Annotated in this window: 207 protein-coding genes, 2 tRNA genes, 2 pseudogenes and 2 riboswitches (2 of these 213 only partly in view); of the genes and pseudogenes, 120 read left to right on the plus strand and 91 right to left on the minus strand. The window is 35.3% G+C overall.

Annotated elements, in window-relative coordinates; translation table 11 throughout:
• From secA to BLT04_RS08260, 3 genes are all read right to left on the minus strand, one after another.
• Positions 1-1,211, minus strand: the 5' end (the start) of a protein-coding gene (secA, locus tag BLT04_RS08250; protein ID WP_089755305.1) for a preprotein translocase subunit SecA. It extends 1,864 nt beyond the left edge of the window; the window shows 1,211 of its 3,075 coding nt (coding positions 1-1,211); its start codon is at positions 1,209-1,211; its stop codon lies beyond the left edge, outside the window.
• 126 nt (positions 1,212-1,337) lie between these two features.
• Entirely contained in the window at positions 1,338-1,559 is a 222-nt protein-coding gene (locus BLT04_RS08255) for a DUF2795 domain-containing protein (RefSeq protein WP_027382805.1), read from the minus strand.
• Between the two features lie 140 nt (positions 1,560-1,699).
• The gene (locus tag BLT04_RS08260; protein ID WP_089755306.1) at positions 1,700-2,722 is read right to left on the minus strand and encodes a GDP-mannose 4,6-dehydratase; all 1,023 of its coding nucleotides are present in this window, start codon (positions 2,720-2,722) and stop codon (positions 1,700-1,702) included.
• Between the two features lie 89 nt (positions 2,723-2,811).
• On the opposite strand from BLT04_RS08260, the gene BLT04_RS08265 reads away from it, so the two are divergent.
• Positions 2,812-3,609, plus strand: a complete 798-nt coding sequence (locus tag BLT04_RS08265) for a DUF2797 domain-containing protein (RefSeq protein ID WP_089755307.1) — start codon at positions 2,812-2,814, stop codon at positions 3,607-3,609.
• A gap of 35 nt (positions 3,610-3,644) precedes the next feature.
• Positions 3,645-6,302 (plus strand): hypothetical protein, encoded by a 2,658-nt coding sequence (locus BLT04_RS08270; RefSeq protein ID WP_089755308.1) that lies wholly within the window; start codon positions 3,645-3,647, stop codon positions 6,300-6,302.
• A 19-nt stretch (positions 6,303-6,321) separates the two neighbouring features.
• On the opposite strand, the gene BLT04_RS08275 is transcribed toward BLT04_RS08270, so the two are convergent.
• Positions 6,322-6,672 carry a hypothetical protein gene (locus BLT04_RS08275; RefSeq protein ID WP_089755309.1) on the minus strand — a complete coding sequence of 117 codons (351 nt, stop codon included), beginning with the start codon at positions 6,670-6,672 and terminating at the stop codon, positions 6,322-6,324.
• 171 nt (positions 6,673-6,843) lie between these two features.
• Between BLT04_RS08275 and BLT04_RS08280 the strand changes: the two genes are divergently transcribed.
• Positions 6,844-7,038: a hypothetical protein gene (locus BLT04_RS08280; protein ID WP_089755310.1), complete on the plus strand. Its 195-nt coding sequence runs from the start codon at positions 6,844-6,846 to the stop codon at positions 7,036-7,038.
• Between the two features lie 125 nt (positions 7,039-7,163).
• Positions 7,164-8,210, plus strand: a complete 1,047-nt coding sequence (locus BLT04_RS08285) for a PA0069 family radical SAM protein (RefSeq protein WP_089755311.1) — start codon at positions 7,164-7,166, stop codon at positions 8,208-8,210.
• Positions 8,211-8,356: 146 nt separating this feature from the next.
• Here BLT04_RS08285 and BLT04_RS19200 read toward each other — a convergent pair whose 3' ends face one another.
• Positions 8,357-8,518, minus strand: coding sequence for a bacteriocin-like protein (locus BLT04_RS19200; protein ID WP_164463259.1), 162 nt, complete (start codon positions 8,516-8,518; stop codon positions 8,357-8,359).
• 254 nt (positions 8,519-8,772) lie between these two features.
• Here BLT04_RS19200 and BLT04_RS08290 point away from each other — a divergent pair, with 254 nt between their 5' ends.
• On the plus strand, positions 8,773-9,042 hold the full coding sequence (locus tag BLT04_RS08290; protein WP_089755312.1) for a bacteriocin-like protein: 270 nt from the start codon (positions 8,773-8,775) through the stop codon (positions 9,040-9,042).
• A 56-nt stretch (positions 9,043-9,098) separates the two neighbouring features.
• Here the strand turns inward: BLT04_RS08290 and BLT04_RS08295 are convergent, their stop codons facing one another.
• A complete protein-coding gene (locus BLT04_RS08295; protein ID WP_089755313.1) occupies positions 9,099-10,049 on the minus strand; it encodes an isopenicillin N synthase family dioxygenase in 951 nt (316 codons plus the stop codon).
• Positions 10,050-10,135: 86 nt separating this feature from the next.
• Between BLT04_RS08295 and menD the strand changes: the two genes are divergently transcribed.
• On the plus strand, positions 10,136-11,815 hold the full coding sequence (gene menD, locus BLT04_RS08300) for a 2-succinyl-5-enolpyruvyl-6-hydroxy-3-cyclohexene-1-carboxylic-acid synthase (RefSeq protein WP_089755314.1): 1,680 nt from the start codon (positions 10,136-10,138) through the stop codon (positions 11,813-11,815).
• Here the strand turns inward: menD and BLT04_RS08305 are convergent.
• On the minus strand, positions 11,812-12,438 hold the full coding sequence (locus BLT04_RS08305) for an aminotransferase class IV (RefSeq protein WP_089755315.1): 627 nt from the start codon (positions 12,436-12,438) through the stop codon (positions 11,812-11,814). The genes menD and BLT04_RS08305 overlap by 4 nt on opposite strands.
• On the minus strand, positions 12,422-13,399 hold the full coding sequence (locus BLT04_RS08310; RefSeq protein ID WP_089755316.1) for an aminodeoxychorismate synthase component I: 978 nt from the start codon (positions 13,397-13,399) through the stop codon (positions 12,422-12,424). The genes BLT04_RS08305 and BLT04_RS08310 overlap by 17 nt, the downstream gene beginning before the upstream one ends.
• A gap of 47 nt (positions 13,400-13,446) precedes the next feature.
• Here BLT04_RS08310 and BLT04_RS08315 point away from each other — a divergent pair, with 47 nt between their 5' ends.
• The 4 genes from BLT04_RS08315 (at position 13,447) to BLT04_RS08330 (ending at position 16,336) form a co-directional block, all read left to right on the plus strand.
• Positions 13,447-14,169 carry a hypothetical protein gene (locus BLT04_RS08315; protein WP_089755317.1) on the plus strand — a complete coding sequence of 241 codons (723 nt, stop codon included), beginning with the start codon at positions 13,447-13,449 and terminating at the stop codon, positions 14,167-14,169.
• A gap of 72 nt (positions 14,170-14,241) precedes the next feature.
• Complete coding sequence (locus BLT04_RS08320) at positions 14,242-14,979, plus strand: beta-carotene 15,15'-monooxygenase (RefSeq protein WP_089755318.1); 738 nt, start codon at positions 14,242-14,244, stop codon at positions 14,977-14,979.
• A 2-nt stretch (positions 14,980-14,981) separates the two neighbouring features.
• The gene (locus BLT04_RS08325; protein WP_089755319.1) at positions 14,982-16,070 is read left to right on the plus strand and encodes an AI-2E family transporter; all 1,089 of its coding nucleotides are present in this window, start codon (positions 14,982-14,984) and stop codon (positions 16,068-16,070) included.
• An 11-nt stretch (positions 16,071-16,081) separates the two neighbouring features.
• On the plus strand, positions 16,082-16,336 hold the full coding sequence (locus tag BLT04_RS08330; RefSeq protein WP_089755562.1) for a DUF3820 family protein: 255 nt from the start codon (positions 16,082-16,084) through the stop codon (positions 16,334-16,336).
• 60 nt (positions 16,337-16,396) lie between these two features.
• Here BLT04_RS08330 and BLT04_RS08335 read toward each other — a convergent pair whose 3' ends face one another.
• On the minus strand, positions 16,397-16,771 hold the full coding sequence (locus tag BLT04_RS08335) for a VOC family protein (RefSeq protein WP_089755320.1): 375 nt from the start codon (positions 16,769-16,771) through the stop codon (positions 16,397-16,399).
• A 45-nt stretch (positions 16,772-16,816) separates the two neighbouring features.
• Entirely contained in the window at positions 16,817-18,808 is a 1,992-nt protein-coding gene (uvrB, locus tag BLT04_RS08340) for an excinuclease ABC subunit UvrB (protein WP_089755321.1), read from the minus strand.
• Between the two features lie 100 nt (positions 18,809-18,908).
• Between uvrB and BLT04_RS08345 the strand changes: the two genes are divergently transcribed.
• Complete coding sequence (locus BLT04_RS08345) at positions 18,909-20,126, plus strand: PQQ-dependent sugar dehydrogenase (protein ID WP_089755322.1); 1,218 nt, start codon at positions 18,909-18,911, stop codon at positions 20,124-20,126.
• A gap of 129 nt (positions 20,127-20,255) precedes the next feature.
• Here BLT04_RS08345 and BLT04_RS08350 read toward each other — a convergent pair whose 3' ends face one another.
• The 5 genes from BLT04_RS08350 to BLT04_RS08370 form a co-directional block, all read right to left on the minus strand.
• Positions 20,256-22,691, minus strand: a complete 2,436-nt coding sequence (locus tag BLT04_RS08350) for a TonB-dependent receptor plug domain-containing protein (RefSeq protein WP_089755323.1) — start codon at positions 22,689-22,691, stop codon at positions 20,256-20,258.
• A gap of 221 nt (positions 22,692-22,912) precedes the next feature.
• Positions 22,913-24,289, minus strand: coding sequence for a tryptophanase (locus tag BLT04_RS08355; RefSeq protein ID WP_089755324.1), 1,377 nt, complete (start codon positions 24,287-24,289; stop codon positions 22,913-22,915).
• 89 nt (positions 24,290-24,378) lie between these two features.
• A complete protein-coding gene (locus BLT04_RS08360; protein ID WP_089755325.1) occupies positions 24,379-24,996 on the minus strand; it encodes a DUF502 domain-containing protein in 618 nt (205 codons plus the stop codon).
• Between the two features lie 168 nt (positions 24,997-25,164).
• Positions 25,165-27,339 (minus strand): prolyl oligopeptidase family serine peptidase, encoded by a 2,175-nt coding sequence (locus tag BLT04_RS08365; protein WP_089755326.1) that lies wholly within the window; start codon positions 27,337-27,339, stop codon positions 25,165-25,167.
• Position 27,340: 1 nt separating this feature from the next.
• Positions 27,341-27,520: a hypothetical protein gene (locus BLT04_RS08370; protein ID WP_139166225.1), complete on the minus strand. Its 180-nt coding sequence runs from the start codon at positions 27,518-27,520 to the stop codon at positions 27,341-27,343.
• Positions 27,521-27,714: 194 nt separating this feature from the next.
• Between BLT04_RS08370 and BLT04_RS08375 the strand changes: the two genes are divergently transcribed.
• From BLT04_RS08375 to BLT04_RS08390, 4 genes are all read left to right on the plus strand, one after another.
• Positions 27,715-29,430 (plus strand): helix-turn-helix domain-containing protein, encoded by a 1,716-nt coding sequence (locus tag BLT04_RS08375; protein WP_170828448.1) that lies wholly within the window; start codon positions 27,715-27,717, stop codon positions 29,428-29,430.
• Between the two features lie 249 nt (positions 29,431-29,679).
• Entirely contained in the window at positions 29,680-29,952 is a 273-nt protein-coding gene (locus BLT04_RS08380) for a hypothetical protein (protein ID WP_089755329.1), read from the plus strand.
• Positions 29,953-30,022: 70 nt separating this feature from the next.
• Positions 30,023-30,781, plus strand: coding sequence for a GLPGLI family protein (locus BLT04_RS08385; protein WP_089755330.1), 759 nt, complete (start codon positions 30,023-30,025; stop codon positions 30,779-30,781).
• A 4-nt stretch (positions 30,782-30,785) separates the two neighbouring features.
• On the plus strand, positions 30,786-33,353 hold the full coding sequence (locus BLT04_RS08390) for a peptidase associated/transthyretin-like domain-containing protein (protein ID WP_089755331.1): 2,568 nt from the start codon (positions 30,786-30,788) through the stop codon (positions 33,351-33,353).
• A 51-nt stretch (positions 33,354-33,404) separates the two neighbouring features.
• On the opposite strand, the gene miaE is transcribed toward BLT04_RS08390, so the two are convergent.
• On the minus strand, positions 33,405-33,986 hold the full coding sequence (miaE, locus tag BLT04_RS08395) for a MiaE family protein (protein WP_089755332.1): 582 nt from the start codon (positions 33,984-33,986) through the stop codon (positions 33,405-33,407).
• Positions 33,987-34,138: 152 nt separating this feature from the next.
• Here miaE and BLT04_RS08400 point away from each other — a divergent pair, with 152 nt between their 5' ends.
• Complete coding sequence (locus BLT04_RS08400; RefSeq protein ID WP_089755333.1) at positions 34,139-34,384, plus strand: hypothetical protein; 246 nt, start codon at positions 34,139-34,141, stop codon at positions 34,382-34,384.
• Here BLT04_RS08400 and BLT04_RS08405 read toward each other — a convergent pair.
• The gene (locus BLT04_RS08405) at positions 34,381-35,475 is read right to left on the minus strand and encodes an acyltransferase family protein (protein WP_089755334.1); all 1,095 of its coding nucleotides are present in this window, start codon (positions 35,473-35,475) and stop codon (positions 34,381-34,383) included. The genes BLT04_RS08400 and BLT04_RS08405 overlap by 4 nt on opposite strands.
• Before the next feature lie 113 nt (positions 35,476-35,588).
• Positions 35,589-36,476 carry a neutral zinc metallopeptidase gene (locus tag BLT04_RS08410; protein ID WP_089755335.1) on the minus strand — a complete coding sequence of 296 codons (888 nt, stop codon included), beginning with the start codon at positions 36,474-36,476 and terminating at the stop codon, positions 35,589-35,591.
• 181 nt (positions 36,477-36,657) lie between these two features.
• Here BLT04_RS08410 and rplU point away from each other — a divergent pair, with 181 nt between their 5' ends.
• Entirely contained in the window at positions 36,658-37,233 is a 576-nt protein-coding gene (gene rplU, locus BLT04_RS08415; RefSeq protein ID WP_089755336.1) for a 50S ribosomal protein L21, read from the plus strand.
• Between the two features lie 18 nt (positions 37,234-37,251).
• A complete protein-coding gene (gene rpmA / locus BLT04_RS08420; protein ID WP_089755337.1) occupies positions 37,252-37,509 on the plus strand; it encodes a 50S ribosomal protein L27 in 258 nt (85 codons plus the stop codon).
• A 71-nt stretch (positions 37,510-37,580) separates the two neighbouring features.
• Here rpmA and BLT04_RS08425 read toward each other — a convergent pair whose 3' ends face one another.
• Positions 37,581-38,372, minus strand: coding sequence for a T9SS-dependent choice-of-anchor J family protein (locus tag BLT04_RS08425; protein WP_170828449.1), 792 nt, complete (start codon positions 38,370-38,372; stop codon positions 37,581-37,583).
• A gap of 150 nt (positions 38,373-38,522) precedes the next feature.
• On the opposite strand from BLT04_RS08425, the gene BLT04_RS18990 reads away from it, so the two are divergent.
• Positions 38,523-38,708: a bacteriocin-like protein gene (locus BLT04_RS18990; protein WP_089755339.1), complete on the plus strand. Its 186-nt coding sequence runs from the start codon at positions 38,523-38,525 to the stop codon at positions 38,706-38,708.
• A gap of 41 nt (positions 38,709-38,749) precedes the next feature.
• Here BLT04_RS18990 and BLT04_RS08435 read toward each other — a convergent pair whose 3' ends face one another.
• The 7 genes from BLT04_RS08435 to BLT04_RS08465 form a co-directional block, all read right to left on the minus strand.
• Positions 38,750-41,275, minus strand: coding sequence for a DUF5686 family protein (locus tag BLT04_RS08435; protein WP_089755340.1), 2,526 nt, complete (start codon positions 41,273-41,275; stop codon positions 38,750-38,752).
• A 176-nt stretch (positions 41,276-41,451) separates the two neighbouring features.
• Positions 41,452-42,441 (minus strand): hypothetical protein, encoded by a 990-nt coding sequence (locus tag BLT04_RS08440; protein WP_089755341.1) that lies wholly within the window; start codon positions 42,439-42,441, stop codon positions 41,452-41,454.
• A gap of 57 nt (positions 42,442-42,498) precedes the next feature.
• Positions 42,499-43,488 (minus strand): hypothetical protein, encoded by a 990-nt coding sequence (locus BLT04_RS08445; protein ID WP_089755342.1) that lies wholly within the window; start codon positions 43,486-43,488, stop codon positions 42,499-42,501.
• A 172-nt stretch (positions 43,489-43,660) separates the two neighbouring features.
• Positions 43,661-43,737, minus strand: a tRNA-Asn gene (locus tag BLT04_RS08450).
• Between the two features lie 189 nt (positions 43,738-43,926).
• Positions 43,927-44,000: transfer RNA gene (locus BLT04_RS08455), tRNA-Asn, on the minus strand.
• 80 nt (positions 44,001-44,080) lie between these two features.
• Positions 44,081-45,424 carry an RIP metalloprotease RseP gene (gene rseP, locus BLT04_RS08460; RefSeq protein ID WP_089755343.1) on the minus strand — a complete coding sequence of 448 codons (1,344 nt, stop codon included), beginning with the start codon at positions 45,422-45,424 and terminating at the stop codon, positions 44,081-44,083.
• A gap of 103 nt (positions 45,425-45,527) precedes the next feature.
• The gene (locus tag BLT04_RS08465) at positions 45,528-45,968 is read right to left on the minus strand and encodes a DUF6646 family protein (protein ID WP_089755344.1); all 441 of its coding nucleotides are present in this window, start codon (positions 45,966-45,968) and stop codon (positions 45,528-45,530) included.
• Positions 45,969-46,070: 102 nt separating this feature from the next.
• On the opposite strand from BLT04_RS08465, the gene BLT04_RS08470 reads away from it, so the two are divergent.
• The gene (locus BLT04_RS08470; protein WP_089755345.1) at positions 46,071-46,823 is read left to right on the plus strand and encodes a nitrilase-related carbon-nitrogen hydrolase; all 753 of its coding nucleotides are present in this window, start codon (positions 46,071-46,073) and stop codon (positions 46,821-46,823) included.
• A 57-nt stretch (positions 46,824-46,880) separates the two neighbouring features.
• Here the strand turns inward: BLT04_RS08470 and BLT04_RS08475 are convergent, their stop codons facing one another.
• Positions 46,881-47,180, minus strand: coding sequence for a thioredoxin family protein (locus BLT04_RS08475; RefSeq protein WP_089755346.1), 300 nt, complete (start codon positions 47,178-47,180; stop codon positions 46,881-46,883).
• Between the two features lie 227 nt (positions 47,181-47,407).
• Positions 47,408-48,817: an MBL fold metallo-hydrolase gene (locus BLT04_RS08480; protein WP_089755563.1), complete on the minus strand. Its 1,410-nt coding sequence runs from the start codon at positions 48,815-48,817 to the stop codon at positions 47,408-47,410.
• A 267-nt stretch (positions 48,818-49,084) separates the two neighbouring features.
• On the opposite strand from BLT04_RS08480, the gene BLT04_RS08485 reads away from it, so the two are divergent.
• The 11 genes from BLT04_RS08485 (at position 49,085) to BLT04_RS08535 (ending at position 61,424) form a co-directional block, all read left to right on the plus strand.
• A complete protein-coding gene (locus tag BLT04_RS08485) occupies positions 49,085-50,611 on the plus strand; it encodes a helicase HerA-like domain-containing protein (protein ID WP_089755347.1) in 1,527 nt (508 codons plus the stop codon).
• Positions 50,612-50,653: 42 nt separating this feature from the next.
• On the plus strand, positions 50,654-51,004 hold the full coding sequence (locus BLT04_RS08490; RefSeq protein ID WP_139166226.1) for a hypothetical protein: 351 nt from the start codon (positions 50,654-50,656) through the stop codon (positions 51,002-51,004).
• A 12-nt stretch (positions 51,005-51,016) separates the two neighbouring features.
• Positions 51,017-52,240, plus strand: coding sequence for a 3'-5' exonuclease (locus BLT04_RS08495; RefSeq protein ID WP_089755349.1), 1,224 nt, complete (start codon positions 51,017-51,019; stop codon positions 52,238-52,240).
• A 359-nt stretch (positions 52,241-52,599) separates the two neighbouring features.
• Positions 52,600-53,799 (plus strand): diaminopimelate decarboxylase, encoded by a 1,200-nt coding sequence (lysA, locus tag BLT04_RS08500; protein WP_170828450.1) that lies wholly within the window; start codon positions 52,600-52,602, stop codon positions 53,797-53,799.
• A gap of 95 nt (positions 53,800-53,894) precedes the next feature.
• Positions 53,895-54,380, plus strand: coding sequence for a hypothetical protein (locus tag BLT04_RS08505; RefSeq protein ID WP_089755351.1), 486 nt, complete (start codon positions 53,895-53,897; stop codon positions 54,378-54,380).
• 339 nt (positions 54,381-54,719) lie between these two features.
• Complete coding sequence (gene miaB / locus BLT04_RS08510) at positions 54,720-56,159, plus strand: tRNA (N6-isopentenyl adenosine(37)-C2)-methylthiotransferase MiaB (protein WP_089755564.1); 1,440 nt, start codon at positions 54,720-54,722, stop codon at positions 56,157-56,159.
• Positions 56,160-56,213: 54 nt separating this feature from the next.
• Entirely contained in the window at positions 56,214-56,648 is a 435-nt protein-coding gene (locus BLT04_RS08515) for a hypothetical protein (RefSeq protein WP_139166227.1), read from the plus strand.
• 86 nt (positions 56,649-56,734) lie between these two features.
• Positions 56,735-58,021, plus strand: a complete 1,287-nt coding sequence (locus BLT04_RS08520) for a sigma-54 interaction domain-containing protein (RefSeq protein WP_089755353.1) — start codon at positions 56,735-56,737, stop codon at positions 58,019-58,021.
• Between the two features lie 11 nt (positions 58,022-58,032).
• A complete protein-coding gene (locus tag BLT04_RS08525; protein WP_089755354.1) occupies positions 58,033-58,725 on the plus strand; it encodes a hypothetical protein in 693 nt (230 codons plus the stop codon).
• Entirely contained in the window at positions 58,715-59,266 is a 552-nt protein-coding gene (locus BLT04_RS08530) for an LptE family protein (RefSeq protein WP_089755355.1), read from the plus strand. The genes BLT04_RS08525 and BLT04_RS08530 overlap by 11 nt, the downstream gene beginning before the upstream one ends.
• A gap of 1 nt (position 59,267) precedes the next feature.
• On the plus strand, positions 59,268-61,424 hold the full coding sequence (locus BLT04_RS08535) for a hypothetical protein (RefSeq protein WP_089755356.1): 2,157 nt from the start codon (positions 59,268-59,270) through the stop codon (positions 61,422-61,424).
• A 48-nt stretch (positions 61,425-61,472) separates the two neighbouring features.
• Here the strand turns inward: BLT04_RS08535 and BLT04_RS08540 are convergent, their stop codons facing one another.
• From BLT04_RS08540 to BLT04_RS08555, 4 genes are all read right to left on the minus strand, one after another.
• Complete coding sequence (locus tag BLT04_RS08540) at positions 61,473-62,081, minus strand: DUF4126 domain-containing protein (protein ID WP_089755357.1); 609 nt, start codon at positions 62,079-62,081, stop codon at positions 61,473-61,475.
• A gap of 125 nt (positions 62,082-62,206) precedes the next feature.
• Entirely contained in the window at positions 62,207-62,581 is a 375-nt protein-coding gene (rnpA, locus tag BLT04_RS08545; RefSeq protein ID WP_089755358.1) for a ribonuclease P protein component, read from the minus strand.
• A 122-nt stretch (positions 62,582-62,703) separates the two neighbouring features.
• Positions 62,704-63,432 (minus strand): tRNA threonylcarbamoyladenosine dehydratase, encoded by a 729-nt coding sequence (locus BLT04_RS08550; RefSeq protein WP_089755359.1) that lies wholly within the window; start codon positions 63,430-63,432, stop codon positions 62,704-62,706.
• Positions 63,425-64,051, minus strand: a complete 627-nt coding sequence (locus tag BLT04_RS08555; RefSeq protein ID WP_089755360.1) for a TatD family hydrolase — start codon at positions 64,049-64,051, stop codon at positions 63,425-63,427. Before BLT04_RS08555 ends, BLT04_RS08550 begins: the two co-directional genes overlap by 8 nt.
• A 99-nt stretch (positions 64,052-64,150) precedes the next feature.
• Here BLT04_RS08555 and BLT04_RS08560 point away from each other — a divergent pair, with 99 nt between their 5' ends.
• The 9 genes from BLT04_RS08560 to BLT04_RS08600 all read left to right on the plus strand — a co-directional run bounded on the left by BLT04_RS08560 (position 64,151) and on the right by BLT04_RS08600 (position 73,622).
• Positions 64,151-64,780, plus strand: coding sequence for a TetR/AcrR family transcriptional regulator (locus tag BLT04_RS08560; RefSeq protein ID WP_089755361.1), 630 nt, complete (start codon positions 64,151-64,153; stop codon positions 64,778-64,780).
• Positions 64,781-64,879: 99 nt separating this feature from the next.
• On the plus strand, positions 64,880-65,875 hold the full coding sequence (gene bamD, locus BLT04_RS08565; protein WP_089755362.1) for an outer membrane protein assembly factor BamD: 996 nt from the start codon (positions 64,880-64,882) through the stop codon (positions 65,873-65,875).
• Positions 65,876-65,917: 42 nt separating this feature from the next.
• Positions 65,918-66,241, plus strand: coding sequence for a DNA-directed RNA polymerase subunit omega (locus tag BLT04_RS08570; protein WP_007842152.1), 324 nt, complete (start codon positions 65,918-65,920; stop codon positions 66,239-66,241).
• A gap of 116 nt (positions 66,242-66,357) precedes the next feature.
• The gene (coaBC, locus tag BLT04_RS08575) at positions 66,358-67,560 is read left to right on the plus strand and encodes a bifunctional phosphopantothenoylcysteine decarboxylase/phosphopantothenate--cysteine ligase CoaBC (protein WP_089755363.1); all 1,203 of its coding nucleotides are present in this window, start codon (positions 66,358-66,360) and stop codon (positions 67,558-67,560) included.
• A 36-nt stretch (positions 67,561-67,596) separates the two neighbouring features.
• The gene (gene porD / locus BLT04_RS08580) at positions 67,597-68,502 is read left to right on the plus strand and encodes a type IX secretion system protein PorD (protein WP_089755364.1); all 906 of its coding nucleotides are present in this window, start codon (positions 67,597-67,599) and stop codon (positions 68,500-68,502) included.
• Between the two features lie 70 nt (positions 68,503-68,572).
• Positions 68,573-70,225 carry a DNA repair protein RecN gene (locus BLT04_RS08585; protein ID WP_089755365.1) on the plus strand — a complete coding sequence of 551 codons (1,653 nt, stop codon included), beginning with the start codon at positions 68,573-68,575 and terminating at the stop codon, positions 70,223-70,225.
• 196 nt (positions 70,226-70,421) lie between these two features.
• Complete coding sequence (locus BLT04_RS08590; RefSeq protein WP_089755366.1) at positions 70,422-71,888, plus strand: DUF5687 family protein; 1,467 nt, start codon at positions 70,422-70,424, stop codon at positions 71,886-71,888.
• 1 nt (position 71,889) lies between these two features.
• Positions 71,890-72,630 carry an ABC transporter ATP-binding protein gene (locus tag BLT04_RS08595; RefSeq protein WP_089755367.1) on the plus strand — a complete coding sequence of 247 codons (741 nt, stop codon included), beginning with the start codon at positions 71,890-71,892 and terminating at the stop codon, positions 72,628-72,630.
• 56 nt (positions 72,631-72,686) lie between these two features.
• On the plus strand, positions 72,687-73,622 hold the full coding sequence (locus BLT04_RS08600; RefSeq protein WP_089755368.1) for a Dyp-type peroxidase: 936 nt from the start codon (positions 72,687-72,689) through the stop codon (positions 73,620-73,622).
• A gap of 80 nt (positions 73,623-73,702) precedes the next feature.
• On the opposite strand, the gene BLT04_RS08605 is transcribed toward BLT04_RS08600, so the two are convergent.
• Complete coding sequence (locus BLT04_RS08605) at positions 73,703-73,900, minus strand: bacteriocin-like protein (protein ID WP_089755369.1); 198 nt, start codon at positions 73,898-73,900, stop codon at positions 73,703-73,705.
• Positions 73,901-74,065: 165 nt separating this feature from the next.
• Positions 74,066-75,460, minus strand: coding sequence for a class II fumarate hydratase (fumC, locus tag BLT04_RS08610; RefSeq protein ID WP_089755370.1), 1,395 nt, complete (start codon positions 75,458-75,460; stop codon positions 74,066-74,068).
• A gap of 212 nt (positions 75,461-75,672) precedes the next feature.
• Here fumC and BLT04_RS08615 point away from each other — a divergent pair, with 212 nt between their 5' ends.
• Entirely contained in the window at positions 75,673-77,280 is a 1,608-nt protein-coding gene (locus BLT04_RS08615) for a fumarate hydratase (protein ID WP_089755371.1), read from the plus strand.
• Positions 77,281-77,420: 140 nt separating this feature from the next.
• Positions 77,421-77,711, plus strand: coding sequence for a hypothetical protein (locus BLT04_RS08620; RefSeq protein WP_170828451.1), 291 nt, complete (start codon positions 77,421-77,423; stop codon positions 77,709-77,711).
• A 96-nt stretch (positions 77,712-77,807) separates the two neighbouring features.
• Here the strand turns inward: BLT04_RS08620 and BLT04_RS08625 are convergent, their stop codons facing one another.
• Positions 77,808-78,677: a helix-turn-helix transcriptional regulator gene (locus BLT04_RS08625; protein ID WP_089755372.1), complete on the minus strand. Its 870-nt coding sequence runs from the start codon at positions 78,675-78,677 to the stop codon at positions 77,808-77,810.
• 149 nt (positions 78,678-78,826) lie between these two features.
• Here BLT04_RS08625 and BLT04_RS08630 point away from each other — a divergent pair, with 149 nt between their 5' ends.
• The gene (locus BLT04_RS08630) at positions 78,827-79,864 is read left to right on the plus strand and encodes a T9SS type A sorting domain-containing protein (protein ID WP_089755373.1); all 1,038 of its coding nucleotides are present in this window, start codon (positions 78,827-78,829) and stop codon (positions 79,862-79,864) included.
• A 126-nt stretch (positions 79,865-79,990) separates the two neighbouring features.
• Here BLT04_RS08630 and BLT04_RS08635 read toward each other — a convergent pair whose 3' ends face one another.
• Together BLT04_RS08635 and BLT04_RS08640 are read right to left on the minus strand one after the other, a co-directional pair.
• Positions 79,991-80,422, minus strand: coding sequence for an organic hydroperoxide resistance protein (locus BLT04_RS08635; RefSeq protein ID WP_089755374.1), 432 nt, complete (start codon positions 80,420-80,422; stop codon positions 79,991-79,993).
• A gap of 132 nt (positions 80,423-80,554) precedes the next feature.
• Entirely contained in the window at positions 80,555-81,565 is a 1,011-nt protein-coding gene (locus tag BLT04_RS08640; RefSeq protein WP_089755375.1) for an alpha/beta fold hydrolase, read from the minus strand.
• 245 nt (positions 81,566-81,810) lie between these two features.
• Here BLT04_RS08640 and BLT04_RS08645 point away from each other — a divergent pair, with 245 nt between their 5' ends.
• The 8 genes from BLT04_RS08645 (at position 81,811) to BLT04_RS08680 (ending at position 96,063) form a co-directional block, all read left to right on the plus strand.
• Positions 81,811-84,651, plus strand: coding sequence for an alpha-amylase family glycosyl hydrolase (locus BLT04_RS08645; RefSeq protein WP_089755376.1), 2,841 nt, complete (start codon positions 81,811-81,813; stop codon positions 84,649-84,651).
• 234 nt (positions 84,652-84,885) lie between these two features.
• Positions 84,886-84,990: riboswitch (SAM riboswitch) on the plus strand.
• A 96-nt stretch (positions 84,991-85,086) separates the two neighbouring features.
• Entirely contained in the window at positions 85,087-87,510 is a 2,424-nt protein-coding gene (locus tag BLT04_RS08650; RefSeq protein ID WP_089755377.1) for a TonB-dependent receptor plug domain-containing protein, read from the plus strand.
• A 27-nt stretch (positions 87,511-87,537) separates the two neighbouring features.
• Positions 87,538-88,836, plus strand: a complete 1,299-nt coding sequence (locus tag BLT04_RS08655; RefSeq protein WP_089755378.1) for an APC family permease — start codon at positions 87,538-87,540, stop codon at positions 88,834-88,836.
• Between the two features lie 204 nt (positions 88,837-89,040).
• A complete protein-coding gene (prfA, locus tag BLT04_RS08660; RefSeq protein WP_089755379.1) occupies positions 89,041-90,126 on the plus strand; it encodes a peptide chain release factor 1 in 1,086 nt (361 codons plus the stop codon).
• An 89-nt stretch (positions 90,127-90,215) separates the two neighbouring features.
• Positions 90,216-90,890, plus strand: coding sequence for a hypothetical protein (locus BLT04_RS08665; RefSeq protein ID WP_089755380.1), 675 nt, complete (start codon positions 90,216-90,218; stop codon positions 90,888-90,890).
• 147 nt (positions 90,891-91,037) lie between these two features.
• Positions 91,038-93,083 (plus strand): prolyl oligopeptidase family serine peptidase, encoded by a 2,046-nt coding sequence (locus tag BLT04_RS08670; protein ID WP_228421928.1) that lies wholly within the window; start codon positions 91,038-91,040, stop codon positions 93,081-93,083.
• A gap of 307 nt (positions 93,084-93,390) precedes the next feature.
• Positions 93,391-95,511 (plus strand): methylmalonyl-CoA mutase, encoded by a 2,121-nt coding sequence (scpA, locus tag BLT04_RS08675; protein ID WP_089755382.1) that lies wholly within the window; start codon positions 93,391-93,393, stop codon positions 95,509-95,511.
• A 60-nt stretch (positions 95,512-95,571) separates the two neighbouring features.
• Positions 95,572-96,063 (plus strand): hypothetical protein, encoded by a 492-nt coding sequence (locus BLT04_RS08680; protein WP_139166228.1) that lies wholly within the window; start codon positions 95,572-95,574, stop codon positions 96,061-96,063.
• Between the two features lie 53 nt (positions 96,064-96,116).
• Here the strand turns inward: BLT04_RS08680 and BLT04_RS08685 are convergent, their stop codons facing one another.
• Genes BLT04_RS08685 through BLT04_RS08695 form a run of 3 tightly spaced genes read right to left on the minus strand, consistent with a single transcriptional unit; the run spans position 96,117 to position 99,357 of the window.
• On the minus strand, positions 96,117-97,277 hold the full coding sequence (locus BLT04_RS08685) for an FtsX-like permease family protein (RefSeq protein ID WP_089755384.1): 1,161 nt from the start codon (positions 97,275-97,277) through the stop codon (positions 96,117-96,119).
• 6 nt (positions 97,278-97,283) lie between these two features.
• The gene (locus tag BLT04_RS08690; protein WP_089755385.1) at positions 97,284-97,931 is read right to left on the minus strand and encodes an ATP-binding cassette domain-containing protein; all 648 of its coding nucleotides are present in this window, start codon (positions 97,929-97,931) and stop codon (positions 97,284-97,286) included.
• Positions 97,924-99,357: a hypothetical protein gene (locus BLT04_RS08695; RefSeq protein ID WP_139166229.1), complete on the minus strand. Its 1,434-nt coding sequence runs from the start codon at positions 99,355-99,357 to the stop codon at positions 97,924-97,926. The genes BLT04_RS08690 and BLT04_RS08695 overlap by 8 nt, the downstream gene beginning before the upstream one ends.
• Before the next feature lie 599 nt (positions 99,358-99,956).
• Here BLT04_RS08695 and BLT04_RS08705 point away from each other — a divergent pair.
• The 4 genes and pseudogenes from BLT04_RS08705 (at position 99,957) to BLT04_RS08720 (ending at position 103,650) form a co-directional block, all read left to right on the plus strand.
• Positions 99,957-101,346: pseudogene (locus BLT04_RS08705) on the plus strand (RtcB family protein).
• Positions 101,347-101,424: 78 nt separating this feature from the next.
• Positions 101,425-102,122 (plus strand): annotated as a pseudogene (prfH, locus tag BLT04_RS08710) (peptide chain release factor H).
• A complete protein-coding gene (locus BLT04_RS08715) occupies positions 102,109-102,633 on the plus strand; it encodes a tetratricopeptide repeat protein (protein WP_089755388.1) in 525 nt (174 codons plus the stop codon). Before prfH ends, BLT04_RS08715 begins: the two are co-directional and overlap by 14 nt.
• Positions 102,634-102,657: 24 nt before the next feature.
• The gene (locus BLT04_RS08720; RefSeq protein WP_089755389.1) at positions 102,658-103,650 is read left to right on the plus strand and encodes an enolase C-terminal domain-like protein; all 993 of its coding nucleotides are present in this window, start codon (positions 102,658-102,660) and stop codon (positions 103,648-103,650) included.
• Between the two features lie 102 nt (positions 103,651-103,752).
• Here BLT04_RS08720 and BLT04_RS08725 read toward each other — a convergent pair whose 3' ends face one another.
• Positions 103,753-104,040, minus strand: a complete 288-nt coding sequence (locus BLT04_RS08725; protein WP_089755390.1) for a cytochrome C — start codon at positions 104,038-104,040, stop codon at positions 103,753-103,755.
• Between the two features lie 24 nt (positions 104,041-104,064).
• Positions 104,065-104,355: a c-type cytochrome gene (locus tag BLT04_RS08730; protein WP_089755391.1), complete on the minus strand. Its 291-nt coding sequence runs from the start codon at positions 104,353-104,355 to the stop codon at positions 104,065-104,067.
• A gap of 292 nt (positions 104,356-104,647) precedes the next feature.
• On the opposite strand from BLT04_RS08730, the gene meaB reads away from it, so the two are divergent.
• Complete coding sequence (gene meaB / locus BLT04_RS08735) at positions 104,648-105,661, plus strand: methylmalonyl Co-A mutase-associated GTPase MeaB (RefSeq protein ID WP_089755392.1); 1,014 nt, start codon at positions 104,648-104,650, stop codon at positions 105,659-105,661.
• Between the two features lie 95 nt (positions 105,662-105,756).
• Here meaB and BLT04_RS08740 read toward each other — a convergent pair whose 3' ends face one another.
• Positions 105,757-106,284: a DUF4251 domain-containing protein gene (locus tag BLT04_RS08740; protein ID WP_089755393.1), complete on the minus strand. Its 528-nt coding sequence runs from the start codon at positions 106,282-106,284 to the stop codon at positions 105,757-105,759.
• Between the two features lie 109 nt (positions 106,285-106,393).
• Between BLT04_RS08740 and BLT04_RS08745 the strand changes: the two genes are divergently transcribed.
• Both BLT04_RS08745 and BLT04_RS08750 read left to right on the plus strand, forming a co-directional pair.
• A complete protein-coding gene (locus tag BLT04_RS08745) occupies positions 106,394-107,200 on the plus strand; it encodes a M48 family metallopeptidase (RefSeq protein WP_089755394.1) in 807 nt (268 codons plus the stop codon).
• Between the two features lie 96 nt (positions 107,201-107,296).
• A complete protein-coding gene (locus tag BLT04_RS08750; RefSeq protein WP_089755395.1) occupies positions 107,297-107,614 on the plus strand; it encodes a hypothetical protein in 318 nt (105 codons plus the stop codon).
• A 41-nt stretch (positions 107,615-107,655) separates the two neighbouring features.
• On the opposite strand, the gene BLT04_RS08755 is transcribed toward BLT04_RS08750, so the two are convergent.
• From BLT04_RS08755 to pgi, 9 genes are all read right to left on the minus strand, one after another.
• A complete protein-coding gene (locus tag BLT04_RS08755) occupies positions 107,656-108,267 on the minus strand; it encodes an outer membrane beta-barrel protein (protein WP_089755396.1) in 612 nt (203 codons plus the stop codon).
• Positions 108,251-109,066 (minus strand): ABC transporter ATP-binding protein, encoded by an 816-nt coding sequence (locus tag BLT04_RS08760; protein ID WP_089755397.1) that lies wholly within the window; start codon positions 109,064-109,066, stop codon positions 108,251-108,253. The genes BLT04_RS08755 and BLT04_RS08760 overlap by 17 nt, the downstream gene beginning before the upstream one ends.
• Positions 109,066-109,818: an MlaE family ABC transporter permease gene (locus BLT04_RS08765; RefSeq protein WP_089755398.1), complete on the minus strand. Its 753-nt coding sequence runs from the start codon at positions 109,816-109,818 to the stop codon at positions 109,066-109,068. Before BLT04_RS08765 ends, BLT04_RS08760 begins: the two co-directional genes overlap by 1 nt.
• 113 nt (positions 109,819-109,931) lie before the next feature.
• Positions 109,932-111,302, minus strand: coding sequence for an exopolysaccharide biosynthesis polyprenyl glycosylphosphotransferase (locus tag BLT04_RS08770; protein WP_089755399.1), 1,371 nt, complete (start codon positions 111,300-111,302; stop codon positions 109,932-109,934).
• 44 nt (positions 111,303-111,346) lie between these two features.
• Entirely contained in the window at positions 111,347-111,976 is a 630-nt protein-coding gene (locus BLT04_RS08775) for a 7-carboxy-7-deazaguanine synthase QueE (protein ID WP_089755400.1), read from the minus strand.
• Between the two features lie 7 nt (positions 111,977-111,983).
• Positions 111,984-112,868 carry a bifunctional 5,10-methylenetetrahydrofolate dehydrogenase/5,10-methenyltetrahydrofolate cyclohydrolase gene (locus BLT04_RS08780; RefSeq protein ID WP_089755401.1) on the minus strand — a complete coding sequence of 295 codons (885 nt, stop codon included), beginning with the start codon at positions 112,866-112,868 and terminating at the stop codon, positions 111,984-111,986.
• 25 nt (positions 112,869-112,893) lie between these two features.
• On the minus strand, positions 112,894-113,190 hold the full coding sequence (locus BLT04_RS08785) for a type II toxin-antitoxin system RelE/ParE family toxin (RefSeq protein WP_228421922.1): 297 nt from the start codon (positions 113,188-113,190) through the stop codon (positions 112,894-112,896).
• Positions 113,180-113,398 carry a hypothetical protein gene (locus BLT04_RS08790; protein ID WP_089755402.1) on the minus strand — a complete coding sequence of 73 codons (219 nt, stop codon included), beginning with the start codon at positions 113,396-113,398 and terminating at the stop codon, positions 113,180-113,182. The genes BLT04_RS08785 and BLT04_RS08790 overlap by 11 nt, the downstream gene beginning before the upstream one ends.
• Positions 113,399-113,438: 40 nt before the next feature.
• Positions 113,439-115,079 carry a glucose-6-phosphate isomerase gene (gene pgi, locus BLT04_RS08795; RefSeq protein ID WP_089755566.1) on the minus strand — a complete coding sequence of 547 codons (1,641 nt, stop codon included), beginning with the start codon at positions 115,077-115,079 and terminating at the stop codon, positions 113,439-113,441.
• A gap of 343 nt (positions 115,080-115,422) precedes the next feature.
• On the opposite strand from pgi, the gene BLT04_RS08800 reads away from it, so the two are divergent.
• Entirely contained in the window at positions 115,423-116,853 is a 1,431-nt protein-coding gene (locus BLT04_RS08800) for a glycoside hydrolase family 125 protein (RefSeq protein WP_089755403.1), read from the plus strand.
• A gap of 76 nt (positions 116,854-116,929) precedes the next feature.
• Here the strand turns inward: BLT04_RS08800 and BLT04_RS08805 are convergent, their stop codons facing one another.
• Positions 116,930-117,844: a DUF4349 domain-containing protein gene (locus BLT04_RS08805; RefSeq protein WP_089755404.1), complete on the minus strand. Its 915-nt coding sequence runs from the start codon at positions 117,842-117,844 to the stop codon at positions 116,930-116,932.
• Positions 117,845-118,050: 206 nt separating this feature from the next.
• On the opposite strand from BLT04_RS08805, the gene BLT04_RS08810 reads away from it, so the two are divergent.
• Positions 118,051-119,409: an acyl-CoA dehydrogenase family protein gene (locus BLT04_RS08810; protein WP_089755405.1), complete on the plus strand. Its 1,359-nt coding sequence runs from the start codon at positions 118,051-118,053 to the stop codon at positions 119,407-119,409.
• A gap of 98 nt (positions 119,410-119,507) precedes the next feature.
• Here the strand turns inward: BLT04_RS08810 and BLT04_RS08815 are convergent, their stop codons facing one another.
• A complete protein-coding gene (locus tag BLT04_RS08815) occupies positions 119,508-119,885 on the minus strand; it encodes a DoxX family protein (protein ID WP_089755406.1) in 378 nt (125 codons plus the stop codon).
• Between the two features lie 152 nt (positions 119,886-120,037).
• Between BLT04_RS08815 and BLT04_RS19205 the strand changes: the two genes are divergently transcribed.
• On the plus strand, positions 120,038-120,193 hold the full coding sequence (locus BLT04_RS19205; RefSeq protein WP_449384766.1) for a bacteriocin-like protein: 156 nt from the start codon (positions 120,038-120,040) through the stop codon (positions 120,191-120,193).
• Positions 120,194-120,277: 84 nt separating this feature from the next.
• Here BLT04_RS19205 and BLT04_RS08820 read toward each other — a convergent pair whose 3' ends face one another.
• Together BLT04_RS08820 and lon are read right to left on the minus strand one after the other, a co-directional pair.
• A complete protein-coding gene (locus BLT04_RS08820) occupies positions 120,278-121,390 on the minus strand; it encodes an AI-2E family transporter (protein WP_089755407.1) in 1,113 nt (370 codons plus the stop codon).
• A gap of 221 nt (positions 121,391-121,611) precedes the next feature.
• The gene (lon, locus tag BLT04_RS08825) at positions 121,612-124,017 is read right to left on the minus strand and encodes an endopeptidase La (RefSeq protein ID WP_089755408.1); all 2,406 of its coding nucleotides are present in this window, start codon (positions 124,015-124,017) and stop codon (positions 121,612-121,614) included.
• A 260-nt stretch (positions 124,018-124,277) separates the two neighbouring features.
• Here lon and BLT04_RS08830 point away from each other — a divergent pair, with 260 nt between their 5' ends.
• The 4 genes from BLT04_RS08830 to BLT04_RS08845 all read left to right on the plus strand — a co-directional run bounded on the left by BLT04_RS08830 (position 124,278) and on the right by BLT04_RS08845 (position 129,707).
• Complete coding sequence (locus BLT04_RS08830; RefSeq protein ID WP_089755409.1) at positions 124,278-126,425, plus strand: SurA N-terminal domain-containing protein; 2,148 nt, start codon at positions 124,278-124,280, stop codon at positions 126,423-126,425.
• Between the two features lie 126 nt (positions 126,426-126,551).
• Positions 126,552-127,502 (plus strand): MlaD family protein, encoded by a 951-nt coding sequence (locus BLT04_RS08835; RefSeq protein WP_089755410.1) that lies wholly within the window; start codon positions 126,552-126,554, stop codon positions 127,500-127,502.
• 5 nt (positions 127,503-127,507) lie between these two features.
• The gene (locus BLT04_RS08840; RefSeq protein WP_089755411.1) at positions 127,508-128,842 is read left to right on the plus strand and encodes a 4Fe-4S dicluster domain-containing protein; all 1,335 of its coding nucleotides are present in this window, start codon (positions 127,508-127,510) and stop codon (positions 128,840-128,842) included.
• 79 nt (positions 128,843-128,921) lie between these two features.
• Positions 128,922-129,707 (plus strand): (Fe-S)-binding protein, encoded by a 786-nt coding sequence (locus BLT04_RS08845; RefSeq protein ID WP_089755412.1) that lies wholly within the window; start codon positions 128,922-128,924, stop codon positions 129,705-129,707.
• Positions 129,708-129,777: 70 nt separating this feature from the next.
• On the opposite strand, the gene BLT04_RS08850 is transcribed toward BLT04_RS08845, so the two are convergent.
• The gene (locus BLT04_RS08850) at positions 129,778-130,509 is read right to left on the minus strand and encodes a class I SAM-dependent methyltransferase (protein WP_089755413.1); all 732 of its coding nucleotides are present in this window, start codon (positions 130,507-130,509) and stop codon (positions 129,778-129,780) included.
• Between the two features lie 394 nt (positions 130,510-130,903).
• Here BLT04_RS08850 and BLT04_RS08855 point away from each other — a divergent pair, with 394 nt between their 5' ends.
• The 17 genes from BLT04_RS08855 (at position 130,904) to serS (ending at position 152,090) form a co-directional block, all read left to right on the plus strand.
• Complete coding sequence (locus BLT04_RS08855; RefSeq protein WP_089755414.1) at positions 130,904-131,704, plus strand: class I SAM-dependent methyltransferase; 801 nt, start codon at positions 130,904-130,906, stop codon at positions 131,702-131,704.
• A 136-nt stretch (positions 131,705-131,840) separates the two neighbouring features.
• Complete coding sequence (locus tag BLT04_RS08860; protein WP_170828452.1) at positions 131,841-132,959, plus strand: hypothetical protein; 1,119 nt, start codon at positions 131,841-131,843, stop codon at positions 132,957-132,959.
• Between the two features lie 63 nt (positions 132,960-133,022).
• Complete coding sequence (locus BLT04_RS08865) at positions 133,023-133,490, plus strand: T9SS type A sorting domain-containing protein (protein WP_089755567.1); 468 nt, start codon at positions 133,023-133,025, stop codon at positions 133,488-133,490.
• A gap of 49 nt (positions 133,491-133,539) precedes the next feature.
• Complete coding sequence (locus BLT04_RS08875) at positions 133,540-140,640, plus strand: SpvB/TcaC N-terminal domain-containing protein (protein WP_228421923.1); 7,101 nt, start codon at positions 133,540-133,542, stop codon at positions 140,638-140,640.
• A gap of 5 nt (positions 140,641-140,645) precedes the next feature.
• A complete protein-coding gene (locus tag BLT04_RS08880; RefSeq protein WP_089755416.1) occupies positions 140,646-141,257 on the plus strand; it encodes a hypothetical protein in 612 nt (203 codons plus the stop codon).
• A 51-nt stretch (positions 141,258-141,308) separates the two neighbouring features.
• The gene (locus BLT04_RS08885; RefSeq protein ID WP_089755417.1) at positions 141,309-141,638 is read left to right on the plus strand and encodes a hypothetical protein; all 330 of its coding nucleotides are present in this window, start codon (positions 141,309-141,311) and stop codon (positions 141,636-141,638) included.
• Positions 141,592-142,080: a hypothetical protein gene (locus tag BLT04_RS08890; protein ID WP_170828453.1), complete on the plus strand. Its 489-nt coding sequence runs from the start codon at positions 141,592-141,594 to the stop codon at positions 142,078-142,080. Before BLT04_RS08885 ends, BLT04_RS08890 begins: the two co-directional genes overlap by 47 nt.
• Positions 142,081-142,084: 4 nt before the next feature.
• A complete protein-coding gene (locus tag BLT04_RS08895; protein WP_089755419.1) occupies positions 142,085-142,849 on the plus strand; it encodes a hypothetical protein in 765 nt (254 codons plus the stop codon).
• A gap of 449 nt (positions 142,850-143,298) precedes the next feature.
• Positions 143,299-143,703 (plus strand): hypothetical protein, encoded by a 405-nt coding sequence (locus tag BLT04_RS08900; RefSeq protein WP_089755420.1) that lies wholly within the window; start codon positions 143,299-143,301, stop codon positions 143,701-143,703.
• Between the two features lie 238 nt (positions 143,704-143,941).
• Positions 143,942-144,724, plus strand: coding sequence for a hypothetical protein (locus BLT04_RS08905; RefSeq protein ID WP_089755421.1), 783 nt, complete (start codon positions 143,942-143,944; stop codon positions 144,722-144,724).
• Between the two features lie 98 nt (positions 144,725-144,822).
• Positions 144,823-145,641, plus strand: a complete 819-nt coding sequence (locus BLT04_RS08910; protein ID WP_089755422.1) for an FkbM family methyltransferase — start codon at positions 144,823-144,825, stop codon at positions 145,639-145,641.
• 78 nt (positions 145,642-145,719) lie between these two features.
• Complete coding sequence (locus BLT04_RS08915) at positions 145,720-146,208, plus strand: hypothetical protein (RefSeq protein ID WP_089755423.1); 489 nt, start codon at positions 145,720-145,722, stop codon at positions 146,206-146,208.
• 6 nt (positions 146,209-146,214) lie between these two features.
• Entirely contained in the window at positions 146,215-147,339 is a 1,125-nt protein-coding gene (locus BLT04_RS08920; protein ID WP_089755424.1) for a glycosyltransferase, read from the plus strand.
• Complete coding sequence (locus tag BLT04_RS08925; protein WP_089755425.1) at positions 147,336-148,985, plus strand: asparagine synthase-related protein; 1,650 nt, start codon at positions 147,336-147,338, stop codon at positions 148,983-148,985. The genes BLT04_RS08920 and BLT04_RS08925 overlap by 4 nt, the downstream gene beginning before the upstream one ends.
• A 3-nt stretch (positions 148,986-148,988) precedes the next feature.
• A complete protein-coding gene (locus BLT04_RS08930) occupies positions 148,989-150,236 on the plus strand; it encodes an oligosaccharide flippase family protein (RefSeq protein ID WP_089755426.1) in 1,248 nt (415 codons plus the stop codon).
• A gap of 18 nt (positions 150,237-150,254) precedes the next feature.
• Positions 150,255-150,758 (plus strand): hypothetical protein, encoded by a 504-nt coding sequence (locus tag BLT04_RS08935; RefSeq protein WP_089755427.1) that lies wholly within the window; start codon positions 150,255-150,257, stop codon positions 150,756-150,758.
• A gap of 63 nt (positions 150,759-150,821) precedes the next feature.
• Positions 150,822-152,090 (plus strand): serine--tRNA ligase, encoded by a 1,269-nt coding sequence (serS, locus tag BLT04_RS08940; RefSeq protein ID WP_089755428.1) that lies wholly within the window; start codon positions 150,822-150,824, stop codon positions 152,088-152,090.
• A gap of 68 nt (positions 152,091-152,158) precedes the next feature.
• Here the strand turns inward: serS and BLT04_RS08945 are convergent, their stop codons facing one another.
• From BLT04_RS08945 to BLT04_RS08985, 9 genes are all read right to left on the minus strand, one after another.
• The gene (locus BLT04_RS08945) at positions 152,159-152,917 is read right to left on the minus strand and encodes a hypothetical protein (protein ID WP_089755429.1); all 759 of its coding nucleotides are present in this window, start codon (positions 152,915-152,917) and stop codon (positions 152,159-152,161) included.
• Between the two features lie 30 nt (positions 152,918-152,947).
• Positions 152,948-153,715, minus strand: a complete 768-nt coding sequence (locus BLT04_RS08950) for a sulfite exporter TauE/SafE family protein (RefSeq protein WP_089755430.1) — start codon at positions 153,713-153,715, stop codon at positions 152,948-152,950.
• Entirely contained in the window at positions 153,706-154,158 is a 453-nt protein-coding gene (locus tag BLT04_RS08955) for a FixH family protein (protein ID WP_089755431.1), read from the minus strand. Before BLT04_RS08955 ends, BLT04_RS08950 begins: the two co-directional genes overlap by 10 nt.
• Before the next feature lie 141 nt (positions 154,159-154,299).
• Complete coding sequence (gene ccoG / locus BLT04_RS08960; RefSeq protein WP_089755432.1) at positions 154,300-155,754, minus strand: cytochrome c oxidase accessory protein CcoG; 1,455 nt, start codon at positions 155,752-155,754, stop codon at positions 154,300-154,302.
• Positions 155,755-155,852: 98 nt separating this feature from the next.
• On the minus strand, positions 155,853-156,734 hold the full coding sequence (locus BLT04_RS08965; protein ID WP_089755433.1) for a cbb3-type cytochrome c oxidase N-terminal domain-containing protein: 882 nt from the start codon (positions 156,732-156,734) through the stop codon (positions 155,853-155,855).
• A gap of 10 nt (positions 156,735-156,744) precedes the next feature.
• Positions 156,745-156,942 carry a cbb3-type cytochrome oxidase subunit 3 gene (locus BLT04_RS08970; RefSeq protein ID WP_048512090.1) on the minus strand — a complete coding sequence of 66 codons (198 nt, stop codon included), beginning with the start codon at positions 156,940-156,942 and terminating at the stop codon, positions 156,745-156,747.
• Positions 156,943-156,958: 16 nt separating this feature from the next.
• Positions 156,959-159,220, minus strand: a complete 2,262-nt coding sequence (gene ccoN / locus BLT04_RS08975) for a cytochrome-c oxidase, cbb3-type subunit I (protein ID WP_089755434.1) — start codon at positions 159,218-159,220, stop codon at positions 156,959-156,961.
• A 5-nt stretch (positions 159,221-159,225) separates the two neighbouring features.
• Positions 159,226-159,450, minus strand: coding sequence for a cbb3-type cytochrome oxidase assembly protein CcoS (ccoS, locus tag BLT04_RS08980; RefSeq protein WP_089755435.1), 225 nt, complete (start codon positions 159,448-159,450; stop codon positions 159,226-159,228).
• 109 nt (positions 159,451-159,559) lie between these two features.
• A complete protein-coding gene (locus tag BLT04_RS08985; protein WP_170828454.1) occupies positions 159,560-161,938 on the minus strand; it encodes a heavy metal translocating P-type ATPase in 2,379 nt (792 codons plus the stop codon).
• Between the two features lie 89 nt (positions 161,939-162,027).
• Between BLT04_RS08985 and BLT04_RS08990 the strand changes: the two genes are divergently transcribed.
• The 12 genes from BLT04_RS08990 (at position 162,028) to BLT04_RS09045 (ending at position 171,674) form a co-directional block, all read left to right on the plus strand.
• Positions 162,028-162,741: a Crp/Fnr family transcriptional regulator gene (locus tag BLT04_RS08990; RefSeq protein ID WP_089755437.1), complete on the plus strand. Its 714-nt coding sequence runs from the start codon at positions 162,028-162,030 to the stop codon at positions 162,739-162,741.
• A gap of 59 nt (positions 162,742-162,800) precedes the next feature.
• A complete protein-coding gene (panB, locus tag BLT04_RS08995) occupies positions 162,801-163,616 on the plus strand; it encodes a 3-methyl-2-oxobutanoate hydroxymethyltransferase (protein ID WP_089755438.1) in 816 nt (271 codons plus the stop codon).
• A complete protein-coding gene (locus tag BLT04_RS09000) occupies positions 163,616-163,945 on the plus strand; it encodes a hypothetical protein (RefSeq protein WP_089755439.1) in 330 nt (109 codons plus the stop codon). Before panB ends, BLT04_RS09000 begins: the two co-directional genes overlap by 1 nt.
• Before the next feature lie 3 nt (positions 163,946-163,948).
• Positions 163,949-164,626: an RluA family pseudouridine synthase gene (locus tag BLT04_RS09005; protein ID WP_089755440.1), complete on the plus strand. Its 678-nt coding sequence runs from the start codon at positions 163,949-163,951 to the stop codon at positions 164,624-164,626.
• Between the two features lie 103 nt (positions 164,627-164,729).
• Positions 164,730-164,828, plus strand: a riboswitch (TPP riboswitch).
• A gap of 57 nt (positions 164,829-164,885) precedes the next feature.
• On the plus strand, positions 164,886-165,092 hold the full coding sequence (gene thiS, locus BLT04_RS09010) for a sulfur carrier protein ThiS (RefSeq protein ID WP_089755441.1): 207 nt from the start codon (positions 164,886-164,888) through the stop codon (positions 165,090-165,092).
• 25 nt (positions 165,093-165,117) lie between these two features.
• On the plus strand, positions 165,118-166,929 hold the full coding sequence (gene thiC, locus BLT04_RS09015; protein ID WP_089755442.1) for a phosphomethylpyrimidine synthase ThiC: 1,812 nt from the start codon (positions 165,118-165,120) through the stop codon (positions 166,927-166,929).
• Entirely contained in the window at positions 166,926-167,510 is a 585-nt protein-coding gene (locus BLT04_RS09020; protein WP_089755443.1) for a thiamine phosphate synthase, read from the plus strand. The genes thiC and BLT04_RS09020 overlap by 4 nt, the downstream gene beginning before the upstream one ends.
• Positions 167,486-168,232 carry a hydroxymethylpyrimidine/phosphomethylpyrimidine kinase gene (locus tag BLT04_RS09025; RefSeq protein ID WP_089755444.1) on the plus strand — a complete coding sequence of 249 codons (747 nt, stop codon included), beginning with the start codon at positions 167,486-167,488 and terminating at the stop codon, positions 168,230-168,232. Before BLT04_RS09020 ends, BLT04_RS09025 begins: the two co-directional genes overlap by 25 nt.
• A gap of 3 nt (positions 168,233-168,235) precedes the next feature.
• Positions 168,236-168,850: a thiamine phosphate synthase gene (gene thiE / locus BLT04_RS09030; protein ID WP_089755445.1), complete on the plus strand. Its 615-nt coding sequence runs from the start codon at positions 168,236-168,238 to the stop codon at positions 168,848-168,850.
• Positions 168,847-169,623 carry a thiazole synthase gene (locus tag BLT04_RS09035; protein WP_089755446.1) on the plus strand — a complete coding sequence of 259 codons (777 nt, stop codon included), beginning with the start codon at positions 168,847-168,849 and terminating at the stop codon, positions 169,621-169,623. Before thiE ends, BLT04_RS09035 begins: the two co-directional genes overlap by 4 nt.
• An 85-nt stretch (positions 169,624-169,708) precedes the next feature.
• The gene (gene thiH, locus BLT04_RS09040; protein WP_089755447.1) at positions 169,709-170,827 is read left to right on the plus strand and encodes a 2-iminoacetate synthase ThiH; all 1,119 of its coding nucleotides are present in this window, start codon (positions 169,709-169,711) and stop codon (positions 170,825-170,827) included.
• A 136-nt stretch (positions 170,828-170,963) separates the two neighbouring features.
• Positions 170,964-171,674 (plus strand): HesA/MoeB/ThiF family protein, encoded by a 711-nt coding sequence (locus tag BLT04_RS09045; RefSeq protein ID WP_089755448.1) that lies wholly within the window; start codon positions 170,964-170,966, stop codon positions 171,672-171,674.
• A gap of 189 nt (positions 171,675-171,863) precedes the next feature.
• On the opposite strand, the gene BLT04_RS09050 is transcribed toward BLT04_RS09045, so the two are convergent.
• Positions 171,864-174,086, minus strand: a complete 2,223-nt coding sequence (locus BLT04_RS09050) for an outer membrane beta-barrel protein (RefSeq protein ID WP_089755449.1) — start codon at positions 174,084-174,086, stop codon at positions 171,864-171,866.
• 175 nt (positions 174,087-174,261) lie between these two features.
• The gene (locus BLT04_RS09055; RefSeq protein ID WP_089755450.1) at positions 174,262-176,529 is read right to left on the minus strand and encodes an aconitate hydratase; all 2,268 of its coding nucleotides are present in this window, start codon (positions 176,527-176,529) and stop codon (positions 174,262-174,264) included.
• A 347-nt stretch (positions 176,530-176,876) separates the two neighbouring features.
• Here BLT04_RS09055 and BLT04_RS09060 point away from each other — a divergent pair, with 347 nt between their 5' ends.
• Entirely contained in the window at positions 176,877-178,094 is a 1,218-nt protein-coding gene (locus BLT04_RS09060) for a hypothetical protein (RefSeq protein ID WP_139166230.1), read from the plus strand.
• A gap of 110 nt (positions 178,095-178,204) precedes the next feature.
• Here BLT04_RS09060 and BLT04_RS09065 read toward each other — a convergent pair whose 3' ends face one another.
• The gene (locus BLT04_RS09065; protein ID WP_089755452.1) at positions 178,205-180,985 is read right to left on the minus strand and encodes a bifunctional aconitate hydratase 2/2-methylisocitrate dehydratase; all 2,781 of its coding nucleotides are present in this window, start codon (positions 180,983-180,985) and stop codon (positions 178,205-178,207) included.
• Between the two features lie 385 nt (positions 180,986-181,370).
• Between BLT04_RS09065 and BLT04_RS09070 the strand changes: the two genes are divergently transcribed.
• The 8 genes from BLT04_RS09070 (at position 181,371) to BLT04_RS09105 (ending at position 191,140) form a co-directional block, all read left to right on the plus strand.
• Positions 181,371-182,132: a WG repeat-containing protein gene (locus tag BLT04_RS09070; RefSeq protein WP_089755569.1), complete on the plus strand. Its 762-nt coding sequence runs from the start codon at positions 181,371-181,373 to the stop codon at positions 182,130-182,132.
• A 255-nt stretch (positions 182,133-182,387) separates the two neighbouring features.
• Positions 182,388-184,493, plus strand: coding sequence for a TonB-dependent receptor (locus BLT04_RS09075; protein ID WP_089755453.1), 2,106 nt, complete (start codon positions 182,388-182,390; stop codon positions 184,491-184,493).
• Positions 184,494-184,784: 291 nt separating this feature from the next.
• Complete coding sequence (locus tag BLT04_RS09080) at positions 184,785-185,534, plus strand: HU domain-containing protein (RefSeq protein ID WP_170828455.1); 750 nt, start codon at positions 184,785-184,787, stop codon at positions 185,532-185,534.
• Positions 185,522-186,052, plus strand: a complete 531-nt coding sequence (locus tag BLT04_RS09085; RefSeq protein ID WP_089755454.1) for an acyl-CoA thioesterase — start codon at positions 185,522-185,524, stop codon at positions 186,050-186,052. The genes BLT04_RS09080 and BLT04_RS09085 overlap by 13 nt, the downstream gene beginning before the upstream one ends.
• A gap of 402 nt (positions 186,053-186,454) precedes the next feature.
• Positions 186,455-187,384 (plus strand): 2-hydroxyacid dehydrogenase, encoded by a 930-nt coding sequence (locus tag BLT04_RS09090; RefSeq protein WP_089755455.1) that lies wholly within the window; start codon positions 186,455-186,457, stop codon positions 187,382-187,384.
• 242 nt (positions 187,385-187,626) lie between these two features.
• Positions 187,627-188,889: a serine hydrolase domain-containing protein gene (locus BLT04_RS09095; RefSeq protein ID WP_089755456.1), complete on the plus strand. Its 1,263-nt coding sequence runs from the start codon at positions 187,627-187,629 to the stop codon at positions 188,887-188,889.
• A gap of 25 nt (positions 188,890-188,914) precedes the next feature.
• The gene (locus tag BLT04_RS09100; RefSeq protein WP_089755457.1) at positions 188,915-190,660 is read left to right on the plus strand and encodes an Ig-like domain-containing domain; all 1,746 of its coding nucleotides are present in this window, start codon (positions 188,915-188,917) and stop codon (positions 190,658-190,660) included.
• 21 nt (positions 190,661-190,681) lie between these two features.
• Positions 190,682-191,140 carry a heme-binding domain-containing protein gene (locus BLT04_RS09105; RefSeq protein WP_089755458.1) on the plus strand — a complete coding sequence of 153 codons (459 nt, stop codon included), beginning with the start codon at positions 190,682-190,684 and terminating at the stop codon, positions 191,138-191,140.
• Between the two features lie 61 nt (positions 191,141-191,201).
• Here the strand turns inward: BLT04_RS09105 and BLT04_RS09110 are convergent, their stop codons facing one another.
• The 5 genes from BLT04_RS09110 to BLT04_RS09130 form a co-directional block, all read right to left on the minus strand.
• On the minus strand, positions 191,202-191,714 hold the full coding sequence (locus BLT04_RS09110) for an NUDIX hydrolase (protein ID WP_089755459.1): 513 nt from the start codon (positions 191,712-191,714) through the stop codon (positions 191,202-191,204).
• Positions 191,711-192,625, minus strand: coding sequence for a site-specific tyrosine recombinase XerD (gene xerD, locus BLT04_RS09115; RefSeq protein ID WP_089755460.1), 915 nt, complete (start codon positions 192,623-192,625; stop codon positions 191,711-191,713). Before xerD ends, BLT04_RS09110 begins: the two co-directional genes overlap by 4 nt.
• A gap of 7 nt (positions 192,626-192,632) precedes the next feature.
• The gene (locus tag BLT04_RS09120; protein WP_089755461.1) at positions 192,633-193,055 is read right to left on the minus strand and encodes a deoxycytidylate deaminase; all 423 of its coding nucleotides are present in this window, start codon (positions 193,053-193,055) and stop codon (positions 192,633-192,635) included.
• A gap of 40 nt (positions 193,056-193,095) precedes the next feature.
• Positions 193,096-193,863, minus strand: a complete 768-nt coding sequence (locus BLT04_RS09125; RefSeq protein ID WP_089755462.1) for an enoyl-CoA hydratase/isomerase family protein — start codon at positions 193,861-193,863, stop codon at positions 193,096-193,098.
• A 108-nt stretch (positions 193,864-193,971) separates the two neighbouring features.
• Positions 193,972-195,459, minus strand: a complete 1,488-nt coding sequence (locus BLT04_RS09130; protein WP_089755463.1) for a catalase — start codon at positions 195,457-195,459, stop codon at positions 193,972-193,974.
• A 130-nt stretch (positions 195,460-195,589) separates the two neighbouring features.
• Between BLT04_RS09130 and BLT04_RS09135 the strand changes: the two genes are divergently transcribed.
• From BLT04_RS09135 to BLT04_RS09155, 5 genes are all read left to right on the plus strand, one after another.
• Positions 195,590-196,540, plus strand: coding sequence for a LysR substrate-binding domain-containing protein (locus tag BLT04_RS09135; RefSeq protein WP_089755464.1), 951 nt, complete (start codon positions 195,590-195,592; stop codon positions 196,538-196,540).
• 238 nt (positions 196,541-196,778) lie between these two features.
• On the plus strand, positions 196,779-198,059 hold the full coding sequence (gene metK, locus BLT04_RS09140) for a methionine adenosyltransferase (RefSeq protein ID WP_089755465.1): 1,281 nt from the start codon (positions 196,779-196,781) through the stop codon (positions 198,057-198,059).
• A gap of 80 nt (positions 198,060-198,139) precedes the next feature.
• The gene (locus BLT04_RS09145) at positions 198,140-198,622 is read left to right on the plus strand and encodes a hypothetical protein (protein ID WP_089755466.1); all 483 of its coding nucleotides are present in this window, start codon (positions 198,140-198,142) and stop codon (positions 198,620-198,622) included.
• A gap of 198 nt (positions 198,623-198,820) precedes the next feature.
• On the plus strand, positions 198,821-199,411 hold the full coding sequence (locus BLT04_RS09150) for an RNA polymerase sigma factor (protein WP_089755467.1): 591 nt from the start codon (positions 198,821-198,823) through the stop codon (positions 199,409-199,411).
• A gap of 201 nt (positions 199,412-199,612) precedes the next feature.
• The gene (locus BLT04_RS09155; protein ID WP_089755468.1) at positions 199,613-200,308 is read left to right on the plus strand and encodes a YjjG family noncanonical pyrimidine nucleotidase; all 696 of its coding nucleotides are present in this window, start codon (positions 199,613-199,615) and stop codon (positions 200,306-200,308) included.
• 55 nt (positions 200,309-200,363) lie between these two features.
• On the opposite strand, the gene trpS is transcribed toward BLT04_RS09155, so the two are convergent.
• The 7 genes from trpS to ileS all read right to left on the minus strand — a co-directional run bounded on the left by trpS (position 200,364) and on the right by ileS (position 207,356).
• Positions 200,364-201,332 carry a tryptophan--tRNA ligase gene (trpS, locus tag BLT04_RS09160; RefSeq protein ID WP_089755469.1) on the minus strand — a complete coding sequence of 323 codons (969 nt, stop codon included), beginning with the start codon at positions 201,330-201,332 and terminating at the stop codon, positions 200,364-200,366.
• Between the two features lie 293 nt (positions 201,333-201,625).
• Positions 201,626-202,270: a SanA/YdcF family protein gene (locus tag BLT04_RS09165; RefSeq protein ID WP_089755470.1), complete on the minus strand. Its 645-nt coding sequence runs from the start codon at positions 202,268-202,270 to the stop codon at positions 201,626-201,628.
• 14 nt (positions 202,271-202,284) lie between these two features.
• Positions 202,285-202,923, minus strand: coding sequence for a lipoprotein signal peptidase (locus BLT04_RS09170; RefSeq protein ID WP_089755471.1), 639 nt, complete (start codon positions 202,921-202,923; stop codon positions 202,285-202,287).
• Positions 202,923-203,114, minus strand: a complete 192-nt coding sequence (locus tag BLT04_RS09175; RefSeq protein ID WP_089755472.1) for a hypothetical protein — start codon at positions 203,112-203,114, stop codon at positions 202,923-202,925. Before BLT04_RS09175 ends, BLT04_RS09170 begins: the two co-directional genes overlap by 1 nt.
• Before the next feature lie 20 nt (positions 203,115-203,134).
• Positions 203,135-203,380 (minus strand): DUF6576 domain-containing protein, encoded by a 246-nt coding sequence (locus tag BLT04_RS09180; RefSeq protein ID WP_089755473.1) that lies wholly within the window; start codon positions 203,378-203,380, stop codon positions 203,135-203,137.
• A gap of 80 nt (positions 203,381-203,460) precedes the next feature.
• Complete coding sequence (locus BLT04_RS09185) at positions 203,461-203,841, minus strand: TraR/DksA family transcriptional regulator (RefSeq protein WP_034740299.1); 381 nt, start codon at positions 203,839-203,841, stop codon at positions 203,461-203,463.
• A 59-nt stretch (positions 203,842-203,900) separates the two neighbouring features.
• Positions 203,901-207,356 (minus strand): isoleucine--tRNA ligase, encoded by a 3,456-nt coding sequence (ileS, locus tag BLT04_RS09190; RefSeq protein ID WP_089755474.1) that lies wholly within the window; start codon positions 207,354-207,356, stop codon positions 203,901-203,903.
• A gap of 633 nt (positions 207,357-207,989) precedes the next feature.
• Between ileS and BLT04_RS09195 the strand changes: the two genes are divergently transcribed.
• Together BLT04_RS09195 and BLT04_RS09200 are read left to right on the plus strand one after the other, a co-directional pair.
• Complete coding sequence (locus BLT04_RS09195; protein WP_089755570.1) at positions 207,990-209,282, plus strand: flexirubin biosynthesis putative acyl-CoA ligase FlxY; 1,293 nt, start codon at positions 207,990-207,992, stop codon at positions 209,280-209,282.
• 98 nt (positions 209,283-209,380) lie between these two features.
• Complete coding sequence (locus BLT04_RS09200) at positions 209,381-209,995, plus strand: hypothetical protein (protein WP_089755475.1); 615 nt, start codon at positions 209,381-209,383, stop codon at positions 209,993-209,995.
• Between the two features lie 34 nt (positions 209,996-210,029).
• Here the strand turns inward: BLT04_RS09200 and BLT04_RS09205 are convergent, their stop codons facing one another.
• Positions 210,030-211,274 carry an NAD(P)/FAD-dependent oxidoreductase gene (locus BLT04_RS09205; protein WP_089755476.1) on the minus strand — a complete coding sequence of 415 codons (1,245 nt, stop codon included), beginning with the start codon at positions 211,272-211,274 and terminating at the stop codon, positions 210,030-210,032.
• Positions 211,275-211,370: 96 nt separating this feature from the next.
• Between BLT04_RS09205 and BLT04_RS09210 the strand changes: the two genes are divergently transcribed.
• The 10 genes from BLT04_RS09210 (at position 211,371) to BLT04_RS09255 (ending at position 224,310) form a co-directional block, all read left to right on the plus strand.
• Entirely contained in the window at positions 211,371-212,888 is a 1,518-nt protein-coding gene (locus tag BLT04_RS09210) for a flexirubin biosynthesis tyrosine ammonia-lyase FlxA (protein ID WP_089755477.1), read from the plus strand.
• 91 nt (positions 212,889-212,979) lie between these two features.
• Positions 212,980-213,711, plus strand: coding sequence for a flexirubin biosynthesis SDR family reductase FlxB (fabG, locus tag BLT04_RS09215; RefSeq protein ID WP_089755478.1), 732 nt, complete (start codon positions 212,980-212,982; stop codon positions 213,709-213,711).
• 88 nt (positions 213,712-213,799) lie between these two features.
• Positions 213,800-215,020: a beta-ketoacyl-[acyl-carrier-protein] synthase family protein gene (locus tag BLT04_RS09220; protein WP_089755479.1), complete on the plus strand. Its 1,221-nt coding sequence runs from the start codon at positions 213,800-213,802 to the stop codon at positions 215,018-215,020.
• Between the two features lie 4 nt (positions 215,021-215,024).
• A complete protein-coding gene (locus BLT04_RS09225) occupies positions 215,025-215,279 on the plus strand; it encodes an acyl carrier protein (protein ID WP_089755571.1) in 255 nt (84 codons plus the stop codon).
• Positions 215,280-215,380: 101 nt separating this feature from the next.
• On the plus strand, positions 215,381-216,265 hold the full coding sequence (locus BLT04_RS09230) for an LpxL/LpxP family acyltransferase (protein ID WP_089755480.1): 885 nt from the start codon (positions 215,381-215,383) through the stop codon (positions 216,263-216,265).
• Positions 216,266-216,435: 170 nt separating this feature from the next.
• On the plus strand, positions 216,436-217,971 hold the full coding sequence (locus tag BLT04_RS09235; RefSeq protein ID WP_089755481.1) for a phytoene desaturase family protein: 1,536 nt from the start codon (positions 216,436-216,438) through the stop codon (positions 217,969-217,971).
• Positions 217,964-219,721 (plus strand): C45 family autoproteolytic acyltransferase/hydolase, encoded by a 1,758-nt coding sequence (locus BLT04_RS09240; protein ID WP_089755482.1) that lies wholly within the window; start codon positions 217,964-217,966, stop codon positions 219,719-219,721. The genes BLT04_RS09235 and BLT04_RS09240 overlap by 8 nt, the downstream gene beginning before the upstream one ends.
• 1 nt (position 219,722) lies before the next feature.
• On the plus strand, positions 219,723-220,976 hold the full coding sequence (locus BLT04_RS09245) for an alpha/beta hydrolase (protein WP_228421924.1): 1,254 nt from the start codon (positions 219,723-219,725) through the stop codon (positions 220,974-220,976).
• Positions 220,977-221,175: 199 nt separating this feature from the next.
• A complete protein-coding gene (locus tag BLT04_RS09250) occupies positions 221,176-222,270 on the plus strand; it encodes a hypothetical protein (protein ID WP_089755484.1) in 1,095 nt (364 codons plus the stop codon).
• A gap of 27 nt (positions 222,271-222,297) precedes the next feature.
• Positions 222,298-224,310, plus strand: coding sequence for an FG-GAP-like repeat-containing protein (locus BLT04_RS09255; protein ID WP_089755485.1), 2,013 nt, complete (start codon positions 222,298-222,300; stop codon positions 224,308-224,310).
• A 102-nt stretch (positions 224,311-224,412) separates the two neighbouring features.
• On the opposite strand, the gene BLT04_RS09260 is transcribed toward BLT04_RS09255, so the two are convergent.
• From BLT04_RS09260 to BLT04_RS09300, 9 genes are all read right to left on the minus strand, one after another.
• Entirely contained in the window at positions 224,413-225,585 is a 1,173-nt protein-coding gene (locus BLT04_RS09260) for a DUF2062 domain-containing protein (protein ID WP_089755486.1), read from the minus strand.
• A 4-nt stretch (positions 225,586-225,589) separates the two neighbouring features.
• The gene (locus BLT04_RS09265) at positions 225,590-226,066 is read right to left on the minus strand and encodes a hypothetical protein (protein WP_089755487.1); all 477 of its coding nucleotides are present in this window, start codon (positions 226,064-226,066) and stop codon (positions 225,590-225,592) included.
• Positions 226,067-226,070: 4 nt separating this feature from the next.
• Positions 226,071-226,442, minus strand: coding sequence for a 3-hydroxyacyl-ACP dehydratase (locus BLT04_RS09270; RefSeq protein WP_089755488.1), 372 nt, complete (start codon positions 226,440-226,442; stop codon positions 226,071-226,073).
• A 3-nt stretch (positions 226,443-226,445) separates the two neighbouring features.
• Positions 226,446-227,051 carry an outer membrane beta-barrel protein gene (locus BLT04_RS09275; RefSeq protein WP_089755489.1) on the minus strand — a complete coding sequence of 202 codons (606 nt, stop codon included), beginning with the start codon at positions 227,049-227,051 and terminating at the stop codon, positions 226,446-226,448.
• 6 nt (positions 227,052-227,057) lie between these two features.
• Positions 227,058-227,693 (minus strand): flexirubin biosynthesis protein LolB2, encoded by a 636-nt coding sequence (locus BLT04_RS09280; protein ID WP_089755490.1) that lies wholly within the window; start codon positions 227,691-227,693, stop codon positions 227,058-227,060.
• Positions 227,659-228,285 (minus strand): flexirubin biosynthesis/transport protein LolA2, encoded by a 627-nt coding sequence (locus BLT04_RS09285; protein WP_089755491.1) that lies wholly within the window; start codon positions 228,283-228,285, stop codon positions 227,659-227,661. The genes BLT04_RS09280 and BLT04_RS09285 overlap by 35 nt, the downstream gene beginning before the upstream one ends.
• An 82-nt stretch (positions 228,286-228,367) precedes the next feature.
• The gene (locus BLT04_RS09290; protein WP_089755492.1) at positions 228,368-229,108 is read right to left on the minus strand and encodes a polysaccharide deacetylase family protein; all 741 of its coding nucleotides are present in this window, start codon (positions 229,106-229,108) and stop codon (positions 228,368-228,370) included.
• Between the two features lie 154 nt (positions 229,109-229,262).
• Positions 229,263-230,324, minus strand: coding sequence for a beta-ketoacyl synthase N-terminal-like domain-containing protein (locus tag BLT04_RS09295; RefSeq protein ID WP_089755493.1), 1,062 nt, complete (start codon positions 230,322-230,324; stop codon positions 229,263-229,265).
• Positions 230,321-230,686 carry the final stretch of a beta-ketoacyl-[acyl-carrier-protein] synthase family protein gene (locus BLT04_RS09300; protein ID WP_089755494.1) on the minus strand. The gene runs 834 nt beyond the window's last position, so only the last 366 of its 1,200 coding nucleotides appear in the window; the start codon falls outside the window, past its right edge; its stop codon occupies positions 230,321-230,323. Before BLT04_RS09300 ends, BLT04_RS09295 begins: the two co-directional genes overlap by 4 nt.

Below are 230,686 nucleotides of genomic sequence, written 5' to 3' on the forward strand. Positions count from 1 at the left end.
ATGTATTGAGCTTCAGTTTTTTGAAGCAAAGCACGGTTTCCGCTTTCCGATAAGAATTTAATTAATTGTCTGTTTTTAGGAAGGCCTCTGTAAGCCTGAAGCAATTTAAATCCTCCTTCTTTTGTATTTCCGGCAGCGATTAATTTTTTAGCTTCATTAAAAATGGCAGAAACTGTTTTTTTCTGAACTTCAACGATTCTGTCGATAGAGGGTTTAAGAACATCAAATTCCTGTCTGTCTCCCTGTGGAACCGGACCTGAAATGATCAAAGGAGTTCTCGCATCATCTACTAAAACAGAGTCAACCTCATCAACGATGGCAAAGTTTAATTCTCTTTGTACCAATTCTGAAGGTGAAGTTACCATGTTATCTCTCAGATAATCGAAGCCAAATTCGTTGTTGGTTCCGTAAGTGATATCTGAATTGTATGCTTTTCTTCTTCCATCTGAGTTCGGCTGGTGATTGTCGATACAGTCGATCGACATTCCGTGGAACTGATATAAAGGGCCCATCCAGGCGGAGTCTCTTTTTGCAAGATAGTCATTGACTGTTACAACGTGAACACCTCTTCCGGGAAGGGAATTTAAGTAAATAGGTAATGTTCCTACCAAAGTTTTACCTTCACCGGTTGCCATTTCGGCAATTTTACCGCTGTGAAGAATAACCCCTCCGATAAACTGAACATCATAGTGGACCATATCCCAAACTACAGGAGTTCCGGCAGCGTCCCATGAGCTTTTCCAAACGGCTTGATCTCCTTGAATTTCAACGAAATCTTTCCCCGCAGCAGCCAATTCTCTGTCCCAATCAGATGCTTTGATACGGATTTCTCCGTTCTGCGCCCATCTTCTTGCTGTTTCTTTTACGACTGCAAAAGCTTCAGGAAGGATTTGTAAGAGAACTTTCTCTTCGATTTCGTATGATTCTTTCTTTAGAGTCTCAATTTTTGAAAAAAGAGCTTCTTTTTCGTCAACATTTGTCGAGTCTTTTATTTGCTCTTTTACCTGTTCTATCTGAGCTGTGATTTTGCTGGTTGCAGATTTTATATTCTCTTTAAACTCAGCAGTTTTTTCTCTCAAACCATCATCAGACAATTGCTGAATGCTTGGTTCAACAGCTTTGATTTTTGTTACAACTTTTTTTACTTCTTTTAGGTCCTGCGCTTTCTTGTCTCCCAAAAACCCTTTAAGAACTTTGTTTAAAAAACTCATAAATTTTTTGCTTTATGCCTAAAGCGATATGCTTTAAGCGTTTTTAATAACACTTATCGTGCAAAATTGATATTTAAAAAAGGGCAAAAAAGCTCTAAGCAAATGCCTAAAGCTTAATGCTTTAATTTAATATTCGTCTTCGTTCCAAAGATAATCTTCGTCCGTAGGATAGTCGCTCCAGATCTCATCGATCGCATCATAAATTTCTCCTTCATCTTCGATTGCTTGAAGATTTTCTACGACTTCCATAGGTGCACCAGTTCTGATTGCGTAATCGATAAGCTCTGCTTTTGTCATTGGCCAAGGTGCGTCACTTAAATATGAAGCTAATTCTAATGTCCAGTACATAATTTTCTAATTTTTTGCAAAAGTATAAAATTAGCTTATATTATATGCTTTTTTATACTTGATTTTCAATTCTTTTTATTAATTTTTGTTCATTGTGCGTCACAAACCGAGTTATAGCTTGTGTCAACAACTTGCTGATGTCATTTTCTCAAAAACCATTCCACAAATTTTTTTATGCCATTTTGGAAGTGTGTGGTTGGTTTGTAGCCTATTAAAGTCTTCGCTTTTGTAATGTCTGCGTTGGTTTTCTGCACATCTCCGGCCTGCATCGGCAGCATTTTCTTGTTGGCAGATTTTCCGAGAGTTTTTTCAATTGTGGCAAGCATTTCATTTAAAGTAATGACCTCGCTTTCGCCCAGATTAAGAATCTCATATACCTTCGAATTACTTTCTAAATAGCTGATCGACTTTGTAATTCCGTCAATAATATCTTCAATATACGTATAATCTCTTGCCGTGCTTCCGTCACCATAGAAAGGGATTTCCTGACCTTCTGATATAAGTTTTGTGAACTTATGTATCGCTAAATCAGGCCTTTGTCTCGGTCCGTAAACCGTGAAAAACCTTAATTGGATCATATCAACATTATATAATTGATGATAAACATGTCCTAAAATCTCGCCACATTTTTTTGTCGCAGCATAAGGCGAAATGGGATTATCAACATTATCTGTTTCAGCAAAAGGAATTTTTTCATTGTTTCCGTAAACGCTTGAAGATGAAGCGCAAACGAATTTTTTTATTCCAAAATCTTTACATAATTCCCAAAGATTCATCGTGCCGCGGATATTTACCTCTTCATATTCCAAAGGTCTTTCGATAGATGGACGCACGCCCGCAAGCGCCGCAAGATGGATAATTAAATCAATTTTATGATTTTTAAAAATATCTTCAAGTCCGTTTTTATCCCGAATATCCTGATAATATAAAACATAATTGTCTGATTTTGAAAGTGAAATTAAATTTTTAATATCATTTTCCTTATCAGAGAACTCAAAGTCAGAATTTTTATCAATTGACTCTAAAGTATTTTTAATTTTTATCTGATAATTATAAAAGTTATCAAAATTGTCAATGTTTATGACAGAATGTCCTTTTTTTAATAATTGTTCTACCAAGTGAGAACCAATAAACCCGCTTCCTCCTGTTACAAGATAATTCATCTGTGATTTTTTCTTACTGCAAAAATATAAAATTTACTATTTGAAAATATAATCATTAAATTTACTTAAAAAAGTAATATAAAATTAATATGCAGTTTCAAGGGCAAATTTTAAAGATGACGAGTTTTGATGATCAGCCGATTCAATACTATCTCAACCTTTCCGGGGATTTGATTCATATGAATGAATTGTTCGGAAAAGAATTAACGATAAAGCACACCGGTTTTCAATGTGTAAACTGCAGTGAGCCGAAACCAATTTACAGAATGGGTTTTTGTAAAAACTGTTTCTTTGAAAGCCCTTATGCAAGTGATACCATCATTCGTCCCGAGCTTTCTACCGCACATCTTGGCGTTGCAGAACGTAATCTGGAGGTTGAGCAGGAAATTCAGCTTCAGCCGCACACGGTTTATCTGGCTTATACAGGTGATGTAAAAGTGGGGGTGACAAGAAATACGCAAATTCCTACCCGATGGATCGATCAGGGGGCAACTTTTGCGCTGCCGATTGCAAGAACTGAAAACCGCTACGAAGCCGGAATGATTGAGGTTGCCTTAAAAAATCACCTTCCCGATAAAACAAACTGGAAAAAAATGCTGCAGGATGATTTTGAAGGAGAAATTGATCTGGCAGATTTTCAGCAAAAAATAAAGCAATATTTTCCCGAAGATTTCCAGAAATTCTACAGCGAAGGCGAAAATTTGTGGAAATTCGATTATCCTTTTGAAAAACCGGAGAAAATAAATTCATTTACTTTGGATAAAAAACCGGAGTTTACAGGAAAGCTGAGAGGTATTAAAGGACAGTATTTAAGCTTTGAAGGAGGCAATTTTATTAATGTACGAGGTCATGAAGGATATGTTATTGAATTGAATGTAAAAAATTAATCATATCTTTAAAATGATTTAAAAAAATCATTAAAATGAAGAAATGGGTGAAAAGGCTTTTAATCGGGTTGGGGATTTTGCTGGTGGTATTTTTACTGGCAAATCTTGGATTAAATATTTGGCTTAAAACCCAGCTTCCCAATTATATTAAAAATAATACAGAGTATAAGGTTTCTTATAAATCGCTGGATGTAGATCTTGGTTCCGGAAACATTCTGGCAACAGGAATCACAGTTAATAGTAAAAATCCTCAAAACATCAATGTTATTGGGCTTCAGGGAACGATTGACACCCTAAGCATAAGCCGTTTTGGAATCTATGATGCGGTCTTTAATAAGCAGATCAGGTCGTCTGATCTACTCTTGGGAAGCCCGAATCTGAACGTGATTCTTGCAAAACCGATCGACAATAAAACCGGGAAAAAGAGAAATCCTGTTTTGTTTGAAAACATCAGAATCAATAATGGCAGGATAAATATTTTTAAGCACACAAAACAAAAATTTTTATCAGTTCAGCAGCTTGATCTGTATGTTGAAAATTTACAGATGACCGAAGAATCTGTAGAAAATAAATTACCCGTTGTTTTTGATAAATATACGATCAGAGGGAAGAATTTTTTCTTTCGCCCGAATACTATTTATGCATTGACAATCAATACGATAAAAACTTCAAATGGCCAAATGTCTGTTGAGGATTTCCGGCTGATTCCGTTGTTGGATTTTAATCAGTTTAAGAGATTTTATCCTAAAAAAACAAAGCTTTTTCAGTTTACTATTCAGAAAATGGATTTTAAGGATGTGGTTTTAAAAAGAAATGCCGTATCGCTTGCCAATGCAGATTTTCAGAATCCCAATCTTTTGGTTTATACAACAAATGCAGTACCTGTAAAAATTGAAAAGCCACTTAATTTTGAGCTTAATCTTGAAGATGTTACCTTAAATAATGCCACAATTCAGGTGTTAAAGCCCGACGGCAATAATCTTTTCTTTGCAAAAAAACTGAGCCTGGAAGTCAATAAACTGAGGTTTGATAAAGAAACACGGGAAGAAATTGTGCCCGTTAGCTATAAAAGTTTTCAATTTTCAGGAAAAGATATTTTATATTCTAGCCATCAGAATTTTACGATCGGAACGGTTGCCCTGAACACAAAAAGTGGAGAGTTCAGAAATATTTCTGTTGTCCCGAACCCGTCTGATCCCGGAAAAAGATCAATGAATCTGACAGCAAATGCTGTTGCTTTTAACATCAATAAATGGGAATTTGTCAACAAAAAATTAAATCTTGATATAAAAGATGTTTTAGTTGATCATGTAAACGGTATTATTAAAGCTGGAGAACTTAAAACTAAAAAAGCACCGAAAGAAAATAAAATAAACTCAATTCTTGTAGGAAAAATTTTACTTAAAAATTCAAATATTACATATGATAAAGAAAATCAGCCGTTAACTTTTAATGCATTAAATGCGACCGTTAATCAATTTCAATATATATCCAAAGCCAATAACCGCGGGCATGATATTAAGATTAAAAATTATTTTCTGACAACGAAAAATTTTGCGTATAAAACCAGGTTTTATAATATGACGGTCGGATTTTTGAAATTAGATAAGAATAAAATTCAGATCGATAATTTTGCAATGAAACCTCTCATTTCAAGAGCTCAGTTTATCAAAATGATACCTGTAGAAAGTGATCTGTATGATATTAAGGCCAATCAGATAACAGCAGACGGAACCTGGGATCTTTTTTCTCAAAATAAATTGATTAATGCTTCTAATATGGTGATTCAATCTGCGGATGCCAATATTTTCAGAAGTAAAATTCCGGATGATGACCCGAAGGAAAAGCCTTTGTACTCGAGAATGTTGAGATCTTTAAAAATTCCGATGTTTATTAATAATCTGGATTTAAAAAATTCTGTTTTAGTATATGAAGAAGATACACCGGAAAGTGCCGGCCCCGGGAAGCTGACGTTCGGAAATTTTAATATGAATGTTAAAAATTTAAACTCAGCAAAAATAAAAGGAAAGCCGACCCGCGTTGATATTAAGATCAATTGCTCGTTTATGAATCTCGCTCCGTTATCTGTAAACTGGAATTTTGATGTTGCCGACCAGCGTGATGTTTTCAATATTTCGGGACGTACGGTCAATCTCCCGGCACCAGGTATAAATCCGTTTATCCGCCCTTATCTGCACGTTACCGCAACGGGAACGATCCAGGAAATGCTGTTTAATTTCCGAGGAAATCCTGCCGGTTTGAACGGAAGATTTAATTTAAGACATAAAGATCTGAAAGTTGCCATTTTAGATAAAAATAATCAGACGAAAAAAGGGGTTTTAACAGCGATTGCCAATTTGCTTGTAAAATCAGATTCGGGTAAACTTCCTCAGGATGTGATAGTTGAAGATGTGCAGCGCGACCCTACGAAATCTTTTTTCAACTTATTCTGGAAAGGAATTGAGCAGGGCTTAAAGAAAACGCTGATAGGAATAAATATTGATAAAACAAAAAAAACGGTTCAGAATACCGTTTCAGCAGTAAAAGAAGTGAAACAGTCTGTCAAAGAGCTAAAAAATGAAATAAAATCTCCGGAAAAAAATACAGCGCCAAAACCGGCACAAGAAAATAAAGAAAAGAAAGGCTTTCTGAAAAATGTCTTTAAGAAAAAAGAAAAGCCCGAAACTGAGTAGTTGCGGGCTTTATTTTATATTATTCAAAATCAAATTCGTCGCTTTCGAGAATAGGAATTTCTCTGAGAAAATTATCAAACTCTTTAGGATAATTACTCTCTGCTCCATAAGAATCGATGATCATTCCGTAGTTTCCTTCATTGTCTTTTACCACATACAAAACAGCATTATCATCGGGGCTGCTTGGCCCTTCAAAACGGTAGGTTTTTAAGATGGTTAATTCTGAAGGCTGGTATATTTTCTCCGAGTTTTCAAACTTTACTTCACAGTTCTCATTCATCCTAAACTCCCTGTGGATGCCTCTTTGTGCCAGTCTGGTCATTACCTGGCTCAGTGTGGTCATTTTGTCTATGTTTCCTGTACTTTCCATAATAATATTTTGTTGAATACTACAATAATTAAACCACTAATTTACTAAAATTAAAAATTAGAGAATTATATTTATCTTAATAATAATGTACAATGTTAACAAAAATTATAATTCGAAAATTTCGAATAGGTACACTTTTTGCAATATTGATTTTAATAAATCGGACAAAATATGAAAAAAGAAGTCGGAGTTTTACTGGCAGGAGGAGTTGGTCTATTGGCAGTATTAAGCATCATCGGGATTAAGAAAATATTACACAGAAAAGATAAAAAATACAGTGATACCTATTCAGATTATCACAGACATTTTGATGACAAAAACCATGATGATGAATATCACGGTATTGAATTTTATGCGCTGAAGTAGTAAAAAAATATATTTAATCATGTTTAAAATCCAACGCTTATTTTTAGGTGTTGGATTTTTTTGTGGAAAACTTTAGTGTTAAAACTCATTATTTTATTAAAATTCCATTATAATTTTACATCAGAATGCAGAACGAAAATATCATAAAAGGTCAGGGCGCACAGCGAAATGTTATCAACCGTTTCGACAGGTACACCTTTGAGCCTGAGGATGAGGATTTCGAAACTGTAAAAACAACTTTCACCGAAGTTTTTCCGAAAACGATTGTAAATCAGGTTAAAAGCGAAGATTTACCAATGGAGTATTCCATGAATCCGTATCAGGGTTGTGAGCACGGCTGCTCGTATTGTTTTGCAAGACCTACCCATGAATATTGGGGATACAGCGCCGGAATTGACTTTGAGAGAAAAATAATGGTCAAAAAAAACGCCCCTGAATTATTAGAAAAATTTTTCCAGAAAAGAGGTTACAAACCTGCTCCGATTTTACTCTCAGGAAATACAGATTGCTATCAGCCTGCCGAACGACAATTTGAGATCACCCGAAAACTATTGCAGGTTTGCCTCGATTATAGGCATCCCGTGAATGTCCTCACGAAAAATGCATTGGTATTGAGGGATTTGGATATTTTGAAACTGATGGCTGAGCAGAATCTGGTGTCTGTTTCGCTAAGCATTCCCACCATTAATGAAGAACTGCGCAGAAAAATGGAACCCCGAACAAGCTCTGCCAATAATAAACTGAAAGCTGTTGAAGTTCTTTCCCAAAATAAAATCCCTGTCCATGTGATGGTTGCGCCGATAATTCCCGGTCTCAACAGTGATGAGCCTTTGACGATTTTAAAAGCAATTTCTGAGGCCGGCGCACAAAGTTTTGGATATACGTTGGTAAGATTAAATGATACGGTCGAGCCTGTTTTTGTAAAATGGATTGAATCCAGCTTTCCTGATCGCGCGCAGAAGGTTTTAAACTTAATCCGTTCAATGCGAGGCGGAAAATTAGGTGAAAAAAGATACTTTGACAGGCAAAAAGGAGAAGGGAATATTGCAGAAATGATTCACAATACTTTTAAAATAGGAAGAAAAAAATTCTTCGAAGGCAAAGAGTTTCCTAAAGTTTCTACTGCCAATTTTACAGGATCGAAAGATCAGCAATTGAGATTGTTTGATTGAAGTTTTGATTCACCACAGATTACATTGATTTTCACAGATGTTTGTGTTTATTTGTGGGAATATTTGTGTTTAAATAACAATATTTATTAAAAATAAAAACCGCTCCAAAAGGAACGGTTTTCTTATAAATCTTTTTTGAATTTCAATTACATTGAGTCATCCGGACATGTAAATTTATCACTGCAAGTTGCGCAAATCACAACTCCGTTGCAATAATACATACAAAATTCAGGTTCCGGAAGTTTAATTCCTCCTGCTCCAGAAATACTCTTTAATTGGCCTTTGCTTAGTTTTTTTAAATTTTTCATATTGTTTTAATTAAAAATTTGATAGTAAAGTAAAGATAATTAAAAATTTATTAACTCAAGTGATTTTGAATTAATTTTTAATGATTGATTTAAAAATTAATATTCGTAATTATTGTTTATGTACTTCAAAATTCATTTAATTGTGAATAAAAAATGTAAAAGTTTGATTATGAATGAAAAAACGTATAATTTTAATAAAATAAAGCGGTATCCGAAAAGCTTATAGAGTAGGAAAACATCAAAAACAAAAAACTATGAAAAACTTCAGAAAACTTTCAAGAGAAGAAAAAAAGAAAATTTCTGCGGGTGATTCTCCGTCTTCATGCTTTGAAGGCGGAGGTCCGGGCACGGGAGGTTGTGCTGTGGGGCAGATCTGTTCTGGCGGAACGTGTATTCGTTACGTACCACCCGGAACAGGCGGCGGCGGAACTCCCGGAGGAGGAGATACCTATACTTGTATTTGCCCGTGGGGAACTGTTATTCAGTCTACACCTTGTCCGGAATTTACTTGTATAACGGGATAAGTTTAAAGAACAAACCTTATAGGTTTTGAAGCCTATAAGGTTTAGTTGATAATTAATTATTTTTTGATCAAGCCCAATTCAATAAGCCTTTCATGTAAAAATTCTCCGGCAGTTATATCCTCATACAACTTAGGATGGTTTTCGTCAACGCAATTGTCAAGGGTATTTAATGACATTTCGCTGATCGGGTGCATGAAAAAAGGAATTGAATATCTTGAAGTTCCCCACAATTCTCTTGGCGGATTGACCACTCTGTGGATCGTAGATTTCAGTTTGTTATTGGTGTGTCTTGACAGCATATCTCCAACGTTGATCATCAATTCGTCAGGTTCTGCGATCGCATCGATCCATTCTCCTTTGTGGTTTTGTACCTGAAGGCCTTTTCCCTGAGAACCCATTAAAAGAGTGATCAGATTGATGTCTCCGTGTGCTGCTGCTCTTACCGCATCATCAGGCTCCTGAGTGATTGGCGGATAATGAATCGGTCTTAAAATAGAATTTCCTTCTGCAATTTTATCATCAAAATAAAATTCGTCAAGACCGAGATACAACGCCAAAGCTCTTAACACATATTTCCCTGTTTTTTCAAGCATTTGGTACGTTTCTTTACCCACTTCATTGAACTTTGGAAGCTCTTCAACGATCACATTATCAGGATACTCGCTTTTATATTTGGAATTGTCGGAAACATATTGCCCGAAATGCCAAAATTCTTTCAAATCCCCTTTTTTAAAACCTTTTGCAGTCTCTTTACCAAATCCTACATAACCTCTTTGTCCACCGATTCCGGGGATCTCATACTTCTGTTTCGTTTCCGTTGGAAGCTCAAAAAAGTTTTTTACCTCTCCATACAATTCACTCACCAGCTTATCATCAAGAAAGTGCCCTTTTAAGGCTACAAACCCGATTTCTTCATAAGCTTTTCCGATTTCATTTACAAATTTCTGTTTGCGTTCCGGGTCGCCCGAAAGGAAATCACGCAGGTCTACACTAGGTATTTTATCCATTTTTAGAAATTTAACGTGGTGCTAAATTACATTTTTTTTAAATTAAATGTTTTTAGAATTAAGGATTTATGAACTAAATTTGTCACATGAAAAAATATTCTTCTAAAAGAAGTATTCAGATACTTGCGCATCTTCTTCAGCAGTACGGAATTTCAGATATTATCATCTCTCCGGGATCCAGAAACGCTCCTTTGGCGATTCATTTTGCAGAAATGCCTGGAGTTTTCAACTCTTTCAGCATTGTGGATGAAAGAAGTGCGGCTTTTGTAGGATTGGGAATGGCGATTAGCGAGAAAAAACCTGTGGCAATTACGTGTACAAGTGGTTCTGCAGCGGCCAATTATTATCCTGCGGTGACAGAAGCGTTTTATTCGAATATTCCGCTTTTGATATTAACTGCTGACAGACCAACGGATTATGTTGATATTTTTGACGGGCAAACCATTAGACAGAATAATCTTTTTCATCAGCATTCGTATGGCGATTTTCAGCTTTTAGAAGACAGCAAAGAAGATGCGGAAGATCTTAATTTTGAAATCATTAAAAAAGCAATCGAGCTTTGTATTGAAAAACAAGGTCCGGTACATATTAATATTCCTTTGGAAGAACCTTTGTATGAATTGATTTCCGAACTGCCGACTTTTCCGACGGTTGAAAAAACGATCAAGCAGAAAGAATATGAAATTCCGTCAAATTTAATTGCAGACTGGAATACTTCCCAAAGAATTATGATCCTTGTCGGAACAAGAGATTACAGCCCTGAATTGGAGAATCAATTGACGCAATTGGTTAAAAATCATTCTGTTGTGGTATTAAGTGAAGCCAATTCAAATCTGTATCACGAGAAGTTTTTCAGACATATTGACCGTTATGTTTTTAATTTTTCAGAGGAAGATTATAAAACCTATGCCCCTGATTTACTGATCACTGTGGGGCAGAATGTGGTCTCCAAAAAAGTAAAGCAGTTTTTAAGGAATGCTCATCCGAAACAGCATTGGCATCTGGATGAAGTTTGGCAGCCGGACACGTATTTTGCACTGACGGAAAAGTTAGAGATCAAGCCTGAAATTTTCTTTTCTAAGTTATTGAAATTCATTAATCTAGAGCCAAAACCCTATTTCAATCTTTGGGACGTTTTGAGGGATAAAAAAGATGCAAAGCACAATCAGTTTTTGAATATGGTTGAGTTTTCAGATTTTTATTTCTTCAATAAAGCCTCACAGACGATTCCTGAAAATTATAATATTCATTTCAGCAATAGCTCGGCGATCCGTTATGCCCAGCTTTTTGACTTTGGAAAAAACAGAATTTACTGCAACAGAGGAACCAGCGGAATTGACGGTTCTACTTCAACGGCAATGGGCTTTGCGATCAAAAATACAAATCCTACTTTGTTGATTACGGGTGATTTAAGCTTTTTTTATGACATTAACGGTCTTTGGAATCAATACATTCCGCCATTTGTAAGGATCATTATTTTTAACAATGGGGAAGGAAATATTTTTAAAATTATTCCGGGTCCCGGAAATGCAAATCCGAATACGCTGGATGAATTTATTGCAACAAAGCATCACAAAAATGCGGAGCATCTGGCGAAAAATTTTGGATTCTCTTACACAAAAGTTGAAGATGAAGCAACTTTAGACCGTGTTTTAGAAAATTTCTTCAAACCCGATAATCAACCTAAAATATTGGAAGTCAACACATACGGCATGAACAGTTCGGATGTGCAGAAAGCTTATTTTAATTTTATGAAAGAAAATTAAAGATCCAGATATTCTTCATTTCCGGGTAAATTGATAATTCTGTCAATAGGATAAATAAACATATCGTCAAAATCATTTAACGCGTTAATTAATTGAAAATGTGAGAATTGCTTTAAGTTTTGTAAGGTAACCTCCGTTTCTTTTATTTTCTTATGCTTTAAAAGATTTTGGCGTTGTACACCATTCAGAAGATAGCTTGTAGGCGTAAACCAATCTTTGCCTTTTAAGAATAAAAGGTTGGTAAAAGAGGTATCGGTGATGTGATTATTTTTAACAATAATGATTTCCTCAGCCTTTGATTTCATCTTCATTTTCTCCAGTTCCTTTCTGTCTTCAAACTTAAAGGAATAGTCGAAGCTATTGTTTTCAACTAATTGAAAATCTTCAATTTCAGGAATGGCATAAGGAATCATTTGGGTACGTACTTTTTTATCTAAATCATAGATAATTCTCAATTTGAAAAGTCCATCTTCATCATGTTCTAAATGCTTGTAAATCTTAGCAATATCTATCGAACCTTCTTTCCCAAAATGAGCGAAAGTCTGATCTACACGTTTCTGATGAAATTCCAACAGGTAAATTTCCTGATCTTCTACTTTTATACTTTCAATGAATTGGGACATAGATTTTATTTTTCATTTCCTGATATTCGTCTTCTAACTTGCTCATGTGCGTTATTCCGCCGCCACTTTTAAAATAAAGCTGATCCCCTTCTTTTTCAATAAAACGGATCATCACGCAACTGTCAACATTTTTACCGTCAAACCAGCCGCAAACTCCGGTGTAAAAACCTCTGTCAAAGCCTTCTGCTTCAAGGATTATTTCCAATGTTTTTGGTTTTGGGGCTCCTAAAATAGAGCCTGCTGGCAATAGTGTTTTCATAATACTTCCCACTTTTCCGTCAAATTCAGGTTTTATTATTCCAGAAATTTCGGAGCTCATAGTGTACAGGTCTTTTTGCTGGGTTTTGATAAAGTCAATATGTTGGAATTTATCTACCTTCACATCGTCTGCAACCATGCTGAGATCGTTTCGGAGCAAATCCACAACGGTGTAATGTTCGGCTTTCTCTTTTTTATCATTCTTCAGAATTTCTGCTGCATTTTCCAAAGACGCGTCAATCGTACCTTTCATCGGATACGTCAGAATTTTTCCGTCAATAATCTTAACAAAAGTTTCAGGAGAAAAAAATACAAAAAAATCTTTATAAAAAACTTTATATTTTGCCCTTGAATGATAAAATATTTCGCTAAGCGTTAAATTCGTATCAATTTTAGTTTTGCGGGTGTAATTTACTAAATAAGAGTTTCCTAAATGAATATTTTTCTGAACAATATCAAACCCTTCTTTAAAACTTTCTAAAGACTCAGGATAAGATTTCCATTCTATTTTTTTATTTAATTCGAAGGTGTCTTTTGCGTTTGAAAACCATTGAAAATCAATTAATAAACCTGATTTTTCAATTTCTGATTCTTTATACACTTCTACATTTTCCGAAAGGAAATCGATTATGAAAAAATAGGGAACCTTCTGCTGAGAAAGCTCGTCCATTTCCATAAATTTTTGATGATTCGTTGAAAACATTTGACAAAAGTACTTATTGATGTTTACTTTTGCACTAAATTTTTTTAATGCAGAACAAATATCCTCAGAAACCGGGAATAGACTTTATACTGAAGCAGGCTTTTTTTTATTGGAATAAGACATTGATTTTTCAATTAGTGTTTTCCATTATTTATTTTGCTGTCTTTTTCACATCAATTTTTTTCTTTGCCTCCAAATATGGAATTTGGGAACAGAATCAGGCGCTTATGGAAGCTTTCCAGGAAAGTACACAGGCTTATTTACAAAAAGCGGCAGAGTTAGGAACAACGGAGAATTCGCGTTATTTCAGTTATGCATTTTTGGGGACAATTGTTTTTTTGTACCCTTTGAACCTTGGATTTTTTAAAATCTTCAAAAAAATTGATTTAAATGAAAAAATTGAACTTGGAGACTTGTTTGCCGGTTATAGCGGAATTAATTTCTTTAAATACATAGGATATTTTTTATTTTGGATCTTAATTTACCTGATGATTGCACAAACTATTATTCTTCCATTTTTATGGGTAATGATAACCCTTTTTGTGGCGCCTTTAATGTTTTTTACAGACAAAAGGATTTTTGAGGCCATGTCTTTAAATTTCAAGGCATTGAGAATGTTTTTTCTTGAAGTATCAGTTTGTATGATTGTGGCGCTTTTATTTAAATATGTTGGCTTTATGTTATTTTTTGTAGGCGGATTATTTACTTTTCCTTTCTGGAATGCGATGATTTATTCGCTGTACAAGACGATTTTTACTGAGAAAAATTAAATTTATTGCCTTTAATGTTTTTCTTATCAAAAAAAGTTAAATTTGATAAAATCAACATTAAAAATCAACACCATGTCAGAATTTAACGAATTTGATCAACAGGGTTCCGTTCCGGGTAGAGAAACGGGATCGATTATCTCGCACGCTTTCGAAATGTACAAAGGGATTTTCCTTTATGCCATCATTTCAATGATAATATATCTGATTGGAGACTTTGTCTTACAGTCGATTACGGGATTTAACTCTTGGGGAGGCTTTTCTCAATTCAGAGATTTTGATGGCGATTATTCACAATATGAATATTGGCGAAAACCCGGCTTTTCTCTGTATTATTCTTTTTCAAGTATTTTGGGGATTTTACTTTCTCCGATTTATGTTGGCTTAATTTATATCGCTAATAAATTTAATACTAAAAATCCGATAGAATTCTCTGATTTATTTATCGGTTATCGTCAGAACTTGGGAAATATTCTTTTATACAGCTTATTTACAACAATTATTTTCGGAATTGCTGCGGCTATGTGCGGAATTCCTTTCTTTTTTGTTTTTCCTCTTTTTCTTTTGGGATATCCTATTCTTTTGTTTGAAAATGCCAATGCGATGGATGCGATTAGTAAGACTTATGCTATCGCAAAAGACAATTACGGTACGTTTTTGGGTGCAGGTCTATTGGGCGGGCTCATCAGCATCAGCGGAATTATCCTTTGCTGTATAGGAATTATCGTTACCGCACCATTTATCATGATCGTAATGTACTCTACCTATTGCGCTTACCTTGGAAAACCAAGACAAATAATTTTTAAGAAATAAAAATGAATAAAGATCAGCAAATAAGCAGTGTAAAAATAAAGCAGGTCTCTTTGCTTGCAATAATTTTGGTGTTAACGGCCTTAATTTGTTTTAATCTTGCCCTTTTTATCCCTTCGGTTTTGGGGGCGATTACAATTTATGTCGTTTGCCGGAAGTATAATTTTTACCTTCAGGAAGAAAAAAAATGGAAGCCCTGGGCTTCATCGCTTGTTTTAATGCTTGCAAGTTTAATTATTCTTATTCTTCCGATCTATTTTATTGGTGATCTTCTGATTGATAAATTGGGAAATGCACAGGCCTACATGACAAAATTTAATGTGTTTCTTGAAAAAATACACTCTTACATTTATTCAAAAATAGGGTTTGATATATTAAGTAAAGAAAATATGGTCAAGCTGAGAAGTTCTGTAGGACAATTCTCAACCAAAGCTTTAAGCGGAACTTTTAATACTTTAACGGTTGTGCTTTCCATGTATTTTATTCTTTATTTTATGCTGGAAAAACCGAGGCTTTTTGAGAAAATTCTTTCATCATCTGCACCTCTTAAAAGAGCAAATGTTTCTTTGATCGGTGAAAAGCTGAGAAAATTAATCATGGCCAACGCAATCGGGATTCCTGTTGTGGCAATGGGGCAGGGGCTTGTTGCTTTGATAGGGTATTTTATTTTTGGAGCGCCGAGCCCTGTTTTGTTATTTGCTTTAACAGCGGCGGCTTCAATGGTTCCTGTAGTCGGAGCGGCGATTGTTTATATCCCTGTTTGTATTTTCATGATCGCGGAAGGTGATACGGGACACGGACTTGGACTTGCTGCATATTGTTTAATTATAGTGGGATTAACAGATAATTTGCTCCGCTTTACGCTTCTGAAAAAACTGGAAGATATTCATCCTTTAAATACCGTTTTCGGAATTATCATGGGAATGAGCTTATTCGGATTCATGGGCTTAATTTTTGGTCCGATCCTGATCTCTTTTACTCTTCTCCTGATTCAAGTTTATAGAAATGAATTTTCGGATGAAGACACTCCTCCCGATCTTCATTTACCGGATAAAGATGATGAGCTGGAAGAAAAAATTAATTTAATAGTATAATGATGGAAGGAATAAACCCGGAAATATTACAAGAAATATGTGTCGTAAAAATGCCCTTCGGAAAATATGAAGGAACTGTAATTGCAGACTTACCGATAAGCTATCTCGAATGGTTTCACCGGCAGGGAATGCCCAAAGGTAAACTGGGAATGCAGCTAGCTACGATTTACGAAATAAAATTAAATGGCCTGATGGATTTACTGATTCCAATTCGTGGAGGAGCTGTGAATTACGAAAAGCCAAAAACAAAGACCTACAAATTTTAGCATAAAGTTTCGGCGGCACCGAAGGTGCCGCCGAAACTTATTTTATCGAAAAGCTTTATCTTATTTCGGTTCCCACAACTCAATCTTATTATCTTCAATATCAAGAATGTGCACGAATTTTCCGTAGTCATAAGTCGCGATTTCGTCAAGAATTTTCACCCCTTCTTTTTTTAATTCTTCAACTAACGCTTCCAAATCAGAAACGGTGTAATTGATCATAAACTCTCTTGCAGAAGGCTCAAAATACTTTGTTGTCTCTGCAAACGGGCTCCAGGACAAAGAACCATTTGGATTAGAGCCGGCTACATCTTTCCATTCAAAAGTTGCTCCGTAATCGTTGGTGTCCAGGCCAAGATGAGTTTTATACCATTCTTTCATTTTTTGCGGGTCTTTGCATTTGAAAAAAATGCCGCCAATTCCTGTTACTTTTTTCATTTTCTTATGTTATAGTTTTATGTTTAATTTATTTATAATCAATAGTTAAGCTTTCAAAGCAGCAATTTCATCCCTTAATTTAGCGGCTTTAATAAAATCAAGATTTTTGGCAGCGGCTTCCATTTCTTTTTGCTTTTGGCCGATCATTTTTTCGACATCTTCCGTTGCGTATGTCGCTTTTACTTCGGCTACTTTTTGTAGAATCTGTTTTTGAGTATATTTTTCATCCGGGAAATCCTTGGTTCTGCCGACTAAATTTTCCGATATTTTCTTATTTAAAGCAGTTGGGACCTTGTTATTCTCTTTATTATATTGTATTTGTTTCTCACGACGGTAGTTGGTTTCATCAATCGTTGCCTGCATTGATTTTGTCATCTTATCGGCATACAAAATAGCTTTACCGTTAATATTTCTTGCGGCTCTACCGACCGTCTGAATCATTGATCTTCTGCTCCTTAGCATTCCTTCTTTATCGGCATCTAAGATGGCAACCAACGAAACTTCAGGTAAATCCAAACCTTCTCTTAATAAGTTGACTCCAATTAAAACATCAAAAAGACCGACACGCAGGTCATGCATAATCTGAATACGCTCCAATGTTTCTACATCAGAGTGAATATATCTCGTTCTGATCCCGAATTTTGTGAAATATTTGGTTAATTCTTCCGCCATTTTTTTGGTCAGAGTCGTCACTAAAACCCTTTCATCAATATCAGCTCTTTTCCGGATTTCTTCCATTAAATCATCGATCTGATTCTGGCTTGGCCTGATTTCAATAACAGGGTCTAAAAGCCCTGTCGGACGAATAATTTGCTCAATATACGTTCCTCCTGATTTTTCCAGCTCATAATCAGCGGGTGTTGCAGAAACGTAGATTACCTGATTTTGAATTGCTTCATATTCCTCAAATTTTAAAGGCCTGTTATCCATTGCGGCAGGAAGTCGGAATCCGTATTCAACCAAAGCTTCTTTTCGGCTTCTGTCGCCTCCATACATTGCATGAACCTGTGGAACGGTAACGTGGCTTTCATCAATGACCATTAAATAATCTTTAGGAAAATAATCTAATAAGCAGAAAGGCCTGGAACCCGGAAGCCTCCCGTCTAAATATCGCGAATAGTTCTCGATGCCCGAACAATAACCCAATTCTTTAATCATTTCGAGATCAAGCTCTGTTCTTTCCTGTAATCTTTTGGCTTCCAAGGGTTTTCCTATTTCACTGAAGAAATCGACCTGTTTTACCATATCATCCTGAATATTTTTAATAGCTCCGTTTAAAGTTTCTTTTGAAGTCACAAAAAGATTGGCAGGATAAATCTGAATCTGATCAAAATTTGCCGTAACATTTCCCGAAACCGGGTCAAAACTCTGAATTTTTTCAATTTCATCCCCAAAAAACTGAATTCTGACTGCATTATCTGCATAAGCGGGAAATATATCGATCACATCTCCTTTTACCCTGAACGTACCGCGTTGGAACTCACTTAATGTTCTGGAATATAGGGCGTTAACTAAAGAATGGAGAAGCGCGGTTCTCGTTACTTTCTCGCCAATTGCAACAGAAATCAGTGACTTATGAAATTCTGCAGGATTTCCCACACCATAAATACAGGATACTGAAGCAACGATCAACACATCACGCCTTCCGGAAAGCAAGCTCGCAATAGCTGAAAGTCGTAGTTTTTCAACTTCTTCATTGATGCTCAGGTCCTTTTCTATATAAGTTCCGGTGGTGGCAATGTAGGCTTCCGGTTGATAATAGTCGTAATAGCTCACAAAATATTCAACAGCATTGTCAGGAAAAAATTCTTTAAATTCCATAAAAAGCTGTGCTGCTAACGTCTTATTATGGGCCATGACGATCGTTGGCCTTTGCACGTTCTGAATAACGTTGGCAACGGTAAAAGTTTTCCCGGAACCCGTAACACCCAGTAAAGTCTGGTATTTTTCGCCAATTTCTATTCCTTCGGTAAGTTTTTCAATGGCTTGAGGTTGGTCGCCGGTTGGTTTATATTCTGATTGAAGATTGAAATTCATACATCAAATTTAGGAATAAAAAAGAGTCCTTAAAAATTTTACCGGTCAATTTATGGCATTATTTTTCCATTCATTTTAATTAATCACTAATTACAATACTATGAAAATCAGACCATTTTATATTCCTGTTTTAAGCTTTTTACTGCTTTTATCATCATCCCATAAAAATAATGCTAAAGCTCAGGAAATAGGCAAAGACGGAAGTGTGGAAACCGCAAAACCCAATTCGGATTATAAACCTGCCTTTGTGGGGCAAACAAGAATTAAAGCGGTAAAAACCTCAACTCCTTATACTGTTGAAATTCTAAGTAAAGCCTTAGGAAAACCCTGGGGAATTATTAATTTACCTGACGGAAGATTTTTAATTACAGACAAAAGAGGCTATATGAATGTTGTCTCAACGGACGGGAAACAAATTTCAAAGATCGAAGGATTTCCAAAAGTTGATGATAAAGGACAAGGCGGAATGCTTGATATAGCGCTCGATCCCGATTTTAAAACCAATAATCTAATTTATTTCAGCTTTTCTGAACCTTATGAAAAAGGAAATCATACAGCAGTTGCAAAAGGAATGCTTTCTCCGGATTTAAAAAATATTTCTGAAGTAAAAGTGATTTTCCGGGCAACTCCTACGTACGATGGTGACAAACATTACGGAAGCAGATTAGCATTCGATAAAGAAGGTAATTTATTTGTAAGTACAGGCGAAAGATCGGATAAACAGACGAGAGTATATGCTCAAAGAACAGATAATTATTTAGGTAAAATTTTAAAAATTACCAAAGACGGAAAACCTGCTCCCGGAAATCCTTTTATTGGAAAAGCCGGATTTAAACCTGAAATTTATGCTTACGGAATCAGAAATCCTCAAGGTTTGGCGATTGACCCCAACGGAAATCTTTGGGACGTTGAGATGGGGCCGAGAGGTGGTGATGAAATCAATTTAATTCAGGCCGGAAAAAATTATGGTTGGGGAGATGTAACTTATGGAATTGAATATTCTGGTGAAAAAATAAATAACGGAACAACCCAAAAAGCAGGAACTGAGCAGCCTGTTTATTATTGGGATCCTGTGATTTCGCCAAGCGGAGTCACTTTCTACACCGGAAATATCGACGAATGGAAAGGGAATCTATTCATCGGCTGCTTAAGCGGTGAACATATCAACAGGATTGTGATGAAAGATAATAAAGTTGTCGGTGAAGAACGTCTTTTGGCAGATCAGAAAGAAAGATTCCGTGATGTATTAAATGGCGCGGATGGAAATCTCTACGGCATCACCGACAGCGGAAAATTGTATAAAATATCAAAAAAATAGTCTTTTATATTAATGGTTCGGGCTCAAAACTTCGTTTTGAGCCCGAACCGCTTTTTACCTATTTAAAGCAGTCGTTTCATCAGAAAAATTTATTTTTCAAATCTTTGCGGCAAAAACCTTAAAAAGTATTTAAAATCTAAAATTAAATCTGGCAAAAACCTGTCTCCCCGCAAACCCCATTTGTACGGGATCAAAAATACCGCCTGATTCTGTATTTCCTTGCGAAACGTGAGTGGTTTGTAACGTCGGATATCGGTTGAATAAATTTTTGCTTCCGATCGTTAAATTAACATTTTTTGAAAACTCATACCCGAAAGATAAATCTGTTGTGACCTTTGGATTATAGGTCTGATAATCATCTGGACCGTTGTAGCCAACTAAAGTAACTTTATCAAATCTTACGAGCTGTAGATTAGCATTGAACTTGCTGATTTTATAATTTAAATTTAAATTAATCTTCGTTTTCGGAGCGGAAGCTAAAATAAAAGCTCTTTCTCTCGGGCTTAGATAAATCTCTTCTTTCCCTTTTAATTTATCGGAAGTATTCACTTTGGTAATCTCCATTTCGTTGTAATTTCCGGCTAAAGTTGCGGTCAGTTTTCCGCTGCCGATGTTTTGATTATAGCTTAAAATAACGTCTATACCTTTTGTTCTCGTATCAATGGCGTTGGTGAAAAATTGCGCCTGATCAATGTGATTATCAATTAAAATCTGTCCGATTGCGTCATCATCCTGAGAAAAATTTCCTGTTAAAACAATTCTGTCTTTTACTTTAATATAATATCCGTCAACAGTTGCGGTAAATTTTCCGGAATTAAAAGTAAATCCGGCACTTCCATTCACCGATGTTTCCTGTTTTAATTGAGGAATTCCGACAGCTTTCGCTAAATCACTGTCATTGGACGCTAATTGAATCGTAACTAAGTCGCCGCCCTGAAAATTAGTGAACTGTAAGCTGTAGTATTTTTGAGCTAATGAAGGCGCTCTAAAGCCTGTAGAAGCCGATCCGCGAAAGGCAAACTGAGGTGTTATTTTATATCTTGTGGCAAATTTTCCGTTGATGGTATTTCCGAAATCATTGTAATTTTCAAATCTTCCGGCAATGCTGATCATCCAGTCTTTGGTGATATCGAGCTCTGTATCAATGTAGGCTGCAAAATTATTTCTGCTTTTATCAACTTCCTGAGAATATCCGGGAAAACCCTGTGATCCGCCTGGTCTAATATCTCCGCTTAAAGGATTTGTAACCAATAAAGCCGGATCTGTATTTGCGGTTACAATATTTCCGTTGACGTCATACATGGCGTAGGAAGCCTCTTCACCTTTAATTACATTGAATTTTTCATATCTGAATTCCGATCCGAAAGCGATATTCAGGCCTTCCAGAACACTGAACTGTTTTGAAGCATTAAAACCTGTCGTATTTTGCAGTAAAGAATGCCCTCCCGCATTAAAGCTGGTGGGTGAATTTACGCCTAAAGTCGCATTAATCGTATGATCGATCTGATAAGTAAATCTGTTGCTTCCGAAAGCATTATAAAAATCAACATCCCAATCGGCAATTTTAAATTTTAATCCGTTATCAAACGTAAAATCCGTAATGCTGGTAGCCTGAATTGGGTTAAAACCGTTTGGATACACTTCCGGAATATTTCCGTCTGCATCGGCACTTCTCGTCCATGCATAAGCGTCTGTTTTTCTTTGTGAAAAGCCCTGTCTTGAATAAAATTTAAGATTATCCGACAACGGAACTTCTATATTTCCGAAAAAGTAAAAATTCTGTGATTTTGCATCACCAAATCGCTGTCTCGGAGCCTCATATTTTTCAGGATTGGCATTTCTGATCGCATATTCTTTATTGATAAATTCAGCAGTGAAATTTCCAAAACCTCCTTTGGAACCTATCTTTGTTCCGAAATTACCACTGAAATCAAAAGTGTTCCCATCTATTTTCCGGTCTGAAACAACGTCGTTATTTCCCGGACTTTTAAAAAGATTCATTCCATAGAACGTGTTGCCTTCAAAACCTTTATCACGATCATTTAAAATAACATTGATAACTCCTGCAATGGCGTCAGAACCATATTGGGCAGAGGCTCCGTCACGAAGAACTTCGATTCTTTTAATGGCTCCGATCGGAATTGTATTCATATCTGAGCCGGTATTTCCTCTTCCTTTTGTTCCGAAAAGATTAATAAGAGAAGATTGATGATATCTTTTTCCATTCAATAAAAGCAAAGTCTGATCGGGGCCCAAACCTCTTAAGGTCGAAGGATCCACAGCATCGGCTCCGTCAGAACCTGATTGTTTATTAGAATTAAAAGAAGGAGCGGCAAACTGCAGGAGCTGATTTACTTCAACCTGTCCGGTCGACTGGCTTACCTGCTTAATATCAATTACATCAATAGGCACGGGAGTATCAATGACGGTTCTTTTCTTATTTCGGCTTCCGGTGATGGTGACTTCATCGATCTTTTTTTCTTTTGAGATCGTATCATTTATTTCCTGTGAATACAACATGGAGCCTACACCAAGAAAAGCGGCACTTAAATACTTAATTTTCATATCTATCGAGTTTTTTTTATTTTGGAATTAAATCAAATGTATTAAAATTTGGCTATAAATCCACAAGAAAACTCACTATTGTTTGAAAAGTATTATGTATTAAATTGAATTTATTGAATATTAGTAAATTTTTATATAGTTGCTTGTTATACATTATTTTTATACACTTAAAAAGCTTATAAAATCAATAAAAAAACCGAGAACTTATCTCGGTTTTAATTTTATGCTTCTTCCAGCTGAACTGTAAAGTGTCTCAACAAATCTGGTTCCCATGTGATTTTGTAGCCTTTTGCAATGTCATCACGTCTTTCGTAAACGTTCTTGATGGCTGCCGCAATATAATCCATATGGTTGTTGGTGTATGTTCTTCTAGGAATTGCAAGACGAACCAATTCCAACTTAGGGTAACGGTTTTCTCTGGTTTCAGGATCTCTATCTGCCAGTAAAGTTCCGATTTCTACGGTTCTGATTCCTGCTTCTTTATAAATCTCAAGACCTAAAGTCTGTGCCGGATATTCTGCACGCGAAACGTTTGGTAAGAAATTTAATGAATCAATGAAAACAGCGTGTCCACCGATTGGTTTTTGTACAGGAATTCCGTATTCGATTAATTTATGACCAAGATATTCAACCTGTGAAATTCTGCTTTCTAAATAAGCAAATTCAGTGGCCTCATTTAAACCAACAGCCAAAGCTGCCATATCTCTTCCCGCCATACCGCCGTAAGTAATGAAACCTTCGTAGATAATGGTAAAGTTTGATGCTTTTCTGAAGACATCTTCGCTATTCAAAGCAATGAAACCTCCGATATTAACAAGACCGTCTTTTTTAGAGCTCATTGTCATTCCGTCTCCGTAAGAGAAAACTTCTTTGCAAATCTCCTTGATGGTTCTGTTTTCCTGCCCTTTTTCTCTTTTTTTAATGAAATAAGCGTTTTCAGCAAATCTTGCTGAATCAAAGAAAACAGGAACTCCATATTTATTAGAAAGTTCTCTTACAGCTTTCATGTTTTCTAAAGAAACAGGCTGCCCTCCTGAAGAATTACAAGTAATTGTAATCAAGCAGAAAGGTATTTTTTCTCTTGGATGGCTTTTATAAACTTCTTCCAGCTTTTCAAGATCAATATTACCTTTGAACGGATGTAAGTCATTGATATCAAAAGCTTCATCAATCGTACAATCAATGGCGTGAGCTTTTCTGAATTCAATATGTCCTTTTGTTGTATCGAAGTGTGAATTCCCCGGAACCACATCACCGTCTTTAACTAAAACTGAAAATAAAACATTCTCAGCCGCTCTTCCCTGGTGAGTTGGCAAAAGATATTTGAATCCGGTAATATTTTGTACTGTTTCGTGTAATTCCTGAAACGAACGAGAGCCGGCATAGCTTTCGTCTCCGGTCATTAAAGCGCCCCATTGTCTGTCGGACATTGCTCCGGTTCCTGAATCAGTCAGCAGATCAATAAAAACCTGTGAAGATTTTAGATTAAATAAATTATAGTTAGCGTCCTTAAGCCACTGCTCTCTCTCTTCTCTTGTTGATTGACGAATTTCTTCAACCATTTTAATGCGGAAAGGTTCCGCGTACGGTAAATTCATGAGTTAATTATTTTTAGATTGTTGTAAAGAAAAATTTATTTGAAATAAAATTCAAACTCATCATGTATTTTAAAAGTAGATTGAGGAGACTACTCTGGTGCTTTAAAAATATTGTCATCGGAATGGAATCCTGCAACGCCGCCACTTACCGCAAATTTCATTGCAGAAGCAGCCGTCATACCCACAACGGGTTTGATGTTTTTTTCCTCCGTAACAATCACCCAGCCTGAAATAGCGTATGAGTGCGGAAGATATACGGCTACGTAATTGTGTTTTTCAACGTCAGCCATTTCTTTTTGAGTTAAAAATCCGATTCTCCAAATCTCGGGATTTTCATTGGTTTTTACCCAGACAGGATCATTAAATTTTTTCTTATCTCCAACAAATGAGGACATCACGTCTTTTGTAGGGGTGTAAATATGCTTTACGCCGGGAGTTCTTTCCAATAAGCTGTCCATGGTGTCGAAAAAAAAGCGGCCGACAACAAATTTATTCCCTAAATAACCCAAAAGTGCAGTAATTAAAATCGTTGAAATAAAAACCAGCCCCGGAATTTCTTTGGCAACAGACGGAATAATATTATCAATCGAAGAAATAATGTACCAGATCACGAAAATGGTAAGCGCGATAGGTCCAATAATAACCAGCCCCTGAAAGAAATTTTTCAGGAAAAAATTGAGAATATTTTCGAAAGTCAGTTTTTTCAAACGGTATAAATTTTAAACAATCTTTTAGATTAATTTTTGTCAAATTTAATGATTTAGGATGAGAATTTGTAATGAAGCCGTTTAAACTTATTTGAAATGTGAGAATATTTAAAATGTAAAACCTACAAGGTCTAAAATCTTGTAGGTTTCTTAGTTTATTTGTGAAGCTTATTTATTGTTGTCCTTTTTTGGCTGATAGTCGGGATGGCCTAGTTGCCAGAAAGCGAAGGCGAAGATGTCCGAAAGGTTTGAATGTCCGTGGAAAGCTGTAGTATTATTTCCATGACCTCCTTCATAATCTATTTGTAATAATATGGGATTTTTCGAGATATTATCTGACATTAATTTAGCCGCAAATTTTACAGGTTCCCAAACCGGAACTCTTGGATCATTTATTCCTCCAGTTATAAATGTTGCAGGATATTTCACTCCTTTTTTGATATGTTGATAAGCATCCATTTCTAGCAAACCCTTAAACTCTTTAGAATCTTTTAATGTCCCAAATTCATCTGCATTACTACCAATAGCGAGTGCGTCTCTTAATGTATTGGTTGTTGGCACTTCCAAAATTGCTACTTTAAATAAATCAGGTCTTTCTGTCATTGCTCTTCCTACAGTGATTCCTCCTGCACTAGCACCCCAGATTGCTACTTTATTTTTTGAGGTGAACTTTTCATTAATTAAGTATTCTGTACAGTCTATTAAGTCTTTCCAAGTATTAGGTTTTGTTTCTTTATACCCTCCCAAACGCCATTTTTCTCCTTTTTCTCCTCCTCCTCGTACATGGGCAACAGCCATTATTCCTCCCTGATTTACCCATAATAAATAAATTCTAGAGAAGAATGGGCTTTGAGAAGACCCGTAAGAACCATAGGAATCAATTAGAATCGGATTATTTCCATTTCTTTTTATATTTTTGTTGTATATGAGAGATAATGGTATTTCTTCTCCGTCTCTAGCTTTTACAATTATTTCTTCCGCTATTATGTCTTTAAACTCAGGATATTCTGTAATTGGAGTTATGTTTTCGGGAAGAAATGAATTTGTTTTAAGATCATATCTAAAACGCTGTTCTTCATTAACCCATCCGGCACAGCTTATCCAAATGTCTGAAAAGTCTTCCCCTTTTGCTTGTAAATTTATATTACCTGATGGAAAAGGAAGCTTAATAGGAATATCTTTTCCTTCTTTAGATAAGTATAATTTTGCTTCTACTCCGTTTTTTGTAGTTGTATAATAAATACCATCTTTAGTGATTCTATATTGTCCGATAACCTCATCACTTCTTTCCGGGATAATAATTTCAGGTTTTTTAAAATCTGGAGCTATTATACTGGTTTTGCAAAGTGTATAGTTTTGAGTATTATATTGAGATAAAAAATACAGATCATTATCTACAAGTTGTAAAGACCTTACTTTATCTTCTTTCGTGTAAAGAGTTTTCCATGTTCTTTTACCTTCTAATAAATCTTGTTTAGGAATAATAAATGTTTGCCTATAGTAGTTATTATCAAGCAACATTCCTACGTAATATTTATCATTAGAATCTAGGATAATAGGGGATTTTTTCTCATCTATCTTTAATTCAGGATTGTTTTTAGCAGAAAAAATATCTGTCAATTCTTTTGGATTTGTTCCTATTTTGTATAAAATAGCTTGTGTGTTTTTATAAAACTCCTGAGACTTAGGATCATTGATAGGAAAATACGTGTAGAAAAATCCGGAGTTATCATCCAGCCATTTTATTCCTCCGATATTAGCAGGTGTTGTATTTGTAATGGTTTTAGGATGGATATATTTGTTTTTCACATCCATGATAATAACCTCTGTAAGCTCCTTTCCCTTTTCAGCAATCGCAATAGCTACTTTATCCCCAACTGAATCAGGGCTGATGTAATTAATTATAAACTCATGATTCTGTTCATTGCTTTTATAATTAGCCGGATCATAAAGTAATTCCTCTTTTCCTAAAAATCCTTCCCGATAATAAAGCTTTGCAGCTTTTTCATTACCGATTTTCTTTAAATAAAAATATTTATCATTATTTGTTATACTTAAATTTGATACAGAATACCCCAGCCTTTTGTCAAACTCCATTCTTTTTTCTAAATAAAATTTTCTTTTGGGAATTTGATTAAGAATCGAATTAGCATAATTTGTTTGAGTCTCCATCCATTTCTTTGTTGAAGGACTTTCTAAATTTTCTAAGTTTCTATATCCATCTACAATTTTAGTCCCAAAATATTCATCTGTTACGGGAACAGATGGAGCAGGATTGCTTTTTTGAGCACTTGTAAAGAATGTATAAAAAACACAAATAATGATAAATATTGACTTTCTCATCTTAACATCTACTAGACACTGCTCCTCCTCCTCCTTGAGGCACAAATGTTGGTGGTTCATCACCGCCATTGATATTCATTAATTGATTACTCCCACCATTGATTGTTTTCATGTTGTTAATCTTCATTATTTGTAATTTTTTCAACGATAATTTTTTTTCTTGTTTGATTGTTTTTTTCATTATTAATTGCATTTAAAATTCACGGGCAAATAACGGGATATTTTTCAAAATTGCAATAAAAATAGATTATGGATTTATAAATTCATTATTTAAAAAAGAGGACAAGGTGTTTATTGCCAATGATTTATATGGTTTTGCATTAGGCTTCCAGTTTACTGAATAAAAATGTAAATTTGCAACGTATTTACAAAATGATGAAAAATATATTCCCAATTATAATACTATTGTTTGGCAATTTGGTGTACGCCCAAAGGAGTAAAATTGATAGTTTATATGAATTTAAGTATCCGGAACTGAAAAATAAGTTTTTTGATTATAGTGATCATAATAAAGTTTCGCAGGCTAAACAGATAGCAAAATATTACCTACAAAAAGCTAAAAAAGAAAATAATACAATCGAAATAGCCGAAGGCTACACTCTTATTCACTTAAATGAAGATTGTCCTACGGCTTTAAAGTACATTGATAGCCTCGCAATTATTACAAAAAATATCAAAGGAATATACCCTACCAAAACCTATTTGCTCAAAGGAAATCTATATTACAAATATGATAATCTAAAAGCAGCGTTGGATAATTATATTCTTGCATTGAAATATGCAAAAGAGCAAAACGATAAAAAACAAATCGCCTATGCCAATATGAGTATTGCCTATATCAATAGCTATATAGGTAAAAATGCAGAAGCAGCAAAAATATTCAGATATTATCTTTACAACGGCAATGATATCATAGACGATTATGAGCACAACCAAATGCGTATAGCACTCATAAGCTGTTATCTTGAGATTAATAAATTAGATTCTGCTAATATTTTAATTAAAGAAGGGCAAAAATATGCTATCGTAGGTAAAAATAAATATGATCTTGACCCGTATTCTTATTTGTCCGGAACTTATGATCTTAAATTGAAAAAATATAATACTGCCATTACAAAGCTATCCAAAGTCTATGATAATTTAATAAAAATTAATGAAACCAATGCTAATTATGCCCTTTTTAATTTAGGTAAAGCCTATCAGGGTGCAAAAAATAAAGGAAAAGCTGTAGAAACCTATAGTAAGTTAGATTCCAATGTTCAGAAATCTAATATTACTTTTCCTGATCTTCGGGAAGCATACACCTATCTCATAGACTATTATAAAGAAAAAAACGATAAAGAAAAACAGTTGTATTATATTGATCGCTTTTTAAAAGTTGATAAAAAGCTTGATGAACAGCTTCAATATGCATTTACAGAGTTACCCAAAAAATATGATACTCCGAAGCTTTTAGAAGAAAAAGAAAACATTATTAGTGATTTAAAGGGCAGAAAAAGAATTCTTTACGTGGCTATAAGTGCTCTTTTATTAATTCTTTTATCGTTACTATATCTTTATTATAAGGCTAAGAAAAACGAAAAACAGCACCGCAAAATTGCTCAAGATTTAATCAATTCTATTGAGAGGAAAAATGTTGAAACTCCGCAAGCGACATTAGCTCCAATGCAGTTCCAAAATATTGAACAAGTTGATATAGAAGATAGAGCAACTAAAACAATACCGGAAGATGTAACCAAATTCATTTTAAAAGAATTAGAAATTTTTGAAAAACAGGAACATTTTCTTAAAAAAGGAATAACATTATCCAGTCTTGCCCAATCGATAAACACCAACACCACCTATTTATCTGAAGTAATTAACAGTTATAAAGAAAAGAGCTTCACCACTTACCTTAACGATTTACGTGTTGATTATGCTTTGAAGCGACTGATAGAAGATAAAAGATTCAGATCTTATAAGCTAGCCGTTATTGCTGATGAACTTGGGTACAACAATGCTCAGGCATTTACAGCGGCATTCAAGAAAAAAACGCAGACCACTCTTTCTACATATCTCAAAGAAATTGAAAAAACACAGACTATTAAATAAAGTCCAATTAGCTTATTTTTCAATACTTTGTTGTTGTTGATTTATAAATTAATGGTGATGAATTTATAAATCCATAATGCATGTGCTTTTTTTGTGTGAATCTCTTTCCTAAGTTTGCTCCAGGTAAAAACACAAATATTCTATTTTTTGTATGTGTACAGTACAAGAGATTAATATAAACGCTGATCAGCAAAAACCCATGTCAGGGATGGTATGACAAAAAATTAATACATTTAAAAAAAATTACAAATGAAAAAACTATTATTGGGCGCGTTTTTGATCGCGGGAACTACTTTAGCGTTTGCAAAAGACAACGTAAAATCTACAACAAGCAATTTGAAAATTGAAAAGACTGTTTCTTTAGAAAAAGTTACACCTTCTTCTGATAAGGAAGTTGCTTCGGTTAAGAGAATTTGCGGACAGCTTGTTTATTCGGAACATACAGTAGATCATGTTGATATGTACGGAAATGTCTACACCGAAACAGTGGGAACTTACACCCATTATACCACTTGGTGCTAAAAATTAATTAAAAATCTTAACGCATCATGATTTTCGCATCACGATGCGTTATACTTAATATATATGTCTCATGAAAAATAAAACAATAACTATTTTAACAGTTTTCTTCATATCCATTTCGTTAAATAATTTATTTGCTCAGTATTTAAAAGTTGAGTATGAAAGAACAGAACTTCAAGATTTTAAAAACTCTTCCTCCTCACAAGAGTATATTGATAAAGTGAATAAGGTAAAGAAAATACCGCAAAAGAATTTTCTGTATTTCGCCAACGGAAATTCTTTTTTTAAAAATATTCCTCGTGTTGGTTTCGTTCACGATGCAGGAACCACACAGATTGATGAATCTAACCGAAAAACTAAAAAAGAAGTTTACACAGATTTCGAAACAAAGATCTATCATATAAAAAATGAAAAAGGCTCCTACCAATATCAAAATTATCAAAGAATTAATGAAGAATTTTATGGATATGTTGAGATGAATTATAAAAAAGTAGATTACAAAGATGATATCCTGAAAATAGATAATTATTTTTGCAAACTGGTGGAAGTCACTTTTCCAAATGAGCAGATTACAAAAATTTGGTATACAGAAGATATCCCTATCTCTAGCGGACCTTATGGCTTTAATACTTTTCCGGGTGTTGTTCTTAGAATCGAAGCTCCAAGTTATATAATGACCGCTGTAAGAATAAGTAATGATACTAAAGAAAATGACGTGGAAAAATTGGATCCTAAATTAAAGATATACAAAGGAGAAGAATTTACCAAAAAAATGCAAGAGGTAAGAGAGCTTAACAGCAAGCCAACTTATCAAGAAATAAGATTATAAATCAATGAAATTAAAGTTTTTAGTTTTCATATTATCTCTATTTTTCTTTCATTCTTTTTCTCAAAATATAAATATTAATGTAAAAGAAACGACTGGAAAACCCATATCAGAAGCTAATGTACAGCTTTTAAAAAACGGAAAAACAGTAGATTTTCAAAAAACAGACGATAAAGGAGTTTGTACTTTTCAGCTCTCTGAAAAGGGCGTTTTTTCGGTGAAATTTACATCAGTGTTCTACAAAACAAAGATCTTAGAAATAGACACCAATGAAAAATCAAATTTTGAAGTACAGCTAGATCCACAGATTACTGTAATAGAAGAAGTAGAAATAAAATCCCGCCCAAAAATTGCTACCGCTAAAGAAGATACAATTGCTTTCAACCTAAAAGCAGTAAGAGACGGTACAGAAAGAACAACGGAAGATTTAATAAAAAAACTTCCCGGATTAGATATTAACGAAAACGGAAAAGTTACCTATAAAGGAAATACCGTAGGTCAGGTGTTAGTCGAAGGAAACGAATTCTTTGGGAAAAATCATAAAATGGCAACGCAAAATATTTCTGCTAATATGATTGAAGGGATTGACCTTTGGCAGAATTTCAGTACCATTAACGGAAACCGCTCTACAGCATTAAATCTAAAATTAAAAGATGAATACAAAGGAAAAATCAGTGGAAATGTAGAAGGAAATTACGGAACTAAAAATTCTTATTTAGGTCATGCCAATTTGTTTAAATTCGGGAAAGCTGGAAATTTAGCCCTGATTGCTGATGCCAATAATATTGCAAAAGATCCTATTAATTTCATGGATTTTTACGAAATGAATACTCAGGAAGACATAGAAAATTCCGGATCTGTAACTAATATAGATATTCCGAGTTTTCTAAATAATGACGGAAGAGTAAAATCAAAATCTAATCAATTTGGAGCTTTGCAATATTCAAAATCTAAAAAGAATTTCACCATTACCGCTTTTTCTATTTTAAATAATGCACAGCTCGATAAATTCTCAACTTCCAAAAGAATTGCTTTTGAAGGACAGCCACAAGATTTTAATTTCCTTGAACAAAAAAGAGAAGACAACAGAGGTTTTTTCGGAACTACTCAAATTAAATTAAAGAAGACCTTTTCGGATAATAGTTTCCTATATTATAATTTTGGGTATAACCCCACTGAAGATCATTTTAATCAGAATATTGACAGATATTCGGCAGACTATAACTTCTATGAAATACAAAATAAGGTGAAAAATAATAGTTTGGGTAATTTCATTTCATGGAATAAAGAAATTCTCAATTCTAAATTAGTATTTGCTCTAAGCCAGCTCAATGAAGCTCATACAGGAAGTTTGGATATTTGCTCTAACACCCAATTATTTCTTGAAGACAGTAATTTTTTATCTCAAGAATATTCAACAAACTCCAATAAATATGCATTTGATTTTTTTATAAAAAACAAAAATCAGATTCTGAATTTTAATTTTCATTCAGGGATTTCTTATAAGAAGGAAGTTTCCGATCTTGGAGAAACTTTTTCTGAAACCGCTGAAAAAAGAACCCTTAAAATCTACCATTATATTAATGATTTGAATGTTTCTAAAAAATTAGGAAAATTTGATCTGTCCGGTTCCGTAAGTTCAAATTTTCTTACGGTTAATGAGATCAATAAACATTATTTTGAGAAGAAATTCAGTGTAAAATTTAGTCCTGCCACAAAAGCAGTAAGTGATTTCGCGTTAGAATATAGCTCAAAATACGAACTCCCCGACTTAAGGCTTCTTCAGTATAATGTATTATATACAAAAGATTTATCTTTTTATCAAAATACCCTGCTTACTCCCGATTTATTAAGTAAAACGGATAATTATAAATTCACCTGGAATAGATTCAATTTTGAAAAAGGGAATAATCTGTTCTTTATGATTATGTACAGTAAAATTAAACCAACTTATACAACCAATATTACCAATTATGGGACATTTTCGGGAATAGAAAATACGATAGGTAAGTTTAATGATAGATTCGTATTTCTACTGGTCAACGATCAGAAGTTTAGTAAAAATTATACTTTGAAATCAAAATTGACAGGAGTTTTAAGTAAGAATGCCAATTTTATCAGTGGGAATAATAATTTTTCAACGATCAAAAATTTTGAATTATCTCAAAAGATCTCAACAAATTTTAAAAATAAGCTTTTACAATTCGATTTAGGATATACTTTCACTAAAAATATTTTTGAACAGAGCTTTTATGACACAACCTCCAAACAAGATAATATAAAAATATCATTAGGAATAAGAGCCAATATTAAAAAAGAATGGATTGCCAATGTTTTGGGAGAATATTTAATTCAGAAAACAGAACAGAATACATTGAGAAATTTTTTAATAGGAGGACAGGTTTCGTATAAAAAAGAGAAATCTTATTTTGAATATAATTTATTGTTTAACAATATTTTAAATCTTAATTCTTTCCAATATATCAATAGTTATACAAGCCAGTTAGGAATTGATGAATCATCAATAACAGCTTTACGGGGCTATATTTTAGGCGGTCTGAAATTTAATTTTTAATCATTATAATTTATAGAAATACCGCTTCATAAAGTAAGCGGTTTTATTTTTTTACCCGTGTATTGATTCTTTATTTCCGTAGGATTGTATAATTTTTGCTTCGTATTCCAGCCATTCTTCCCAACGTTTGTTTACTTTTTCTTCGTCTCCCAATTGTCTTGCAAACCCAATGAAGGTCGTATAATGATTGGCTTCAGAGATCATTAATTCTCTGTAGAAAACCTTTAGCTCTTCATCTTTGATATTTTCGGTAAGCACTTTAAATCTCTCGCAGCTTCTGGCTTCGATCATGGCTGCAAAAAGCATTTTGTCAACAATAAGATCGTCTCTGTTACCTCCTTTTTGGATGAAATTCACAAGCTCATTGACGTAATCGTCTTTTCTGGTTCGTCCAAAAGTGTATCCTCTTTTTTTAATAATCTCATGAACCTGGCCAAAATGATCAAGCTCTTCCTGCGCGATGGCAAGAAGCTCTGTAACAATTTCGGGATATTCAGGCAACATGGTGATCAGTCCGATGGCGTTTGTTGCTGCTTTTTGCTCACACCAGGCATGATCTGTCAAAATTTCTCCAATGTTTTCCTCTGCTATATTTGCCCACCTGGGATCGGTAGGAAGTTTCAACTTAAACATATTTTAAAACTTTTTGTAAAATTAAAATAATTTGCAATAAATCAGAAGTTTTATTTGTATTTAAAATTTAGGGCAATTTCCCTGTTTAATCAATGTTAAATATTTAATGGTATTTTTTTTGATATTGTTTAATCACAATTAAAAAATTTAACATGAAAACCATTACAAACTTTAAAAACTTATTAAATACAATCTTAGCTTTTGTATTTACAATGTCTATTTCTGCAGTTTCTTTTGCTCAGGAAAATTCAAGTGGGGTTGTTGAAACAACAAATTCAACAAAAACAACAACAACGACAGAATGGTACGCCGATCCTGTTTATTTAATCGGAGGCGCATTAATTTTAGTTATCTTAATTGTTCTTTTAACAAGAACCGGAAGAAAAAAAGAGGATTAATCTTTTACAGCCGTTTTCTTTCTTAAAAATTCTAAAATAGACCATCCTAAGCTGTCGACTTTTTTTAAGCCAGATGAAATGATGAACGCCAAAATGATATTAATGATGTAAATAATGATCATTAAAACCCACCAAGGCATCATTTCTTTCAATGGAACAACGAGAAAATAAACCAGTGAGGAGCTGATTCCTTGTGCGAAATAGAAAAATATGGCGTTTTTACCGATGTAAGTAACAAAACTTTCTTTCTCAATTTTTAATCTGTTGTAAAAAACAAATAAAGTGACCAGTGAGAAAAGTGCCCATATGATATAAGGAATTTTCGGAGGGAATTTATTTTTATTGATTTTATAGAAGATATCGCTTCCGTAATACCAAAACATCCAGAGTAATGCGGCTGCAACAATGCTGTAAAGAACCGGGATCATTTTTATCGGGATTTTTTTACCGCGCATTCTGTTGGCGATCAGGAAAATAGCCATATAAAATGCTACGTAACCCACTTGCCCTGTCGGATAAATTTCAGGAAAAATGTTGAATACCAGGGTTAAAGCGATGCAGATTCCTATAAACCAATTGATATGTTTCGGAAAGAATCTTAGGATTAAAACACCGAAAACGGTGAGGATAAAATATACTTTTAGGTACCAGAAACTTCCCATTACAACAGGAAAAGTGTCTGCATTGGTGTATTGATGAAGATACCAGTTGCCAAGATTTTGCCATTGCGGAACGGCTGAAATGCTTGTTGTGGCATATTTTGATCCAAAAGTTGAATAAAAATTCTGCAACCATTCCAATGAAAAGATCGTTAATCCGAAAACCTTAAAAAAGTAATCCAAAAAGAACAAAAATGTTACGAAAATCATGTAAGTGATCTGCAATTTGAGCAATCTGTACAAAGTTTTCTCAATATTGGATCCGGAAGTGATTCCGCTTAATGCATAAAACAGAGCAACATCAAAAACCAAAGAAAACACTCGTACATCTGCGGGAATATAAAATTGCCCCGACCAAAAAGCCGTGTGAATAAATATAATGGAAAGCGTTGCCAGGCCTTTCGCAAAATCTATGTAGAGATCTCTGTTCATTGATAATGGATAAGCATCAAAATTAAATAAACTTTGTGAAATATTTCGGATAAATAAAAGGAGGTAAGACTTTTCGCTTACCTCCTTTCTGATAATATGCTAAAAATGAATGTTTATTGCAGGTTTTTAAATTCTTCTGCAGAGATTTCTCCGGATTGAATTTGTCTTAATTCTTCCATATATTGACTCATATACGCATCAATTTCAGGATTTCTTGAGTTTTTGCCCATTTTGTAGGTTCCGTTTAAAACGCCTTGGTAATAATAGAAGAAATTATAATCAAAATCAGACGCAGAAAGACTATACTGGCCTAAAAGGAATCCCAGACGAACGGCCGATCTCCTTTGTGGCGGAGTTCCGTGATGTCCCGGACTTGTAGTCTGATAATCTCCGATGCTCTGAGCGAATTCATAAGCCGCTGCAATTTGAGCAAATGTTGTTTGATTATAGCCTGTTGGTCTTCTCAGATAATATCCTGCAAAACCATCTGCTTCTAATTCGTTTGGCCGTGCGGTTGACTCACTTACAGAAGGTAAGTTGAAAATATACTGCAGCTGGTGGCCATATTCATGGGCGAGGATCATGGCGTTTACAATATCACCGCCCTTTGCTTTTGCATCATAATAAATAGCATACCCGTAATAGATTTTTCCTGTAGAATAAGAAATCGCATTATACGTTGAATTGAAATTTGAAGGATCATTTACAAATCTCAAAGTAGGATTGCTTCTTCCCCACATACTGGCAATTTTAGTCATCTGAGCATTCATAAAATTAGTGTCTGTGGCATTTTGAAGGCTTGTTGTTAAAACCGAAGAAGAGCTCCAGTACTGATCTACATAATAACAGATTTTTTCAAGTTCTCCGGGCTGCTCGATTTTTCCGGTTTGTGCTTGTGGATCTTGTGAAACGGGTGTTTCCAGATTGTCGTCGTTACATGCTGTAAGTGAGAATACAGCAAATGCTCCTGCTAATAAGCAGAAATTAAGGCTTCTTTTCATATAAAATATTTTTTGGTAAAAACGAAGGTATAAAATTATCCGATATAATTCATCACTTTATGGTGAAAAATTATTTAAAGCATAGTTAAAAACTTTTTCTTAAAAAGATGGGTTTGGTTGTAAGTGAATTAGAAAATTATTCATATATTTGCACCTCGAAATAACTAAAAATTTATAAACAATGTTTGCAATTGTAGAAATAGCAGGGCTTCAATATAAAGTTGAGCAAGACCAGAAGTTGTTTGTAAACCGTTTAAAAGGAGATAAAGGAGGAAAGGTATCTTTTGATAAAGTACTTCTTACTGTAAACGGAGCAATCACTGTAGGCGCCCCAGCTGTAGGCGGAATCACTGTAGAAGCAGAGATCCTAGACCACGTAAAAGCTGATAAAGTAATCGTTTTCAAAAAGAAAAGAAGAAAAGGTTACCAGGTAAAAAATGGTCACAGACAATCTTTAACTCAAATTCAGATCACTGGTATCACAGGTTTTGAAGGAGCACCAAAGAAAGCTGCTAAAAAAGAAACTGCTAAGGCAGAAATTCTTTCTGACAACGAAACGGTAAACTTCGGTGAAGATCACGAATTGAACTATCACTTAAAGAAAAACGGATTATCTCAGTCTAAAGAAAACAGAGATACTTTAATCACTTTAAGTAAAGCAGTTAAAGTTGAATTAGAAAAGACTGTTCTTACTCATGCAGAAATAGATGCTGCTATCGTAAAGAACATCGACACTTTTAAAGCATTAAACAAATAATAAAAATCCACTTATAAAATGGCACATAAGAAAGGAGTTGGTAGCTCCAAAAACGGTAGAGAATCTCACTCTAAAAGATTAGGTGTGAAGATTTTCGGAGGACAAGATGCTATTGCCGGAAATATTATTGTTAGACAAAGAGGTACTCAGCACCACCCAGGTGATAACGTGGGAATCGGTAAAGACCACACTTTGTTTGCTCTAGTAGACGGTAAGGTAGTTTTTAGAAAAAAAGCAAATAACAGATCTTTCGTATCTGTAGAAGTAAACGCATAATCTAAAGCGTTTTATAAAAAATAAAATCCCCGACATTTTTGTTGGGGATTTTTGTTATGTAAAGGAATTTTTTATTTTTTAATAAATTTTTGAGAGCTCACAGTGCCATCATTATTTTTTATCTGAATAATATAAGTTCCTGAAGTTAAGTTCTGTACAGGGATTTTTTCTTCATTTTTTAAAGTTTTAATTTGTTTTCCGCTAAGATCAGATATTGAAACTTCAGAAATTTGTTTTTCCGAAGAAATATTAATATAATCTGAGGTCGGATTTGGAAATATTTTGAATGATTTTTTTTGAAGATCCGTTTCAGAAGTTGCTAAAGCACCGGCATTTACGGTAACATTATCAACATTGATGGAGCAGCCGTACCATGCAACACCCTCAAGAGCAATCTGATAAGTCGCTGAAGGAGAAGGTAAGACCAATACTCCGGAAGTCACCCAATCACTGATGCTGGAATCAAAATTGGTAATTAAAGTCCAGGCTCCTGAAGATGAGGTTCTGTAATATACCTTCAATTCATTTTGATCGCCGCCCCAATCTTTATTTCGATAATAAAATTCTAAAGTAGGATTTGTCGCGGTAGATAAATTCAGCACCGGACTTACATATTTTGTAGTGTCTCCGTTAAAGGTTGTAATGTCAAACTGAGCCATGTAGGTTCCCTGATAAGGCCCGGTGGAGTAGCCATAATATGAAGTTTGTACGTTTGTCCATTCTTTGGTTCCCGATTCATAGATTTTTGTCCATGAAGGTGCGGTTGGTGAGTCGGTTTCAAATGTTTCTGTCCAGGGGAAGGTTGTGACTTGTGCATCAATTAAAACAGAAACGAAGATTAAAGAAAATAAAATATTTTTCATAATTAACAGTTTTAATGATAAACTAATATACAAATTTTTATTAATATTGTAATTAATTCTAAAAATCATTACATTTGACTTGAAAAAAATAATTAAATGTGATAACCTGTTATTTGCTTTACTTAAACATCAAACTATAAAAATATTATTATGAAAAATTTAAAGAAAATTAATCGTCAAGAGTTGAAAAACGTAATGGGAGGAGCGCTTCCCGAAAAAGATTGTTTACCTTGTGATGTGTACTGCAAAATTCCGGAAGGAGAAAGGCCTCCGTGTAATATTGTATATATTGTGGCCCACTGTAACGGGTGCAAGAATTATCCGTCAGAATCTTAATAAAAAAAATCTCCTTTGCTTTAAAGGAGATTTTTATTTATTTAAAACCCAACCTGGAAGCCGGCTTTAATTCCAAATGCTGAAATATCCGGTCGGTCGAGGTAATTACCTCTCCAGTTGAAGTCTACTCTGAAAATTCTAAGGTTCCCAAAACCGATGTTTTCAATTCCGAAACCGTATTCATAATAAATATGATCACTTGGCGCAGAATATTTGAATCCTTCTACATTGATCGCTTTTGAGGCATCGCTCATCGTTCCGTAAGCCCCTCTGATAAAGGCCACCTCTCTTAATTTTAACTTTTTAATTAAAGGAATATAAGAAAGAATCTTGCCATTAAAATGATGCTCCAAATGTAGTGTAGCATACGTATCCGCAACAAATTCATAATAATTAAGCTGTGCAAAAGTATTGCTTGCCAAACTGTATGACTGGTTCCCCGGAATTACATTTTGTAAGGCTAAAGGCACGGTATCAAAGTTTTTTCCGGCTTCAAAATTAATCAGTGTTTTTCCCCAGCTTCCGATCAAAACGGGCTTATAAAACATGAATTGTAATTTATTATAGCTGTAATCCGCATTAAATAAGCCTTCAATACCTCTTGTATATTTTAAGACAATGGTAGGAGCCAGGGTTCCGTGCTCGTATCGGTCAACGCCGGTTTGGGAGAATTTTGCGCCCGGTCTTGCAATTAAGCTTACTGTAACGTGCGAGTCATTAACGGTTTTTCTTAATTCGCCATTTCTGTAATACATCAGGTTAAAGCCATCAGGATTTGCAGATTTAATGCTTTGCATTGTTCCGTCAATTCTAACCTGGAAGTTTTTCCAGGGCTCAATCGATGTGAATATATTGGTTTGATTTACAGAGCTTAATGAAGCGTTTTCTCCTCTTGCAAATAGAGTGGAAGAAGCAAATGAGCGAGACATTATCCCATCATCATTGGTAAGTTGTACCCCAAGCTGCATGATATCTCTTCTTGTTCCTGCGCCGACCATAAAACGATTCAGCCTGTTGAACATATATCTACCTTCAACACCATATTTAAATTGCTTATCTTTAAAGCCATAAGCATTGTAAAACTGAATTCTCCAGGGATCATTTTGCCCGAAATACGTTCTTGCACCGAGCCTTATTCTGTCGCCTTCTACTTCATTCTTCCCGTAAATTGAGAATATCGGGCCAATATCTATTCCTTTAAAAGCATTGTAATAACCGGAAGCCAGTGTTTCATAGATTTTTACAATTCTGTTGAATTTTGGGGTCTGCTGAAGCTTATCAAGCATTTCATAAACTCCCTGCTCACTTTTAGACAAAGAGTCGGGTCTGGCTTTTACCCAATAGGCATCGTCCTTATCAACGAATTTATTGTCATATTCTTCTTCTCTTCGGACAAAAACTTTGTCTTCCAGAGGTTTATTGAATTCATAATTTGAGTAATCCACAGACCGTTTGGCAATAATGCTTTTTGAAGTTTTTTTCTTGGCAAAAGGGGTCAGTTCGATTTCTGTGACGAATTTTTTAGGTAAAAAGGTATTTTCGTCGGGATTATCATATTCAAGTTCTGTTGAAATTGAATTAATGAAATTTACATTGATTTTTTGAGTTGATTTTAAGGTAGCGCCCAACACGGCGTAACTATCCGTATCAATATAAAGGTATCCCTGGAAGGCCAAAACTTCGGTCCTTTTAGGCAGATATCTTATTTTGTAGGCATTTTCTCCGCGTATTGAGATGGTGTCAACTAAATTGTAATCATAGGTGCTGAAACCCGTTTCTCCAACAGGGCTCGGAAATCCTATATCAAAATAATTAATGGTATTATCATAAATATTAATGTCGCGATAGAGGTTTTTTGCCGTAATCGTAATCACCTGATTGTCCTGAAAACCGGACGTTTTTTGTGCAACTAAGAGCCTTTTTGTTCTTTTATCAGGTTTATTCCTTCCAAAATTTTCATAAATAGATTCATTTAAGAAAATAGGAAGCCCCATTTTGCCGCTTGCCGTAGAATCTGCATAATCGAATATAAAATCTAATTTATTAAAGATCTTTTTATTCATAAAAGCACTGTCCAGATTATTGGCGTCAAACTGTATTTTTTCGTATTCCTTGAAAGTGTAGGTGTTGAATTTATCAAGGCCGTTGTTTCTTTTTCTCTTCCAGACTTCCTGCATAATTGCATAAGCCGGATTTTCTTTCTTGTTTTTGTATTTTGGCTTTTCGTTGTGGATAACGACTTCTTCAATATTGCTTACCTTTTCCTGAGCAAGCTTTACAAAAACATTATTGGCATTTTGAGGAGTGATATCTACCGATTGTAAACCATAGTTTTTTCTTAAAAACTTTAATTTATAAATAATACTGTCAGATTGTATGGTAAAATTTCCTGTGGTAGTGGTTAAAGAGGCTTTATCACTGTCGTTGATGAAAATATCAACGCCGGTGATTTCTTTATTGGTTCTGGCGTCTACGATTTTGCCGTTCGCTGTATTTTGTGCACAAACAAGGTCGATGAAAAATAGCAGAAAAAAAAGAGGGTAATATTTGGAATTAGTAATTAACATTTGTTGTTTCTTCAAGCATTTAGCATAAACAAAAAGTATGCTGTTTATTTAAAAAGATTAATAAATTTAAAGTTTTTTACAATTAATTATAAAAGTGCAAAGGTAACAAAAATAACGCCATCATTTTGAAGGCGTTATAGTTATTGTTTTGTTAAAATGATAATGAGGCTGAATCGTTATTTTTGAAGTTCAACAAAAATGTATCCTAGAGCTCCAAAACCCAGAGAATCACCGTCTGCGATATTGACATTGACTCTGTAGAAAGTTCTGTCCGTATAGGAAAAGAAGTTAAATTGCGCATGCCCATCCTGAACACAGTTTAGTGGAACTGCTGTTATATCGGCAAAAGTTGGCGTAAGGGTTATAGGTACGGTATTAACTAATGTAGAAGCATTTTGTGCTGTGGTATACATTGCATGGGAAATGCCAATATTATTAGCTCCAGATGTGGATCTTATCTGAACGTATGTGGTTGAATTAGTACAGGTAGTGGTTGGATAACGGAATTGCAGAGTTCCGATAGTAACGGTGGAGTTAGCGGCTGAATTAGCATCAATACTAAAAGATTTAAAAGTAGAAGTTAATGGCGCAACATTTTGTATGACCACATTTCCTGATGCGTCAACTCCTAAAGCGGCGGCATTTGGGGTAGTTGCGGTTGTATTATTAATGTTGGTAAATTTTAAGCCGGACGTTCCTGTTGTGCCGGACGCGACTTCCAGTTTTGCTGTTGGTGCAGCGGTACCGATACCGACATTTCCGGCTCCTGTAAATCCTAGATTATTCCCGCCCAGCGCTACGTCTCTGGTACTGTTAAGCGTTCCATTAGAATTATAGATATTAAGAATGCTTCCTGTTGCAATTTTAACCCAGGCTGTGCCGTTGTAGAAATAAAAGCCTACGGCATCAACGTTTACCGCATTTCCAGTTTGGGTACCGTTTATAAGGTTGATGTAAATAATAGTTGAAGTAGCTATTCCTGTCATATTTTGAGCGCGCTGCCTGTCTACTCTCGGTACAAGAAGCCCGTCAATTGTTGAAGCGGTTCCTGCTGGCGTTTTTGCGACAACATCCAGCGTTGCGCCGGGTGTTGTGTTATTTACACCGATTTGTGCAAATATATGAGCTGAAACGGATAATAATGTAAGTAAAATATATTTTTTCATGATTGTTTGAATATGTTGTGATGTAAATTTTATAATTAATTGTAAAAAGGCTGTGTTTTATCTTTGAAGTTCGGCAAAAATATATCCTAATGCTCCAAATCCTAATCCGTCTCCATCTGCTAAATTAACGGATACCCTGTAGTAAGTTCTATCTGTATAAGAAAAGAAGCTTAGCTGTAAATGACCGTCCTGAAAGCAGTTTAATGGTAAAGTTGTAATGTCAGTAAACGTTGTTGCTGCAGTTAGCGCAGCTGTATTTACGAAAGACGATGCGTTTTGAGCTGTTGTATATTGGCCGTGAACAATACCTATATTACTGGCTCCGGTTGTTGATCTTACCTGTACAAAAGAGGTGGATCCTGATGGGCAAGATGTTGCGGTTGCACGGAACTGCAGATTTCCTATCGTTAACAATGAGTTGGTCGGGGTATTGGCATCAAGATTAAACGATTTGAATGTAGTTGATAAAGGTACCGTGTTTTGTATCACCACATTTCCTCCGGCGTCAACTCCTATGGTAGCCGCATTCTGAGTTGTAGCAGTCGTGTTATTAATGTTGCTGAATTTTAATCCGGATGTTCCTGAAGTTCCAGATGCAATTTCCAGCTTTGCCGTAGGAGAGGCAATTCCTATCCCGACATTTCCTGTTCCTGTAAAGCCTAAATTATTTCCGCCTAAACCTACATTTCTGGCTCCTGAAAGAGTTCCGTTAGCTGTATAAATGTTAGTGTTTTCTCCGGTGGCAATTTTTGTCCAGACTGTTCCGTCGTAAAAATAAAAGCCGGCGGCATCAATATTTACTGCTGTTCCGGCTTGTGTGCCTGTTGTTGGATTATTGATGTAAATCAGTGTCGAGGTTGGGGTGCTGGTCATATTTTGTGCCCTTTGTCTGTCAAGTCTCGGAATAATCATTCCGTCTGGCTGAGTGGCCGTTCCTGTTGGATTTTTAGCTGTGATGTCTAATGTAGATGCAGGATTTGGATTGTTGATCCCAATTTGAGCAAAAATACAATAAGGTATAAAAAACAATAGAAAAACTTTCTTCATGGTAATAAATCTTATTTTTTGAAAATTTACAAATATATTTTAACAATAATTGCATGTTTTTTTTAATTTTTTAATAATTTTTTGAATGTAATTAAAAATTACAGCTACTTTTAATAATCAAAAAAAAGATTTATTATGCAAAAAAAAAGACCTACATTTCTGTAAGTCTTTTTGGCTCCTCCTGCTGGGCTCGAACCAGCGACCCTCTGATTAACAGTCAGATGCTCTAACCAACTGAGCTAAGGAGGAATTTTCCTTTGTTTTTCGTGCTGCAAATATAATATGAATATTGATATGAAGCAAGTTTTTACCGTTTGATATTAACCAAAAACCGCTATCAGATTATTTTTCAATAATTTAAATTTCAAAATAAATCTTTTATCCTCTTCTGGAAATTTATAAAACAAAAAAAGACCTACATTTCTGTAAGTCTTTTTGCTCCTCCTGCTGGGCTCGAACCAGCGACCCTCTGATTAACAGTCAGATGCTCTAACCAACTGAGCTAAGGAGGAATGTCCTTCGTTTTAAGTGGTGCAAATATAGGACTGATATTTATACCATGCAAGTTTTTTAATTAAATTTTTAAAAAAAGTTAAAATTTGTCAGTTATGATCTTAAAGATATCGTTTCCGAAAATCAGTAACATCAAGCCTAACAGGAAGATAACTCCAATCATCTGAGCATTTTCCAATACTTTTTGTGGAACTGGTTTTCCTACAATCATCTCATATAATGTGAAAATTACGTGTCCGCCATCCAGTCCCGGAATAGGAATTAAGTTCAAAAAGGCTAACCAAACGGAGAACATTGCTGTAAAACTCCAGAAAGCTGTCCAGTCGATCGATACGCTTCCGTCTTTTGCTTTGTCAACAGGCATGTTTTTTATGATCGCAAGCGGCCCTCCAACCTTTTTATATCCCTGAACTTTTTTATTAAAAATTAATTTAAACTGTTTGATCTGATACGTTAAGCTTTCAATACTTCTTGTAAATCCTCTTCCGATAGATTGACCGAATGTGAAATGCTGAGTTGTCGCAAACTTTTCAATCTGCTTATAAGATGCAATTCCGATCGTTCCTTCTTTTGAAACAGGAATCGTTAACGGCATAATATTTCCCCCTCTTAAAACCTCAATATTAAGGTCTTTTCCTACATTTTTTCCTACAACATCTTTAAATTCGTCATAATAATTAATCTTCTGTCCGTTGGCTGAAACCACCTGATCGCCTACTTTTAATCCTGCCTCCGCAGTTTTAGGATTGAAAATAGAATCAATTACAGCGGTATATCTTGGCGTAAGAAATGCTTTGGGGTTTTCGTCTTTAAAAGCTAATGCCTTCCCGTCATCATTGGTATTAAAGGTAACTTCTTTTCCTTTTCTTAAAACAGTAACCTGATCGCTTAATAAGATATCTAAAGACAATTTATCTAAATTATTCTGAACCTTTCCGTCAACTTTCAAAATTTTATCACCGTCCTCAAAGCCCATTGCTTTTGCAATATGGGTGTAATGCATTGGTGTATTTCCTTTTGAATCAAATGATGTTTCGCCATTAAAATAGGAAAGACATCCGTAAATCAGCCAGGCCAGGAAAAAGTTTACCGTAACTCCTCCAAGCATGATGATCAATCGCTGCCAAGCCGGTTTAGCTCTGAATTCCCAGGGTTGAGCGGGTTGCTTCAGCTGCTCTGTATCCATACTTTCGTCCACCATTCCGGCGATTTTTACGTAACCTCCGAAAGGAAGCCATCCGATACCGTACTCTGTTTCTCCGATTTTTTTCTTGGCGATAGAAAACCACGGATCGAAAAACAGATAGAACTTTTCTACTTTGGTTTTAAACCATTTTGCGGGTAAAAAATGCCCAAGCTCGTGAAGAACGACCAGGATAGAGATACTTAATATAAACTGGAAAATCTTGATTGCTAATTCCATTAATAAATTTTAGATTTAATTTGCAAAGGTAACAATTATCAAAACTATGCCAAATAAAAAAGCTCCTCTAAATGAGAAGCTTTGTCATATATTATAGGATATTTTATAAATTGAACGAAACGCCAAGGCTGCCATTGTTGCCAACTTCCGCAAAAACACCGATTTTGTCCGTAAAAAAGTATCTTGCGCCAATGTGAGCTCCGATTCCGAAATCTTTTCCTAAAACTCCGACATCAACTCCCGGATAAATATCCAGTTTTTCAGGCAACTGTAAGGCATCTTTTAAATGGAAATTCAGCCTTCCGAAGATAAAAACCCTGTTATCATTGTCATTATCCTTATAATCTCCAAAATAAGCATTTAAACCGGCTCCGACAGAGATTAATTTATTTAAGCCATAATCGTAAGTTCCTGTAACTCCCGTTCCGTATCCCCAGGCGCTCAATCCCAACTGGATTTTCTGATCTCCTTTTCCCGTCCAGGCCTGAGCATTTGCCGTAGCTCCGAAAAATATTAACGTAAACATAAAAACCAATTTCTTCATAAATTTTACTTTTTTACTGTTGTTACTAAAAAATATCCGCATCAAAAATAGAACCGAAATCAATGGAAAATCGTATTTTTATGGAAGTTTTTAACAAAGTTTATGAAAATCGCAGGGTTAAATTTAGATATCGTCTGGAAAAATAAAAGTAAAAATTTTTTATTGATTGAAAAAGAACTAGAAAATATTGAAGCAGATCTATTCCTTTTGCCGGAAATGTTTCCAACAGGCTTTTGTATGGATGCTGAAGAGGTTTCAGACAAAAATCAAGAGTCTTTGGAGTTCTTAAAAAAGGTCTCAAAAGAAAAAAACGCAGCTTTCTGCGGAAGTGCTCCTGTAGAACAAAACGGAAAATTTTACAATAGAATGTATTTTGTTCAGCCTGATTCTAAGGTTGATTTTTATGATAAAAGACATTTGTTTTCTTTCTCCGGCGAAGATAAGGTTTACACTCCGGGGCAAAAAAGAGTGATTGTTAATTATAAGGGATTCAGGATTTTACTGCAGGTTTGTTATGATCTTCGTTTTCCTGTTTTTGCAAGGAATAATGATGATTATGATGCGATTTTATATGTTGCGAACTGGCCTGAAAAAAGAGTTGGAGCCTGGGAACATCTGTTGAAAGCCCGCGCCATTGAGAATTTGTCCTTTGTTTTTGGATTAAACAGAATCGGAACAGATGGAAATCATCTTTTTTATCAGGAAAGCTCACATTGTTTTTTTGCAGACGGAAAGGAAATTTCTCAAAAAAACGGAAATATTGTTTCTGCAGAATGGAATTTAGAAGAATTGAAAGATTTTAGAAATCACTTCCAGTTTTTGAATGATCGAGATTCTTTTTCGATTGATCTATAAAAGATTGAGGTTAAGATTAAGGTTGAAAAAATTGAGCCTTAATCTTAACCTTAAAGTTTAAGCATATTCTTTTAAAAGTTGTGTTAGCGTATTGACATCATGCACGCCGCTTTCTTTCCAAAGCATTTCTCCGTTTTTGAAGATCGCTAAAGTCGGAACACCACGCACCCCGTACTGAGACGCAAGGGCAGGGTATTGATCAACATCTACTTTTATAATTCTGGCGCCTTCGCCTATATTTTCTTTTACTGTCGTTAAAACCGAAGACTGTACTTTGCAGGGTTGACACCACGTTGCAAAAAAATCAATAAGGACAGGTCTTTCGGATTCAATGATTTCCTGAAATTTTTGTGACATAGTTTTTGATTTTTATGTAAAACACTTTAGTTTAAGAAGTTCTAAGCTTATTTTAATCACTTAAAAGAACACTCGAAAAAATCGAAACTTTGTGTTTTTTAAACAAGCCTTGAATGTTAAACTAAATAAACTAAAGTGTAAATTTTAATTAATTTTTTTTTCAATCATTGCTGATCTATGAAATTGCAGCAACAATAATTCCAAAAAAATGTTCTTTATATTAATTTTTATAAAGTTTTTGACTGACAGACAAAATCCGAGGTTGGAAGTTTTTCTGTTTTTTTAATTCCGTTAAAACCACCTTCTATTTCGGTAAAGTTTCTGATTCCATGTGAGTTAAGAATGCTTGCTGCGATCATGCTTCTGTAACCTCCGGCACAATGCAGAAAGAAATGTTCAGAATCATTAATTGTGCTTACCCAATCACTTATTGCGTCTAATGGTTTGCTGTACGCATTGTCAATATGTTCTGCAGAATATTCTGAAATTTTACGGACATCAATAATTTTTGAATCTTCTGTAAATTGTTCTGTAAACTCAAGAGGAGAAATTCTTTTCACTTCATCCGTTTCTTTCCCTGAATTTTTCCAGGAAGCAAAACCTCCTTTTAAATATCCCAACACATTGTCGAATCCGACTCTGCTTAATCTTGTGATCACTTCTTCTTCAGTTCCTTCGTCAGAAACCAATAAAATTGGGTGTTTTACGTCTACAATCAGATTGCCTACCCAAGGCGCAAAATCACCTTTTAAACCTATATTAATAGAATTTGGAATGAATCCTTTGTGGAAATCTGCGGCAATTCTTGTATCTAAAACCAAGGCTCCGGTTTCTTCAGCATAATTTTCAAAATCTTCTACAGGAATAGGATTTAAACCTTTATTCATCACACTGTCAAGACTTTCATAACCTCCTTTATTCATGGCTACATTCATCCCGAAATATTTTGGAGGAGCCGTCAGGCCGTCAAGAACTTCTTTGATAAAAGATTCTTTATCAGGCTGATTTAATGCATAATTTGTTCTTTTTTGATTGCCTAAAAGATCCACAGTTTCTTTCTGCATATTTTTTCCACATGCAGAACCCGCGCCGTGAGCAGGATAAACGGTAATGCTGTCATCCAAAGGAAGGATTTTGCTTTGCAAGCTTTCGTATAAAATTCCGGCAAGGTCTTCCTGGGTAAGATTTGTTGCTTTTTGAGCAAGATCAGGTCTTCCGACGTCACCTAAAAATAAGGTGTCACCCGTGAAAATAGCAGTTTCTTTCCCAAGTTCATCAATCAGAAGATATGTTGTGCTTTCCATCGTGTGGCCTGGGGTGTGAAGCGCTTTTATCTTTACTTTTCCGATCTCGAAAATTTGGTTGTCTTCTGCAATAATTGCCTCAAATTCAGGGTTGGCGGTTGGTCCGTAAACAATCGGGGCATCAGTTTTTTTACTTAAATCCAAATGTCCCGAGACAAAATCTGCATGAAAATGAGTTTCAAAAATATATTTTAACGTTACATTATCTTTTTCCAAACGATCAAGATAAGGCTTTACTTCTCTCAACGGGTCTATGATAGCAGCTTCATTTTCTGATACGATGTAATAGGCGCCCTGTGCCAGGCAGCCTGTATATATTTGTTCAACTTTCATTTCTTCTGTAACAGTTTTGTTGTTATTTTCAATATACAAAAATCGGCTTTATTTTTTTAAAACAAACTAAAATAAATAAACCATAAAGATAGAATAAATCTATAAAGCTTTTATTTATTCTAATTTAGAATATTAAAATAGCCAATTCAAAAATTTCAACACTAATTTAAGCATATTTATAGAGACTGAAAACAGAATTTAGCCAGGATAATTTTTCAGCGCTAAATGTTTCTAAAAAACTTTATATTTATGAGTTAAAAAAATCAAATGGCAGATAAAACAAAATTTATTGAAGAATTAAAGGCAAGATATATTCCGAAAGGAGAACATATTATATTAGGAAAAGCAATGTTAGACGGGGAAGTCGTAACGGAAGTTGATGTTACCATTCCTCTGAAAACAATCAATCGTCACGGGCTTATTGCCGGAGCAACCGGAACCGGAAAGACAAAAACACTGCAGGTTTTTGCAGAACAGCTTTCTCATGCGGGAATTCCGTCCTTGGTTTTGGATATTAAAGGAGATTTTTCGGGAATTGCTGAAGCTGGCGAGAAAAATTCAATTATTGAAGAACGATATGCAAAAACAGGTCTTCCTTACAATCCGCAGCCGTTTCCGGTAGAATTAATGAGCATTTCCGGAGGAAAAGGAGTAAAATTAAAAGCCACCGTTACAGAATTCGGGCCGATTTTATTAAGCAAAATTTTAGAATTAAATGATACTCAGCAAAGTATCATGTCTATTGTTTTTAAATATTGTGATGATAAGGGTCTTCCTTTAATTGATCTTAATGATTTAAAGAAAGTTTTACAGTACGTTACCGATAATGCACAGGGAAAAGCTGAGCTTTCAGCCAATTACGGCTCGATTGCTCCGGCTTCTTTGGGTGCGATTTTAAGATCAATTGTCGCTCTGGAACAACAGGGTGCGGCGAGTTTCTTCGGAGAATTAAGTTTTGATGTTCATGATTTGCTTGAAACAAGGGACGGAAAAGGCGTTGTGAATATTTTGAGAGTTGCTGATATTCAGAGTAAGCCACAGCTGTTTTCAACATTTATGCTTTCTCTTTTTGCTGAAATTTATATGACTTTTCCGGAAGAAGGCGACAGTGGAAAACCTAAGCTGGTGCTTTTCATTGATGAAGCTCATTTGATTTTTGATGAAGCTTCAAAAGCGCTTCTTTCACAAATCGAAACGATGGTAAAACTGATTCGTTCGAAAGGAGTCGGGATTTATTTTATTACCCAAATTCCCGGGGATGTACCTGAAAATGTGCTTTCTCAGTTAGGTCTGAAAATCCAGCACGCGTTGAGAGGATTTACCGCAAAAGATAAAAAGGAAATTTCCAAGGCTGTTGAAAATTATCCGGAAACAGCGTTTTATAATGCGTCAAGCTTAATTCAGAATTTAGGAATCGGAGAAGCTTTTATTACCGCTTTGGATGAAAAAGGAATTCCTACACCGTTGGTTCACACCTATTTAATTTCTCCGGAATCCAGAATGGATGTTTTGAATGACACGGAAATTGCAGAACTGACGAGTAAATCTGCTTTGGTTGCAAAATATGATAAAATCGTTGACAGTGAATCTGCGTATGAAATATTAGTCAACAGAATGGAACAGGCAGCCGAAAATCCGGCACCGAACCAAAAAGCAAAACCCGTAAAAGAAGAGCCCGGAATGTTTGAGCAGGTTCTAAAAAGCCAGGCAGGAAGAACATTTACCAGCACGTTGATGCGTGAAGGCGCAAAAGCAATTTTAGGAATGCTTGGCTTAGGAGGAAGAAAAAGGTAGATGTTTGTGTTTTTAAATATTTTTAGTTTTAAAGTAATTTCAATGATAAAAATACCGTCGTTTTATTTTGTCGGATTGGCTTTTTTAAATTTAATAATGGACAGTTTGCATTCAAAATTTAGCTTTTTTGATGTAATTTTTATTATTTTAGCAGGATTGCCTTTGCTGGTCGACAAAAAATGGTTGTATCAGATCTTTGGAGCGCTGGTTTCTATGAGCAGTTTATATATCGTGTTTGCGGTTTTTATTTCAAACATAAAAGATATTCAACAGAATCAGATACAGCCGCTCTGGACGTATGGCATGGGTTATGTAATAAGTTTGGTAACCTTGTTTTTCGGACTTATAATGACGAGGATTATTAGCATTAATTTAAAGAAATCAGTTGTATAACAGTAATTTATAATGTATTCAATTATAGATATAGAAAGTAATGGTGCAGGTTATAGAAAAGAATGCATTATAGACATCGCCATCTACCGGTATGATGGTCAGAAGATTACGGATCAATTTATATCACTGGTAAATCCTGAAAGTGATATTACTCCTTTTGTACAGAAATTGACCAATATTACCCCAAAAATGGTCAAAACCGCCCCGAAATTTCATGAAATTGCCAAAAGAGTCATTGAAATCACTCAAAACACAACGTTGGTTGGTCACAATATCGATTTTGATTACAGAATGCTTCGCCAGTCTTTCAAACAGCTTGGCTATGATTTCAAAATCAATACTTTAGATACGATTCCTCTGGCTAAAAAGCTGATTCCGGATGAGGTAAGCTATTCTCTTGGAAAATTGGTGAAATCGTTAGGAATTCCTTTAACCAATCATCACAGAGCAGATGGGGATGCACGTGCCACGTTGGAATTATTTAAGCTTTTGATTTCAAAAGACACTGAAAATGAGATCATTCAAAAGCAGCACGATGAAACCAATGCAGAGAATTATATCAACAAAATCAAGCAGTTGACCCAAGATCTGCCGAATGAAAAAGGTTTTGTCTATTTTCAGAATGAAGGTGGAAAAATCATTTTTTCTGATCATGTTCAGGATATTAATAAATTTTCAAAGAAAGTTTTTAATTCTAAATCTAAAAAGTGGGAAGCGGTTCAAAAAGCTGTTGAGCAAATAAATTTTGAACTTACCGGAACCGATATTATTGCGAAGCTTATTTTAAATTCTAAAAATGTTAGAAAAAAGGAGTCACTTCCTTTCGGGCTTTATTTTAGGAATAATAAATATTTTGTCGAAAAAAATAATCTGAACAAAACAGAAAAGCCAATTCTCAAGTTCAGGTCTTTTACACAGGGCTCAAAAGCGGTTCAGTTCATTGGAAAGATCAATGAATATAATGATGTGAATGTTCTCAGAAATAAATTAGATTTCAGAAAAAAAAGCGAGCTTTGGCTGGGCACAGGAAGAAAATTAGGTGAAAAGTTATTTTTAATCATAGAAAACGGAAAGGTGCTTTCTTATGGTTTTTACGATCTTTTTACGCAAATTCAAACATTCAGCAAACTTTCAAAGTTAAAAATTGACCTTCTTTTCCAGTCGGCAGATTTAAATAATGAACTGCAGCTGGCATTGCTTCGCGGCGATTTTGAAACACTGCCGTTGCCAAAATAATTTACAATTACTTTATGGATCATTTTAATATCTTCTCCGTGGAAATTCATTTTCTATTAAATAAAAGAGGATAAGAAATTATTTTTACCAAAATGGTCGGGATTTGTATTGACCGTCAACTTCGCGAATCCGCTATCTGTTATTGTCCTTTATGGGTTATCATTCTGATTTTTTCAATCGGAAAGTAGTCAAATAAGCAAAATAAAAAACTTTTTAAACTCGTATAAAAGTTTTTTATTCTTTAAAAATTAAATTATTAAGAATAATCTTCTATGTGATTGATTTTAAATTATAAACAAATTCTTACTACCTTTGCCCTTTCTTAAAATAACAAAAAAAGAAGTTTTACTTAATCAATTATGAATTCAAAAGAATTACTAAAGATTGCCAATGAGTTTGGTACACCGGTGTATGTTTACGATGCAGAATCGATCAAAATTCAATACGAAAAACTTACATCTTCTTTTTTAAAACACACAAAGTTCTTCTATGCAGCGAAGGCGTTGACCAACATCAACATCCTTAAGTATGTCAAGAACCTGGGTGCTTCTTTGGATTGTGTATCGATTAATGAAGTGAAGCTTGGTTTAAAGGCAGGATTTCCGAAAGAGAAAATATTATTCACTCCCAATTGTGTTGACCTGGCAGAGATCGAGGAAGCCATGACGTTCGGCGTGCACATTAATATTGATAATATCTCTATTTTGGAGCAGTTCGGGAACAAATATGGTAATACATACCCGATTTTAGTAAGAATCAACCCGCATATTTTTGCAGGGGGAAACTATAAAATTTCAACGGGACACATCGACAGTAAGTTTGGGATCTCCATTCACCAGGTTCGTCATATCGAAAGAGTGATGAAAAGCACGAATCTGAATGTTGAAGGTCTTCACATGCATACAGGAAGCGAAATTAAAGATCCTGAGGTTTTCTTACAGGCTTTGGATATTATGTTGGAGCTTTCCGAGCATTTCCCGAATCTGAAATATCTGGATATGGGAAGTGGCTTCAAAATTCCTTATCAGGACAGTGAAGAGGAAACTGATGTAAAAACATTAGGTAAGAAAGTAGAGAAAGTTATTTCTGAATTTTCAAAATCTACAGGAAAAAAATTCGAATTATGGTTTGAGCCAGGAAAATTTTTGGTTGGAAAAAGCGGATATTTATTAGTTAAAGCTAATGTGATCAAGCAAACAACTGCGACTGTTTTCGTTGGCGTGAATTCCGGGTTTAATCATCTGATTCGTCCGATGTTCTATGATTCTTACCATGTTATCGAAAATTTATCTAATCCAAAAGGAGCAGAAAGAATTTATACCGTAGTTGGAAACATCTGTGAAACAGATACTTTTGCTTGGGACAGAAAATTGAATGAAGTAAGAGAAGGTGATATTCTGGCGTTCCACAATGCGGGAGCTTACGGTTTTGAAATGAGCTCAAATTTTAATTCAAGGTTAAAGCCCGCGGAAGTTCTTTTTTTAGACGGAAAAGCTCATTTGATCAGAAAAAGAGACGAATTTGAAGATTTACTGAGAAATCAGATTGAAATATTGTAATTCAGATTAAAAAATATTTAAAAGAAACTTCGCTATTCAGTGAGGTTTCTTTTTTTGCCGTAATTTTGTTCTATCAATTAATAATAAGTAGGCTCATGAAAACACTCGCATTATTTTTAGGTCTTCTTGTGTCAAATTTTGCATTTGCTCAACAGGACATTGAAGAAAGAGATGATAATATAATCACCGAAAACAACAAAAATATCTTAAAAATAGATATTAAAGAACCGTTGCTTCAGATTGCGGTAAAAAATTGTAATGATTTTAAAGCAGCAGGTTTTGAAGGCGGAATTCCTGCGTACAAAGAAATGCTGAGAAAATATATGTATGATTATCTCAATTCTGAATTTTATATCTTAAATGGAGATTTTACCTTTACATTAACCGTTGATCAGACAGGAAAAGTAACAAATATTGAAGGTGCCCCAAAAGTGGCGAACAGCGAAGTTTTCTTTGATGATATGAAGTATGTCGTAAGAAGAATCAAAAAGAACTGGATTCCTGCAAGCTGCAACGGCCAGGCCGTAACTTCTGAAATAAAAATTAAAATGAATTTCTCATCAATTGCTACGGATTTGTAATGAAAGTTTAGTGTGAAATAATATATAATTTCAATCATAAAATCATCAATACAGAAATTTAATTATTAAAAATTATTATTTATTTTAATCTTAATGTTCAATAATTCGGGCAAGTCTCTTGTGAGTGCAGATGGAACGATAGATTTTGTAAAATATTCTGATTCGATTGAAATTGAAATGAGATGGATAGAAGAGAATTTAGAATTCAATAATTCCTGCCATTCTGTCACAGGATTTTGTATCTTTGCAAATTCAATGAGTTCAGAGTTTAATGTTTTACGTTCAAGTTGCCTTGCAATAGACTTAAACCTTAGACTTAAACCTAAAACAGACACTATCGTGCAAGAAAAATATATAGACGAAACAAAACAGGGAGAAGCCTTTGCGATTGCTGAAAAAGACGGAAATTCTAAAAAATTATTTTTGGAAAGCTACGGCTGTCAGATGAATTTCTCTGACTCTGAGATCGTTGCATCTATTCTTAATGAGCAGGGATACAATACCACTCTAAAGGTAGAAGAAGCAGACCTTATCCTTCTAAATACATGCTCAATTCGTGAAAAAGCTGAGCAAACGGTGAGAATGCGTCTTTCTCAGTTCAAAAACCTGAAGAAAGAAAGACCAAATATGACGGTTGGTGTTCTTGGTTGTATGGCTGAAAGGTTGAAAACCAAATTCTTAGAAGAAGAACAATTGGTTGATTTAGTCGTTGGTCCTGATGCGTACAGAGATCTTCCGAATCTTTTAAAAGAAACAGAAGACGGACGAGATGCGATCAACGTAATTCTTTCAAAAGAAGAAACTTATGCAGATATTAACCCTGTTCGTTTAGGGGGAAATGGTGTTACAGCTTTCGTTACAATCACGAGAGGTTGCGATAATATGTGTACATTCTGCGTCGTTCCGTTTACGAGAGGGAGAGAAAGAAGCCGTGATCCGCACTCAATTCTTGAAGAATGTAAAAATCTTTGGGAAAGTGGCTACAAAGAAATTACCCTTTTAGGACAAAACGTAGACTCCTACCTTTGGTACGGAGGCGGTCCTAAAAAAGATTTCGCAAAAGCTTCAGAAATGCAGAAAGCTACGGCTGTTGATTTTTCTCAATTGCTTGATTTGGTGGCTAAAGCTGTTCCGGAAATGAGAATCAGGTTCTCGACTTCCAATCCGCAGGATATGAGTCTGGATGTGTTCAGAATGATGGCAAAGCATGATAATATCTGTAAATATGTTCACCTTCCTGTTCAGAGTGGAAGCAATAAAATGCTGGAAGCCATGAACAGACAGCATACACGTGAGGAATATTTAGATTTAATTAAAAAAGCGAAAGAAATCGTTCCTGATATTTCTTTTTCACAAGATATGATCATCGGTTTCTGCAACGAAACGGAAGAAGATCACCAGGATACATTAAGCTTAATGAGAGAAGTAGAATATGATTACGGTTATATGTTTGCCTACTCAGAAAGACCGGGAACTCCGGCTCACAAGAAAATGGAAGACAATATTCCTGCCGATGTTAAGCAGAGACGTCTGGCTGAAGTGATCGCTTTACAGGGCGAATTATCCAGAAATCGTATGAAGTCTTATGTCGGGAAAACCCATAAAATTTTAATCGAAGGAATTTCAAAGAAGAATAAAAACCAATGGAAAGGAAGAAATTCTCAAAATGCCGTTTGCGTCTTTGATATGCTTGAAGGCCAGAAAATTGGTGACATTGTGGACGTTTTCGTTTTTGACAACACACAAGGCACACTTTTAGGGGAAACAGTGAAAAGCTAATCCGTATTCAACGAATATATTAATTAAATAAAATTATTAACCAATAAATAGACAATGGAAAAGTTTCATAAATATTGCCTAAGTGTATTGTTGGTAATAATCTGCAGCAATATTTCTGCGCACGTCAATAACGGAACTCTTGGAAGTGAGGATTATAAGAAGCTGTGCGAAGTGTACAGCAAATTTTTAAATTCTCAGAATGGTAAAGAATCCCGGGAATTTTGTGTCAGAAAAAAGACAATTCAGTATAATGCAATCCATCAAAAGCAGAACGCGGCTGATATTGCTGAAATATTTTCCGGTTTACGTCATAATTCAGGCTTTTTAAAAGAAAATTTTGGATTATATGGACTTGAAAATGGAAAATATGATAAGATTTTAGAAAATTTTGAGAAAAACAGCAAGACATATAGCTTTGCTGAAACGGAATATTTTAAAAGTAAAGTTTCAAAGATCAGAAACAAGGATTATTTAGAAAAAGTTAGTTAAAAATTAAACAATTATTTCAGACTAATTAACAGACCTGCAATTCATTAGCGCAGGTTCAACTTTAAATCAATAATCTAAATTTACTTATGAGTGTCGAGTTACAAAATATAAAAAATCGTTTCGGAATTATCGGGAATTTCCCGGCTTTAAACCGTGCCTTAGAAAAATCTATTCAGGTGGCACCAACGGATATTTCCGTTCTGGTGATCGGGGAAAGTGGTGTCGGGAAAGAATTTATTCCAAAAATCATTCATGCAGAATCCAAAAGAAAACATCAGCCCTATATTGTCGTAAACTGCGGAGCTATTCCGGAAGGAACGATCGATTCCGAATTGTTCGGTCACGAAAAAGGCGCGTTTACAGGAGCTACAGCAACCAGAAAAGGATATTTTGAGGTGGCTGACGGCGGTACGATTTTCCTTGATGAGGTGGGTGAATTGCCTTTGCAAACACAGGTCCGTTTGCTGAGAGTTCTGGAAAGCGGTGAATTCATGAAAGTGGGTTCGTCTCAGGTTCAGAAAACCAATGTAAGAATCGTTGCGGCAACAAACGTGAATATGATGAAGGCAATTCATGACGGAAGATTCCGTGAAGATTTGTTTTACCGTTTGAATACGGTGCAGATTGATATGCCTGCTTTGAGAGAAAGAAAAGGAGATATTCATTTGTTATTCAGAAAGTTTGCGATAGATTTTGCTGAAAAATACAGGATGCCGGAATTGGAGCTGGAGCCAAATGCTGTTCATTATATCGAAAATTATGCTTTTCCGGGAAATATCCGTCAGTTGAGAAATCTGGTCGAGCAAATGACGGTTGTCGAAAGAAACAGAAAGCTTACTGCTGAAAAATTAGCAGAATATATCCCGATGGAAACTCATTTGCCAATGGTGGTCAATACTCCGAATTCTCAAAAGCAGAATGATTTTGGCAGCGAACGAGAAATTATGTACAAAATTCTCTTCGATATGCGAAACGATATAAATGATTTAAAATCCTTAACTTCGGAGCTGATTAAAAACCGCGGAACAGCAGATTTAAGCAATCAGGAAAAGAATTTAATCAATAGGATTTATACTCCTGAAAATCAGCAGGCTGTAGCGCCGAATAATTCAATGCTTTTCTTTGAGGATAAAAACCCTGCAGTTCAGACGCCGACAATTATTTCAAACTCAGATGATCATTATGAAGATTTTGAAGATATTGAAATTGAAGACGATAAACCGGAATCTCTTTCGCTTCAAAATAATGAAAAAGACTTGATTATCAAAGCGTTGGAAAAGCATAAAGGCCGTAGGAACAAAGCCGCGGACGAGCTAGGTATTTCTCAAAGAACATTATACAGGAAAATAAAACAATATAACTTAGAAGAATAAACTAATTAATCATGATGAAATTTAGCGCAAAACCAGTCAATTTTAAACTGAATGACTATTTAAGTAACGGATATGAATTTTTAAAAAATAATTTCGGAAACCTGCTCGGAGCTTTTTTACTTTGCATCGTAATGTCAATTATTCCTTTCTGCAGCTTTTTGGCAGTGGGTAATTTTTATAAATATTGCAGAGATTTAAGAGCGGGAAAACAGGTAAGTGCCGGAGATATTTTCAATTTTGATAACTTCATGCCGTATTTTATTTTACAGTTGATTTTAGTCGGAGGTATTTTGCTGCTATATATACCAATGATAATCATGATGCCGATTATGGCTAATAATCATGGAGAGCCTTCTTCGGCAATGCTGTTTTTTATACCTTATATGGTAATTTTATATATTGCAATCATAATTATCTGCTTAAAAGGCTTCTATATTCCGGCATTGATCTCTTTAGGAGGTGTGACGGATGTTAAAACAGCCTGGAAAATGTCTGTAACAATGGGAAAAGGTAATTTGTTGTCCATTTTCTTGTTTGCGCTCGTCGTAAGTCTTATCGGAAACTTAGGTATTTTAGCTTGCGGTATTGGGATTTTTCTTACTTTACCATTTGTTTATACAGCTCATTATTTTGCTTTTGAAGATGCAATGAAGCAGGTTGAATATGATGAAATAATAGAAATCGGATCTAAAAATGAATTTTAAAATTAAAAATATCCAAATCAGACATTCAGGATTTACCTGGCTTTTACTTCTCTGTTTAGGAGTTTTAAACTCTTGCTACAGTTTCACGGGCTCATCTTTAACGGATGAAAAAACGGTACAGATCAATGAATTTCCCAACAATGCGGCACTGGTAAATCCTACCCTATCACAGCAGTTTTCAACGGATATTCAAAACAGGTTTTTACAGCGTACCACCCTGAAAGGAACGAAGGAAAATCCGGATATTTTAATCGAAGGAGAAATTACAGATTATTCCATCAGCCCCACAACAATCAGCTCAAATACCCAGACAACTTCAACAGGAGGAGTTATCCAGGAATCACAAAATAAGTTAACGATCACCGTGAAAGTGCATTATGAAAACAAAGTGCATCCCGATTCCAGCTTTGACAGAACCTATTCTGATGAGGCGGTTTTTAACAGCAACCTTTCACAAAGCGACATTGAAGCTTCTCAGGTGAAAATCGTAACTGAAAGAATTATTAATAAAATATTTAACGACATCGTAGCAAACTGGTAAAATGAATCCTAGAGTTTTAGAATTATTAAAAGACCCAAAAAGCATTCAGTCAGAGGATTTACATCTTCTGAAAGAGGAGATTAATTCTTTTCCCTACATTCAGAATATCAGAGCATTGCATTTGTATGGAGTGCATCTTTATGATAAAGAAAACTATCAGAAAGAGCTTTCCACAACGGCAGCTTATACAACAGATAAAAAGATCCTTTATCAGCTGATTAACGGTAAAATTCAGCAAAAGCAAAAGCCTGAAATTAAGGTTGAAGCAAAAAAGCCCGAATTTTCTAAAAATACATTTAATTATACCTATAAAAGCAGCAATTTCCCTTTAAAAAGAGAGGAAAAAGAAGAGACTAAAGAAAATGTGGCGATTCCAGCTCAGGAACTTGAAGTCCCTGAAGTTGTAAAGAGTGATGCTGTTGAAAATCAGGTAAATACATCCGGACATAAATACGAAGAAGCTGCGCGTTTACTGCAAAATCCAAAGCCTGAAATAAAAGATGTTTTTGTAAAAGGCGAAAGAAACAGAATTTTATTTGAAGGAGAAGAAAATTTCCTTGATGATGAAAATGTTGAAAAAATTGACCTCGAATCCACACTGGAATCAGGCGTTATTGTCACTCAAAAAGCAGAAGTAAAAGATCCTGTTTCTGAAATTAATGATTCCGAAAACATCGTAAACAGTTCCGGTAAAGCAGAAAATTCTGAGGAAATAAAAGAAGAATTTACTCCTGAAACAATTATTGAAGAGGAAAATATTTCGTCAAAAGAAGAAAAAGAGGAAATTAATGATGAAGTAAGTTTTCATGAGATTGAAAATGTAGAAAGTCAGCAAAATATTCAGACAAATGAAATTGTAGAGGAGAAAATAGAGGAAGAAGATGTTAAAAGAACAGAAACATCAATCGCTGAATTTACGCCTGAAACAATTATTAATGAAGAAAAAATTTCATCAGAAAAAGTTGAAGAAACCGTAAATGATGAATCTGAATTAAGCTTCCACGAGACACAGTCTTTTTTACCGGAAATTAATATTCAGACAAGTTCTGAAGAAGAAAAACCGACTCAAAATAACACTTCTCCCGAAGTTCACGGATTGCAGGCCTTCCTGACAGGCACAAAAATTCAGACCAATAATCCTGAACAGAAACAGCAGGAAAATAAGCCGGCGATCAATAAGCACGAAGAAGAAATGAGACGTCTGATCGAGGAAGTTGAGAAAAAAATGAAGGAGAGCAAAAAAGATGCAGGCGAAAAGGAAAAAGAAGAGCCGGAAATCATCAGCCATGATATCAGTTTTGCAGAAACTCAGAGCTTTGATGTAAAATCTGTTGAAAAAGATGATAAAGAGAATGAATTTACAAAATCGGATGAACCGAAATCTGAGACTAAAGAAAATCAGGAAAGTAAACGAGAATTCATAGCAGAAAAACCCGTTGAAATACAGGAAAAGGTACAATCTTCCTGGAAACCAATGAGTTTTGAACCTCATGTTCCGGATTCACTATTGAATAAGACCCAGGAAATTCCGCAGCCGAAAATTGAAGCTCCAAAAGAAGAAACTCCGAAGCAGGAAGAAATTTTACCTGAAATTAAGGAACTCCCGAAATTGGTAAAAGATCAGTCACAGCAATTCGGAACGGCAACAAAAGAGCTTCAAAAAGATCCTGAAGCGCCCGTAATGAACGTTTCCTTCTTTAATTCAGATACCATCGCAAGCTGGAAAGTCGACCTGCAGAAAGAAGAGGAAAAAATGGAGGAAGAAGTAAAGGAAATCCCTCAGAAAACTTCTCAGGCCCCTGTTGACAGCAATGTTCCTGGTTTTATTAATACATGGCAAAGCTGGCTGAAAATCGACAGAACGCCGGAAGTTGAAGAAAAAGATAAGATCGAAATAAAAAATAAAGTTATTGAAACCTTTATTGAAACCAATCCGAAAATTTCCCAGCTAAAAGATGAGGTTAATTTTGTGGTGAAAGAAAAAAATGACGACATTTCTCACTTAATGACAGAAACGCTGGCGAATCTTTATTTTGAGCAAAAATTATATACAAAAGCTATAAAAGCCTTTGAAGTTTTAATGAATAAATTCCCTGAAAAGAAAGATTATTTTGAAGCAAAAATTCAGGAAATAAAAGATAATCGTACTAAAAATTAATTATTTACGATGCAAAAAAAAACGGCTGATTAGATATCAGCCGTTTTTTTATGTATTATCAACAACGGTTTTATTTTTTCTTAACTTTCGCCAGGCTTTTCGTCCTAAAACAACGACAAGTATGACTAAAATGATGGCGCAAATTCCGGCAATAATAGGAGCTGCTATTGCTAAAAAAGTCATCAGCCCGGCTCCGGCTGTTTCAGTAGTTCCGACGACGGAATTCCCCAATCCTCCCGTTGTTGCCGTAGAAGCCGCCCTAAGTCCTGCGAATCCTGAGCTGATCGTTGCCGCCGTTCCTCCTCCTGCAATTAAAGCCAGCGCCCATTGCGGAAATGTTCCTAAATCAGCAAATTGACTCGCAAACAATACCGAGCCAGCAATCGTAGCCAACGGAATAGAAAGTGTATCCAGCAAATGATCAATAAAAGGAATGTAATAGGCTAAAACTTCGGCGATGGTTGCAATTCCTGTTGTAATCAAGGTCGGAAGCCCCGCAAGCCATTCAAATTGCTCATTCATGGGAATCCAGTGAAGGTACGAAGCTAAGCTTACTGCAAACATCGGCAGAAAAACTCTAAAGCCCGTCGCGGCAGCCAAACCGATGCCGATAAAGGCGCTCAGCACGTAAGGTAAATAGGGAACATGGTCTAACATTTTAATTTTCAGATTAATTGTTTCCCTTTAAAGTTACAAAAATTTATATTTCTACAGATTTTGCAGACTTATTTATAAAAATATACATAATCATCTGTGTAAATCCGTGTGATCTGTGGAAAAAATTAAGGCTTTTTCTGAGACTGACAAAGCTTAATAAACTGTGCTTCAACATCTTGAAATTTTTCAGGCATTTCAGGCGAAACCCAAAACATCATCGCCATCGTTTGATCTCCGAAAGCTTCCTTGAAAAGGTCTTTATTTAAGCGATAACATTCTCTCAGCAATCTTTTTAAACGATTTCTATGAACTGCTTTTTTGAAATATCTTTTAGAAACGGAAACCGCAAACTTTGTACTTTCTACAGGCAGAGTGGGTTTATCCTTAAGAACAATAATTCTCAAATTCCCATGCGTTCGCCATTTGCCCTTCTCGAAAAGCAAAGTAATTTCGGTGTTTTTTTTAAGTTTTTCCGCTCTTGGGTATTTGAAATTTGTCATTTACGGACGTAAATATAAGGTATATTTTGTTTATTTGAGATGCTTCGACAAGCTCAGCATGAAAGTGCTGTAAATTGACAGATAGTGTGTAGAAATGTCATGCTGAGCCTGTCGAAGCTTATTTAATTTTCTTTTTTTATTAAATAATTAATCACTTCTGCTGCGGCATACAGCCCGAAAATTGCCGGAATATAACTTATCGTTCCGTAAAAAGATCTTTTATAATTGGTTCCGTCAGTCATTTTAAGGCTTTCTTCATTCTGAAGCTCGTTAGAAAAAACGCATCGGATTCCTTTGTTTATTTTCTCTTTTTTCAGCCTTTTTCTTACCTGTTTTGCCAGAAAGCAATTTTGAGATTTACTGATATCTCTTACCATTACTTTACTTGGATCAGATTTTCCGCCGGCTCCCATTGAGCTTACGATTTTTATTTTTTTTCTTTTTGCTGCGATCAGTAACTTAAGTTTTGGAGTCACACTGTCGATGCAATCGAGGATATAATCGAATTTTCCGGCATCCAGGACTTCATTCATCCTTTCCGGATTCAGAAACTCATTGATTTTAATTAAATTAAGTTTGGGATTTATATCTAAAAGTCTTTCAGCAACAACTTCCACTTTATGTTTTCCGATAGTGGAATGTAAAGCGGGTAACTGTCTGTTAATGTTGGTGATATCTACCGTATCTCCGTCTACGATGGTCATATTTCCGACTCCGGATCTTGCCAAAAATTCAGCCGCAAAAGAGCCAACACCTCCCAAACCTACCACCAGAACAGATGCTTTATTTAATTTTTCCAAGCCTTCTTCTTTGATGAGAAGTTCCGTTCTTTCCAACCAGTACTTATCCATTTTTTATTGTCTCTAAATTTTCTATAATTTGTCCGTTAAGTTTTTCTAAGGAAATTTCCTTTATTTCCGAAACTTTCTGATATAGTTCTTCGATGCTAAAATCATCATTATCAGTTTCTAAAAAGATTTTGTCTAAAGGGGTAATTTTCAAAGTATTCTGCAAAGATAAATTATACAAAACCGCTTTTCCAAAACTCAGATAAAAATTATTTTTAAGAAGATCATCCGCAATGCTTTGTTTTTTATTAAAACCATGAATGATCATCGGCTGTTCGGCATATTTTTTAAATGAAATAACTTCATAAAATTTTCTTACACAATGAATGATTATTGGTTTTTTTACTTCGTTGGCGAATTTTATTTGTTTTAAAAAAACGTCTTCCTGAATTTTCTGATTGATTTCAACAAAAGAATCTAATCCGCATTCTCCAATCGCGAAACAGTTTTCATAAATGTTTGATTGTAGCCAATTGAATTGATTTTCAATAGAATGAATATCAATATCTTTTGGATGAATACCAATCGAATACGGAAAATCAGGAGGTATTTCTTCGGAATCCAAATTATAGATGCCGTTTTTTATATTTTTCTTATGATGATGAAAATCAAAAAAATCCATTTTCAAAAATACCAATTATTTAGAATTAACGTAAAATTCTTAAACGAACGTTTATAAATGTGTTAAAAATTTCTTAACTTTACCTGAAAGCAGCACTTCATGAGAAAAAAATTTACTGAAAAACAAATTCATATTTTAGATATAGCCGAAGAGCTGATCGCCAAAAAAGGCTACGAAGGAACGTCTGTGAGGGATATTTGTTCAAAAGCGAACATCAATGTAGCCATGATCTCTTATTATTTTGGTTCGAAGGAAAAAATGATGTCTTATCTGTACCAGTACAGAGTGTTAAAAACCAGAGAAAATTTTTCAGAATTTGCAGATACCATAAAAGACGGCAAGCCAGAAATGCAAATGAAAGAAATTATTAAATATATTGTTGCTCAATTATTTAAGTATAATTATTTCCACGGTTTTGTTACTCAGGAACTTCGTCATACAGAAAATTTAAAAGACGAATTGCTGGATTTTTATCAGTTATTTGTTAAAAAAGTGGATGAAGTAATCAAAAAAGGAGTTGCCTCGGGCGTTTTTACATTTACACCAAAACCGGAGGATGTTTTGACAACAATTATTGGTTCTACCTTATTTGTTATTAGAAATAAAAACTTTTACGAGCTGTATGTTCCGAGTAAAAATGAGGAAACATATGAAAAAGAAGCCGAAAAAAAGGTCAGAATGAATCTTTTAATGAGCGTTTTTGCAATTTTAGGATACGCAGCAGACTAAAATTACGTTAAATAATCATAAAAAGAAATCTATTGACAAAAAAGTTTTATTTTTGCAAATTAATAGATCGGTATAAATCCGAGAACTGTTGAATTTTATATGAAAAAATATATTTTAGGTCTTTTAGCGGTGGCTGTAGTTTCGGCTTGTACAAGTCAGCAGGATAAAGCGATGAAAAGTGCAGACAAAAACTACATCTTGAAAACAGCTAATGAAAATTTTGCTAAAAAGAAGTGGAAAAATGCTTTGGCGCTGTATGACAGGCTTCCGAACCTTGTAGCGGGTACAGATGATGCTCCGAATGTGGTTTTTAACTCTGCATATGCCAATTATTATGATAAAAACTTCAAATTGGCAGGACACCAGTTCAAGAATTTTGCCGTAAGTTTTCCGCAGGATAACAGAAAAGAAGAAGCTGCTTATATGTCGGCTTTATGCTACTATGAAGGCTCTATGGATTATAACTTAGACCAATCGAGCACAGAGCTGGCGATTAATGAGCTGCAGGATTTCTTGAATAATTATCCAACTTCAGAAAGATCTAAAAACATCAATACGCTGATTGAGGAATTGTCTTATAAGTTAGAGTTTAAATCTTACGAAAATGCAAGACAATATTTCAATATGGGTGATTATAAGGCAGCCAACACGGCATTAGAAAATGTATTGGAAGATTTTCCAAGTACAAAGCTTCGTCCGAAAATTTATGATTATATCTTAAAATCCCGTTATCAGCTGGCAACAAAATCAATTTATGATCTTAAGGATGAGCGTATAGAAAGCGCCTTGGCATTCACAAGACAGGTTGAAAAAGAAATGCCGAATACAGAAAATGCTAAAACCGCTTTAGACTTAAGAGCTAAGCTGGAAAAAGAAAAGAAAGACTTTGTAGAGGTAAAAAAACAAACCGAAGCAAGAATTGCAACATTAACTGCAAAACAGAAAAAAGAGGCAGAAAAGCTTGCTGAAAAATCAAAAACGGAAGAACAAATTAAAAATCAGGCAGATGCCGAGAAGAAAGCAATGCAGATCCAGAGGGATAGTGCAGCACTTCAGACCCCTCCTCCGGCAGCGACTTTCAAAATCCAAAGATAATTCGTAAATTTGCCATCTTAATAAATAATTAATTTTCTCAAAATGAGTGTAAAAGATACAAAAGCAGAAGTAAATACTATTACTTACGATAAAGATAAGATTGAAGATAAAGTAGCCTCAATCTATGAAGCTATTGTTATCATGGGAAAGAGAGCAGAGCAGATCAATGCAGAAATTCGTACAGAACTTCATAATAAGCTTGATGAGTTTGCTGTTCATAATTCTACATTAGAAGAAGTTTTCGAAAACAGAGAGCAGATCGAGATCTCAAAACATTATGAAAAACTTCCTAAGCCGACTTCAATCGCTATTGAAGAATGGTTAAACGAAGATATCTATTTCAGAAAAACAGAAGAGAGAAAATAATTCATTTGTTTTTTTTATATATGAAGGTCATAAAGGGAATTGTTTCTTTATGACCTTTGTTGTTTAGGTGTTTCTGAGAAAAAATAAGTAATTTAGTGTTCTAAAATTAAAACTACATGAGTATTTCCGGGAAAAAAATTCTCATTGCCGTTTCCGGGGGAATTGCAGCTTACAAAATACATTTTCTGATAAGAGATTTTATCAAAAAAGGTGCGGAAGTTCAGGTAATTATGACGCCGGATGCTGAGAATTTTGTAACCAAGCTTAGTTTGTCCACACTTTCTAAAAAGCCTGTTTATTCAGACTTTTATGGTGATAACGGAACCTGGAACAGCCATGTAGAATTGGGTTTATGGGCTGATGCAATTATCGTTGCGCCATGCACGGCAAATACATTAGCGAAAATGACCCACGGAATGTGTGATAATCTCGTTATTGCAACCTATATGTCGGCAAAATGCCCTGTTTTTATCGCTCCTGCGATGGATTTGGATATGTATGCGCATCCTTCGACAAAACAAAATCTTGAAATGGCAGAAGATTTCGGTCATATCATTATTCCTGCAGAAAATGGCGAGCTGGCAAGCGGATTAATCGGGCAGGGAAGAATGGCAGAACCGGAAACAATTTCCAAAGCTGTTGAAGATTTTTTTGATTTAAATAATAAAAAAACGCTGGAAGGCAAAACCGTTTTAATTACAGCTGGTCCGACGTATGAAGCAATTGATCCTGTGCGATTTATAGGAAATCATTCTTCCGGAAAAATGGGATTTTCTTTAGCTGAAGAAGCCGTGAAAAGAGGAGCGAAAGTGATCTTGATTTCCGGACCGAGTTCTCAGGTTATCAATGATAAAAATGTTGATATACACAGAGTTACTTCAGCAAAAGAAATGCTTGCAAAAGTTTTTGAGTTTTACGAAAATGTAGATATCGCCATCGCAAGCGCAGCCGTTGCAGATTACGCTCCAAAAGAAGTTGCCCTAGAAAAAATCAAAAAAAATGATGATAATTTAATCATTGAACTGATTAAAAATCCGGACATTCTGAAAACAATGGGAGAAAAGAAAACACATCAGTTTTTAGTAGGATTTGCCTTAGAAACCCAGAATGAAGAAGAAAATGCAAAAGCCAAGCTGCAAAAGAAAAATCTTGATATGATTGTTTTAAATTCTCTTCGCGACAAAGGCGCAGGATTTAAAAACGATACCAATAAAATAAAAATATTCACCAAAACGGATGCAATAGAATTTGAGCTTAAATCTAAAGAAAATGTGGCAAAAGACATTTTAGATTTCGCGGAGTCTCAACTTTTAAAATAATTTTAATAAATTTCCGTTCTCAATCTTAAAATAATAATGAAAAAAATCATAAGCTTATTTTTACTGCTTTTCTTATATAATATCAGTTTTTCCCAGGAATTACTGGCCACCGTACAGGTTAATGCCCAACAGATACAGGGAAGTAACCAGCAGGCTTTTAAAGCGTTGGAGAAAAGTCTTCGTGATTTTATCAACAACACAAGCTGGACAGGCAAAAAACTCCAGAATTTTGAAAAAGTAAAATCAAATTTTGCCCTCGTAATCTCCGAAAAAGACGGAAATAGATACAAAGCAACACTTGTCGTGCAGGCGGTTCGCCCGGTTTATAATTCAACTTACGAATCTCCTTTGCTCAATCTTCAGGATACAAAATTCGGGTTTGAATATATTGAAAATGAGAACCTTATTTTTAATGAAAGACAGTTCTCAGGGAAGAATTTAATTGATGTTATCAGCTTTTATGTCTATGTAATTTTGGGCTATGATGCAGACAGCTTCCAGTCGATGGCAGGAACCCAGTGGTTTCAGAAAGCGCAGCTGGTTGCCCAAAACGGCGAATCACAGAATACATATGATGGCTGGAAGCAGGTAAACGAACCAAGAAACCGTTCTCAGCTGATCAGAGAAATCCTCAATCCAAACATGTCACAGCTGCGTTCTACCTATTATACCTATCACAGAGCCGGACTGGATAATTTATTTAATCAGGATCAGACAGGCGCGAAAAAAGTAATTTTTGATGCCCTGATGCAATTAAAAATGTACGAAAACTCTTTTCAGCAAAATTATTATTTCGATATTTTTATGACAACCAAAGCAGATGAGATCTTTAATATTTTTGATTCCAATAATAACGGCGGTCTCGTTATTGCTGATCTAAAGCAATTAATGATGACAATCTCTCCAAAAAATACCGAGACCAAATGGAACAGGTGGAAATAAGATCCTTCATCTTCTCTTGAATTCTGAACTGTAAAGTTTTATATTTGCAGTAACAAGTAATCTGCTATTCATGCTGTCGAGAATATATATTAAAAATTTTGCCCTGATTGATACCTTAGATGTATCGCTTCACAATGGTTTACAGGTTATTACCGGTGAAACCGGAGCAGGGAAATCTATTATTTTAGGTGCTCTCAGACTTATTTTGGGCGAAAGAGCAGATGCAAAATCAATCTCAAATGCCGAAGAAAAAAGCATTGTAGAAACAGAATTTGATTTAAATAACCAGTTCAAAAAGTTCTTCATAGAAAATGATCTCGATTACGAGCATCAGACCATTATCAGAAGAGAAATTTCACCTTCGGGGAAGTCAAGAGCGTTTATTAATGATGTGCCGGTAACACTGGATGTGCTGAAAGAACTTTCTTCTCAGCTTATTGACATCCATTCTCAATTTGAAACTTCCAATCTTTTTACTTCTGAATATCAGTTTAAAATCATCGACGGCCTTTCCGAAAATAAGAAGCTGATTGAAGAGTATCAAAATGAATATTCAGACTTTCAAAGCTTAAAAATTCAGCTTAAAAAATTCACGGCTCAGCTTTCAGAAAATAAAAAAGAAAGCGATTATAAAGAATTTTTATTAAATGAGCTGGAAGAAATAAAACTCGATGATGTTGATTATCACGACCTGCAAAACCAACTTTCCGTTCAGGAAAATGCAGAAATGATCTCCGAAAATCTGGCTCAGGTTTTATCAAGATTTCATCAGGAAGAAGTCGGAATTTTGTCTTTCTTTAATGAAGCAAAAAATAAGTTATCTAAAATTGCAGAAGTTTCAAACAGCTTTTCTGAGCTTGATCAAAGACTTGAGGTCTCTTTTGTGGAACTAAAAGATATTATTTCCGAGCTGGAAAATGAATCTGAGAAAATTGAGATCAATCCTGAAAATTTAGCCATACTTTCTGAGCTTAATAATAAAATAAATGCCCTGTTTCTTAAACACAGTGTTTCGGGTATCAATGAATTAATTGAGATTCGTGATCAGCTGTCCGGCGAGCAAAAAGGAGCTTCCGAACTGGAAGCCCACATTCTTGAAATCGAAGAAAATATTTCTAAGAAAGAAAAAATACTTCAGTCCCTTTCCGAAAAGCTTTCTAAGAACAGAAAAAAAAGCGTTCCTGTTTTTGTTAAAAAAGCTGAAGATCTGCTTAAAAAATTAGGGCTTGAAAAAGCAAAGGTTGATATAGAATTACAAATGACCCCGGAATTTAATCAGTTCGGGAAAGAAAATATCCAGCTTTTATTCCAGGCGAATTCCGGCTTTCCTTTAAAACCGATTCAGACGGCCATTTCAGGAGGTGAAAGATCAAGAGTAATGCTCGCTGTAAAGAAAATCATTGCTGAAAGTGATGAGCTGCCAACGCTTATTTTAGACGAAATTGACACCGGAGTTTCAGGAAAAGTAGCCGAAGAAATCGGAAATCTTATGCGCGAAATGTCAAATGATATGCAGCTGATCGTTATTTCTCACCTGGCACAGGTTGCCGCAAAAGGGAATAACAATTATAAGGTTGTAAAACAGGACGTTTCCGGAAAAACCCAATCAACAATCGTTCCTCTTAGCGACGAGGAAAAGCTTAATGAAATTGCACAGCTGCTTTCCGGAAGTAAGATTACAGAAGCTGCTTTGGCCCAGGCTAAGGAATTAATAGAAAATTAAAGATATTTGTTTAAAGGCTTAGACAAGCTCAACCTGACAGACGGTTAGTATTAAAGATGTCACCCTGAGCGGAGTCGAAGGGTCTATAAGAATTAATTTTTAACCTAAAAATGTAAAAAATCCTTTAAACAGGAATTTTACATTAAAAATCTGTAACATATTTTGCTTTATATTTACTAATGTAAAAAAATAAACTATGTTTTTAAAGTTCCTGAGGTTAGAAATCAAAAGTTTTTTTCGAGGCTCGTCGGTCGGGATTAATCTTGCCATGAAGATTCTCCGTTTTTTGGGGATATTATATTTCATGGGAATGCTGATTCTCGCAGGGTTTTTTGCGTTTTTTTATGTAAAAGAAGAAATCCATCTCGATCCTTTGAAGGTTGTCTCAAAATTTTTAATTATCGGTTGGGTACTCGATCTCGCGCTCAAATATTTGTGGCAGGAAATGCCGACGCAGAATATTAAGCCGTTTCTTACTTTAAGCATAAGGAAAAATACGCTGGTGAATTATATGCTGACAAAAACTTTTTTAACGGTTTTCAGCTGGATAAATTCTTTATTCTTTATCACGTTTTTTATTATTGCTTTATGGAACGGATATAGTTTTGTAGAAACTTTTTCATGGTTTATCGGGGTTTCATTATTATTTTACCTTAATAATTTTATCAATATATTTTTCAACGATAAAGAGACGGTTGCTCTCTCGCTTGCGATTCTTTTTGCTGCGGTCGGGGCTCTGGGCTATTATAATATCATTCCTGTTTTGTCCTATTCAGAGACTTTCTTTTATGGATTTTTCTTAAAACCTTATTTAACGTTATTGGTAATCGCTTTATTTGTGGGGATCTGGTGGCTTTGCTTTACATATATCCGTAAAGAATTTTATCTTGACCAAGGTCTTGAGGCTAAGAAAACGGTTGGTAAAACTGAAAATATCGCCTTTTTAAATAAATATGGAGTGACGGGAACCTTCATCAACAATGACATTAAAATGCTGAGACGGAATAAAGTCACAAAAGGTATTTTATTGGGAAGCTTTATGTTTCTTTTTTACGGATTATTAATGTTTACTTCACCGATTTATAAAACCCCGACAATGACAATGTTTATGGGGCTTTTTGTAACGGGAGGCTTTCAATTCCTTTTTGGTCAGCGGGTTCCGGCTTTTGACAGCTCCTATTATCCGTTAATGATGACCTTAAATGTGCCTTACAAACAATATCTGAAAGCAAAATGGTGGCTCATTAATATTGTAACTGCCGTTTCTATGGTCGTGGCTTTGTTTTACGCCTATTTCGGATGGGAATTGTATATCACTTTCTTTGCGGCGGGGTTGTATAATATTGGAGTTAATTCTCAGTTTACGCTTTGGTCAGGCGCTTTTAATAAGACTCAGATTGATTTAAATTCTAAAGAAAAAAGAATCGGACAAAAGAATAGCTTTAACTTAAAAGCTTTGTTATTATTAATTCCAAAGATGCTTTTACCGATGGCGGTTTTCGGTTTGATGAAATATTTTTTCGGGATAACAGCCGGCGTTGTCAGCATTGCCATTTTGGGAACCGCAGGATTTTTATTGAGAGAAAAAATCTTCGACATCATTGTAAGACATTATAAAGTAGAGAAATACAGCACATTAGACGCATTCAAAAATAAAGCTTAATATGATTACTATAAATAATTTATCTAAAACTTATGGAACGGCAACCGTTCTGAACATCGAAAATCTTGAAATTCCAAACGGAGAAACCTTTGGGCTTGTCGGAAATAACGGAGCCGGAAAAACAACACTTTTCAGCCTAATGCTGGATTTGATTCAGCCGACAACAGGTTTTGTGAGCATTGACGGAATAAAAGTCAACGAATCGGAAGCTTGGAAAAGCAAAGTTTCAGCCTTCGTAGACGATACTTTTTTGATCGGATATCTTACGCCTGAGGAATATTTTTACTTTATTGGAGAATTGAGAGGGCAGAATAAAGCTTCTGTTGATGAGTTTTTGAAGCAGTTTCATGATCTTTTTAACGGCGAAATTTTAAATTCCGGAAAATACGTTCGCGATTTATCAAAAGGTAATCAAAAGAAAGTTGGAATTATCGGGGCCATCATCGGAAATCCTGAAATCATTATTCTGGATGAGCCTTTTGCAAATCTTGACCCTTCGACACAGATTAAACTTAAAAATTTAATTAAAGAATTATCAAAGCAGGACGGCGTTACTTTTCTTATTTCAAGCCACGATTTATCCCATACAACGGAAGTTTGTAACAGAATTGTTGTTGTAAATAAAGGGCAATTGGTGAAAGATATTCAGACAAATCCTGAAACATTAAGAGATCTTGAGCAATATTTTGCAGATCAGGTTTCAAATCCTGTCGAGACGATTAGCGTTGAAGAAGTAAAATAGTTTTTGCTGAAATTTAATCTTAAGAAATAACACTTTAATTAAAATTAAACTAATACATGAAAGCGGATTCACAAAATGTTACTGATTATCCAAACAGCAATACCATTTTCATGGTTTGGAAGCTCAATGAAGATCCGAAGCTTAAGGATATTTTTCAGCAATTGTGTGCATTGGTTTTAAATCTTAACAATTCTGTTTTTAATAGATTTCCGGATAGCCGCGCGAGCTGTGTGATGGGAATTGGCTATGAAGCCTGGAAAAAGCTGGAACTTCCGAAGCCGTTACCTAAAGAATTGGTGAATTATGAAGAAATTAAAGGGGAAAAACATACCGCCGTTGCTACCCCCGGAGATCTGCATTTTCATTTGCGGGCGGATAATAAAAGCGTGATTTTTGATATGGCGATTGAAATTTCTAAATTATTAAGTCCTTTTGCTGAAAGTATTTTGGAGGTTCATGGCTTTAAATATTGGGATGCGCGCTCGATTCTCGGCTTTGTTGACGGAACTGAAAATCCGCATGGTGATGATCGCGATTATTTTGCGAAAATTGGGGATGAAGACTTAAATTATAAAGGCGGAAGCTATCTTTTTGTTCAAAAATATCTTCACAATATGGATGCCTGGAAAGGGCTTTCCACGGATGAGCAGGAAAAAGTGATCGGAAGATCGAAAGAAAATGATATTGAGATGTCAGATGATGTGAAACCTTCAAATTCTCATATTGCATTGGCAAATATTGAAGGCGAAAACGGAGAAGAATTAAAAATTGTGAGAGACAATATGCCGTTCGGAAATCCCTCAACGAATGAGTTCGGAACGTATTTTATAGCCTATGCGAGTACATTTTCAACGGTGAGAAAAATGCTGACCAATATGTTTATCGGAAATCCTGTTGGGAATTACGACAGAATTTTAGATTTCAGCACGGCAGTTACGGGCTCTCTTTTCTTTGTTCCGACAAGAAATATGTTGGATGAATTTTCCGGATAAGTTTAAAATCAAAACAAAAATATAAAAGGTCGGAAAATTGTTTTCCGACCTTCTTTTTATCAAATATCTACATTAAAACACTAAAGTGGATTTCCGTTATCACACATATCAACAGGAATCAGGCACATGGTTCCGTTGCAGGGATTTCCTCCCGGAGGCATTTGTAAGCAGCACGCATGATAGCCGTTCCATTCAACATGAATCAAAGTTCCCGGGCAGGTGTGGCCGCCTAAAACTTCTTTTAAATTTTGTCTGTTTAATTTCTTAAGATTTTTCATAATAATTTGATTTTGGATTAGTTTTAATTTATATCACTAATATATGAAAAATTTAAACTGAAAAATGTATTTTTCTAAAAATATGTATTCCAGTGTTTTTTTGTAAAACGAAAAAACTCCAGAAATGAATCCCGGAGTTTCTTTATTTACTATCTAAATCTAATTTTATTTTAAGCTTCCCACCATATCTTCAGGTTTTACCCATTCGTCGAACTGTTCAGCTGTTAAAAAACCAAGATTGACGGCTTCTTCTTTCAGCGTTGTACCGTTTTTGTGGGCTGTTTTTGCAATTTTTGCTGCATTTTCATAACCAATATGTGTATTCAAAGCTGTTACCAACATCAGAGATTTATCAACCAATTCTTTAATTCTTTCATTATTCGGTTCGATTCCAACAGCACAATGATCGTTGAATGAGATACATGCGTCAGCAATTAACTGTGCAGACTGTAAGAAATTGTAAGCCATCACAGGTTTGAAAACATTCAGCTCATAATTTCCCTGAGTTCCTGCGAAAGAAATTGTTGTATCATTTCCTAAAACCTGTGCACAAACCATGGTCATCGCTTCATTTTGCGTAGGATTTACTTTTCCCGGCATAATGGAAGAACCCGGCTCATTTTCCGGGATGTGAATTTCGCCAATTCCTGAACGTGGGCCAGAAGCCAATAATCTGATATCCTGAGCTATTTTAAATAAAGAAACAGCCAATTGTTTTAAAGCTCCGTGAGATTCTACGATTGCATCGTGAGCTGCCAATGCTTCAAATTTATTTTCTGCCGTTACAAAAGGAAGATTTGTAAATTTTGCGATATATTCAGCCACTTTTACGTCGTAACCTTGAGGTGTATTTAAACCAGTTCCAACAGCGGTTCCTCCCAAAGCAAGCTCGGAAAGATGTGGCAATGTGTTTTTTAATGCTTTAATTCCGTAATTCAACTGGGCAACATATCCTGAAAATTCCTGTCCTAACGTCAATGGAGTGGCATCCATCAAATGCGTTCTCCCGATTTTAACAATATCTTTAAATGCTTCTGATTTTTCTTTTAAAGTATCTCTTAATTTTTCAACAGCAGGGATCGTTGCTTCAACCACTTTTTTATACGCTGCAATATGCATTGCTGTCGGATAGGTGTCATTTGAAGATTGTGATTTATTTACATCATCATTCGCATGAATTTCAGATTTATCACCAAGATTTCCGCCGTTGTTGACGTGGGCTCTGTTAGAAATAACTTCATTCACATTCATATTCGATTGTGTTCCTGAACCTGTCTGCCAGATCACCAAAGGAAATTGATCGTTTAGTTTTCCTTCTAAAATTTCATCGCAAACTTTAGCGATCATATCTCTTTTTTCAGCTGGAAGAACGCCCAAATCTGTGTTTGTAAAGGCCGCCGCTTTTTTTAAATATGCAAAAGCTTCGATAATTTCGTGTGGCATAGAGCCTTCAGGACCAATTTTGAAATTATTTCTTGAACGTTCAGTTTGCGCACCCCAAAACTTATCAGCAGGTACTTGTACCTCACCCATGGTGTCTTTTTCTATTCTGTAATTCATTGTGATTGAAATATTTATTTTGTTAAAAAGTTAAAGCTAAGGTTAAGTTTAAGGTGAATCTCAGCCTAAATCTTAACCTTAACCTCAATTTATAAAATTAATCATAAACTCAGAATCCCGCAATTTATAATCATTATAAATATCAATCTAAGTGACTGATTTTGCTCATGCTTTTTTCGCGATGTTTTATTTTTGCACCATAAAAAATTGAAATGGAATTTAGATATCAGGATCCGTACCCGATTCAAAAGGACGATACGGTATATAAAAAGTTGACTTCAGACTATGTAAAAGTTGAAAAATTAGGAGAAAGAGAAATTTTAACCATCGATCCTAAAGGTCTTGAGCTGTTGGCTGAAGAAGCGATGGCAGATGTTTCTTTTATGCTTCGTTCTTCACATTTAGAAAGTTTGAGAAGAATTATCGATGATCCTGAAGCTACAGATAATGACAGATTTGTTGCCTATAACTTGCTGCAAAATGCTGCGGTTGCCGTAGAAGGCGCTTTACCATCTTGCCAGGATACAGGAACGGCCATTGTGATGGGCAAAAAAGGTGAGAATGTGTACACAGGCGTTGATGACGGTGAGTATTTAAGCAAAGGAATCTACAATACCTACCAAAAAAGAAACTTAAGATATTCTCAGGTGGTGCCATTAACGATGTTTGATGAGAAAAACTCGGGTTCAAATCTTCCGGCGCAGATTGATATTTATGCCAAAAAAGGAGATTACTACGAATTTTTGTTTTTAACGAAAGGTGGTGGTTCTGCCAACAAAACGTTTCTTTATCAAAAAACAAAATCTTTATTAAACGAAAAATCTCTTGAAGCATTTGTAAAAGAGAGAATTTCAGATTTGGGAACAGCGGCTTGCCCGCCTTATCACTTAGCTTTGGTGATTGGAGGAACTTCGGCTGAAGCAAATTTAGCGGCTGTGAAAAAAGCTTCCGCAAAATACTACGACAATCTTCCGACAGAAGGAAATGAGGCGGGTCAAGCTTTCAGAGATCTGGAATGGGAAGCAAAAGTTCAGAAAATCTGTCAGGAAAGTGCGATCGGGGCGCAGTTTGGAGGAAAATATTTAACTCATGACGTTCGAGTGATCAGGCTTCCCCGTCACGCAGCTTCTTGCCCGGTTGGAATGGGAGTTTCCTGTTCGGCAGACAGAAATATTAAAGGTAAAATTACCAAAGAAGGTATTTTCCTGGAGCAGCTGGAACAAGATCCCAAAAGATTTTTGCCTGCAACGCCTCCACATTTGGAAGAGGCTGTTGAAATTGATCTGAATAAGCCAATGCCTGAAATTTTAGCTGAACTTTCAAAATATCCTATCAAAACAAGATTAAAATTAAACGGAACGCTGATTGTTGCCAGAGATATTGCCCATGCAAAAATCAAAGAATTGTTAGACAGCGGACAACCAATGCCTGAATATTTCAAAAATCACCCGATTTATTACGCGGGACCTGCAAAAACTCCGGAAGGAATGGCTTCGGGAAGTTTCGGACCAACGACTGCCGGAAGAATGGACGTTTATGTAGACGAATTCCAAAGTCACGGCGGAAGCATGGTAATGCTGGCAAAAGGAAACAGAACAGCTGATGTTACCAACGCCTGCCATAAATATGGAGGATTTTACATTGGTTCAATCGGTGGACCTGCTGCAATTCTTGCAAAAGATAATATTTTGTCGGTTGAGGTAGTAGATTTCCCGGAATTAGGCATGGAAGCGGTAAGAAAAATTGAAGTGAAAGATTTTCCGGCATTCATCATTACAGATGATAAAGGAAATGACTTTTTCGCCAATCTTGCCCATTAATAATTTAAAAGAATTAAGACATCCAATATCGAAATTCTCCACCAATTAGTTTAAAATCAAAATAAATTGCAAAATAGAGCTTCTATCTTTTGTGTAAAAAAGAAAAATGTTCTATTTTTGCCTAAAATCTTTAAGAAAAAATGATAACGATTTTATCAGCATTTTGGCCGTTTTATCAGTTCCTTTGGACATGTTTCTTCATTACAATGTTCTTAGTAGGATTCTGGTGTATTTTTATGTTCTTCGGATTTGTTATCCCTTTGTGGTTAACTGAAGGCCTGAAAGAATACTTCGGAAAAGTAAAACCTTTTGATCCTGAGGATATTAGAAGAAAGCAGGTAAATGAGCAGAAGGGTGTGGAAGTGATTTTCAGCAATCCTAAAGGTAACGGGCCTTTCTTACACGATCACGATAGTCACGGACATCATTAATTGATTGTCATTGTTTTCTCACCTTAATTCTGGGAAAGCAATATCAAAGCAAAACAACATATATAAGCCACTTAATTTATTAGGTGGTTTTTTGTTTTACCCGTTTCTCAACTTTTCCGGAGACAGTCCGAATTTTTTCCTGAAAGCCCGTGTAAAGTTCTGAACATATTCGTAGCCGCATTCGAAAGCGATTTCTTTGATCATAATTTCTTTGTCGATGATTAATTTTTTAGCTTTGAGCATCCGAAGTTCCGAAATATAGTCGGTGACGGTGATATGATATTGAGATTTAAATTCTTTTCTGATTTTATTTTGATTAATGCCAATTAATTTTCCAATTTCCTCAACTTTAATATTTTTGTGATAATTTTCATCGACAAATTTTTTAATGATAAAAGCTATTTTTGGGGTTTTCTCTGAAATATTCTTTTCATTAAACTGTTCGAATATCAAAATTAAAAGCTTAATGATTTTGGCTTCAACAAATAATTTCTGTAGCATGCCTTTTTTTGAATAACTTAGAATTTCCCTCAAAATAAGATGCATTTCGACAGTCAGATGCGGTGGAGTTTCCTGATGAAGGAAAATGAAATAATTTTTAATCATTTTCTCAAAAATTTCCGCGCTTTCGTTGCTGGATTCAGGATTGATTAAATTAAAAATGTATTGATAACTGATTTGAATTCGAATATATTTCAATATTTCCTGATTCTCTGTCCAGAGCTCTGTTTGAGTTTCTTCCGGTGAATAATGAAGAATATATTGATTTCTCTTAAATAAAAAATGCGTTTTGCGATTCTGAATTTCTAGGTGTATATCTTGACTTAGCATACATAAAAGAGTAAAGCTTGATTTTTCTTCAATAAAAACTGATTTTAAGAATTTTTCCGGATCTGAGTCTTCATGCATTACGATCTGAAAATCTTCAGATTGGAATAATAATCCTTTTTTAGTTTGCTCTTTCATGCAATACGGTTTACGACAATGGTACAATTGAAATAAAAGCCAGACATCAGATAACAAAAAGTTCGGGAATGATAACTTGAGATAAATAATGTAAGGTAATTTTGCGCAAAATTAAATATAATTTAGAATAAATAAAAATAATATTTGTTATGTTCAGAAATTTACATTTAGGGATGAGAAAAATTGTGACGGGAGCTGTGATATTTGTGATGGCAAATACTCAAATAAATGCCCAGCAAACGTGCAACAATACAGATCCGGGAACTAATACAGGAGATTTGGGTTGTGTGACATTTATCTATAAAGGTCAAGCAGTTTCTTATACGACAGTGAGAGGTGCAGACGGAAAAGTCTGGCTTCAACAAAATTTAGGAAGTACAAAAGTGGCAGCCACTCTTGACGATGCAGATTCTTACGGAGATCTTTTCCAGTGGGGGAGATGGGATGACGGTCACCAGCTGAGAAATTCTGCGACATCAGCAGCGCCATCAACGAATGCTCCAGATGGTTTAACGGGAATTGACACGTTTATTATTGGTTCAGGCGCTGCGTCCTGGTGGGCAGCCAATGCTACAAGTGATGCCTGGAATGCCAGTAATGCAGCGTCTGTAACATCAGCAATCGGTGCAGATCCGTGTAAAACAATCGGACAAGGCTGGAAAATGCCGTCTCAGGCAGATTGGACGACTTTGGTGAATGCAGAAGGAATCAATAATCCGGCAACGGCGTTCGAAAGTTATCTGAAATTACCGGCAGCAGGATACAGAAGCAATACAACAGGCGGTTTCACATTTGTTGGTCAGAGAGGATATTACTGGAGCTCTGACACTTCTTCTTCGGGCGGAAAATATCTGTATGTAGGAACTACGATTGCCAATCCGTCATCAGGAGCTCCAAGAGGACAGGGTGAGTCTGTAAGATGTGTTAAAGATGCAACAGCATTAAGCACAAATGAGATAAGATTAAATGTCGCAGGAGTTTATCCAAATCCTACCAACGGAATTCTTATGATAAAAGCAGATTCAGCGATTGAAAATGTAAATATTACGAATGTCGTGGGACAAAAAATAAATGTTCGGTTCTCTGATAATCAAATTAATATGCAGGGATTTCCAAACGGAATTTATATCGTGGAATTAAAATTAAAGAACGGACAGATCATATTTAAAAAAATAATCAAAAACTAAAAAACCATACCCATTTGATTTTTTACAGGGGTTTTCTCTGGAGAGCTTATTTGGCAAAAACCCGCTAAGTACATCATACAAAGCGGGTTTTTATTAGAAAATATAATTAATATCTGAAAAAATCAATTAGATAATAGCAATTGTTACCTTAATATTTCCTCTTGTTGCTTTAGAATAAGGGCAAGTTTGATGCGCTTCATCGGCTAATTTTTTTGCGGTTTCGCGATCAATTCCCGGAAGACTTACATGGAGACGTGCCTGTAAAAAATAAGCATCATCGGTCATACATAAGTCTACTTCAGCGTCAACGGCTGTTTCTGCAGGAAGCTTAATTTTTGAGTTTCTTGCTGCAATTCCCAACGCTCCGATAAAGCAAGCTGACCATCCTGCTGCGAAAAGCTGTTCAGGATTTGTTCCCGGTTGTGTTCCGCCTGGAGTTGAAAGTTTAATGTCAAGATTGCCGTCTGAGCTTTTTGATGCGCCGTCACGACCTCCTGTTGTGTGCGTTTTTCCTGTGTATAATACTTTTTCCGGTTGTGGGATGGTATTGTTTTCCATTGTTAAAAATTTAAATTATTAGTGTATTTTTAAAATTATAGATTAAAATTAGTCTTGTTGAAGATCTTGTGAAATAATAAAATACTCCAGACAGACAAAATTGAGTTTTAATTAGACATTTTTCGGTTAAAATTATTTTGAAAACGAATCAACTTCGATAATCGCATCAGCAAATGATTTCGGATCCTCCTGAGGAACGTTGTGACCGATTCCTTTTAAAATTGTATGTGAATATTTTCCTGTAAATTGATTGATATAAGCCTTTCCGTCAATGGCTGCCCCGTCAAAATCACTGCTGATCGTAATCGTAGGAACAGTAATTTTCGGTCTTGTAGAAAGGATTTTTTCTAATTGATCGTATTGTGATTCGCCTTTTGCAAGAGACAATCTCCAGCGGTAATTATGAATAACAATTGCAACGTGATCCGGATTTTTAAATGATTCCGCGGTACGATTGTACGTTTCCGTATCAAAATTCCATAGAGGGGAAGCGGTTTTCCAGATTAATTTATTGAAATCATACGTATTGTCCGCATAACCCTTCACACCACGGTCGGTAGAAAAATAATATTGATACCACCATCCCAATTCAGCAGTCGGAGGTAAGGGTTTTTTATTCGCTTCAAGATTGGTAATCAAATATCCGCTCACAGAAACAAGACCTTTTACACGTTCAGGCCAAAGCGCAGCCATCACATCTGCCGTTCTTGCGCCCCAGTCAAACCCTCCAATGATTGCTTTATCAATTTTTAATGCATCCATCAAAGCGATAATATCACTGGCGACTGCTGCCTGCTGACCATTTCTCATTGTTTTTTCAGAAAGAAAGCGCGTTGTGCCGAAACCTCTCAAATAAGGCGTGATTACTCTGTAACCTTTTGCGGTCAGTTGCGGAACAACTTCTTCATAACTGTGAATATCATAAGGCCATCCATGAAGTAAAATTACAGGAGTTCCGTTGGCTGGTCCGGCTTCTGTATATCCTACATTCAAAACTCCGGCATCGATTTGCTTTAAAGTTCCTAATGAGCTTTCCGTTTGTTGGGCTTTCATCAATCCGAAGCTTGAAACGAACAAAAGCATAGCATTTACAATATATTTTTTAATAAAATAAGGCTGTTGAGGAATTAATTTTTTGAACATATTAATTAGATTTAATGGTTGTTTTAAATTGATGCTCCAAAGGTAAAAATGCTAATCATGCTCAACAATCAGAAGGTTCTTTAAACAGACAAATTAAATGGTGAATCAGACATATTCAGAGGTGAAAAATTATTGTTTTTCGCATAGTATATAATTGCGTTAAACTCTAATTTTTAAGTCAAAAACTTATAAATAATGAAAAAATAAATTAATTTCGTTGAGTATTAATAAAAAAACAAATCTTTATGAAGAAATTTTATTCCGGTGTTTTGGTGTTTGTCATGGCTCTTATATTTGGGCAGATAAGCTATACCATTACGCCAAATCCGTTTAATGAGACGGATCAAATTACGTTAACCGTACCTGGAAATCAGATTGATGAAACCGCCTGGGGAGTTGCCAACAATGCCGTTTATATCTGGACGTGGTCTTTGGATACGAATTATAATAACAGCCAGGATTGCCCCACCAACGGAACCTGGGGAAATTCTAGTGAAGCCAACCGGCTAAATTACAACCCGGGAACAGATACGTATTCCTTAACTTTTACACCTACAGCTTTTTATGGGAGAACCGGAATCGGAAGGTTTGGATTTTTGTTAAAAGATAAAACAGGGGCTCATCAGACCTCGCCCGATATTTTTGTCAATGTCGGAGTCTTAAATTTAAGCCTTACAAATCCTGCCGCGAACAGCTTGACATCGGTTTCTGCGGGAAATTCAATTAACGTTACGGCGACCACAAACGTCAACGCTACTTTCCAGTTGAAAGCAAACGGAACAGTTGTAAATTCTACTTCAACACCATCAACTTCTTACGCGTACAATTACACCGTAACAGCAGATGCCAATATGGAATTAATTGCAACAGATGCCAGCTCAAATTCTAAAAATGCAGCTTTCATTCTACAGATTCCCAGAACGGTTATTTCTGAAGCTATCCCAAATTGGATAAAGCAGGGAATCAACTATAATCCGACAGATAACACAAAAGTCGGGCTCGCTTTGTATGCTCCGACTAAAGATTTCGTTCATGTAATCGGAAGCTTCAACAACTGGACGGTTGATGATGCTTATTTAATGAAAAGAGACACCACAAATCCTGATCTTTACTGGATCGAATTGAGTGGTTTAACACCTCAGCAATTATACACTTTCCAGTATAGAACCAACGATTTGAGGAAGGTTGCAGATCCTTATTCGCCGCAGATTTTATCTTCTTATGATGACCAATATATCTCTGCTTCTACCTATCCCGGACTGCCGGCATTTCCTGCAGGACAGGGCTTTGAGGTTTCTATGTTTAAAACAGGACAAACGCCTTACAGCTGGCAGAATACAAGTTTTCAAAGACCTGCAAAAGATAATTTAGTGGTCTATGAATTATTGTTGAGAGATTTTACACAGGAGAAAAACTGGCAGTCGTTAATTAATAAAATTTCTTATTTAAAAAGTTTAAATATCAATGCGATTGAGCTTCTTCCGATCATGGAATTTGAAGGAAATCTTTCATGGGGCTACAACACATCTTTTCATTATGCGTTGGATAAAGCGTACGGAACGCCGGAAAAATTCAAAGAATTTGTTGATTTATGCCATCAGAACGGGATTGCTGTTATTTTGGATATTGCATTTAATCACGCAACAGGGCGTTCTCCGTTAGTAAGACTTTGGAATGTTGATCCTGATGGAGACGGCTATGGAAATGTTGCAGCAAACAATCCATATTTTAATACGGTTCCTAAACATTCTTATAATGTTTTCAATGATTTTAACCATACAAGTTCTTCAACTAAATATTACGTTGAAAGATGTCTTCAGCAATGGCTGACAGAATATCATATTGACGGATTCCGTTGGGATTTGACAAAAGGATTCACTCAAAGCTGCTCCGAGAACGATGAAAACTGCACAAACGCTTATCAGCAGGATAGAGTTGACATCATGAAGTATTACGCAGACAGACAATGGGCGATTGATCCGAATTCGTACATGATTTTTGAGCATTTGGGCACGGATCAGGAAGAGCAGCAATGGGCAAATTACAGGATTGCAGAAGGAAAAGGTGTTATGCTTTGGAATAAGCAGACCGATCCTTACAACCAAAATACAATGGGCTACAAGGAAAACAGCAGTTACGACAGGATGAATCACGCCCTTCATGGTTTCACCAATATGTCTGCTGTCGGGTACGGAGAAAGTCATGATGAAGAAAGATTAATGTTTAAAAACCTTGAATATGGCGCTATAAATGGCTCTTACAGCGTAAAAAACCTGAACACGGCTCTTGACAGAATGAAAACTTTTGGTGCCACATTCTTCACCATTCCCGGTCCGAAAATGATCTGGCAATTTGGTGAATTAGGATATGAATTCAGCATCAACAGATGTGCAGACGGATCTATCAATACAGGTTGCAGAACAGATGAAAAGCCGGTTGCGTTCACTTTAGGCTACGATACAAACACCAACAGAAAAGCAGTTTACGATACCTGGGCAAAAATTATCAATATCAGAAATGCAAATCCGGTTTTTAGGTCTAAAACATACACGGTAGAATCAAATAATCTTACCAATGACCCAAATGGTTTAATTACAAGGATTTACGTTTATGATAATACACTTACAAATGGAGTGAAAAATGTGGTTGTTTTGGCAAATTATGACACTACGGTTAAAGATGTTGTTCCATATTTCCCTTACACCGGGCAATGGCAGGATCTGATGGATAATACCATCTCAAATATTACATCAACGACGGCGCCGATTACTCTTCAGCCCGGAGAATTCAGGATTTTCGGGAATTATACAGGAAGTTTGTCAACAATTGATGTAAATGCAGAAAATAAACTTTCTCTACAAATTGCAGACAATCCTGTGAAGAACGGTTTAGCGAAATTAATTTACCATAAAGCCAAAAACGGAGAAATTTTTATCTACGATATGAGCGGTAAAAAAATGGATTCATTTAAGCTAAAAAATGAAAACGGAACATACGAACTGAAAGCGGTTTATCCAGCCGGAGCATATTTAGTTCATCTAAAAGCCGATAACGGAATTGCAATTCAGAAAATGATTATTAAATAAGATAAAGACAAAATTGCAAGTTTGTCATTAGGAATGGAGTGAAGTATCTTTAATCAATAGATTCTTCTTTCGTCAGAATGACAGTTATCAATTAAATATATTTTAAACAAAGAGAGATAATGAAAATTATCTCTCTTTTAATACAGTCAAAAATTCACCTTTCACCATTGACAATTCCCAATTTCAACATTCCCAATTTTTGTCAATTAAAAACAATAGTCTACTTTTGCAGTAGATTTATCAAGAAAGGTGGAGGGATTTGGCCCTGTGAAACCTTAGCAACCGACCTTTTTCAATGGGTAAAGGTGCTAATTCCAGCCCGGTTGGGGCAGATAAGTGATGTCAATATTCTTATACTATTCCATTTTCTTGACAATCTTTGTTGGCGGATTTTTGTCCGTTCAAGTATATTATTAATTTTGCAAAAAACAAAAGATGAAAAAACTAAGCATATCTATAGTATTGCTTGGAGCGGTTTTCGTATCAGCTCAGGAAAAAGAACAACAAATCGAAGACGTGGTTATCGTCGGTAACCGAAACAACAAAAGAACAAAGCTGGAAACTCCTGTTCCTGTAGATATAATTAATATCGAAAAAATTCAGAAATCGGCGCCTCAAACTACCGTTCAGGATCTTTTAAATTATGTAATTCCTTCTTTTAATGCGGTGAGACAATCGGCCGCTGACGGAACGGAGCACATCGATCCGATGACGTTGAGAGGAATGGGCCCGGATCAGGTTTTGGTGCTCGTCAATGGAAAAAGAAGACATACGACATCTCTGGTTAATTATCAAAATACAGTCGGAAATGGTTCTGTAGGCACAGATTTAAGCACGATTCCTGTAATTGCAATCGACAGAATTGAAGTTCTGAGAGACGGAGCCGCCGCGCAATACGGATCTGATGCCATTGCAGGAGTTATCAATATTATTCTTAAAAAAAATACAGGAGCTTCGGCAAGTTTAAACTACGGAATATCGGGTAGAAATGACGGCGAAACCTATCAGGGCGGAGTAAATTACGGAGCTTCTTTAGGAAAAGATAAAAGTTACATCAATTTGTCATTACAAGTAAGCCAAAGAGGAAAAACAACACGAACGCAGAATCATGATCTGGATATTTTTGGAAATAATTTTGCCTATGCCTTTGCAGATGATCCTGTAGCTGCAAGAGCTGCCGATGATGCTGTTATTCGGGAAAGAGGGTTAAGTCGCAATGATTTTAATTTCCAGATCGGGGATGCGCAGATCAAGCAGGGGCAATTATTTTTCAACGCAGAATATCCTTTTAATGATCATTTTAAATTATATTCTTTCGGCGGTTTTAGCATAAAAGAAGGCCAGGGCTTTGGATTCAGAAGGCTTCCAAGCGAGACTTTTAACGTGGTTTCTTCGATTTATCCTAATGGTTTTCAGCCGTCTTTAGGGTCAAAAGTCTACGATATTTCTTATGCTGTCGGAGCAAAATATGAGGTGAATGACTGGTTTTTTGATCTAAGCAATACGTTCGGAAGCAATACTTTTAATTATGAGGTGAGCAATACCAACAATGCTTCGTTAGGAGCTAATTCACCGACAAATTTCTACGCCGGAGCGCACAATTTTCTTCAGAATACCATTAATCTTGATGTCTCAAAAAAGATCAATCAGTTTAATATAGCTTTTGGAGGAGAATTCAGGTTTGAACAATATGAAATTAAAAAAGGTGATGAAAATTCCTATGCTCAATATGATATTTTCGGAAATATGGTGACCGGTTCTACACCTTCTACAGATGTTATCGGAGCGGGTGGAGCGCAATCTTTCATGGGTTTTTCACCGGCAAACGCTTTAAAAAAATCGAGAAATTCAACCGCAGTTTATGCAGATGTTTCTTATGATTTAGATAAAAAATTAAATATCGACGCGGCGGCAAGATTTGAGAATTATTCAGATTTTGGAAGCACTTTAAACGGAAAACTGGCTGTTCGTTATGAGTTTATAAAAAATTATGCCATTCGTGGAGCTGTGGGAACTGGTTTCAGAGCGCCTTCTCTGCAACAGCAGTATTTTAATAATTCTTATGCCGATATTTCTACAACAGGCGACGGAATTGTAACAAAAGGTATTTTCAGAAATGATAGCGAAGCCGCAAAAGCGCTTGGATTTGATAAATTAAAGCAGGAGACTTCAGTCAACGGAAGTCTGGGATTTACCTTAAAACCCACAAAAGGACTTCTCATTACGCTGGATGGATATTTAATTAAAGTGAAGGACAGAATCGTTATTACAAGCAACATCACAAGTCCGGTTCTTGCTCAATATGGCGTAGAAAGCGGGCGGTTTTTTGCCAATGCCATTGATACGGAAACGAAAGGTGTTGACTTAGTAATTTCTTACGACTGGAAAGTGGGTGGAGGAAATCTTAATGCAAGCCTTGCTGGAAATTATACCGAAACCAAGATCACGGATTTCCATTTTCCTCAAAACTTAGGAACTCCTCAAAACGAATTTTTCGGCCCGGATCAGATCAACATCATTGAAACATTGTCTCCAAAGACGAAAGCAACTTTAGGTTTAAATTACAGCATCAGCAAATTTAATTTTCTCGTAAGAAATACCTATTTCGGAAAAGTAATCAGAGACGGTTATCCTTTCGGCGGCGTTCAGGAATTTTCGCCTAAAATTGTGACAGATGTCAGCATTGGCTATGATCTGACGAAAAATGTCAACCTTACAATTGGAGCCAATAATTTATTGGATGTTTTCCCGGATCTGCAGATTTACGAAAATTCTTATTACGGAGTTTTCAAATACGCGCCTGTCCAGATGGGGACTTTGGGAAGCTATTTCTTCGGAAGGCTTAATTTTAATTTTTAATAAATAATTTTAAACCTAACACTTTAAATGAGTACTTCTACACATCAGATCGGCTGGAAAACAGCAGTTGCCATTGTTGTTTCGAATATGATCGGAACGGGGATCTTCACGACGTTGGGTTTCCAGTTGGTTGATATTACGAATACCTACAGCATATTTCTGTTATGGTTTATCGGCGGGATTTTAGCGTTGTTCGGAGCGTTTTGTTATGCCGAATTAGGAACGTATTTCAAAGGAAACGGCGGCGATTTTATTTATCTTAAAGAAACTTATCATCCGGTGTTGGGATATTTGGTAAGCTGGATTTCGCTGATCATCGGATTTTCTTCTCCTGTAGCTTTGGCGGCTTTGGCAATGTCGAAATATCTTTCGGTTTTTGATTTTTCTTTCGGAACACCTTTTTCAGTGGTTATTATTTTTCTGGTCGCAATATCTTTGTCTTTCAGCTTAAAAGGCTCGAGCCGGTTTCATAATTTTTTCACAATCATTAAGATAGCTTTCATTATTGTCCTGATTATTTTAGGCGTAATGCTTTCCGAGCCTAAAGAAGTCGGAAACAGCCTGCATTTCAGCAACAGCTGGAAAAACGAAATTATGCTTCCCGCTTTTGCAACGTCTTTGGTGTTTGTAACGTATTCCTACACAGGCTGGAATTCGGCTTCCTATATTGCAGGCGAAATTAAAGATGTTAAGAAAAGTCTTCCGAAAGCACTTATTGTCGGAACTGTTTTTGTGACGATTTGTTATATTTTAGTCAATTTTATTATGCTGAAACATGCGCCGCTTCATCAGCTGGCAGGAAAAGAAGATGTCATGGGTGAGGCTGCTAATAATATGCTGGGAATTTCTTTCGGGAAAATTGTAAATGTCTTCATTGCCTTGCAGCTGGTAGCCACAATCAGTGGATATTTATGGGTGGGATCAAGATTGACACAGGCTTTTGCAAAAGAAAACCATTTATGGAAATTTTTATCAATTAATAATGGAAAAGGAATTCCTGTCCGTGCCATTTTTGCCCATGCTGTTATTGCCACTTTGATTATTTTAACGGGAAGTTTTAAGGAAATTTTCGTTTATACATCGTTTATTCTTCAATTATTTGCGAGTCTGGCGATTTCTACGGCATTTTTTCTTAAAAAAGAGAAAAGGACAATATTCAAATCCAATTTATTTTACATTTTTCCTTCTGTTTTCCTGATTTTCAGTGTTTATATCCTGTATTTTACCTTTGTGAATAATCCGAAAGAAAGCCTTATAGGATTGGCAATTGTTGCATTGGGAATTGTTTTGTATTTGATTGATAAGAAATTGGCTAAAGAGAAGTAGAAGAACAAAGAAAAATTATTGAATTCGTGCAAGTTTTAGAATTTTTAGGGAACAGAATTTATTTTTAGCGGAAGTTTCCAGTCTTGAACTTTGGTTATTTTGTTTCAAGACAAAAGAATAGAGATCAAATAGTTATAGTTTAATTAAAGACTATTGAGTATTGAAATATTTATTTCTTATCTTTGCAGCCACAAAATTTCTACAATGTCTAAGTCATTAATTCCAAAGCTTGAAGCTATAAAACAAAGATATAATGAGGTTGCAGACCTTATTATACAGCCCGATATTATTTCAGATCAGAAAAAATATTCTTCATTAAACAAAGAATACAGCGATTTAGGGAAAATTGTAAAAGTTTACGATCAGTATAAAAACGCATTAGATAATATTGCAGAATCTGAGGAAATCATTGCAGACGGCTCAGACAGGGACCTGGTTGATATGGCTAAGGAAGAAAAGATGGAAGCTCAGGCAAAAATCCCGGGGCTGGAAGAAGAATTGAAGGTTTTATTAATTCCTAAAGATCTTGCAGACGATAAGAATATTATTGTGGAATTACGCGCAGGAACAGGAGGCGATGAGGCGGCAATTTTTGTGGAAGATATTTACAGAATGTATTCCATGTATTTTAAAACAAAAGGCTGGAAACATGAAATAACAGATTCTAATGAAGCTTCAAAAGGCTATAAAGAATTGATTATGAAAGTAGAAGGAGACGGCGTTTACGGGATCATGAAGTTCGAATCCGGAGTTCACCGTGTACAGCGTGTTCCTGAAACCGAATCTCAGGGCAGGGTTCATACATCGGCAATTACAGTTGCTGTTTTACCGGAAGCAGAAGAGGTTGATGTAGAAATCAATCCTGCGGATATCGAAATGCAGACTTCACGTTCAGGAGGTGCCGGAGGTCAGAATGTAAACAAGGTTGAAACCAAGGTTCAGCTGACCCACAAACCTTCAGGATTGGTGGTAGTATGTCAGCAGGCCCGTTCTCAGTTGGCCAACCGTGAGCTTGCCATGGAAATGCTTCGTGCGAAATTGTATGATATTAAATTACAGGAAGTTCAGGGAGATATCGCAGCGCAAAGAAAAACAATGGTTTCCACCGGTGACCGTTCTGCAAAAATCAAAACGTACAACTATCCTCAGGGAAGAGTTACAGACCACAGAATCAACAAATCTATGTACAATCTTGATGCTTACATGAATGGCGATATTTCTGAAATGATCGATGCCGTAATCATGGCAGAAAACGCTGAGAAAATGAAAGGCGAAGAAGATAATTACTAAAAAATAAATTAAAAAAGACTCTTGAAGCAATATCAAGAGTCTTTTTTTGTTTATAAACTTTAAATATTAAAGAAATTTGACAATAAACTATGAAAAAACTAGCCATTTTTTTGTTTTTAACATTACTATTTTGTGTACAAAACCTGAAGGCTCAAACAACCTTAAAACCCGAAAAAGTATTTAGCTTATATTTTAATACGTTCGTAAAATATGATGAAAATTCTTTAAGCGAGCTCAATAATTATCTCGGTCCTGTATTCGGCGAGGAAAAAACCTACAGCATAAACGTTAAAAAAGCGTATGAAGATGAAATTGATAATCTTACACAGCTCTTTTTATCAGGCTTTTCTAAGGATGTTGCCACATTTTGTGAGAATGAAACAAAAGCGTATTTCACGGCATTATCGGAAAACATTAAAAAGGCAACTTATTCTGTGAAAAGCATAGAAACAATGCGAAACGAATTGAGCCAAAGCCAGGATATATCAGAAGTTATTTTTGATGTCAATCTTAAAGTTCCCGCAAAATCTTCAGATTTTAAATTAAAAAACGGTCAAAAAGTAAATATAAACGAACTAAAAAAGTATCTGAAGGATTTAACAGACAAGCTTTTAACGGCAGATTCGGAAAAATCACTTACCATGAAATTTAATTTATATCAATTCTATAAAAATGACAAAACATATTATTGGAACGGCGGCCCCCAGGAATTAACCTGGAAAATCAACGAATTTTATTTTAAAAACTACAATTCCAATAATTAATAATTTACATTAAAGCTGCTGTTTTCAGGAGCTTTTTTTATTTAATATACTTTCCGTATTTTTGAGAAAATCGAATTTAATATGAATTTTAAACCTATCCTGTTAACCGCCGGCGTTTTGTTCTCGGCAACATTTTATTCTCAGAAAATGAATTATCCTAAAGCATTAAAAGGCAACCAGACAGATACTTATTTCGGAACAGCCGTGGCAGACCCTTTCAGGGACTTGGAAAATGATTCTGAAGCGACAAAAAAATGGGTAGACGATGAGGTAGCATATTCGCAAAATTATCTTTCAAAAATACCTTTCAGAGATCAGATCAAGCAACAGCTGACAGCAATCTGGAATTACGAAAAAATCTCAGCCCCTTTCAAAGAAGGCGATTACACCTATTATTATAAGAATGACGGATTGCAGGCGCAGTCGGTTTTATACAGGACAGACAACAAAACGAAAACAACGGAGGTTTTCCTTGATCCGAATAAATTTTCTGAAAAAGGGACAACTTCTTTAGCACAGCTTTCTTTTAATAAAAAAGGAAATTTGGCGGCATATTCAATTTCCGAAGGCGGAAGCGACTGGAATAAAATCATCATTATCGATGCTATTTCTAAAAAACCGATCGATGAAACTTTAATTGATGTGAAATTCAGCGGAATTTCGTGGCAAGGCGACGAAGGCTTCTATTATTCAAGCTACGACAAGCCAAAAGAAGGAACCGTACTTTCCGGAATGACGGATAAGCATAAAGTCTATTTCCATAAATTAGGAACAAAACAATCAGAAGATCAATTGATTTTCGGAGGTGAAAAAACGCCGAGAAGATATCTGGGCGCTGGTGTTTCTGAAGATCAGAGATATTTGATCATTTCTGCGGCAAACGCTACCAATGGAAACGAATTGTATATTAAAGATTTAAAAAAAGGCGGAGAATTTGTCCAGATCAATAAAGGTTTTGACATTAATGCAAATATCGTTGATACAGAAGGCGACACTATTTTTATTTATACCGATAAAGATGCTCCGAACGGCCGTTTGGTGAAAACAACCATTCAGAATCCTTCTCCCGAAACCTGGAAAGATGTGATTCCGGAAACAGGAAACGTGTTGGGAATTTCTACTGGCGGAGGCTATTTCTTTGCAACATACATGATTGATGCCATTGATAAAGTTAAACAATACGACAAAACGGGAAAGCTCATCAGAGAGATTTCTCTTCCCGGAAAAGGAACTGTTGGAGGCTTTAGCGGAAAAGAAAAAGAGAAAGAGCTTTATTTCTCATTTACAAATTATACAACACCTGGAACAACATACAAATTCAATGCAGATTCAGGAAAATCAGAGGTTTATCAAAAGCCGAAAGTGAAATTTAATCCTGAAGATTATGTTTCTGAACAGGTTTTCTACACCTCAAAAGACGGAACAAAAGTTCCGATGATGATCAATTATAAAAAAGGAACTAAGCTTGACGGTAAAAATCCGACAATCCTTTATTCTTACGGAGGTTTCAACATCAGCTTACAGCCTGCTTTCTCTGTTGTCAACGCAATCTGGATGGAAAATGGCGGAATCTATGCTGTCCCAAATATCCGTGGAGGTGGTGAATACGGTAAAAAATGGCACGATGCAGGAACAAAACAACAAAAGAAAAATGTTTTCGAAGATTTCATTGCAGCTGGGGAATATTTACAAAATAAAGGCTACACTTCAAAAGAATTTATGGCGCTTTCAGGAAGATCAAACGGTGGCTTATTGGTCGGAGCGACAATGACAATGCGTCCTGATCTGGCAAGAGTTGCCTTCCCCGGAGTCGGCGTTTTGGATATGTTGAGATATAATAAATTCACAGCCGGAGCCGGTTGGTCCTACGATTACGGAACAGCGGAAGACAGCAAAGAAATGTTTGAATACTTAAAATCATATTCTCCTGTACACAACGTAAAAGCAACTTGCTATCCATCAACAATGATTATTACAAGTGATCATGATGACAGGGTTGTTCCGGCGCATTCTTTCAAATTTGGCGCAGAATTACAGGAAAAGCAGACATGTAACAACCCGATTTTATTAAGAATTGAAAAAAATGCAGGCCACGGTGCCGGAAGAGCAACTGATCAGGTGATCGGTGAAAATGCAGATTTACTTTCGTTCGCATTATATGAAATGGGAATAAAGAAATTAGGGAATAAGTAAACCATTATAATCTTAATTATAAAGACAATTATTAAAATCAATAGGAACGGGCTTTAGCCCGTTTTTTTATGTAAATAAATCCATGGCTTTAGCCAAAAACTATTTTGAACGATTAATACAATACTTTTACAAATATCCACAATCATCTTTGTAAATTCGTGAAATCTGTGGAAGCAAAAAAACAATATTCATTTCATCATTATTAAATTGAAAATCAATTTGTCTTAAACCAATTTTCATTAAAAAATTAACACAAAATTATTATCTCAAAAATCCGTAATTTTAGCCATCTAATAAATCAGAAAGTATGAGAAGGGAAGTTCAGAATAAAACTCCTCAATTTGATAATATAACCGAAAAAAGCACAGAAATCTATCCTTTTGAAAAAGATGGACTGCAGCTGAAATCATCCTACAGGGCAGAAGATGTTAAAAATAAAGATTTAACACAAACTTCTCCGGGAATCGCGCCCTATTTGAGAGGTCCGTATTCTACAATGTATGTTCAAAAACCGTGGACAGTTCGTCAATATGCGGGATTTTCAACAGCTGAAGAATCAAATGCATTTTACAGAAGAAATTTAGCGGCTGGTCAGAAAGGGCTTTCCGTGGCGTTTGATTTGGCGACGCACAGAGGGTATGATTCCGACCACACAAGAGTGGTAGGTGATGTCGGAAAAGCAGGCGTTGCTATTGATTCTGTGGAAGATATGAAAATTTTATTTAATCAAATTCCATTAGATCAGATCTCGGTTTCCATGACAATGAACGGGGCCGTTCTTCCGATTTTATCTTTCTACATTGTCGCCGCAGAAGAGCAGGGTGTGAGTCAGGAATTGCTTTCAGGAACGATTCAAAATGATATTTTGAAGGAATTCATGGTGAGGAATACCTACATTTATCCGCCTGCGCCTTCGATGAAAATCATCGCCGATATTTTTGAATATACCGCACAAAATATTCCGAAATTCAACTCAATTTCAATCTCAGGATATCATATGCAGGAAGCCGGGGCAACTCCGGTTCTGGAAATGGCTTACACATTAGCAGACGGCTTAGAATACGTTCGAACAGGAATAAAAGCAGGAATGAATGTTGATGAGTTCGCGCCAAGATTATCTTTTTTCTGGGCAATCGGAATGAATCATTTCATGGAAATCGCAAAAATGAGAGCGGCAAGATATATTTGGGCCGAATTGTTAAAGCAATTTAATCCTCAAAATCCAAAATCTTTAGCCTTAAGAACGCATTCCCAGACTTCCGGTTGGTCTTTGACAGAGCAGGAACCATTTAATAATATCACAAGAACAGCAATTGAAGCATTGTCTTCTGCTTTGGGCGGAACTCAGTCTCTTCATACCAACGCTTTGGATGAAGCGATCGCGCTTCCGACAGATTATTCGGCGAAAATTGCGAGAAATACTCAAATTATCCTTCAACAGGAAAGCGGAATTTGCGACGTTGTAGATCCGATGGGTGGAAGTAATTTGGTGGAAAGTCTGACTCAACAAATGATCGAAGAAGCCATGAAATACATCGATGAGGTGGAGCAGGAAGGCGGAATGACGAAAGCCATCGAAGCCGGAATTCCGAAGATGAGAATCGAAGAAGCAGCAGCCAAAAAACAGGCTAAAATTGATAGTGGAGAAGAATTTATCATTGGCGTAAATTCATTCAGATCTTCATTAAAACAGCCTCAAATTGAGATTCTTGATATTGATAACACGGAAGTTCGCAGAAAGCAGATCGAAAGATTAGATTCAATTAAATTAAATAGAAATGCCGAAGCAGTCGAACAGATTTTAAATGAAATCAGAGAATCAGCAAAAACCGGAAAAGGAAATCTTCTGGCATTATGCATCGAAGCGGCTCGCAGAAGAGTAACGTTGGGTGAAATGAGCGATGCCATGGAGGAAAGTTTCGGCAGGTACAAAGCAAATATTAGAACAATTTCTGGAGTTTATGCCATGAATGCAGGAAAAAACGAATACTTCGAAAAAGCCCTTCATCTTACTCAAAAATTTGAAGAAGAAGAAGGTCGCCGTCCAAGATTGATGGTCGCAAAAATGGGACAGGACGGTCACGACAGAGGTGCAAAAGTGGTTGCGACGGCGTTTGCAGACATGGGATTTGACGTCGATGTTGCCCCGTTATTCCAGACTCCGGAAGAGGTTGCGAAACAGGCGGTAGAGAATGATATTCACATTTTGGGAGTGTCTTCTTTGGCGGCAGGTCACAAAACATTGGTTCCTCAAGTGGTTGAAGAATTAAAAAAGTTGGGTGCAGATGATATTACAATTGTTGTCGGAGGGGTAATTCCACAGCAGGATTATGAATTTTTATATGCAAACGGAGCAGATTTTATTTTCGGTCCCGGAACGAACCTTCCAAAGTGTGCTGTAGATATTTTGGAGAAATTTTTAAATTAAATTAACTTTTATAAAGTGTAAGTTGCATGGGTTTTGTACTGGTTAATGAAAAATTTCATTATGGCTTATACAGTAATTTCAGTATTTCCTGCAACTGTAAACACAGAGGAAATTCAAAAAGAGTTAAAAGATCAGGGTTTTGATGATGCCAATATCGTTGTTTCAAAATCAAAGCTTGAAGAGGGATCATCGCATGATAATTATGAAGATGATGTAAAGACAAAAAGCTTCTGGGACTATGTTTTTGCTCAGGATGTGGAGCTGTTAGACGCTTACAGCAAACATAGTGTGGGAAAAAATAATATTATTGTGTACGCTGATAATCTTGAGGAAGCTCATCGAGCGAAGACAATTCTTAATGCAAAAGGAGCAGTTGAAGTTCACAAAGAAGATTCTGAAAATCATGCACCTGAAGGAATGTCTGAAGATGTTTACAAAGGCATTATTGCAAAAGCGAAGCATGATATCTATTTTCTTGATTCCGAGAGGGTTTATCGCCCGAATACAAGAGGAATGGATGATACAATGGACGATCTCGGCTCAAAAGATTAAATTATTTTAAACATAATAAAAACAAAAAAGACCGTCAATGTGACGGTCTTTTGTTATATTTTCCAGGATCTTATCAGCCAGCGATAGATCAGTTCTTTTACAAAGAAATACACCAATACCGGGATAATGATGATCGCTGTCCAAAGAAGCGGATTGATATACATTGAAAGCAAGCCGTTTGAAACACTGGATTTTGCTACAAAATACTGTCCGGCAGCAAGTAAGCCTAAACTTAAAGCTAAAACAATCATTAAATTGATACTGAAGCGTTTACTGATGTCGCTTACCATTTTTTTAGGCGAATATCCCAAGCTGTTTTTGATGGAAACTTCTTCCTGCTTTTCTAAAAACTGGATTTTGATAAAGCTTACGATAATATAAAGGCAAAGCGCAAAAATAAAAATTCCCAAAATTGCAATTACTTTTAAAACCAGAAAAAGCTTAGACTTGATCTTTGCAGAACGCAGACTCTCCTGATTAGATTCGTAGTTGTTTTCTTTCATTTTTGAAATCAAATTTTCATCTCCGGAATCTTTGACCTGTACCAAAACCCGATTAAAAATTTTAGGCTGATTTGCAAGTTGAGGTTTTTCCGCCAAATTCAAAGAATCGAGAAATTTTTTCGGAATTAAAACAGAATGGATTCTGTCTGAAAGTCCCACCATTCTTCCTTTGTACGTTTTATTTTCTTTATTAACGACAATATTAATGTTGATCTCAATTTTCTTCGCAAAATCTTCTGAAATCTGCGGAAGTCCTTGATTTAAAGCAAATCCATAATTGTAAAGATTCAAATATTCTCTGGAAATAATGATCGGAATTTCGTCACCTTTTACCTGAAATTCTTCATCTGTCAAAGGCACATCAATTGCTTTTAAATCTAATCCTTCAAAATACAGATCCGTATAAAAAGGGATAAAATCACCTCCATTTGCAGAAGCTTTGAATTCATTTGCAGAAAAAGGATAAACGTCTTTTACTTCAGTCCATTTTTTAAGTTTGGCAACATCGTTTTCATTAAAGCCAAGAAGCTCTTTTCTTCCGATATTATCAGGCGTAATTTTCTTGCTGAAAGTCAGCCAGTAATTGCTGTCACTGCTTTTATTTCCAAAAAGTCTATTGGCATTTTCATACAGTTGCAGGCAAGACAGCACCAAAATAAATGCTATAAATAATCCTGCATACAGTATAATTGAGTTAAAAATTTTCTTCATAAGCTTTTATAAATGAAGAATTTGATATTCATGTTCAAAAGGGAATTCATTCAATTCAAAAAATATGACTGAGCTTCCGTTTTCCTGAGACACTTCATTGATTAACGAAAAGGCAATTTTCTTATTATCTACATCCAAATGGCTGAAACATTCGTCATAGATCAGAAAATCGGTCGGGTTGACAAGGCTTCTTACAATGGCGCTTCTCTGTCTTTCGCCGTACGAGCAGTTTTCCGCTTTTTTATTGAGCAGATTTTCGATTCCTAGCCTTGAAGCATATTCTTCCATTTTCGGAATGAATTTTTTTCTGTCTTTATTAAAAACTCGCAGTAAAATATTCTCCGAAATCGTAAGGTTTTTAATTAATCTTACATCCTGAAAAAGCAGGCTTACCCCATCTTTTCTGTTCTCCACGATTTTCTCAAGATGAAGGTTTTTTACGATTTGCTGATCATATTTTATACTTCCTTCATATTGAAAATGGGTTCCCAGAATAGCCGTAGCAAGAGTAGATTTTCCACTCCCGGAAGGGGCAACAATCAGGAATTTCTTCCCTTTCTGAAAAGAGATGTTCTTTTTCCAGATTTCGGATTGATCTACATTTCTGGGAGTGAAATATTTTGGTGAAATATTTTCTAAAATAATATTATCCATTCATTATTAAATAATACAATGCATTTTCATCTTTTTTGTCTAAAGTAAATACCGTTTTAGAAACCAGATTTCCACCGTCTTCTTTAGATTCGCTGACCATATCTACAACTTTTACGGTTGCTTTTTCCTTCTGATTGTAGTCGTTTCCGTCAGACCATGAATAGGCTGTAATTCCCGTTTTTTTATTAAGTTTTGTGTTTTTTCCGGCTTTTCTGTTTTGGAATTGATAAATTACATTATTATCCTCAGAGAAAATCACCTGATTGTCAGCGATCATATATTTTTTACTTTGACCAAGCGGACCTTGAAGCAAAGATGTAAGAACGTCTTTTTTCTTTGGATTAAAGCCTAAAACAACAGCGCTATTTGTTTTGTAATATTCCATCGTATCGGCAGGATTAGATTTAAAATCTGCAAAAGCGTAATCTCCGGTAAAAGTAGAGGTAATATCTTCCAGCGTTTTGTTGGTTGATGCCAGATAATGGTTTACAGTGGCTTCAAAACCAGCTTCTTTCACCAGATATCTCATAAAATCTAAGCTGAAAAATCCAATTGTGAAAGATTTTGCGTTATTCAGTTCTACGTTTTTCACAAGATCATAATTCACGGCATTTTTATCGTAATATTTTTCAACCACTTTCTTCATATCTGAGTTGAAGAATGTTTTGGTATCCATTTCAGATTTTCCTTTATCAAAATTAAAATCGAAACCAATCCCGGAATCTATAATTAATTTATTGACAGCCAGTGTTTCAATATAACCTTTTGAAACATAGCTTGCTACAGCAGCAAGATTAACCCATCCGCTGATGTCTCTGTCACTCACCAAAGACTGGTTGACCTGATCTTTTATCGCTGCATTTGATGTTCCTTTTCTACCCCAGAAATCTGTAAAATATTTTTCATCAAGTTTAGAAGAAGAATTTGGAACGGGAGCATTTAAAGAACTGTAACCATAAGGATTGTATGATTTATCACTGGAAACGATTGCCATATCGCCTTTGATGCTTCCTGTCATTTTTCCGTCAACGTAGATGTAGTCTTTTTTGTCGATCGTTACTTTAGTTTTCGTAAGATCAGACATGCTTTTCTGGAATTTTGCTTTGTCGGTGATCCAGAAGAAAGCTTTGGCATCAGGATCATAAGTAGATTTCCCCTGATCGATGATAAAATAAAGAGGTTTATCCGTATCAATACCGGATTCTTTCGGTTTGCTTACGAGTTGTAAGAAAAATTTTTCATCATCTTTTAAGTCTTTCTTTTCTTTTAAAATCTTGTCAACAGGAATTTTTTCTGAAATTGTATTTAAATTAACTCTCGACAATCCCAATGTAGTGTCGGTGGTGTAAGTCAGAATCTCATTGTTCTTGTTAGAATTACATGAAAATAAAATAGCAAATGCAAATACGTAAAATAGCGATTTCATTAAAGTGTTTTTCATAATTTTTTAGTTAAGAAGGCAAATATAACATTTTGAATTGAATGACAATCAATCAGAAAGCAACAGAAAAAATAAAAAAAAGTTGATATTCAGAAAAATTTATATATTTGCAGCTTAAAATAAAGTTTAACCATTAAAAAACAACGAAGCAATGTTCAGATTAGATCATAATTCTCCTTTCGATTTGCCACTTATGGTGGTGAGGCTTCGTGGTTTGGTACACTCTTAGAATAGCAGTACAATGAAATGTCAAAACCCGAAGTCGTAAAGATTTCGGGTTTTTTATTGCGCAATATTTCAAACTCAAACAAGTTTCACCGAAATCATTTTTTATCAGGAGCTTAATCCCGCTGTCCACTGTATCTTTTTTGCCTGCGCTTTTTTCAAGCCAGCGCAAAAAAAGGATGCCGTTTCCATCGGGGCTAGAACAAACTCCAAACTGTCATTCTGACGAAGGAAGAATCTATTTTCACAAATCAAAATGATAACAAACCAAAATTCGACTAAGTGTTTAGTTGAAAAAAATATCAGATGCTCAAAGGCTAACTTCTGGCATCTAATATCTAACATCTTATTTAAAAACAATGGGAAATTTAAAACTTAAAGGAAAAGATATATTAAAAATAGGGTATCCAAACAATCAGAGTCAATATCGCTTTGGAAGTCATGAAAAGGAATTTTGCAACGAAAAATATTCATCACGTAAAATCTCTTTTGAAAGAAATTCTGCAAAATCCGGAGAATTACGAAAAAGATTTAACCTTCGGACAAATCTCGGAAGCTTTGCTTTCATCAAAGAAAACAGAAAAAAGAATGCTCAATACAAACCGAGCTTCTTTTCAGGTCTTCGGAAACAATATTTCGGATGAAGCAAAAAACCAATTGTACACTGCATTGAAACTTCCAATTGCAACGCAGGGAGCTTTAATGCCCGATGCACACAGCGGTTACGGGCTTCCGATCGGCGGAGTTTTGGCGGTGGAAAATGCCGTGATTCCTTATGGAGTTGGGATGGATATTGGCTGCAGAATGAGTCTCAGTATTTTGGATACCCCTGTTTCATATCTGGACGGCGCAAGAGACAAATATGAAAAAGCGCTGGCCGAGCATACCAAATTCGGAATGTACGAAACACATAAATCTCATGTCGATCACGAGATTTTCGACAGAGATACATTTGATATGATCCCAATTTTGAGAAGATTAAAAGGAAAAGCCATCAAGCAAATGGGAAGTTCCGGCGGCGGAAATCACTTTGTGGAATTCGGGGAAGTTGAAATGACAGAAGAAGACGAGCAAATCGGACTTCCAAAAGGAAAATACCTCGGAATTCTTTCTCACAGCGGATCGCGCGGATTGGGAGCTGAGATTGCTCAATACTATTCAAGGGTTGCGACAGAACAATGCCCGTTGCCGAAAGAAGCCCAAAATTTCGCCTGGCTGGATTTAAATACGCATCTGGGATTAGAATATTGGACGGCGATGAATCTCGCAGGAGATTACGCTTCAGCCTGTCACAACGACATTCACAGGAGATTGGTGAAAGCGGTCGGCGGCAGAGTAAAAGCCAGAATTGAAAACCATCACAATTTCGCCTGGAAAGAAATCCACAACGGAAAAGAAGTGATCGTTCACAGAAAAGGTGCCACTCCGGCCAATGAAAATGAATTGGGAATGATTCCCGGATCAATGACCGCAAAAGGTTTCATCGTGCGCGGAAAAGGAAATCCGGATTCTTTGAATTCAGCTTCACACGGGGCAGGACGGGCTTTTTCGAGAGGGGAATGCAGAAATCTTTTCACTCAAAATGACATTAAAAAAGAATTAAAACTAAAGAATATCACTTTGATAGGCGGAAATACCGAAGAAGCACCAATGGCATACAAAGATATCAACGAAGTCATGAATGCCCAAAGCGATTTGGTAGATATTCTCGGAACTTTCCAACCCAGGATTGTGAGGATGGATAAGTAATTTTTGTTGCGCGTTTCTGGTTATTAGTTGATGACTTTAACTGATAACTAGGAACAAGCAACTGTAAACTAAATTAAAATGGACAAATTAATACAAATAACCTCAGGAAGAGGACCTTTAGAATGTCAATGGGTAGTTGCCAAAGTTCTGAAGGTTTTCCTTGAGGAAGCAAAACATAATAATATAGACTACGAAATCATACACCGTGAAAATGGGGATGAAAATCTGACATTGAAATCCGTGACCCTGCTTTTAAGAGCAAAAGATTTAAATGAATTTTTAAAAACTTGGTTAGGAAGCATTTGTTGGACAGGAAAAAGTACATTCCGGAAACTGCACAAAAGAAGCAATTGTTCATCGGTGTTTTTGAACTGGAGGGTTTGGAGAAAATCAATTTTAATGAAAAAGATATTCAATTCCAGACAACGAGAAGCCAGGGGAGCGGCGGACAAAACGTGAATAAAGTGAATACTGCCGTTCGTGCAACTCATTTACCGACTGGGCAAAGTGTTTTCGTACAGGATTCGCGTTCGCAATTGGAGAATAAAAAACGGTCCATTATAAGATTAAAAGAAAAAGTCTTGGAACAGAATATTATTCAGCTTCAAAAAAGAATGCAGGAAACCTGGAACAATCATCTGCAGGTGCAAAGAGGAAGTCCGATCCGTACATTTTCCGGAACAGATTTTAAAAAGAATTATCAGGAAAAATCTTTCAAAAAACAAAGAAACGTCCTGAAAAACGAATTAAAAAACTACAGAAATGACCTTAACTAAAAGCAAATACTATTTCGAGGCTTTAGATAATTATCCTTACAGCTTGCCGGATTGCCTGGAAGCGTTGAATTATGCATTGTCCTACGATCCCGAAGATGCAGACAGCCTGTGTTTGATGGGAAGAATATACAGCGAAATGCTGACTGATTACGAAAAAGCAAGGCTTTATTTTGAAGAAGCGATGCAATGTGATGTGACCAACTTAAATGTTCCGCAATATTACATCAAATGCCTTTTGGACAATGAAGATTTCCATGAAGCCGAAAAGCTCATCAAATATTCTTTAAAAATCAAAGGAATAGATAAATCGGCAATTTGGCTTCATCGATCTTTGCTTTCCGAGAAGAGAGGAAGTTTAATAAATGCCTTGAAATTTTTGGATGAAGCTAAAAAATATTGTTTTACCGAATACAGTTTGAATATTGTAAAAGAACGCAGGAAATTTATCAAATCTAAAATGCCCAAAAAGACCAAACAAAAACAAATTAAAAAGAAGGAGGAGACGAAATAAGTCTCCTTTTTTGTAAATTTAATAATGGAATTACGGTTTGAACTTAAACAGCTTCACTTAAAAGAAACATTCTCAATCGCTTACGGAAATTATGATAAACGGGAAGCATTACTCATAGAATTGTCTCATCAAAACGGAAAAGGTTACGGCGAATGCGTTGCGATCGATTATTATCAAATTGATCTTCAGAGTTTTGTTTTAAAATTAAAAGAAATTCAACCAAAGATTGAAGCTCAGAAAATCATTCATCCGAAAGAATTTTTCAAATTTTTAATGAGTTTAAATCTTCATCCGTTTCTACTTTCTGCGTTGGATTGTGCCTATTGGGATCTTTTCGGAAAATTGGAAAACAAAAGTTTTATTGAATTAAATAACATTCCTTCTGAAAATTTAGTGGAAAGCTCAATCACCATTTCCGTGGGAGAAATTGATAAGCAGATACAAAAAATTGAAAAAAGCAATTGGAACAAGTTTAAAGTAAAATGTAAAGGTTTAGATAGAAACAATGTTGAAAAATTGTTAGCATTAAACAGAAATATCGCTTTAGATTCCAACGCAAGCTTTACTGATCAAGATTGTCTTTGGCTTCAGGAAAATGTTGAGGTTCAGAAGTTTTCATATTTAGAACAGCCGCGACCAATTGATCAGTATAAAGCTCTTAGAAAAGAAGGTTTCGCCAATTGGATGGCAGACGAAGATTGTCAGAATTTGGATTCTTTGGATGAATTAATTCCGTATTACAAAAGCATCAATATCAAATTAATGAAATGTGGCGGTTTAACTGCCGCCTTAGAAATGATTAAAAAAGCCAGAGAATTAAACTATAAAATTATGATCGGCTGCATGACAGAATCTACCGTTGGGATTTCTGCGGGCTGTGTTTTGGCAGGGTTTGTTGATTATGTAGATTTGGACGGCGCGAATCTTATTTCCAATGATTATGCAACGGGAAATTTTGTAGAAAATGGGAAAATAATGCTCAACGGAAAACCGGGATTGGGAATTGAACTGAGATAAAAGTCAATGGTGAATAGTCAATTTGCTTTGCTTGTCAATTCATATGTTTTTCTTTGCCTTAAAATCAAATTCAAAAACAAAAACAGACTTTCAGAAGAAAGCCTATTTTTTATTTACAGAAATAAGATAATCGTAAAGCATTTGATGTTGATCATCATTTAACTTCGCTCTGGGAGCCATTCTGCTCAATGTTTTGATCCATCCCTGATCGTCATGCTTTGCTGGGTTTGGTAAACCGTGACATTTGTTGCATGAGTTTTCAAAAATGGTCTTTCCTTGTGCTAATTGCTCAGATGAGGTGTATTTTGGTCCGGTTACAGCCACACTTTTAGGCCCGCAGGAAACCATAAAAGCTGAACCTAAAATAATACTTAAAATTAACTTTTTCATAGTAATATTTTTTAAGATGAATTGTTACTTTTTCACAGAAACAATATAATCATAAACCCATTGATGCTGCTCGTCAGACAGTTTTGCTTTCGGCGCCATTGAGTTCATAATTCCTACCCATTGTACAGGATTATGTGAAGTAGGGTCTGGTAATTTATGACATCTTCCGCACGAGTTTTCAAAGATCGTTTTTCCCTGTGCGATTTGTTCTGCTGTTGAGGCTGAAGCTACCGGAGATGTTGCTGTTGAAGCTTTTGGTGTACAGGATGCTAGCAAAACAGCAGTGAATGATGCTACAGCGATGAGTTTTTTCATTGTTTAAATTATTTGATTGAAACAAATGTAGGAAATTCCCTTTTCCATTGATTAGGCGGAACTTAATTTAGAAGAAATACAAATAGTAATAATAATGTGAATGGTGAATTCGTTTCACTTGTAAATTGTCAAATTTTCTGAATTTCAAAAAAAGTGAAATTTTGAGGTGAAAGTTTCCCTCTTTTGATCGGAATTATTTATAAATTCATTGAAATATCAATTCTTGAAAAAATTGACAAGCAAAGCAAATTGACTATTGACCATTCACCGTTTAATCCTTATTTTTGAATTAATGAAATTTTCTACAGAAGAACTAATTGAAGGCATACAATCGGGCAACAAACGCCTGATTGCAAAAGCCATTACCTTAGTTGAAAGTAAAAAAGCCGAGCACAGACAGCAAGCCGAGGAACTTTTAAAGAAAATTATGCCTTTCACGGGAAAATCCGTTCGTGTAGGAATTACAGGTGTTCCGGGTGCCGGGAAATCAACTTTTATAGAAAATTTCGGAAGATTGGTCATTTCTCAAGGCAAAAAAGTGGCTGTTTTGGCGATCGATCCGAGCTCAGCGATCAACAAAGGAAGTATTTTGGGTGATAAGACCAGAATGGAAGAATTGTCGAAAGAAGAAAATGCTTTTATCCGGCCTTCCCCGAGCTCCGGATTTTTGGGTGGCGTTGCGAATACTACTTTTGAAACAATGATGATCTGCGAAGCTGCAGGCTACGATTATATTTTAATTGAAACCGTTGGAGTAGGGCAGTCAGAGGTTTTGGTCGCCGATATTACTGATGTTTTTTTATTCCTGAAAATTATCGGCGGCGGAGATGAGCTTCAGGGAATCAAGCGCGGTATCATGGAAATGGTAGACGTGATTTTCATTAATAAAGTAGAAGAAAGCAATTTTCAGAAAGCAAAAAATACAAGATTAGAATTAAAACGAGCGCTGGATTTTATTCCGCCAAAAGAAAAAGACTGGAAAGTTCCTGTTTTATTGGGTTCTGCTTTACATAATCAGGGATTGCAGGAAGTTTTTGAAAAAATTGATGATTTTATCAGCTTAAAAAAGAAAAATAACCGTTTTGAAGCCGTTCGGACCCAACAAGCCGAAAAACGCTTTGAATATTGGGTTCAGGAATATATTTTATCTATGATGAAGCGGGATAATTCTGTGGAGGAAGCCTATATTCAGCATAAAAAAAATGCTTCAGCAATGGTTTCAAACCCAAGCACCGAAGCAAAGTTATTTGTTGAAAAGTTTTTACGGGATTCGAGTTTCGAATTTCCTGGTTCAGAGAATGTTTAAATATAATTAAACGAATCAATTACCGGGATCTGAGTTTCGAAGTTCCTGGTTTGAGCATGTTTATTAAACTCGCATCACGAATCTCGCATCAAACTTTACTTAGATTCCTCATTTTTAGAAACATATCCATCGTAAGAAATCGGCTGTCTGTCATTGCTTCTTACTGAAGTGAATGCTTTTCCGCTTTTATAGATTTCAATGATAATTTCATCAACTTTATCTGTATCGTTCGGTTTAATTTTTACAATCCAGGTTCCTTTTTTATTTTGGGATTTATTAACTGTAAAGTCTTTAGATTCAAATCTATAGCTATTATCACCACTGTAATTTGGTTTAAATGATCTTCCGAAATAGGGTAAAACAACATTTAAAATATTATTTTTTAATTCTATGGTATAATTTCCGTTCAATTCAAGAATTCTTGTTGAGGTAGAATTCGGCATAGAATTCATTACATTAATGACATCATAATTCGTAGGATTGGCTCTTTGGGCAAAAAAGGTAAACTCCTGTGAATTAACAAGGGTATTGACGGATTGAGGATCCATTTTGCTCTGTGCCGAACAACTCTGGAAGAGAAAGAAAAATCCGAAAATAAATAAGAGTGAAATATACTTTTTCATGATAGTAAAATAATTATTACATTTATATAGCAAATTGTATGCAAATATATTCCTTCTGAGGTATTTTGGAATAGAAATTGTTAAGGTTGAATTATTAACACTCGAAACTATGAAAATAAAACATTTATTCGGAATGGGAGCAGTTGCATTGTCAGTTGCAGCCTGTACCACAAACCCTATTACAGGAAGGTCTTCTTTGCAGATCGCAAATAATTCAGAAATATTAACAATGTCTGCACAGGAATATAAATCGACATTGTCTAAAGGAAAAGTAATTACAGGGACAGCAGATGCAAAAAGAGTGGTAAATGTAGGAAACAGAATAAAAACTGCTGCAGAAAAATATTATCAAAGTATAGGAAGATCTGCTGATCTTGCGAATTACAGCTGGGAATTTAATCTTTTACAAAGCACAGAACTTAATGCGTGGTGTATGCCGGGCGGAAAAGTAGCTGTCTATACAGGAATTTTACCGGTTACGAAAAATGATAACGGACTTGCCGTTGTGATGGGCCACGAAGTTTCTCACGCCCTAGCCGGACACGGGAACGAAAGGATTTCTCAGGCCATGGTAGCGCAATATGGTGGAAGTATTTTAGGAAGCACGATTTCTAATGCGCAATGGGCCGCTATTTTCCAGAAAGCTTATCCTATCGGTTCACAGGTTGCGTTATTGAAATATGGAAGGAATCAGGAATCAGAGGCTGATAAAATGGGATTATATCTAATGTCGATGGCAGGATACGATCCAAGAGAAGCAATCCCTTTCTGGAATAGGATGGAAGCGTCATCTACAGGAGGAAGACAGCCGGAATTTTTATCTACCCACCCGAATCCTGAAACAAGAATTTCAGATATTAATAAGGATTTACCTCAGGCTTTAGAATATTATAAGGCTGCAGGTGGAAAAATATAAAATATAATAATTAGAAATTTTAATCTTGATTAGCCTTATTAAATTTTTAGTAAATTTGATAAGGCTTTTTAATTATAACCACTTAGACACAACATTATGAAAAATTTAACAATTATCGGGCTGATACTTTTAGCTTTATCGGTACTTCTATTTTATTTAACGGCAAACAATTTTACAATCAATGATCTGGGAATGCCTCATATCATGGGAATTATGGGAGGAATTGGTGTTGGCTTGATTATCGGCGGACTTGTAGGGTATGTAAGTAAAGGAAGCGCTATTAAGGCTGAGCAAAAGAAAAAAGAATACAGACAATTACAAAAAGATAAGGAAGACCTTGAAAAACAGGCTGCAGAAATCGCAAGACGTGAAGCAGAACTTCGTCAGGCACAAAATAATAATCCTCAAGTTTAATGATTTGAGGATTATTTATAGTTGTTATTTTCGTGAAATTCTTAAAATTTATATCCTAAACCTACCATAAAAAGGTTGGGCCTGTTGTCGTATCGTACTTCTTCGCCGGATACTTTGTTGATGAAATTTCTTTCATCTTTGCTGAAAGAGCCTTCATATCTTGCATTTACGATCAGCTTTTTGATTTCAAGCTGAGCCCCGAATTGATAACCTACCGTGAAATTATCTCTTGCATTTTCTTTAAAATCATTGAAAGTATCTTCTTTGCTCAAATTATAGCTTGCAACCGGGCCAATAAAGACGCCCAACATATCTCCTAAAACTTTGTGGCCTACAAGAACCGGTAAATCTACACGGCTGCTTTTAATATCAAAAGTTGTGTTGGCGGTTGTAAATTCGTTCTTAAAATTGGTGTAATACAATTCCGGCATTGCGAAAAACGCCATTGGAAGGTTTACCTTTAATGAAAGACCTACGTTGAAGCCTACATTGTTTTTACCTTCTCCTTCGATCGCGCCGTTTACTGTTCCTTTGATATTTTTCCATGAAGGCGAACCTGTCGGGAAAATTAAATTCGCTTTACCGGCAAGAGAAATCTGCGCCGAAGCAAACAAAGAAAATCCTATTAATGCTATACTAAGTACCTTTTTCATTATCGTCTATTTTTGTGATTGTATTCTCAATAGTTTTATTATTTTCCAATAAATATTCTCTCAGTTCTTTAAATAATTCTGATGAATAAACGAAGTCAATAAGATTTTTATTGCCCGCGGTGATGAGAACGTCTTTATTTCCTTCCCATTCTTTAATTCCTAATCTTAGGTAAACAATTTTCTCGCCAATCGTCATTACGGAGTTCATATCGTGCGTATTGATGATGGTGGTAGTATTGTATTCTTTTGTAATTTCAAGCAGAAGATCATCAATTACATTTGAAGTATAAGGATCCAGGCCAGAGTTTGGCTCGTCACAGAACAGGTATTTAGGGTGATTGACAATGGCTCGGGCAATGGCTACACGTTTTTGCATACCTCCGGAAATTTCAGACGGGAATTTTCTGTTGGCTTTATCTAAATGCACTCTTCCGATTACTTCAAAAACCCTTCTTTTTTTCTCTCTGAAAGTAAGGTTGGTGAACATGTCCAAAGGAAACATAATGTTTTCTTCCACCGTTAAAGAGTCAAACAAGGCACTTCCCTGAAATAGGGTTCCGATTTCAGAGCGTAAATGCTGCTTTTCTTCCCTGTTCATCACATTAATATCTCTTCCGTCAAAAAGGATTTCTCCTGAAGAAGGCTGATAAACATTCAATAAGCTTTTAAGAAAAACGGTTTTTCCGGAACCACTTTGTCCAATGATAAGATTCACTTTTCCTTTCTCAAAGGTTGTTGAAATTCCTTTAAGTACTTCAACTTCATCAAAACTTTTTTTAAGATTTTTTACCTCAATCATTAGCTTAATATTAATTGGGTTAATACTAATTCGGAAAGAATAATGAAAACCATCGTCCAGACCACCGCTTGTGTACTTGCGCGGCCTACTTCCAGCGAACCTCCTTTTACGGTATAACCGAAATAAGCAGGAACAGTAGCAATAATGAAGGCAAAAACTGCGGTTTTGGTAAACGCATAATACACAAAAAGATTAGGCATATACATCTGAATTCCAGTTATATAATCCGCTGTTGTCCAGTTTCCTGTTAAAACCCCTGCAACATACCCTCCGCTGATACCAAAAACAATACTTATGGCAATCAGGAGCGGGTTAAAAATAACACAGGCAATGATTTTAGGTAAAATTAAAAAATTGGGTGAATTTACTCCCATAATATCTAATGCATCGATCTGTTCCGAAACCCTCATTGTTCCTATACTCGAAGCAATATATGAGCCAACTTTCCCTGCCAGAATCAAGCTGATAATGGTAGGTGAAAATTCCAGGACCAAAACAGCCTTTGTAGCATATCCTACAAACGAAGTCGGAATAGGAAATGAGGAAGCATCAAAGTTGTTAAACATTTGAATCGCAACTACGGCTCCTACGAATATAGATGTAAAGATCACCAACCCGAATGAGTTGACTCCCAAATCATTGATTTCTCTCATGAACAGCTTCCAGAATACCCTCATTTTCTGAGGCTTCTGCATGGATTTACCCATGAGGATGATATATTCTCCTATTGCTGTAAAAAACTTTTTTAACATTCTGCTAAATTAGACTTTTTTTATTTAATTAGTTTAAAACTGAGGTTAAGTCTGAGGCTCTGTTTAATCAAAAATTTAAACCATATTAACACAAATCTCATCCTTTTTTTATTTTATTTTGCATTTTTATCTCCACCGATTACCAATAAGATAGTTTTCAAAATAATGACAATATCCAACACAAAACTCCAGTTTCTGACATAAAATGCATCCGCCAGGATCCTTTTTTTCATATCAACTTCCACATCGCCAAAATCTCCCCTCAAACCATTTACCTGGGCAAGACCTGTAATTCCCGGGCTTACCATGCTTCTCAGGCTGTATCTCCCGATCTTCGGCTTATAATAATTGTCAACCGCAAGCATATGAGGTCGCGGACCGACAATTGACATTTCTCCTTTCAGCACATTAATAAACTGAGGAAGCTCATCAAGACTTGTTTTTCTTAAAATTTTACCGAATTTTGTAATTCTTGAATCATTTTCTTCTGTTGTTTTGGTCGCTGATTCATCATTTACAATCATTGTTCTGAATTTTATACAATGAAAAACCTCTTCATGAAAGCCATATCTTTTCTGTAAGAAAAAAACGGGCCCTTTTGATGTAATTTTAATAAAAATTGCAATAATCGGAAATAACCACGAGCAGATGCCCACCAAAACAAGCACTGAAAAAATGATATCAAAAACCCTTTTCAGTAAAAAATTAGAATAATAATCTAACGGATATCTTGCCTGATTTAAAACCGGCTGTGTCTGAATATATTCCAGATCATAAAGGAAAAAATCACTTTGTGTAATACTCGGAATCAAGGTTACATGCACTTTGTTGGCTTCAGCAAGGCTAAAGATTTCACTTTCGGTATTTTCGGTCAGTGAATGATCAGTCGGCAAAAACAGCGTATGAATTCCGTTTTTTTTCCAGAATTCAACCAAATCGGCAGAACTTATGCCAGATTTAGAATAATTAAATATCTTGTATCCGTAATCTTTTCTGTTAATCAAAATATTTTTTAAAACTTCTGTGGAGCTGTCTTCGTTCAGAAACATTATATTTCTGTGATTGATTCCTAAGCTGCGGAAATATTTTATCGTAAAATAAATTAAAGATTTAGCTAAAAATATAAAGAAAAACAGATAAAATGAAAGCCAGTAAACATCGGAATTAAAAAATACGTTGTAGCTCACTTTTCCGATCAGCAAAACACCGAGAATGAATAGCAGGCAGTGAATAAGCAGCCGTTCAAGAAATAAGGTATAAGTAAGATTTCTCGGAATATTATAAATCTTTGTCCTGCCGCTGAGAAGCATCCAGAACAAAAATAACAGTATTAACGAAAAAGCATTTTGATACCAGGTTTCCTGATTATATTTTAACTCAGCATTTCTGCTTAGAAAAAAGAATATAAATATAGATGCAATAACCACGAGGTCAAGCAAAATAATAATCGATTTCAGGTATCTAGAGTATCGAATTCTCTGCATCTATTGGTTTTTCTTACGAATACGGGAGGCTAATATACGTTTTTTTATGGTATATTCAGATATTTATGTGTCTGAACGGAAGCCCGCCATTTGGGATGCTCTAGAATAAAATCTGTAATTTTAGGATACATTTCATCCCGTTTGCTCCATTCGCTTTGAAGATATAATGTACAGTTTTCGGAAACTTTTGCAGCCTGTTCTTCGGCAAATTTAAAATCGTTATTGTTGAAAACAATTACTTTAAGCTCGCTTGCTTTGGCGTAAATTTCCTCTTTTGGAAGTCCTGTTTTCTTTGGGGAAAGTGTAATCCAGTCGATTTGTCCGCTCATGGGATATGCCCCGGAAGTTTCGATATGAACGGTGCATCCCAATTCTTTTAATTTAGAGGTTAAAATATCAAGATTCCACATTAAGGGCTCTCCACCTGTTAAAACAATTGTTTTACAGTGTTTTGCGGCGGTTTCTGCAATTTCTTCTGCATTCATTAACGGATGTAAATTCGGATCCCAGCTTTCTTTCACGTCACACCAGTGGCATCCGACATCGCACCCGCCCAATCTTATAAAGTAAGATGCTTTTCCGGTGTGTGCCCCTTCTCCCTGAAGAGTGTAAAAATGCTCCATTACCGGGAGCATTTTACCTTCTTTTAATAATATATCTTCTATTAAATCCATTTTAAAATTAGTCGTTATAGACTGAAGTTTTGTAAGCAATGATGGTGTTTTTCATCAACATCGCTCTTGTCATAGGGCCAACACCTCCCGGAACAGGCGTTATCCAGCTTGCTTTTGCGGCACAGCTGTCAAAATCAACATCTCCGGCCAGATAGTATCCTTTTGGTGAATCGTCGTCTACCCTTGTGATTCCTACATCAACAATTACAGCCCCTTCTTTGATCATTTCACCTTTTAAAAAGTGCGGATCTCCCAAAGCCGTAATAACAATGTCTGCTTTTTTAGTATATTCTTCAATATCTTTTGTGTAAGAGTGCGTTAATGTAACCGTAGAGTTTCCAGGGAAATCTTTTCTTCCCATCAAAATACTCATTGGTCTTCCTACGATTTTACTCCTTCCGATGATGACACAGTCTTTACCTTTGGTTTCAATATTATATCTTTCCAATAGTGTTAAAATTCCGAAAGGGGTTGCAGGTAAGAAAGTATCCATCTCCAAGGCCATTTTTCCGAAATTTACAGGGTGAAAACCGTCGACATCCTTTCTCGGATCAATCGCGTTAATAATTTTCTCCTGATCGATCTGATCGGGTAAAGGCAACTGAACGATAAATCCGTCAACTGCTTTAGACTTGTTTAATTCATCGATTTTTTCCAATAATTCAGATTCAGAAACCGTGCTTGGAAATTTAACCAAGCTTGATTGAAAGCCAACTTCTTCACAGTCTTTCACTTTAGCATTGACATAAGCCTTGCTTGCGCCATTGTTTCCGACAAGAATGGCAACCAAATGAGGCGCTCTTTTCTTGCTTTCCAGGATCTTTTCAACTTCAGCTTTGATTTCTGCTTTTATTTCTTTGGATACTTTTAATCCGTCAAGAATTTCTGCCATTTTTTACTTTTATTACTTTTTGTTATTAGATTTTAAGGATATTTTTCCGGAATCTGATGAGTGCAGAAACGGAGAGGATGTTGACAATTTGCTGTTGCTCATCAATATCAAACAGAACTAAATAAGGTAATTTCTTTAAAGGGATTGCCCTTACATCTTTGTATTTGACGGTAAAGAAAGGATTTAGCTGTAACGATTTATAAGCATCAAATAATTTCTTTCTAAAGCTTTTGGCTGCAGATTGAGACTGCATTTTATAATATTTAATGGCTTCATCAATATTATTGTTTGCAATAGGAGAAACTAAAATTTTAAATGCCATATTTTTCCGAAATTTTCTTTAATGATTCGAAAGCATCTACAGATTGTGATCTATCTTGCTTTAAAGCTTCATCAATCACCATTTTCATCTCATCTGTCAATTCAAAATCATCCTCATTCTTTTCAAAGCTGATTTTCATTTTTTTTAAAAAAGTTTCCACAAAGGTCTCTTCTTCCTTATTGTTTAGGTTAATGATAATCTGTGTCATATCTTTTATTTTAATCAAAATTAATGAAAATCCGTAACAATTATTTATTTGCTTTATAATAATTAATCAACCCGTTTGTTGAAGAATCATGAGAGCTGATTGCTTCATTATTTTCAAGTTCCGGCAAAATTTTATTGGCCAAAACTTTTCCTAATTCAACTCCGAACTGATCAAAACTGAAGATATTCCAAATAACACCCTGTACAAATATTTTATGCTCGTATAAAGCGATTAACTGCCCTAGTGAAAATGGAGTTAATTCATTGAATATAATTGAGTTAGTCGGTGTGTTTCCGTGGAAGACTTTATAGTTTAACAAGAAATCGATTTCTTCATCAGATTTTCCTGAATTTTTCAATTCTTCTTCAACTTCTTCTTCTGTTTTTCCGAAGGCAAGTGCCTCAGTCTGAGCGAAAAAGTTAGCCAATAATTTATCCTGATGATCAGAAACTTTATTCGGACTTTTTGCATACGCAATAAAATCCGCAGGAATCAATTCTGTTCCCTGGTGAATCAATTGATAGAAGGCATGTTGTCCGTTCGTTCCCGGCTCGCCCCAAATAATCGGTCCTGTTTCATATTCTACGAATTCTCCGTTTCTGTCAACACATTTTCCGTTACTTTCCATATCTCCCTGTTGAAAATATGCCGGAAATCTGTCTAAATACTGAGAATAAGGAAGAATTGCATGCGTTGTTGCTGCATAGAAATTACGGTACCAAATTCCAATTAATCCCATCAAAACAGGAATATTTTCAGAGAAATCAGCCGTCTGGAAATGTTGATCCGTATTGTAAGCTCCTTTTAATAATTCCTCAAAATTCTCATATCCAACGGATAAAACGATACTTAAACCGATGGCGCTCCACAATGAATATCTTCCGCCAACCCAATCCCAGAATTCGAAGATGTTTTCCTCTGCAATTCCGAAGTCTTTAACTGCTTGAACATTAGTTGATAAAGCCACAAAATGTTTCGCGACATCTCCATGTTTTCCAGCTTTTAAGAACCAGTCTTTTGCTGAATTGGCATTTGTCATCGTTTCCTGAGTCGTAAACGTTTTAGAAGCAATGATAAATAAAGTGGTTTCAGGATTTAAATTTTTTACAACTTCCGCGATATGATTTCCGTCTACGTTTGAAACAAAATGAACGTTTAGCCTTGTTTTAAAATGTTTTAAAGCCGAAACTACCATCACTGGTCCCAAATCTGAGCCTCCGATTCCTATGTTCACGACATCGGTGATTTCTTTTCCGCTGAAACCTTTATGATTTCCTGAAATAATGCTTTCAGAAAAAGTTTTCATATGATCTAAAACTCTTTTGATCTGAGGTTTGATACTTTCACCGTCTACCAAAATTTCCTTATCGGAAAAATCTCTCAAAGCTGTATGCAGAACAGCTCTTCCTTCCGTTTCGTTGATTTTATCTCCCGAAAACATTTTAGAAATAGCGTCTTTCAGCTGACATTCTTCTGCAAGATTCAGTAAAAGTTCTTTCGTTCTTGCATCAATTAAATTTTTAGAATAATCAAAAAGAAAATTTTCTCTTTTTAATGAAAATTCGTTGAAACGGTTCGGATTGTATGCGAAAAGACTTCTTAAATCGAAATCATTATTTCCAAAATGTTCGTCAAGCGCTTTCCAGCTTTCTGTTTGAGTAGGATTTATTTTTGATAGCATATGTTTAGAAATTAAGGTTTTTAAGGCATTGGATTTAGGATTGTTGAATACCAAATCCTCATGCAAAATTATTGATTTGCAAATTTACGGAATTTTACTTCAATGATGTTAATTGAGAATTAAAAATCAATTCACCGACTAGTTTGATTTTTAATAGATCAAAATTATTTTTCAATATTTTATTAATATTTTTTTGACAGAGAATCTTTGTAAAGAGAATTATAATGTTTTATGAATGTCAAATTACTTAAGAATGAAATCGATAAAAAACTTCTACTCAAAATAAAGTTTGGTAAATTTTAAAATCGTTATTTTTAGAATTGATTTATTTTCGTTAAAAATTATGATTAATAGAAGAAATTTCATTAAAAAATCATCATTAGGATTTGGTTTTTTTGCTTTGCCTACCTCTTTGAAATTCGTTTATAGAGATGATTATATTTCAAAAAGGCCGAATGTTAATCAAAGAAAATTTACTTCCCAAGCAGTCGAAAATATAGTTAAAATCGTTAAAAAATCAATTGCAGATGAAGAATTGGCGTGGATGTTTGAAAATTGTTTTCCCAATACCTTAGACACAACGGTTAATTTTTACCATAAAAACAATAAATTCTACACTTACGTTATCACAGGAGATATTGATGCGATGTGGCTTCGGGATTCTTCAGCTCAGATTTTTCCGTATTTAAATCTTGCCAATGAAGATGAGAAACTTAAAAATTTAATAAAAGGAGTTATCAACAAACAGGTTGAATGCGTTCTTCTTGATCCTTACGCCAACGCTTTTTTTGATGATCCGAATAAGATCAGCGAATGGAAAAATGACAATACAGAAATGAAACCCGGAATTCATGAGCGAAAATGGGAAATCGATTCTTTGTGTTATGTAATGCGCTTATCTTACAATTACTGGAAAATAACGGGAGATTCTTCTGTTTTCGATACTGATTGGAGAAAGGCAATGCACTTAATTTTACAAACTTTTAAGGAGCAGCAAAGAAAAGATTCCAAAGGGCCGTATAAATTTCAACGAGCAAACGGAAATCCTTTAGACACTCAATTTGGAGAAGGTTTTGGAAATCCTACAAAGAAAATAGGCTTAATTCATTCGATGTTCCGGCCTTCTGATGATGCAACTTTTTATCCGTTTTTGATTTCTTCGAATATGTTTGCTGTTGTTTCTTTGAGACAAATTGCCGAAATTTTTTCTAAAGTTTTTAAAGATGAAAATTCTTCCGTACAATATAAAAATTTAGCGAAAGAAGTGGATGAAGCCATTCAAAAATATGCCATTTTAAATCATCCTGAAGCTGGAAAAATATACGCTTTGGAGATTGACGGTTTCGGAAATGCTTTATTTATGGACGATGCCAATGTTCCGAATCTGCTGTCAATTCCGTATTTGGGATATGTTTCAAAAGAAGATGAAATATATAAGAACACGAGAAAATTTTCTTTAAGCAACGCAAATCCGTGGTTCAGCTCAGGAAAATTTGCAAAAGGAATTGGCGGACCGCATATTGGGGAACATAAAATTTGGCCTCTTGGATTAATTATGCAGGCTTTGACAACAGATAATGAAGAGGAAATTATCTATTGTCTGAAAACATTAAAAGCAACGCACGCCGGAACCGGATTTATCCATGAATCTTTTGATGTCGACAATCCAAAAGATTATACAAGGTCTTGGTTTGCATGGGCAAATACGCTTTTTGGTGAGCTGATTCTTCATTTATACAAAACAAAACCTGAAATTCTGAAAAGGAAGTTTTAAAAATAAAAACCTCCAAATGATGAAGGTTTATGTAAAATTTTAAGTTTTATGATGATAACCAAAAAGTTAGGATAGCTTACAATTCTGATATATTTTGCTCTGTTTTTTTTGAGGGTTTTCTTTTTCTTAAGAAGAAGACAATTGCAGCTCCGATCAATAAAACCGGCCAGATTGTAATCAGCCCTACTGCGATTTTCTGGATTAAATAAAATCCTTCCACAAAAGCATTTTTTGCATCGTAAATAAAGTTGAATTTGTATTTATTATCAACGTTTTTTGTATTGGTAATAGCGATTTCGGCGATGCGGAGTTTCGGTTCTTTGATGTAAATGTCAATCGTGCTGTATTTCAGATTATCGGTTACGTCCATATTTGCAAGCTTCTGCTGATTTTCTTCCGACATATTATCGTTGTCCAGAACAATTTTATCTTTATTGGTCTTTAATTTAGAAATATTTTCACTTGTTTTTTTTATTCTTTTCCCTTCCAGCTCTGCATATTTGATGCCTGAAGTCACGTCTTCCGCATTGATCGATCTGGAATTCAGGAATAATTTTTTATCATTAATTAAAGTCAGAAGTTCTCCAAGCTTGCTGGTCGGAACCCGCACCTGCATGGTGTTTTCAGTTTGGTATTTTTTTACCAGCATTGCATCGTCACTTGATGTGTTGTAGGTGTCTTCAGAGATGACATTGCTTCGTAAATTGCTGTGCGTTACAAATCCACCCAATTCCTGAACTGATTTTTCGATGGAAATTGTCGCTTCGTAAACATCTTTCACTTCCATATTGACGTCTGCGGTTTTGATAAATTGCTTGTCTTTTACATTCATAGTTGCGGTGGAAGAAACACTGTCTGAAACAACTACCGCCGCCGAATCTGCCGCTGCAGACATTTCGTAATCGTTTGCTGTGGCTTCTCCTTTTTTACATGAATAAATTCCTAATAAAAGTGTGGCTGCCAATGATAATCTGATGTAAGTGGTTTTCATAACGTTGATTTTTAATGTTTTGCTTACCTCAAAGTTGAAGCTGAATCTTTTGTAATGTTTGAAAATCAGGAATAAAAAGTTTGTAAAAATTAAAGTTAATTTAATGAGCTAAAAGTCAGTGTTTTGTAAAATAAATTAAAGAAGATGGTCTTGTTTTCGGATTAATTTTTGCTTAACTTTTACAAAACAAATTCACAACAACTATTATGTCAAATACTTTTTCCAAAATCAGAAACGCGATAGATTTGTTCAGATCAATAGATTTTGATCAGTTGAGTGCCATTTCTCAAAAAGTTGACCTTCCAAAATTGATGCAGAATTTCTCAAAATTAGATGATAAACAGCTTGGAGGACTGATGAAAATGCTCGATCCGAATAAAAAAAAGAAAGAACTTCCGCCGATTGACGGTGATTTCTACGATATTTATCACACTTTGAGCCCCGAACAGCGAGAAATTCAGCTTAAAGTAAGAGCGTTCATGGAAAAAGAAGTAAAACCTCTGGTAAATCATTATTGGCTGAGAGATGAATTTCCGTTTGAATTAATTCCAAAATTTCAAAAGCTCAACATTTGTGGAGTAACATATCAAGGGTACGGCTGCCCCGGAATGCCTTTTTTAATGGAAGGCGTTTTAGCCATGGAAATGGCAAGAATTGATGCTTCAATTGCTACTTTTTTCGGCGTGCAGTCGGGTTTATCAATGGGTTCGATTTACATTTGCGGCTCGGAAGAGCAAAAACAAAAGTGGCTTCCTCAAATGCAGAAATTTGAAAAAATCGGAGCTTTTGGTTTAACAGAACCTGAAGTTGGTTCCGGAGCAGCGGGTGGCTTAACCGTAACCTGCAAAAAAACTCCTGAAGGCTGGATTTTAAACGGACAAAAAAAATGGATCGGAAATGCCACTTTTGCAGATTTAATTATTATTTGGGCAAGAGATTTAGGTGATGGCGAAGTGAAAGGTTTTATTGTTGAAAAAGACAATCCGGGCTATTCCGTTGAGAAAATCAAAGGAAAAATGGCGTTGAGAATCGTACAGAACGGATTGATTACGTTGAAAGACTGTTTAGTTACAGAAGAAAATCGTTTGCAAAATGCCAATTCATTTAAAGACACGGCAAAAGTGTTGAGAATGACCAGAGCTGGCGTTGCATGGATGGCAACAGGCTGTGCAAGAGGTGCTTATGAAAGTGCATTGAGCTACACCAGAACAAGAGAGCAGTTTGGAAAACCGATTGCGTCTTTTCAAATGATACAAGGGCATTTGGTAGAAATGTTATCCAACTTAACGGCTATGCAAACCATGGTTTTTAGATTGTCTGAGATGCAGGATGAAGGTATTTTAAAAGACGAGCACGCTTCTTTGGCAAAAGTTTTCTGTACCTTAAGAACAAGAGATATTGTTTCCAGGGCCCGTGAAGTGATGGGCGGAAACGGAATTCTGCTCGAATACGATGTCGCGAGATTTGTGGCCGATGCAGAAGCAATTTACTCTTATGAAGGCACAAAAGAAATCAATTCACTGATTGTCGGAAGATCGATTACGGGATTCAGTGCTTTTGTATAATTTTGTAAGTGAATGGTGAATAGTGAATAGTGAATTTTGCTCCGCAAGTTAATTTCTAAATTGACAAGCAAAGCGAATTGACTATTCACCATTCATTATTATTTCACTAAAGCCTTATATTTTTCTTTATTATCGATAATTATCCAAATATTGATAAGGAATAAAATTGCTGCGATTGACATTCCCATTGTTGATTTGTCTATTGAAAAAACGTGAACAACAATCCCAACCATTACGGGTAGAATAACGATTGCGCCAAGAGCTCTTGTTTTTGGGAATATAAATAATAATCCGCCGACAATTTCCACAATTCCAATTAATGGCATCAGCCAATAAAGCTCTCCAAATGCTGCAAAAACTTTCATTTGCTCAGGAGTCGGCTTTTCCATTGGCATGTAATTAAAAAATTTGTTTAATCCGGCATTGATAAACATAAGTCCGAAAAGAAGGGACAGGATAAATTTTACGGTTTTCATGTTTGATAATTTTAAATCAAATTTAAATAAAATTATAATTCGTTAAGCAAATAAAAATAAATTCTATAAAATTCCCTTTTTAATGAAATATTTTTCTTAGATATTGCTGAATTTCATATATTTGTTTTACAAATCAAACAAATCAAATAATTATGTTGAAAAATCTTAAGAAATTAGATCGCTCAAATCTAAAAACGATTAAAGGAGGAGATGATCCTAATATTGGTTATTGTCCTGATAGCCATACTTACATTCCTTGTGACCAGCTTTGTCCGAATGGACGAAATCCTCTTTGTGCACTTGGATAAAAAAACAGGCCCTTCAATTTGAGGGGCTTTTTTATGTATTATTAATATTTTTAAAGTAAATTATTCGTACTTATTACTCAGGACTCAATCCATTTCTTTCAACGTAATATTTTTCGATATTTTGTAGCTTTTTTTCTTTTTGTGAGGCTTTTCTTCTTCGCCGAGCAATTTTCCCCAAGGTTTTAAGCCATCCACCCTTTCAAAAATAATTTTTAAAATAGCAATAGCCGGAATACATAAAAACATTCCTGCAATTCCCCAAAGATGCTCGCCCAGAAGTATTCCGAGGAAAGAAAATAAGGCATTTATCTTCACTTTTGAACCTACAACGAACGGCAGAATGATATTTCCGTCCACAATATGAATTCCGATATATCCGATAATCACATAAATGCATGTGGCTGGAGTTCCTGTTGCAAAAGCAATAAAACAGGAAATTAAAAGTGAAATACATATTCCCAAATAAGGAATTACATTTAATAAACCGGTTAAAATAGCCAAAAGAACAGCATATTTTACACCTAAAATGGTCAAAACGATTGATGTAAGAATAGAAACAATCAGCACCTGCAGACAAAGCCCGATGATGTATTTTTTTGTCATGATTCTTACTTCATTAACGACTTCCTGTACGCTGGATTTGTGTTTTTCATTAAAAACGGTGACAATAAAATTATTTAAAATTCTTCTGTAATTTAAAATGAAAATGAAAAAAAGAATAAAAAATATGATAAATCCGAATCCGGTTGAAAATATTCCGAAAGTGAAGCCTAAAATTACGCCTGAAGAAGAAAGAAGTTTATCTAAACCCTGATCAAGATAATCCAGCTGCTGATCAATTTTGATATGGAAAGTATCTGAAACCCAATGTTGTAAGCTGTTAAAAACAACCGTTGATTGTACCCTTAAATGCGGTAGATCCTTACTAAAGCTAGAGAGTTGCGATCCAAAAAAGTAAACCAGTCCGGATAAAATCATCAACATGATCATCAAAGAAGTCAATGTGGAAAAAGACCTCGGAAATCTAAGTTTTTTCTCCAAAAAAGAAGCGAAAGGCAAAAACAGCATCGCCATCAGAAATGCCAGGAAAAATGGTGCTAAAATACTCTGTCCCAATGCCAAAAGATAGCCAAGCCCTATGATGGAGATCACGACAAGGGTAAGTTTAACAAGGAAGGGTAATCGAAGAAAATTCATACATTCAAATCTGTTGCATAAAAATAAGAAAAACCCTCCGGATTTGAGTTTATATTTATTTAATTAACGTTTATTATTTAATTTATGAAAAATTAGCCGGCTCTGTTAAGACAAATTTGATAACCAATGTCATCAATTATTATTGTAAAAATCAAAAAAAACACGCCTCCAAAAATTGTGGCGTGTTTTTCTTGTATTGAGAAGTTATATGTAACTATAAATTATTTTTCAAGAGCAATTTCAATAACTTCTTCCATTTTATTGACGTAATGCACTTTCAGATTTTTCAAATAATCTTTTTTGATCTCTTCAACATCTTTTCTGTTGGCTTCACAAAGGATCACATCTTTTACTCCGGCTCTTGTTGCGGCGAGAAGCTTTTCTTTAATTCCGCCTACAGGAAGCACTTTTCCTCTTAATGTAATCTCGCCGGTCATGGCAAGATGAGGTTTTACTTTTTTATTTTTAAAAGAAGAAACCATTGAGGTCAGCATTGCTATTCCCGCAGAAGGTCCGTCTTTTGGTGTTGCCCCTTCCGGAACGTGAACGTGGATATTTTTCTTTTCAATATCTTCCTGAGAAATCCCGAGTTCATCGTGTTTTGCCTTTATATATTCCAAAGCAATTGTCGCGGATTCTTTCATCACCGTTCCCAGGTTTCCTGTCATTGTCAGAGCTCCTTTTCCGTTGCTTAAAATGCTTTCAATGAATAAGATATCTCCGCCAACGCTTGTCCATGCAAGGCCTGTTACAACTCCCGGAACATCCGTAAGCTCAGATAAGCTTTTCGGTCTTGGAACTCCCAAAATTTCATCTACTTTTTCAAGCGAAATTTTAGAATCATATTCCCTTAATAAAGCCGTCTGCAATGCTACCCAACGGGCAACGGATGCTATTCTTTTTTCCAGACTTCTTACACCGCTTTCTGAGGTGTGAGCTTCGATAATATGTTTTAATTCAGCATTTCCGAGTTTGAAAGATTTTGTATCCAAACCGTTTTCTTCCTGCTGTTTTTTAATTAAATGTCTTTTCGCAATCTCGATTTTTTCTTCCAAGGTATAACCCGCGATCTGAATGATTTCCATTCTGTCCAAAAGTGGAGTCTGGATTGTTGATAGCGAGTTGGCTGTTGCAATAAACATTACTTTAGACAGATCATAGCCCATTTCTAAGAAATTATCATAGAAGGCTTTATTCTGTTCAGGATCAAGGACTTCCAGAAGTGCCGAGCTCGGATCTCCGTGAATACCTTTCCCAACTTTATCGATCTCATCCAGCACGATCACAGGATTTGAGGTTCCGGCTTTTTTAATGGACTGAAGAATTCTTCCCGCCATTGCACCGATGTAGGTTTTTCTGTGACCACGGATTTCACTTTCATCGTGAAGCCCGCCCAAAGAAACGCGGACGTATTTTCTCCCCAAGGCATCGGCAACAGACTTTCCTAACGAAGTTTTACCCACTCCCGGAGGCCCTACCAATAATAAAATCGGGGATTTCATGTTGTTTTTTAATTTTAAAACAGCCATGTGCTCCAAAATTCTTTTCTTGATGTCTTCTAACCCAAAATGTGCTTTATCTAAAACTTTTTCGGCTTTTTCAATGTCAAAAGTATCTTTGGTGAATGTATCCCAAGGCAGATCTGTAAAGAAATCGAGGTAATTTCTCTGAACGTTGTAGTCCGGTGAATTAGGATTTTGTCTCTGTAATCTGCTGATTTCCTTTTGGAAATGATCTTCAACCTCGGAATTCCAGGTTTTTGTTCTTGCTTTTTTAATTAAATCTTCAACATCACTTTCCGGCCCGCCTCCCAATTCATCCTGGATGGTTCTGATTTGCTGATTCAGAAAGTATTCTCGCTGCTGTTTGTCAAGATCCTTCGATGTTTTTTGATGAATCTGATTTCTCAATTCCAGCTTTCTGAAATCTTCGTGCATCATTTCATAACATTTATTGGCTCTTTCCATTAAATTTTTCTCTTCAAGCAGCTTTTGCTTTTCAGTAGATGAAAAATTAGCGTTGGTGCAGATAAAATTTAATAGATCATCATTGTTATTGATGTTTTTGATCGCAAAATTCGCTGCATTCGGGATATTCGGGTCAAGCTCAATAATTTTTAATGCTAAATCTTTAACATTTTCCAGTAAAGCTTCGTATTCTTCCTTATTTTTAGGTTTTCCGTCTTTTAATTTTGAAATTTCAGCTTTAAAATACGGTTGGGTTTCAACGAAGTTTTTAATCTTAAACCTGTGAAAGCCTTTGGTGATCGCCGTAATATTACCTTCAGGAAGTTTAATGATCTTAATAATCTTGGCTAAAGTTCCGGTCTGGTAAAGATCTTTTTCAGTCGGCTGCTCAATATCTGAGTTTTTCTGGCTTACAATTCCGATAAAATCTCCATTTTTCTGGGCTTCCTCTAAAAGCTGTATAGAGGCTTTTCTCCCTGCAGTAATAGGAATTACCACATTAGGGAACATTACCATATTTCTTACAGGAAGTATCGGGAATATTTTTTGCTCGGAATTTTTTTCAGTTTCCGAAAGATCTGCAAGGCTGATTTCTTCGGCTACAATATCAAACCCATCACTTATCATTTCCTCCAGACTCATATCTTCAAATTCTGTCATAGTTAAATCAAATGACAAATTGTCATTTTCGTTTTAAATCGTTAACGTGAAATTACGCAATATGCGGTAAATAGTTGTAACATATTAGGTATCTCTAAAATGCACAATACCTATGCCATTTGTTTTTTGATAAAAAATATGGTCAAAATTTCCTTTTTTGTATTATTTGAATTTTAAAAATTAAAATAAAGGTCTTATATTTCTGTAATTTCTTAAAAATGTGTATTTTCGCAAACTGATAAAAAACTATAATTTATATAATGGCAATTTTAGGACAAATTAGGAGTAAGCCTTGGCTTTTGATGGGAGTGATTGCATTGGCGCTTTTGGCGTTCCTTGTAAACCCCGATAGTATCGATAAGGTTTTCGGTAAGAATCCTGATGTTTTAGGAAAAGTGAACGGTGAAAAAATTACCCGTGAAGAGTTTAACGATCAACTTTTCGTGCTACAACAACAGGCTGAGCAACAAGGTCAACCAAAGAACGGCCTTGAAGAACAAGCTTGGCAACTGCTTGTACAATCGAAACTGATCAAACAGCAATTCGAAAAAATGGGCTTTGAAATGACGGAAGATTATTTCTGGAGTCAGATCCAGTATGATCAGATGTTTGCTCAGCAAAAGCAATTTTTCGACGAAAAAGGTAATTTTAAGACGCAGGAGCTTAAAAAACAAGTTGAAGATTTAAAAGCACAACAGCCTGAAGGCTACAACCAATGGTTAAAGTCAAGAAAGTCTATTGAGTATAGAATTATGGCTAGACAGGTGTTTGCAAATATTTCTACAGGAGTTACAACAGGTAAAAAAGAAGCGGAAGAATTAATGAGAGAAAGAGATCAGTTAGCTGATATCGATTTTGTAAAAGTTGATTACTCTTCATACCTTCAGAAAAATAATATCAAAGTTACGACTGAGGATTTAGCTAATTATATCAATCAGCATCCTGTAATGTTCAAAACTGAGGCAAGCAGAAACTTAGGTATTGCTTATTTTCCATCTAAACCGAGTGCGGCTGATGATGCAGCAGCTCAGAAAGAGATCACAAAATTGTTCTCTGCAGGATCTGATGCAAGCGGCGGTACGGAAAATTTTCAGAATACCAAGAACGACTCTATGTTTGTAACGGCAAATTCTGATATGCCTTTCAACCCTCAGTATTTGAAGCCGACTCAGTTGCCACAAACAATCCAAGGTCAGATTGCAACTGCTACAGTTGGACAGACTTTCGGGCCATATAAAGAGCAAAACTTCTATGTAGTTTCTAAATTGGTTGATAAAAAGACTTCGGATTCTACATTGTCAAGACATATTTTGATCGCATTTAAAGGAAGTCCTGCGGGAGAAGGCGTTTCAAGATCTAAAGAACAGGCTAAGAAATTAGCAGATTCTATCGGAGCTATCGTAAAAGCTAATCCGGCGAAATTCACGGAATTTCTTAAACTTTCAAACGATCCAAATTCTGCCGCTCAAGGGGGTAGCTTAGGGTGGACAACCCCTGAAACTCCTTTCGTTCCTGAATTCTTAACATATTTAGCGAACAATCCTAAAGGTGCTACAGGTGTTGTAGAAACTCAATTCGGATATCATATCATTAATATTGAAGATAAAAAAGCCGGAGCAATGGGCTATAAAGTAGCTAATTTAGTGAAAGCGATTAAGCCTTCTGACGCTACGGAAGCTGAAAACGATAAGAAAGCAAGAAGATTCATCCAGCAAGTTCAAGGTAAATCTTTCAACGATTTTGTCAATATTGCTAAAAAAGGAAACTATCAGTTCTCTAATCCTAAACAGGCTAAAAGATTTGACGGACAGCTTCAGGGCTTAGGAACAGATAAAGACGGAGAAATTCTTGCCTGGGCTTTTGATAAGAAAAGAGAAAAAGGTGATACAGAATTCTTTACTGTTGACGGAACCGGCGATAAAATCGTAGTTTATTTAAACGGAAAACAGGAAAAAGGAACTGCTGATCCTGAATCTGTAAGAGATCAGATTGAGGTGGTTGTTAAAAATAAATTAGCGGCAAAACAAATCTCTGAGAAGATTGGTAAAGCAGGTAATTTAGATCAGATTGCAAAACAATTTGCTACTACAAAACAATCTGCACAGGTTAATTTATTAAATCCATCAGTTGCAGGCGCAATGGAGCCTAAGGTTGCAGGAGCTGCATTCGGAGTTAAGAAAGGACAGCTTTCTAAGCCGGTAGAGGGTGGAACAGGAGTTTATGTTTTGATCAAAAAGAACGAAACAATCAACAAGCAGCCTGGTGATCTTAAGCAATTCACGGAGTCTGTAACTCAGAGAAATCAGGGTATGTTTGGGCAGGCTTGGTTAAAGAGCTTACAAGACAACGCCAAAATTGATGACTATAGAATTGAGATCTGGGGTAAGCTTGGAAATCAGCAACAATAAGAAATTAAATTTCAATGATATTAAAAGTGGCAAAATTTTTGCCACTTTTTTTGTATTTAACGCAGAGCAATAAACAAAAACATTAATTTAAATGTAGTATATTTGCTCATAGAAAAAATTTAGCAAGTGAAGTTCAGTAAAGAATTAAAAGCTGGTATTATAGCGCTTTTAGCCATTGTAGGCTTTGTGCTGTTGTTTCAATTCATGAAAGGCAGAAGCCTTTTTACAACCGATAATATATTTTACGCGAGATATGATAATGTAGAGGGACTGGCACAATCTTCACCAGTTTCCATCAATGGATTAAAGGTGGGGCAGGTTGATAAAATCATTCCTCAGACAACAAAAGACGGAAAAATCCATTTTGTTGTAAAAGTTACTGTTGATAATAATTTTGAATTTTCAAAAAATTCAACACTTGAAATTTTTGAGCCGGGATTAATGTCCGGTAAAGAAATGAGAGTAAATCTTTCATACGGCGGTGTTACTGCAAAAGATGGCGATACTTTACAGGGTGCTTTCAAATTGGGGACTTTGGGAAGCCTTTCTTCTCAGGTTGGCCCTGTTAAAGATCAGTTACAAACTGTTTTGTACAGAGTTGATTCTTTAATGTCGAGTGCTAACCAGGTTGTCAACGCACAAAACAGAGAAGAAATCAGGTTATTGCTTACCAATCTTAATAAAACTGTAGGTGCACTACAAACCACTGCAGGAAGTGTCAACAGTTTGGTCGGTCATAATGACCCTAAACTTCAAAAAGTACTGGATGATGCAAGCCTTACCATGCAAAGTGGTAAAGTGACTTTAGATAAATACGGAAACCTTGCCGAAAGCATTGATACCAAAAGATTAAATGCAACAATTGCTAATCTGGATGCTACCGTTGGTAAGCTTAATGATGTTGTTGCCGGAATTAATAACGGGCAGGGAAGCTTAGGAAAACTGATGAAGGACGAGCAGCTGTATAACAACTTAAATTCTGCGTCTACCAACCTGAATTCATTAATTGAAGACATGAAAGCCAATCCGAAAAGATATATTAATTTCTCGGTTTTTGGTAAGAACAATAAAAACTAAATACCATGCAATATATCGATAATATTATTTTTCTGATTTTATTGGTTGCTGGTTTTGGACTGTTTGGGAAAAGTCTGCAGAAGATTTACAGAAACATCAGATTAGGACGAGAGATCAACCGGAACGACAGAAAAGCAGAGCGCTGGGAAACCATGGCACGGGTTGCAATGGGACAGAGCAAAATGGTAAAAAGACCGGTAGCAGGTATTTTACACCTTTTCGTATATGTAGGTTTTGTCATTATTAATATAGAACTTCTTGAAATCATTGTTGACGGAATCTTTGGAACACACAGATTTTTGGCAACGGTTTTAGGACATGGCTTTTACAATTTCTTTACGGCAACTTTAGAGGTTTTAGCTCTTTTAGTTGTAATTGGAGTAGTTATATTTTTCATTCGAAGAAATTTTTACGGGGTGAAAAGATTAACGATGAAAGAACTTTTCGGATGGCCAAAACAAGATGCCAACTGGATTTTGATCATTGAATTTGCCTTGATGATCGCTTTCTTTACAATGAATTCTTCAGACTTAATTCTGCAGCATAGAGGTGTTTTTCCTGAACATGGAAGTTTTCCGATCAGTGGAATGACATTCGTTCCGTTTTTAGAAATTTTCAGTTTTGATAACGGATTTTTGTTCTTTGTAGAAAGAGGAGCTTGGTGGTTTCACTTTGTGGGGATTCTGTTTTTCATGAATTATCTTTATTATTCTAAACATTTACATATAATTTTGGCTTTTCCAAGTACGTGGTACGCCAATTTGGAGAAAAAAGGGAAATTCAACAACTTAGACTCTGTGACCAAAGAGATCAAATTAATGATGGATCCAAACGCAGATCCTTACGCTGCTCCGGCAGAAGGTACGGAAGCTGATGTTCCTTCAAAATTTGGCGCGGAAGATGTTTTTGATTTAAACCAGGTTCAGCTATTAAATGCCTATTCCTGCACGGAATGCGGAAGATGTACTTCCGTTTGTCCAGCCAATATTACAGGTAAAAAGCTGTCTCCAAGATTGATTTTAATGAAAACAAGAGATCGTCTGGAAGAAGTGGGAAGAAATATCGATAAAAACGGAAAATTTGAAGACGACGGTAAAAAGTTGTTGAATGATTATATCACAAAAGAAGAACTTTGGGCGTGTACAACGTGTAATGCCTGTACGGAAGCCTGTCCGGTTTTATTAGATCCGCTTTCTATCATTTTTGAAATGAGAAGATTCCTGGTCATGGAACAGTCTGCTGCGCCACAGGAGTTGAATCTGATGATGACCAATGTAGAAAACAATGCCGCACCTTGGCAGTACAATCAAGCAGATCGTCTGAATTGGGCGAATGACTAAATAAGTTTACCAGTATATCAATGTATCAGTTTACCGATTATTACATTGCTAAATTGCTATATTGTTAAATTAAAATATAATGGATTTCAATATAAAAACAATGGCAGAATATGCTGCCGAAGGAAAATCACCTGAAGTTTTATTTTGGGTGGGTTGTGCCGGAAGTTTCGATGACCGTGCCAAGAAAATTACGAAAGCATTTTGCAAGATATTAAATAAAATAGGTGTTGAATTTGCGGTTCTTGGGCAGGAAGAAAGCTGTACCGGAGATCCTGCAAAACGTGCTGGAAATGAATTTATTTTCCAGATGATGGCTTTAACCAATATTGAAATTCTGAATGCTTACGAGGTTAAAAAAATCGTAACGGCTTGTCCGCACTGCTTCAATACATTGAAGAATGAATATCCGAGCTTGGGAGGAAATTATGAGGTGGTTCACCATACTCAATTCCTGAAAAGCTTAATGGAAGATGGAAGATTAAAAATTGAAGGGGGTGCTTTTAAAGGTAAAAAAATCACTTTCCACGATCCTTGTTATCTTGGAAGAGCGAATAATGAATATGAAGCTCCGAGAATGCTGCTTGAAAAGCTTGATGCAGAACTTGTTGAAATGAAACGTTGCAAAACCAACGGACTTTGCTGTGGAGCAGGCGGCGCACAGATGTTCAAAGAACCGGAAAAAGGAAATAAGGACATCAATATCGAAAGAACGGAAGAAGCGCTGTCTTTTGAGCCTAAAGTGATCGCAACAGGTTGCCCGTTCTGTAATACAATGATGACCGATGGGGTGAAACATTTTAATAAAAATGAAGAAGTAGCCGTAAAAGACATCGTAGAGCTGCTTGCAGAAGCGGAAGATTTATAATGAAATAATTAAAAATATAGTATAAACTCAGGAGCGATCTTGAGTTTTTTATTTATAAATGATAATGAAATTATTTTTTGCAAATGATGATTTTTTCGTCCTTTTTTAAACCAAAATAAATGTCTGCTTCAAATGTTTTAATCTCAGTCTGAAAAGCTGCTTCTTTTAACCTTTTTTCCAATTCCGAAGCAGAATAGATCCTCACATGATCTTCCTGTCCGAAATGTTTTAATCTTTCCTCAGGCGAAATGATTGTGTAGTCTTCATAAGCTTCACCTTCTTTAAAAGGAGTTTGAATAAGCAGTGTTCCGCCTTTTTTCAGGACTCTGTAGAGCTCTTTCATTGCCTGTTTATCTTCTACAATATGCTCCAGTATATGATAGCAGATGATAAGGTCAAATTTATTGTCTTCCGTATCAATATTTGTAATGTCGTAATGATAATCTGATAAAAAAGCATCTTCAAAATCAGTAGGAAAGTAAAGAAAATCTTTTCTTTTTTTCAGTTTTCTGTACAAAATTCGGGATGGGGAAAAATCCAGAACAAGAAAACCTAGTTTTAAAAATTCTTTCTCCAACAGCATATAAAGTCTTCTGGTTCTTGAAAGGCTGCCACATATGGGACAAATAGTGTCTTGATTATTGAGTTTGGCGAAATGCTTTAATTTTGTCTTACAAATATTGCATTCGTGATTTTTTCCCTTATAAAGCGGAATTAAAAGTCTTCTAAATCTTTCTTCATTTTCAACAAGAATTGTATTCGGAACAATATTTTTGACGATGGATTTTAATAAGTTATACATACTTTAATTTTAATTCTTGTCTTAAGATTAGAATGACCAAAAATATTATATTTTTCTAAAAATTCTATTGAATTATTTATTTTATTTCAAAATAAGTAAATAAGAATCTTTTAAAGAAGTTTATCATTAAATTTTTAACAGAAACAATTTATTTTGATGTAAAATTTATTTCTGTATTGCATAGCATTGGATTTGTATTTATCTATAAATCAATAAATTATAAGTGATTATTTTTTAAAAATTGATTATTTTTTTTAAATTTGTGAAATTAAAAAACACAGATGAATAAAATCGATTCATATGGAACATTTTCTATATGTTCTATAATTACAAACGTTGCACTAAATGTTCATTCTTTTTGTTCTCATAATAACTATGAAATAATTTTAATTGTATGCTGAAAAATTATATATCCAATTTGCTAAGAAAGCTTGGAGTAATACACTTTATAGATGATTTAAGGTTTTATAAACAAAAAATTCAAAACAAGAAACAAAACGATCTTTTTAAGCAAAAACATACAACGGTAAAGCTACCACCTGACTATTTGATATATGAAGCTTTTCAGTTACGCTATGACAGCTATTATTACGGAGGGAAGCTTACCGCTGAGTGGATATTAGATTATTGCAGCAAATATAAGACACTGGAGAATTTGAAAATCTTAGACTGGGGTTGTGGTCCTGCTAGAGTTATAAGACATATTCCTGATCTGATTGATCTATCAAATGAAGTGTACGGAACTGATTATAATGCTCTTAGTATTGAATGGTGCCAAAAAAACTTAGCAAATATAGAATTTTCTGTTAATGATATTAATCCTCCTTTGCAATATAAGAATGAGCAATTTGATATTATTTACGGAATTTCAATATTTACTCATTTATCAGAAGAATTACACTATCAATGGATAGATGAGCTGTATAGAGTTCTTAATATCGGAGGTATTTTATTATTATCCATGCAAGGAGATAATTTTAGAGTAAAATTGACTGATCATGAAAGAGAGAGTTTCGATAATGGATCTTTAGTGGTAAGAGGAAATGTAAAAGATGGGCATAGGGTTTTCTCAGCATTTCATCCAACAGCATTTATGAAAAAAATATTTAAAAATTTTACCATACTTGAGCATGTTGTTAGAAAACCGGAAGGGATGTCAACAATACCTCAGGATTTATGGATTATTCAAAAATAACAAGATATAATATAAAGTATAAAAACATAAAATGAAAAAAAAATTTTTACTCTTAGCTATTTTAAGCAGCATTTCTATCTGTGCACAAACTTGGAACTTAAGTGGAAATTCCGGAACAAATCCTTCCACAAACTTTTTGGGAACAACTGATAACCAACCTCTAGTTTTTAAAATTAATAATATAGAGAAACTCAGAATTACTGAAGGAAATAGATTCATACCTCAAGGGATAACGGGAACAGGTAATATTTGGGATAAAAACCTTTTTTTTGGAGGTGGTGTTGAAGGTACTACTACTGGTAATACAGTTTTTGGATTAGGATCATTGACATTAAACACGACAGGAAATGGCAATACAGCATTTGGTAATAATGTTTTGAGTGCAAACACTACGGGTACTAGTAACACGGGTGTTGGGCTTAATGCTTTGATTAGCAATACATCAGGTATTCAAAATGTTGCTATAGGACAAAGCGGTTTGAATAGACTGACTACTGGAAATCTTAATACTGCTTTAGGATTTAATACTTTATATGGAGGAGGAGCATCAACAATTACAGGGGATAATAATACAGGGATCGGAGGACAGGCTTTACAGGGATTATGGGTGGGTGCGTCTAATAATACTGTTCTTGGAGCAAAATCATTTCTAATGCTGAGAACTGGAAATAATAATATTGCAATTGGATATAATAATGCTGCATCTTCAGAAATAGCCAACGCTAATAATAATATTTATATCGGAAATAATATACAGCCCGTAAGTGCGACTCCAAATAATGAGCTTAATATTGGCAACTGGATTGTTGGCAATAATGGAACGATAGGGATTGGTTCGTTCTCTACTGTGCTTCCTGCAAACGGAATTGGGCAAGACGGTGAAAAATATAAGCTATTTGTAAAAGACGGGATTAAAACAGAGAGAGTAAAAGTTGATGTTCCTTCTACTAATGGATGGGCCGACTATGTTTTCGTGAAAGGTTACAAACTTAATTCCCTGGAAGAAATAGAAAAGCATATCCAAGAAAAGGGACACCTGCCTAATATTCCATCTGCTGATGAAGTTGTAAAGAATGGAATAAACCTTGGAGAAATGGATGCGAAATTACTTGAGAAAATAGAAGAGCTTACCCTTTATTCTATTGACCAAAATAAGCAAATTAAGTCTCAGGGAGAACAGCTTAAGCAACAGACAGAGGAGCTTAAGGAATTGAAAAATCAAATTCAACATCTTCTTATTTCCACAAAAAAATAAGCACAAATTAAATTGAAACCTTCAAGGTTACAGATGATCAATAAAAACAATAAAAAAGCAAAGATGAAAACAAAATTACTATCTCTCTTTTCTTTAATGATAGGATTTCTGGGGTTTTCTCAGACTGAAGTTTTTTTCAAGTATGATGAAGCCGGAAACCAAAGATACAGAGGCACCAACCCCGCGGGTAAAAATGCTGAAGAAACTCCTAAAACAGAAGTTAAAGCAGTGTCAGTAGTTCAATCTCAGCCAGCCTTTGATGAAAAAGCTTTTTGGAAAGAAATCAGATTATATCCGGTTCCGGTTAATGATTTTCTTACAATTGACTGGACTGAAAAAGTTGACGGTCTTATAGAATCCGTTTCTCTGTATCAGCACAGTACGGTGCACTGGAAATTCCAACAACAAAATATTCCGAGTCTTAACAGGCAGTTAAAAATTAATATGACCGGCTATGAATGGGGTGTTTATATTGTACGCTTTACTTTAAAAGACGGTAGAATTTTCAGCAAAAATATTACAAAAAGATAGTAGTTCATTTATCCAACTATCAATAATCAATCTTTATTAAAACACAAATATGAAATTTATTTCATCATTTATACTATCTGTATGCTCGGTATTGAGCTTTTCACAGACTATACTGTATCAGGCAGAAAGTGCCTCTCGTACCGTTCAGGATCCACAATCCGTAATTTTTACGACAGGATTTCAGGCTTCATCTACTGTTTCTAATCCCTTTTTGGCAAAGATCGGTCCTGCTACGGAAAACCCAGGCGGAGGTCCTTCAGATTCTCAGGCGGGAGCTAATAATCCTTCGGGAACAACGGCTCCTACAGGCCAGAGTTTCCATGATACGAAGGGAAATATTGATGTTAATGGAGCCGGACAGCTTCAGTTTACTTTACCTATTGCTTTACCGCCAGGAGTAAAAAGTGTAGCCCCTCAAATTAATCTTGTTTACACAAGTGGCACAGGAAACGGGATAGCCGGATATGGCTGGAATCTTTCGGGAATCACAGCTATTTCACGAGTTGGAAAGAATATAGAAAAAGATGGTGAGCTTAAAGGAGTTCAGCTTGATTATTCGGATTATTACAGTTTTAATGGTCAGAGACTGATATTAAAATCAGGAGAATATGGGAAAGATGGAGCTGAGTACATGACAGAAAAGTATTCTAGTGTTAAAATTAAATCTATTGGCTCAGTAACTGGACAAACGTGGCAAGGCCCTGAATACTGGGAAGTGACATTTGAAGACGGTTCTCAGGCTTGGTACGGTGCTACTACTTCTGGCAATAGTACAGCAAGAACACCCATAGAATATAATATTGTAAAGTGGAAAGATACACAGGGTAATTATATTTCGTATAATTATTCACAAGCAGCTTCTGCTAATGTTGCTGTAATTTCTTCTATAGAATGGGGAGGAAATGACGTATTAGGGAAGGGGAATTTTAATGTAATTGAGTTTACTTATTTTAATGACAGAAAATTAAATGAAAGAAACTATTTAAGAGGAATTGAATTTATTCAGAATAAATTACTTCATGAAGTTGCTGTAAAAACTAATGGGAATCAATTTAAAAGATATGCTGTAGAATATATTGATAATGGGACTAGCTATCAATTTGCCAATAAAATTACAGAATATAATGCTGCTAACGAGCCTGCCAATCCTATAATTGTAGAGTATGAGCCTGGACAAACAGGTAATGAAGAGACTACAAAAGAAAATAATATTGCAACTACCAATACAAAGAGATATGGAGATTTTGATATGGATGGCATTACCGATTATCTTGAGTATATCCCTACTCCAGGAACTTCAGGTTCTACACAAGTAGGAGTTATAAATTTTAAGAGTTCAGTCTATAAAGATGTTCCAACCATGCCATTGCAATATGAGCTTAATAGATTCACCGCAACTGAATTTGCTAAAGCTACAGCCATAACCTTTAAAAAAAAGGGTTATGTAAAAAATAAAGTAGGAATCGTTATTCCTCACAAGGTAGCTACGGCAGATCCTAAAAAGCCAAATTATGAGTTACTGGTGTATTCTGTAGATATTTCAAATTTTAAATTTAGCTTTGAATATTCAAAACTAATTCTTTATGCTACATATACCCCTGGCGGAGAATTAAGTGGCGGTACTGAATGTACAGAATTACTACCAATGAGTGTAAACTATTTGGAAAGTTATGACTACGACGGGGATGGTATTTCAGAGCTGATGATAGGTTTCAGCAAAACAAACCGCTGTACAAGTGTGCCATATTCTAATAAAATACCTCATCTTAATGATGATAAGATAGAATCTATTGACTCTCCCTTACCTCTTTTACAACCCCGAATTAACTCCGAGAATGTTGAGTATGGAGATGATATTCTTGCAAGTCTGGAATTAGAAAATTCTCAAAATAAAATATTGCCGCCTGATGGAGGAGGTGGTACAATAGATAATTTCACATATTATTCATCATTTTTGATGGGTATCGATGAAACTATAGATATTAGTAACAGTATTTATAAATACGATGAAGGACTAAATATTAATAATTCAGGAGATAATAATAAAAATAATCGCTTTGCTGATTTGAATGGAGATGGCATACAGGATATTATCAAGATAAAGCCAGACGGTACTATTGCAGATGTCTATAATTTTCGTAAACAATCTGCTGGAAATTATATAAAGACAAGTATTGGAAACTTTTCAGGACAAGTGCTCGGAGGTGTTTCTTCAGGAGCTTTATATGGAGATTTCAATGGAGACAGCAAAATGGATATTTTGGTTCCTCAAGCCAATAAATCTTATAATTGGAATTTATATACTTCAGACGGCAAAAAGCTCAATCAATCCTCCATTAATAACTTTATTTATTATAGTTCAGGATCTGAAGTATTGATGGAAAGCAGTCATAATGTCTGGGAAGCGGGTGGGGGATGTTCATATTCGGAGAGCAGGTATTTTCAATACAATGTTGCAGATATGGATGCAGATGGTAAATCAGATATTATTGTCAGCTATATTTTTATCAATAATCACGAATGGTCTGCCCATCATGATGAGGAGAAAACTGTTTTGCGGACCTTTGTTTATTCAGTTAATAAAACCACAGCAGATGCTACTGCAAATTTTGCTAAGAAATTTTTATCAAGCGGGGGAGGGGATTATAATGTTAGTTTATTGGATTCACCTATCCAGACAAACGGAAATTTAAATTTTTACAGAGTAAGAGATTGGAGAAGAGAATATGCTCAAAAAGTTATTCCTTTCGGAACTCTGAATTTAAACCGAACTAATCAACAAATTATATCTATTGGAAAACCTGATGACTGTTCGGGAGTAAATGGTTGTGCTTATAATTATGTTACCCAATATGGATATCCTTATATTCCTACTTTAGCAAGAGCTAAATTTATTAAACAAGGAGGGATTACAACAGAAGTTTCTTATCAAGAACTTAATTCTAAAACTGATACCAATTTTTATAAAGCAATTAAAAAAGAACTATATCCTTACTTTGAACTAGAACAAATTCCTCTATCAGTAGCAGTATCAAGGCTTAAGCAAAATATACCTAATGGCACATTGATTCAGGATTTCAGATACAGAGGTTTTATTAGTCATTTAACAGGGAAAGGTATGATAGGTTTTCGTCAAGCAGCCCGTTCTTCATGGTATGCTGAAGGTTTTGAAAACACTAAAATTTGGTCAGGAGCAGAGATTGATCCTCAAAATGATGCAATGCCTGTTAAAGAATGGTCCATCAGAACCAATAACGAGAATCTAATTTTCCCGGGTGATATTTCAGAGAATAATACCCAGTTATTGAGTTTTAAATCTACCAATTACCAAAAGGATAAATTATTGAACGGTCAAGTGGTCACTACTGTTGCTGATATTGATAAGCCGAAAGTTATTACAGCAATTCTTCCTAAAAGTATAAAAACCAAAGATTTTTTAACAGGTGTCTTTACAACGGGAAATATTACTTATGGAGATTATTATCTTCCAGTACAAAGTGTTTCCAATGTCAATAATGGATATGCAATAACAACATCCACCTTTGAATACATTCACAACCCATCGGGAACAGGCTCAGATTATTTTATAGGCCGTCCGAAGACCAAAACCGACGCAGTACAGGCTTATGGAGATTCCAAATCTGCAAAAGAAGAATATGCTTATGAAAATAATCTTTTAAAAACATTAAAAACCTGGAACAGAGATAATTCGGGTTATTTGCAGGAAACGTATGGCTATGACGGTTTTGGAAATGTAACCCAGAAAACGATCAGTAATAATGTAGATTCCCAAACCCAAAACACAACAGCCGAGTATGATACAAAAGGAAGATTTGTCATTAAAAAGACAGACAATTTAGGATTACAAAATAATATAACGTATAACGATTGGGGGCAAATATTAACTCAAACTGATCCCTTAGGTAACACATTAACCAATACGTATGATAATTGGGGTAAGCTCCTGAAATCTAAGACCAATTTGGAAGGAACAACTACCTATACTTATGAAAAAGACAATAACTCTAATGTCATTGTTACCCAGTATGATGCAGACGGTGATGTTTCGAGGAAATACACCAATATATTGGGTCAGGATTATAAATCTTCTACTAAGGCCTTCGGACAGGGACAATTTATATCCCAAGAAGTCCAATACGATCTACTGGGAAGAAAGCTCAAAGAATCTGAACCTTATTTTGAAGGACAAAGTGCCAGCCAATGGAATGTTATAGCCTATGATGATTCCGTATTTCCAACTAAACTAAACGCGACTTCATTTAATGGGAAACAAATGGAAACTTCTGTTTCCGGTTTAACGACTACCGTAAAAGAGCTCAATGGCTATAACCGGACCAATTCCAAAACCACCGATGTATTAGGAAATGTACTTTCTTCAAATGATAAGGGAGGAACAATTCAGTTTACCTATAATGCTGCAGGAGAGCAGATCAAAGCACAGTATGCAGAAAATATTGTCACTACAAAATATGATTCATGGGGCAGAAAATCAGAATTCAATGATCCTTCAAATGGAACATATAAATATGAATATGATGGATTCGGACAACCGAAGAAGATCATCAGCCCGAAAGGAACTAAAGAGTACATTTACAATAGTTTAGGCCAGCTCATCTCTCATACAGAACTTTCTACTACAGATGGCGGCCAGGCAACCAATAAAACGATTTCTTACTCTTACGATGATAAAGGGCGGGTAATTTCCAAATCCGGAACTTCCAAAGGGAAAGCCTATAGTTCTAGCGTGGTCTATGATCCTCAGGGACGAGTGCTATCCTCCTCAGAAAATAGCAACGGAAAATACTTTATGCAGAAAGGAATCACCTATGATGATAAAGCAAGGGTAATTTCTTACGAAAAACAATTATATTCTTCGGGAACTTTAACCAAAGTTCAGATAGAGAACGTTTATAGTGCATGGAATGGGGAATTATATCAGGTTAAGGATAAAGTAACAGGCAAGAGTCTCTGGGAACTTAAAGAGACCAATGCCAAAGGTCAGGTCTTAAAGGCTAAACTAGGAGCAGCGGAGGTAAACAACAACTACGATGCCAGTGGTTTTTTAACGAATGTCAACCATTCCTCTTCCGTAAAGCCCTCTATTCTGCAACTTTCTTATTCATTCAATGCAATTAAGAATGAATTAAATAGCCGAACAACCGGAGGTGATTTCAATATCGTAGAGTCATTTGATTATGATGATAACAACCGATTGGTGAACTGGACAAATCCTGTTACAGGTATAAAACCATCCACCAACAGAAATGTTTACGATGTTAAAGGAAGAATCATGGAGAATGATCAGGTGGGAACAATGAAGTATGAAAACTCCGCTAAGATCTACCAGCCAACAGGAATGACCCTAAATGCAGCAGGAACGCAGAATTACAACAATGATCTGATCCAGACTATTGTTTATAATGAAAACAATGATCCTGTGTTTATAGACGGAATGAAAGGTGACGTTGCTTTTCAATACGGTTTGACAAGCATGAGGCAGAGAGTGACTTACGGTGGTAATTTCAGTGTTGACGGAGATGGTAAATTCACCAAGTTCTACAGTGAAGACGGAAGTTTTGAAGTCGTAAAAGATAATGTTACAGGCAAAGAAAAACACGTCCTTTACATTGGAGGAAGTCCATATGAAAGCAATATCGTTTATCTTAAAAATTATGATGAATCTACAGGTTCTTACAAATTCCTGCATAAAGATTATATCGGAAGTATCTTAGCCATTAGTGATGAAGCCGGAAACAAACTGGAACAGAGACATTTTGACGCATGGGGTAATTTTACCCATTTGCAAATTGGAAATGGCGCCATTATTACGGATAAAAATATAATCGATACTACTTCGTTATTAGTAGAAAGAGGCTATACCAGTCATGAGCATTTTGCAGAAGTGGGCATCATCCACATGAATGGTAGATTGTATGATCCATTGCTGAGAAGATTCTTAAATGCAGATGAAAATATTCAGGATCCATACAATACCCAGAATTATAATAAGTATGGATATGTATTGAATAATCCACTGATGTCTAATGACCCTAATGGGGAGTGGCTCGTTGAATCTGCATTTTTGTCAGCTGTAATTATTGGATCTATGATAGCATCTTTTAGTTATACGATTATGACTTCAATTACTGGTCAGAATTGGGATTTGGGAGGTTTCTTTAAATCAACCTTATTTGGTGCCGCCTCTGCTGCTGTTACCTATGGCATAGGAAGTGTATTTGTCAGCTCGGCAGGTACGGCTACCCAAATTGCAACAGAACTTGGAAAATTAGGAACTATATTTGTTCAGGGAACTGCACATGCTTTGGCACAAGGTGTATTATCTTTAGTACAAGGTCAGGGCTTTGGAAGTGCTTTTGCTTCGGGATTTTTAGGAAGTATTGGAGCTTCGGCGTTTGGCGCAGTTGCGGGTAAGTTCGCAAGCAGTGCTACAGGAACAGTATTATCTGGTGCTGTTTTAGGGGGAGTAGGAGCCGAGCTTACAGGTGGAAATTTCTGGCAAGGCGCTTTAATTGGTGGAATCGTAGCTGGGTTTAATCACGTGATGCATAGAATGGATACGAGTAATAAAATAAGAAGTAGAATTAATAAATATTATAACGACAATAGTGTAGCAGATGCTCCTGTAAAAGAGGGCTTTTTAAATGACCTATCAAAAATTTTCCCAGAAATTTATGAACTTAGTGCTAAAAATTTTGCGATTGCAAATGAACAAAACTTAAGTCAATATAATGAAAGTACAGGAGCAGATTATGTACTTCAAGGTAACAAATTGCTAAGCGACGGAGGTGCTGGTGAAGCTGTAAATGGTATAACATCCATGGCAGATGGAAGAGTTTTAATTTCTCCATACAGAATGAGAACAGCATTAGGCTTTGCTGCAACTTGGTATCATGAAGGAATACATTCGCTCCATTTTGCTACAGGTATGTTTAAAGCATGGAATGCAAGATATGGGGCGGCAGAAGCTTCAAGAATTACTGAATTTTATGCCCATAGTATGACAGATGGTATGTCAGGGGTAAGCATGAAATTTTCAGCTGCATTTAGTAGCAGATATTATCCATCAATGTATATTCAATCATTATCTTCATCACTTTTAAGACCATAAATAATATGAAAAAAATAATTTTAACTGCATTGTTAATGCTTTTGGGTTTAAAATCAGATTGTTATGAGTTGCAAATAATTACTAAAAATATTGAAAATCAATATTTGAAAGTAAGTATTAAGAATAATAGCAAAAAAACATTAGCTTTTTATAATGGATTATACCAAACTGATTTTAAAATAATAGATAATGATGATGAGGAAAATGTTGGAGAAGTAACTAGTATATATTCGGGAGAAGATTATTTAGATTATCAATTCGATTATAGTAAAAGTTTAATAGATAAAATAATGAAAAAATATTCTTTATCTTTCCAAGAAGCTATATTATATTTACATTATAAAAATCAGTACGTATTAATTCCACCAAATCATACTGAATATATTGACTTACCGATTATTCATAAGAATATTACAGCAAGGTATAAGTTAGATTCTACAAAATCATATTTTTTGTCTATCTCTACTGTTTTTTCTACGGAATATATTCCTAAATATGTCAAGGATTCATTAAACTCTAAAAACATAGAAATAATAATTCCTAAGATTAATTCTGATAAAATAAATATAAATGTAAATAAGTTTTTTAGAAGACATAAGAATCTTTATATGAAATAATGTAAGGCTCCCATCGCAAAAGAACTTGGAACATTAGGAACTGTACATGCTTTGGCACAAGGTGTATTATCTTTAGTACAAGGTCAGGGCTTTGGGAGTGCTTTTGCTTCGGGATTTTTAGGAAGTATTGGAGCTTCTGCGTTTGGCGCAGTTGCGGGTAAGTTCGCAAGCAGTGCTACAGGAACAGTATTATCTGGTGCTGTTTTAGGGGGAGTTGGTTCTGAACTTACAGGAGGGAATTTCTGGCAAGGGGCACTTATTGGTGGTATCGTCGCCGGGTTTAACCACGCAATGCATAGAATAGACGGTGATCCTCTAAGAAAACAATTAAGAGATGAATTTGAAGACAGGAATGAAACCAGGAGACAAAGCATCATATGAAGACCATGTAAAGCTTACAGAAAAATTACCAACCCTTAAAAATTTACTTTCAAAAACTAAGTCTGTTTTCTATCGTAATGATAATTTAGGAAATTTAGTTGATGCCCAGCAAGTTGGCGAAAGCAATATGATTGAAGTAAATGGCACGTCTTTAGGAAGCAAATTAGATTATGCTTATACTATAGGTCATGAAATGTTACATGTTTTTGATTCTATATACAATTATCCTATAATAAAGGATATTCTAGGTAAAACAACTTTAGGCTCTCACGGATATAAGTTTTACAAAGAATACAGATCGTATATGTGGGAGCATGGTATGGGAAATGATATCAATGTTTCCCTATATTTAAAAGGATATATTACTCCGATTAATCAGGGAGGAGTAAATAAAGTTTACAATAATTTAATAAAGTTGAATAATTCTGTTATAAATCCTTAATAATATGGAAGAAATTAAAAAAAATTTACTCATCATTTTTATATTTATGTTTCATATTTTTAATTCTCAGATAAAAATAAATATAAATGTTGTTGAAAATACTCATTATGAGATAAGAAATGAAAAGAGATACAAACTATTAATAAAAATAACTAACGAGTCCACCCAAAAATACATATTGCCAATTGATATTACAGGTTTTAAAAATTATATGAGTGAGGAACCATGCTCTAATTTTAATTTAATTGATTTTTATCCTGACTTAGGTTTTTTGCCCATGTTTAAAAATGAAATAACTTATATAGAGGGGTCAGGTATTAATTATCCCCATTTAGTCAATAACAAGAGAGAGTTAAAAAAATATCAGAATAAAATTAATAGATATAAAAAAAATAAAAGTATTAAGCTTAATAAGTGGATAAAGGATAATAAACTTAATAAAGTCAGTAAAGAATGGGCAGAAATAAATCAATATTTGTTGTCAAATTTACTGACATTAAATTCTGAACAGTCTTTTTCTTTTGAAATATACTTTAATCCTTTACAATACAATTATGTTAAGCTATATGGAAGTTCCTACTCCTATCCTATTGAGAGTAATAAAACATACCAATTTTCTTTACAACTGTGCATTGAAAAAAATATATATCAGTATTTAACTGAAGATCAGAAAGATAAATTTAAGGATTATAAATTTTTTAATGGGAAAATTATGAGTAATGAGATAGACTTTAAAATGGTGCATAATTATGAGTTTATTAATAAATAGATAACAACACAGTCAATACTGCTATAGGTCAAGGCGCTGTAATTGGAGGAGTTGTCGCGGGTTTGAACCTGGAGTTGATATCTTTTTTGAGACACAAGTTTAATACTTCTCATCCTCTTCGAAATTACAAACTTCGGAGAGTTTTTAGAAACATCTTGCTGCTTCGGCAAGTATAGGAAATGAGACTTTAAGAAGTCTCGTTCACGCAGGGGTACAGGGAACACTAAGCTTCATGCAGGGAGGTAATTTCTTTACTTCGGCTGCCAGTGCATTTTTAGCAAGTGTTGTATCTTTCGGATATGAGCAAGCTGTTGAAGCTGCTGCCTAAATTGGTCCTAGAGTAGGCGCAGAAAACGGTAAATGAGATCTGCCGACATTTACAAATGGAAGAGCAAATATGAGGATTAGAATTTTAATAATAATTATAAATATTTTAAACAATACAAACAATGAAACAAATTTTTCTTTTATCCATGATGTGTTTGGCGTCATTTACTTTTGCACAAAAAAAAGAATATGATCAGAAAATTATAGGCTGTTATAAAGGTTCTGAGCAAAACCAACAAGTTGACGGAATATCAAAATATTGGGTTTCCTGTCGCCTTGACAAAGGTAAAAGTGTTCTTCTATTTGTAGCTATAGATAAGGATGGTAAAGTAACACAGGCCACTGAGAACGGAAATTGGTGGACAAATAGCGGGAAATATTATGAATTGCATAATTATGATAATGTAACGGATATTTATAATTATCAGATTCTTGAAAATGGAGACGTAGAGTTCAAGTCTATTGAGCTTATGGGAAAAGAAGACAATACGTATGAATTTACGGATTTTAAAATAGCAGAAAATTAATTCTGCTAAGTTTGTAGCATAATAAAATTAATCTCCCAAAATCCAACAGCAGTTTTTAATTTAGTATGCTCGTTAATAAATTAAAAAAATAACAAATGATTTTTCCAAAAGCAAAAAAATAGCCGAAGATCTTGGTTGGCATAAAACAAAGAACAGTGTATTTGGACTTTACAAAGGTTACTTTTTCAACGTTGCAGACGCAAGTTTATTAAGCACTCCCCAATTTAAGTTTGTAACAGTGACAACCGACAGATTAACAGAAGAACAAAAGCTACAAATCGAAACAAATCTAAATACAAATAAAAAAGATTTAAAGTTTACGAACTTTGAAATTAGGAACAATAATATTTTTTTTCAATTCACTGAAAACCTGATTTTTACTAAAATCAAAACTGTTTATTGTTTATTTGACTTTTTGGTTGATTTATTCAAAAAACTAAACATATCAGAGCAAAACAAATGTCATAACTGTGAGACAAATCAAAAAATTAACTATTACAACCTTAATGATATTGGCATAATACTTTGTAACACCTGTTTCTACCAGACAAATAATAGTTTCTACGAGATTGAAAGAGAAAGAATTGCAAAAGAAAAAAATTATTTGACAGGATTTTTAGGTTCAATTGTTTTTTCAATTCCAGGAATTATAGCTTGGAGCTTGTTTGCAGTATATTTAGAAAGGCTTGCCTCTGGAATGGTATTAATTATTACATATCTAGAACTTATAGGTTATGATTATTTCAAGGGACGACATGGAAAATTGACGAAGTATATTATTGTTCTTACAAATATTGTAAGTATAATTATTGCAAACGTTATAACCATAATTGCTTCATTGGTAAAAGAGGGTTCATCCATAAATCATGCAATCTTGGAGTTTCAGACAAGTCAAGTTGCAAAAAATGTATTTACTCAAAACATTATTATTTCTTTTATACTGGCTTTTCTGATTTGGATTTGGCTATTATTTATAAAAAAAGACAAAAAATTAATTCTAAAACCTGCAGATAAATTTTAAAAATAAAAGCGTTAGGATGACAGTTCTTCTCAACAGCAATCTTGGGGTTTAGTATTTTAATCAAAATACAGTATCTTGCAATCAATACAAAAACAGATATGAAGAGCCTGTTAGCCGCAATTTTTAGATTTATTTTAAGCTTTAATTTTTTTAAGAAAAAGTATTTTGCTTTTTATAAATATATTTTTAATCCGTATCATCTTTTCAAAAATGTCAAAAAGAATGTCGTTTATAGAGATTCTATTATGCTTAATTTAGATTTGAATGACTGGATCCAGCAGCAGATTTATTTCTTGGGAGATTACGAGAAAAATGAAATTGATTATTTATATCAAACTTTAAAAGAAGGAAGTACATTTATAGATATCGGCGGAAATATTGGCTTGTTTTCATTAAATGCATCAAAAATTATTGGCGAAAAAGGGAAAATATTTGCTTTTGAAGCTTTTAAACCCAATTATTTAAAATTTCAACAACATATTCAGATAAATAATTTTCACAATATTAAACTGGAACATTTAGCAATTTCCGACAAAAGTGGATTTATCGAAATTTTACACAACGAAAACGATAATAATGTTGGGATGGCTTCGTCATATCTTCAGGAATATACTTCCAAAGAAAAAGTTGAAGCTATAAGTTTAGATGAATATGTGAAAAAGAATAATATTTCACAAATAGATTTAATTAAAATAGACATCGAAGGCGCCGAATTTTCCGCATTAAAAGGAATGACCGAAATCCTGACTTTCCATCAACCGAAAATAGTAATAGAAATAAACAATATCGCTTTAAAAAGTTCTCATCATAGCGAAGAAGAGTTAATTTCAATTTTAACTGAAAAAGGCTACAACAGGATAAAAATATTAAGCCAAAACGAAAATTCCTATAACGCCGTTTTTGAATATTCAGCGTAATTCTTTTAAGGTTGAAGCACAGAGCAATTCTCATTTTTCAAATAAAAAACCGTAATTTTATCCTTTAAATTGATCGTAATGAAAATTGAAGAATCAAACATTGTAGAAACAAACGACTACAGAGTTATCATATATCCGGCATCAAGACCTTTAGAAACCAAAGAAGCAAAAGTAATTACGGAGAAACTATACGATTTCCTGGCGACTTGGGCCGCTCATGGGAAACCGCTTTCATCTTCGTTTAAAATTGAAAAAAATCAGTTTATCGTCATTTGTGTGGATGAAGAAAAAGAAATGGCTTCCGGATGTAGCATCGATGCTTTAGGAAAAATCATGAGGGAGATTGATGAAGAATATCAACTGGGATTATTCGACAGAATGAAAGCAAGTTACGTAGAAAACGGAGTGGTTAAAACCTTAAAATTGTTAGATTTTAAATCAAAAATAAGAAGCGGAGAATTATCAAAAGACATTCAGGTTTTTGATTTTTCTAAAAACACCTATCTTGATTTTTTAAGTCATTTTCTGTTACCTTTCGAAAAAAGCTGGGCAGCTTCTATAAAATAATTTCCCTTGAAAATACTTTTTATCTCTTCCTGGTTCCCGAACAAACTGGAACCCACAAACGGTAATTTTGTACAGCGTCACGCAGAAGCGGTGGCGTTATTGCATGAGGTCGAGATATTACATACGATCGGAGATTTTAGTCAACAGGAAGAGTTCATTTTCGATGATAAATTGATCAATGGAATAAGAACTTTGATTATTTATTATAAGAATTCCAAGAATCCGATTAAAAATTTTCTGAAAAGAATGAAAGCATACAAAATGGGATTTTCTACAATGAAAAAGCCCGATTTGGTACATGCAAACGTTCTTCACAACAATATGCTTTTTGCCGTTTATATCAAAAGAAAATTCAAAATACCTTTTGTTTTGACTGAGCATTGGACAGCTTTTCAGCAGGAAAACTTGTCTAAAACGTCCAACAACATCAAAAGAATTGCAAGGTATATCGCAAAAAATGCAGGATACATCATGCCAGTAAGCCATAATCTGAAAGAAAGCCTGCAATTAATGGGCATCAAAACTCCCATGAAAGTTATTTCAAATGTGGTTGACACAAATGTTTTTGATATTAAACCGGAAAGTGAAAATTCAGATTTAACGAAATTTTTACATGTTTCAAGCTTAATTCCGCGTAAAAAACCACATGAAATTATCAAAGCAATTCATTCTTTACATCAAAATGGTTTCAACGTAAGCCTGGAAATCGGTGGTGACGGGGAAACCGAACCTTTAATTAATTTAGTTAAACAACTGAATGCAGAAAATTATATAAAAGTCTTCGATGCCATCAGTTATCAGGAAGTTGCCGAAAAAATGCAGCATTCAGATTATTTTATTTTATTTAGTGAAAACGAAACGCAAGGTTGTGTGATTTTAGAATCTTATGCCTGCGGAAAGCCTGTTATTTCAACAAAAGTTGGCGGCGCAGCCGAATTTATCATTGACGGTTTAGGAATTGGACTTGAAAAGAATAATACAGATCAATTGTATTCAGTTTTAAAAAAAATATGCAGGAAAGAATATTCTTTTAAGGATAAAAAACAGATTCGTGAAGTTGTTTTAGAAAAATATTCAAAAGAATCTATTGCAAGACAATTCACAGAAATATATCAGCAAATTGTAAAATGAGTAAAGGTTTTTCTGCTTTTATTGGTAACCAACAAGTTCAGATTAATGCTTTTTTTGAAGGGAAAAAGTATGATTCCGTTTTTTTAGAAACTGATTCGGTTGATATTTTATTGGAAGGTATTGTTTTAAATAAAAAAGATTTAGTTCAAAAAAACTCAGCTCCGGATTTCGAAGATTTTCTTCTAAAAAGTTATGAAAAGAACAATTGGCGGGTAATTCAACAATTGGAAGGTGAATTCAGAGGTTGTATTTGGGATAAAAATGAGAATAAAATTTTGATTTTTACCAATCCTACTTCAACGCAAAGGGTTTTTTATTCTAAAATGAATGACCAGATTTTCATTGATTCAGATTTGGTAAGATTGGCAGATACGATCAAAAGTAAAGGAATTTCTATACATCCGGATATTTCCTCTTTTTATGAATTGCTTACCATCGGAAATCTGTTGGAAAATAAAACTCCGATTCAAAATATTTACAAAGTTGAAGATTCTCATTTTTTGGAAATTGATCTTAACACGCTTTTCGTTAAAGAAATAGAATATTTTAACATCTCAGAAATTCCATATTATAACAAAAGCAAAGAAAAGGCAGTTGATGATCTTCACGAAGTTTTTACTGAAGCTGTAAAAATGGAATACGAAAAAGACATCGAATTGGGAACTTCACATCTCGCTTTACTCAGCGGTGGACTGGATAGTCGTATGGCGATGTTTTATGCGATTAAAAACAATCTTAAACCTGATCTTGCTGTATGTTTTTCTCAATCAGGATATTTGGATGAAAAAATTTCCCGGAAAATCGCTTCCGACTACAATATAAATTATAAATTTATTCCTCTGGATAAAGGCAGTTTTCTGAAAAAAATTGATGAGCTTACCAGACTTTCGGAAGGCACAAGCCTTTACACTGGAGGGATTCATGTGAGTTATGCACTCGATCAATTACAATTTGACAACTTTTCAATATTTCATGGCGGACAAATTGGAGACGGGATTTTAGGCGGTTTTAATCTGGAGCCCAACAAAAAAACGCCTTCTTTGAAAAGAATTATTGTTAATGAAAATTTTCTTCCCAAAATACAATCAGAATTGGACAATGTTCTTAAAAAATACGAAAAAGAAGAAATATTTTTATTGAAAAACCTCGCGTATAACCGAACGGTACTCGGCGCCCAGGTGATGCACCAGAAAGGATATCTGATTTCACCTTTTATGACGAAAGATTTTATAAAACTGTCGATCAGCTTTCCTGAAGACTGGAAATACAAGCAAAAACTTTACCTTGAATGGCTTTCCAAACATTGTAAAGATGCAGAAAAATACATTTGGGAAAAGACATTGACCAAACCCGGTGCTCAGTGGAAAATGAGATTGGGTGAGAAATTTCTCAAAAACGGATATTTGTTTTTTTACAAGAAAATTCTAAAATCCCCGGAAAAGGCAAGCATGTATCCGTATCAGTATTATTACGATTCAAGCCCGGAAATTCAGCAATATTATCAGGAATATTTTGATGAAAATATTGATCGTCTGGAAAATTATAAAGAGCTCAGAGATGAAATGACAGAATTGTTTTCATCAAAAGTTTTTTATCACAAATCTCAGGCTATAAATATTTTATCCATTTTTAAGCTTTATTTTTGATGAATGAAAGAAGGATTGACATTTTTACGCAATTTTCTTAAAAATCAGGGCCAATATGTTCTTGTTTCTTTACTCATAGGAAAAATTTGTGCTTTTCTTTCTTCCCTTTTTATCATTAAACTTTTACCGGAGCACGATTTTGGAAAAATGAGCATTGTTGCGGCTTTGTTTGCAGCTTTTGCTTCTTGCAGCGGACTGGGAAGCCATCAGAGTTTGTTGAGATTCGGGTCTGTTACGGAAAATGAGGATCAGAGAAAGAAATTGTCGGGCTATCTTTTGAGACAGGGTTTTATGTATCAGCTTTTGCTGACCTTGGTTTTTCTTGGTTTCAGTGTTTTTTATGTCACAAAATATGAAGATATTTTCTGGATATTCGGATTTTTCTCTATTCGTTTTATTGGTTTTTATTTTTACAATTATATTCAGTCTGAGCTTAGAATTAATGATAAAAATAGACAATTTGCAAAACTTAATAATGTTGTCAATGTGTTAGGCTTGGCAATTCTTTTGATTTTAAGTTATTTCTTTCAATTAAAAGGATATTTGATTGCAATGGCTTTTACACCGTTTTTGTCTTTATTTTGGTTTAAAATGAAAGGTGTTTCGATGAAAGAATTACCGGATATCTTTAATTCTAAAGAAATTTGGCAATATGCGCTTCACACTTCCGGAACAACAATTCTTTCAGACGCTTTATTTTCTCTGGATATCCTTTTGTTGGGTTTTTTATTGAATGAAAACGCCGTTGCAAGCTACCGCGTGGTAATTCTTATTCCTTCAAATGTTACATTTTTGGCGTTGGCTTTTATGCAAAGTGATTTTCCTGTTTTAGCAAAAAACTATACGGATAAAAATTTTATAAAAAATTATATTTCAGGGTATTATAAGGTTTTTGTCCCTGTTTGTTTGGGGATATTTGTAGTTTGTGCTTTTTTTAGTAAAGATATTTTGAGATTGTTTTTTAATGAGAAGTATGCTGAAAATTATATATTGTTTATCATTTTTATGTTTACATTTTTAATGAACATTCTTTTCAGAAATTTGTATGGAAATCTGTTATCTGCTGTCGGAAAAATGTCTTTAAATACAAAAGCTTCTTTTTGTTCGTTAGTATTATTGGTTACGCTTTCTTTCATTCTCGTTCCAAGATATGAAATTCTGGGAATGACGCTAAGTGTTTCAATTACATTGATATTTTCGGGATTTTTGTTGGGTTACTTCTTTCAGAAATACCTTAAAGAATTAAAATAAGTTTTATCTTTGTTGGCAATGAGAAATGTTGTTTTCGGAATTCTGGTTGTATTTTTTGCGCTTCTAAGCTGTAGAAGTGAGGAAGATGATATTCAAAAAATAGATCAGATATTAAATATTTACATGAAAAATAGCTTGGGGCGGGATTTATTTCACAAAAAGAAAGACACTTCATATTTTACCTATGTTATGAATGATGTTTTAGGTGACAAAGATAATGCTCCGGTAAGCAGTTCGCTCAAAATGAATCCTGATTCCACGTTTTACATAGAATATATCGCCGGTGCAAAAAGAATAGGAATTGATACTTTAGATCCAGACAATAAGATTTATCATTCTGTGATTACGGTCTCATTAAGGAAAGCGGTGAATAATGTAGCGATCGACACCATCGAAGAAAAGCTGGAAATCCAGTATCGATTAACACCTTCCGTTTTTGAGGTCTCGAAAGTATTTTATAATGATACTTTAAGATTTACAAAACAACCCGGCGTTTCAAATGTAGTTACGATCGTAAAATAATTTTTTAAATTTGCAAAACTGTTAGATTCGATCTAGCATTCTAATAACTAACATCTAAATAAAATGTTACAAGTCAATTTTTTACGCGACAATAAAGAACGCGTTTTAGAAGGTCTGAAAAAAAGACAATTCAAAAATCTTGAGTTGGTAGACAATGCTATTGCTACTGACGACGAAAGAAAAAAAATCCAATTTGAATTAGATTCTCAACTTTCCGAAATCAATAAAATCTCCAAAGAAATCGGGCTTTTAATGAAAGAAGGAAAAAAGGAAGAAGCAGAATCTGCAAAATCTAAAACAGCTCAGTACAAAGAATCGAGTAAAGAATTGCAATCCCAGCTTGAAGTAAAAGAACAGGCTTTATTGGATATTTTATACCAAATTCCAAACATTCCGAATGAATTGGTGAAAAATGGTGCTTCGGCGGATGATAATGAAACAATTTATCAGTCTCACGATGTTCAGGGATTGGGTGAAGGAGCGATTCCTCACTGGGAATTGGTAAAAAAATATAACCTTATTGATTTTGAATTAGGAGTAAAAATTGCCGGTGCGGGTTTCCCTGTTTATTTAGGGAAAGGTGCGAGACTGCAAAGAGCTTTGGTTCAGTATTTTTTAGATAAAAATGTTGAAAAAGGATATTTGGAAGTTAATCCGCCTCACGTTGTGAATGAAGCATCTGGTTACGGAACAGGGCAGTTGCCTGATAAAGAAGGGCAGATGTACTATATTCAGGCTGATGATTTATATTTAATTCCGACGGCGGAAGTTCCTGTGACGAATTTATACCGTGATGTTTTGTTGGAAGAAAAAGATCTTCCGATTAAAAATACGGCATTTTCTCAGTGCTACAGAAGGGAAGCGGGAAGTTACGGAGCTCACGTAAGAGGTCTGAACCGTCTTCATCAATTTGAAAAAGTAGAAATCGTAAGAATTGAAAAACCTGAAAATTCTTATGCTGTTTTGGAAGAAATGGTTGAGCATATCAAGGAAATCCTTACGGATCTTGAGCTTCCTTACAGAGTTTTAAGACTTTGTGGCGGTGATACAGGTTTTGCTTCTGCAATGACGTATGATTTCGAAGTCTGGAGCGCGGCTCAGGAAAGATGGCTGGAAGTAAGTTCAGTTTCTAATTTTGAAACTTTCCAGGCTAATCGTTTAAAATGCCGTTACAAAACTGACGGAAAGTCTCAGTTGGTGCACACATTAAATGGTTCTGCAATGGCTTTACCAAGAATTATGGCTGCATTGCTTGAAAACAATCAGACTGCAGACGGCATCAAGCTTCCTAAGAAGGTTGCTGAGTATGCGAGATTTGATATAATTAATTAAGATTCAATATTTGATCTAAATAAAAAGCCACCGAAATTTTCGGTGGCTTTGTTTTATGTGATAGTAAATTATTCTGTTACAACAACGATTTTCTTATCGGCATTTTTAAGAGGTTTTTTATCCTTCTCTTCGCCAAATAAATAATCAAGATCATAATCAATTCTTATGGAATGATCGTCAACTTTTGTAAGCCAATCGTGTTTTCCTGTGATGGATTTTATCTTGTTCTCAAATTTTAACGTGGTTCCGATTTTTTTGTACATCATTTTCAGCGTTCCCATGGGCATTTCCGGACTTTCATCATCTCCTGTAATGCCTTTTTTTGCTAAAAGATCTTTCATGCCGTTAAGGCTCAGCTTTTCGGTGTCGATTGTTAATGTTTTCCCGTCCCAGTCGTTCATTGCCATTTGATCGATCGGAACTTGTTCGTTTTTCGAAATATTTTTCACTGAATTATAATCATCTTTAGAAAAATGATCCATTTTGAAGGAAAATCCTGAAATTTCGTTGTTTTCGATACTGGATTTCATGAAGATTTTTTTCATGATTTTAATAGAATCCGGATTTTTGGTTTTTAATTTACCTTCCTTTTTCTCCATGTCATAAAGGCTTGTCCATGTTTTTGGAAGTTTTTCAAGCTCTGCAAATTCTTTTTTATCATTTTTAGCAGAATCAGGCATCATAGATTTCATCATTGACATGGCGTCTTTCATATCAAGATCCATCATGGTCGTGGTTGCGGCATCTTTATGATACGTGATTTCCGAATTTAATGTGCACGAGTGTAGTGCAAAAAGGCTGATGAATAGGAATAAGAAGTTTTTCATAGTTATAGTTGATTTGGTTTAAAAATTAAATTAATGACAATTGACCTTGCTGTGCGCATGCTGGCTGTGATCGCCTCCCAAATGACAGTCTCCGTTGTTGTCTTTCGAAATCGTCATGGCTTCAGCTCTTGGCGAAATGTAAGGAATTCCTAATTCAAGACCTCTTACGATAAATAATCCGCCTAAAATAATCATCACAACCGGAATTGCTTTTAAAACCTTTACTCTAAAAGCCTGATTCATCAAATTTCCGACCAAAACTACAGCAAACATGAATGGAAGCGTTCCCAAACCAAATAAGGCCATGTAGGAAGCTCCCTGCCATATTCCTCCGCTTGCCAGGCTTGCTGTGAGAGCCATATAAACCATTCCGCAGGGTAAAAATCCGTTTAAAATTCCTGTTGTAAATCTTGATCTGTAATCTGCTTTCTGAAGTAATTTTCCCAAATTTGATTTTACAGAGAATAAAAATTTAGAGAAAAAAGGAATTTTTGAAGCGAAATCTTTTCCTCCAAAAGAAAAAACGGCCATAATGATCAGTAAAATCCCTACAGCAATCGTAAGATATTGCTGAAAACCTGCCATTTCAAAACCTTCGCCAATAATTCCAAGAATTGCTCCCAAAAGAGAATAAGTGAAAATTCTTCCGAACTGATACGTAAGATTTTGAAGATAAAAGTTGGTCGCCTGTTTTTTTGTTAATCCCATCGACAGCGCAATAGGTCCGCACATTCCGATACAGTGAAATCCGGATGCGAAGCCTAAGCCGATTGCCGATAAAATAAGTGCTATTTCCATATCACGTCATAGTCGATTCGATAATCTGTTTTGTCTTTAGTCCACATCAATCTCAACGTATAATTCCCTTTACTCAATACACGGGTCGGAATGGTAAAAGATTGATTTGCATCTATTTGTACCGCTTTTTTTATATCTAAATTCTGATCGTCGGTTCTGTTTAATACAAATTTTACGGTTGTATTTGAATTGTTATAGTCTTTAGGAAATTGTATTTTAATTCCGTTTGTATCCTGGCTGTAAGTAGGTTTTTCCTGAAGCGTATCTGCTCTTTTTTTAGCATCAATGACATCCTGATATTGCAATTCTTCTTCATAATAGTTATCGGTTACCATTTCGGAATTCTTTTGCCCGTTCGGAAAAAGAAATAACATCGATAAAATAAAAGCTATGAATGCAAATAATGCAATTACAACACCGTGTCCCCAACTAAAGTTTTTCATATGTAAATTTTATTATTGAACTTGCTTAAACTTAATAATTCAAAGAAAAAAGTTTAAACGGCATTATTGTTTTAAGCCACCTGAAAAATGAGCTGCCGTTTGAGATTATGTTCTAAACAGCAACGATTTCATGGTTAAAATTTAAAATTGTAATTTAAATGGTCCTTCAAAATAAGTCTGATAAGAATCTACCAAATTGCCCTTCGTATCATAAACTCCGATGGTAATGTTTTGTTTTGACAGCTTCATTTCATTTTCAGGGAAGCTGATATTGATCGTTCCCTTGGAAATTTTATCTCTTTCTACGGTAATTTTACCAGATGCGCTGAAGGTGATTTCTCCGTGAGTAGGCTCAATTACTTTAATGGTAACTATTTTCTTGTCGTTTGTTTTATTTAAGAAAGTATAGTTATAGGTATTGGTAATTTTTCCGTCACGCAGGAAAAATGTGCTGCCTGCAGGCTTGATAAATTTGGCTTCCATTTCTCCGCGATTGTAAAGCAGAAAACCAAGAAAACCAACCAATAATACAAGAACGATGGCAAAACCTTTCATTCTTCCTGTGAATTTAAACTGAGTCTGGTTTTCAATTTCGTTCTCAGAAGCATATCTGATCAATCCTTTCGGAAGGCCTACTTTTTCCATAACTTCATCACAGGCGTCGATACAGGCTGTGCAGTTTACACATTCAAGCTGTTGTCCGTCTCTGATGTCAATTCCTGTGGGGCAGACAACTACGCATTGATGGCAGTCGATACAGTCTCCCTTTCCGGCAGCTTTTCTGTCTTCACCTTTTCTCCATTTTGATCTGTTTTCACCTCTTTTAAAATCGTAGAAAACATTGATCGTGTCTTTATCAATCAAAACACCCTGTAATCTTCCGTATGGACAAACCAGCGTACAAACCTGCTCTCTGAACCACGCAAATACAAAATAAAATGCTGCGGTAAAAAGTACCATCACAATGAAATTGGTAGGATGTGCAAACGGCCCTTCAGAAATAATTTTAAATATTTCCTGATACCCCACAATATACATCAGCATAAAGTGAGTGATAATTAAAGAGATAATGATGTAAACTGTCCACTTTAAGCTTCTTTTCCAGATTTTCTCACTGTTCCACTCTTGTCTGTCCAGTCTCATCTGGCTGTTTCTGTCACCTTCAATAAGATATTCAATTTTACGGAATATGGATTCCATAAAAATTGTCTGAGGGCATATCCACCCGCAGAAAATTCTTCCGAATGCAATCGTAAAAATGATGATAAATATTAAAGATGCAATGGCACCCAGAGTAAGGATAAAAAAGTCTTGCGGATAGAAAGGCTGTCCGATAATGTAGAACTCTCTATCTATTACATTAAATAAAAAGAAGGGATTGCCATTAACTTTTATAAATGGCACTGTAAAATAAATAAGGAGCAAGGTGTAGCTTACGATGTTTCTGTAATTGGTATATTTTCCTTTTGGCTTTCTTGGAAATACCCATTTTCTTTTTCCGGATTGCTCCATTGTCCCTATAGAATCTCTATAAGTCTCAGGGTCCAGAACCTGTCCCTGTCCGCCTCTTACTTCTATTTCTTCTATGTCTGACATTGTAATATATTTTAAAAAAAGAAAAACATAATTCGTTACTATTTTTTTAATCTAATAACAAATTATGTTTTTTCATATACTTTCTAATTTTTGTTAAATTATTCTTTTTCCCAATGTGCTTCAGTTCCTTGCGGAGCAGCACCTCCTTGTGCCGGAGTAATTGGAGCCTGCTCTTGATTGATGTGGTATACAAAAGCGGCAATCTTTTCAATTTCTGCACCAGAAACTTCTCCGTTTTTACCGAATGGTCTCATTGCAGGGTTGTTTGGCGATCCGTTCCAGTCCATATGGAAAACGTTTTTAAATAATGTTTTCTCCGGTTGGTTGATCCAGTAGTTGTCCGTTAAGTTAGGACCGATACCACCTCTTCCGTCCGGGCCGTGGCAAGAAGCACAGTTTGTTTTGAAAAGCTCCTGACCTTCTGCAATATTGTCTGCAGAATACTTAGCCGTTTCAATAGTTACCGGAGGTTGGGTTTTATTGTACTCGTCAATAGCTGCCATCTGCTCTTTATATTCTTTTTCATATTCGCTTAATGGGTGTGCGAAATCTGTGAAAGAATAAGCGGTGATATAAACAATACAAAAAGCAGTCCCAAAATAGAATAAACCTACCCACCATTTTGGCAATTGGTTATCCAATTCCATGATGCCGTCGAAACCGTGGTCTATAAGGATATCCTTTTCTTCAGTTTCAGATTGCTTTTTAAAAGCAGCATCATACATTCTTCTCAAGAAAGGAATCTTCTTTTCTGCCAAATAGGCAGCCTTTTCTTCAGGAGAAAGTTTTTTGAATTTATTATTTTCAATCAAATCTCCGATTGCACTGTGGATATAAGCCAGAATACCGGCAATGATTACAGTACCCCAGAAATATGGTGAACCTAGGAACGAATAGCTTTGTACAAACAGATAATAAAAAACTATTAAAAGTCCTATTATTATTAAGATGTTTACTACAACGGGTGTTCTTTGTTTCATAACAAATAGTTTAATTTTTTAAATTAAAATCGTCTTCATCATCCCCAAGCGGTGCTTCTTCTTCTTCTTTGTAATATTTTTTAGGCCTGCTAAAAACATATATTACTAAAGCTACGAAGAAAAGCATAAAGAAAATCAGAGCCAACGTCTGGTAAAAACCTGCGTTTTCTGTATTGGATAATATATCTTTAAAATTCTGAGGAATCATCTGAAGCTTTTAATGTTTAGTTATTACTTGCTGTTTTTATTTCAGTTGTTTTGATATCTGTTCCTAATCTTTGCAGATAAGCAATAAGAGCGACAATTTCTTTTTTCTCTAATTCACCTTTAGGTCTCTTGGCGTAAGCGTCTTTTAAGTCGGCTGCTTCAGAGAAGATATCTTTAACAATTTTTGAAGACTGATTGTTAGCCCACGAGTCTGCAGAATCTATTTCAGCTTTTGTATAGGGTACTTCAAATGTGTTTTTCATTAACTTCATTTTGTCTACCATTTTAGATCTGTCAAGATTTGTAGCAATTAGCCAAGGGAAACGAGGCATAATCGATCCTGCTGATGTAGATCTCGGGTTATACATGTGCTTGTAATGCCAAGAACTTGGGTTTTTACCACCTTCTCTATGTAAATCCGGTCCTGTTCTTTTTGATCCCCATAAGAATGGTCTGTCATAAATAAACTCTCCGGCTTTTGAATATTGCCCGTTTTTACCGTTAAATCTTACAATCTCATCTCTGAATGGTCTGATCATCTGAGAGTGACAAGCGTTACAGCCTTCACGGATGTAAAGATCTCTACCTTCCAGTTCTAGTGGAGAATATGGTTTTACTGCTGAGATTGTCGGTACACTTTTCTTAAGAGATAATGTAGGGATAATTTCAACGGAACTACCTATTGATATTGTTAAGAAAGATAAAATTCCCAATAATACCGGAGTTCTTTCTAACCAAAGGTGAGTGCCTTCTCCTTCTTTTCTGTTTTTGCTGATGTTTGCTAAAGCCGGTGCTTCTGCAGGAACTTCTTTCTGGAATGATCCTTTTCTTACAGTTGCCACAACGTTTACAACCATTAAAATTGCTCCTGAGATATAGAATGATCCTCCTAAGAATCTCATTTTATAGTAAGGTACGATTGCTGTAACAGTATCCAGCCAGTTTTTCCATAATAAGGTTCCGTCCGGGTTGAATTGTTTCCACATTAGCCCTTGTGTGAATCCTGCGATATACATTGGCACTGCGTAGAAGATGATCCCTAAAGTTCCCAGCCAGAAATGCCAGTTGGCTAATTTTGTAGAATATAATTTGGTTCTCCACAAGATGGGTACCAGGTAATAGATAACTCCGAATGCCATGAAACCATTCCATCCAAGAGCTCCTAAATGTACGTGACCAATAACCCAGTCTGTAAAGTGACCAATTTTGTTAATATTTTTAGTTGCCAGAAGCGGGCCTTCAAATGTTGCCATACCGTAAGCGGTAACAGCCACAACGAAGAATTTAAGAACAGGATTTTCCCTTACTTTATCCCATGCTCCTCTTAATGTTAAAAGTCCGTTTAGCATACCTCCCCAAGATGGTGCAATAAGCATGATAGAGAAACCAGTTCCTACCGCCTGAGCCCATGCCGGTAAAGCTGTATACTGAAGGTGGTGAGGCCCCGCCCAGATATATACGAAAATTAATGACCAGAAGTGAATAATAGACAATTTATATGAGAAAACAGGTCTGTCGGCAGCTTTTGGTAAGAAATAATACATCAAACCTAAAACTGGCGTCGTCAATACGAATGCAACTGCATTGTGACCGTACCACCATTGTACGATAGCGTCTTTTACCCCCGCATACATTGAATAAGATTTCCAACCTGTGAAAGATAAAGGAACCTCAAGGTTATTGAAGATATGAAGCATTGCTACTGCGATCCAGGTACCAATATAGAACCAAATAGCTACATATAAGTGTCTTACTCTTCTTTTTGCAATAGTTAAGAACATATTCGCTCCGAAAATGATCCAGGAGAACGCAATCAAAATATCGATTGGCCACTCATGTTCAGCATATTCTTTTGAGGTGTTAATCCCCATAAAGAACGTAACGAACGTAGCAACAATCATAAATTGCCAAGTCCAGAAATGTAACCAAGATAATGTATCACTGTACATTCTTGTTTTTAATAATCTCTGTAACGAGTAATAAATACCTGTGTAAACGATATTACATACGAATGCAAAGATTACGGTGTTGGTGTGCAGCATCCTGATTCTACCAAATCCGAATGCACCATGTGTGTTTATCAAGCCTTGAATATTCCCTGATGACAAGCTTCTAATCGTCGTATCATCAGTTCCGAATAAAAATTCGGGAAGTTCAGGGTAGAAAAGCATTAATGCTGCCGTAAGCCCGAACGTGAACCCAATAAGCCCAAAAACTATGGTCGCATAAAGGAATGCACGAACAATGCTGTTGTCATAACTAAACTTTTGTGTCTCCATATCAACTATTCACTTTTTTCTTCAATTTTATTATTTCCTATTTCTTTTTCGTCTTTTTTATCGTTGCCAACTTCCTTCTTTTCCTTGATCTCACCGGAATCGAACAGAATTCTGACAGCCGGAGATTCATCATCTTCAAACTGCCCTTTTTTGGCGTAGACTATAAATACGACCAAGAAAATCGCAGCCAAAGAAACACTGCACAGGATCATTAAATATAGAATATCCATTTGACAACAAAATTAACCTATTTTCGGGGTTCAAATTTAGTGAAAAATAATGACATTCATCACGAAATACGGTTTTCAGCTAATTTAAAATCAGTCTAAATAAGGGCGTTTAAGCCTCTTTTCTGAAGTGTTTTCTTCCCAGTATCCAAGTTGAAAGTGTGGTGAATGTAACTACCGTGATAGAGCTTATCGGCATAAGGATTGCTGCGAAAAGCGGATGCATATGTCCTGTAACTGCATAACTTAAACCGACAATGTTGTAAAGAAAACTAATTATAAATGTCATTTTTACAATCGTGATCGAGCCTTTGCACACGTTCAGGTATTTGTCGAGAGTCACCACTTTTTCTCCATTCATGATGACATCAGAAGAGGGTGTAAAACTATTGCTGTCGTCAGAAATTGCAATCCCGACGTTACTTTGCTTAAGCGCTCCGGCGTCATTTAGACCGTCTCCAAGCATGGCAACTTTAAGATTTTTGTCCTGAAGATTTTTGATATAATTCAATTTATCTTCAGGGTTTTGGTTGAAAGCCATTCCTTCAAAATTCGGGATCAGTTCTTTCAATTGATTTTCCTCAGACGAATTGTCGCCACTCAGAATGAAAATTTTATAATTCGTAAGTTTTTTGAATAAATCTTTAAGATTTTGACGGTATTCGTTTTTAAAGATAAATTTACCTAAAAATTCATCATTTTTACTGATAAAAACTGCTGTTTCAAGGTTTTTGGATTCCTGATTATTGTATTTTGCAGAACCGATTTTGTATACATTTCCTCTGATGCTCGCTTCGTAACCTTTTCCTGAAATTTCCACGAAATTCTCAACCGTAAAATAATCATCTTTAATATCAATAAATTCGTATAAAGATTTTGAAAGCGGATGGTTTGAATTTTTTAATAATGTTTTGATATTCAATAAATCAAATTCATTAATTTCGGAACCTTCGTATTTTATATTTGATTTTTTTCTATGGGTAATCGTTCCTGTTTTGTCAAAAACGATGGTGTTTAATTTTGCAATTTTTTCGATCGTTAAAGTATCTTTTACGTAAAACTTATTTCGGCCTAAAATCCTCATAATGTGACCGAAAGTGAACGGTGCAGACAACGCAAGCGCACACGGACAAGCTATTATTAAAATCGCGGAAACAACCTGAAACATGGTCCGTAAATCAACAAAAGACCAATAGATTCCCGAAACTAAAGCAATGCCTAAAATAATGAATGTGAAATACTTACTGACGTTGTTGGTCAGTGTGTCAAGTCCTGTTTCATGTTTTTTGAAGGCTTCTTTATTCCAAAGTTGAGTCAGATAACTTTGATCAACATTTTTAATGACTTCGAGTTCCAAAGACGAGCCGACTTGTTTTCCTCCCGCGAAAATTTTATCTCCGGGCTGTTTGCTGATGCTTTCACTTTCTCCCGTGATAAAGCTGTTGTCAATATTTCCTTCCCCATTAATTAAAATAGCATCAACAGGGATGATTTCCTGATTTCTGACTAAAATTCTGTCTCCAACTTTAATTTCTGACAATAAAATATTTTCTTGTTTTCCTTCAAAATCAACCTTCGTTACGGCAATCGGATAAAAAGATTTGTAATCTCTGTCGTATGAAAGCGCACTGTAGGTTCTTTTTTGGAAAATTTTACCCAAAAGCATGAAGAATAAAAGTCCGCAAAGTGTATCGAAATATCCTGGTCCATAATCTGTTACGACCTCATAAATGCTTCTTCCATACAACACCAAAATTCCTAAAACAATCGGAACATCAATGTTAACAATCTTATTTTTTAAACCGTACCAAGCCGATTTATAATAGTCTGATGCTGAGTAAAATACAACGGGAGTTGCCAGTAAAAAGATCAATGTTCTGAACAAACCTTTGTAATGCTCCATCCAGTAATCTTCTCCACCCACATATTCCGGGAAAGCGAGGAACATTCCGTTACCGAAAGCAAAAGCCGCAATCGCGAACTTAATCAGTAAAGATTTATCAAGATGATCTACATTTTTATCTGCAGTTTCAAGACTGATGACAGGTTTGTATCCTAAATTGGTTAAAAAATTAGCTAATTCACTTAGTTTTAAATCATTATGATTGAATGAAACCTGTAAGGTCTTTCTGGTGAAATTAACCTGAGAATATTTAATATTTTCATTTAAAGTATGAATGCTTTCCAATAGCCAAATGCAAGAAGAACAGTGGATTACAGGAATCTTAAAAGTGACTAAGCTTGTGCTTCCTTCCGAAAAATCTGTTACTTTATTGAAAATCTCAGGAGTGTCTAAATAATCGAACTGGCCGGCGTTTTCATCACTCGGACGAATTCCTGCCCTTTTATTAAGCTCGTAAAAATTACTTAAATTATTGGTATTCAGTATTTCGTAAACCGATTTACAACCGTTGCAACAGAAAAGTCTTTCATCAAACAAAATTCTTTCCTTTTCGATATCTTGACCACAATGAAAACAGTTCTCGCTCACCTTCATAAATTATTGAACTACAAAATTATAACAATTTTTTTTGTTTATCGAGTTAAAAAGTTCTATTTTTGTGATAAATGTCATATAAAATGTCGCAGGAACAACAGATTGCAATTGAAGATAGGTTTGCCAGGGTTTTTAATGATAAATCATTCAAGGAAAGACTTTCCAGCGCTGATTTTGATAAATACATTAACGCTAAAAAAAGACTTAGTTTTCAAAAGCACGACACTATTTTTGAGGACGGAGAAATTCCAAAAGGCGTTTATTTTTTAGAAAAAGGTGCGGCTAAGCTTTCAAAATCAGGAGCTTTCGGAAAAGACCAGATTCTTAGATTTATCAAAGAAGGGGATATCATCGGATATCGCTCACTGCTTTGTGGGGAAAATTTTCAGGCAAAAGCAGAAGCAATGACTGATATTGAAGCTGTTTTTCTTCCTGCCGAAGTTTTTATGTATTTACTTGAAGTTGATCCTCAGCTTTCTTTTGTAATGCTTCAGAAAATCTCTTACGAATTGGGTGAATCATCAAATACAATCACCTTCCTTGCCCAAAAAACGGTAAGAGAAAGATTGGCCGAAATTTTATTGCTTTTAGAGCAGAAATTAGGCGTTGATCCGGAAGGTTTTATCAAAATTTCTTTAACAAGAGAAGAAATTGCCAACATTATCGGTACCGCTACAGAAAGCGCCATCCGTCTGATCTCTGAATTTAAAGGAGACCAGCTCATCGAAGTAGACGGAAGGAATATCAAAATCCTCAACCACGACAAATTAATGAAACTAGGACACGTAGTTTTATAAATCATACAAAAATTGAGTCGGCCCAGCGCCGACTTTTAACTTTAAAAAATAGATACATTATGTCTGTTCACTCTGAAATTAAGAAAGTTACAACGGAGACCTTGCGTAAGATGAAATTCGACAAGGAAAAAATAACGATGCTTACAGCTTACGATTTTACAACTGCCAAAATGGTAGATGCAGGAGGTATTGATGCTGTTTTAATCGGAGATTCTGCAGCTAATGTGATGGCAGGTTTTGAAACCACATTGCCTATTACCTTGGATCAGATGATTTACCATGCTCAAAGTGTGGTGAGAGGAACTGACAGAGCTTTGGTGGTAGCCGATTTACCATTCGGGACTTACCAGAGCAATCCTGAAAAAGCACTGGAATCTGCGGTAAGAATGATGAAGGAAGGCGGTGCTCATGCCGTAAAAATTGAAGGCGGAAAAGAGATTTCAAAATCAATTAAAAAAATTATCAATGCCGGAATTCCTGTGATGGGACATTTGGGATTGACACCCCAGTCGATTTATAAATTCGGAACGTATAAAGTAAGAGCAAAGGATGAAGCAGAAGCTGAAAAATTGATCTCAGATGCTCAACTTTTGGAAGAATTAGGGTGTTTTGCGATTGTTTTGGAGAAAATTCCGGCTGATTTGGCTAAAAAAGTATCGGAAAGCATTACTATTCCAACCATCGGAATCGGAGCCGGTCCTGATTGTGACGGGCAGGTTTTGGTTTACCACGATATGGTAGGGATGAACCAAGGTTTCAGTCCTAAATTTTTAAGAAGATACCTTGATCTTTATACTGAAATCACGGGAGCCGTTGCTCAATATGTGAAAGATGTAAAAAATGTTGATTTTCCAAACGAAAAAGAAAGTTATTAATGAAGCAGAATCTTCAGGCCATTCAGGGAGTTATTTCTATTTTAGCCATCGTTTGCCTTGCGATAGGATGGTTTAATTTATTTTCTCCGGAAGTCAATGCGCTGCTTTCCAAAAGAATATTTTATATTATTGTAGGGATAAGCTTTATTTTGCAGGCACCTTTATTAGTTAATAAAAAGTTTGTATATCCGATGTATGCGGCGGCTGCTTTTTGTATTATCGGTGCTTTTTTACCTTACGAATTAAAAATAACATCAGGAATGAAAACCCTTGGGCTTTTAGCCGGAGTCATTCTTTCTTTGTCAAACAGGCCAAATTTTCGTCAGTAAACCATGGAAGATCAGATTGTATATGAAGACAACCATCTTTTGGTGATCAATAAAAAAGTCGGACAGCTTGTACAGGGCGATAAAACCGGCGACGAATCTCTGTTGGATTCAATCAAAAATTTTATAAAAATAAGAGATGCTAAACCCGGGAATGTTTTTCTGGGTTTGGTTCATCGTATCGACCGCCCAACTTCGGGTTTGGTGATTTATGCTAAAACTTCAAAAGCACTTTCCCGTTTGACTCAAATGGTTAAAAACAGGGAAATCAAAAAGACCTATTGGGCCGTTGTGGCAAAGGAAATGATTCCTCAAAGTCAAAGGCTGGTTCATTATTTACAGAAAAACGAAAAAAATAATAAAGCGATTGTTTATACAAAAGCGACGGATGGGGCAAAAGAATCTATCCTAACGTATCATATTATTAAAACTTTAGATAATTATCTTCTGCTGGAAATTGATCTTGAAACTGGAAGACATCACCAAATTCGGGCGCAGTTATCAAAAACCGGAGTTCCTATCAAAGGTGATTTAAAATATGGCGCACCACGATCAAATCCTGATGGCGGAATTAATCTTCATGCCAGAAAACTGGAATTTATTCATCCAGTCACCAAAGAAAATATTGAAATTATTGCTCCCATTCCGCAAAATGATGCAATTTGGAGAGCTTGTGAAGAATAAAAGAAAATACTTAAATAAAAAAAACCGTCTCAGTTTTGAGATGGTTTTTTTATTTAACTAAAATTAAAAATTTTGCCCATTTCAAAAAAATAACTAACTTCGTCTCAAACTTTAGGGGTGTCTGTTGACAAACAGGCTGAGATTTTACCCTTTGAACCTGATTCTAGATCATACTAGCGTAGGGAAAAGTGAAATGACTTTTGCTGTACATTCTATTGTACAATAATGGGCATTCCTAAAGTGTTTTAAAAATTTAGGAATGGAGCTCACAATAAATCACACACTCAAAAAATTTGATGTACTTCCCGACACTCTGGAAGCATTAATGGCTATTGAAATACCCCAAAAACGAAAAGGTATTGCCGTAGCGCTCAACAATCGCATTATTCCGCAGTCATTCTGGGCGGAAACATTTCTCAACGACAAAGATTCAATTTTAATTATCACTGCTACTCAAGGCGGTTAATTCTCATAAAAAAAACAATCATTTTATGGCTCACAATATCACACGTTCGCCGTTTCCGAACTCAAAAAAAATCTATGTTGAAGGGAAAATTCACCCAATCAATGTAGCGATGCGTGAAATACATTTAAGTCCGACTAAATTGACCAACGGAAAAACTGAAGAAAATCCGCCTGTCACAATTTACGATACATCAGGACCTTACACCGATGAAAATTCAGAAATTGATATCGAAAAAGGACTTCCAAGAATCAGAGAACAATGGATTTTGGATAGAAATGATGTGGAAACTTTAGATGGAATTACCTCCGACTACGGAAAAAAGCGTCTTGCGGATTCAAAGCTGAATAAGCTGCGCTTTTCTTATAATCACAAGCCAAAAGTGGCCAAAGAAGGTCATGAAGTTACTCAGTTATATTACGCAAGACAGGGAATCATCACTCCGGAAATGGAATATATTGCGATCAGAGAAAACCAGAAAATAGGACAATTGGGTTCTGTTTCAAAAGATATGGCTTTTCAACACCCGGGAAATAATTTTGGAGCGAGAACTCCTAAAAGCAAAATCACCCCTGAATTTGTAAGAGACGAAATCGCAGCCGGAAGAGCAATTATTCCCAACAATATCAATCACCCGGAAAGCGAACCGATGATTATCGGCCGGAATTTCTTGGTTAAAATTAATGCCAACATCGGAAACAGTGCCGTTTCTTCAAGCATTGAAGAGGAAGTTGAAAAAGCAGTCTGGGCCTGCCGTTGGGGAGCTGACACGATTATGGATCTGTCAACCGGAAAAAACATCCACGAAACCAGGGAATGGATTATCAGAAACAGCCCGGTTCCGATTGGTACCGTTCCGATTTATCAGGCGTTGGAAAAAGTAAAAGGCGTAGCAGAAGATCTGACCTGGGAAATTTTTAAAGACACCTTGATTGAACAGGCAGAGCAGGGAGTTTCTTACTTCACGATTCACGCTGGAGTTTTGTTGAGATATATTCATCTGACAGCAAAACGGGTCACAGGAATTGTTTCCCGAGGTGGTTCTATCATGGCAAAATGGTGTCTGTATCATCATAAGGAAAACTTTTTATACACGCATTTCGAGGAAATCTGCGAAATCATGAAAAAATATGATGTTGCCTTTTCTTTGGGAGACGGCCTTCGTCCGGGTTCGATTGCCGATGCGAATGATGAAGCACAATTTGCAGAACTGGAAACGTTAGGAGAACTGACAAAAATCGCATGGAAACACAACGTTCAGGTGATGATTGAAGGTCCCGGTCACGTTCCGATGCACATGATTAAAGAAAATATGGAAAAGCAATTGGAAGTATGTGATGAAGCTCCGTTTTACACATTAGGTCCTTTGACGACGGATATTGCGCCAGGTTACGACCACATCACCTCCGGAATCGGTGCAGCGATGATTGGCTGGTTTGGCTGTGCGATGCTTTGTTATGTTACTCCGAAAGAACATTTAGGACTTCCCAATAAAGAAGATGTAAAAGTTGGAGTTATCACGTATAAACTGGCTGCTCATGCTGCAGATTTGGCGAAAGGTCATCCCGGTTCACAATACAGAGACAACGCTTTGAGTAAAGCCAGATTTGAATTCCGTTGGGAAGATCAGTTCAATCTTTCGCTAGATCCTGATACAGCAAGGTCTTATCACGATGAAACACTTCCGGCAGACGGAGCGAAGATTGCACATTTCTGTTCGATGTGCGGACCGAAATTCTGTTCCATGAAAATTACACAGGAAATCCGTGAATCTGCCGAAAAAGGAATGTTCGACAAATCACAGGAATTCATCGAAAAAGGGAAAGAAATCTATATATGATCATCGTAATCACTCCCGAAGAATTTGTTCAAAACGAAGCTGAATTGATTAATGAATTATTTCAGGAAGGATTGGATTTGCTTCATATCAGAAAACCTTTCATTAATCAAGATGAAATGGAGGATTTTATTCAAAATATAAATTCAGAGTTTCATCATCAACTGGTTTTGCACAGTCATTATGATTTGGCGAAAAATTTTACTATTTCAAGGCTTCATTTCAGAGAAATTGACAGGCAAAATGAGTTGTATAAATCTTTCTTAGATAAAACAATTTCAACGTCTGTTCATGATATTGAAACTTTTAATGAATTGAATGAAGATTGGGAATATGCTTTTATCAGTCCTGTTTTTCCAAGTATTTCTAAAAAAGGATACGGAGAAAATTCAATGATTTTAAATGATATTAAAAAACGAGACAATCCAAATGTTAAGCTGATTGCTTTGGGAGGGATTAATGAAAAAAATATCAGCGAAGTTTTCGAAAGTAAAATAGATGGAGTGGCTTTGTTAGGTGCAATTTGGGAAAGTGATGAACCTTTAAATGTTTTCAAAAAATGCAGACAGAACGTCCTTTCGTAATGAGCATTGCCGGCTACGATCCAAGTGGCGGAGCAGGTTTGTTAGCAGATATTAAAACAATGGAACAATTGAAAGTCCAGGGGTTGGGAGTTTGTACAGCGATGACTTTACAGACGGAATCTCAATGTTTGAGCTTGAATTGGCAACCTTTAGAAGAGATTTTATCTGCAATTGATGTTTTAATGAAAAATTATCATGTTGAAGCCATTAAAATTGGAGTGGTAAAAGATGCTCAATTTTTAACAGAGATTATTAAAACAATTAAATTGAATAATCCTGAAGCAAAAATTGTTTGGGATCCGGTGTTGAAAAGCACTTCTGAGTTTTCTTTTTTTGATTTAAATACGGTTTCTAAACTCAAAAATGCTTTAAAACAAATTGATTTAATGACACCAAATTACAATGAATATAAAGTTTTAAAAGAAAGCGAGATTTTGGAAAAAGCAGAAAATTCATGCTCAGTTTTAATAAAAGGAGGTCATCGGGAAGATCAATTGGGTACAGATATTTTAGTTAATAATAGAAAGGAAATTTCAATTCATCCAACTGATGAAACTTCTGTTTATTATCCGAAACATGGCTCAGGTTGTGTGCTTTCTTCTGCGATTGCAAGTCATTTAGCTTTAGGAAAAAATGTAGAAGAAGCCTTTCGAAACGGAAAATTATACATCGAAAAATTTTTAACAAGTAATTCTACTTTGCTAGGATTTCATTCAAATTAAATAATGGAAAAATTACAATATATCTCTCAGGGATTTACCATAGAAGATCAGGAGCTAAACATCCGGAAAGCCCTTGATAATGGGGTAAAATGGATTCAAGTTCGTTGGAAAAATGCTCCTGAAAATGAATTCATCAAGCTTTGCGAAATTTCAAAAAAATTATGCTCGGATAATCAGACGGCTTGTATCATTAACGATCATGTTCAGATTGCAAAAGAGATCGATGCAGACGGTGTTCATTTAGGATTAAAAGATACTTCTATCGAAATTGCAAGGCATATTTTAGGAGAAAATAAAATTATCGGAGGAACGGCAAATACCATTTCAGATGTTCTTCAACGAATGAGTGAACCATGTGATTATATAGGTTTGGGACCATTGAGATTTACTTCAACAAAAGAACAGTTAAGTCCGATTTTGGGTTTTGAAGGGTATGAAAAAATCATTCAGGATTTAAGAGAAAAATCATTAGAAATTCCTAAGATATTTGCCATCGGTGGAGTGATTTTGGATGACATCGAACTTTTACAGCAAATCGGAATTTACGGAGTAGCAGTTTCGGGACAAATTACGAATCAGCCTTCTATTATCAACGAATTTAAAATAGCAATGCAATGAAAAATCAACCCTTAATAATAGCAGACAGAACTTTCGAATCAAGATTGTTTTTAGGAACAGGAAAATTCGGAAATCTTTCAGAAATGACCGATTCCATAATCGCTTCAGGAAGTGAAATGGTAACGATGGCATTGAAAAGAATCGATTCTCAATCTTCAGAAGACAATTTATTAAATGCTTTAAAACCAACAAAATCTCATCTTTTGCCCAATACTTCAGGCGCAAGAACAGCCAAAGAAGCAGTTTTGGCCGCACAATTGGCTAGAGAAGCCTTGGAAACAAACTGGGTAAAGCTGGAAATTCATCCAGATCCGAAATATTTATTGCCCGATCCGATTGAAACATTGTATGCAACCGAAGAATTGGCCAAATTAGGGTTCATCGTAATGCCTTACATCCATGCCGATCCGGTATTGTGTAAGCGTCTGGAAGATGCCGGAACAGCAGTTGTGATGCCTTTGGGAGCGCCGATCGGAACCAATAAAGGTTTGAGAACACTTGACTTTTTAGAAATAATTATCAGTCAGAGCAATGTTCCGGTTGTGGTAGATGCAGGAATTGGTGCTCCTTCTGATGCGGCAAAAGCAATGGAGATGGGAGCTGATGCAGTTTTGGTAAACACGGCAATTGCCGTTGCGAGAAATCCCGTGAATATGGCACTAGCTTTTAAAGAAGGCGTGATTGCAGGAAGAAGAGCCTTTGAATCGGGTTTGGGAGCAATTGGGAACCACGCAGAAGCATCAAGTCCATTAACTTCTTTTTTGTTTGATTAAACCGAAAAATATAAGAGTCCCAAAAGGACGATTCAATAAAGGATAGGATGAAGTCCTATCTGTCAATTATTTTAAACAAAATTGTATGCAAAGTTTTAAAGATTTTTTTGAAAAATACAAATGGAATGAGGTAAAGGAGAAGCTTAAAAAAGTGACTTTGTATGATGTAGAAAATAGCCTTCGGAAAAAGAATAAAACAATAGAAGATTTCCTGAATTTCCTTTCGCCTGTTGCTGCTCAGAAATTAGAGTTAATGGCAACAATGACGCAGCATCTCACTCAAAAACGCTTCGGGAAAACCATTCAATTGTATGCACCGTTGTATTTGAGTAATGAATGCCAAAATATTTGTACGTACTGCGGTTTTAGTTTGGATAATTCGATTAAAAGAAAAACGCTTTCTGATACAGAATTAATGATTGAAGCTTCCGTTTTAAAATCAATGGATGTGAATCATGTGTTGCTGGTAAGCGGCGAAGCAAATAAAACGGTTGGAATTGATTATTTTTTGAATGCTGTTCGTTTGTTGAAGCCCCATTTTGCAAATATTTCGATTGAAGTTCAGCCTTTGTCCGAGGAAGAATATCGACGGGTGCATGATGCGGGAGTCAATGCTGTTTTGGTGTATCAGGAAACGTATCATCAGGAAGTTTACAAGGAATATCATCCGAAAGGAAAGAAATCGAATTTCAATTTTCGTCTGGAAACCCCTGACAGGATTGGAAAGGCAGGAATTCATAAAATGGGATTGGGCGTTTTGCTCGGTCTGGAAGATTGGCGGGTTGACAGCTTTTTCAATGCCCTTCACATCGATTATCTTCAAAAACAATATTGGAAAAGTAAATTTTCGGTTTCATTTCCGAGACTTAGACCGGCGGAAGGAATTATTGAACCGAATTTTATTATGTCGGATAAAGATTTGTTACAATTAATCTGTGCCTATCGAATCTGGAATGAAGATTTGGAAATATCCATTTCAACAAGAGAAAGTGAAAAATTTAGGAACAATATAATTTCATTGGGAGCAACGGCGATGAGTGCGGCTTCAAAAACAAATCCCGGTGGTTATGCGGTGGACAAAGAGTCTTTGGAACAATTTGAAACCAGCGATGAAAGAAGCATGGAAGAAATTAGAAACATCATTAAAAAATCCGGCTACGATCCTGTAATGAAAGATTGGGATTCTGTGTACAGTGGAATTTAATTCTAGAACTATTTTAAGTTCAAATTGCAAAGACTTAAGAATAGCTATCATTTGCTGAATGAAATGCCTTTGCGAACGAAAATATGCAGAATCATTTTAAAAATTACCTTGTGACGTTGCGTTAAAAATCAAAAAAATGAAAAGCGAAGATATTTTTGCACGATACAGCCGACAGATTTTTATCGAAGAAATCGGTTTGGAAGGTCAACGGAAAATCATGAATTCAAAAGTTCTTGTGATTGGAGCGGGAGGCTTGGGAAGTCCTGTTATTCAATATCTGGCGGCGGCAGGAGTTGGAAGTTTGGGTGTAGCAGATTTTGATAAGGTTGAATTGCATAATTTAAACCGACAAATCATTCATAATGAAAATTCTGTTGGAAAATCTAAGGTAAAAAGTGCAGAAGAATTTGTGAAAAACCTTAATCATCAAATTAATTTTATCGGAATTGAACATAAGATCGACGAATCCAACGCAGAAAAAATTCTTTCCCGGTTTGACCTCATTATTGACGGTTCTGATAATTTTAAAACACGATATTTAATTAATGATGTTTGTGTAAAGCTTGGAAAGCCTTTGGTTTACGGAAGCATTTTAGGTTTTTCGGGTCAGGTCGCTGTTTTTAATTATAAAGGGAGTAAAAACTTGAGGGATATTTTTCCGGAACCGCCTTTTGATGAAAATCTTCCGGATTGTGACAGTCTAGGCGTTTTGGGAGCATTGCCGGGAATTGTGGGAAGCATGATGGCAAATTTAGCTTTAAAAGCCATAACGGATTTGCCTTTACAGTTAAATCAGGTCACATTAATTGATACCTTAAATTGGAGGTTTCAGACGATTGATTTTTAGATTAAACATAAATTAGCACAATTTTTTTTTGAGAATGATACAAATAAATGATTGTGTAAGTTTTGGCTAAAGCCCTTGAATCTTTTGCATAAAAAAACGGGCTAAAGCCCGTTCCTATTGATAAATGTATTGTATTGATATTTTAAATATTGTGTAAAAATCCGTGGAAATTAAATTTTAATTAAAAAATTATTGTCCTTGCGGCATTACCCCACCATTTTCTTCTTTTTTGGTGCTGTTTAGGATGTTCGGATCTTCTTTCGCCAGTTTATTTCTAGTCGGGATCTTGTAATTAATTGACAATCCGAAGTTTCTGGTGTCATACTTATTTCTCAACAATACACTTTCTCCTCCGCCAGGCGGGTTGGAACGTACCTGCATTACCTGCCCGTTGAAAATATCATTCGCAAAAACAGAAAGTGTTAACCTGTTATCCAGGAATTTTTTCGTTAATGTAATATCCAGTGAATTGTTGAACGGTTTTTCGGCCGTGAAATAAAAATATCCTGCTTTTGGAGTTAAATAGCTGTAATTGGCTGTTAGCTTTATATCTTTTGGCAAGATCAATTGTGTCATAATATTGAAAATCCAGAAACCTTTGTTGTTTAAATTATCAATCTCATGTTTCTGATAGCCAGCGTATAAGTACATGAAATTAATTTTATCAGGATTAAAATCAAACTTCATGATCTCACTGATCGGCTTGCTGAAAACCATAAACGGAATCGGAAGGCCGACATTGAAGTTGTGAATTCTCATATTGGCAATATTGACTTGCTCATTATAAAGATTTTTACCGTCTTTTCTGATGATCTGAGCGACCTGATTGCTTGCAGAGCTCACACTGTATCCGATAAATGCATAATCAAAAGCTGAAATTTTCAATTCATAATTATCAAAAATGGTAGGCTGCAGATTCGGGTTTCCTGTTACTTGCGTGTTTGGTCCCTGAAACGTCGTATTGTTCGGATTTAAGGCAGAAATACTCGGTAAGCTGATCTTTTTGTTGTAATTCGCAGCAATATAAACCTGGTTCATTATATTATACTGCACACTTGCATTGGGGAATAATTTAAACTTATTAAAAGGAATTAAATCCTTCTGTACCACAGATTTAGTAGAATCGATGGCTCTTGTAACGCCGCTGATATCATAGTTTTCGGCTCGTGTTCCCAAAATAAAATCAAACTTTTTAAGCTTAGCCTGAAATTCCAGATAAGTTGCCGTTGTCTGTCTTTTGTATTCAAGGTTCTTTAAGCCTCTGCTTTCTGTATCAAAATCCTGATTTTCATACAATCCTCCAAAGCTTACTTTTCCGCCGTCAAGAATTTTGATGGGTTGTGAATAATCTACCTTAAAATTGGCGATTCTCATGTCTGAGGTGTTGCTCAGCTGATTTCCATCTGAAAATGGCGGAATTGTTTCATCAGGATTACGGTACATTATATTTCTGTAAATATTATCCTGATCAAATTTGCTGTCAGATTTTGTATATCCAAACTGGAAATCCAGTTTCTGAGATTTATCTGTAAAACGTTTTTGGTACGTTACAACCGCTTCCTGCCTTGTATTTAATGTATGAGCAACATCAGAAGCCCAATAATTTCCTTCCCTTATGCTGTCTTTGATGTTTTTATAAGGGAGATCCGCAAAACCCTCGCTTAAAGTATAATTGTCATTATTGTTGTGATAAATGTCGTAATTTAATAATAATCTGTCCTGTCCGAGCTCAAAAGTGATTCCTGATTTTGCAAAATATCCCCGACCATATCTATCTGTATTACTTAGCAATAAATCATTTTGATTGGTATTAAGCATGCTTTCGCGGTAATTTTGCCCAAAATTCAATTGCCATCCGAAATATTTATTTCTTGCATTTAAATTCATTGAATTACTCGTTCTGCTTCGGAATTTATCATAATTCGTAAAAGAATAATTCCCTGAATAGGTTGCTGTTAAATATTTATTAGCATTTTTATTGGTAATAATATTCATGATCGCGCCTCCGGAAGTGGCAGGAAATTCTGCGCCGGGTTGCGTTATGACTTCAATTCTGTCAACAGAGTTGGCGGGCATCCCTTCAAGAAAAGAATTCAGTTCGTTGGAAGTAATATTTAAAGGTCTTCCGTTAAGATAAACATCAAGAATTTTCCCTTGATACATCATTCCTGCAATATCGGTGGAAACAAGCCCGGGAAGTTTTTTAATACCTTCTAAAACATTGCCGTTATTAAGCTGGGGCTGCTCGGAAAAATCAAAAATTGTACGGTCGGCTTTCTGTTCAACGGCTTTTTTAGTTTTGGTTATAACAACGCCTTCGATCTGTTTTTCTTTGACCTGATTATTGGTCTTTTCCTGTGCATAGGTAAGTACTGACCCTATAAATGTTAAAACGAATACAGCTTTTTTCATAATGTTTTCTACTATCGGGTTAGACGCAGAAAAAAAGATTTTGTTACAGGCTGCTTATTATAATCTATTTTTAGAGCAAAATTTAAAAACGAATTATTAAATCTTTTAACGATGATAAAATAAAAGCAACTCCGAAATTGAAGTTGCTTTTTATAATTAAAATTAAATCTAACAATTAATTTTCCTGTTGTTTAATCAAATTAAGAGCAGAACCAGCTTTAAACCAATCAATTTGTTGGTCATTATAAGTATGGTTTGCCATTATGATGTCTTTAGTTCCGTCTGAATGAATGAATTCTAAAGTCAGTTGTTTTCCTGGAGCAAACTGATCAAGATCCAAGAAGTTGATAACATCGTCTTCCAAGATTTTATCGTAATCCGCTTCATTAGCGAAAGTGATTCCCAACATTCCCTGTTTTTTAAGGTTTGTTTCGTGGATTCTCGCAAATGATTTTACCAATACTGCTTTTACACCAAGATGTCTTGGTTCCATCGCAGCGTGCTCTCTTGAAGAGCCTTCACCATAGTTTTGATCTCCAACAACGATTGAAGGAACGCCTGCGGCTTTATATGCTCTCTGTACAGCAGGAACTTCTCCATATTCTGCAGTCAATACATTTTTTACCTTATTCGTTTCCATGTTGAAAGCATTTACAGCTCCAATCAGCATGTTGTTTGAAATATTATCAAGGTGACCTCTGTATTTCAACCAAGGTCCAGCCATAGAAATATGGTCGGTTGTACATTTTCCGAAAGCTTTTATTAAAAGTCTTGCTCCTATAATGTTTTTACCATCCCAAGCCGGGAATTCTTCTAACAGTTGAAGTCTGTCTGAAGTTGGGCTTACCTTCACAACAACAGAAGATCCGTCTGCAGATGGAGCTTGGTATCCGTTGTCATCTACTGCGAAACCTTTTGCAGGTAGTTCAAAACCTTGAGGTTCGTTTAATCTTATTTGTTCTCCAGACTCATTGGTTAATGTATCTGTGATTGGGTTAAAATCTAATCTTCCTGAAATTGCAATGGCAGCTACCATTTCCGGTGAAGCTACGAATGCGTGAGTGTTTGGGTTACCGTCTGCTCTTTTTGCAAAGTTTCTGTTGAAAGAATGAATAATTGAGTTTTTTTCACCTTTTTCAGCACCTTCTCTGTCCCATTGTCCGATACAAGGTCCGCAAGCATTGGTAAAGATTCTTGCGTTTTCAAATTTTCTGAAAGAATCTAAGAAACCATCTCTTTCTGCTGTGAATTTCACCTGTTCAGAACCTGGGTTGATTCCTAAGATCGCTTTAGGTTTAACACCTTTAGCAACAGCATCTTCAACAATAGAAGCCGCTCTTGAAAGATCTTCGTAAGAAGAGTTGGTACAAGATCCGATCAATGCCCATTCCACTTCGATTGGCCATCCGTTTGCTTCAGCTTTAGCTTTAAATTCAGAAACCGGAGTCGCCAAATCCGGAGTGAAAGGTCCGTTTAAGTGAGGAGCCAATTCAGAAAGGTTGATTTCAATGACTTGGTCGAAATATTGTTCAGGGTTTGCATAGACTTCAGCATCACCTGTTAAATGTTCCGCAATTTTATCAGCAGCGTCCACAACGTCCTGTCTTCCTGTAGAAGCCAAATATCTTCTCATGGAATCATCGTATCCGAAAGTAGAAGTCGTAGCTCCGATTTCAGCACCCATGTTACAGATTGTTCCTTTACCTGTTGCAGATAAAGATTCAGCACCTTCTCCGAAATATTCTACAATACATCCCGTACCGCCTTTTACGGTAAGGATTCCTGCTACTTTTAGGATAACGTCTTTTGCCGAGGTCCAGCCAGACATTTTACCGGTTAATTTTACACCGATTAATTTTGGCATTTTAAGCTCCCAAGCCATTCCTGCCATTACATCTACCGCATCAGCACCACCAACTCCGATAGCCACCATTCCTAAACCTCCTGCGTTTACCGTGTGAGAGTCGGTTCCGATCATCATACCTCCCGGGAATGCATAATTTTCTAATACAACCTGATGAATGATACCTGCTCCGGGCTTCCAGAAACCGATTCCATATTTATCACAAACAGAACCCAGGAAATTGAAAACTTCTGAATTCTTATTAAGACCTTCCTGCAAATCTTTATCAGCACCTACTTTTGCCTGGATCAAGTGATCGGCATGAGCAGTTGAAGGAACAGCTACTTTGGCTTTCCCGGCCTGCATAAATTGTAAAAGCGCCATTTGGGCAGTTGCATCCTGCATTGCTACTCTGTCCGGTGCGAAATCTACATAAGAGTTTCCTCTTTCATGTGCTGATGTAGCATTACCTTCCCATAAGTGGGTATAAAGGATTTTTTCTGAAAGGGTAAGAGGTTTTCCCACTATTTGTCTTGCCGCAGCAATTCTTTCCGGGTAACGCTCGTACACTTTTTTGATCATGTCAATGTCGAAAGTCATATCTGTTTTAATTTTTCTTTTCTATAAATTTTTTCCGGACTTTAATTTAAAATTAAATGCGGAAAATTTCCACAAATACAAATTTATCAAATACTGTTCCTACCATCGTTAAAACGGTATAAATAAGATGAATAATTAATATTTTTAATACCTATCAAGTTAAGGAAAAAATAAATTTTGAATCATTGACATAGGATAAAATAATTCTCATGACTCTTAAATGGAAAGGTTCTAAATAAAAGTTATTTAAAATCATCGAATTAATTATTCTTTTAATAATTTTATATACGGGCTATTTAATGTAAGCATTGTAAAAAACATTAAAGAATTTATACATCGTATAAGATGTGTATATTTGGTTTTGTACACACAATTTTATTAAAATGGCATATCAAAGCAAACTTTTTTTAATTTTAGTATTGATTTTCACCTCGAAATTATTTTCCCAAGAGTTTACGGAATTTAAATTGTCGGAAAACGATGATTTAAATATAAAACTTTGTAAGAAAGTAAAAAGCGTTATTGTAAAGACTGGTTTTCAAAGCGATGAATTTTCTGAAAGAACTTTCTATTATTTTGACGAGCAAGGTTTGCCAACGGAAATAATAAAATATGGATTGGGAGTAAATTACATTCAGCGTAATCTTCGTGATGAAGGTATTCATTATAAATTTCAAAAAGGAAAACTTGTTTCAAAACTAAATGAAATGACAAGCGGATTGGACGGAGAAATTTACCAGTATGACAATGACATGAATTTGATTTTAGAGAAACATTACATGGGAAATATTTTGGTTAAGGAAACCTTTCAAAAATTTGACAATAAGAAAAGATTAAGTGAAAAAGTGGATTATCTATTTGGTGCTTTTAGAGATTATGATGAAGTCAGTCAAAAAAATAAGGACTCGTTTTTATATGAAAAAATTGAATATGAGTACGACGAAAATAATAATCTTGTTGTGGAATCAGCAAAGAGATTTAGAGATAATTTCATTTTGAGAAAGATCCTGAAATATGATTCTTCTAATAATATAGTTGAGGAAGGGCAATGTTTGATCAATAAAAATAATCCCGAATGTAAATATCAGCCAATTGAAGGTTTTGAATATGATCATCAAAAACACTTAATAAAAAAATTTCAACTCACTCAATTTTTGCCGCACAATACAACAGATTACTATAAATTTGATGATAAAGGAAATAACACTGAAATTATTGGGGAATATATTTATCCAGACAAGAAAGTTGAAATTGGTTATCATTTTATTCAAAAATTTGATCTATTTGGAAATATGATTAAGAAAACTGACGTTATTGATGGCTTTGAAATGTATAATGAAAATGGGTACGACTTGTATCAATCTGAAATTTGGGAGTATGACAGCAATGGAAATTTAACTTTAAATGCATACATGACCGAAAAGAATATTCCAATAAAAGTTATTACCAATAAATATGAGTATGATAATAACGGAAATTGGATCAAGAGAATAACTAAAAAAGGAAAAACTTTTGATACTTTAGAACAAAATGAAATGACAACAAGGGAAATTGAGTATTATTGAGGAAGATTTCGCGTAAAATAAGCAACTTAAAATTATAAAAAAATGGAAGATTTCAAAAGAAATCTTCCATTTAATATTTAAAAGTCTTTCGACTTATCGTCTAATTCTAATTAGTGACCAACCTGAACCAGCTCCTTGATAGGTGGAGCAAATTTAGTCAGGTCAATACCTTCAACTGCAGCTTTATATTCATCAATATTAGGAATTCTTCCCATGATCGCAGAAAGGACAACAACCGGAGTTGAAGCCAATAAAGATTCTCCTTTTTTACGTTCAGAATCTTCAACCACTCTTCCCTGGAAAAGGCGTGTAGAAGTTGCCAATACGGTATCTCCCTTAGCAGCTTTCTCCTGATTACCCATACAAAGGTTGCAGCCGGGACGCTCAAGATACATCATGTTTTTGTATTCAACGCGTGCCTCGCCTTTAGGAGCATTATCATCAAATTCGAAGCCAGAATATTTTTCTAAAAATTCCCAGTCTCCTTCCGCTTTTAATTCATCAATAATATTATATGTCGGAGCTGCTACCACAAGCGGAGCGTTGAATTCTACTTTACCTTGTTGTTTTTCAATATTTTTAAGCATTTGAGAAACAATTTTTAAATCTCCTTTGTGAACCATACAAGATCCTACAAAGCCAAGATCTACTTTTTTCTCACCTCCGTAAAAAGAAAGCGCTCTGATCGTATCGTGAGTGTATCTTTTAGAAACATCTTCATTATTCACATCCGGGTCAGCAATCATGGGTTCTACAATAATGTCAAGATCAACAACCACTTCAGCATAATATTTAGCATTTGAATCCGGAGTCAGTGCTGGCTTTTCACCCAATCTGATCTCAGCAATTCTCTTGTCTGCTTTATTAATTAATCCCTGAAGAACCTTGTTGTGATTATCCATTCCTTTATCGATCATGATCTGGATTCTGCCTTTTGCGATTTCCAAAGATTGGATTAATGTGCTGTCATCGGAAATGTTGATAGAAGCCTTCGCCTTCATTTCAGCTGTCCAGTCTGTAAATGTAAATGCCTGATCAGCAGGAAGTGTTCCGATATGAACCTCAATAATTCTTCCCTGGAATACGTTTTCTCCGCCAAACTGCTTCAGCATCTGAGCCTGAGTGGCATGAACAACATCACGGAAATCCATGTGTTCTTTCATATCTCCTTTGAACGTTACTTTTACAGATTCCGGAATTGGCATTGATGCTTCACCTGTTGCTAAAGCTAAAGCCACCGTTCCTGAGTCTGCTCCGAAAGCAACACCTTTAGACATTCTTGTGTGAGAATCACCACCAATGATGATGGCCCATTCGTCAATAGTAATATCGTTAAGAACTTTGTGAATAACATCCGTCATGGCATGATATTCACCTTTCGGGTCACGAGCTGTGATTAAACCGAATTCGTTCATGAATTTCATTAATTTTGGAATATTAGCCTGCGCTTTTTTATCCCAAACAGAAGCGGTGTGACATCCTGACTGATAAGCACCGTCTACAATCGGTGAAATCACTGTTGCCGCCATTGATTCAAGCTCCTGAGCGGTCATTAAACCTGTTGTATCCTGAGATCCAACAATGTTTACTTCTACACGAACGTCAGAACCGGCGTGCAGCACCTTTCCTGGTGTTGTTCCAACTGCATTTCTGTTGAAGATTTTTTCAACGGCAGTTAAGCCCTGTCCTTCGTGAGAAATTTCTTTTGAAGGTGCAAAAACAAGAGGCGTTTCAATTCCTAAAAGCTTTGCTGCAAATGTCTGTAGTTTTTTACCGAAAACAATGGCATAAGATCCACCAGCTTTGATGAATTCCATTTTTTGTGGAGTAAAAGACTTCGTAAGATCGATTAATTCCTGATCTCCGTTATATAATTTTTTTGTTTTTGTATTAATGGTAAGAACGGTTCCTGTCGCAACAGAATAAGCTTCTTCAAGAATTGGCTCGCCAGCTTCATTACGAATTGGATTTCCGTTTTCATCAAGCTTTTTCACCCAATTCTTAAGGTCAATTCCAATACCTCCGGTTACATCAACCGTCGTAAGGAAAATTGGGGAAATCCCGTTTGTTCCGCCAACGATCGGGGCGATATTTACGAACGGAATATATGGGCTTGCCTGCTTACCTGTCCATAAAGCTACATTATTTACACCTGACATTCTTGATGAGCCAACACCCATCGTTCCTTTTTCAGCGATAAGCATTACACTTGCATCAGGATGTTGTGCCTGTAAAGCTTTGATTTCTTCCTGCGCCTGAGGAGTGATCATACATTTACCATGCAATTCACGGTCTGATCTTGAATGCGCCTGATTTCCCGGAGAAAGTAAATCCGTAGAGATGTCCCCTTCACCGGCAATAAATGTTACTACTTTAATTTCTTCGGCAACTTCCGGAAGTTTTGTGAAGAATTCAGCTTTTGCATAGCTTTCAATAAGTTCTTGTGCGATTTCGTTACCGCTGTTGAATGCTTCTTTCAGACGGTTTGTATCGGCGTCATAAAGGAAAACCTGTGTTTTAAGAACGTTTGCCGCTTCTTTAGCAATAGAAATATCATTACCCAAGGCCAGGTCAAGCAATACTTCAATAGAAGGTCCGCCTTTCATGTGAGATAATAATTCGAAAGCAAAAGCAGGAGATATTTCTTCTACTAAGGATTCACCCAGAATAATTTCTTTTAAAAATTTAGCTTTCACTCCCGCGGCGCTTGTTGTTCCCGGTAAAGTGTTATAAATAAAAAATTTAAGAGAATCTGATCGGTCTGCGTTACCTGCATCTTTAATCTGTGCAATAATTTCACTTAATAATTCAGCACCATCGATCGGCTTTGGATGAAGCCCCTGGTTTTTTCTTTCTTCAATCTCTTTGATGTAATCCTTGTAAATGCTCATAATAATAGAAGTCTTTCAATTTTAAAGGTAGATTAATGTGTGGTCATACCACTTTTTCTATAAGTAAGTGTAATCTACGCCTTTTTAAAAATGCTGGATAATATTCTGTCCCAAAGGTGTGTATAAAGTACTTTTTTAAAAGCATAAGTAACTTTTCAGTGCTCTGCTTGCCACAGAAACTCTTTTTGGGTAACGTTTGTACATTTTTTTGATCATATCGATATCAAAGTCATATCTTAAAAACGTTTTTAAATTATCAAACAATTAAAAATGTTTCCAAAATTACGAATTTTTACTATTTTATGAGGTTGAAATTATTTAGATTCTTTATAAATATGAATTTTATATTTTCTATTTTTGGCAGAAATTTTATATAGTGATGAAAATGAAAAAAATTATTCCCCTCGTATTTGTTTTTATTTCCGCCTTTATGTTTTCACAGGCTAAATCTTTGAAAAAGAAACCTGTAAAAATATCCAAGCCCGGTGCGAAAAAAACAGCAATATCAAAATCAAATCCCAATCTTGTGGTGATTAATCCGGATGTACCATTATTAATTCCGCAAAAAAATAATGGAAAATTTGGATATGTTAACCAAAAAGGAAAATTCATCGTGCAGCCGGAATATCATATTGCCCTGTTTTTTGCTGAAGATTGCAACCTTTTAAGCTCAAAAAATGAAAAAGCAAGAAAATTTGGAACAAAGGATTATGCTACGGTAGAAAAGGATTTTATTTCATACAGGATTAATTTATCCGGAAAAAAAGTCTATCAGTATAAAGACGACGATCTAGGAAGATGCAAGCTTGAATATAAGCCACAATTGTATCACGCTTATACTATTAATAAGCTTTACGGCATTATTGAAGATTCAAAATTTATCAATGCCGCAGATTACAAGCAATATCAGATTTATCCTCAATATGAATACCTTTTTATTATGGAAGGTGATGATTTGAAAAATCCGATGATCGTGGCCTCACAAAATGATATGTTCGGAGTAATTGACGTTAATAATAAAGTAATTATTCCTTTTGAATACTCTGACATTAAGAGAAATTTTAGCTGGAAGCTGGGTAAAATGTTTGAAGTAACCAAAGACGGTGAGAATTATTATTATATTGATGCAAATAATAAATCGTATTGAATCACAGGCTTTTTAGGCAGTAAGCTTTAAGCTTCTGAAATTTTAGAATTATAAATCTCATAAATTTTTTGTAATTTCGCGGCTGAAATAAAGGGGTGCTGTAACAAGCTGAGATTATACCCAATGAACCTGGAACGGATAATGCTGTTTAGGGAAACATTTAAATAATTGATAAATGAGAATCAATCATCTTTTATCACTTATCAATTATAGATAATCCGCCCCTTTTATTCGTTAAATTTTAAAATTTATAGAATGAAAGGATTTATTTTTTTAGGGCTTACTGTAGGCTCATTTGCTTTTATGCAGGCGCAAAATACAGATTCTTTGAAAATCAAAGAAATTGAGGCTGTCAACTTTACGAGAAGGCTTCCCGTTGCCAAGGAAATCATCAACGTTGCAAAAGATATAGACAGCAGAAATCTTGGACAGGATTTACCCATACTTTTAAAAAATCAAACTTCTGTTATTTCAACTTCTGATGCAGGAAACGGCGTTGGCTACACGGGTTTCAGGATTCGCGGAGTTGCCGGAAGAGGGATTAATGTCATGATGAATGGTGTTCCGTTCAATGATTCTGAAAGCCAGGGAACTTTCTTCGTCAATGTTCCGGATCTCACGAGTTCTGCTTCACAAATCGTGATTCAGAGAGGGGTTGGGACTTCCAATAACGGAGTTTCGGCGTTCGGAGCGAGTATCAATGTAATTTCTAAAGATCCTGAAGAAAAGTTTTATTTTAAAACAGATGACAGTTACGGATCATTCAATACTTATAAATATTCTGCAGAAATCGGTTCGGGAAAATTCTGGGGGAATCGACTTTCCGTGATGGGAAGATACACCCACATCAATTCTGACGGATATATTGACCGGTCTTTTTCAAAACTGGATTCTTATAATTTCACGGCTTTATACGAAGAAGGAAATACGAGAATCCGTTTGATGGCTTTCGGCGGAAAAGAAAAAACCTACCAGGCATGGAACGGAATTGACAGAAAAACATGGGAAACAGACCCGAAATTCAACTATTCCGGAGCAATTTATGATTCAAACTGGGAAAATATTGTGGGATTTTATGACAATGAAACAGATAATTACAGACAAAATCATTACCAGTTGCTTTGGGAGCAAAAATTCAGTGACCGATGGAATTTAGAAACGACCTTACATTACACAAAAGGAAAAGGATATTATGAAAATTACAAGCAGGGCGATCCTTTTGAAAGATATAATTTACCTGATATTAACGGCGAAGAATATTCAGATTTTATCAGAAAAAAATGGCTGAATAATGATTTTTACGGAATCGTTTCAACGCTTTACGGGAAGTTTGAAAATGTAGATTTAAACTTTGGAGCCGTTGCCAACCAATATTACGGAAGGCATTACGGAAATGTAACGGGAGTTTTTTATCCTCAAATTGATGAAAGCGAATATTACAGAAGCCGTTCGGTTAAAACCGAGGTCGCAGGTTTTGCAAAGGCTTTAATTAAGGTTAATAATTTTGAATTCTTCGGAGATTTGCAGTTGAGAAATATCGATTACGATACGAAAATTTTACAAGAAGGAGACGGTGAAGGCGCAAATTTGACGAAAAGCTGGTTGTTTTTCAATCCAAAAGCCGGAATTAATTATAAAATCAGCAACGGAAAAGTATTTTTGTCTTACGCACACGCGCAACGTGAGCCAAACAGAGATGATTTGCTTGCTGACAATAATGTTAAAGCAGAAAAGCTTCACGATTTTGAGGCCGGTTTAGAAAAACAGTTCGGAATTGTATCGTTTACAGCCAATTTATATTATATGTATTACGTTAATCAGCTGGTTTTAAATGGTGAATTAAATAATGTCGGTGCTTTTATCAGAACAAATTCAGGGGAAAGTTTCAGAAGAGGAGTTGAGCTTGGAGCGGTGGCAAAACTTTCGAAACAATGGGAAATCTCAGGAAATATAAGTGCAAGCCAAAACAGAAATCAGGATTTTAAAATAGAAAGCGAAGGTTCAACTAAGGATTTAGGTAATACGCAGATTTCTTTCTCGCCCGATATTATTGCGAATCTGGGATTGAAGTTTAATCCAACAAAAAACTTCCAGTTTGCTTTAATGAATCAATACGTCGGAAAGCAATATCTGGATAACACGGAAGATAAAAATTTACAGCTTAAAGATTATCTTTTGACGGATTTTAATGCTCAATATCAGTTTAAAATCAAGAATAATGACATTGCGTTGAAATTATTGGTTAATAATATTTTCAACAAAAAATATGTAAACAATGGTGCGGTTTATGATGGCGAACCTTATTATTTTTCACAGGCCGGAACAAACTTCATGTTCGGAATAAGCTGGAAAATCCAATAACTCATCCAGAATATTTTACAATCAATATAAAAGTAAAATGTTAGATTAATTTTTTTTAAGACTGCTTCGGCGGTCTTTTTTTATGTTTTTAATTAAAAATTAGAATATAACGGAAACTTAATAACTCCATTCTTTTTTTAAAGGAACTCATTTTTTTAAGATTAAAAATAAAGATGTCAAGAGAATAATCAGATTAAGCTGTTAAATTATGAAATTGATAAATTAATTGCTGTTTTTTTATCAAAATAAATCTCTCAAAAAGTCATGAAAAAGTTATAAATTTGCTGCCAAATGAATATTTCAGCTTACATTCTAGAATATCTGAAACAATTTGGTGCTGTTACAGTTCCAAATTTTGGTGTGTTTTCCCTGGAAAATTCTAAGGCAATTATTAATTCTGAAAACGGAAGCATTCTTCCGCCTTCCAGCCAGATCGCGTTTAGTCCGGATTTTGAGCTTCAGTCAGATGACTTGGCCTCTTTTATAGCAAGCCAAAAGCAGATGACTTTGGAAGCTTCTAGAAGTGATCTCAAAATTCAGACTGATTTTTGGAAGAAAAAACTTCAGGCTGATAATGTCTTAGAAATCCCGAATCTTGGAACGATTTTTATTGAGAATGAGAAAACTCATTTTAAAGGTAAAAGATTAGCATCCGATCATCCTGATTTTTATGGTTTGGAAGAAATCAGATTTTCAGACATTCATAATTCGGATAAACCCAATATTTCTGCAAATCCTGAAAAAGACTATCAATTCAACAAATCAATACTTTGGATTTTTCTTTTCATTATTCCGGTTGTAGGAATTTTAGTGGTGGCTTATACGCAGCAGGATCTTCTTTTCGGAAAAAAATCTTTCTCTGTGCAGACAAAAACGCATAGAATTGCTCAGGACACCATAAAAATGCAGGTTCATGCTCCGAAAGCTCCGATTTCTGATTCATTGAAAAAAGATTCATTAGTAAAACCCGCTGAAAAGGTTGAAAATACTACAAAAATTCAACCCATTCAAAACAACACTAAGAATAAATGGCAAAAGTAAAACACGCGTCAGATTCTCTGACGATTATGACCAATATTGTGCTTCCGAACGAAACCAACTCGCTGAGAAACCTTTTTGGCGGCGAATTGCTGGCAAAAATGGACCGTTGTGCATCTATCTCTGCAGCAAGGCATTGCGAAAGAAGAGTAGTGACGGCTTCTGTAAATCATGTTTCTTTCAATCACCCGATTCCGGAAGGCGGAATTGTGATTCTGGAATCCAAAGTTTCAAGAGCATTTTCTACTTCTATGGAAGTTTATGTGGATGTTTGGCTGGATGATCCGATTAATCAGAAGAAAATTCATACCAACGAAGGAATTTATACTTTTGTTGCGGTTGATGAGTTTAACCGCCCGATTCCGATTCCTGAAATGGTCCCGGAAACGGAAGAAGAAAAAGAAAGATTTGCAGCGGCGTTTCGTAGAAAAGAATTATCATTAATCCTTTCCGGAAGAATGAAACCTTTAGAATCAGTGGAATTGAAGAAATTATTTCAAGAGCCACAAGAGTCTAAATAAGACAAATAATTAATACAATTTATAAGATCAATGCTTTTAATCTTTGCTGAGTGTTAACGCCTTTGCGAGTTTGAAAGCATTTTTTTGTTGATTAAATTTTTTGGAGCTTTTTCCCGCTTTTCACTGTATCTTTTTAATTACGGGCTCCGCTTCGCTCCGCCCGCAACCAAAAAGGATGTCGTTCCAATCGGGGCTAGGGTTGAAACATTTATTTCAATATTTGAAAGATATTCACAGAGTTGTCATTCTGAAAGAATCTAGACGCTAATCTTTTCAATTATTTCTAATATTTTAGTTGAGATGCTTTCAGCATGACAAATATGGTAGAAAGAAATAAAACATAAAAATTTAATTAGTTTAATAAATCTTCACGAACTTTGTGTTGAGACAAAATAGGTAAAAATGAAAATCTTACTTTTAGATAAAAACCATCCCTTAATTACCGACCAGCTTTTAGCAAAAAACTTCATTTTAGAAGAGGATTTCACCTCTTCCTACGATGAGGTTTGCAACAAAATTGAAAACTACAACGGCGTCATTATCAGAAGCAGGATTCCTTTGGATAAAAACTTTTTGGAGAAAGGGAAGAACCTGAAATTTATTGCAAGAGTAGGAGCGGGCATGGAAAATATTGATATTCCTGTTGCGGAAAAATTAGGAATCCAGTTGATTAATTCTCCGGAAGGAAACAGAGATTCTGTTGCAGAACACGTTGTCGGAATGTTATTGATTTTAATGAACCGACTTTTCATCGCTTCCCAAGAAGTTAAAAACGGAATCTGGCTCCGTGAAGAAAACCGTGGCGACGAATTGCTTGGAAAAACCGTGGGTTTAATTGGTTACGGAAACATGGGAAAAGCAACTGCAAAAAGGTTTTCAGGCTTTGGATGTAAAGTAATTTTCCATGATATTTTGCCTGATCTTTCAGATGAATTCGCGACTCAGGTTTCTTTGGAAGAATTGAAAAATACAGCGGATATTTTAAGCCTGCACATTCCATTGACTGACGAATCTTATTATTTGATTGACGGGCCATTTATTTCTGACATGAAAAAAGACTTTTATTTCATTAATACGTCAAGAGGAAAAAATGTTGAAACTAAAGCTTTAGTTGAAGCACTAAAATTCGGGAAAATAAAAGGAGCCTGTCTTGATGTTTTGGAATACGAAAAATCTTCTTTTGAAAATTTAGAAGTAGAAAATGAAGATTTACAATATCTTTTAAAATCAGAAAAAGCTATCGTAACTCCTCATATTGCGGGCTGGACGGTTCAAAGCAAAGAAAAGCTGGCTCAGGTTATTGTTGATAAAATTCTTGCTCAATTTGCTTGATAAATATTGAGATGCTTCGTGAGCATTCGTTCGTAAACTTTCAGTTTATGCTGAGCATGACATCGCTACAACTATTCTGTTAAAGTAAACGGTTAGTATTAGGAATGTCATGCTGAGCTTGTCGAAGCATCTCTTTGAATAACTTTATCATTTCTCACTTTTATGTTAAATAATTCATAATTCACCTTCAATATTTAATATTTATTTTGAGTTTTATTAAATTGCCGCTCATTTTGAAACTCATGAAGAAGCGTAATTTTGTACTTATTTTAGCTGTTTTTTTATTTCTTTTTTCCTGTAAAAATAAATCTGAATCTAAAGAATCTCTGTCAGAAAACTCAACCGACCTTCCCAATTACGGGAATGTAGATCTAGGTAAAGTTTTCACAAAAGCAGACGGGCAACTTCCGGATAAGGCTTCTCTTGTGCGTTATATCGATCAGTATTATAAAAAAGTTTGGGAAGGAAGCGATCTTAGTGGCGGGATCATAGTGGCAAAAGGAGATGATATCCTGTATGAAAATTACAGAGGTTTCGGCAGACAGGGAAATCAGATGCCGATTGATAAAAATACGCCTTTGCACGTTGCTTCAGTTTCAAAAACAATGACGGCAATGGCAATGATGAAATTGATCGAAGCTGGAAAAATAAAACTTACAGACCATTTAACCCAGTTTTTTCCTGGATTTCCTTATCCTGATGTTACGGTGAAAACTTTATTGTCCCAGAGAAGCGGTCTTCCGAAATACGAATATTTTATTACTAAAATTCAACCGGCTCCGGCAGAGCTTACAAAAGCGTTTATCACCAATCAGGATGTATTAAATATGATCATTAAATACAAACCTGAATTAGCGAGAGATACAGATACAGGTTTTATGTACTGTAATACAAACTTCGCTTTGTTGGCTTTAATTATAGAAAAAATTACCAGGAAACCTTTTCCTGAGGCGATGAAGGAAATGGTTTTTGATCCGTTGAAAATGAAAAACTCTTACATTTTCCAGGAAAAAGACATTCCGACTGCAGCCCAATCTTTTTATTATGGAGGTAACAGGTTATATCCCTTAGACCGGTTAGACCTTATTTATGGGGATAAAAATGTTTATACGACGCCGAGAGATCTGTTTAATTTCTCAAAAGCGATGTATTCAAAAGATTTTTTAAGGCCTGAATTAATGGAGATGATTTTTGCACCTTACAGCAATGAAAAAATCGGCATGAATAATTACGGATTAGGATTCAGAATGAAAATTTTTGATAACGGTGAAAAACTGACCTATCACAATGGCTGGTGGCACGGAACGAATTCCGTTTTTGCGCATTTATTGAAGTCAAAAGTAACAATTGTTGCGATCGGAAATAAATATTCAAACAAAGTCTATACAGCACTGGCTTTGTCTGGTTTATTTGAAGATTTTCCTGCCCAGAAAGATAAGCTCCACAGCGTAATGAACGACAATAAAGATACTTTGAACAGCGGGCATGAAGTTTTTGGAGAATAATGTTTACTTTTGCTTAAACATATTCATGAAGAGATTTCTTTTTTTATTTATCATTGGTTTTCTTGTGCAATCCTGTGCAAGGGTCGGCTCGCCGGTCGGTGGACCGAAGGATTCTTTGGCGCCCAAATTTTTAAGCTCAAATATTGATACGACAAGAATTAATGTTTCAAGAAATATCCGCGAGCTCCGTCTTGATTTTGATGAATATATTACTTTAAAGGACATTAATAAAAACCTTATCATTTCGCCTCCGATTACAAAAATCAAGCGCATTTTACCTTCAAATATTGCCAATAAATATGTTCTGATTCAATGGGAAGATACTTTGCGGGCAAATACGACGTATAATTTTAACTTCGGGAACTCAATTGTAGATAATAATGAGTCTAATGTTTTGCCTTACTTTAATTTTGCCTTTTCTACCGGTGATAAGCTTGATGATTTATACATAAGCGGAGACGTAAAAGATGCCTTAGCAGTAAAAAAGCAAAGCGGTGGCACGGGTGATAAAAAACTGGTAGTTGGCCTGTATCAAGTAAAAGATACCATGAATTATAAACAAAAGCCTTATTATATTACAAAAGTTGACGATGACGGCTATTTTGAATTAAATTATCTATCACCCGGAAAATATAAAATTATAGCTTTTGAGGATGAAAACGGAAATTCTGTCTACGATCCGGGAAAAGAAAAGGTTGGTTTTCAGAAAGATCCGATTACGGTAGATAAATCTGTTTCAGGATTAAATTTAAAAGTATATCCGTCTAAAAAACTTTTGAAATACAGAGATATGAGAGAAGCACAGGGCGGAATTTCAATGATTTTTGAAGGCAATCCCACCGATGTAAAAGTTCTTTCGTTGAATGATAAGCTTCAGGATATAAAAGTCACCCACCGGCCGAAATCGGATACCGTAAATATTTGGTTTGATGCTGTAAAAGCAAATGTCGGGCAAACCGTAACGGAAAATTTAAAATTCAGCTATGATGCTGATAATAAAAAAGATACAGTTTCTGTTTTTTATAAATACAATGCAAAAAATGCAATGACTATTACCAATAATCAAGGTAATCTTTTGCCCCCAAAAACGGACTTCAGAATCACTTCAAATTATGTTTTAGACAAAATAGAACCTGAAAAATGGGTGCTGAAAAGTGATAGTGTAACAACTCAGAATTTTACGGCCAAAATTTCGGAAACAAACCCTTATGATATTCTGGTACAGTCGGATTTTATTGTAGGAAAAAAATATCAGCTTACAGTTCCTAAAGAAACGGTTTCCTCTTTTTATGCTAAAAATCCGCAGTCAAAGCGTTTTGATTTTGAAGCCGATAAAGTTGAAAGTTACGGAAGTGTGAAATTTAAGATTCAAAATGCACCTTCCACAAGTTATTGGATACAATTGCTGGATTCTTCGGAGAAAGTCTTGTACCAGAAATATACAAAAGGAGATGAAGTGAAGTTTGACATCTTAAAGCCCTCGGAATATATTGTAAGAATTTTGGTTGATAACAACGAAAATAAATATTGGGACGAAGCAGATTTCCAAAATGATATCTTTGCTGAAGATTCGTATGTGTTTTATAAAATGGTGGTTGTAAGACCGTTGTGGGATACTAATGAAAACTGGGATTTGAAAGATACCAGAACATTGGATAATCCTAAAGTTGCAGTTTCCCCTGCATCAGAAACTTCCACGGCACCATCAGAAGTTCCCGCAGTACCTGTTGACAGTAATATAAAGAACTACGATCAAAAGACGCTGTTTTAACTCCGGTAAGAAAGTAAAATTATGAAGACGGCAAAAAAAATTGGCTTTTGGGTATTGATCGCGTTTGTATTAATACAGTTTATTCCGATCGATAAAGTGAATAAACCAGTAAATCCGGCGAAAAATTTTATTGAATTAAAAAAGACTCCGCGAAAAATAAGCCTGCTTTTAAAAAATTCCTGCTACGACTGTCATTCAGACGAAACGGTTTATCCCAAATATTCAAGCTTTGCGCCTATTTCATGGTCTATAAAAAGCCATATCAATGAAGGTCGTGAACATCTTAATTTTTCCGTTTGGGGAACTTACAATAAAGAGCTAAAGGAAAGTATGCTGAGAGGTATTATTCAGACTGTTCAAAACAGAACGATGCCGATGCCGGGATATATCGTTTATCACAAAGATGCTAATTTATCCGAAGCAGAAAGAAAATTGCTGACAAACTACTTCGAAGAAATGCTGAAATCGAAAACGTATTAAGTTTAAACAATAAAAAACTCTCGCAAAATCAGCGAGAGTTTTTCTTATACTATTTAAATTATTATTTCTTTAAATACTGTTCAAAAAATATTTTCTGAGAATCAAAAGCCAGATCATCAAGATTTAATTCCTGTAACGGAATCCAGACGGCTTCTGAGATTTCGGATAATTCAAGATTTACTTCAAATTTTTCTGAAACGTTGTACTCATAAAACAAGTCGATCGTGTTGTAATCAATTTCCTTGTACTGATACACATTCGGCTGACTTGTTAAATATTTTAAATTAGAAATATCAACATCAAGCTGCAATTCCTCAAAAAGCTCTCTTTTGCATGATTCTTCTGCGCTCTCTTTCGGATCGACAAAACCTCCTGCTAAATCGAGTTTTCCTTTTTTAGGATCTCTGTTTCTTCTTGTAAGATAAACTTCTTCACCGCAACGTATAACCACGGCTACAGCGCCGGCAACGTTGTTGTATAATGTAAAATTACAGTTGGGGCAGCTCCATTTTTTTTCGCCGTCCCAATTCAAAGATTCCAGACCGCAACTTGGGCAGTATTTCAATATTTTCATTGAGCAATATTAATGTTTCTCGGGTGATAACTCAAAATAACATCCCTTAATTCTTCAGTTTTTAAATGAGTGTAGATTTCCGTTGTTGTAATGCTGGAATGTCCGAGCATTTCCTGTATATAACGAAGATCGGCTCCATTCTGCAATAAATGCGTTGCAAAAGAATGCCTAAAGGTGTGTGGAGATATTTTCTTGCTTACCCCGGCTTTATCTGTCAGTTCTTTTATGATTAAGAATACAATTACTCTGGACATTGAGGTTCCTCTGCTGTTCAAAAATAAGGTGTCTTCATATTTCTTGTTGATCTTACTTTTCGATCGGGTATCGCTGATATAGCTGCCCAACAATTCCGCGGTATAATCCGCTAAAGGGACGAAACGGGTTTTGTTGCCCTTTCCGTTTACTTTAATGTATTGTTCTTTGAAATTGATGTTTGAAATTTTAAGATCAATAAGTTCCGAAACGCGAAGTCCGCATCCGTAAAGAACCTCAACGATACACTGATTTCTCTTTCCAAGATCAGAATTTACCTCAATAGCGCCGATAATTTTGTTGATATCAAGCAGGCTTAACGTATCCGGAAGGTACAATCCCAATTTGGGCCCTTCGAGCAAAGCTGCGGGATTATCTTCACGAAACTCATCCTCAAGCAAAAACTTGAAGAAAGCCTTTATGGAAGATATCCATCTTGCTTGTGATCTTTCGCTGAACTTCTGTTTGGAAAGGTTGAAGATGTATTCCTGTAAATTGTCATACCCAATAGAATCCGGGCCGACATTTGCCAGATCCTCTTCTGCGTATTCTTTTAGTTTTCTAATGTCTCGTACGTAGGCGTCGAGCGTGTTTTCTGAAAAGTTTCTTTCGAATCGAAGAAAGATTTCAAAATCCTTAATTTTTTCATCCCAAGTCATTGTGTGCTTATTTTTTTAGTTCACAGTCCGATATTTGTTCTATTTCAATATGATGGTTTCTTAAAAATGATATTCCGTCGTCATCCGAATATTCGTTGATATACACCAGTCTGGAAATTCCTGCCTGAAGAATAAGCTTACTGCATTCTTTACATGGTGACAGCGTTAAATATAACGTTGCACCTTTTGCAGATTGAGTGGAAGCGGCCAGTTTTAATATGGCATTAGCTTCTGCATGCAGTACATACCAGTGCGTTTTACCGTCTTGATCTTCACAACAGTTTTCAAATCCTGAAGGAGTACCATTGTAACCATCTGAAATGATCATCCTATCTTTTACGATAAGTGCTCCTACCTGTTTTCTTTTACAGTAGGATAATTGTGCCCATTCCTGAGCCATTTTAAGATAAGCTTTGTCAAACTTATTCATACTTCTTCATTGGTTTTTCGAAATAATTTGTATTAAGGGTTTAGAAGTTTGGTTTCCTCTTTTCTATAAACGCGGAAACGCCTTCTTTCTTATCATCCAGGTCAAAAAGCTCTCCGAAATACCTGATTTCGGTTTCAAAACCTTTATCCGTGTCCGATAAATTTACGGCATGTATTGCCTTTGCTATTGCCATAGGTGAATTATGGGCAATAATGTTTGCTAATTCTTTTGTTTTGGTTAATAAATCTTCAATAGGATATACTTCATTCACCAGTCCGATTTCTTTTGCTCTTGCAGCAGGAATCATTTTGGCAGAGAAGATAAGTTCGTTGGCAATACCTTTTCCGACAAGCTTTGGAAGTCTTTGAGTGCCCCCGTAACCTGGAATTAACCCTAAAGTTACTTCCGGAAGCCCCAATTTAGCATTTTCCGATGCGTATCTGATATGGCATGCCATGGCAAGCTCTAAACCACCTCCCAACGCGAAACCGTTTACGGCTGCGATGACAGGCTTTGACATATTTTCAATTTTGTTGAATAAAGTGTTTTGTCCGTTTTTTGCCAACTCTTCGGCTTTTTCCTGTCCAAAATCACTAAATTCTTTAATATCAGCTCCGGCAACGAAAGATTTTTGGCCGCTTCCTGTAAGAATAATAACTCTACAAGACAGGTCAGCACTTATTTCATCTAAAGCTGAGCTGATTTCCTGAATGGTTTTAGCATTTAACGCGTTTAAGCTTTCAGGTCTGTTTATTGTAATTAATGTTATTTTATCTTCTTTTTCTAATAATATATTCTCGTAACTCATTTTTCCGCTTTAAAATATTATCTTTTGCAAATTATAAATTTTTTACAAAAAAAAGGAAAAAATATTACTTTTTTTCCTTTTAGATGATATTATTTGTATTAATATGCTTTATTTGGAATGATTCATCATATTTGCATCAATATTGACATTTAACTGAGAAGCCACTTTCATGCCAAGCTCAATATTCGCTCTGAAAAAATGACACAGCTGGCGATTGATAATTTCATCCCTTTTTGGGCCGTCAATTCCGCTCATGCTTCCGACGATGTTTTTAACAAGATTTTCTCTGTCTTCCGCATTCATGGCCTTTGTATATAGCAATCCGGGCTGTGTGTAATGGTCGTCATCATTATCATTTCTGTTGTAGCTGGCAACGTGTGCGCTGTCCAGCTCGTATTCATGACTTTTATATGCCGGGTCCGGAGTAATATCATCAAAACTGTTCGGATGATAATTTGGTTTGTCCTGATATTCACTTGAATCTGCCATAAAGCCGTCTCTCTGATAATTATTGGTGGCAAAAGGACATCTGTTGACTTCCAGCTGATGAGAATTTACGCCGACTCTGTATCTGTGGGCATCAGGATAAGAAAATAATCTTCCCTGAAGCATTTTATCAGGAGAAAAACTGATCCCGTTGATTAAATTACTTGGTGAAAAAGTTGACTGCTCAACGTGTGCAAAATAATTGACAGGTACTTCATTAAGCTCCATTTCTCCGACTTCAATTAAAGGGAAATCGCCCTGGAACCATACTTTTGTAATATCAAAAGGATTCCATCTGAAATCTTTTGCCTGCTCTTCCGTCATTACTTGAATGTATAAAGTCCATTTCGGGAAATCACCATTCTCAATGGCATTGCAAAGATCTTCCTGAGCAAAATCCGGGTTTTCTCCCGCCATTTTTACAGCATCATCATTCAGAAAATTTTTAATTCCCTGCTTCGTTTTAAAATGGAATTTTACCCAGACCCTCTCGTTATTTTCATTAATCATAGAGAAAGTATGTGAGCCGAAGCCATGCATATGCCTGTATCCGTGAGGCGTTCCTCTGTCTGACATTAAAATTAAAACCTGGTGTAAAGATTCGGGATTCAAGCTCCAGAAATCCCACATCATGGTTGCGCTTTTTAAATTGGTCTTTGGAACCCTTTTCTGCGTATGAATAAAATCCGGGAATTTTTTGGCATCCTTAATAAAAAATACAGGCGTATTATTTCCTACCAGGTCCCAATTTCCATCTTCCGTATAAAATTTTAAAGCAAAACCTCGCGGATCTCTTGCGGTATCTGCGCTTCCTTTCTCACCTCCAACAGTAGAAAAACGGGCAAACATTCTGCATGAGTTTCCTATTTTTGAAAATATTTTTGCTTTCGTGTACTTAGTAATATCGTGCGTTACGGTAAATGTTCCGTATGCTCCGGTTCCTTTGGCATGAACAATCCTTTCAGGGATTCTTTCTCTTACAAAATGGGCAAGGTTTTCCTGAAGAATAAAATCCTGTAGCAGAACAGGGCCTCTCGGTCCTACCGTTTGTGAGTCCTGATGCTCAAAATACGGAGCACCGCTGCTTAATGTTAATTTTTTAGAATCCATATAGTTATAATTTGAAATGATTTATTTATTAAACTGATGATTGTAAGACCTAACAATTATCAAATTTACTCGAATTTTTAATTGCTAATAGCAAAAACATTATATCTTTGTAATAGATAATATTTATTAGATGAACATTCAGCAACTGGAATATCTTATCGCGGTAGATAAGTACAAACATTTTGGTAAAGCAGCCCAAGCTTGCTTCATTACACAGCCCACTCTCAGTGCAATGATACAGAAATTTGAGGATGAGCTGGATGTAAAAGTTTTCGACAGAACGACACACCCGATCCGTACTACAGATGTGGGTCTTCAGATCATCGATCAGGCGAAAGTCATCATAGAATCTGTCAATGAGCTTAAGAATAAAGCCAATCTTTTAAATAACATTTTAGGAGGTACGATCAATCTGGGAATTATTCCTACGGTTTCATCATTCATTTTACCAACAGAGATTTTTGCATTTTTGGAAGAAAACCCGAAAATCCAGATGAATGTGAAGGAAATGACCACCGATAATATCATTAAAGCCTTAAAAGCGGGAGAGCTGGATGCGGGAATTATTTCTACGCCGTATGACTCGGCCGATGAATTTTATCAGGATTTCTTGTTTAATGAAGAATTAATGATCTACAGCTCAAATACCGAGGCCAATAAGAAAAATTCTTATGTTGTTCCTGAAGATCTTAATGTTGAAAAAGTTTGGTTGCTTGAAGAAGGAAATTGTCTGAGAAACCAATTTGAAAATATCTGTCATTTAAAGGAAAATACATTAAAACCGAAAAATTTAGATTTCCTGGCATCAAATATTCAGACTTTGGTGCATATGGTAGATAAAGTTGGCGGAATCAGCATTTTACCTGAGCTTGCCCTTAGTCAGCTTTCAGAGGAGCAAAAAGGAAATGTATTCAGATTTAAGAAACCTTTTCCGTACAGGGAAATCAGTATTATTTACTACAAACCGACATTTAAACAGAAAATTATTGACGAATTAGCCCTTTCTATCAAAAATTCATTGAAGGAAAAATTGAATTATAACGAAAATCCAAAAGAATTCGTAAGCATAAAACCACAATAGTATTTTGTGATGAATGGCGATAAACCGTTAATTTAAAGAATTTTATAATAAGTAAACAAAAATTTTGAGTATTAAAAAATAGTACTTAAATTTGCCGAAGTTTACGAACGAGGAAGAATTTGACCTGATTGCAACCTCTTTAAAAAAATGCTAAAACAGTATTCTTTTTTTTGAACTTTTCAGGCAATTATTCAGATTTTTCTTCTATCTTTTAATCTAAAAAAACAAATAGAATAATATGTCTTATTTATTTACGTCTGAATCAGTTTCAGAAGGGCACCCAGATAAAATTGCCGATCAGATTTCCGATGCTTTAATCGATAATTTTTTAGCATATGATAAAAGCTCAAAAGTAGCTTGTGAAACGCTTGTTACAACAGGACAGGTAGTTTTGGCGGGTGAAGTAAAATCTGATGCTTACCTTGACGTTCAGACTATTGCCAGAGAAGTAATCAACGGAATCGGATATACAAAAGGGGAATATATGTTTAACGGAGATTCTTGCGGGGTGATCTCTGCGATCCATGAGCAGTCACCGGATATTAACCAGGGAGTTGACAGAGCTGTAGTTGACGAGTCTTTCGAAGCTAAAGCCAACGCACAAGGTGCAGGTGACCAAGGAATGATGTTTGGATATGCAACCAACGAAACGGCGAACTATATGCCTCTGGCCTTAGATTTGGCACATACTATTCTTAAGGAGCTTTCTGCGATCAGAAGAGAAGATTCTGAAATCAAGTATCTTCGCCCGGATGCAAAAAGCCAGGTTACTATCGAATATTCTGATGATCACAAGCCGGTAAGAATCGATTCTATCGTAGTTTCTACTCAGCACGATGATTTCGGGGCAGAAGAAGAGATGCTGACTAAAATTCGTGAAGACATCAAAAATATCTTGATTCCAAGAGTGGTTGCTCAGCAAACTGAAGAAATTAAAGCGTTATTCAACGATCAGATCAAATACCACATCAATCCGACAGGAAAATTCGTAATCGGAGGCCCTCACGGAGATACAGGTCTTACAGGAAGAAAGATCATTGTTGATACATACGGTGGAAAAGGTGCTCACGGTGGTGGTGCATTCTCTGGAAAAGATCCTTCAAAAGTAGACAGAAGCGCTGCTTATGCAACGAGACATATCGCTAAAAATTTAGTTGCTGCAGGTCTTGCTGATGAGGTTTTGGTACAGGTTTCTTACGCAATCGGTGTTGCCGAACCTTGTGGTTTATACATCAACACCTACGGAACTGCAAAAATTGATCTGCACGACGGAGAAATTGCTAAAAAAGTTTCTACAATTTTCGATTTAAGACCTTATGCTATCGAGCAAAACCTTAAATTAAGAAACCCGATTTATCAGGAAACAGCTTCTTACGGACACATGGGAAGAGAGCATTATGTAGCTGATAAAACATTCAATAAAGGACACAAGAATGAATTAACTCTTACAGGTTTAGAGTTCTTCACTTGGGAAAAACTTGACAAAGTAGACGAAATTAAAGCCGCTTTCGGAATTTAATTTTTCTCTAACATAATAAATCACTGCTTTATCTTTCAGGTAAGGCAGTTTTTTTTAATTTTACACTAAATAATTAAAAGATGAATTTTCGATACGCAATTACCCTTTTGGCCGTATTTTTTTTAAGCACATTTGTAAAAGCGCAATATACGATGCATAAGATGATCAGCGTTGGTTATACCTATCAAAATCAAAGTTTCGGCGAATTGGGAGGAAAATTGCTTTTCCTGAAAAATGATGACGTTATTTACAGGCTGGGAGTTTCTACATTAATGGGGTCTACAAATTCTGAATTCGCGATTATGCCGAAATTACAGGCCGATGTTCTGCTTAATTTTCAGAAAGATGTAGATTTTTATCACTCTTACTACTTTTTAGTCGGGGCAGAAGGAACAAATAAATACATTGCACCGAAAATCGGAGTGACTCTTTTCGGGATTTTGGACCTTACGGGAGGGTATGCCTTTCCGATTGCCGATTTAAACGGGAAAGAAATGAAAGGTCTGAATGTTAATTTAACACTAAATATCCCTACTGTGTTCATTCATGACATGTTTAAATGATTTTTTTTAAATTTTTCGCGTAAAAATTTAATAATAGGTTAACAGTTATTAAAATTTTATTATATTTACATCATAAATAATTGTACTGCCTATTGATCCGACTTTACTCTGAAAAACTGTTTTGTATATACAGATATCACCAGATAATTTATCTGGATAAAAGATTGTCTACAAATATATTTATTGAGAAGAAGAGTCATGAAATCAAAATCGGATAGCCTACTAATTTCCCTTTATCAGAAAGGAGACGAAGAAGCCTTATCAGCCCTTATTCATCGTCATCAGAGAGAACTGTTTACATTCATTTTTTATAAAATTAATGATGAAGACTTAGCAAATGACGTATTTCAGGATACATTCGTAAAGATTATCGTAATGTTGAAAGAAGGACGTTATAACGAAGAAGGAAAGTTTATTCTTTGGGCAAAAAGAATCGCCCACAATCTTATTATAGACCACTTCAGAGCAAAATCAAAAAATATCAAAGTTTCGGAAACTACTTTTGAAACGGATGAATATTCTATTTTTGACCTCATAAGAGAACCTTCGGAAAATATTGAAGATCAGTTGGTAACCAACCAGATTCAGGAAGATCTGCTTAAAATGTTACAGTTTCTTCCACAAAATCAACAGGAAGTGATTAAATTAAGGTTTTTTGACGGGTTAAGTTTCAAAGAAATCGCAGATCATACCGATATGAGTATTAATACCACATTGGGACGGGTACGGTACGCTTTGATAAACCTGAGAAAAATCATGGAAGAAAATAATATTGTATTGACCAGATAGATAATAATTTTGGAAAATTCCCGTTTTAAGGAAAAAACATTTATCGCCTATGAGAAAAAATGATTCCTTAAAAGTGAAAACTTTGAAACCAAAAAAACAAACTATTGATTTTTTATTAAATTTTTCAAAGAATCTTGAGATCGTAAAGACCAAGACCAAGAATTATCCGATTTCCAAAAATTAAAACTAATTTTGTGCTGTATGAAAATTCAGCACATTTTTTTTGACCTAGACAATACGCTTTGGGATCACCGCAGGAACGCTTATCTTACCATTAAAAGCCTTTTTGAAAAACAGGAAATTACTTTAAAGTATGCTATTGATTTTGAAGAATTTCATTCTGTGTATCACGAAATTAACGAACGCCTTTGGGAAAACATTCGTGACGGAATTATTGATAAAGAATATTTAAGGAAACATCGTTTTTATGATACCTTCAAGTATTTTGGTGTTGATGATGAAGAATTATCAATGTTTTTTGAAGAGCATTTTTTAGATAAAATTCTTAATCATAATGAATTGGTTGAAGGCGCAGAATATATTTTGGAATATTTAAAAGCTAAAAACTACACGTTGCATATTATTTCCAACGGATTTAAAGAAGTAACGGAAAGAAAATGCATTTTATCCGGAATTGATAAATATTTTCAAACCATTACAAGCGCAGATTCTGTCGGCGTAAGAAAACCAAAACCTGAAATTTTTAAGTATTCTCTGGGTCTTTCTGATGCTAAAAAAGAAAACAGTATTTTGATCGGGGATGATTGGATCGCTGATGTTGTCGGCGCGCAAAATTTCGGTATGGATGTTATTTTCTTTGATGTATTTAATGAAAATAAACAAGAAGAAGGATTAAAATCGATTAAACATCTTTTACAGATAAAAGAATACCTGTAAAATTTTCGGCGGCACCGAAGGTGCCGCCGAAAACTTATTTATATAAAAATTAGAATTAAATTCCTAAGCTTTCTCTTACTCTTATAATCGTTTCAGTAGCGATTACTCTCGTTTTTCCTGCTCCTTCCTGAAGTTTTGCTTCCAGTTCATCAAGATTATTCATGTAATAAGAGAAAAGTTCTCTTTCTTTCTCAAATCTTATGAGAATCAAGTCTAAAAGCTCTTTTTTAGCATGACCATAACCATAGTTTCCTGCTAAATATTTGGTTCGTAATTCTTCCGTCTGCTCAGGCGTTGCAACCAATTGATAGATTGCAAATGTTTTATCCGTTTCAGGATCTTTAGGCTCTTCCAATGATTTTGAATCTGACTCAATGCTCATTATCTGTTTTTTCAGCTCTTTTTCAGGAAGGAAAATATTGATGATATTCCCTCTTGATTTAGACATCTTATGGCCGTCAGTTCCCGGAACATATTTCGTGTCTTTCTGAAGCTCAGCCTGAGGTAAAACCAATACTTCACCCATCTGATTGTTGAATCTTGAAGCTACGTCACGCGCAATTTCCAGGTGTTGAAGCTGATCTTTTCCTACAGGAACGATTTCTGCGTTATACAATAAAATATCTGCCGCCATTAAAATAGGATAGGTAAACAAGCCTGCATTTACATCCTGCAATCGGTCTGCTTTATCTTTAAATGAGTGCGCCAAAGTCAATCTCTGATAAGGAAAAAAACATGATAAATGCCAAGATAGTTCACAGGTTTCAGGGATATCACTCTGTCTGTAAAAAAATGTTTTTTCGGTATCCAGTCCACAAGCAAGCCAAGCCGCAGCAATCTCGTAGGTATTCTGTTTTAATTGTTTTGCATCTTTAATCTGTGTCAGCGAGTGAAGATTCGCGATAAATAAAAATGACTCATTTTCTTCCTGTTTTGATAGCTCAATCGCAGGAATGATTGCACCCAACAAGTTTCCAAGGTGTGGTGTTCCGGTGGCTTGAATGCCGGTAAGAATTCTTGACATTGTTTAAAATTTATATTAAAATTAATGAATTGCAAATTTATGGATTTCTCTCACAGATTTGATGGATTTTCACAGATGTTTGCGTTTAATTTTTGAATTTAAACGCAAGATTTTTATTTCCAAAACTATTTATTTTTTAGAAGGCAAAGGCAAATAAATTTGCTGCACGAAGCTTGAAAGCACAGCTTCATCAAATTAACTTGCTGATTAATTCTTTGCTCACTTAGAAAATTAATTATTGTCAAGTTAAAACTTTGCGTCAAAAATCTGAAACATCAGTGAAAGAAAAAATATTAAGGAATTAAAATTTTCTCTCCTCCAAATTTAGGTTTAACGCCTAAAATCAAATCATAATATGCCTTTGCTTTAGCAAGATATTCCCGCATATTGGTTTTAAAGCCAGCATATTTATTGACGTCTTTTGCATTGTATCCAAACGCTTCAACACCGTTTTGCTTTGCTAAAAATACGGCTCTTTCATTATGGAATTTCTGTGAAATAATTACCAGCCTTGTCTGACCGAAAATTTCTTTTGCTCTCACAACAGAATCCAATGTTCTGAAACCAGCATGATCCAGAAAAATTTTATCCTGCGGAATGCCGTATTGCATTAAAGTTAATAACATATCTTCCGGTTCATTATAATCTTTTGTACTATTATCTCCGCTTACGATGATGTTTTTAATTTTTCCGGCTTTATAAAGATCAACTGCAGCCTGAATCCTGTTGTAGAAATAAGCATTCGGAACGCCGCTGTTCAGGTTTTTACTTGTTCCTAAAAGCAGGGCAGTTTTTGTTTCAGGAACATCAGCAATATGGTAAGACACAAAATGATCACTGTCTTTTTCAATGCTGTAATTTGCCCAGGCAATAAAAATAATTCCTGCAACAAGAAGAAGCAGGAAAATTTTAAATATAGTTTTTATAATTTTTTTCATTGATTGTGAAATTCCTAAAATTCGAGCCCGTTCGGGAACGCTTTTTTTCTGAAAATTAATAATAAAGCTGCTCCAACTGTAATTGCGGAATCTGCAACATTAAAGATATACTTAAAAAATTCAAGATGTTTTCCCCCGATTAATGGAATATTTTCAGGAACGTTCCAGTCTACGATCGGAAAATGCAGCATATCAACAACACAGCCCCTCATAAAAGTAGAATACCCTTCACCAACAGGAACAAACTTGGAAATTCCGCCGTAACCGATCCATCGGTCAATGCTTGGGTCGTAAACAGTTCCGCTGTCAAAAATTAATCCGTAAAACATTCCGTCAATAAGATTTCCGATGGCTCCTGCAAAAATCATTGCCATTGGAATCAAAAGATAATTGGATTCCCCTTTTTGGAGCCATTTTTTGAAAAGATAAATCATTCCTCCAATTAAGAAAATTCTTACGATAACAAGGAAATATTTACCGATAACTCCACCAAAATGAAGTCCGTATGCCATTCCGGGATTTTCAACGAAAGTTAATTTAAAGCCGGGTAAAACAGAAATGCTGTCATCCAGATTAAAATGAGTTTTTACATAGATTTTTGAAACCTGATCTATTAGTAATATAAGGAAGGTTACTGCGAATATTTTTTTCATTACAATCCTTTTGGTTTAGAAGATTTTGCTATTTTTTCGTTTTTTTTATCAATAACCTTCTTAATTGTTTTCTGATTGTGAAATGTATTTCTGGTATGGAATTTTTCGAACTGGATATTCATATCCTTTAAAACACTTTTCAGAGCATTCAGTTCCATTGCATTTTTTGTGTGTACTATTATAGATTCCATTTTTTTGGTTTAAATATTTTTTATTTTCTGGACAATTCATCGAGCCTTTTTCTGTCTTTTGCAGACAAATCATTAATGCCGTTTTTGCCCATTTTACTCAAAAGGTGATCGATCTCTTTTTCCCTTTCGCGCTTTTCTGAATTAAACTGATCATCAATCGTGTAATTTCGTTGTTTATCGGGAAAGAATCTGCTTTTGATCCAATCTCTGTTGAAAAACAATAAAATTGCGGCAACAATAATGCCTAAAATTAATAATTCGCTCATGGCTATAAATTAAAAATCAGGTTTATAAAGTATTTCATGAAATACGATATAAACCCAAATTTATTTTACAAACCTTACGGTTATTTCTGCATATTTTTCGCTTCGATGCTCAAAGTAGCGTGAGGAACGGCTAATAATCTTTCCTTAGGAATCAGCTTTCCGGTTACTCTGCAGACACCATACGTTTTATTCTCAATTCTGATCAGGGCATTCTTAAGATCGCGCACGAATTTTTCCTGTCTTCCTGCTAAAATAGAATTTTGTTCTTTACTTAACGTCTCTGCTCCTTCTTCAAATGCTTTGAAAGTCGGAGAAGTATCGTCTGTTCCGTTATTCTGATCATTGATGAAACTTTCTCTGATCAGTTGCAAATCTTTTTCTGCTTTCTCTATTTTTTCCTTAATGATTGCTTTAAACTCTTGTAAATCAGAATCATTATATCTTACTCTTTCGTCTGACATGTTCTTTTCTCTTTTTTAATAAAATTATGAAATGGAATTTGAAATCCAATAACTATATGTTAATTTTTTTCAACATTTATCTTAAAATTAACCTCATCTATTTCGATTTCGTTAAAATTTGAAAGTGAAGATACAATTTCTATTTTATTTGACAAGACCTCCGATGAAATATATTCTTCATTTTTCTTAATATCATTTAAAAAAGGTGAATTTTCTTCTACAAAGATGTTTATTCTGTCTGTTAATTCAAAATTTTTGTCTTTTCTGATATTTTGAATCCTGTTGATAAACTCTCTTGCAATCCCTTCAGATTTTAACTCATCTGTTAGCGTCAAATCTAATGCCACAGTTGTTTTTCCGTCAGAAGTTACCGTCCATCCGGGGATATCTTTTGTCGAAATTTCCACATCTTCAAGCGTAATTTCGTAATTCTGAACGTCTATTTTGCCTTCTTTTTCAAGATCGGAAATTTGTTCTGTGCTAAGATTTGCAATCTCTCCTCCAACCACTTTCATGTCTTTTCCTAATTTGGGGCCAAGCGCTTTGAAATTTGGTTTGATCTGTTTTACAATTAAATGGGCTGCTTCTTCGGCATTGATTAACTGTAATTCTTTAACATTTACTTCCTGTTTTATTAACTCTCCGACGGCTAAAATTTGCTCTTCTGTTTTTTTGTCCAAAACAGGAATCAAAACTTTTTGTAACGGCTGGCGTACTTTTACATTTTCTTTCTTTCTTAAAGAGAAAACCATACTCGTAATGCTTTGTGCCAAGTGCGTTTTTTCAACCAAGTCCTGATCGATCAAGCTTTCATCAGCAACCGGGAAGTCTGTCAAGTGAATGGATTCAGCATTTTCTTTTCCTGTTACTTTATTTAAATCCTGATACAATTGATCCATAAAGAACGGAGCGATCGGCGCGGATAGTTTAGCAACAGTTTCCAGACACGTATATAAAGTCTGGTAAGCAGAGATTTTATCTTCTGAATAATCTCCTTTCCAGAAACGTCTTCTGCATAATCTTACGTACCAGTTGCTTAAGTTGTCATTTACAAAAGTATTGATTGCTCTTGCTACTCTTGTCGGTTCGTAATCTTCGTAGAATGCTTTTACTTCTTTAATTAATAAATTTAATTCAGAAAGAATCCATCTATCGATTTCCGGACGGTTTTCAACCTCTTTTTCAGAATAATTGAATCCGTCAACATTCGCATATAAGGCAAAGAATGAATACGTATTATATAATGTTCCGAAGAATTTCCTTCTTACTTCATCAATTCCTTCGATATCAAATTTCAGGTTTTCCCAAGGGTTTGCATTCGAGATCATGTACCAGCGTGTAGCATCCGGCCCGTATACTGAAAGTGTTTCAAACGGATCAACCGCATTTCCCAGACGTTTTGACATTTTCTGACCGTTTTTATCCAAAACAAGTCCGTTACTCATTACATTTTTATAAGCAACGGAGTCAAAAACCGCCGTTCCGATGGCATGAAGCGTGTAAAACCAACCACGAGTCTGATCAACACCTTCTGCAATAAAATCTGCCGGGAACGCTTTATTGGTATCAATTAATTCTTTATTCTCAAAAGGATAATGCAGCTGCGCATAAGGCATCGAGCCTGAATCAAACCAAACGTCGATCAAGTCGCTTTCACGTCTCATTTCTTTTCCTGAAGCTGAAACCAAAATAATTTTGTCGACTATATTTTTGTGTAAATCAACCAAAGCGTAATTCTGCTCAGACATATTTCCGATCACAAAACCTTTGAATGGATTTTCTTTCATGAAGCCTGCTTCAATAGATTTTTCAATCTCGTTGTATAATTGTTCTACGGAACCGATGATGATTTCTTCTTTCAGATCTTCAGTTCTCCAGATCGGCAACGGGATTCCCCAGTATCTTGAGCGGGATAAGTTCCAGTCGTTTACATTTTCCAGCCAGTTGGCGAAACGCCCTTCTCCGGTTGATTTTGGTTTCCAGTTGATTTCTTTATTTAAATTAACCAAACTTTCTTTTACAGCGGTCATTTTCACAAACCAGGAATCCAGTGGGTAATATAAAAGTGGCTCATCAGTTCTCCAGCTGTGTGGGTAACTGTGAACGTATTTTTCAACTTTGAAAGCTTTATTTTCTTTTCTTAATTTTAAAGCAATTCTTTCATCAACAGAAAGATAATTTTTTAAATCTGCTATGATCGATTTTAATTGTTCTTTCTGAATGTTGAATTCTGCAATTTTTTCGTCGTCGCTAAGGTATTCTGCTTTTACATATTCATTGGCAAAACCATAGACTTCATCTTGTACTAAAGACAAAAACCGACCTTGCAAATCTACCAAAGGAACCGGATTTCCGTTTTCATTTAAAACCAACATTGGCGGAACTTCAGGAGTAGCTTCTTTAGCCACTTTCGCATCATCAGCGCCAAAAGTCGGCGCCGTGTGAACGATACCTGTTCCGTCTTCTGTTGTCACAAAATCTCCTGAAATTACTCTGAAAGCATTTTCCGGATTTTGGTAAGGTTTAGCGTAATCTAATAACTGCTCATATTTAATTCCAACCAAATCAGCACCTTTAAATTCTGCTAATATTTGGTAAGGAATAACTTTGCTTTCCGAAGTATAGTTTTCGAAATCTTCATCAGTTCCTTCACTATATTTTTTTGCAAACTGTTTTCCAACCAAAGCTTTAGCCAAAACTATATTAATTGGCTCAAAAGTATATTGATTGAAAGTTTTTACTAAAACATAATCGATTTTTGGTCCGACAGTCAAGGCTGTATTCGAAGGCAACGTCCAAGGAGTTGTCGTCCAAGCTAAGAAATGTACATCTCCAAAACCTTGTAAAAATGAAGGCAATGTTTCCGGCAATGTCTTGAATTGTGCAACAACCGTTGTGTCAGAAACATCACGGTAAGCTCCGGGCTGATTTACTTCGTGCGAAGAAAGTCCTGTTCCTGCTTTAGGCGAATAAGGCTGGATCGTGTAACCTTTGTATAATAATCCTTTATCATACAATTGCTTCAACAACCACCAAACCGTCTCCATATATTTTGACTTATACGTGATATACGGATCTTCAAGATCTACCCAATATCCGATTTTTTCGGTAAGGTTATTCCAGACGTCTGTATAGCGCATTACCGCTTCACGACAAGCTTTGTTGTAATCTTCAATAGAGATTTTTGAGCCAATATCTTCTTTCGTGATTCCTAATTCTTTTTCTACGCCAAGCTCCACAGGAAGTCCGTGTGTATCCCAACCCGCTTTACGGAAAACCTGCTTCCCGTTTTGGGTCTGATAACGACAGAAAATATCCTTTAATGCTCTAGCCATAACATGGTGAATTCCGGGCATGCCGTTTGCTGAAGGCGGACCTTCATAAAAAACAAACTCAGGTTTGCCCTCACGAATCTCAACACTCTTATTGAAGGTTTTATTCTGTTTCCAGAATTCCGCGACATTTTCTGCTATGTCAATAAGGTTGAGGTTTTTGTATTCTTTAAATTGGCTCATTGTAATATATCAATATCGTTGATTAATTAAGTTGGCAAATTTACTAAAATTTACCGGTTTATAATATATGTTTTATTTTGATCGTTTGGATTAAAAATTATGTTCAGAAATATAAATGTTTGAATTAATTTTTGTGAATTGTTAATGGTAAATGAGTGAATTTATTAAAGCAAATTATAAGAAACTTTTGGGAATTCAATGTTTTTCATAAATAGGAGCGGGCTTTAGCCCGCTTTCAATTTAGATTCAATTCAATTGGCTTTAGCCAAAACTTAAAATTTCTCACACAAATTTTGCTGACAGCGCAGATTTTTTAACGTAAAGTTTTAATTATAACTAATATCAAGTGAGCAAGAAGAATCATCAGGTTGATTTGATGAAGCTGTGTTTTCAAGCTTCGGGCAGCAAATTTATTTGCCTTTGCTTTCTAAAATCAAAAGTTTAAAATAAAACCTTTGCGTTTAAATTAAAAAACAAATAACACAAAGTTTTCACGAATAAACACAAATATTAAAACACAATCATCTGTGAAAATTCGTGTCGATCTGTGGTTTAAAATTCAACACTAATATTTCAATCATTCAATCTTTTAATTTTAATTAAATAAATTTGTCTTCTAAAAATAAAAAACCATTGGAATTCTATCCATCAATCGAAAAATCAGACATTCAGGAAATAAAAAAGTTTCAGGAGGAAAAACTTCAGGAGCTTTTGACCTATCTTGAAACGCATTCTCCTTTTTATCAGAAATTATTCAAAGAAAACAAAATCAATATTGCTGATATTCAGACGCTGGAAGATTTGCAGAAAATCCCGACGACGACCAAAAATGACATTCAGCAGAATAATGATGATTTTTTCTGTATCACTCCTGATAAAATTGTAGATTACAGCACAACTTCGGGAACTTTGGGCGATCCTGTAACCTTCGGATTATCAGATAACGACCTTGAAAGGCTGGCTTATAATGAAGCCATTTCTTTTGTCTGTGCAGGAATTCAAAAAGGAGACGTTGTACAAATGATCACGACCATTGACAAACGATTTATGGCAGGTTTAGCTTATTTTTTAGGATTGAGAAAAATGGGTGCAAGCGTTGTCAGAATGGGTCCCGGAATTCCGGAATTGCAATGGGATTCAATTTTCAGATATAAGCCAAAATATTTGATTACCGTTCCGTCGTTTTTATTAAAAATGATCGATTATGCCGAAAAACATGGCGTAGATTACAGAAATTCCAGCGTTTATGGTGCGGTTTGTATCGGTGAAAGCATCAAAAATCAGGATTTTACGGATAATATTCTTTCACAAAAGATCAAGGAAAAATGGGATATTAAATTATTCTCAACCTATGCCTCCACAGAAATGAGCACGGCTTTTACGGAATGTGAATATCAAATCGGAGGGCATCAGCATCCTGAATTAATCATTACGGAAATTCTGGACGATGAAGAAAATCCGGTAAAAAATGGAGAAAACGGTGAGCTAACCATTACAACGTTGGGCGTTGAAGCCCTTCCATTGTTAAGATTTAAAACAGGAGATATTGTAAAAGCACATTATGAGCCTTGTCAATGCGGAAGAAATACCATGAGACTCGGTCCTGTTGTCGGACGAAAGCAACAGATGATCAAATATAAAGGAACGACGTTGTATCCGCCGGCGATGAATGATATTTTGAATGATTTCAATACAATTTTGTGTTATCAGATCGTGATTCAGTCGAATGAAATCGGGTTGGATGAAATTATCATTAAAATAAGCACAGATAGTGACTCTGAAAATTTCGTCAACGAAGTAAGAGACCATTTCCGGGCAAAATTGAGGGTAAGTCCAAAAATTGAGATCATAGATTTTGATGTTTTGTCCAAAACGGTTTTTAATCCAAACAGTAGGAAGCCAATTACATTTATAGATTTAAGATAAATGACCATAATATTTAACGAAAATAAAAATAATAGTGGTTCGATCGGACTGCTTTTTTATAATATATTTACGAACTTAAATTTTGAAAATTATAAACTATGAAAAAATTATTTTTGCTATTATTTATGGCAATTACAACGGCCACTTTTGCTCAGACTGAAAATCAGCTGATTATCCAGCAGGGAAACTTAGATTTTCTAAAGGATCAGACAGAAGTGAATGTTCAGCTGAAATTTGATAATACATTGTATCAGGTTGAAAATTTTACTGAAGCTCAATATCTTGAAAAAAGAAAAGAAGATATTTTGAAAAACCGTAAAAAAACAGAGCAGGATTGGCATAAATGGAGTGATGCCTGGGAAAAATTCAAAACAACCGATTATTTGGATTATTTCTTAAAAGGAATAAATAGCAAATCGAAAAAAGTTCTTTTCAGAAAAGAAGTAAATGCAAAATATACTTTAATTATTGATGCAAAATGGATTTATGTAGGTTGGCATGGCGGAATGATCGGGCAGGAAGCAAAACTAACTTCAGATATTACTTTTGTTGAAACAGAAAATCCGTCAAAAGTTATCATGAAAATACAAGGTGATAAAATATTGGGTAAACCACAAAATAAGGATTTTGTAATGGAATACGGAAGAGTTGCCGGAGCGTACGAAGCAACAGGAAAAGAATTAGGAAAAGTGATTAAAAAAGCTTTAAAATAAAAATAAAAACGGTCTGAATTTTCAGACCGTTTTTTTACTGTTGTTGCTTCTCCATTTTGATAAGGTTCGCAAGATTTTTTATGACTGTGTCGTGCTTCTTCACGAAAGGATTTTCTTTATTCCAGACGTAACCTGCTAAAACGGCGCAGATTTTTCTTTTAACATCAGGATTTTCGGGTTGATGGAAGAATAATTCCTGCAAATTTCCGGTGTACCATTCTTTCACATATGTCGTGAAAACATCAACACCGTACAGGATATAATCAGCGAATTCTTTTTGCCAGTCAATTTTTTCGCCATTTAGCTGTCTTAAAGCCAGTTTTGCGGCTGTCATTCCGCCTTCTGTGGCAAAAGCCATTCCTGAGGAGAAAACAGGATCAAGGAATTCAGAAGCATTTCCCGTCAGGGCAAATCCGTCTCCGAATAATTTTTTTACCGAGCAGGAATAATCTTTTAAATGTCTTGGTTCAAAAAGAAAATCTACATCTCCGAAACGTTTTACATAATAATCGGATAGAGAAATTGCTTTTCGTAAGGCTTCTGCAGCGTCTCCGTTTTCAGATAATTGATCAATATATTCAGTCGGACCAACAATTCCTACACTCGTATTTCCATTAGAAAAAGGAATTACCCAAAGCCAGACTTCAGTTTCAATAATATCAAAAGAAATTAAAGTTCCTTCAACGCCTTCTTCTCGATTAACATCTTCAACATGAGCAAAAATCGCTGAATGCGGAGATAATTTTGAAGGTTTTTCTAAATCTAAAAGTCTTGGTAAAACTCTTCCGTAACCGCTTGAATCGATCACAAATTTAGCATGAATTTCCTTCGTTTCGCCGTCTTTATTTTTCACAGTGGTGATAGAATCTGTACCATTAAATTCAATGCCGATGACTTCAGTTTCAAATTCAAGGTCAATACCTTTATTAATAACCTCCTGAGCCAGCGTATTGTCAAAATCAGCTCTCGGAACCTGCCAGGTCCAGTCCCAGCCTTCCCCGAATTTATCACTAAAATCAAAGATGCAGACTTCGTCACCTCTCAAAAAACGCGCTCCCAGTTTTTTCTCAAAACCCATTTTATCCAAAGCAGGAAAAAGTCCGGCTTCATCAAAATGATCCATCACTCTCGGAATTAAGCTTTCGCCTACAACCAATCTCGGAAACTTTGTTTTTTCGACAACTTTTACGTTGATATTGTTCTTCTTTAAGAATGAAGAAGATACGCAACCCGACGGCCCGGCGCCGATTACGAGAACATCAACAAATTCTTTGCTCATCTTTGATTTTTTATTTTAATAATAACTTCTATCTTTGCCGCAAAATTAGTGACAATTAATTAATATTTACAAAATTATCTATTATTACTTTAATTAATGAAAATAAATAACTTTTTAGGACTGAATGACTTTAAAAAAATCATCATTGAAAATCAGAAAATAGAACTGGATGATACGCTTTTGGCCAGAGTGGATAAAAGTTTTCAGTTTCTGAAAGAATTTTCAAAAAATAAAGTAATTTATGGTGTGAACACAGGTTTCGGACCAATGGCCCAGTTCAAAATCAGTGATGAAGATACGCATCAGCTTCAATATAATTTAATCAGAAGCCATTCTTCAGGAATTGGAAATGCTCTTCCGCCGCAGGAAGTTAAAGCTTGTATGCTGGCAAGACTGAATACTTTATCTCTTGGAAATTCCGGGGTTCATCATTCGGTAGTTAATTTACTTAAAGAATTAATAAACAGAGATATTACACCGTTGATTTTCGAACACGGCGGAGTAGGCGCAAGTGGTGATTTGGTCCAGCTGGCGCATTTGGCTTTGGTTTTAATCGGTGAAGGCGAAGTTTTTTATAAAGGGGAAAGAAAATCCACAAAAGAAGTTTTCGGAATTGAAGGTTTAGAACCCATAAAAGTGGAGATCCGTGAAGGGCTTGCTTTAATGAACGGAACTTCCGTGATGTCAGGGATTGGGATTGTGAATGCATTTAAAGCCAATCAATTAACTGAGATTTCAATTAAATTATCTTGTGCGATCAACGAAATCGTTCAGGCTTATGATGATCATTTATCTGAAGCCTTAAATGGAACAAAGCTTCACGCAGGCCAGCAAAAGATTGCAGCAAGAATGCGGGCGCATTTGTCTGACAGTAACCTAATTAGAAAAAGAGAAGATCATTTATATACTCATTTTGAAGAGCAGGAAAAGGTTTTTAAAGAAAAAGTTCAGGAATATTATTCGTTAAGATGTGTTCCGCAGATTTTAGGACCTGTTTTGGATACATTGGAATACACGGAGAAAATTCTTGAAAATGAGATCAATTCAGCCAATGATAATCCAATTATAGACGTTGAAAATCAGCATGTTTACCACGGCGGGAATTTCCACGGAGATTATATTTCTCTGGAAATGGACAAGCTGAAAATTGTGGTAACAAAACTGACCATGTTGGCAGAAAGACAATTAAATTATCTTTTAAACTCAAAAATCAACGAAATTTTGCCTCCTTTTGTAAATTTAGGTAAATTAGGCTTTAATTTCGGGATGCAGGGCGTTCAGTTTACAGCAACTTCAACAACAGCAGAAAGTCAGATGTTGTCAAATTCTATGTACGTTCACAGTATTCCTAACAATAATGATAATCAGGACATTGTGAGCATGGGAACAAATGCTGCCGTGATTTGTAGAAAAGTCATTGAAAATGCTTTCGAAGTATTGGCAATTGAAGCCATCACGATTATTCAAGCAATTGAGTATCTTGATTTTAAAGATAAAGTTTCATCATCCACAAAAGAATTATATGATGAAATAAGACAAATTATCCCTGCTTTCTCAGACGATATGGTGATGTATCCATATTTGGAGGAAGTGAAAAAATATTTAAAAAAATAAGGAGTTTGGGGAACCCGAAGGGTTCAACAATAATAGCCGTAGGTAAAACCTATGGAAAATTAAAACCATAATCCGGTAAAAGCAACAACCAATGAAATGTGCAATTGTAACAGGAGGCTCCAGAGGAATAGGAAGAGCAATCTGTATAAAACTGGCAGAAGAAAAAAACTATCATATTTTAATCAACTTCACCTCAAATGAGGCTGCAGCAAAGGAAACGTTAGCTAAAATAGAAGAATTGGGATCTACAGGAGAAATTCTGAAATTCGATGTAGGAAATGCGGAAGAAACTTTAAAAGTTTTAGGAGAATGGCAGGAAAAAAACGCGGATTCAGTAGTTGAGGTGATCGTTAACAATGCCGGAATTACAAGAGACGGATTATTCATGTGGATGCAGAGCGAAGACTGGAACTCTGTGATTAACACAAGTTTAAATGGATTTTTCAACGTGACAAATTTCTTTATTCAGAAATTGTTGCGTAATAAATACGGCAGAATCATCAATATGGTTTCTGTTTCCGGAGTAAAAGGAACGGCCGGGCAAACTAATTATTCTGCCGCAAAAGGCGCTTTGGTGGGAGCTACAAAAGCTCTTGCTCAGGAAGTTGCCAAAAGAAATATTACTGTAAATGCGGTCGCTCCGGGTTTTATCAGGACAGATATGACACAGGATTTTAATGAAAACGAACTGAAAGCAATGATTCCTGCCAACCGATTTGGTGAAGCTGAGGAAGTTGCGGATCTTGTTGCATTCTTGGCTTCGAGAAAATCTTCGTATATTACAGGTGAGGTCATCAATATTAACGGCGGAATTTATTCATAAATAATAAAATAATGTAGCAATGTAGCAATTTACCAGTGTATCAATTATTGTTACATTGTTAAACTGATACATTGTTAAATTTATAAAAATGGAAAACAGGGTTGTAATTACCGGAATGGGAATTTATTCCTGTATTGGGATTTCTTTAGATGAGGTTAAAGAATCGCTTTACAAGGGAAAATCCGGCATTGTTTTAGTGGATGAAAGAAAAGAATTTGGTTTCAGATCAGGCCTTACGGGCGTTGTTCCAAAACCGGATCTGAAAAGTCTTTTAAGCAGAAGGCAGCGCATAAGTATGGGCGAAGAAAGTGAATACGCTTATCTGGCGACCATCGATGCATTAAAGCAGGCAAAAGTAGATCAGGATTTTTTAGATCACAATGAAGTTGGGATTTTATACGGTAATGATAGTGTTTCTCGGGCAGTTGTAGAATCGATCGACATTGCAAGAGAGAAAAAAGATACGACTTTAATGGGTTCAGGAGCGATTTTCAAATCAATGAACTCAACGGTCACGATGAACCTATCCACGATATTTAAATTAAGAGGAATTAATTTGACCATCAGCGCAGCTTGTGCCAGTGGATCTCATTCGCTAGGATTAGCTTATATGATGATTAAGAGCGGGTTACAAGATATGATTATCTGTGGAGGCGCTCAGGAAACCAATAAATATTCAATGGCAAGCTTTGACGGGTTAGGTGTTTTTTCGGTAAGAGAAGATGAGCCTGCAAAAGCCTCAAGACCTTTTGATAAAGACAGAGACGGACTGATTCCCAGCGGTGGAGCAGCAACTTTAATTGTAGAAAGTTTAGAATCTGCCCAAAAAAGAGGTGCTCAAATTTTAGGCGAAATTATAGGTTACGGTTTTTCATCGAACGGCGGTCATATTTCAACTCCAAATGTTGACGGACCGGCTTTAGCGATGGACAGAGCCTTAAAACAATCGGGATTAAACCCAAAAGATATCGATTATATCAATGCTCATGCGACTTCCACGCCACTTGGTGATGCAAATGAAGCCAAGGCGATTTATGAGATTTTCGGAAGTGAAGTTCCGGTAAGCTCTACAAAATCAATGACCGGCCATGAATGCTGGATGGCAGGCGCTAGTGAAGTTATCTACTCGATTCTGATGATGCAAAATGATTTCGTTGCTCCGAATATCAATCTGGAAAACCCTGACGATGAGGCAAAAAGGATAAATTTAATTGCTGAAACAAAAAGTCAAAAAATTGACGTATTTTTGTCAAATTCTTTTGGATTTGGGGGAACAAATTCTGCATTAATAGTTAAAAAATTTGATTAAAAACATGGAAAGGGAAAAAATTATTGCCATCGTGAATGATTTTTTAGTAAATGAATTCGAGGTAGACGGCGATGAAATCAGTAATGAAGCAAACTTTAAAAAAACGTTAGGCTTAGACAGTCTTGATTATATTGATATGGTCGTTGTGATCGAATCTAATTTCGGCGTAAAATTAGGTGAAGCCGATTTCAAGCAAATGATCACATTTGATGATTTTTATACTACAATTGAGAACAAAATCACTGAGAAAAACGCTTAATTATTGATTGAAATTTTACTTTAAAATATAACGATCTACCAGTTTACCGATGTTTAAATTATTGTTACATTATTAGACTGATACATTGTTAAATTGAAATTATGAACAAGTGGAAAGGTAAATCTAAAGGGACGATTCTGGGGTACAGAATTTTCGTCTGGTGCATTAGAAATATCGGAATCCGAAGTTCGTATGTCGTTCTTTATTTTGTGGCTGCCTATTACTTTTTGTTCGAAAAAAACAGCAACAAATACTACACTTATTATTTTCAACAAAGGCTTAATTACGGATATTGGAAAACAAAAATTTCATTATTTAAAAGTTATTTCACTTTCGGGAAGGTTTTGATTGATAAAACAGCTATTTCTGCTGGATTAAGAGAAAAATTTACATACGAGTTTGACGGCGTTGAAAACCTCAAAAATCTTTTAAACGAGAAAAAAGGCGGAGTTTTAATCAGTGCGCACATCGGTAATTTTGAAATCGCAGAACATTTTTTCGCGGATATTGATTTTGACTGTCAGATTAATTTAGTCACAACAGATCAGGAAGTTACAGTCATTAAAGAATATCTTGAAAGTGTTACCGTTAAAAAAAGCAACATCAAATTTATTTACGTGAAAGAAGATATGTCGCATATTTTCGACATCAATGAAGCGTTATCAAAAAATGAATTGATCTGCTTTACAGGCGATCGTTATTTTGAAGGCTCGAAATTCCTTGAAGCTGATTTGCTGGGAAAAAGTGCGAAATTTCCGGCCGGTCCTTTCCTGATTGCGTCCAGATTGGGCGTTCCCGTGGTGTATGTGTACGTGATGAAGGAAAAAAATCTTCATTATCATTTATATGCAAGAGTTGCCCAACAGGTGAAAAAGCGCGATGCACAGGGCCTTTTGCACTCTTACGCCCAAAATTTAGAGTCCATGATTAAAAAATATCCTCTTCAATGGTTCAATTACTTTGATTTTTGGGACGATATTGATTAATTTTCAATATTTTTAGGGCAGCTTTTCCGCCTTCCGCTCCCAATCTTTTTTGCCCAATCTTTCCCAAGCAAAAAAAAGGATTTCCGCTCAAGTCGGGCTGCAAACAATTCAACGTTAAAAAGTCTTGTTAAGATTCAAAAACTTGACAAAGCTGATAAAAATTAATCTCCTTGAAAAAAACATACGACATATTGGTTATCGGTAGCGGATTGGGAGGTCTTGTTTCGGCCCTCATTTTGGCGAAAGAAGGCCTGAAAGTCTGTGTTTTGGAGAAAAATAATCAATATGGCGGTAATTTACAGACATTTTCCCGTGATAAATTGATTTTCGATACCGGAGTTCATTATTTGGGTGGGCTTTCAAAAGGGCAAAATCTTCATCAATTCTTTTCTTATTTAGAAATCATAGACGATCTCGAACTTCATAAAATGAATGAAAACGGCTATGACAAAATCACTTTTGAAGGTGATGAAATCGAATATCCCCACGCTCAGGGTTACGAGAATTTTGTTGAGCAGCTGTCAAAATATTTTCCTGAAGAAAGAGAAAATCTTGAAAATTATTGTGAAGAAATTCAACGGGTTTGCAATCATTTTCCAAGGTATAATGTTGTCGGGAAGGATAATTATAATGAAGAAATTCTGCATTTAAATACAAAAAGATTCATTGAATCGATTACTTCGGATAAAAAATTACAGTCGGTTTTGTTGGGGTCGAATTTCCTGTACGCAGGAGATTCGGAAAATATTCCATTTTATGTTCATGCGTTGACAGTAAATTCTTACATTCAAAGCGCTTATAAATGTGTGAAAGGAGGAAGCCAGATCTCAAAATTATTAATTAAAAAATTAAGAGAATATGGCGCAGAAGTTCACAAGCATTCCGAAGTTTCTGAAATGATTTTCAATGAAAATAATATTCTCATTGGCGCAAAAACAAAATCAGGGAAAGAATATTTAGCAAAAAAAATTATATCAAATATAGAAATTCGTTCATTAATTCAATTAATTGGTGAAGAAAGATTGAAAAAATCATTTTTAAACCGGATTTTAAGCTGGGAGCCTGTTTCATCATGCTTCAGTGTTTATCTGGTCTTAAAATCTCATTCAATCCCGAATTTTAATTATAATATTTACCATTATTCTTCAGAAGAATTGGTCTGGAATGCTTATCGGTACGACAAAAATCTCTGGCCGGAAACATATATGCTTTCTTCTACAGCTTCAAAGCATCATCCTGAATTTGCCGAAAGCTTAACCGCAATTTCCTACATGGATTTTGACGAGGTCAAAAAATGGCAAAATACATTCAACACTGTTGCAGAAGAAAATGAGAGGGGAGAACAATATGAAAAATTCAAGCAGGAAAAAGCAGAAAAAATGATTGATGCTTTAGAAAATAAATTCCCGAATTTGAGAGATTCGATTAAAAATATTTATACTTCTTCTCCGCTGTCTTACCGTGATTATATCGGAAGCTTTGACGGAAATATGTATGGTTACATCAAGAGTTCGGAAAATCCGTTGAAAACTATGGTTTCTCCGCGGACAAAAATTGACAATCTCTTTCTGACAGGCCAATCTGTTAATATGCACGGGATTTTGGGTTGCACGATCGGGGCTTTCAATACATGTGCTGAAATTTTAGGAAAAGAACGTATTGATGAACGATTGACACAAATGATTAATAAGAATAAAAATGAATAGAAGTAGCAAGCAGTCTGTCATTCAGAACGAAACGAAGTGGAGTGAAGAATCTAAACAATTTGGAATAGATTTCTCCTTCCGTCGAAATGACATCGGGAAGCTTTTAGCTGTGTTTATACTTCTTAGTCTCACATCCTGCGGTGTCAGAAAATCAATAAAACACGTTCCTGAGGTAAAACAATATTCACTAGAAATACCGAAAGTCAATAAAATTAATGACTCAACTTTTAGCTTTAATCAAAATTATTTAACCAAAAATAAGCAGCGGCTTTGGGAGCTTTATATTAAAGGAAATCCTTTGCAATTGGGCTACAATAATGGAGCTTTGACTCAGGATTTGATGCAGAAGCAGGAAGATATTTTCTTTTCAAAAGTAGAAGGTTTTGTTCCCTCGAAGTTTAAGCAAAATCTTTTAAGAGGTTTTTTAAAATGGTACAACCGGAAAATGTATCTCAATGTAAGAGAAGATTATCAGGCTGAATTGTACGGATTATCTCAATATTCATCGGATAAATACAACTTTATTGCGCCGAAATATTTGCGAAGCTTATACCTTCACGGAGCCCACGATATTGGTCATGCGATGCAGGATCTGGCGATGGTTGGCTGCACTTCTCTCGCTGTCTGGAACGAGAATACCGAAGACGGCGATCTTTTGATCGGAAGAAATTTTGATTTTTATGTTGGTGATGAATTTGCGAAAAATAAATTAGTGGAATTTGTCGAACCGGAACAGGGAATTCCTTATATGTCAGTAAGTTGGCCCGGAATGATCGGCGTGGTTTCCGGGATGAATAAAGAAGGAATTACAGTAACGATCAATGCAGGAAAATCTAAAATTCCGTTGACGGCAAAAACTCCGATTTCTTTGGTGACACGGGAAATTCTACAATATGCAAGAACGATTGATGAGGCGATTGCGATTGCTAAAAAGAGAAAAGTTTTCGTTTCGGAATCAATTTTGGTTGGAAGCGGCAACGATAAAAATGCAGTAATTATTGAGGTTTCGCCTGATAATTTTGGGGTTTACAGGGTTCAGAATTCAAGCAGGGTTTTTTGTACAAATCATTTTCAGTCAGATGCTTATAAAGATGATAAAAGAAATCAGAAGCATATTATAGAAAGTCATTCTGAGTACCGTTATGAAAAGCTTCAGGAACTTTTGCATGAAAATAAAAAACTGACTCCTGAAAAAATAGCTTCAATTTTAAGAGATAAATCCGGGTTGAAAGATGAAAAAATTGGATATGGAAACGAAAAGGCAATTAATCAGCTTTTGGCGCATCATGCAGTAATTTTTTCACCTCAGAAAAAGCTGGTTTGGGTGTCTTCAAATCCTTATCAATTGGGAGAATTTGTTTGTTATGACTTAAGCGAAATTTTTTCCGGTAAAAGATTAAAAAGCGGAAAATTTGCAACATCTGAATTGAATATTTCTAAAGATACTTTTATAGATTCACAGGATTTCAAAAATTATGAAGAATATAAAAAATTAAGTTCTCAAATTGAAAATGCTATTGATGATAAAGAAAAAACACTTTCTGATGAATTTATCGTTCATTATCAATCTTTAAATCCTGATTTTTGGCTGGTTTATTATCAAGCCGGGAAATATTATTTCAATAAAAAAAATTATTCAAAGGCAAAAACAGAATTTGAAAAAGCATTGACAAAGGAAATTACAACGGTTCCGGATAAAGAGAATGTTGAAAAATATGTAAAGAAAACTAATAAAAAATTGAAAAATTAATATGAAGAAAATTTTAAACTTATTTTTGATTTTAGCATCATTATTTTTATTTGCTCAAGAAAGAAAAGATATTGGAAGTCAATTTATTAAAACGTTGTTGATTGACAAAAATGCTGAAAAAGCTCACACTTTTTTTGATGCTTCTGTTGCTGCGCAGGTTCCTGTTGGAGAATTAAAATTACTTCCGGAACAGCTTGAAGGTCAGTTGGGAAAGCTTAAAAATATTCTTGAAATCAATAATGAGAATGATTCTTATTATTACTATTCTGAGTTTGAAAAATCAAAATTAGATATTCAGATTACTTTCAGTGGAGAAAATAAAATTATTGGATTTTTCTTTGTTCCGCACAAAATATTCGATAAGGCAGATGATAAAACGGCTTTAAAAATAAAAAGCGATGATATTGAATTAAAAGGAACACTTTTACAGCCGAAACAAAATGATCAAAAGAAATTAGTCATTTTTGTTCATGGTTCGGGACCGCAAGACCGGGATGAAACTATCGGGGAAAATAAACCTTTTAAAGACATCGCGGAATATCTTTTGAGCAACGGAATTTCTTCTTACAGATACGACAAAAGAACCTATTCTAATCCTGAAACTTTTAATGATGAATCGACAGCCGAACAGGAAACAATCAATGATGCTGTAAATGTGGCGAATTATTTTAAGAATAATGAACAATTTAAAGAATATCAGATTACTGTTTTGGGACACAGCCAAGGTGCTTATCTGATGCCGAAGATTGCAGAAAAAGCCCAGGTTTCAAAATACATTTTCATGGCGGGAAATGCAAGACCGCTGCAGGATGTTATTGTTGATCAGTTTAATTATATTCATACCATTGATCCGACAAAAATCTCAAATGAAGAGCTTCAGAATATGAAAAAGCAAGTTGATTTTTTACAATCGAAAAAATTTAATTTAGATTCTCCAAAATCTGAGCTTCCACTGGGATTATCTGCTTCTTATTGGAAGTATTTAATTGATTATAAGCCTCTTGAAGCTGTTAAGTCTATCAAAAGTCCCATGTTTTTTGCACAAGGCGGAAGAGATTATCAGGTAACGGAAAAAGATTTTGCGCTTTGGAAAAATCAGTTAAAAAATAACAAAGCTGCTGCATTTAAATTCTATCCTTCTTTAAATCATCTATTTATTAAAGGAACCGAGCAGCCTTCTCCAAAAGATTATGAGATAAAAGGAAATGTGGATGAGGAATTTCTGAAAGATTTGGTGCAGTTTATTTTAAAATAATTAAAATATATTTCATTGAGTTTTGCTGGGAAATTCTGTTTGCGATTTTGAAGGTGATTGGAGCGTTTTCATTGATTTATTTATTTTGTTTTGACTGTTTTATTTTATTATTTTAACTGTTTTTGCTTTTTTAGTGTAAAAATGTTTGGTCCTTAATGGTTTTATTATTTATATTCGTTCCCTTAAAACCATGAAACGAATGAGAAAATTCTATTTCTTATCTTTTGTATTTTTATTGATAATATTCTCTTGTAAAGATGATGGGAGAATTGAAGGTGTGGAAGTCGAAAGTTCTTTTGTAAATTTTGATATTAATGCGGTTCCTTATGCTAAATTATCTACGTATGCTTTTTTTACGGGGGAACTTAAAAACCTAAATCCATCAAGCAAAGTAATCCCTTATGAGCCTGCAAGTTCGCTTTTCACCGATTATGCCCTGAAAAAAAGATTTATCTGGATGCCACAAGGCACAAAAGCCACTTTTGACGCTGATGATAAAACACTGAATTTCCCTGTAGGAACTGTTTTAATAAAAAGTTTCTATTACAATACAATACAGCCTAATAATACGACCAAAATACTTGAAACCCGATTGATGATAAGAAAATCAACCGGATGGATTTTTGCGGAATATTTATGGAATGATGATCAGACAGAAGCGAATTTAGTTACCGGAACAGATTTCACAAGCGGCAGCTCTAAAAATATTACATTTAAAAAAGACAATGGCGATATTATCACAACTGATTACAGAATCCCTTCTGAAACAGAATGTTATGCCTGTCATAAATTAGATAACAAGCCTGTTCCGATTGGTGTAAAACCCCAAAATCTTAACGTGTCATACAATTATCCCAACGGACTGAAAAATCAGCTGCAGAAACTGGTGGATGAAGGTTATCTTCAAAGTTATCCTTCCAATATAGTTTCCACGGTAAATTATAAGGATACAAGCAAGCCTTTGGATATCCGTTTGCGCTCTTATCTTGATATAAACTGTGCACATTGCCATCAGGATAATGCCCGCTGCGATTACCGGGCAATACGGTTAAGCTTCAGCCAGACAACAAACCTGGCAAAATTGGGAGTCTGCATACTGGCAGATGAGCCTATAGATCCGTCATTGGAAAGAATTATCACGCCTGGGAATCCAAACAAATCTGTGATGCATTTCAGACTGAGCTCTACCAATGAAAACAACAGAATGCCTTTACTGGGCAGAACGATTGTTCATGATGAAGGGGTTGAGCTTTTAAAGCAGTGGATTTCTTCGTTAAACCAGACTTGTCCATAAAAATTAATAATAACAAACGTATAACTCATGAAAAAAATATTACCCTTTTTTGTTTTACTATTGAATAGCACATGGGCAATTGCACAGCTTACATGTGCCACAGCAGTTCCCCTCAGTTTGGGAACAGTCACTGCTCCTGCTGTTACAGGCGATGCGCCGGCAACGGCCTGTTCATTAGGTTTATCCGGATCAAAAGGCTTATGGTATAAATACACGGCCACGCAGAACACAACGATCAGAGTTGCCACTTCAGCTGCCGGGCAAAATGCAGATACACGATTGATTGTATTTACAGGAAGCTGTACAGCATTAAATTGCCTGACTGCCAATGACGATTTTGCAGGGAATTTCTCTCAGGTTACTTTTAATGCAGTGGCCGGAACGACTTATTATATTGTTTTTGATAATAAATATTCTTCCTTAGGGTTTAATATTACCCTTTCTGAAGTCGTTGTTGTGCCGGATCGTCTGTCTTTCACTCCACAGCCGATAACAGCAACAGGATCTTTTAACAATTGTGTTGTGGATATGAATGGGGATTATCTTGATGATGTTGTTTCCGTGATAAGTCCTACTCAAATTATGATTTCTTATCAACAGGCCGGCGGTGGATTTACCAGTACCACTTATACGGTTCCTACGACTTCGATAACTCCGTCCTGGAGCATTGCTGCAGGAGATTATGATAATAACGGCTATAATGATCTTGTGTATGGCTCGGGAAGCGGAATTGCTTTTTTAAAGGCAAATTCAGACGGAACGGCTTATACTTCAGACAGAAAGCCACAATCCTTTTTAGTTCAGAGAACCAATTTTATAGATATTAACAATGATGGGAAATTAGACGCCTTTATTTGTGATGATAATGCTCCGAACAGATATTATTTAAATGACGGAACGAATATGAATCATCATCAGGGAGGATTGGGAGATTTCCCTTCCGGTGGAAATTACGGCTCTATCTGGATCGATTATGATAACGACGGAGATATGGATCTTTATATCGCAAAATGTAGCGGCGGAGGTTCAGGCCCCGGCGGAAATATTGACGAACTGCACAGAAATAACGGAAACGGGACCTTTACAAACGTAGCGCTTACTGCAAACATGGCCAATCCTACGCAAACATGGTCTTCTGCGTGGGGGGATTTTAATAATGACGGATGGATGGATGCGGTGGTAGGAATTAATTCCACAACCAACGGACTGAGTAAAGTGATGAAGAATAACGGAGACGGAACATTTACTGATAAATCGGTAGGTTCTGGTTATGATACGACAAATGCTTTGAGCAGGGAATATGTTGCTTATGATTTTGATAATGACGGGTTTTTGGATGTTTTAGGCGCAGGAAATACAATCATGTTCGGAAATGGAGATTTCACATTTGTTCCGAACTCAAACCCTTATAATATTGATTATTACGACCGACCTGTCGGAGATTTGAATAACGATGGATTTTTGGATATTCAGAATGGCAATAACGTGATGATTAATTCCGGAAATACAAATAAATGGCTGAAAGTAACCCTGAAAGGAATACAAAGCAACAGAAACGGGATCGGAGCCAGAGTAGAAATCTATGGCGCATGGGGAAAACAAATCCGTGATATACAGAGCGGAACAGGATTCGGAAATATGAATACATTGAATGCTCATTTCGGCATCGGCCAGGCTACGGCCATTACAAAAGTTGTCGTAAAATGGCCTTCAGGAATTGTTGATGTAATTAATAATGTAACCGCAAACACTACATTAAACGTTGTAGAAGGGTCATTCCTAAATACGAAAGATGTTCAGGCTACTCAGGAAACATTCACGGTTTATCCAAACCCTACGCAGGATATCATCAATTTTAAAACCACAAATGACTTTATTCCGGTAGTCGCAAAAGTATATGAAATGAGCGGCAGAATGGTTTTACAGGCAAAAATTGAAAGAAGCTCAATTTCAGTTAAAGAATTAAATTCAGGGAATTATGTTTTAGTTGTTACAGATAAAAACGGTAAAAACTATTCTCAGAAAATAACGAAGAAATAATAAAATATTACTATAATTAATTACTGCAAGGTCGATAGGCTTTGCAGTTTTTTTATTAAAAGACTTCTGGTTAAATCTTATATTAATTAAAAAAGTTTAAAATTAATTATTTTCCGGACTTATTTTATTAAGAAAAAGAAACGTGGCAATTCCTGAAATGACAGACATTGTGGTCGCTAAAATCGCGCTTCCGATCACATATTGAAGGAGATTATTTTTAACCAAATCAAAATTAAGGTCCTGACTTAAAATATTGCTGTCACCATGTACAAATGGTGCTCCCAAAAACAATGCAGCCGCAATAATAAAAGGAATAAATGGGGGTAAACTCACATTGGAAGCCACAAAAGCCAAAACTTTATTTAATTTAAAGAGAACTGACAAGGATATCACAAGCAATGTATGAAATCCCCAAAACGGAGAAAATCCTATAAAAACGCCCAAAGCAATGGAAAATGCTTTATTGCGATTGGTTCCGTCACTTTCAAGAACGTCTTCTTTTATGAACTTTTTAAAGCTTTTTTTTTTGAAATTATTCACGAAGTTTCTCGGAATAATATAAAGTAAAGTAATCGTCACCAGGATCGTATTCAGAATGCTGATCCTCGTAAAATCCTTGAATGGCCTGAAATGTGAAACCCTTTCCGCGGGGTCATACAAAACTTTGACCGGAACATTTTTCACCGGAACGTGTCTCCAGGCTGTTCTTACAATAATTTCAATCTCAAACTCGAATTTTGGTGTAAAATATTTTTTCGGAATTTTGTGCAAAGGATATAATCTGTAACCGGATTGAGTGTCTTCCAGCTTGATTCCGGTTTCAAACCAAAACCAAAAATTAGAAAAACGATTTCCGAAGCTGCTTTTTTTAGGAATACCGTCTTGTGACATATTCCGGTTTCCGATTAATAAAACATCTTGTTTTTCCTCAAGCAAAGCTTCAACAAACACAGGAATATCATCCGGATAATGCTGTCCGTCAGAATCAATCGTTATTGCATAATGGTAGCCCAGTTTTTTTGCCTTTCTGAAACCTATTGTAAGCGCGTTTCCCTTCCCTTTATTTTCAGGTAAATTAATTACATCAATTTGAGGATAATCATGTAAAATTTTTAAAGTAAGATCTGTTGAGCCATCATTCACTACAATGATATTTTCGGTGTAGTCCAATACACCGTCAATCACTCTTTTCAGCGTTTTATCGTTGTTGTAAGTAGGTATTAAAACACAGATTTTCTTTTCAGAAATTACATTTTGTACTTCAGAGAAGGTCATTTTTTTATTTTAATGTTGCTCTTTCTTCGTCTGTAATTGTTTTAGACTGCATCGCAAACTTTTTCACATAAGCTTTTATTGCAGTGTTTTGTTTGCTGTAATTATTTAAGATAAATGCTTTATCATCTTTAATGCTTCCTCGATATCCTACAATTTTAGGAATATTTTCCTGAACGCTTAATCGTATTACTCGCAATTCAATATTATTAGGATTATTTTTAATGATACTTTCAAGACTTGCCGCGCCGGATTTTACGAGAGCTTTTCTGTTTTCTTTAACAATTTTTGCCTGCATAATTTTTGCTGCGGCCTGGTAACCGTTTGTCACTGGATCAGTACCGGTTTGTTTTTCGGCAAGATTGATAAAAGCTTGCGTATTGGCATTAGAAGCATTTGCTTTTGCATAGCTGTATCTCAATGCATCTAGATCAGTTTGAAAAAAGAATATGAAAGCTGTTATTAATGATAAAATAAGTTTCATAATGTTATTTTTTATAGTTTACTGACATTTTTAATGCAATAGTCTCGCCAAAAGAAGTTGTATTTTTTACTTTCACTTCTTCTTCGCTTTCAGTAATATCTAATTGAAGTTTCAGATCAGGCGTTTCAAAAGGATTAATGATCGCCATAAATTTCACATTTGAAGCAGATTTTAAGAATAATTTTCTGTCTGTAAATTCTTCTGTCAGTTCTTTTACAATCTGCATCATACAAACTCCTGGAGTTACAGGATTTCCAGGAAAATGGCCTTTAAAAATGTCATGATCTTTGTTTAAAGAAATAGTTGCGATAAAGCTTCCGTTTTCTGCCTTTTCGTATGATTGTAAAGTATAAAAGTCTGTAAGAATGGTCTGCATAGATTATTTTTTCGTATTAAAAGTATAATAAACTCCCGCCTGAAGCAAAACATTAGTCCTGTTTTCATCGCCACTGTAAGCAACTTCTACAATTCCTTTTTTTACTCTTGCTTCAATTCCAAAATTGTTGGTAATATCATAGCCTACGCCCAACAAAAAGCCCAAATCAACATTATTAGAAGGATTAAATCCGTTGTCTTCTAACGCAAAATCAATTGAAGGTCCTACATGAATATTGAATTTCTGGAAATAAAATTTATTGACAAGCTGTAATGACAGGTACGAGATTTTTGGCTCGTAAGTTTCATTGGCTACTTTTATTTTGCTTCCCTGTCTGGAATAATTAAGTTCAGGCTGAAGGGCGTAAAACTTTGCAAATCTGATGTTTCCGAAAAAACCGACATAAAAATCTGCTATAAAATCTGTTTCCTCTTTTTGATAATTTGAATAATAGGGATCAGGCTCTTCGTCAAACCAGTTATAAATGCCATTATCAGATTGGGTAAATTTTGCAAGATTTAAACCTGCCCTGATTCCCGGACTAAAAGTTACCTGAGCGAAAGACAGGCTTGAAATCAAGATGATGAGTAAAAAAGTTAGCTTTTTCATGTTAAATTATTCAGTTTCGGTTATTTGAAATAGTTTTATATTGATTTTGAAATCTTTATGTTGAAGACTCAAACTATCCGCGAAGATATGTTTTTTTGCATCAAAAGTAAAATCGATTTTCTCTTTGTTGTTTTTTGTATAAATAATATGTTTTAACAAATTATTTTCTTTGTTAAAGAACAGATAATACCTTTTTTTATCAACTTTTGAGAGATAGATCTTAGAATTTTCGTTTTCAAAACTTTCGCTTACAGGATATTTTTGTTTTAACAATTGTTGAAAGTCATTCTTTAAAAAATTAATAACAATTTTTTTATCTAAATCCGGAAGCACATAGTTCAACTTAAAATTATTACCTGAAACCTCAAAATCAATTAATTTATTTCCAAAATCAGAAGTTAATGCTACGCGATGAGTGTTTTCGTTGATTTTTTTAATAATTAAAATGCCGCTTACATGATTTTTATAAATATCCATCTGGCATTTATAAACATAATCTTCATTGGATGAAAAGTATAAATTTTCAACCGTTTGCTCGGAATTTGGTACAGATTTTACGCCTGTGAGTTTATACGTTTTACACGAAACAAACAGTAAAAAAATCAGGCTATAAAGAAAACTCTGAAGCAGGAATGGGCGCATTGATCTTAGTGTTTTTAAAAACAATATTGGTAGTGTCTCCCGAAGCTTCCGTCATATTGACCTGAGAAACTGTCGTTTGGCTTTTCGGAAAATACAATTCAATCTGCTTAATGTATTTCAGTAGCTGAGCAGATTTGGGAGTAAATTTTGCAATGTTAAAATTTCCGTTTTTAAAATAACTCACTGAAAATTCAGGATCATTGAACATTTTCCCGTTTGAGCTTCCAACGATCAATTTATTGATTTTTTCGAAAGTTTTGCTTTTTGCATCGACAGAAGATTTTTTCCCCTGATCGTTAATAAAAATTTTATTGTCCTTGAATATAATGCTGTACTGATAAGGCTTGGTGTATTTCCAGCTTAAAATATTTGGCGTTTTTAGGGACATTCTTCCGTAAGTGACAATACTTTTATCCAAAAAATCCATTTTCTTGGTTTGGATAAAATCACTTTGTAAAGTTTTTATTTCCTTCGTTTCAGATGAAACTTTTGTTACAAAAGCCTTTGCTTCAGGGCTTGTCATTGCTGTATTTTGAGCAAAAAAGAAGCCTGAAATCAATAGAAATACTCCAAAAGCAATATTTTTAATCATTTTTTATAAATTCGGTTTATTTTAATTTAAATTGGATTTTATCCAATTCTTCGTTAAGTCGTCCCTTCGGGACTTCCTGTCGTTACTTTTTATCACTATCAATAGTAAAAGTTGAGTAGTTTTTCTCCTTCAAAAATACTAATAAATCTTTCAACACATGATACGTTTTTTCTGAAGTATCGTGAAGAAGAATGATGCTTCCTTTTTTTAATCTTTTAGTGACTTTTCTGTAAATTTTTTTCTCATCGTCGGTTACCGTATCCAAAGAGCGGACATTCCAGCCGATGCTTTTTTTGTGCGTTTTTTTAATCGCTTTTGCAATATTGGGATTGGTAACACCGAAAGGAGGGCGATATAAATTGGTTTGTATATTGCCGATTTTAGAAATGATTTCATCACATTTTTCAATTTCTTCAACCATCTTGGAAGTTGATAAAAATCCGGTATTGTTGGAATGTGAAAGCGTATGGTTTCCAACCGTGTGGCCTTCAGCAATTATTCTCTGAAGAATTTCAGGATATTTTTCAATCTGTTTTCCGATGCAGAAAAAGGTTGCTTTTACTTGATTCTCTTTTAATAGATCTAGAAATTTAGGGGTAAATTCAGTTGGTCCATCATCAAATGTCAATGCTACTTCTTTAATTTTCGTTCTTTTATGCGTAAAACTATTGACAAAATATCCTAATGTAATATCAAAAGAACCCCAGCCTAAAACCGCTATAAATCCCAGAAAACAGAAAAGATATACCAAAAACCCTCCTTGAAACGCATAAGTAAAAACGTTACAGAAAAGATAAAATAGGATAAATGGGTAGTGTTTCATCTTTTATTGTTTTTGAATTAAATATTCATTTCCTTTAAGCGGCGTGTTTTTCATTCCGTAGGAATCTCGGCGTAAATTTTAACGTTGCTTAGATTCCACGCTCCATTTCGTTTAGCTCTGAATGACAAAAAAACTGATCGCTTTGCGTTATAAATTAAGCTTTTTCCAACAAAACCAAACTATGATCATTTCCACCCAAATGATTATATAAAAGAATATTTTTAATTTCTTCTTTTTTCAATGAATTAATCATCATCACCTCCGGAATTTCCTGATTTTTCAAAATATGACAAGCCATAAATGTTGAAAAACCACTTGCTGTATTAAATTCTCCGCTCAAATGTTTGTAATATAGCAAAGCCGAATTTTGAAATAAATCCATTGCTTTTCTATAATAAACATCAGATGTTGCATCGCCGCTGAAACCTAAAATAATGGCATCAATATCATGATTTGTTATCTTATTTTTGGCTAAAAAACCTTCAATAAACGATTGAGCTTCGTCCGGATTTAATCTGCTTCTTATTTGAATATCAGTTAATTGAGCGTAAGAATTCTCTGTTTTATCTTTTCCTAAGACAAAAAAACTCGAGCCTTCACCCCAAATAACTCCATCTGTTGTTGAATTTAAATAATCAACGGGAAGATTTTCTTCTTTTTTAATGGTTTTGTTTAATTTGTACAATTCCATTGTTCTTTCGGTCTGTTCGTCTGTTGAACCCACTAAAATATTCTCGGCTTCACCATCATTAATCTGCAATTTTGCATCCAAAAACGAAAATTCCAGAGACGAAGAAGTATTCACATAGGTGAAATTGTAAGCGTGGCATTGCAAACCCAAAGCAATTTGCCCTGCAACGGTATTATGAGTAGACTGAATAAAAAACGTCGGAGTCAGAAACTCTTCCTTATTATCAATCACATTTTTTAAAAATTTTTCAGAATCCTGGGAACAGCCCATTCCTGTTCCGACAATAATGGCGTCCAGATTTTCAATTCCTGCTTCCTGTAAAGCATAATGAGAGGCTACGGAGCTCATTTTCACTGTTTTAGACATTCTTCTGATTAGTGCCGGAGGAATGAATTCTTTGTAATTGGGTTCAATAGCTTTTACAACCTGAGCTGAATTTTCAGGGCTAAGGTTTTGTGAAAAATTTTCACTTAAAGTGTCCTGAACCGAAATGCATGCTGCACCGTTAATATATACTGGAATCATGATTTTGAGAAAATTAAGGTTGAACAATTTCCTCCAAAACCAAATGAATTGGAAAGAACGTGATTGATATTTTTCTCTTTCAATTCTGTAACAGGTGTCAAATCAAATTCTTCCATCTTTGTTTTGAAATTCAAATTCGGGAAAATGACATTATTTTGAATCGCCAGCAATGAATAAACGGCTTCAATTCCTGCCGCTGCGGCTAGAGTATGGCCTGTAAATACTTTGGTAGAACTGAATTCCGGAACTTTGTTTTCTCCGAAAATACGAATCATTGCAATTCCTTCTGATAAATCATTATTAGGTGTTGCCGTTCCGTGAACGTTGATATAATCAATATTTTCTTTATCTAAACCGGAAAC

It is taken from the genome of Chryseobacterium soldanellicola, assembly GCF_900100115.1.
Lineage (GTDB): Bacteria > Bacteroidota > Bacteroidia > Flavobacteriales > Weeksellaceae > Chryseobacterium > Chryseobacterium soldanellicola.

Excerpts from the sequence above, each read along its gene's own strand:
- BLT04_RS08255 (WP_027382805.1), bottom strand. The coding sequence starts at position 1,559 with ATGTACTGGACATTAGAATTAGCTTCATATTTAAGTGACGCACCTTGG.
- BLT04_RS08260 (WP_089755306.1), bottom strand. The coding sequence starts at position 2,722 with ATGAATTATCTTGTAACAGGAGGAAGCGGGTTTATTGGTTCTCACTTG.
- BLT04_RS08265 (WP_089755307.1), top strand. The coding sequence starts at position 2,812 with ATGCAGTTTCAAGGGCAAATTTTAAAGATGACGAGTTTTGATGATCAG.
- BLT04_RS08270 (WP_089755308.1), top strand. The coding sequence starts at position 3,645 with ATGAAGAAATGGGTGAAAAGGCTTTTAATCGGGTTGGGGATTTTGCTG.
- BLT04_RS08275 (WP_089755309.1), bottom strand. The coding sequence starts at position 6,672 with ATGGAAAGTACAGGAAACATAGACAAAATGACCACACTGAGCCAGGTA.
- BLT04_RS08280 (WP_089755310.1), top strand. The coding sequence starts at position 6,844 with ATGAAAAAAGAAGTCGGAGTTTTACTGGCAGGAGGAGTTGGTCTATTG.
- BLT04_RS08285 (WP_089755311.1), top strand. The coding sequence starts at position 7,164 with ATGCAGAACGAAAATATCATAAAAGGTCAGGGCGCACAGCGAAATGTT.
- BLT04_RS19200 (WP_164463259.1), bottom strand. The coding sequence starts at position 8,518 with ATGAAAAATTTAAAAAAACTAAGCAAAGGCCAATTAAAGAGTATTTCT.
- BLT04_RS08290 (WP_089755312.1), top strand. The coding sequence starts at position 8,773 with ATGAAAAACTTCAGAAAACTTTCAAGAGAAGAAAAAAAGAAAATTTCT.
- BLT04_RS08295 (WP_089755313.1), bottom strand. The coding sequence starts at position 10,049 with ATGGATAAAATACCTAGTGTAGACCTGCGTGATTTCCTTTCGGGCGAC.
- menD (WP_089755314.1), top strand. The coding sequence starts at position 10,136 with ATGAAAAAATATTCTTCTAAAAGAAGTATTCAGATACTTGCGCATCTT.
- BLT04_RS08305 (WP_089755315.1), bottom strand. The coding sequence starts at position 12,438 with ATGTCCCAATTCATTGAAAGTATAAAAGTAGAAGATCAGGAAATTTAC.
- BLT04_RS08310 (WP_089755316.1), bottom strand. The coding sequence starts at position 13,399 with ATGTTTTCAACGAATCATCAAAAATTTATGGAAATGGACGAGCTTTCT.
- BLT04_RS08315 (WP_089755317.1), top strand. The coding sequence starts at position 13,447 with ATGCAGAACAAATATCCTCAGAAACCGGGAATAGACTTTATACTGAAG.
- BLT04_RS08320 (WP_089755318.1), top strand. The coding sequence starts at position 14,242 with ATGTCAGAATTTAACGAATTTGATCAACAGGGTTCCGTTCCGGGTAGA.
- BLT04_RS08325 (WP_089755319.1), top strand. The coding sequence starts at position 14,982 with ATGAATAAAGATCAGCAAATAAGCAGTGTAAAAATAAAGCAGGTCTCT.
- BLT04_RS08335 (WP_089755320.1), bottom strand. The coding sequence starts at position 16,771 with ATGAAAAAAGTAACAGGAATTGGCGGCATTTTTTTCAAATGCAAAGAC.
- uvrB (WP_089755321.1), bottom strand. The coding sequence starts at position 18,808 with ATGAATTTCAATCTTCAATCAGAATATAAACCAACCGGCGACCAACCT.
- BLT04_RS08345 (WP_089755322.1), top strand. The coding sequence starts at position 18,909 with ATGAAAATCAGACCATTTTATATTCCTGTTTTAAGCTTTTTACTGCTT.
- BLT04_RS08350 (WP_089755323.1), bottom strand. The coding sequence starts at position 22,691 with ATGAAAATTAAGTATTTAAGTGCCGCTTTTCTTGGTGTAGGCTCCATG.
- BLT04_RS08355 (WP_089755324.1), bottom strand. The coding sequence starts at position 24,289 with ATGAATTTACCGTACGCGGAACCTTTCCGCATTAAAATGGTTGAAGAA.
- BLT04_RS08365 (WP_089755326.1), bottom strand. The coding sequence starts at position 27,339 with ATGAGAAAGTCAATATTTATCATTATTTGTGTTTTTTATACATTCTTT.
- BLT04_RS08370 (WP_139166225.1), bottom strand. The coding sequence starts at position 27,520 with ATGAAAAAAACAATCAAACAAGAAAAAAAATTATCGTTGAAAAAATTA.
- BLT04_RS08375 (WP_170828448.1), top strand. The coding sequence starts at position 27,715 with ATGAAAAATATATTCCCAATTATAATACTATTGTTTGGCAATTTGGTG.
- BLT04_RS08380 (WP_089755329.1), top strand. The coding sequence starts at position 29,680 with ATGAAAAAACTATTATTGGGCGCGTTTTTGATCGCGGGAACTACTTTA.
- BLT04_RS08385 (WP_089755330.1), top strand. The coding sequence starts at position 30,023 with ATGAAAAATAAAACAATAACTATTTTAACAGTTTTCTTCATATCCATT.
- BLT04_RS08390 (WP_089755331.1), top strand. The coding sequence starts at position 30,786 with ATGAAATTAAAGTTTTTAGTTTTCATATTATCTCTATTTTTCTTTCAT.
- miaE (WP_089755332.1), bottom strand. The coding sequence starts at position 33,986 with ATGTTTAAGTTGAAACTTCCTACCGATCCCAGGTGGGCAAATATAGCA.
- BLT04_RS08400 (WP_089755333.1), top strand. The coding sequence starts at position 34,139 with ATGAAAACCATTACAAACTTTAAAAACTTATTAAATACAATCTTAGCT.
- BLT04_RS08405 (WP_089755334.1), bottom strand. The coding sequence starts at position 35,475 with ATGAACAGAGATCTCTACATAGATTTTGCGAAAGGCCTGGCAACGCTT.
- BLT04_RS08410 (WP_089755335.1), bottom strand. The coding sequence starts at position 36,476 with ATGAAAAGAAGCCTTAATTTCTGCTTATTAGCAGGAGCATTTGCTGTA.
- rplU (WP_089755336.1), top strand. The coding sequence starts at position 36,658 with ATGTTTGCAATTGTAGAAATAGCAGGGCTTCAATATAAAGTTGAGCAA.
- rpmA (WP_089755337.1), top strand. The coding sequence starts at position 37,252 with ATGGCACATAAGAAAGGAGTTGGTAGCTCCAAAAACGGTAGAGAATCT.
- BLT04_RS08425 (WP_170828449.1), bottom strand. The coding sequence starts at position 38,372 with ATGAAAAATATTTTATTTTCTTTAATCTTCGTTTCTGTTTTAATTGAT.
- BLT04_RS18990 (WP_089755339.1), top strand. The coding sequence starts at position 38,523 with ATGAAAAATTTAAAGAAAATTAATCGTCAAGAGTTGAAAAACGTAATG.
- BLT04_RS08435 (WP_089755340.1), bottom strand. The coding sequence starts at position 41,275 with ATGTTAATTACTAATTCCAAATATTACCCTCTTTTTTTTCTGCTATTT.
- BLT04_RS08440 (WP_089755341.1), bottom strand. The coding sequence starts at position 42,441 with ATGAAAAAATATATTTTACTTACATTATTATCCGTTTCAGCTCATATA.
- BLT04_RS08445 (WP_089755342.1), bottom strand. The coding sequence starts at position 43,488 with ATGAAGAAAGTTTTTCTATTGTTTTTTATACCTTATTGTATTTTTGCT.
- rseP (WP_089755343.1), bottom strand. The coding sequence starts at position 45,424 with ATGGAATTAGCAATCAAGATTTTCCAGTTTATATTAAGTATCTCTATC.
- BLT04_RS08465 (WP_089755344.1), bottom strand. The coding sequence starts at position 45,968 with ATGAAGAAATTGGTTTTTATGTTTACGTTAATATTTTTCGGAGCTACG.
- BLT04_RS08470 (WP_089755345.1), top strand. The coding sequence starts at position 46,071 with ATGAAAATCGCAGGGTTAAATTTAGATATCGTCTGGAAAAATAAAAGT.
- BLT04_RS08475 (WP_089755346.1), bottom strand. The coding sequence starts at position 47,180 with ATGTCACAAAAATTTCAGGAAATCATTGAATCCGAAAGACCTGTCCTT.
- BLT04_RS08480 (WP_089755563.1), bottom strand. The coding sequence starts at position 48,817 with ATGAAAGTTGAACAAATATATACAGGCTGCCTGGCACAGGGCGCCTAT.
- BLT04_RS08485 (WP_089755347.1), top strand. The coding sequence starts at position 49,085 with ATGGCAGATAAAACAAAATTTATTGAAGAATTAAAGGCAAGATATATT.
- BLT04_RS08490 (WP_139166226.1), top strand. The coding sequence starts at position 50,654 with ATGATAAAAATACCGTCGTTTTATTTTGTCGGATTGGCTTTTTTAAAT.
- BLT04_RS08495 (WP_089755349.1), top strand. The coding sequence starts at position 51,017 with ATGTATTCAATTATAGATATAGAAAGTAATGGTGCAGGTTATAGAAAA.
- lysA (WP_170828450.1), top strand. The coding sequence starts at position 52,600 with ATGAATTCAAAAGAATTACTAAAGATTGCCAATGAGTTTGGTACACCG.
- BLT04_RS08505 (WP_089755351.1), top strand. The coding sequence starts at position 53,895 with ATGAAAACACTCGCATTATTTTTAGGTCTTCTTGTGTCAAATTTTGCA.
- BLT04_RS08515 (WP_139166227.1), top strand. The coding sequence starts at position 56,214 with ATGGAAAAGTTTCATAAATATTGCCTAAGTGTATTGTTGGTAATAATC.
- BLT04_RS08520 (WP_089755353.1), top strand. The coding sequence starts at position 56,735 with ATGAGTGTCGAGTTACAAAATATAAAAAATCGTTTCGGAATTATCGGG.
- BLT04_RS08525 (WP_089755354.1), top strand. The coding sequence starts at position 58,033 with ATGATGAAATTTAGCGCAAAACCAGTCAATTTTAAACTGAATGACTAT.
- BLT04_RS08530 (WP_089755355.1), top strand. The coding sequence starts at position 58,715 with ATGAATTTTAAAATTAAAAATATCCAAATCAGACATTCAGGATTTACC.
- BLT04_RS08535 (WP_089755356.1), top strand. The coding sequence starts at position 59,268 with ATGAATCCTAGAGTTTTAGAATTATTAAAAGACCCAAAAAGCATTCAG.
- BLT04_RS08540 (WP_089755357.1), bottom strand. The coding sequence starts at position 62,081 with ATGTTAGACCATGTTCCCTATTTACCTTACGTGCTGAGCGCCTTTATC.
- rnpA (WP_089755358.1), bottom strand. The coding sequence starts at position 62,581 with ATGACAAATTTCAAATACCCAAGAGCGGAAAAACTTAAAAAAAACACC.
- BLT04_RS08550 (WP_089755359.1), bottom strand. The coding sequence starts at position 63,432 with ATGGATAAGTACTGGTTGGAAAGAACGGAACTTCTCATCAAAGAAGAA.
- BLT04_RS08555 (WP_089755360.1), bottom strand. The coding sequence starts at position 64,051 with ATGGATTTTTTTGATTTTCATCATCATAAGAAAAATATAAAAAACGGC.
- BLT04_RS08560 (WP_089755361.1), top strand. The coding sequence starts at position 64,151 with ATGAGAAAAAAATTTACTGAAAAACAAATTCATATTTTAGATATAGCC.
- bamD (WP_089755362.1), top strand. The coding sequence starts at position 64,880 with ATGAAAAAATATATTTTAGGTCTTTTAGCGGTGGCTGTAGTTTCGGCT.
- BLT04_RS08570 (WP_007842152.1), top strand. The coding sequence starts at position 65,918 with ATGAGTGTAAAAGATACAAAAGCAGAAGTAAATACTATTACTTACGAT.
- coaBC (WP_089755363.1), top strand. The coding sequence starts at position 66,358 with ATGAGTATTTCCGGGAAAAAAATTCTCATTGCCGTTTCCGGGGGAATT.
- porD (WP_089755364.1), top strand. The coding sequence starts at position 67,597 with ATGAAAAAAATCATAAGCTTATTTTTACTGCTTTTCTTATATAATATC.
- BLT04_RS08585 (WP_089755365.1), top strand. The coding sequence starts at position 68,573 with ATGCTGTCGAGAATATATATTAAAAATTTTGCCCTGATTGATACCTTA.
- BLT04_RS08590 (WP_089755366.1), top strand. The coding sequence starts at position 70,422 with ATGTTTTTAAAGTTCCTGAGGTTAGAAATCAAAAGTTTTTTTCGAGGC.
- BLT04_RS08595 (WP_089755367.1), top strand. The coding sequence starts at position 71,890 with ATGATTACTATAAATAATTTATCTAAAACTTATGGAACGGCAACCGTT.
- BLT04_RS08600 (WP_089755368.1), top strand. The coding sequence starts at position 72,687 with ATGAAAGCGGATTCACAAAATGTTACTGATTATCCAAACAGCAATACC.
- BLT04_RS08605 (WP_089755369.1), bottom strand. The coding sequence starts at position 73,900 with ATGAAAAATCTTAAGAAATTAAACAGACAAAATTTAAAAGAAGTTTTA.
- fumC (WP_089755370.1), bottom strand. The coding sequence starts at position 75,460 with ATGAATTACAGAATAGAAAAAGACACCATGGGTGAGGTACAAGTACCT.
- BLT04_RS08615 (WP_089755371.1), top strand. The coding sequence starts at position 75,673 with ATGGAATTTAGATATCAGGATCCGTACCCGATTCAAAAGGACGATACG.
- BLT04_RS08620 (WP_170828451.1), top strand. The coding sequence starts at position 77,421 with ATGATAACGATTTTATCAGCATTTTGGCCGTTTTATCAGTTCCTTTGG.
- BLT04_RS08625 (WP_089755372.1), bottom strand. The coding sequence starts at position 78,677 with ATGAAAGAGCAAACTAAAAAAGGATTATTATTCCAATCTGAAGATTTT.
- BLT04_RS08630 (WP_089755373.1), top strand. The coding sequence starts at position 78,827 with ATGTTCAGAAATTTACATTTAGGGATGAGAAAAATTGTGACGGGAGCT.
- BLT04_RS08635 (WP_089755374.1), bottom strand. The coding sequence starts at position 80,422 with ATGGAAAACAATACCATCCCACAACCGGAAAAAGTATTATACACAGGA.
- BLT04_RS08640 (WP_089755375.1), bottom strand. The coding sequence starts at position 81,565 with ATGTTCAAAAAATTAATTCCTCAACAGCCTTATTTTATTAAAAAATAT.
- BLT04_RS08645 (WP_089755376.1), top strand. The coding sequence starts at position 81,811 with ATGAAGAAATTTTATTCCGGTGTTTTGGTGTTTGTCATGGCTCTTATA.
- BLT04_RS08650 (WP_089755377.1), top strand. The coding sequence starts at position 85,087 with ATGAAAAAACTAAGCATATCTATAGTATTGCTTGGAGCGGTTTTCGTA.
- BLT04_RS08655 (WP_089755378.1), top strand. The coding sequence starts at position 87,538 with ATGAGTACTTCTACACATCAGATCGGCTGGAAAACAGCAGTTGCCATT.
- prfA (WP_089755379.1), top strand. The coding sequence starts at position 89,041 with ATGTCTAAGTCATTAATTCCAAAGCTTGAAGCTATAAAACAAAGATAT.
- BLT04_RS08665 (WP_089755380.1), top strand. The coding sequence starts at position 90,216 with ATGAAAAAACTAGCCATTTTTTTGTTTTTAACATTACTATTTTGTGTA.
- BLT04_RS08670 (WP_228421928.1), top strand. The coding sequence starts at position 91,038 with ATGAATTATCCTAAAGCATTAAAAGGCAACCAGACAGATACTTATTTC.
- scpA (WP_089755382.1), top strand. The coding sequence starts at position 93,391 with ATGAGAAGGGAAGTTCAGAATAAAACTCCTCAATTTGATAATATAACC.
- BLT04_RS08680 (WP_139166228.1), top strand. The coding sequence starts at position 95,572 with ATGGCTTATACAGTAATTTCAGTATTTCCTGCAACTGTAAACACAGAG.
- BLT04_RS08685 (WP_089755384.1), bottom strand. The coding sequence starts at position 97,277 with ATGAAGAAAATTTTTAACTCAATTATACTGTATGCAGGATTATTTATA.
- BLT04_RS08690 (WP_089755385.1), bottom strand. The coding sequence starts at position 97,931 with ATGGATAATATTATTTTAGAAAATATTTCACCAAAATATTTCACTCCC.
- BLT04_RS08695 (WP_139166229.1), bottom strand. The coding sequence starts at position 99,357 with ATGAAATCGCTATTTTACGTATTTGCATTTGCTATTTTATTTTCATGT.
- BLT04_RS08715 (WP_089755388.1), top strand. The coding sequence starts at position 102,109 with ATGACCTTAACTAAAAGCAAATACTATTTCGAGGCTTTAGATAATTAT.
- BLT04_RS08720 (WP_089755389.1), top strand. The coding sequence starts at position 102,658 with ATGGAATTACGGTTTGAACTTAAACAGCTTCACTTAAAAGAAACATTC.
- BLT04_RS08725 (WP_089755390.1), bottom strand. The coding sequence starts at position 104,040 with ATGAAAAAGTTAATTTTAAGTATTATTTTAGGTTCAGCTTTTATGGTT.
- BLT04_RS08730 (WP_089755391.1), bottom strand. The coding sequence starts at position 104,355 with ATGAAAAAACTCATCGCTGTAGCATCATTCACTGCTGTTTTGCTAGCA.
- meaB (WP_089755392.1), top strand. The coding sequence starts at position 104,648 with ATGAAATTTTCTACAGAAGAACTAATTGAAGGCATACAATCGGGCAAC.
- BLT04_RS08740 (WP_089755393.1), bottom strand. The coding sequence starts at position 106,284 with ATGAAAAAGTATATTTCACTCTTATTTATTTTCGGATTTTTCTTTCTC.
- BLT04_RS08745 (WP_089755394.1), top strand. The coding sequence starts at position 106,394 with ATGAAAATAAAACATTTATTCGGAATGGGAGCAGTTGCATTGTCAGTT.
- BLT04_RS08750 (WP_089755395.1), top strand. The coding sequence starts at position 107,297 with ATGAAAAATTTAACAATTATCGGGCTGATACTTTTAGCTTTATCGGTA.
- BLT04_RS08755 (WP_089755396.1), bottom strand. The coding sequence starts at position 108,267 with ATGAAAAAGGTACTTAGTATAGCATTAATAGGATTTTCTTTGTTTGCT.
- BLT04_RS08760 (WP_089755397.1), bottom strand. The coding sequence starts at position 109,066 with ATGATTGAGGTAAAAAATCTTAAAAAAAGTTTTGATGAAGTTGAAGTA.
- BLT04_RS08765 (WP_089755398.1), bottom strand. The coding sequence starts at position 109,818 with ATGTTAAAAAAGTTTTTTACAGCAATAGGAGAATATATCATCCTCATG.
- BLT04_RS08770 (WP_089755399.1), bottom strand. The coding sequence starts at position 111,302 with ATGCAGAGAATTCGATACTCTAGATACCTGAAATCGATTATTATTTTG.
- BLT04_RS08775 (WP_089755400.1), bottom strand. The coding sequence starts at position 111,976 with ATGGATTTAATAGAAGATATATTATTAAAAGAAGGTAAAATGCTCCCG.
- BLT04_RS08780 (WP_089755401.1), bottom strand. The coding sequence starts at position 112,868 with ATGGCAGAAATTCTTGACGGATTAAAAGTATCCAAAGAAATAAAAGCA.
- BLT04_RS08785 (WP_228421922.1), bottom strand. The coding sequence starts at position 113,190 with ATGGCATTTAAAATTTTAGTTTCTCCTATTGCAAACAATAATATTGAT.
- BLT04_RS08790 (WP_089755402.1), bottom strand. The coding sequence starts at position 113,398 with ATGACACAGATTATCATTAACCTAAACAATAAGGAAGAAGAGACCTTT.
- pgi (WP_089755566.1), bottom strand. The coding sequence starts at position 115,079 with ATGCTATCAAAAATAAATCCTACTCAAACAGAAAGCTGGAAAGCGCTT.
- BLT04_RS08800 (WP_089755403.1), top strand. The coding sequence starts at position 115,423 with ATGATTAATAGAAGAAATTTCATTAAAAAATCATCATTAGGATTTGGT.
- BLT04_RS08805 (WP_089755404.1), bottom strand. The coding sequence starts at position 117,844 with ATGAAAACCACTTACATCAGATTATCATTGGCAGCCACACTTTTATTA.
- BLT04_RS08810 (WP_089755405.1), top strand. The coding sequence starts at position 118,051 with ATGTCAAATACTTTTTCCAAAATCAGAAACGCGATAGATTTGTTCAGA.
- BLT04_RS08815 (WP_089755406.1), bottom strand. The coding sequence starts at position 119,885 with ATGAAAACCGTAAAATTTATCCTGTCCCTTCTTTTCGGACTTATGTTT.
- BLT04_RS19205 (WP_449384766.1), top strand. The coding sequence starts at position 120,038 with ATGTTGAAAAATCTTAAGAAATTAGATCGCTCAAATCTAAAAACGATT.
- BLT04_RS08820 (WP_089755407.1), bottom strand. The coding sequence starts at position 121,390 with ATGAATTTTCTTCGATTACCCTTCCTTGTTAAACTTACCCTTGTCGTG.
- lon (WP_089755408.1), bottom strand. The coding sequence starts at position 124,017 with ATGACAGAATTTGAAGATATGAGTCTGGAGGAAATGATAAGTGATGGG.
- BLT04_RS08830 (WP_089755409.1), top strand. The coding sequence starts at position 124,278 with ATGGCAATTTTAGGACAAATTAGGAGTAAGCCTTGGCTTTTGATGGGA.
- BLT04_RS08840 (WP_089755411.1), top strand. The coding sequence starts at position 127,508 with ATGCAATATATCGATAATATTATTTTTCTGATTTTATTGGTTGCTGGT.
- BLT04_RS08845 (WP_089755412.1), top strand. The coding sequence starts at position 128,922 with ATGGATTTCAATATAAAAACAATGGCAGAATATGCTGCCGAAGGAAAA.
- BLT04_RS08850 (WP_089755413.1), bottom strand. The coding sequence starts at position 130,509 with ATGTATAACTTATTAAAATCCATCGTCAAAAATATTGTTCCGAATACA.
- BLT04_RS08855 (WP_089755414.1), top strand. The coding sequence starts at position 130,904 with ATGCTGAAAAATTATATATCCAATTTGCTAAGAAAGCTTGGAGTAATA.
- BLT04_RS08865 (WP_089755567.1), top strand. The coding sequence starts at position 133,023 with ATGAAAACAAAATTACTATCTCTCTTTTCTTTAATGATAGGATTTCTG.
- BLT04_RS08875 (WP_228421923.1), top strand. The coding sequence starts at position 133,540 with ATGAAATTTATTTCATCATTTATACTATCTGTATGCTCGGTATTGAGC.
- BLT04_RS08880 (WP_089755416.1), top strand. The coding sequence starts at position 140,646 with ATGAAAAAAATAATTTTAACTGCATTGTTAATGCTTTTGGGTTTAAAA.
- BLT04_RS08890 (WP_170828453.1), top strand. The coding sequence starts at position 141,592 with ATGAATTTGAAGACAGGAATGAAACCAGGAGACAAAGCATCATATGAA.
- BLT04_RS08895 (WP_089755419.1), top strand. The coding sequence starts at position 142,085 with ATGGAAGAAATTAAAAAAAATTTACTCATCATTTTTATATTTATGTTT.
- BLT04_RS08900 (WP_089755420.1), top strand. The coding sequence starts at position 143,299 with ATGAAACAAATTTTTCTTTTATCCATGATGTGTTTGGCGTCATTTACT.
- BLT04_RS08910 (WP_089755422.1), top strand. The coding sequence starts at position 144,823 with ATGAAGAGCCTGTTAGCCGCAATTTTTAGATTTATTTTAAGCTTTAAT.
- BLT04_RS08915 (WP_089755423.1), top strand. The coding sequence starts at position 145,720 with ATGAAAATTGAAGAATCAAACATTGTAGAAACAAACGACTACAGAGTT.
- BLT04_RS08925 (WP_089755425.1), top strand. The coding sequence starts at position 147,336 with ATGAGTAAAGGTTTTTCTGCTTTTATTGGTAACCAACAAGTTCAGATT.
- BLT04_RS08930 (WP_089755426.1), top strand. The coding sequence starts at position 148,989 with ATGAAAGAAGGATTGACATTTTTACGCAATTTTCTTAAAAATCAGGGC.
- BLT04_RS08935 (WP_089755427.1), top strand. The coding sequence starts at position 150,255 with ATGAGAAATGTTGTTTTCGGAATTCTGGTTGTATTTTTTGCGCTTCTA.
- serS (WP_089755428.1), top strand. The coding sequence starts at position 150,822 with ATGTTACAAGTCAATTTTTTACGCGACAATAAAGAACGCGTTTTAGAA.
- BLT04_RS08945 (WP_089755429.1), bottom strand. The coding sequence starts at position 152,917 with ATGAAAAACTTCTTATTCCTATTCATCAGCCTTTTTGCACTACACTCG.
- BLT04_RS08950 (WP_089755430.1), bottom strand. The coding sequence starts at position 153,715 with ATGGAAATAGCACTTATTTTATCGGCAATCGGCTTAGGCTTCGCATCC.
- BLT04_RS08955 (WP_089755431.1), bottom strand. The coding sequence starts at position 154,158 with ATGAAAAACTTTAGTTGGGGACACGGTGTTGTAATTGCATTATTTGCA.
- ccoG (WP_089755432.1), bottom strand. The coding sequence starts at position 155,754 with ATGTCAGACATAGAAGAAATAGAAGTAAGAGGCGGACAGGGACAGGTT.
- BLT04_RS08965 (WP_089755433.1), bottom strand. The coding sequence starts at position 156,734 with ATGAAACAAAGAACACCCGTTGTAGTAAACATCTTAATAATAATAGGA.
- BLT04_RS08970 (WP_048512090.1), bottom strand. The coding sequence starts at position 156,942 with ATGATTCCTCAGAATTTTAAAGATATATTATCCAATACAGAAAACGCA.
- ccoN (WP_089755434.1), bottom strand. The coding sequence starts at position 159,220 with ATGGAGACACAAAAGTTTAGTTATGACAACAGCATTGTTCGTGCATTC.
- ccoS (WP_089755435.1), bottom strand. The coding sequence starts at position 159,450 with ATGGATATTCTATATTTAATGATCCTGTGCAGTGTTTCTTTGGCTGCG.
- BLT04_RS08990 (WP_089755437.1), top strand. The coding sequence starts at position 162,028 with ATGTCGCAGGAACAACAGATTGCAATTGAAGATAGGTTTGCCAGGGTT.
- panB (WP_089755438.1), top strand. The coding sequence starts at position 162,801 with ATGTCTGTTCACTCTGAAATTAAGAAAGTTACAACGGAGACCTTGCGT.
- BLT04_RS09000 (WP_089755439.1), top strand. The coding sequence starts at position 163,616 with ATGAAGCAGAATCTTCAGGCCATTCAGGGAGTTATTTCTATTTTAGCC.
- BLT04_RS09005 (WP_089755440.1), top strand. The coding sequence starts at position 163,949 with ATGGAAGATCAGATTGTATATGAAGACAACCATCTTTTGGTGATCAAT.
- thiS (WP_089755441.1), top strand. The coding sequence starts at position 164,886 with ATGGAGCTCACAATAAATCACACACTCAAAAAATTTGATGTACTTCCC.
- thiC (WP_089755442.1), top strand. The coding sequence starts at position 165,118 with ATGGCTCACAATATCACACGTTCGCCGTTTCCGAACTCAAAAAAAATC.
- BLT04_RS09020 (WP_089755443.1), top strand. The coding sequence starts at position 166,926 with ATGATCATCGTAATCACTCCCGAAGAATTTGTTCAAAACGAAGCTGAA.
- BLT04_RS09025 (WP_089755444.1), top strand. The coding sequence starts at position 167,486 with ATGCAGACAGAACGTCCTTTCGTAATGAGCATTGCCGGCTACGATCCA.
- thiE (WP_089755445.1), top strand. The coding sequence starts at position 168,236 with ATGGAAAAATTACAATATATCTCTCAGGGATTTACCATAGAAGATCAG.
- BLT04_RS09035 (WP_089755446.1), top strand. The coding sequence starts at position 168,847 with ATGAAAAATCAACCCTTAATAATAGCAGACAGAACTTTCGAATCAAGA.
- thiH (WP_089755447.1), top strand. The coding sequence starts at position 169,709 with ATGCAAAGTTTTAAAGATTTTTTTGAAAAATACAAATGGAATGAGGTA.
- BLT04_RS09045 (WP_089755448.1), top strand. The coding sequence starts at position 170,964 with ATGAAAAGCGAAGATATTTTTGCACGATACAGCCGACAGATTTTTATC.
- BLT04_RS09050 (WP_089755449.1), bottom strand. The coding sequence starts at position 174,086 with ATGAAAAAAGCTGTATTCGTTTTAACATTTATAGGGTCAGTACTTACC.
- BLT04_RS09055 (WP_089755450.1), bottom strand. The coding sequence starts at position 176,529 with ATGACTTTCGACATTGACATGATCAAAAAAGTGTACGAGCGTTACCCG.
- BLT04_RS09065 (WP_089755452.1), bottom strand. The coding sequence starts at position 180,985 with ATGAGCATTTACAAGGATTACATCAAAGAGATTGAAGAAAGAAAAAAC.
- BLT04_RS09070 (WP_089755569.1), top strand. The coding sequence starts at position 181,371 with ATGAAAAAAATTATTCCCCTCGTATTTGTTTTTATTTCCGCCTTTATG.
- BLT04_RS09075 (WP_089755453.1), top strand. The coding sequence starts at position 182,388 with ATGAAAGGATTTATTTTTTTAGGGCTTACTGTAGGCTCATTTGCTTTT.
- BLT04_RS09080 (WP_170828455.1), top strand. The coding sequence starts at position 184,785 with ATGAATATTTCAGCTTACATTCTAGAATATCTGAAACAATTTGGTGCT.
- BLT04_RS09085 (WP_089755454.1), top strand. The coding sequence starts at position 185,522 with ATGGCAAAAGTAAAACACGCGTCAGATTCTCTGACGATTATGACCAAT.
- BLT04_RS09090 (WP_089755455.1), top strand. The coding sequence starts at position 186,455 with ATGAAAATCTTACTTTTAGATAAAAACCATCCCTTAATTACCGACCAG.
- BLT04_RS09095 (WP_089755456.1), top strand. The coding sequence starts at position 187,627 with ATGAAGAAGCGTAATTTTGTACTTATTTTAGCTGTTTTTTTATTTCTT.
- BLT04_RS09100 (WP_089755457.1), top strand. The coding sequence starts at position 188,915 with ATGAAGAGATTTCTTTTTTTATTTATCATTGGTTTTCTTGTGCAATCC.
- BLT04_RS09105 (WP_089755458.1), top strand. The coding sequence starts at position 190,682 with ATGAAGACGGCAAAAAAAATTGGCTTTTGGGTATTGATCGCGTTTGTA.
- BLT04_RS09110 (WP_089755459.1), bottom strand. The coding sequence starts at position 191,714 with ATGAAAATATTGAAATACTGCCCAAGTTGCGGTCTGGAATCTTTGAAT.
- xerD (WP_089755460.1), bottom strand. The coding sequence starts at position 192,625 with ATGACTTGGGATGAAAAAATTAAGGATTTTGAAATCTTTCTTCGATTC.
- BLT04_RS09120 (WP_089755461.1), bottom strand. The coding sequence starts at position 193,055 with ATGAATAAGTTTGACAAAGCTTATCTTAAAATGGCTCAGGAATGGGCA.
- BLT04_RS09125 (WP_089755462.1), bottom strand. The coding sequence starts at position 193,863 with ATGAGTTACGAGAATATATTATTAGAAAAAGAAGATAAAATAACATTA.
- BLT04_RS09130 (WP_089755463.1), bottom strand. The coding sequence starts at position 195,459 with ATGGATTCTAAAAAATTAACATTAAGCAGCGGTGCTCCGTATTTTGAG.
- BLT04_RS09135 (WP_089755464.1), top strand. The coding sequence starts at position 195,590 with ATGAACATTCAGCAACTGGAATATCTTATCGCGGTAGATAAGTACAAA.
- metK (WP_089755465.1), top strand. The coding sequence starts at position 196,779 with ATGTCTTATTTATTTACGTCTGAATCAGTTTCAGAAGGGCACCCAGAT.
- BLT04_RS09145 (WP_089755466.1), top strand. The coding sequence starts at position 198,140 with ATGAATTTTCGATACGCAATTACCCTTTTGGCCGTATTTTTTTTAAGC.
- BLT04_RS09150 (WP_089755467.1), top strand. The coding sequence starts at position 198,821 with ATGAAATCAAAATCGGATAGCCTACTAATTTCCCTTTATCAGAAAGGA.
- BLT04_RS09155 (WP_089755468.1), top strand. The coding sequence starts at position 199,613 with ATGAAAATTCAGCACATTTTTTTTGACCTAGACAATACGCTTTGGGAT.
- trpS (WP_089755469.1), bottom strand. The coding sequence starts at position 201,332 with ATGTCAAGAATTCTTACCGGCATTCAAGCCACCGGAACACCACACCTT.
- BLT04_RS09165 (WP_089755470.1), bottom strand. The coding sequence starts at position 202,270 with ATGAAAAAAATTATAAAAACTATATTTAAAATTTTCCTGCTTCTTCTT.
- BLT04_RS09170 (WP_089755471.1), bottom strand. The coding sequence starts at position 202,923 with ATGAAAAAAATATTCGCAGTAACCTTCCTTATATTACTAATAGATCAG.
- BLT04_RS09175 (WP_089755472.1), bottom strand. The coding sequence starts at position 203,114 with ATGGAATCTATAATAGTACACACAAAAAATGCAATGGAACTGAATGCT.
- BLT04_RS09180 (WP_089755473.1), bottom strand. The coding sequence starts at position 203,380 with ATGAGCGAATTATTAATTTTAGGCATTATTGTTGCCGCAATTTTATTG.
- BLT04_RS09185 (WP_034740299.1), bottom strand. The coding sequence starts at position 203,841 with ATGTCAGACGAAAGAGTAAGATATAATGATTCTGATTTACAAGAGTTT.
- ileS (WP_089755474.1), bottom strand. The coding sequence starts at position 207,356 with ATGAGCCAATTTAAAGAATACAAAAACCTCAACCTTATTGACATAGCA.
- BLT04_RS09200 (WP_089755475.1), top strand. The coding sequence starts at position 209,381 with ATGAAAAAATTATTTTTGCTATTATTTATGGCAATTACAACGGCCACT.
- BLT04_RS09205 (WP_089755476.1), bottom strand. The coding sequence starts at position 211,274 with ATGAGCAAAGAATTTGTTGATGTTCTCGTAATCGGCGCCGGGCCGTCG.
- BLT04_RS09210 (WP_089755477.1), top strand. The coding sequence starts at position 211,371 with ATGAAAATAAATAACTTTTTAGGACTGAATGACTTTAAAAAAATCATC.
- fabG (WP_089755478.1), top strand. The coding sequence starts at position 212,980 with ATGAAATGTGCAATTGTAACAGGAGGCTCCAGAGGAATAGGAAGAGCA.
- BLT04_RS09220 (WP_089755479.1), top strand. The coding sequence starts at position 213,800 with ATGGAAAACAGGGTTGTAATTACCGGAATGGGAATTTATTCCTGTATT.
- BLT04_RS09225 (WP_089755571.1), top strand. The coding sequence starts at position 215,025 with ATGGAAAGGGAAAAAATTATTGCCATCGTGAATGATTTTTTAGTAAAT.
- BLT04_RS09230 (WP_089755480.1), top strand. The coding sequence starts at position 215,381 with ATGAACAAGTGGAAAGGTAAATCTAAAGGGACGATTCTGGGGTACAGA.
- BLT04_RS09240 (WP_089755482.1), top strand. The coding sequence starts at position 217,964 with ATGAATAGAAGTAGCAAGCAGTCTGTCATTCAGAACGAAACGAAGTGG.
- BLT04_RS09245 (WP_228421924.1), top strand. The coding sequence starts at position 219,723 with ATGAAGAAAATTTTAAACTTATTTTTGATTTTAGCATCATTATTTTTA.
- BLT04_RS09250 (WP_089755484.1), top strand. The coding sequence starts at position 221,176 with ATGAGAAAATTCTATTTCTTATCTTTTGTATTTTTATTGATAATATTC.
- BLT04_RS09255 (WP_089755485.1), top strand. The coding sequence starts at position 222,298 with ATGAAAAAAATATTACCCTTTTTTGTTTTACTATTGAATAGCACATGG.
- BLT04_RS09260 (WP_089755486.1), bottom strand. The coding sequence starts at position 225,585 with ATGACCTTCTCTGAAGTACAAAATGTAATTTCTGAAAAGAAAATCTGT.
- BLT04_RS09265 (WP_089755487.1), bottom strand. The coding sequence starts at position 226,066 with ATGAAACTTATTTTATCATTAATAACAGCTTTCATATTCTTTTTTCAA.
- BLT04_RS09270 (WP_089755488.1), bottom strand. The coding sequence starts at position 226,442 with ATGCAGACCATTCTTACAGACTTTTATACTTTACAATCATACGAAAAG.
- BLT04_RS09275 (WP_089755489.1), bottom strand. The coding sequence starts at position 227,051 with ATGAAAAAGCTAACTTTTTTACTCATCATCTTGATTTCAAGCCTGTCT.
- BLT04_RS09280 (WP_089755490.1), bottom strand. The coding sequence starts at position 227,693 with ATGCGCCCATTCCTGCTTCAGAGTTTTCTTTATAGCCTGATTTTTTTA.
- BLT04_RS09285 (WP_089755491.1), bottom strand. The coding sequence starts at position 228,285 with ATGATTAAAAATATTGCTTTTGGAGTATTTCTATTGATTTCAGGCTTC.
- BLT04_RS09290 (WP_089755492.1), bottom strand. The coding sequence starts at position 229,108 with ATGAAACACTACCCATTTATCCTATTTTATCTTTTCTGTAACGTTTTT.
- BLT04_RS09295 (WP_089755493.1), bottom strand. The coding sequence starts at position 230,324 with ATGATTCCAGTATATATTAACGGTGCAGCATGCATTTCGGTTCAGGAC.